Source organism: Streptomyces collinus Tu 365 (assembly GCF_000444875.1).
Lineage (GTDB): Bacteria > Actinomycetota > Actinomycetes > Streptomycetales > Streptomycetaceae > Streptomyces > Streptomyces collinus_A.
In genome coordinates, this window is sequence record NC_021985.1 from 1 (window position 1) to 229,388 (window position 229,388).

The 229,388-nt window shown below is 70.9% G+C and carries 190 protein-coding genes and 12 pseudogenes (1 of these 202 running past the window's edge); 94 read left to right on the forward strand and 108 right to left on the reverse strand.

Annotated elements, in window-relative coordinates:
- Positions 1 to 424: 424 nt before the first annotated feature.
- Positions 425 to 616 (reverse strand): zinc ribbon domain-containing protein, encoded by a 192-nt coding sequence (locus tag B446_RS00005; protein WP_020937332.1) that lies wholly within the window; start codon positions 614 to 616, stop codon positions 425 to 427.
- A gap of 237 nt (positions 617 to 853) precedes the next feature.
- Positions 854 to 1,324, reverse strand: coding sequence for a hypothetical protein (locus B446_RS00010; RefSeq protein WP_020937333.1), 471 nt, complete (start codon positions 1,322 to 1,324; stop codon positions 854 to 856).
- 120 nt (positions 1,325 to 1,444) lie between these two features.
- On the opposite strand from B446_RS00010, the gene B446_RS00015 reads away from it, so the two are divergent.
- The 4 genes from B446_RS00015 to B446_RS00025 all read left to right on the forward strand — a co-directional run bounded on the left by B446_RS00015 (position 1,445) and on the right by B446_RS00025 (position 6,440).
- Entirely contained in the window at positions 1,445 to 2,011 is a 567-nt protein-coding gene (locus B446_RS00015; protein ID WP_020937334.1) for a hypothetical protein, read from the forward strand.
- Positions 2,008 to 4,695, forward strand: coding sequence for a DEAD/DEAH box helicase (locus tag B446_RS00020; RefSeq protein WP_078614572.1), 2,688 nt, complete (start codon positions 2,008 to 2,010; stop codon positions 4,693 to 4,695). Before B446_RS00015 ends, B446_RS00020 begins: the two co-directional genes overlap by 4 nt.
- A 409-nt stretch (positions 4,696 to 5,104) precedes the next feature.
- Positions 5,105 to 5,467, forward strand: coding sequence for a helicase associated domain-containing protein (locus B446_RS41040; RefSeq protein WP_420010346.1), 363 nt, complete (start codon positions 5,105 to 5,107; stop codon positions 5,465 to 5,467).
- Between the two features lie 349 nt (positions 5,468 to 5,816).
- Entirely contained in the window at positions 5,817 to 6,440 is a 624-nt protein-coding gene (locus B446_RS00025) for a hypothetical protein (RefSeq protein WP_020937336.1), read from the forward strand.
- 190 nt (positions 6,441 to 6,630) lie between these two features.
- On the opposite strand, the gene B446_RS00030 is transcribed toward B446_RS00025, so the two are convergent.
- Positions 6,631 to 7,017, reverse strand: a complete 387-nt coding sequence (locus B446_RS00030; RefSeq protein WP_020937337.1) for a hypothetical protein — start codon at positions 7,015 to 7,017, stop codon at positions 6,631 to 6,633.
- A 128-nt stretch (positions 7,018 to 7,145) separates the two neighbouring features.
- Between B446_RS00030 and B446_RS00035 the strand changes: the two genes are divergently transcribed.
- From B446_RS00035 to B446_RS39970, 4 genes and pseudogenes are all read left to right on the forward strand, one after another.
- A complete protein-coding gene (locus tag B446_RS00035; RefSeq protein ID WP_020937338.1) occupies positions 7,146 to 7,361 on the forward strand; it encodes a hypothetical protein in 216 nt (71 codons plus the stop codon).
- A gap of 245 nt (positions 7,362 to 7,606) precedes the next feature.
- Positions 7,607 to 8,080: pseudogene (locus tag B446_RS00040) on the forward strand (ATP-binding protein); the annotation flags it as partial.
- A 103-nt stretch (positions 8,081 to 8,183) separates the two neighbouring features.
- Entirely contained in the window at positions 8,184 to 8,894 is a 711-nt protein-coding gene (locus tag B446_RS00045) for an N-acyl homoserine lactonase family protein (protein ID WP_043474367.1), read from the forward strand.
- A 647-nt stretch (positions 8,895 to 9,541) separates the two neighbouring features.
- Complete coding sequence (locus tag B446_RS39970) at positions 9,542 to 9,745, forward strand: hypothetical protein (RefSeq protein WP_020937341.1); 204 nt, start codon at positions 9,542 to 9,544, stop codon at positions 9,743 to 9,745.
- 316 nt (positions 9,746 to 10,061) lie between these two features.
- Here the strand turns inward: B446_RS39970 and B446_RS00055 are convergent, their stop codons facing one another.
- Together B446_RS00055 and B446_RS00060 are read right to left on the reverse strand one after the other, a co-directional pair.
- A complete protein-coding gene (locus tag B446_RS00055) occupies positions 10,062 to 11,414 on the reverse strand; it encodes an MFS transporter (protein WP_020937342.1) in 1,353 nt (450 codons plus the stop codon).
- A 22-nt stretch (positions 11,415 to 11,436) separates the two neighbouring features.
- Positions 11,437 to 12,033: a helix-turn-helix domain-containing protein gene (locus tag B446_RS00060; protein WP_020937343.1), complete on the reverse strand. Its 597-nt coding sequence runs from the start codon at positions 12,031 to 12,033 to the stop codon at positions 11,437 to 11,439.
- 438 nt (positions 12,034 to 12,471) lie between these two features.
- Here B446_RS00060 and B446_RS00065 point away from each other — a divergent pair, with 438 nt between their 5' ends.
- Positions 12,472 to 13,593, forward strand: coding sequence for a three-Cys-motif partner protein TcmP (locus B446_RS00065; protein WP_020937344.1), 1,122 nt, complete (start codon positions 12,472 to 12,474; stop codon positions 13,591 to 13,593).
- Here the strand turns inward: B446_RS00065 and B446_RS00070 are convergent.
- The gene (locus B446_RS00070) at positions 13,565 to 14,320 is read right to left on the reverse strand and encodes a DUF5131 family protein (protein WP_020937345.1); all 756 of its coding nucleotides are present in this window, start codon (positions 14,318 to 14,320) and stop codon (positions 13,565 to 13,567) included. The genes B446_RS00065 and B446_RS00070 overlap by 29 nt on opposite strands.
- Before the next feature lie 557 nt (positions 14,321 to 14,877).
- Here B446_RS00070 and B446_RS00075 point away from each other — a divergent pair.
- The 5 genes from B446_RS00075 to B446_RS00085 all read left to right on the forward strand — a co-directional run bounded on the left by B446_RS00075 (position 14,878) and on the right by B446_RS00085 (position 18,600).
- Complete coding sequence (locus B446_RS00075; protein ID WP_020937346.1) at positions 14,878 to 15,225, forward strand: hypothetical protein; 348 nt, start codon at positions 14,878 to 14,880, stop codon at positions 15,223 to 15,225.
- Positions 15,226 to 15,491: 266 nt separating this feature from the next.
- Positions 15,492 to 15,614 (forward strand): hypothetical protein, encoded by a 123-nt coding sequence (locus tag B446_RS40685; RefSeq protein ID WP_272945897.1) that lies wholly within the window; start codon positions 15,492 to 15,494, stop codon positions 15,612 to 15,614.
- Between the two features lie 31 nt (positions 15,615 to 15,645).
- Positions 15,646 to 16,527 carry an RICIN domain-containing protein gene (locus B446_RS37870; protein WP_148305701.1) on the forward strand — a complete coding sequence of 294 codons (882 nt, stop codon included), beginning with the start codon at positions 15,646 to 15,648 and terminating at the stop codon, positions 16,525 to 16,527.
- Positions 16,528 to 16,982: 455 nt separating this feature from the next.
- A complete protein-coding gene (locus B446_RS00080) occupies positions 16,983 to 17,570 on the forward strand; it encodes a hypothetical protein (RefSeq protein WP_148305702.1) in 588 nt (195 codons plus the stop codon).
- A 346-nt stretch (positions 17,571 to 17,916) separates the two neighbouring features.
- A complete protein-coding gene (locus B446_RS00085) occupies positions 17,917 to 18,600 on the forward strand; it encodes a hypothetical protein (protein WP_148305703.1) in 684 nt (227 codons plus the stop codon).
- A gap of 40 nt (positions 18,601 to 18,640) precedes the next feature.
- On the opposite strand, the gene B446_RS37875 is transcribed toward B446_RS00085, so the two are convergent.
- Positions 18,641 to 22,276 (reverse strand): SEL1-like repeat protein, encoded by a 3,636-nt coding sequence (locus tag B446_RS37875; protein ID WP_158506719.1) that lies wholly within the window; start codon positions 22,274 to 22,276, stop codon positions 18,641 to 18,643.
- Positions 22,277 to 23,657: 1,381 nt separating this feature from the next.
- Between B446_RS37875 and B446_RS00095 the strand changes: the two genes are divergently transcribed.
- Entirely contained in the window at positions 23,658 to 24,881 is a 1,224-nt protein-coding gene (locus B446_RS00095; RefSeq protein WP_020937350.1) for a helix-turn-helix domain-containing protein, read from the forward strand.
- 1,396 nt (positions 24,882 to 26,277) lie between these two features.
- Here B446_RS00095 and B446_RS39975 read toward each other — a convergent pair.
- From B446_RS39975 to B446_RS00115, 7 genes and pseudogenes are all read right to left on the reverse strand, one after another.
- On the reverse strand, positions 26,278 to 26,517 hold the full coding sequence (locus tag B446_RS39975; RefSeq protein ID WP_020937351.1) for a hypothetical protein: 240 nt from the start codon (positions 26,515 to 26,517) through the stop codon (positions 26,278 to 26,280).
- A gap of 163 nt (positions 26,518 to 26,680) precedes the next feature.
- A pseudogene (locus B446_RS41045) lies at positions 26,681 to 27,043 on the reverse strand (ATP-binding protein); the annotation flags it as partial.
- Positions 27,040 to 27,300: a hypothetical protein gene (locus B446_RS39985; protein WP_052352090.1), complete on the reverse strand. Its 261-nt coding sequence runs from the start codon at positions 27,298 to 27,300 to the stop codon at positions 27,040 to 27,042. The gene B446_RS39985 and the pseudogene B446_RS41045, both read right to left, overlap by 4 nt.
- 149 nt (positions 27,301 to 27,449) lie before the next feature.
- Positions 27,450 to 27,617: pseudogene (locus B446_RS40885) on the reverse strand (ATP-binding protein); the annotation flags it as partial.
- Complete coding sequence (locus tag B446_RS40890) at positions 27,539 to 27,916, reverse strand: hypothetical protein (RefSeq protein ID WP_052352091.1); 378 nt, start codon at positions 27,914 to 27,916, stop codon at positions 27,539 to 27,541. The pseudogene B446_RS40885 and the gene B446_RS40890, both read right to left, overlap by 79 nt.
- A gap of 262 nt (positions 27,917 to 28,178) precedes the next feature.
- Positions 28,179 to 28,772 (reverse strand): Mu transposase C-terminal domain-containing protein, encoded by a 594-nt coding sequence (locus B446_RS00110; RefSeq protein ID WP_020937353.1) that lies wholly within the window; start codon positions 28,770 to 28,772, stop codon positions 28,179 to 28,181.
- Between the two features lie 289 nt (positions 28,773 to 29,061).
- The gene (locus tag B446_RS00115) at positions 29,062 to 29,988 is read right to left on the reverse strand and encodes a hypothetical protein (RefSeq protein WP_020943827.1); all 927 of its coding nucleotides are present in this window, start codon (positions 29,986 to 29,988) and stop codon (positions 29,062 to 29,064) included.
- Between the two features lie 32 nt (positions 29,989 to 30,020).
- On the opposite strand from B446_RS00115, the gene B446_RS38875 reads away from it, so the two are divergent.
- Both B446_RS38875 and B446_RS00125 read left to right on the forward strand, forming a co-directional pair.
- Complete coding sequence (locus B446_RS38875) at positions 30,021 to 30,533, forward strand: trypco2 family protein (protein ID WP_148305704.1); 513 nt, start codon at positions 30,021 to 30,023, stop codon at positions 30,531 to 30,533.
- Positions 30,530 to 33,271: a trypsin-like peptidase domain-containing protein gene (locus B446_RS00125; protein ID WP_020937356.1), complete on the forward strand. Its 2,742-nt coding sequence runs from the start codon at positions 30,530 to 30,532 to the stop codon at positions 33,269 to 33,271. The genes B446_RS38875 and B446_RS00125 overlap by 4 nt, the downstream gene beginning before the upstream one ends.
- Positions 33,272 to 33,552: 281 nt before the next feature.
- Here the strand turns inward: B446_RS00125 and B446_RS00130 are convergent, their stop codons facing one another.
- The 3 genes from B446_RS00130 to B446_RS35925 form a co-directional block, all read right to left on the reverse strand.
- Positions 33,553 to 34,623, reverse strand: coding sequence for a hypothetical protein (locus tag B446_RS00130; protein ID WP_020943826.1), 1,071 nt, complete (start codon positions 34,621 to 34,623; stop codon positions 33,553 to 33,555).
- 422 nt (positions 34,624 to 35,045) lie between these two features.
- Positions 35,046 to 35,663 carry a GIY-YIG nuclease family protein gene (locus B446_RS00135; RefSeq protein ID WP_020937358.1) on the reverse strand — a complete coding sequence of 206 codons (618 nt, stop codon included), beginning with the start codon at positions 35,661 to 35,663 and terminating at the stop codon, positions 35,046 to 35,048.
- Positions 35,664 to 35,880: 217 nt separating this feature from the next.
- A complete protein-coding gene (locus B446_RS35925) occupies positions 35,881 to 37,245 on the reverse strand; it encodes a hypothetical protein (protein WP_148305705.1) in 1,365 nt (454 codons plus the stop codon).
- A gap of 666 nt (positions 37,246 to 37,911) precedes the next feature.
- Between B446_RS35925 and B446_RS00145 the strand changes: the two genes are divergently transcribed.
- The 7 genes from B446_RS00145 (at position 37,912) to B446_RS38880 (ending at position 45,838) form a co-directional block, all read left to right on the forward strand.
- Positions 37,912 to 39,882, forward strand: a complete 1,971-nt coding sequence (locus B446_RS00145; RefSeq protein ID WP_020937360.1) for a P-loop NTPase fold protein — start codon at positions 37,912 to 37,914, stop codon at positions 39,880 to 39,882.
- Position 39,883: 1 nt separating this feature from the next.
- A complete protein-coding gene (locus B446_RS00150) occupies positions 39,884 to 40,597 on the forward strand; it encodes a hypothetical protein (RefSeq protein ID WP_020937361.1) in 714 nt (237 codons plus the stop codon).
- On the forward strand, positions 40,594 to 41,931 hold the full coding sequence (qatC, locus tag B446_RS00155; RefSeq protein ID WP_020937362.1) for a Qat anti-phage system QueC-like protein QatC: 1,338 nt from the start codon (positions 40,594 to 40,596) through the stop codon (positions 41,929 to 41,931). The genes B446_RS00150 and qatC overlap by 4 nt, the downstream gene beginning before the upstream one ends.
- Entirely contained in the window at positions 41,928 to 42,677 is a 750-nt protein-coding gene (locus tag B446_RS00160) for a TatD family hydrolase (RefSeq protein WP_020937363.1), read from the forward strand. The genes qatC and B446_RS00160 overlap by 4 nt, the downstream gene beginning before the upstream one ends.
- Positions 42,678 to 42,868: 191 nt before the next feature.
- Positions 42,869 to 43,846, forward strand: a complete 978-nt coding sequence (locus B446_RS00165; protein ID WP_020937364.1) for a hypothetical protein — start codon at positions 42,869 to 42,871, stop codon at positions 43,844 to 43,846.
- A gap of 1,334 nt (positions 43,847 to 45,180) precedes the next feature.
- A complete protein-coding gene (locus B446_RS00170; protein WP_020937365.1) occupies positions 45,181 to 45,537 on the forward strand; it encodes a hypothetical protein in 357 nt (118 codons plus the stop codon).
- Between the two features lie 7 nt (positions 45,538 to 45,544).
- Positions 45,545 to 45,838 carry a hypothetical protein gene (locus B446_RS38880; RefSeq protein ID WP_020937366.1) on the forward strand — a complete coding sequence of 98 codons (294 nt, stop codon included), beginning with the start codon at positions 45,545 to 45,547 and terminating at the stop codon, positions 45,836 to 45,838.
- Here B446_RS38880 and B446_RS00175 read toward each other — a convergent pair.
- The 3 genes from B446_RS00175 to B446_RS36555 all read right to left on the reverse strand — a co-directional run bounded on the left by B446_RS00175 (position 45,827) and on the right by B446_RS36555 (position 48,831).
- Positions 45,827 to 47,353: a tetratricopeptide repeat protein gene (locus tag B446_RS00175; protein WP_020937367.1), complete on the reverse strand. Its 1,527-nt coding sequence runs from the start codon at positions 47,351 to 47,353 to the stop codon at positions 45,827 to 45,829. The two genes, B446_RS38880 and B446_RS00175, sit on opposite strands and share 12 nt — an antisense overlap.
- 152 nt (positions 47,354 to 47,505) lie before the next feature.
- Positions 47,506 to 48,276: an IS5/IS1182 family transposase gene (locus B446_RS00180; RefSeq protein WP_043474380.1), complete on the reverse strand. Its 771-nt coding sequence runs from the start codon at positions 48,274 to 48,276 to the stop codon at positions 47,506 to 47,508.
- A 165-nt stretch (positions 48,277 to 48,441) separates the two neighbouring features.
- Complete coding sequence (locus B446_RS36555; RefSeq protein ID WP_020937369.1) at positions 48,442 to 48,831, reverse strand: thiol-disulfide oxidoreductase DCC family protein; 390 nt, start codon at positions 48,829 to 48,831, stop codon at positions 48,442 to 48,444.
- A 283-nt stretch (positions 48,832 to 49,114) separates the two neighbouring features.
- On the opposite strand from B446_RS36555, the gene B446_RS00185 reads away from it, so the two are divergent.
- Complete coding sequence (locus tag B446_RS00185; protein WP_020937370.1) at positions 49,115 to 49,666, forward strand: EF-hand domain-containing protein; 552 nt, start codon at positions 49,115 to 49,117, stop codon at positions 49,664 to 49,666.
- A gap of 435 nt (positions 49,667 to 50,101) precedes the next feature.
- Here the strand turns inward: B446_RS00185 and B446_RS00190 are convergent, their stop codons facing one another.
- A complete protein-coding gene (locus B446_RS00190) occupies positions 50,102 to 50,725 on the reverse strand; it encodes a hypothetical protein (protein ID WP_052352092.1) in 624 nt (207 codons plus the stop codon).
- A gap of 9 nt (positions 50,726 to 50,734) precedes the next feature.
- On the opposite strand from B446_RS00190, the gene B446_RS40690 reads away from it, so the two are divergent.
- Positions 50,735 to 50,863 (forward strand): hypothetical protein, encoded by a 129-nt coding sequence (locus B446_RS40690; RefSeq protein ID WP_272945898.1) that lies wholly within the window; start codon positions 50,735 to 50,737, stop codon positions 50,861 to 50,863.
- A 262-nt stretch (positions 50,864 to 51,125) separates the two neighbouring features.
- Here B446_RS40690 and B446_RS00195 read toward each other — a convergent pair whose 3' ends face one another.
- The gene (locus B446_RS00195) at positions 51,126 to 52,064 is read right to left on the reverse strand and encodes an AraC family transcriptional regulator (RefSeq protein WP_020937372.1); all 939 of its coding nucleotides are present in this window, start codon (positions 52,062 to 52,064) and stop codon (positions 51,126 to 51,128) included.
- Between the two features lie 106 nt (positions 52,065 to 52,170).
- Here B446_RS00195 and B446_RS00200 point away from each other — a divergent pair, with 106 nt between their 5' ends.
- The gene (locus B446_RS00200; RefSeq protein ID WP_020937373.1) at positions 52,171 to 53,199 is read left to right on the forward strand and encodes an aldo/keto reductase; all 1,029 of its coding nucleotides are present in this window, start codon (positions 52,171 to 52,173) and stop codon (positions 53,197 to 53,199) included.
- A 412-nt stretch (positions 53,200 to 53,611) separates the two neighbouring features.
- Here the strand turns inward: B446_RS00200 and B446_RS00205 are convergent, their stop codons facing one another.
- The gene (locus B446_RS00205; RefSeq protein ID WP_043474385.1) at positions 53,612 to 54,535 is read right to left on the reverse strand and encodes an oxidoreductase; all 924 of its coding nucleotides are present in this window, start codon (positions 54,533 to 54,535) and stop codon (positions 53,612 to 53,614) included.
- Between the two features lie 82 nt (positions 54,536 to 54,617).
- Between B446_RS00205 and B446_RS00210 the strand changes: the two genes are divergently transcribed.
- Positions 54,618 to 55,223: a TetR/AcrR family transcriptional regulator gene (locus B446_RS00210; RefSeq protein ID WP_043476988.1), complete on the forward strand. Its 606-nt coding sequence runs from the start codon at positions 54,618 to 54,620 to the stop codon at positions 55,221 to 55,223.
- 32 nt (positions 55,224 to 55,255) lie between these two features.
- Entirely contained in the window at positions 55,256 to 55,399 is a 144-nt protein-coding gene (locus tag B446_RS00215; protein ID WP_020937376.1) for a putative ATP-dependent DNA ligase, read from the forward strand.
- A gap of 85 nt (positions 55,400 to 55,484) precedes the next feature.
- On the opposite strand, the gene B446_RS35930 is transcribed toward B446_RS00215, so the two are convergent.
- The 6 genes from B446_RS35930 to B446_RS00240 form a co-directional block, all read right to left on the reverse strand.
- A complete protein-coding gene (locus B446_RS35930) occupies positions 55,485 to 55,751 on the reverse strand; it encodes a hypothetical protein (protein ID WP_020937377.1) in 267 nt (88 codons plus the stop codon).
- A gap of 72 nt (positions 55,752 to 55,823) precedes the next feature.
- Positions 55,824 to 56,075, reverse strand: coding sequence for a hypothetical protein (locus B446_RS35935; RefSeq protein ID WP_020937378.1), 252 nt, complete (start codon positions 56,073 to 56,075; stop codon positions 55,824 to 55,826).
- 299 nt (positions 56,076 to 56,374) lie between these two features.
- Positions 56,375 to 56,575, reverse strand: a complete 201-nt coding sequence (locus tag B446_RS41050; RefSeq protein ID WP_420010333.1) for a hypothetical protein — start codon at positions 56,573 to 56,575, stop codon at positions 56,375 to 56,377.
- Between the two features lie 124 nt (positions 56,576 to 56,699).
- Entirely contained in the window at positions 56,700 to 57,359 is a 660-nt protein-coding gene (locus B446_RS00230) for a hypothetical protein (RefSeq protein ID WP_020937380.1), read from the reverse strand.
- Positions 57,360 to 57,373: 14 nt separating this feature from the next.
- Positions 57,374 to 62,212, reverse strand: a complete 4,839-nt coding sequence (locus B446_RS00235) for an RICIN domain-containing protein (RefSeq protein WP_020937381.1) — start codon at positions 62,210 to 62,212, stop codon at positions 57,374 to 57,376.
- Between the two features lie 1,402 nt (positions 62,213 to 63,614).
- Positions 63,615 to 64,109: a hypothetical protein gene (locus B446_RS00240; protein ID WP_020937382.1), complete on the reverse strand. Its 495-nt coding sequence runs from the start codon at positions 64,107 to 64,109 to the stop codon at positions 63,615 to 63,617.
- Between the two features lie 255 nt (positions 64,110 to 64,364).
- Here B446_RS00240 and B446_RS36565 point away from each other — a divergent pair, with 255 nt between their 5' ends.
- Complete coding sequence (locus B446_RS36565; RefSeq protein ID WP_043474393.1) at positions 64,365 to 65,561, forward strand: helix-turn-helix domain-containing protein; 1,197 nt, start codon at positions 64,365 to 64,367, stop codon at positions 65,559 to 65,561.
- Positions 65,562 to 66,259: 698 nt separating this feature from the next.
- Here the strand turns inward: B446_RS36565 and B446_RS00250 are convergent.
- Positions 66,260 to 66,796: a hypothetical protein gene (locus B446_RS00250; RefSeq protein WP_020937384.1), complete on the reverse strand. Its 537-nt coding sequence runs from the start codon at positions 66,794 to 66,796 to the stop codon at positions 66,260 to 66,262.
- A 19-nt stretch (positions 66,797 to 66,815) separates the two neighbouring features.
- Between B446_RS00250 and B446_RS41055 the strand changes: the two genes are divergently transcribed.
- The 3 genes from B446_RS41055 to B446_RS00260 all read left to right on the forward strand — a co-directional run bounded on the left by B446_RS41055 (position 66,816) and on the right by B446_RS00260 (position 69,428).
- Positions 66,816 to 67,196, forward strand: a complete 381-nt coding sequence (locus B446_RS41055) for a hypothetical protein (RefSeq protein WP_420010347.1) — start codon at positions 66,816 to 66,818, stop codon at positions 67,194 to 67,196.
- 372 nt (positions 67,197 to 67,568) lie between these two features.
- Complete coding sequence (locus B446_RS00255; RefSeq protein ID WP_020937385.1) at positions 67,569 to 68,063, forward strand: DUF4265 domain-containing protein; 495 nt, start codon at positions 67,569 to 67,571, stop codon at positions 68,061 to 68,063.
- A 561-nt stretch (positions 68,064 to 68,624) separates the two neighbouring features.
- Positions 68,625 to 69,428, forward strand: a complete 804-nt coding sequence (locus B446_RS00260; RefSeq protein WP_020937386.1) for a hypothetical protein — start codon at positions 68,625 to 68,627, stop codon at positions 69,426 to 69,428.
- A 305-nt stretch (positions 69,429 to 69,733) separates the two neighbouring features.
- Here B446_RS00260 and B446_RS39465 read toward each other — a convergent pair whose 3' ends face one another.
- Entirely contained in the window at positions 69,734 to 71,824 is a 2,091-nt protein-coding gene (locus B446_RS39465) for a hypothetical protein (protein ID WP_162473331.1), read from the reverse strand.
- A 621-nt stretch (positions 71,825 to 72,445) separates the two neighbouring features.
- Positions 72,446 to 72,787: a hypothetical protein gene (locus B446_RS00270; protein WP_020937388.1), complete on the reverse strand. Its 342-nt coding sequence runs from the start codon at positions 72,785 to 72,787 to the stop codon at positions 72,446 to 72,448.
- 213 nt (positions 72,788 to 73,000) lie between these two features.
- On the opposite strand from B446_RS00270, the pseudogene B446_RS00275 reads away from it, so the two are divergent.
- Positions 73,001 to 73,799, forward strand: a pseudogene (locus B446_RS00275) (transposase).
- On the opposite strand, the gene B446_RS00280 reads toward B446_RS00275, so the two are convergent.
- Positions 73,715 to 75,511, reverse strand: coding sequence for a helix-turn-helix transcriptional regulator (locus B446_RS00280; RefSeq protein WP_237751095.1), 1,797 nt, complete (start codon positions 75,509 to 75,511; stop codon positions 73,715 to 73,717). The pseudogene B446_RS00275 and the gene B446_RS00280 overlap by 85 nt on opposite strands.
- Positions 75,512 to 75,516: 5 nt before the next feature.
- Positions 75,517 to 76,296 carry an AAA family ATPase gene (locus B446_RS40000; protein WP_237751096.1) on the reverse strand — a complete coding sequence of 260 codons (780 nt, stop codon included), beginning with the start codon at positions 76,294 to 76,296 and terminating at the stop codon, positions 75,517 to 75,519.
- 443 nt (positions 76,297 to 76,739) lie between these two features.
- Between B446_RS40000 and B446_RS00285 the strand changes: the two genes are divergently transcribed.
- The 3 genes from B446_RS00285 to B446_RS00290 all read left to right on the forward strand — a co-directional run bounded on the left by B446_RS00285 (position 76,740) and on the right by B446_RS00290 (position 79,383).
- Entirely contained in the window at positions 76,740 to 76,937 is a 198-nt protein-coding gene (locus B446_RS00285) for a hypothetical protein (protein ID WP_020937390.1), read from the forward strand.
- A 551-nt stretch (positions 76,938 to 77,488) separates the two neighbouring features.
- Positions 77,489 to 77,764, forward strand: a complete 276-nt coding sequence (locus B446_RS38885) for a hypothetical protein (protein WP_148305706.1) — start codon at positions 77,489 to 77,491, stop codon at positions 77,762 to 77,764.
- A gap of 899 nt (positions 77,765 to 78,663) precedes the next feature.
- The gene (locus B446_RS00290) at positions 78,664 to 79,383 is read left to right on the forward strand and encodes an NAD(P)H-binding protein (protein WP_237751097.1); all 720 of its coding nucleotides are present in this window, start codon (positions 78,664 to 78,666) and stop codon (positions 79,381 to 79,383) included.
- A 163-nt stretch (positions 79,384 to 79,546) separates the two neighbouring features.
- Here the strand turns inward: B446_RS00290 and B446_RS36585 are convergent, their stop codons facing one another.
- From B446_RS36585 to B446_RS00300, 3 genes are all read right to left on the reverse strand, one after another.
- Positions 79,547 to 79,846, reverse strand: coding sequence for a DUF4232 domain-containing protein (locus B446_RS36585; RefSeq protein ID WP_078614577.1), 300 nt, complete (start codon positions 79,844 to 79,846; stop codon positions 79,547 to 79,549).
- A gap of 240 nt (positions 79,847 to 80,086) precedes the next feature.
- Complete coding sequence (locus B446_RS40695) at positions 80,087 to 80,215, reverse strand: hypothetical protein (protein WP_272945899.1); 129 nt, start codon at positions 80,213 to 80,215, stop codon at positions 80,087 to 80,089.
- Between the two features lie 182 nt (positions 80,216 to 80,397).
- Positions 80,398 to 82,989, reverse strand: a complete 2,592-nt coding sequence (locus tag B446_RS00300) for an ATP-binding protein (RefSeq protein WP_020937393.1) — start codon at positions 82,987 to 82,989, stop codon at positions 80,398 to 80,400.
- 189 nt (positions 82,990 to 83,178) lie between these two features.
- Here B446_RS00300 and B446_RS40895 point away from each other — a divergent pair, with 189 nt between their 5' ends.
- From B446_RS40895 to B446_RS00315, 4 genes are all read left to right on the forward strand, one after another.
- A complete protein-coding gene (locus tag B446_RS40895) occupies positions 83,179 to 83,910 on the forward strand; it encodes a Helicase associated domain protein (protein ID WP_078614578.1) in 732 nt (243 codons plus the stop codon).
- Between the two features lie 124 nt (positions 83,911 to 84,034).
- Positions 84,035 to 84,628 carry a hypothetical protein gene (locus B446_RS00305; protein WP_020937394.1) on the forward strand — a complete coding sequence of 198 codons (594 nt, stop codon included), beginning with the start codon at positions 84,035 to 84,037 and terminating at the stop codon, positions 84,626 to 84,628.
- 126 nt (positions 84,629 to 84,754) lie between these two features.
- Entirely contained in the window at positions 84,755 to 85,213 is a 459-nt protein-coding gene (locus B446_RS00310; RefSeq protein ID WP_020943823.1) for a DUF1153 domain-containing protein, read from the forward strand.
- Positions 85,214 to 85,258: 45 nt separating this feature from the next.
- Entirely contained in the window at positions 85,259 to 85,918 is a 660-nt protein-coding gene (locus B446_RS00315; RefSeq protein ID WP_148305707.1) for a hypothetical protein, read from the forward strand.
- A gap of 270 nt (positions 85,919 to 86,188) precedes the next feature.
- On the opposite strand, the gene B446_RS00320 is transcribed toward B446_RS00315, so the two are convergent.
- From B446_RS00320 to B446_RS40010, 4 genes are all read right to left on the reverse strand, one after another.
- The gene (locus tag B446_RS00320; protein WP_020937397.1) at positions 86,189 to 88,501 is read right to left on the reverse strand and encodes an FdhF/YdeP family oxidoreductase; all 2,313 of its coding nucleotides are present in this window, start codon (positions 88,499 to 88,501) and stop codon (positions 86,189 to 86,191) included.
- Between the two features lie 36 nt (positions 88,502 to 88,537).
- Entirely contained in the window at positions 88,538 to 89,158 is a 621-nt protein-coding gene (locus B446_RS00325) for an SRPBCC family protein (protein WP_043474403.1), read from the reverse strand.
- Between the two features lie 411 nt (positions 89,159 to 89,569).
- A complete protein-coding gene (locus B446_RS00330; RefSeq protein ID WP_020937399.1) occupies positions 89,570 to 89,983 on the reverse strand; it encodes an ATP-binding protein in 414 nt (137 codons plus the stop codon).
- A gap of 366 nt (positions 89,984 to 90,349) precedes the next feature.
- A complete protein-coding gene (locus B446_RS40010; RefSeq protein WP_020937400.1) occupies positions 90,350 to 90,526 on the reverse strand; it encodes a hypothetical protein in 177 nt (58 codons plus the stop codon).
- A gap of 716 nt (positions 90,527 to 91,242) precedes the next feature.
- Between B446_RS40010 and B446_RS35945 the strand changes: the two genes are divergently transcribed.
- The 3 genes from B446_RS35945 to B446_RS00350 all read left to right on the forward strand — a co-directional run bounded on the left by B446_RS35945 (position 91,243) and on the right by B446_RS00350 (position 94,287).
- Positions 91,243 to 91,680 carry a hypothetical protein gene (locus B446_RS35945; protein WP_148305708.1) on the forward strand — a complete coding sequence of 146 codons (438 nt, stop codon included), beginning with the start codon at positions 91,243 to 91,245 and terminating at the stop codon, positions 91,678 to 91,680.
- The gene (locus tag B446_RS00345) at positions 91,677 to 93,767 is read left to right on the forward strand and encodes a hypothetical protein (RefSeq protein ID WP_020937402.1); all 2,091 of its coding nucleotides are present in this window, start codon (positions 91,677 to 91,679) and stop codon (positions 93,765 to 93,767) included. The genes B446_RS35945 and B446_RS00345 overlap by 4 nt, the downstream gene beginning before the upstream one ends.
- Before the next feature lie 112 nt (positions 93,768 to 93,879).
- The gene (locus B446_RS00350; RefSeq protein WP_020937403.1) at positions 93,880 to 94,287 is read left to right on the forward strand and encodes a YunG family protein; all 408 of its coding nucleotides are present in this window, start codon (positions 93,880 to 93,882) and stop codon (positions 94,285 to 94,287) included.
- Between the two features lie 127 nt (positions 94,288 to 94,414).
- Here B446_RS00350 and B446_RS00355 read toward each other — a convergent pair whose 3' ends face one another.
- Positions 94,415 to 95,095 (reverse strand): adenosylcobinamide amidohydrolase, encoded by a 681-nt coding sequence (locus B446_RS00355; protein ID WP_020937404.1) that lies wholly within the window; start codon positions 95,093 to 95,095, stop codon positions 94,415 to 94,417.
- Positions 95,096 to 95,297: 202 nt separating this feature from the next.
- Between B446_RS00355 and tap the strand changes: the two genes are divergently transcribed.
- Both tap and tpg read left to right on the forward strand, forming a co-directional pair.
- Positions 95,298 to 97,541 (forward strand): telomere-associated protein Tap, encoded by a 2,244-nt coding sequence (gene tap / locus B446_RS00360; protein WP_020943820.1) that lies wholly within the window; start codon positions 95,298 to 95,300, stop codon positions 97,539 to 97,541.
- Positions 97,542 to 97,554: 13 nt separating this feature from the next.
- Positions 97,555 to 98,112 (forward strand): telomere-protecting terminal protein Tpg, encoded by a 558-nt coding sequence (gene tpg, locus B446_RS00365; RefSeq protein WP_020937406.1) that lies wholly within the window; start codon positions 97,555 to 97,557, stop codon positions 98,110 to 98,112.
- A 141-nt stretch (positions 98,113 to 98,253) separates the two neighbouring features.
- Here the strand turns inward: tpg and B446_RS00370 are convergent, their stop codons facing one another.
- Together B446_RS00370 and B446_RS00375 are read right to left on the reverse strand one after the other, a co-directional pair.
- On the reverse strand, positions 98,254 to 98,871 hold the full coding sequence (locus B446_RS00370) for a DUF4328 domain-containing protein (RefSeq protein WP_020937407.1): 618 nt from the start codon (positions 98,869 to 98,871) through the stop codon (positions 98,254 to 98,256).
- A gap of 156 nt (positions 98,872 to 99,027) precedes the next feature.
- Positions 99,028 to 99,444 carry a MerR family transcriptional regulator gene (locus B446_RS00375; protein ID WP_020937408.1) on the reverse strand — a complete coding sequence of 139 codons (417 nt, stop codon included), beginning with the start codon at positions 99,442 to 99,444 and terminating at the stop codon, positions 99,028 to 99,030.
- Positions 99,445 to 99,536: 92 nt separating this feature from the next.
- Here B446_RS00375 and B446_RS37900 point away from each other — a divergent pair.
- Positions 99,537 to 99,974, forward strand: a pseudogene (locus B446_RS37900) (hypothetical protein); the annotation flags it as partial.
- Between the two features lie 699 nt (positions 99,975 to 100,673).
- Here B446_RS37900 and B446_RS00390 read toward each other — a convergent pair.
- Together B446_RS00390 and B446_RS00395 are read right to left on the reverse strand one after the other, a co-directional pair.
- Complete coding sequence (locus B446_RS00390) at positions 100,674 to 102,278, reverse strand: MFS transporter (RefSeq protein ID WP_020937410.1); 1,605 nt, start codon at positions 102,276 to 102,278, stop codon at positions 100,674 to 100,676.
- The gene (locus B446_RS00395; RefSeq protein WP_020937411.1) at positions 102,275 to 103,579 is read right to left on the reverse strand and encodes an ATP-grasp domain-containing protein; all 1,305 of its coding nucleotides are present in this window, start codon (positions 103,577 to 103,579) and stop codon (positions 102,275 to 102,277) included. Before B446_RS00395 ends, B446_RS00390 begins: the two co-directional genes overlap by 4 nt.
- Before the next feature lie 424 nt (positions 103,580 to 104,003).
- Here B446_RS00395 and B446_RS35950 point away from each other — a divergent pair, with 424 nt between their 5' ends.
- The 14 genes from B446_RS35950 to B446_RS00465 all read left to right on the forward strand — a co-directional run bounded on the left by B446_RS35950 (position 104,004) and on the right by B446_RS00465 (position 118,277).
- Positions 104,004 to 104,795, forward strand: coding sequence for a thioesterase domain-containing protein (locus tag B446_RS35950; protein WP_078614579.1), 792 nt, complete (start codon positions 104,004 to 104,006; stop codon positions 104,793 to 104,795).
- 286 nt (positions 104,796 to 105,081) lie between these two features.
- Positions 105,082 to 105,363, forward strand: a complete 282-nt coding sequence (locus B446_RS00405) for an acyl carrier protein (protein ID WP_020937413.1) — start codon at positions 105,082 to 105,084, stop codon at positions 105,361 to 105,363.
- Entirely contained in the window at positions 105,360 to 106,781 is a 1,422-nt protein-coding gene (locus B446_RS00410) for a TrpB-like pyridoxal phosphate-dependent enzyme (protein WP_020937414.1), read from the forward strand. The genes B446_RS00405 and B446_RS00410 overlap by 4 nt, the downstream gene beginning before the upstream one ends.
- Positions 106,778 to 107,968 carry an acyl carrier protein gene (locus B446_RS00415; RefSeq protein WP_020937415.1) on the forward strand — a complete coding sequence of 397 codons (1,191 nt, stop codon included), beginning with the start codon at positions 106,778 to 106,780 and terminating at the stop codon, positions 107,966 to 107,968. Before B446_RS00410 ends, B446_RS00415 begins: the two co-directional genes overlap by 4 nt.
- Positions 107,965 to 109,467, forward strand: coding sequence for a class I adenylate-forming enzyme family protein (locus B446_RS00420; protein ID WP_020937416.1), 1,503 nt, complete (start codon positions 107,965 to 107,967; stop codon positions 109,465 to 109,467). Before B446_RS00415 ends, B446_RS00420 begins: the two co-directional genes overlap by 4 nt.
- The gene (locus B446_RS00425; RefSeq protein WP_020937417.1) at positions 109,460 to 110,764 is read left to right on the forward strand and encodes an Orn/DAP/Arg decarboxylase 2; all 1,305 of its coding nucleotides are present in this window, start codon (positions 109,460 to 109,462) and stop codon (positions 110,762 to 110,764) included. The genes B446_RS00420 and B446_RS00425 overlap by 8 nt, the downstream gene beginning before the upstream one ends.
- A gap of 6 nt (positions 110,765 to 110,770) precedes the next feature.
- Positions 110,771 to 111,019, forward strand: a complete 249-nt coding sequence (locus B446_RS00430) for a phosphopantetheine-binding protein (protein ID WP_020937418.1) — start codon at positions 110,771 to 110,773, stop codon at positions 111,017 to 111,019.
- A complete protein-coding gene (locus B446_RS00435) occupies positions 111,016 to 112,224 on the forward strand; it encodes an acyl-CoA dehydrogenase family protein (RefSeq protein WP_020937419.1) in 1,209 nt (402 codons plus the stop codon). The genes B446_RS00430 and B446_RS00435 overlap by 4 nt, the downstream gene beginning before the upstream one ends.
- Positions 112,217 to 113,332 carry an acyl-CoA dehydrogenase family protein gene (locus B446_RS00440; protein WP_202807754.1) on the forward strand — a complete coding sequence of 372 codons (1,116 nt, stop codon included), beginning with the start codon at positions 112,217 to 112,219 and terminating at the stop codon, positions 113,330 to 113,332. Before B446_RS00435 ends, B446_RS00440 begins: the two co-directional genes overlap by 8 nt.
- The gene (locus B446_RS00445) at positions 113,329 to 114,024 is read left to right on the forward strand and encodes a 4'-phosphopantetheinyl transferase family protein (protein ID WP_202807755.1); all 696 of its coding nucleotides are present in this window, start codon (positions 113,329 to 113,331) and stop codon (positions 114,022 to 114,024) included. The genes B446_RS00440 and B446_RS00445 overlap by 4 nt, the downstream gene beginning before the upstream one ends.
- Entirely contained in the window at positions 114,014 to 114,910 is an 897-nt protein-coding gene (locus tag B446_RS00450) for a hypothetical protein (RefSeq protein WP_020937422.1), read from the forward strand. Before B446_RS00445 ends, B446_RS00450 begins: the two co-directional genes overlap by 11 nt.
- On the forward strand, positions 114,907 to 116,511 hold the full coding sequence (locus tag B446_RS00455) for an AMP-binding protein (RefSeq protein WP_020937423.1): 1,605 nt from the start codon (positions 114,907 to 114,909) through the stop codon (positions 116,509 to 116,511). The genes B446_RS00450 and B446_RS00455 overlap by 4 nt, the downstream gene beginning before the upstream one ends.
- Positions 116,508 to 117,716 carry an ATP-grasp domain-containing protein gene (locus B446_RS35955; RefSeq protein ID WP_078614580.1) on the forward strand — a complete coding sequence of 403 codons (1,209 nt, stop codon included), beginning with the start codon at positions 116,508 to 116,510 and terminating at the stop codon, positions 117,714 to 117,716. The genes B446_RS00455 and B446_RS35955 overlap by 4 nt, the downstream gene beginning before the upstream one ends.
- A 12-nt stretch (positions 117,717 to 117,728) precedes the next feature.
- Positions 117,729 to 118,277 (forward strand): flavin reductase family protein, encoded by a 549-nt coding sequence (locus B446_RS00465; RefSeq protein WP_020937425.1) that lies wholly within the window; start codon positions 117,729 to 117,731, stop codon positions 118,275 to 118,277.
- A 109-nt stretch (positions 118,278 to 118,386) separates the two neighbouring features.
- On the opposite strand, the gene B446_RS00470 is transcribed toward B446_RS00465, so the two are convergent.
- The 5 genes from B446_RS00470 to B446_RS00490 all read right to left on the reverse strand — a co-directional run bounded on the left by B446_RS00470 (position 118,387) and on the right by B446_RS00490 (position 122,829).
- A complete protein-coding gene (locus B446_RS00470) occupies positions 118,387 to 119,112 on the reverse strand; it encodes a peptidylprolyl isomerase (protein ID WP_043474410.1) in 726 nt (241 codons plus the stop codon).
- Between the two features lie 217 nt (positions 119,113 to 119,329).
- Entirely contained in the window at positions 119,330 to 120,682 is a 1,353-nt protein-coding gene (locus B446_RS00475) for a PQQ-binding-like beta-propeller repeat protein (RefSeq protein ID WP_020937427.1), read from the reverse strand.
- Positions 120,679 to 121,245, reverse strand: coding sequence for a SigE family RNA polymerase sigma factor (locus tag B446_RS00480; RefSeq protein ID WP_020937428.1), 567 nt, complete (start codon positions 121,243 to 121,245; stop codon positions 120,679 to 120,681). Before B446_RS00480 ends, B446_RS00475 begins: the two co-directional genes overlap by 4 nt.
- Positions 121,246 to 121,425: 180 nt before the next feature.
- Complete coding sequence (locus B446_RS35960) at positions 121,426 to 121,962, reverse strand: hypothetical protein (RefSeq protein WP_020937429.1); 537 nt, start codon at positions 121,960 to 121,962, stop codon at positions 121,426 to 121,428.
- A 186-nt stretch (positions 121,963 to 122,148) separates the two neighbouring features.
- Positions 122,149 to 122,829 (reverse strand): DUF1345 domain-containing protein, encoded by a 681-nt coding sequence (locus tag B446_RS00490; protein ID WP_020937430.1) that lies wholly within the window; start codon positions 122,827 to 122,829, stop codon positions 122,149 to 122,151.
- A gap of 518 nt (positions 122,830 to 123,347) precedes the next feature.
- Here B446_RS00490 and B446_RS00495 point away from each other — a divergent pair.
- On the forward strand, positions 123,348 to 123,680 hold the full coding sequence (locus tag B446_RS00495) for a MerR family transcriptional regulator (RefSeq protein ID WP_020937431.1): 333 nt from the start codon (positions 123,348 to 123,350) through the stop codon (positions 123,678 to 123,680).
- Positions 123,681 to 123,750: 70 nt separating this feature from the next.
- Here the strand turns inward: B446_RS00495 and B446_RS00500 are convergent, their stop codons facing one another.
- From B446_RS00500 to B446_RS00530, 7 genes are all read right to left on the reverse strand, one after another.
- Complete coding sequence (locus tag B446_RS00500; protein ID WP_020937432.1) at positions 123,751 to 125,355, reverse strand: fused response regulator/phosphatase; 1,605 nt, start codon at positions 125,353 to 125,355, stop codon at positions 123,751 to 123,753.
- Positions 125,352 to 127,331, reverse strand: coding sequence for a hybrid sensor histidine kinase/response regulator (locus B446_RS00505; RefSeq protein ID WP_020937433.1), 1,980 nt, complete (start codon positions 127,329 to 127,331; stop codon positions 125,352 to 125,354). The genes B446_RS00500 and B446_RS00505 overlap by 4 nt, the downstream gene beginning before the upstream one ends.
- On the reverse strand, positions 127,328 to 128,371 hold the full coding sequence (locus B446_RS00510) for an anti-sigma regulatory factor (protein WP_020937434.1): 1,044 nt from the start codon (positions 128,369 to 128,371) through the stop codon (positions 127,328 to 127,330). The genes B446_RS00505 and B446_RS00510 overlap by 4 nt, the downstream gene beginning before the upstream one ends.
- Positions 128,359 to 128,778, reverse strand: coding sequence for an anti-sigma regulatory factor (locus B446_RS00515; protein WP_020937435.1), 420 nt, complete (start codon positions 128,776 to 128,778; stop codon positions 128,359 to 128,361). Before B446_RS00515 ends, B446_RS00510 begins: the two co-directional genes overlap by 13 nt.
- Positions 128,775 to 129,143 (reverse strand): STAS domain-containing protein, encoded by a 369-nt coding sequence (locus B446_RS00520; RefSeq protein ID WP_020937436.1) that lies wholly within the window; start codon positions 129,141 to 129,143, stop codon positions 128,775 to 128,777. The genes B446_RS00515 and B446_RS00520 overlap by 4 nt, the downstream gene beginning before the upstream one ends.
- A complete protein-coding gene (locus B446_RS00525) occupies positions 129,140 to 129,991 on the reverse strand; it encodes an STAS domain-containing protein (protein WP_020937437.1) in 852 nt (283 codons plus the stop codon). Before B446_RS00525 ends, B446_RS00520 begins: the two co-directional genes overlap by 4 nt.
- A 323-nt stretch (positions 129,992 to 130,314) precedes the next feature.
- On the reverse strand, positions 130,315 to 132,486 hold the full coding sequence (locus B446_RS00530; protein ID WP_020937438.1) for a TerD family protein: 2,172 nt from the start codon (positions 132,484 to 132,486) through the stop codon (positions 130,315 to 130,317).
- 300 nt (positions 132,487 to 132,786) lie between these two features.
- Between B446_RS00530 and B446_RS00535 the strand changes: the two genes are divergently transcribed.
- Both B446_RS00535 and B446_RS00540 read left to right on the forward strand, forming a co-directional pair.
- The gene (locus B446_RS00535) at positions 132,787 to 133,833 is read left to right on the forward strand and encodes an NlpC/P60 family protein (RefSeq protein WP_043474414.1); all 1,047 of its coding nucleotides are present in this window, start codon (positions 132,787 to 132,789) and stop codon (positions 133,831 to 133,833) included.
- Between the two features lie 72 nt (positions 133,834 to 133,905).
- On the forward strand, positions 133,906 to 135,216 hold the full coding sequence (locus B446_RS00540; protein WP_020937440.1) for a cytochrome P450: 1,311 nt from the start codon (positions 133,906 to 133,908) through the stop codon (positions 135,214 to 135,216).
- A 48-nt stretch (positions 135,217 to 135,264) separates the two neighbouring features.
- Here the strand turns inward: B446_RS00540 and B446_RS00545 are convergent, their stop codons facing one another.
- Together B446_RS00545 and B446_RS38890 are read right to left on the reverse strand one after the other, a co-directional pair.
- Complete coding sequence (locus B446_RS00545; RefSeq protein ID WP_020937441.1) at positions 135,265 to 135,540, reverse strand: DUF3253 domain-containing protein; 276 nt, start codon at positions 135,538 to 135,540, stop codon at positions 135,265 to 135,267.
- A 126-nt stretch (positions 135,541 to 135,666) separates the two neighbouring features.
- Positions 135,667 to 135,763, reverse strand: a pseudogene (locus tag B446_RS38890).
- A gap of 357 nt (positions 135,764 to 136,120) precedes the next feature.
- Here B446_RS38890 and B446_RS00555 point away from each other — a divergent pair.
- Positions 136,121 to 137,593, forward strand: a complete 1,473-nt coding sequence (locus B446_RS00555; protein ID WP_020937443.1) for an exo-alpha-sialidase — start codon at positions 136,121 to 136,123, stop codon at positions 137,591 to 137,593.
- A gap of 135 nt (positions 137,594 to 137,728) precedes the next feature.
- Positions 137,729 to 139,267, forward strand: coding sequence for a M12 family metallo-peptidase (locus B446_RS00560; protein ID WP_020937444.1), 1,539 nt, complete (start codon positions 137,729 to 137,731; stop codon positions 139,265 to 139,267).
- A 184-nt stretch (positions 139,268 to 139,451) separates the two neighbouring features.
- Here B446_RS00560 and B446_RS00565 read toward each other — a convergent pair whose 3' ends face one another.
- Together B446_RS00565 and B446_RS00570 are read right to left on the reverse strand one after the other, a co-directional pair.
- Positions 139,452 to 140,894 carry a cellulase family glycosylhydrolase gene (locus B446_RS00565; RefSeq protein WP_020937445.1) on the reverse strand — a complete coding sequence of 481 codons (1,443 nt, stop codon included), beginning with the start codon at positions 140,892 to 140,894 and terminating at the stop codon, positions 139,452 to 139,454.
- Between the two features lie 245 nt (positions 140,895 to 141,139).
- A complete protein-coding gene (locus B446_RS00570) occupies positions 141,140 to 141,829 on the reverse strand; it encodes a hemerythrin domain-containing protein (RefSeq protein ID WP_020937446.1) in 690 nt (229 codons plus the stop codon).
- Positions 141,830 to 141,913: 84 nt separating this feature from the next.
- Here B446_RS00570 and B446_RS00575 point away from each other — a divergent pair, with 84 nt between their 5' ends.
- Positions 141,914 to 142,360, forward strand: coding sequence for a MarR family winged helix-turn-helix transcriptional regulator (locus B446_RS00575; RefSeq protein ID WP_020937447.1), 447 nt, complete (start codon positions 141,914 to 141,916; stop codon positions 142,358 to 142,360).
- Between the two features lie 461 nt (positions 142,361 to 142,821).
- Here the strand turns inward: B446_RS00575 and B446_RS38895 are convergent.
- Positions 142,822 to 142,918, reverse strand: a pseudogene (locus B446_RS38895).
- 149 nt (positions 142,919 to 143,067) lie between these two features.
- Between B446_RS38895 and B446_RS00580 the strand changes: the two are divergent.
- The gene (locus tag B446_RS00580; protein ID WP_043474417.1) at positions 143,068 to 143,364 is read left to right on the forward strand and encodes a hypothetical protein; all 297 of its coding nucleotides are present in this window, start codon (positions 143,068 to 143,070) and stop codon (positions 143,362 to 143,364) included.
- 54 nt (positions 143,365 to 143,418) lie between these two features.
- On the opposite strand, the pseudogene B446_RS38900 reads toward B446_RS00580, so the two are convergent.
- The 6 genes and pseudogenes from B446_RS38900 to B446_RS00605 all read right to left on the reverse strand — a co-directional run.
- Positions 143,419 to 143,515 (reverse strand): annotated as a pseudogene (locus B446_RS38900).
- Positions 143,516 to 144,066: 551 nt separating this feature from the next.
- On the reverse strand, positions 144,067 to 144,678 hold the full coding sequence (locus tag B446_RS00585) for a hypothetical protein (RefSeq protein ID WP_148305709.1): 612 nt from the start codon (positions 144,676 to 144,678) through the stop codon (positions 144,067 to 144,069).
- The gene (locus tag B446_RS00590) at positions 144,641 to 146,857 is read right to left on the reverse strand and encodes a hypothetical protein (RefSeq protein WP_020937450.1); all 2,217 of its coding nucleotides are present in this window, start codon (positions 146,855 to 146,857) and stop codon (positions 144,641 to 144,643) included. Before B446_RS00590 ends, B446_RS00585 begins: the two co-directional genes overlap by 38 nt.
- Positions 146,858 to 147,593: 736 nt before the next feature.
- Positions 147,594 to 148,805, reverse strand: coding sequence for a glycosyltransferase (locus B446_RS00595; protein ID WP_020937451.1), 1,212 nt, complete (start codon positions 148,803 to 148,805; stop codon positions 147,594 to 147,596).
- Positions 148,806 to 148,862: 57 nt separating this feature from the next.
- Positions 148,863 to 149,756 (reverse strand): mycothiol conjugate amidase Mca, encoded by an 894-nt coding sequence (gene mca / locus B446_RS00600; RefSeq protein WP_043474420.1) that lies wholly within the window; start codon positions 149,754 to 149,756, stop codon positions 148,863 to 148,865.
- Between the two features lie 423 nt (positions 149,757 to 150,179).
- Positions 150,180 to 151,211, reverse strand: a pseudogene (locus tag B446_RS00605) (DHA2 family efflux MFS transporter permease subunit); the annotation flags it as partial.
- 228 nt (positions 151,212 to 151,439) lie between these two features.
- On the opposite strand from B446_RS00605, the gene B446_RS00610 reads away from it, so the two are divergent.
- Positions 151,440 to 152,105, forward strand: coding sequence for a TetR/AcrR family transcriptional regulator (locus B446_RS00610; protein WP_020937453.1), 666 nt, complete (start codon positions 151,440 to 151,442; stop codon positions 152,103 to 152,105).
- 51 nt (positions 152,106 to 152,156) lie between these two features.
- Here B446_RS00610 and B446_RS00615 read toward each other — a convergent pair whose 3' ends face one another.
- Positions 152,157 to 153,038 carry a DUF1963 domain-containing protein gene (locus B446_RS00615; RefSeq protein ID WP_043474423.1) on the reverse strand — a complete coding sequence of 294 codons (882 nt, stop codon included), beginning with the start codon at positions 153,036 to 153,038 and terminating at the stop codon, positions 152,157 to 152,159.
- Positions 153,039 to 153,260: 222 nt separating this feature from the next.
- Between B446_RS00615 and B446_RS00620 the strand changes: the two genes are divergently transcribed.
- Both B446_RS00620 and B446_RS00625 read left to right on the forward strand, forming a co-directional pair.
- A complete protein-coding gene (locus B446_RS00620; protein ID WP_020937455.1) occupies positions 153,261 to 153,611 on the forward strand; it encodes a MarR family transcriptional regulator in 351 nt (116 codons plus the stop codon).
- Between the two features lie 102 nt (positions 153,612 to 153,713).
- Entirely contained in the window at positions 153,714 to 154,127 is a 414-nt protein-coding gene (locus tag B446_RS00625; RefSeq protein ID WP_020937456.1) for a VOC family protein, read from the forward strand.
- Between the two features lie 363 nt (positions 154,128 to 154,490).
- Here B446_RS00625 and B446_RS00630 read toward each other — a convergent pair whose 3' ends face one another.
- Positions 154,491 to 155,645 (reverse strand): alkane 1-monooxygenase, encoded by a 1,155-nt coding sequence (locus B446_RS00630; RefSeq protein ID WP_020937457.1) that lies wholly within the window; start codon positions 155,643 to 155,645, stop codon positions 154,491 to 154,493.
- A 282-nt stretch (positions 155,646 to 155,927) separates the two neighbouring features.
- Here B446_RS00630 and B446_RS00635 point away from each other — a divergent pair, with 282 nt between their 5' ends.
- The 3 genes from B446_RS00635 (at position 155,928) to B446_RS00645 (ending at position 158,211) form a co-directional block, all read left to right on the forward strand.
- Positions 155,928 to 156,521: a TetR/AcrR family transcriptional regulator gene (locus B446_RS00635; RefSeq protein ID WP_158506723.1), complete on the forward strand. Its 594-nt coding sequence runs from the start codon at positions 155,928 to 155,930 to the stop codon at positions 156,519 to 156,521.
- 96 nt (positions 156,522 to 156,617) lie between these two features.
- Positions 156,618 to 157,076, forward strand: a complete 459-nt coding sequence (locus B446_RS00640) for a DUF6584 family protein (protein WP_020937459.1) — start codon at positions 156,618 to 156,620, stop codon at positions 157,074 to 157,076.
- Between the two features lie 202 nt (positions 157,077 to 157,278).
- Positions 157,279 to 158,211 (forward strand): NADP-dependent oxidoreductase, encoded by a 933-nt coding sequence (locus B446_RS00645; RefSeq protein WP_106960646.1) that lies wholly within the window; start codon positions 157,279 to 157,281, stop codon positions 158,209 to 158,211.
- A gap of 95 nt (positions 158,212 to 158,306) precedes the next feature.
- Here B446_RS00645 and B446_RS00650 read toward each other — a convergent pair whose 3' ends face one another.
- The 12 genes and pseudogenes from B446_RS00650 to B446_RS37935 all read right to left on the reverse strand — a co-directional run.
- A complete protein-coding gene (locus B446_RS00650) occupies positions 158,307 to 158,798 on the reverse strand; it encodes an ATP-binding protein (RefSeq protein ID WP_020937461.1) in 492 nt (163 codons plus the stop codon).
- Between the two features lie 69 nt (positions 158,799 to 158,867).
- A complete protein-coding gene (locus B446_RS37910; protein ID WP_162473327.1) occupies positions 158,868 to 159,011 on the reverse strand; it encodes a hypothetical protein in 144 nt (47 codons plus the stop codon).
- Between the two features lie 285 nt (positions 159,012 to 159,296).
- On the reverse strand, positions 159,297 to 161,093 hold the full coding sequence (locus B446_RS00655; protein WP_020937462.1) for a SpoIIE family protein phosphatase: 1,797 nt from the start codon (positions 161,091 to 161,093) through the stop codon (positions 159,297 to 159,299).
- Positions 161,094 to 161,343: 250 nt separating this feature from the next.
- The gene (locus tag B446_RS00660; protein WP_020937463.1) at positions 161,344 to 161,556 is read right to left on the reverse strand and encodes a hypothetical protein; all 213 of its coding nucleotides are present in this window, start codon (positions 161,554 to 161,556) and stop codon (positions 161,344 to 161,346) included.
- A gap of 152 nt (positions 161,557 to 161,708) precedes the next feature.
- Positions 161,709 to 162,806, reverse strand: a complete 1,098-nt coding sequence (locus B446_RS00665; RefSeq protein ID WP_020937464.1) for a winged helix DNA-binding domain-containing protein — start codon at positions 162,804 to 162,806, stop codon at positions 161,709 to 161,711.
- Positions 162,807 to 162,864: 58 nt separating this feature from the next.
- On the reverse strand, positions 162,865 to 163,818 hold the full coding sequence (locus B446_RS00670) for a potassium channel family protein (RefSeq protein ID WP_020937465.1): 954 nt from the start codon (positions 163,816 to 163,818) through the stop codon (positions 162,865 to 162,867).
- A 273-nt stretch (positions 163,819 to 164,091) separates the two neighbouring features.
- Positions 164,092 to 164,808 (reverse strand): DUF1345 domain-containing protein, encoded by a 717-nt coding sequence (locus B446_RS00675; protein WP_043474429.1) that lies wholly within the window; start codon positions 164,806 to 164,808, stop codon positions 164,092 to 164,094.
- Between the two features lie 212 nt (positions 164,809 to 165,020).
- Positions 165,021 to 165,425, reverse strand: a complete 405-nt coding sequence (locus B446_RS00680; protein WP_020937467.1) for a hypothetical protein — start codon at positions 165,423 to 165,425, stop codon at positions 165,021 to 165,023.
- A 700-nt stretch (positions 165,426 to 166,125) separates the two neighbouring features.
- Positions 166,126 to 166,944, reverse strand: coding sequence for a class I SAM-dependent methyltransferase (locus B446_RS00685; RefSeq protein WP_043477071.1), 819 nt, complete (start codon positions 166,942 to 166,944; stop codon positions 166,126 to 166,128).
- Positions 166,945 to 167,186: 242 nt separating this feature from the next.
- Positions 167,187 to 167,513 carry an STAS domain-containing protein gene (locus B446_RS00690; RefSeq protein ID WP_020937469.1) on the reverse strand — a complete coding sequence of 109 codons (327 nt, stop codon included), beginning with the start codon at positions 167,511 to 167,513 and terminating at the stop codon, positions 167,187 to 167,189.
- Complete coding sequence (locus B446_RS40020; protein ID WP_237751098.1) at positions 167,513 to 171,169, reverse strand: SpoIIE family protein phosphatase; 3,657 nt, start codon at positions 171,167 to 171,169, stop codon at positions 167,513 to 167,515. The genes B446_RS00690 and B446_RS40020 overlap by 1 nt, the downstream gene beginning before the upstream one ends.
- Positions 171,170 to 171,431: 262 nt before the next feature.
- Positions 171,432 to 171,971 (reverse strand): annotated as a pseudogene (locus B446_RS37935) (PAS domain-containing protein); the annotation flags it as partial.
- Positions 171,972 to 172,528: 557 nt separating this feature from the next.
- On the opposite strand from B446_RS37935, the gene B446_RS40025 reads away from it, so the two are divergent.
- The 4 genes from B446_RS40025 to B446_RS39470 all read left to right on the forward strand — a co-directional run bounded on the left by B446_RS40025 (position 172,529) and on the right by B446_RS39470 (position 175,282).
- Positions 172,529 to 172,906, forward strand: coding sequence for an STAS domain-containing protein (locus B446_RS40025; protein ID WP_020937470.1), 378 nt, complete (start codon positions 172,529 to 172,531; stop codon positions 172,904 to 172,906).
- Positions 172,907 to 173,020: 114 nt separating this feature from the next.
- On the forward strand, positions 173,021 to 173,389 hold the full coding sequence (locus B446_RS00710) for a hypothetical protein (RefSeq protein WP_020937471.1): 369 nt from the start codon (positions 173,021 to 173,023) through the stop codon (positions 173,387 to 173,389).
- A 112-nt stretch (positions 173,390 to 173,501) separates the two neighbouring features.
- Entirely contained in the window at positions 173,502 to 174,116 is a 615-nt protein-coding gene (locus B446_RS00715) for a LuxR C-terminal-related transcriptional regulator (RefSeq protein ID WP_158506725.1), read from the forward strand.
- Between the two features lie 443 nt (positions 174,117 to 174,559).
- The gene (locus B446_RS39470) at positions 174,560 to 175,282 is read left to right on the forward strand and encodes a hypothetical protein (RefSeq protein ID WP_162473328.1); all 723 of its coding nucleotides are present in this window, start codon (positions 174,560 to 174,562) and stop codon (positions 175,280 to 175,282) included.
- A gap of 472 nt (positions 175,283 to 175,754) precedes the next feature.
- Here the strand turns inward: B446_RS39470 and B446_RS39120 are convergent, their stop codons facing one another.
- On the reverse strand, positions 175,755 to 175,925 hold the full coding sequence (locus B446_RS39120; protein ID WP_158506727.1) for a hypothetical protein: 171 nt from the start codon (positions 175,923 to 175,925) through the stop codon (positions 175,755 to 175,757).
- 372 nt (positions 175,926 to 176,297) lie between these two features.
- Positions 176,298 to 176,831: a 2'-5' RNA ligase family protein gene (locus B446_RS00725; RefSeq protein WP_020937474.1), complete on the reverse strand. Its 534-nt coding sequence runs from the start codon at positions 176,829 to 176,831 to the stop codon at positions 176,298 to 176,300.
- 314 nt (positions 176,832 to 177,145) lie between these two features.
- Here B446_RS00725 and B446_RS00730 point away from each other — a divergent pair, with 314 nt between their 5' ends.
- Positions 177,146 to 177,481, forward strand: a complete 336-nt coding sequence (locus tag B446_RS00730; RefSeq protein ID WP_043477077.1) for a hypothetical protein — start codon at positions 177,146 to 177,148, stop codon at positions 177,479 to 177,481.
- Between the two features lie 229 nt (positions 177,482 to 177,710).
- Here B446_RS00730 and B446_RS40700 read toward each other — a convergent pair whose 3' ends face one another.
- A complete protein-coding gene (locus B446_RS40700) occupies positions 177,711 to 177,959 on the reverse strand; it encodes a DUF6098 family protein (protein WP_272945903.1) in 249 nt (82 codons plus the stop codon).
- Between the two features lie 21 nt (positions 177,960 to 177,980).
- Entirely contained in the window at positions 177,981 to 178,376 is a 396-nt protein-coding gene (locus tag B446_RS37945; RefSeq protein WP_420010334.1) for a DUF5133 domain-containing protein, read from the reverse strand.
- A 216-nt stretch (positions 178,377 to 178,592) separates the two neighbouring features.
- On the opposite strand from B446_RS37945, the gene B446_RS00735 reads away from it, so the two are divergent.
- Positions 178,593 to 178,952: a hypothetical protein gene (locus tag B446_RS00735; RefSeq protein ID WP_020937476.1), complete on the forward strand. Its 360-nt coding sequence runs from the start codon at positions 178,593 to 178,595 to the stop codon at positions 178,950 to 178,952.
- Positions 178,953 to 179,420: 468 nt separating this feature from the next.
- Here B446_RS00735 and B446_RS00740 read toward each other — a convergent pair whose 3' ends face one another.
- Positions 179,421 to 179,624: a cold-shock protein gene (locus tag B446_RS00740; protein ID WP_020937477.1), complete on the reverse strand. Its 204-nt coding sequence runs from the start codon at positions 179,622 to 179,624 to the stop codon at positions 179,421 to 179,423.
- Positions 179,625 to 180,188: 564 nt separating this feature from the next.
- On the opposite strand from B446_RS00740, the gene B446_RS00745 reads away from it, so the two are divergent.
- Positions 180,189 to 180,680 (forward strand): hemerythrin domain-containing protein, encoded by a 492-nt coding sequence (locus B446_RS00745; RefSeq protein ID WP_020937478.1) that lies wholly within the window; start codon positions 180,189 to 180,191, stop codon positions 180,678 to 180,680.
- Positions 180,681 to 180,822: 142 nt separating this feature from the next.
- On the opposite strand, the gene B446_RS00750 is transcribed toward B446_RS00745, so the two are convergent.
- The 5 genes from B446_RS00750 to lanL form a co-directional block, all read right to left on the reverse strand.
- Complete coding sequence (locus B446_RS00750; RefSeq protein WP_020937479.1) at positions 180,823 to 181,692, reverse strand: class II glutamine amidotransferase; 870 nt, start codon at positions 181,690 to 181,692, stop codon at positions 180,823 to 180,825.
- Between the two features lie 625 nt (positions 181,693 to 182,317).
- Positions 182,318 to 183,118: an ABC transporter permease gene (locus B446_RS00755; RefSeq protein WP_043477080.1), complete on the reverse strand. Its 801-nt coding sequence runs from the start codon at positions 183,116 to 183,118 to the stop codon at positions 182,318 to 182,320.
- A 152-nt stretch (positions 183,119 to 183,270) separates the two neighbouring features.
- A complete protein-coding gene (locus B446_RS00760; RefSeq protein ID WP_078614589.1) occupies positions 183,271 to 184,407 on the reverse strand; it encodes an ABC transporter ATP-binding protein in 1,137 nt (378 codons plus the stop codon).
- Between the two features lie 659 nt (positions 184,408 to 185,066).
- Positions 185,067 to 185,222, reverse strand: coding sequence for a VenA family class IV lanthipeptide (locus B446_RS39545; RefSeq protein WP_166662914.1), 156 nt, complete (start codon positions 185,220 to 185,222; stop codon positions 185,067 to 185,069).
- 44 nt (positions 185,223 to 185,266) lie between these two features.
- Positions 185,267 to 188,335 carry a class IV lanthionine synthetase LanL gene (lanL, locus tag B446_RS36630; RefSeq protein ID WP_020937482.1) on the reverse strand — a complete coding sequence of 1,023 codons (3,069 nt, stop codon included), beginning with the start codon at positions 188,333 to 188,335 and terminating at the stop codon, positions 185,267 to 185,269.
- A gap of 779 nt (positions 188,336 to 189,114) precedes the next feature.
- Here lanL and B446_RS00770 point away from each other — a divergent pair.
- Together B446_RS00770 and B446_RS00775 are read left to right on the forward strand one after the other, a co-directional pair.
- Positions 189,115 to 189,924: an intradiol ring-cleavage dioxygenase gene (locus B446_RS00770; RefSeq protein ID WP_020937483.1), complete on the forward strand. Its 810-nt coding sequence runs from the start codon at positions 189,115 to 189,117 to the stop codon at positions 189,922 to 189,924.
- A 98-nt stretch (positions 189,925 to 190,022) separates the two neighbouring features.
- Entirely contained in the window at positions 190,023 to 192,533 is a 2,511-nt protein-coding gene (locus B446_RS00775; protein WP_063632786.1) for an ATP-binding protein, read from the forward strand.
- A gap of 207 nt (positions 192,534 to 192,740) precedes the next feature.
- Here B446_RS00775 and B446_RS00780 read toward each other — a convergent pair whose 3' ends face one another.
- The gene (locus B446_RS00780; RefSeq protein ID WP_043477090.1) at positions 192,741 to 194,021 is read right to left on the reverse strand and encodes an MFS transporter; all 1,281 of its coding nucleotides are present in this window, start codon (positions 194,019 to 194,021) and stop codon (positions 192,741 to 192,743) included.
- Positions 194,022 to 194,636: 615 nt separating this feature from the next.
- Here B446_RS00780 and B446_RS37950 point away from each other — a divergent pair.
- Genes B446_RS37950 through B446_RS00800 form a run of 4 tightly spaced genes read left to right on the forward strand, consistent with a single transcriptional unit; the run spans position 194,637 to position 200,978 of the window.
- Positions 194,637 to 195,308, forward strand: coding sequence for an SseB family protein (locus B446_RS37950; RefSeq protein WP_106960647.1), 672 nt, complete (start codon positions 194,637 to 194,639; stop codon positions 195,306 to 195,308).
- Entirely contained in the window at positions 195,308 to 195,985 is a 678-nt protein-coding gene (locus tag B446_RS00790) for a hypothetical protein (protein ID WP_020937487.1), read from the forward strand. The genes B446_RS37950 and B446_RS00790 overlap by 1 nt, the downstream gene beginning before the upstream one ends.
- Positions 195,985 to 200,691 (forward strand): putative T7SS-secreted protein, encoded by a 4,707-nt coding sequence (locus B446_RS00795; RefSeq protein ID WP_020937488.1) that lies wholly within the window; start codon positions 195,985 to 195,987, stop codon positions 200,689 to 200,691. Before B446_RS00790 ends, B446_RS00795 begins: the two co-directional genes overlap by 1 nt.
- Positions 200,691 to 200,978: a hypothetical protein gene (locus tag B446_RS00800; RefSeq protein ID WP_020937489.1), complete on the forward strand. Its 288-nt coding sequence runs from the start codon at positions 200,691 to 200,693 to the stop codon at positions 200,976 to 200,978. The genes B446_RS00795 and B446_RS00800 overlap by 1 nt, the downstream gene beginning before the upstream one ends.
- 343 nt (positions 200,979 to 201,321) lie before the next feature.
- Here B446_RS00800 and B446_RS00805 read toward each other — a convergent pair whose 3' ends face one another.
- Positions 201,322 to 201,810, reverse strand: a complete 489-nt coding sequence (locus B446_RS00805; protein WP_020937490.1) for a hypothetical protein — start codon at positions 201,808 to 201,810, stop codon at positions 201,322 to 201,324.
- 356 nt (positions 201,811 to 202,166) lie between these two features.
- Between B446_RS00805 and B446_RS40030 the strand changes: the two are divergent.
- A pseudogene (locus tag B446_RS40030) lies at positions 202,167 to 202,283 on the forward strand (transglycosylase family protein); the annotation flags it as partial.
- Positions 202,284 to 202,386: 103 nt separating this feature from the next.
- Here B446_RS40030 and B446_RS00810 read toward each other — a convergent pair.
- The 4 genes from B446_RS00810 to B446_RS00825 form a co-directional block, all read right to left on the reverse strand.
- Positions 202,387 to 202,833, reverse strand: a complete 447-nt coding sequence (locus B446_RS00810) for a hypothetical protein (RefSeq protein ID WP_020937491.1) — start codon at positions 202,831 to 202,833, stop codon at positions 202,387 to 202,389.
- A gap of 65 nt (positions 202,834 to 202,898) precedes the next feature.
- Positions 202,899 to 207,488 carry a peptidoglycan-binding domain-containing protein gene (locus B446_RS39125; protein WP_020937492.1) on the reverse strand — a complete coding sequence of 1,530 codons (4,590 nt, stop codon included), beginning with the start codon at positions 207,486 to 207,488 and terminating at the stop codon, positions 202,899 to 202,901.
- Between the two features lie 5 nt (positions 207,489 to 207,493).
- Positions 207,494 to 210,742 carry a hypothetical protein gene (locus B446_RS39850; RefSeq protein ID WP_193384420.1) on the reverse strand — a complete coding sequence of 1,083 codons (3,249 nt, stop codon included), beginning with the start codon at positions 210,740 to 210,742 and terminating at the stop codon, positions 207,494 to 207,496.
- 219 nt (positions 210,743 to 210,961) lie between these two features.
- Complete coding sequence (locus B446_RS00825) at positions 210,962 to 211,516, reverse strand: PASTA domain-containing protein (RefSeq protein WP_020937494.1); 555 nt, start codon at positions 211,514 to 211,516, stop codon at positions 210,962 to 210,964.
- A gap of 174 nt (positions 211,517 to 211,690) precedes the next feature.
- Between B446_RS00825 and B446_RS00830 the strand changes: the two genes are divergently transcribed.
- The 4 genes from B446_RS00830 to B446_RS00845 all read left to right on the forward strand — a co-directional run bounded on the left by B446_RS00830 (position 211,691) and on the right by B446_RS00845 (position 215,844).
- Positions 211,691 to 212,380 carry an AfsR/SARP family transcriptional regulator gene (locus tag B446_RS00830; RefSeq protein WP_078614863.1) on the forward strand — a complete coding sequence of 230 codons (690 nt, stop codon included), beginning with the start codon at positions 211,691 to 211,693 and terminating at the stop codon, positions 212,378 to 212,380.
- Positions 212,381 to 212,472: 92 nt separating this feature from the next.
- Positions 212,473 to 213,981 carry an esterase/lipase family protein gene (locus tag B446_RS00835; RefSeq protein WP_043477098.1) on the forward strand — a complete coding sequence of 503 codons (1,509 nt, stop codon included), beginning with the start codon at positions 212,473 to 212,475 and terminating at the stop codon, positions 213,979 to 213,981.
- 15 nt (positions 213,982 to 213,996) lie between these two features.
- Positions 213,997 to 214,254: a peptidoglycan-binding domain-containing protein gene (locus B446_RS00840; RefSeq protein ID WP_237751100.1), complete on the forward strand. Its 258-nt coding sequence runs from the start codon at positions 213,997 to 213,999 to the stop codon at positions 214,252 to 214,254.
- Positions 214,255 to 214,611: 357 nt separating this feature from the next.
- Positions 214,612 to 215,844, forward strand: coding sequence for a hypothetical protein (locus tag B446_RS00845; protein WP_237751101.1), 1,233 nt, complete (start codon positions 214,612 to 214,614; stop codon positions 215,842 to 215,844).
- Here the strand turns inward: B446_RS00845 and B446_RS00850 are convergent.
- A complete protein-coding gene (locus B446_RS00850; RefSeq protein ID WP_020937499.1) occupies positions 215,828 to 217,606 on the reverse strand; it encodes an asparagine synthase-related protein in 1,779 nt (592 codons plus the stop codon). The two genes, B446_RS00845 and B446_RS00850, sit on opposite strands and share 17 nt — an antisense overlap.
- 1 nt (position 217,607) lies before the next feature.
- Positions 217,608 to 218,201 (reverse strand): lasso peptide biosynthesis B2 protein, encoded by a 594-nt coding sequence (locus B446_RS36640; protein WP_020937500.1) that lies wholly within the window; start codon positions 218,199 to 218,201, stop codon positions 217,608 to 217,610.
- 386 nt (positions 218,202 to 218,587) lie between these two features.
- On the opposite strand from B446_RS36640, the gene B446_RS00860 reads away from it, so the two are divergent.
- Positions 218,588 to 219,538, forward strand: coding sequence for a DUF6424 family protein (locus B446_RS00860; RefSeq protein ID WP_337587797.1), 951 nt, complete (start codon positions 218,588 to 218,590; stop codon positions 219,536 to 219,538).
- A gap of 75 nt (positions 219,539 to 219,613) precedes the next feature.
- Here B446_RS00860 and B446_RS36645 read toward each other — a convergent pair.
- Positions 219,614 to 220,220 (reverse strand): annotated as a pseudogene (locus B446_RS36645) (hypothetical protein); the annotation flags it as partial.
- 628 nt (positions 220,221 to 220,848) lie between these two features.
- Between B446_RS36645 and B446_RS00870 the strand changes: the two are divergent.
- On the forward strand, positions 220,849 to 221,427 hold the full coding sequence (locus B446_RS00870) for a glycoside hydrolase family 25 protein (protein WP_020937503.1): 579 nt from the start codon (positions 220,849 to 220,851) through the stop codon (positions 221,425 to 221,427).
- A 1,627-nt stretch (positions 221,428 to 223,054) separates the two neighbouring features.
- Here the strand turns inward: B446_RS00870 and B446_RS00875 are convergent.
- The 6 genes from B446_RS00875 to B446_RS00900 form a co-directional block, all read right to left on the reverse strand.
- Positions 223,055 to 224,260: an alpha/beta hydrolase family protein gene (locus B446_RS00875; RefSeq protein ID WP_020937504.1), complete on the reverse strand. Its 1,206-nt coding sequence runs from the start codon at positions 224,258 to 224,260 to the stop codon at positions 223,055 to 223,057.
- Between the two features lie 101 nt (positions 224,261 to 224,361).
- Positions 224,362 to 224,700, reverse strand: a complete 339-nt coding sequence (locus B446_RS00880) for a winged helix-turn-helix domain-containing protein (protein ID WP_020937505.1) — start codon at positions 224,698 to 224,700, stop codon at positions 224,362 to 224,364.
- On the reverse strand, positions 224,697 to 225,380 hold the full coding sequence (locus tag B446_RS35980) for a hypothetical protein (protein WP_020937506.1): 684 nt from the start codon (positions 225,378 to 225,380) through the stop codon (positions 224,697 to 224,699). Before B446_RS35980 ends, B446_RS00880 begins: the two co-directional genes overlap by 4 nt.
- A gap of 427 nt (positions 225,381 to 225,807) precedes the next feature.
- Positions 225,808 to 227,133 (reverse strand): ATP-grasp domain-containing protein, encoded by a 1,326-nt coding sequence (locus B446_RS00890; RefSeq protein WP_052352094.1) that lies wholly within the window; start codon positions 227,131 to 227,133, stop codon positions 225,808 to 225,810.
- An 87-nt stretch (positions 227,134 to 227,220) separates the two neighbouring features.
- Positions 227,221 to 228,468 carry an MFS transporter gene (locus tag B446_RS00895; RefSeq protein WP_020937508.1) on the reverse strand — a complete coding sequence of 416 codons (1,248 nt, stop codon included), beginning with the start codon at positions 228,466 to 228,468 and terminating at the stop codon, positions 227,221 to 227,223.
- Positions 228,469 to 228,528: 60 nt separating this feature from the next.
- Positions 228,529 to 229,388 carry the 3' portion of an amino acid adenylation domain-containing protein gene (locus B446_RS00900; protein WP_020937509.1) on the reverse strand. The gene runs 760 nt beyond the window's last position, so only the last 860 of its 1,620 coding nucleotides appear in the window; the start codon falls outside the window, past its right edge; its stop codon occupies positions 228,529 to 228,531.

Consider the following 229,388-nt stretch of genomic DNA (forward strand, 5'->3'; position numbering starts at 1 on the left):
CCCGCGGAGCGGGTCCCATCGCGCTGCGCGCGATGCAAGCGAACACCCGCGCTGCGCGCGGGTGTTGCGCTTCCGCTCCGCGGAAGCGTGAGCGGCTCGCTGCGCTCCCCGCACAACTCCCACGCTTCGCGTGGGAGTTGGCGCTCCTTGCGCTGCGCTCCAGGAGCGGGCCACTACGTGGCCGGCCCCAAGCTTCGCTCGGGGCTTGGGGCGGTTCTCCGCTGCGCTGCGAACCGTGTGCCTCGCACTGCGTGCGAGGCATCGGGCCACGCTCCGCGCGGCCCGGGCTGGCAGCAGTAAGAGGTGGGCTCCTACCGTGGAGCCGGGTGCCGCGCTGGCAGCCTCCCCCCGTGGTCGCACATCAGGTGGGAGTGCGGTGCGCGGGCCTGCTGGGATTGCTATGACGGCCAGGGGCGATTCGGGGTCACTTGCGCTGCTGTTCGGTGCGGCCTTCGAAGTCGCGCCGGATCGCGGCTCCCTGATCCTCGATCAGTCCGGCCTGGTCGGGGAGGTCGAGGACCGCACCGCAGTGGTTGCACAGCTTCCCGTCTTCGGCGGGCGTGCCGCAGGCCTTGCAGAACCGGTTGCCTCGAGTGTTGTCAGTGTTGTGGGTCATGGCTCTCCTGGTCGGGTGGGCGGCAGTGCGTGCGGAGTACCCGTGGGCTTCGCCCTCATACGGTGCCTTCGCTGCGCTTCGGTCACCGGGTGGCACAGCGCGCCACGAAAGGCCGGCCCCGCTGCGCGGGGTCGGTCAACGGGCCTGCGGCCCGGGCGGCTACAGGGGCGGCGGGGGTGGGCTAGTCAGGCTGGGTGCTCTGGGCGGGAGCGGCCGGCCCAACAGGCGGCCGGGCGGCTAGAAGACCTGCCTGCCGAGGTCCCGTCGCATTGCGATCCGCAACTCCGCCAGCAGCAGCTCCCACCTGTTCCGGGCCTGCACGTAGTCCTCACTGGTATGGAGCGCTCCTGCCTCCACGAGGTCTCTGAGATCCCGCAGGGACCGAAACGCGGCAGTCGACGCCTCGACGACTTCCCTGGGCGCCGCGACCGCGATCTGATAGCGCAGTTCGTAGGCGTTCCCCTCGTGGAACGCCTCAGCAGTCCTGCGGAGGCGTTCTTCATCTGGCAAGCCAGTCGGCCTGGCCGCCATTCGCAGCTGGTTCCGCGTCCTGGCGAGAGCGGCCAGGTAATCGCCGTACAGCTGCTGCCGTGCGGCCTGGTCCTTGTCTTCCCGGCCGCGCCTGGTCCGTATCTGATCCGTCGCCAGTGTGGAGGCGATGCCGATGACAGCACCGAGTGACGTGCTGACGATCGGTCCCCAGTCCATGACGGGGATCTTACGAGACCTGGGCAGTGCGTGCAGGGGTCCGCTAACCGCTGCATCTCAGTGTGATGCAGCATGTAGCATTGGCGTAATTGAGGGACCTCTGGCAGAGAGCCGCATCGTGTGTTGATCTACGAGTATCTTCCGCATGAGCTTGCCCGGCTCGGAGTGGTCGTGAGAGCCGCCGGGCTCGATCGGCGCCAGGTGGCCGCGCTGGTACGCCTGGCGCAGGAACGCGCCGGGCGCGCACGGGTGGGTCCTGCGGAACCGCATCACTTGAGTGAGCTGTCCATCGCGGAGCTGCGGTGCGTTCAGTGGGAGCGGATCGCCCCTGTCATGGACAGGGAGCAGGTGGCTATGTACGCGCGTTCGCTCGACTCGCGTGCTGTCCGCTGTGAAGAGCAGCGGTTGCAGCGGCTGATGGCGGACGTGGCCGAGGCCGAGCGGTTGGGTGTCACGGCTCCTGAGATCTCGCGGCACCGCGTCTGCCGGATCGGTGCCTGGGCCGTCGCCGGCCGCTCCCGCCCGGGCGTGCCGGGTCCCGTCGTTCATCTGATGGCTGCGTCAGCCGAGGCAGCGGCCAAGCGGGTATGGGCCGTGCACGGTAAGGACGGCGGTCTCTACCGGCGCACCGGGTGCCGTATCGCTTCCGTCGAGCAGGTCCTTCCCGAGTTTGGAGAGCTCTTTTGATTCAGCTCCGAGAACACCAGGTACGGCAGAAGTCGGCTTTCCAGAATTGGGTGGGATTTTCTGCAAGATCTTCGGTGCCGGCGCAGGGGGCGCGGCGAACGATTGTGTCGGCGACCGGGTCGGGGAAGACGATCACGGCGGCTGCGTGCGCGCTGGAGTGCTTCCCTGCCGGGCGGGTCCTCGTGACGGTGCCGACCCTGGACCTGCTCGTGCAGACCGCGCAGGCGTGGCGGGCGGTGGGTCACCGCGCTGCGATGGTGGCGGTGTGCTCGCTGGAGAGCGACCCGGTGCTCGACTCGCTGGGCGTGCGGACGACGACCAACCCGATCCAGCTCGCGTTGTGGGCCGGGGCGGGGCCGGTGGTCGTGTTCGCCACGTACGCCTCCCTGGTGGACCGTGACGACTTCGACGACCCGGAGGGTCAGGGGCGTATGCGGGGGCCGTTGGAGGCTGCTCTGGCGGGCGGGGAGCGGCTGTACGGGCAGCGGATGGCCCCGTTCGATCTCGCGGTCGTCGATGAGGCCCATGGCACCGCGGGTGATCTTGGTCGGTCGTGGGCGGCGATCCACGACAACACCCGTATCCCTGCTGACTTTCGGCTCTACCTCACCGCTACCCCGCGGATCCTGGCCCCTCCCCGGCCGCAGCGGGGTAAGGACGGGCGTGAGCTGGAGCTCTGCTCGATGGGGCAGGACTCCCCCACGTTCGGGCCGTGGCTGGCCGAGTTCGCTCTCGCCGAGGCCATCGAGCGGGGCGTCCTCGCTGGGTTCGAGATCGACGTCCTGGAGATCGAGGACCCCGACTACTTCGTCGGCCTGTCCGACGAAGCGCGGCGGGGCCGGCGGCTCGCGCTGCTGCAGGCCGCGCTCCTGGAGCACGCCAGTGCCCGCAACATCAAGACGATGATGACCTTCCACAGCCGGGTCGAGGAAGCCGAAGCCTTCGCCCTCAACCTGCCCCAGACCGCTGCGGACCTGTATGCGGACGAGGTCACCGCCCACGCCCTCGACGAGGCCGCCGACCGGCCGCGGTCCCCTCTCGGCGCCGAGCCCGGGGACGTCGAGGAGGCCGGGCGGCACGTTCCCGCGGACCGGGTGTGGTCGGCATGGCTGTGCGGGGACCACCTCGTCACCGAACGCCGCGAAACCCTGCGCCAGTTCGCCAACGGCATCGACGCCGCAGGCCGGCGAGTGCACCGGGCGTTCCTCGCCAGCTGCCGCGTCCTCGGCGAAGGCGTCGACATCAGAGGCGAGCGGGGTGTGGAGGCCGTCTGCTTCGCCGACACCCGTAGCTCCCAGGTCGAGATCGTGCAGAACATCGGCCGGGCACTACGGCCCAACCTCGACGGCACCACCAAGACCGCGCGGATCATCGTGCCCGTCTTCCTCCAGCCCGGCGAAAACCCCACCGACATGATCGCCAGCGCCTCCTACACCCCCCTCGTCGCCGTCCTCCAAGGCCTGCGCTCCCACTCCGAACACCTCACCGAACAACTCGCCAACCGAGCCCTCACCCGAGGCACGCGCAAGGCGCACGTCCGGCGGGACGCCGACGGACGCATCATCACCGGCACCGGTGCTGGTCCCGGCGCCGGTCAGCAGGAAGGGCGGGAGCCGGGGAACGGCGGGGCGGAGTCGGAGCTGCTGCAGTTCTCCAGCCCCCGCGACCCCGCCACCATCGCCGCATTCCTGCGCACCCGCGTCTATCGGCCACAGTCACTGGTCTGGCTCGAGGGCTACCAAGCCCTCCTGCGCTGGCGGACGGAGAACAACATCACCGGGCTGCACGCCGTGCCCTACGACGTCGAGACCCAGGTGGGGGTGACCAAGGCGTTCCCGCTGGGCAGGTGGGTGCACCAGCAACGCAAAGCGCTACGGGCAGGCGAGCTCGACCCCCACCGCGTCGAGCTGCTCGACGCCCCCGAGGCCGGCATGGTGTGGGAACCCGGCGAAGAAGCGTGGGAGAACAAGCTCGCCACCCTCCGGTCGTACCGGCGCGCCATGGGGCACCTCGCGCCGCGGCAGGACGCCATGTGGGACGACCCCGACGGCCAGCGGGTCGCGATCGGACAACTGATCGCCAACCTCCGCCGCAACGGCGGCCTCGGCAAGAACCCCGACCGGGCGGAGCAGCGCGCAGGACAGCTGACCGCTATCGACCCCGACTGGAACTGCCCCTGGCCACTGGACTGGCAGCGCCACCACCGCGTCCTCACCGACCTCGCCGCCGACGAACCAGACGGCCACCTGCCCGACATCGCACCCGGCGTCCTCCACGACAGGGATGATCTGGGGCGCTGGCTCCAGCGGCAGAAACAGCCCAGCACCTGGAAGCAGCTGTCAGGGGAGCAGCAGGAACGGCTCACCCGACTGGGCGTGACACCGGACGAGGCACCGGCTGCGGCACCAGCCGCCCAGGGCGCAGCGAAAGGGCCGGGGAAGGCCGGGAGCAAGGCACAGCAGGCGTTCCAGCGCGGGCTCGCCGCCCTCACCGAGTGGGTGGAGCGGGAAGGCGCCCACCGGCCTGTACCCCGCAGCACCATCGTCGAGATCACGATCGACGGCGAACCCGAACCGGTGCCGGTCCGACTGGGCGTATGGATCACCAACACCCGACAGCGACGCCACAAACTCGACGCCGAACAACTCCACGCCTTGCGAGAGCTAGGCATGCAGTGGGCGTGACAGCCGTAGAGCATCAGCCGCCCAGGCGCAGCGACCGTGGCAGTGAAGCGGTGGATCACCCAGGACCCCGCCAGGAGAGGTCGCCCGGGAGCTGTTCGCCGGCGGCCCCTTCTTACGGTGCGGTGACGTGCCCGGGCCGGCGGACGCGGTCTGCACGGTTCACGGGCCACTATGGTCCCGCAGCAGGAAAGGCGTCGCTGCGGCATAGGGAAAGCGGCTGCCGCAGCGGCCGCGGTGCCCCGGGTCCACGCCGGGGCACCGGCTGCACTGCCGACCGGGCCTTGGCGGCGGGCCGCAGTGGCTGTGGCGGGCGCAGGGGAAGGGCGGCCCCGGCAAAAACGCGGATCGGGCCGCCGTACGCGCGAAGCAGCTCACCGCGATCGACGCCGACTGGAACTGCCCCTGGCCGCTGGACTGGCAGCGCCACCACCGCGTCCTCGCCGACCTCGCCGCCGACGAACCAGGCAGCCGGCTCCCCGACATCGCCCCCGGCGTCCTCCTTAACGGCGACGACCTCGGACGCTGGCTGAAGCAGCAGCGCAAACCAGCCACCTGGAAACAGCTCACCACCGAACAACAGCAACGGCTCACCCGGCTGGGCGTGACACCGTCCCCGGCACCAGCCGCTGATGGCGCGGCGAAGGGCCCGGGGGAAGGCCGGGAGCAAGGCACAGGCGGCGTTCCAGAGGGGACTGGCAGCCCTGGCGCAGTGGGTCGAACGCGAAGGCCAGCGGCCCGTACCCCGCAGCGCCATCGTGGAGATCGCGGTTGAGGGTCAGACGGAGCCGGTCCCGGTCCGACTGGACGTAAGGATCACCAACACCAAGCAGCGACGCCACAAACTCGACGCCGAGCAGCTCGCCGCGCTGCGGGAGCTAGGCGTGGAGTGTGACAGTCGTGGAGCATCAAGCCGCCCAGGCGCAGCGACCGTGAAGCGTACATTTGGCGTACGGAGTGCGTACCGAGCACGTTCTTGACCGGCAGAAACAACCGACACGGGGGTGCGCCTCCTCGCCGACCTGACTGATCGACCGGGAGTTGCGGATTGAGTCTGCTTTTAGCCACTGCGCATCTTTTGCGAATGCGTCCGCCCCGGCCGGTGAACACGAGACCGTGGTGGGGTGATCCGTAACCCCGTCCTCCTGCGTACCGCTCCCCTGCAGGGAGAGACGACCTCGTCGCTGATCTGCCGCGTCGCCAGGCGCTACGGGATGGAAGCGAAGGTGCTGCGGGCGTGCTGGAAGTGGCGCAACTACCCGCTCGGGCATGAGGGAGGGGGCGCGCGGGCCGATGCCGAGGTGCTGCTGAACGCGGCCGGGCGGCAGCTCCTAGTTGGCATGTGCGGCGTCGAGGAAGGCGTGCTGGCACGGACGTTGCCGTCCTGGGGAGAAGAAGACGCCAAACTGCGCGCCGAGGCCGGCGACCCGGTAGGGCTGTGGCGGGTCGGTGGCGCGGTAGCCGGTCCCGTGACGTTCGGCTGCCGGCTGTGCACCGCTCGCCGGACGGGGGCGGCCGTGCGGGTGGTGCGGTATGCGCCGCGGTGGGAGCGGGTGTGCGTGCGGCATGGGCGGTGGCTGCTGGACGCGGACGCGAACCAGCCGCTGGAGCACCTGGATCTGCGTGGTCTGCCGGAGGTGGTGGCGGCGCAGCGGCGGTGGGCCGGGGTGGCGCGGCGGGATGCTGACCGCGGACGGGCAGGAGGTGGGCGGCTGAGCACGGTGCGCCAGGGAGAAGTCGGCTGTTAGCTGATACGGCACTCGTTCGTGGCAGGAACACTGAAGTGACCCGCCAGGGGTCTCGTAGGGTGGCGGTGGTCCCCCGGCCGGCCCGGATGAGGGCGGGAAGGGAACCCAGCACCGGCCAGTGAGGGGGAGGGCCTGAGCGACGTGCGGCTGACAACGTCGCCTGAGACCGTGGGGTCACCCGCGTTTGTCGTCAGCCCGCAGAGACCACCAGTACCGCACTGCCATCCTTGCCCTGAGCAGGCTCCCCGACCAGCGAGTGTCCTGCCGAGATGACGGCCGTCACGGCCCGCAGGTCCTCCGGAGCAGCCGCGATAACTCGCACCCGCGCCTGGCTCGGACCCACGTCGCTGATGTCGAACGGGACCAGAGGAAGTGCGCTTTGCGCAGCCCGACCGTCCGTGAGTTCGCTGATCTGGAGTACCAGGGTGCGGCAAATCCCTTCCTCAGTGATCTGATCACGCATGGGGCCGGCATAGGCGAACACGTCAGTCAGCGTCTCCTCCACCGCGTCCACCTGACTGAATTCACGGCCGACGATGGAGATGAGCGCGATGCCCGCGCCGAGCGTTTCCGTCATGGCGAGAGTCTTGCATCCGCCTCCGACAACACGGCAGGAGGCACCTGCACCCCCTGCCCAGCCGCCGGAAACGAACGTCTTCCGGATGCGGCACTAGATACGGCATGTGGCGCCCGTGGGGTGCGGGCATGACCGACCCCGTCCCGCTCACCGGCCGCCAGGCCAGCCGGCTCATCACCGTTCTCCGGCACGGCCGGGACCTGGACGCTGCGGTCGCGGAACTCGGCATCGATCTGCGCGCTGTGTGGGCCAGGGCCCGTACCGACACCCGACTGGCGATCGTTCTCGCCGGGCGGGATCCCGACGTACCCGAGGAACGCGGCCACACCCTCCGGCCCCGATGAGCCCCTCCAGCCGATACCGCTCCTGGAGCACGGTCCCGCGCACTTGGATCCCCCCTGGCCCGTGACCACCGCCGACGCGGTTCCTCTGCTCCGGCGCCCGCCTAGCATGCCCCTAACACCGCTGTGACCACAGGTAATCAGCAAACTTCCCGACCGGCGGAAGCACCTGGCCCTCAAGGGGCCGCCGCAAGAGTTCAGCCGCCGATGCGAGCACACCCCTTGTGGCAACCTGCGACTGGGTCAAGAAGGGCCTGCCGCTCTGCCTGATCGGTGACTCGGGCACCGGCAAGTCGCACCTGCTGATCGCGCTGGGCACCGAAGCGGCCATGGCCGGCTACCGGGTCAAGTACACGCCCGCGACCAAGCTCGTCAACGAGCTGGTCGAGGCCGCGGACGAGAAGGTGCTGACCAAGACCATCGCCCGCTACGGCCGTGTCGATCTTTTGTGCATCGATGAGCTGGGCTACATGGAGCTGGGCCGCAGGGGCGCTGAGCTGCTGTTCCAGGTTCTGACGGAACGTGAGGAGAAGAACAGCGTTGCCATCGCCTCGAACGAGAGTTTCAGCGGCTGGACCAAGACCTTCACCGACCCGAGGCTCTGCGCGGCCATCGTCGACCGGCTGACCTTCGGCGGCAACCTGATCCAGACCGGCACCGAATCCTACCGCCTCGCCATTACACAGGCCCGTGCCGCTGCCCAGGACTCCGCCGCAGGCTGAACCCGGCACGTGAATCGCACGCCTCGCGGCCGATGAGGTCGGTGGTGGTTCTGCTCTCGGCAGACTGGCCGACCGGAACACCCAAACCTGACAGGCTGGCCGCATGGGGAAGAACATGCCGGTGCGTCGCCTTGATCTGGGGTATTTCATCCGGCCCGCGTCGGAGACCGGTGGCCTGCAGCCGCGGGTCGAACCTGTGCTCGCCTACCTGGTGCAGCACGATCACGGTCTGATCCTGTTCGACTCCGGCATCGGCACAGCGGATCCCGAGACCGAAGCCCATTACCGTCCCCGACGCCGGGACTTGCAGGATGCCCTGTCCGCGGCCGGAGTCGCTCTTGACGACATCTCCCTCGTCGCGAACTGCCATCTCCACTTCGACCACTGCGGTGGGAACCCGCTCCTGGGCGGCAAGCCCATCCTGGTCCAGGACGTCGAGCTGGCCACTGCCCGCAGCGGCGATTACACCTTCGACGAGTTAATCGATTTTCCTGCCGCGTCCTATGAGGAATTCGCCGGTGAGGCGGAGGTCTGGCCGGGCGTCTGGATCATTCCGACACCAGGGCACACTCAAGGGCATCAGTCGCTGGTCCTCCGGCAAGCCGACGGCACGGTAATCCTCGCCGGCCAGGCGCACGACTTCGCCTCCCACTTCGCATCCGACCAGCTGGCCCGCCAAGCGGCGCTTCACGGCGTGGAGCAGCCGCTTCCCGCCTACCAGCACTGGCTGGAGCGACTCGCCGACTTCGACCCACGACGCGTCCTCTTCGCGCACGACTGCTCGGTCTGGGAACCGTCGCAAAGCACCTTCTAGGGAAGGTCGGGCGACCCCGAGCCGCATCGTCCAACCGGGCGCGGCACTCACCGTCAACGACTGCCAACGTCGGCTGTCCCCACCGAAGTGGTGTCAGTTCTCATCGACATTTCGCGGCCCTGTGATCGGCAAGTGGTGTTCGGACTCGTCGATAAGCGGTGTCCGCTTCCACCTACAAAGCCAGCCCGTCGGCGACCGCCTGCGCGAGCGGGTTGTGATCGTGTCCTCGATGGACGCCGAAGGCCGGCCCGATCTGGTGGCGGCCCGTGTCCTGTCGACCGCCGACCCGTACGCGCTGGGCGAGCTGATGTCGGTCGTGGGGGAGGGGGAAGACCACATCCGGGCGCTGACGGTGATCTGCACCTACGACTCCCTGAACAAGATCGAACAGACCCAGAAGACGGGGTACGCGGTGCCGCCGTTCGACCTGGCGGTCATGGACGAGGCGCACCGGATCGCGGGCCGCTCGGACAAGAAGTGGGCGATCGTCAACGACGCGACACGCACGCATCCACGCCGACCGCCGCCTCTACATGACCGCCACCCCCCGCATCTTCGCCGCACCCGAGCTGGCGGAGTCCGCCGACCTCACCCGCCCGCGCCGCCGGCGCCCGTAAGGGCCGGAGCTGGATGCGTTCGCCAACTCCATGGACAACGAGCAGGTGTACGGCAAGAAGGTCGTCGAGTATGTGCTCCATGTGACCGTCCGCCCGCCAGGCCAACGCGGTCTGCGCCGCCAGATCAAGCGTCGGCACGACGAACAGCACCAGCCGCGCGCCGAGCTCGTCGGCCTGTTCGGCGTGTGGACGCGAGTGGCGGCCTCGCTGACCAACCAGCCACCGTATTGCTGACCTCGCGACAACGGCTGGGCGGTCACGGAGCCGGTGTCGAACGCGACACGCGGGTACGACGCGAACAAGCAGGTCTAGGGCGTCGGCCGCGGCGCGGAGCGGGGGCAGGGTGTCGAAGTCGGATCAGCCCTCCCATGGGGGGGGCCGGTCGGTCTCGTTGTCGCCCCACCGTCGCACACCCGCGCGCCGTACCGCGAGGCCCCCTGCCCGGAGAGACCGCTCATACGAGTCATGCGCCCTCGGCTATCCCCGCGCCGGGGGCGCTGCCCGCCCACGCGTACAGGGCGCCGTCAGTCCCTGACCGAGAACCTTGGTGTCATCCGCAGTGCGGCGCTGCTGTTGTCGGTGTCTCTTCGCAGGGCTCTTGCGCCCGACGCGCGGTGGCTACTGCCTCGATCGACTGGTGGGTGGTGCGGGTGGCCAAATAGAGCGCTGAGGCTGCCATCAGGGCCCCCATCACCGCGAGGATGACGCGGTAGTCGACCAGCGCGATCAATCCGGCTCCGGCGGCGATGGCCGCAGTCTGCGGTACTCCTATCAGCACGTTCAACGCGGCACCGGTCCGCCCCATCAGAGATGTGGGCGTGCGCCGCTGGAACAGGGTCATGGCGCCCGCAACGATCAAAGGCAGGCTGGCACCGATGAGCACCGCACCCGGCGCGACCGCCAAGAGATACGGAGCCGCACTCAGCAGGAAGCCTGCGCCAGCGCAGGCCAGGCCGAGTACCACGGTCCGCCGTTCCCCTGCACGTCGCAGCAGCACTGCGGTGACCACCCCAGCGGCGATCGCACCTGCACCCTGCAAGGAGCCGAGGACGCCGAGGAAGGCCGGCGGACGGCGCAGCCCCGTGTCGACGACGGCGAAGAGAACCGACTCGCAGAGCCCGAAAGCAACAACAGCGAGTACTACGGCGACGGTGAACTGACGCAGGGCGGGAGTCCGCGCTATGTATCGGAAGCCGGCGCCGATCTCGGCGCCAGTTTCCTCTGGCCGCGCCGACTGGGGGCGATCCTCCCGCTGCCGGATCAGTGCAATGAGCAGGGCTGCGAGAGCGAAGGTAGCGGCGTCGCCTGCCACCAACAGCCCCAGGCCGAATGCGGACAGCACACCTGCACCCAGGAGAGGGGCAATCAGGCGCAGGCCCTGCAGCAAGGTCTGCAGGAGGCCGTTGGCGTCGCCCAAGTGCTGCGGTGGGATCAACGTCTGGGTGAACGCGGTCATAGCCGAACCAGTGACGCCGCTGGCCAGCCCGTACAACGTCATGACGAGGTAACAGATCCAGACGCCATGGCGGTCGTGCACCAACAGCAGCGGCAGGACCAGCACCACGGATATCAGGTTCAGGACGATCAGCAACGGCCGCCGACGCAATCGGTCCACCTGGGCGCCGCCCAGGGGAGCGTTCATCTCGTCGTCAAAGCCGATGATTTCGGCGTCCGGGGGGACATCGCGTTCGAGGGTCCGGGGGGTGGTGCCGGTGACGTCGGCGACGCTCAGCCCGGCGGCGGGGGCGATCCGGTCCGCCTTCGCCTTGCCGTAGGAGGCGAGCTGGGCGATGCTTTGGTCGCGGTCGGTTTCCAGTTTCGTCAGCGCGGCCCGGGCCTTTTTGATCTCGTCCCGCACGGTGCGCAGCTCGGCGAGAGCGGCGTTGTAGCTCTGTGCGTCCATGAGGGTTCCTTGTCCGGGCGGTTCAGCCGGTGGTGTGGGTGGTGACGTAGGCGATCGCCCCGCCGGAGTCGGAGGGCAGGCGGGTGCCCAGCAGCGACTCGGCAAGGTGCTGGTCGCCGTCCGTGCGGGAGGTGAGGGTGATGCGGGGTGTGGCCAGGTCGGTGACGTAGCCAGCCAGGCGAGCCCGGGAGAAGGTGTGGCGGCCGGTTGAGTTTTTTTCCCATGCCTGCAGGCCGGTCAGGACGGCGACGACGTAGCCCGACAGGGTCACGGGCAGCACTCCCCCGGCGGCAACGCTGACCGGGTCGCAGCGCCACGAGCCGCGCAGGGCCTTGAGCAGGTCGTCGGGGGTGAGGGTGGCGGCGAAGCCGATCCAGGGCCGGTCGGGCTCGGGGGCCGGGCGGGCTGCGTCGACACGCAGCACGGCGATCTCCGTGGCGTCCAGTTGTTCCAGGGGGGCGCGGCGGCGGGTGGCGAGGGCTTGGACCGTGTCCAGGGGGATCATGACGCGTACGCCACGGCGGGACAGGCCTGGCAGCAGGCTGGCGTGCACGAGGCGGCGGAAGGTGGTGATCGCACAGCCGAGTTCGTCTGCCGCCTGCCCGGTCGTCAGCAGCATGCCAACCTCCCTTCTGCAAGCGGACTCTGTTATCTGATCGGGGACTCACTCTAGTGCAGTGGCTGAAAGCGCGTCAAAGGCGCAGCAAATGAGACGATCGGCGCCCCACAACACCGCGCCTACCTTCGGCCGCCAGTCCCGAGATGGCCTTCAGGCCGGGTTCGGAGTGCGCCTCGGGCTGTCCAACGATGAGATCCACAGGATTGGACTGTGACCAGTCCGCTCCTCTTGGGGCTGATTCCGTGACGGGCCCAGCCGGCCGCCCCCTTCCCTGGGCAGATCCCATCGCCGACGTCCTACAGGGGTGAACCTCCCGCTCTCTCAGGGACCGATACGCGGTCTTTACGTTGAACGTTGTTGCGCACACCATCTGGTACGAGGGGGTGCGGCTGGCACGTGCCAGCCGCCGACTGCGGCGATCCTGGACAGGGGGCACGGATGGGCGTGTTGTGGAAACTGGAGCCAGCGACCGCAGCCAAGCACCGGTTGTACCAGCGGTACTTGGACGCCTGGTGGCCGATCCTGCTGCAGACCTCCCAGAGCAAGGGATACTCCCGGCCCCGGGTCACGCTCCTGGATGCGTTCGCCGGGCCGGGGCGCTATGAGAACGGCGAGCCGGGCTCGCCGGTGTTCATCCTGGACCGCCTGCTGCACCATGACGCGGCCGATCGTATGCACCTCAGCCCGCGGCGGGTGCATTTGATATTCATCGAGAAGGACCGGGCCCGCCACGAGCACCTGATGACGGAACTCGTCTCCTATTTCGGGCCGCTCAGGGATCTGCCGGTCCGGGTGGAGGTGCGGCGCGGCGATGCAGGTCTCGACAGCCTCGCTCTTCTCGACGAGCTCGGAGCGTGGGGTCACCCGATCCTGGGGATCTTTGACAGCTGGGGCAGCGTCAATGTACCGCTGCACGTGATGTCCCGCATCGCTCGCAACCGCTCCAGCGAAGTCATCACCACTTTCGGGCCCAACTGGTTCAGCCGCCGCGAGGATCTCAACGCCGGCATCCTCGACGCGGTCTTTGGTGGCCGCGGCTTCTGGAGCCCCGCCGCGGAAGAACTGCGCCCCGACGAGAAGTGGCGCGTGTGGTTGCGCACCTACCGGGATGCGCTGCGCCGGGCTGGCTTCGGTTACCAGCTGCAGTTCGAACTCGTCCCGCGTACTGGGCAGCCCCTCTATCTCGTCTTCGGCACCGGCAGCACCGCAGGCCTGAGGGCGATGAAGGACGCTATGTGGAAGGTCGACGAGCTTGATGGCGAAAGCTTCCGCGACCCACGCACCCGAGGCGCCAAGGCGGACGGGCAGCTCGACCTGTTCCAGGCCGCAGGTGTGATCGACGACGAGCTGGCCGAACTGGTCGCCCAGCGGTTGAGTTCCGGGGCCACAACGGTGGAGGCCATCGGCGAGTGGCTGCTGGCGGAGACCGCCCGCTGGATGCCGAAGCATGCTTTGCAGGCGGCTCGGCAGATGCGGCAGGACGGCGTGGTCGCCGTGCAGTCGCCGGGCAAGCTCACGACCAAGAGCCGGATCAGCCTGCAGGCGCAGGTTCGAGCGTAGGCATCTGGTCCCAGGTCCGCCCCTGAAGGTGCCGACCAGACGCCTTGGAGGTCCGGCCTCCCCACTGTTTGAAGAAGAAGGCCACATCGGCTTGGAGGCAGGCGTCCCGGATTCCTGTGACCCATTCCTGTTCCATGGGGCGGAAGCGGGGACCTGACTCGCCTCCGGCGATAACCCAGTGAATGCCCGCCAAGTCCAGTCCGTTCAGAGGCCCGAGCAACGGCTCGCACGACAGGAACCGCACCGTGGCCGGGACCTGCCGCAGGTCGTCTACACGGGACAGTTCCTTGGCGCTCTCCACAGACACACCCATCCACAGGTTGGCCGGCCACTCCAGTCGGTCGGCGACCTGGCGCAGCCGACGTGCTCGTTTCGTGAGCACTTGATAAGTGTGTTGCGGGGTCTGCTCGATGACGTCGAAGACCTGCCGGACATAGTCCAGCGGTACGCGGGCGTGGAAGAGATCTGACATCGAGTTCACAAACACCGTGCGCGGCGCCTTCCAGCCCAAGGGGACCCGCAGCGCGTCCGGGTGCACGGTCAGGCCGAAGCCGGGGCCGGAGGTACGGGGGTCACCGTCGCGCTGGTACTTCGCTGATCCCATAGCCTTGAGCCGCTTCGCCAACGTCAGCGCGTAGCAGTTGTCGCATCCGTCCGAGACCCGGTCGCAGCCGGTCGTGGGGTTCCACGTCGCTTCGGTCCACTCAATCGGACTGCGGTCACTCACGCGTCGGCTCCCCATCCTCCTGCGGTCACGGCCGCCCGCAGGCCCGGTGCGCAGCCTGTGGTGCGTTCAACGAGCGATCAGGCCGCCAGACATCGGCATCCAACCATCCGTCGCTCCAGGGTGTCACAGGTTCTCAAAAATAGAACATGTGCACCATTTTTGCGAGGTACGCGCACCGCCGGGGAGCCGTGTAACCAAGCGCCGACGGGGTTCGAACCGACGACCCGACCTCGTTGGCCGGTCCACAGCGGGCGCCTCCCAGGGGCTTTGGGCAGAATGATCTACGAACGCCTTCGGCAGGCCCAAGCCGCGCGGGCGAGCGTCCGGATGCGGATGGTCCGGCCGTGGTCCGCTGCGGGAAGTGGTGTGATGGCCGACCCCCGCACTCTTAGATCACAAAGGTGTCGGCTCTCTGAGTAGCGTCGCTGTCATGCCACGCACTGCACCCAGCCGAGCAGATCGCACACTCATAGCCCTGGCAGCGGCGACCGGATTCACCGTCAGCGCCAGCCAACTGGCGCCGCAACGGCCTGATCCCGGCTCCTGAGATGCGTCGCATGGGAGTCGAAGGAACCGAGGCGGTCTACCCGGACGGCACAAGCGACCTGGTTTGCGCCCTGGCCAGGCATGTCGGCCCCGGGCGTTCGTACGACGACCTGGCCTTGCTGGCCTTCTTCTCCGGGGCCTCGGTCCCTGAGATCACCTTGAAGACAGCCTTGGCACGCGTTTACTTCACACACCGGGTGCGGCACGAGGAGCACGTTGAGCACGTCCAGGCGCAAGTCCCACCGCTGTGGGCTGCCGAGATGAACAGCGAATACGAAAGGGCAGAGGCCGAAGCGAAGATCACGCTGGCCGGAAACGACAGGGCCATACGGCAGATGCGCAGACCGCCCGTTCGGTGACGCCGCCCGTCAGCGCGATCCGCGCCATCGAGGCGCCGGCCTCGGCGCGGGCGGCTGCAGGGGGACTGGGGCTCGCTGATGGCTGGTGAGGCGCCCGCAGCGTTGCCTGATCGGCGCTGGCCGTCGGGGATGACATCCGCCTAGGTCCACGGGCGTCTTCGACCGTCTTCGACTTTCTTCGGATCCCGAGCGGGACGGGAGGCCGGGGGTATGCAGCCTGGTGACCGTGTGAGGCCGAGGAGAGCCTGACGAAACCAGGGGGCAGCATGAACCGCAACCAGACCAAGAAGCTGACGCGCGCAGAGAAGATCGCCCTTCTCGGCGCCGTACTCGGCGGAGCCGTGAAGGCTCTCGTCGCACGGCTCCTGGACATGTCGGGCCAGCACTGAACCAATACGAGGGAAGGGAAAGTGGGGGGACGTGAAGGAGAGCAGGAGGGTCGTGGTCGAGTTCGCAGCCTGTCTGCAGGAACTTCGAAATGACCACGGGCGCCCTACCTACAAGGAGATCGTCGAGCGCGCTCGAGCTCACGACCCTAAGTCCAGTCTGGCACAGAGCACTTGTTCGGAGGCTTTCAAGGGGAAACGAATTCCGAAGTACGACACGGCAATGCAGATCGCCCGGGCTGTCGCCGGCCAAGCAGGCGTCACCAAGATCGACGCTCTCTGGCACGCGGCCATGAAGCGACTGGATGCAGCCTTAGCAAGGGAGCAAGAGGCCCACTGGTGGCGGGACCGCTCGATATCCTCGCGTGTGTCCATCATCGCCGCTACGTCGGGGGCTTTGAGTATGGTGCTCGCCGCGCTCATTCCGTGGCTGCTGGGGTACCCATGGACGAAAGATGCGGGGAAGGACGCAGCGAGCGGGGCGTCTGGCTGGGCACATCGTCAGATTGAGGCTTCCGACCCCGCGTGGGCCGGGTGGTGTCTGACGGCCAAGGGGGACGCGGTGGTCATCGACAGATGCGGCAACGCACCTGGTGCCCAGCGATGGTCCTATGACGCAGGACGGGTCCTCGATGCGAACGGCCGGTGTCTCACACCCGCTAAGCCCGGAGGTGGGCAACGTCTGCGGCTGCGCTCGTGTACCCAGTCCGTGGACCAGCAGTGGAAGTTCGCTCAGGGGCGACTTGTGTCACAGGGTGTGTGCATGACCATCTACGGCCCCTACAACAGGCCGGGGACGCCGATGCAGACCTGGGATGTCAAAGTTCCGGTGGCGCCGGAGATGCGATGGAAGCTGGGAGGGAATCCCATCGTCGTCAACGCTACTGATACGCCATCCGCTGGCGTCCGACGATAGAGCGGGGTCTCAAGACAGAATAGGGCTCGGGGTGTCACTGCTACTAGCAAAGCAGCACCTGTGTGCTATCCACACCAGCGGGACCAGCGGGAAGAGCCCCCAGCAGGCCATGAACTGGCTCACCGTGCTCCCCCAGCACCTGGAGCAGAGCCGAGGCACGGTCCACGGTATCCCGCTGTCCGGCCGTGAGGTCGTCCTAGCCCGGATATGGCCCGTCGCAGGGACATGGCGGGTGCGGCTTGAGCACCTCGCCGTCCACACCGTGCCTCTCATGTTTTTGGTCTGGCCTGCGTCATCGCCGCGGTCAGCGGCCCCGGTCACGCCGGTGAGACTTCTTCACCGGCCACTGGCCGGCCCTCACCGGCACCACCGGCAGGCGCCTGAAGGCGGCTTTGGGCCTATCAGGCCTGCTGCTTGTGGCCGGCGCCTACTTCGCGCTGCGCTACTGGCCATGGATGCCTCCAACCCACTGGCCCCTGCTCGCCTTCGCCCAGCGCCGCACCCAGGGGCTTCGTAGCCGCCGTGGCCCGCGCCGGATCGTGTCCGGCGTCGAGATCGGAAGCGCCATCGGCCTGGGGGTCGGCATGGCCGTCATGCTCGCCTTCGGATGGGCGCCCGGAATAGCCGCAGGAGCCGTCGTGGCCGCCCTGTTCGACTGGTTCATGGAGGCAAAGGTCGGACTCGACCGCACCCTGAGCGGGAACTTCAACCCGGAGTTCTTCTGGGCCTGGACATGCTCGGGGCCGCCGCGTTCGCCGACCTGGGAGCCCTCGTGTTCCCATGGTTGGACTACTCGTGTGACCACCGGGCTGGCCTTCGGCGGATGCTTCGTCCTCGGCTTCGGCTTCTTCCTTGTGCCCTGGCTGCGCTACGTCACAGCGATGACGCTGGCCCGCAAAAAACTGCCCTGGCGGCTCGCCGCCTTCCTGGACTGGGCGAGGAAGGCCGGTCTGATGACCATCAGCGGTGTCGGCTTCCAGTTCCGCCACCAAGACCTCCAGGAATGGATCGTACGGAAGCGCCCTCCATCCACCTCGGCCTGATGCGAGGGCCGACGGCCCCGACCGAGGCGGAAAGTGCTGGGCTTCGACCTGGACGAGCGGCGTCCAAGGCGGTTACAAGACCGCTCCATCTTGATCGGTGCGGGCCTTGACCTGACATCATGCGCCGCGGTCCGGCCCAGCGCCTCCATCGCCTGTGGATGATTCAGCATCTGTAAATCGCCCCACTTTGGATCTGGAGCTGAGCACGACGGTGCTGGCCCGGCCCTTCGGCCGGGCAGCACCGTCGATGCAGATCCAGCTGGGCGGTTACGGAACGCGCCGATCGTCCTACCGTCCCCACTTGGCTGCGGAAGGATGGCGACGAGCCAATCCGTGGAGGTTCAGAATGAGGCGTGCCACCGCGATCGCCGCCACTGTCCTGGTGAGTGCCCTGACCGCTTGCGGCCCAGGTGAAGACAACGCGGTCGACGGACCGAGCAAGTCCGCTTACGGCACCGGTACGCCGAGCGGCGCGTCGGCAGCACACGGAGCGCCCGGCCGGCTGCCCAGCTTTCCGTCCGCCGACAAGGGCGACCCGGGTTCAGCGGAGAGCGCCATGCGGGAACTGCTGGGCCTGGCGGCGGACACGGCCAAAGGCATCCCTGACGACGACCGTAGACCTGTCATCACCGTCGTGGACCACAACCCGTGCAGTCTCTATCCGGTTGCGGGCGCCTGCCTGCCGACAACGGTCGACCAGCCAGTCCCCATCGAGATGGACCCGGTGAGGACGTGGGACACCTACACCGAGCAGGAGGCCAGGGGGCAGGACGGCAACGCGTCGTGGCAGGACGAGGTCTTGGCCGCCTACATCAACTACCTGATGTACCGGCAGTCCCAGCGCACTGATCCCACCCTCCTCACCAGCAGCGACGACGCCGACGTGGCCAAAGTGAAGAGGCTTCAGCACTGCAAGCAGGGCAATGTCGTCGGCCCACTGAAGCCGATCATGAGACCCGCACTGTGGCACTACTTCTCCCCGCTGGAGAGCGACCCTGATTTCACGGCAGGAACTCAGGGCAAGTGTTGAGGGCCGCCGCTGACTGTCCGCCCTGACACGACGCGGGCTCTCAACTTCTCGCGGGTTCCATCCGCCACACCTGTGCGAGGTGTCCGGTTGCGTCTCGTCCATAGCGCAGGAGAACGTCGTCCTGGTCTCCGAGAAGTTGTTTGCGCAGAGCAGGAAACCAGCCGGCGTTCAGACTCAGCCCCGCATCGGCGGCTCGCCATAGCCAGGCGAGTGCCTCCGTTTTCCGCTCTGTCATGGCCAATTGCCCTACTGCTGCCTGCATGGCATCGAGATCGCCGTTGATGGCTGCGCGTTCGTACCAGGGGAGCGCCTCGTCCAGCCGCCCCGCCACCACGAGCCGATCAGCCACCCAGCGAAGCGCTGAGTTGTTCCCGCCAGCGGCAGCGCGTTCGAACCACAATTGTGCTTCGCCGAAACGCGCCGCGCCCCACAATTCGTGCGCGGCCTTCCTCGCCGCGTTCGTGTCCCCGTGGGCGGCTGCGCGTTCGTACCAAGCCAGTGCCTCGTCCAGACGTTTGGCCCCCATTAACTGGTCTGCCGCCCAGCGGAGCATCGTGGCGTTGCCCTCGCCGACTGCCCGTTCCGCCCAGCCCAAAGCGTTTTCCAGACGGTGGGCTGCTGCGAGAGTCTTTGCCGCTGACTCCAGAGCGTCAGGACCACAATGTGCCGCCGCACGCTCGAACCAGCTCTCTGCTGCTTTCCAACGGCCTTCGAAGGCCAGCGCGCTGGCTGCCCAGTAGAGGGCGTCGGTATCGTCGTTCTCTGCGGCGCGAGTGAACCACTCCAGCGCCTCGTCAATGCGGCCTGCTTCAACCAACTGAGCGGCTGCGCAGCGGAGAGCATCGGTGTCCCCCGCCACAGCTGCGCGGGTGAACCACGGTAGAGCGTCGTCCAGTCGATGTGCCTCCACCAGTCGGTCGCCCGCGGCCAAAAGCGCGCTCTCGTCGCCGAGGTCTGCTGCCTGCTCGTACCATTGCAGTGCTTGGTCGAGTCGGTCGTCGTCGACGAGTTGGTCAGCGATCGCCGTCAGGACGTGAGCGTCGTTCGTCTCCACTCCCCCTGCTTGGACTGCGCGCCCGTACCAGATCAGGGCTTCGTCCAGACGGTCGGCTTGCGCAAGCTGTTCGACTGCCAGCAGGAGCGCCTGTGCATCGCCCTGTTCTGCGGCGAGCTCAAACCATTCCAACGCTTCATCCAGACGTCCTTTGTTGGCCAGCCGGTGTGCGGCCGTGTGCCGGGCCTCCGTGTCACCGTTTCTGGCGGCTCGCTCGAACCATTCGAGTGCTTGGTCCAAATGACCTGCGTCGACCAGGTGGTCAGCCGCCAGGCGAAGATACTGTGGGCCCCACCGGCTGGCGGCCTGTTCGTACCAGGAGAGGGCGTCAGCCAGGAGCCCCATGCGTGTCAGCTGAGCGACAGCCATAAGCAGTGCCTGGGTATCACCTGCATCGGCAGCTCGCCCGTACCAGGCGAGGGCTTCATCCAGTCGTTGGGCTTCTGCGAGCTGATCGCCGGCGAGACGCAGTGCGTCCTCATCGCCAAGATCGGCTGCCCGCTCCAGGCAGAGCAAGGCCTCGTCTCCTCGGCCCGCCGCCACCAACTGGCTGGCTGCCGAGTGAAGTGCTTTCACGTCACCGGCCTGAGCTGCACGCTCGTACCACAGCACCGCCTCGTCCAGCCGGTCGGCGTCCGCCAGTCGGTCCCCTGCGATGACCAGCGCCTCGCTGTCACCGGCGTTCGCCGCGTGCTGGTACCGAACAAGGGCCTGATCCAGATGGTCTGCCCTGGCCATGCGGTCGGCCACCCAGCGATACGCCCTTGGGATCGGTTGCGCGGCGGCGACCCGCGCGTACCAGACCACTGCCTCGTCGTGGTATCCGGCGTTGGTCAGGTCTGTTGCGGTCCATCGCAGAGCCTTCGGGTTTTCGTCGGCGGCTGCCCGCTCGTACCAGGTCAGTGCCTGCTCCGGGCGGCCAGCAGCGAGAAGGTGACCGGCTGCCATCAAGAGTGCGTCGTCGATTCCGCCGGCGGCTGCTCCTTCGAATCGGACCAGGGCCTGATCCAGTTGTCCCTGCTGGGCAAGTTGGTCGCCCGCCTCCAGGAGAGCTTCTGCGTTGCCATCAGCGGCAGCCCGTTCATACCAGTTCAGGGCATCGTCTGGGCGTCCCGCCTCTACGAGGCGGCTGCCGACGGTGCGGAGGGCGAGGGTATCGCCCTCCAGTGCGGCGCGCTCGTACCACGGCAGAGCCTCGTCCAGTCGCGTCATCCGTGTCAGAGCGTTGGCCACCTCCCAATAGGCACCGGCTGAGGCCCACAGGCGGCAGGCAATCTCTGCAAACCCGCGCTCCGCCGCGGCTGATGCGAGTGCGTGGGCGCCTTCGTCTTTGCAGTGATGCTCGGCGGCTTGCCAGAACAGCGGAGGAATTCGTTCCAAGCGGCGTTGAGCTCGACCATGGTCGGCAAGAAAGTCAGCGAGTCGGTAGGCCTGTCCCAGAACCTGCCCTGCTTGCCCGGTGGAGCCGCGCGGGCGCCTTTGCGGGTGCAGAGGTCCTAACGCTCCCTTGATGGGATTGGTGAGCTGGTTCAGTGCCTGTTCCAGCCAATTGTCCGGCAGGAGCTCCCACTCGCTGTCGGTCAAGTATCCCTCAGCCGCTGCGGCAAGGAACGGCAGCGGGAGGCCGATGGGATGGCCGAGTCTGCGTGCGTCGATCGCAGCGTTGAGGAGGGCTTTGGTGCCCGGGGGTGCTGCGTTGTAGATGTCGATCAGTTCGAAGGCCGCTGCCAGATACTGGGTGATCATCCCGTCTTGGGCCGAGGTAGCAGCGGCCACAAGACGTGGGTCAGGCGACTCTTTGAGTTCGTCTACCTCGGAGGAGGAGAAGGCTGCTGGGACGTGAATGGTTCGTCCGGACAGGAGAACACGTGCTTGGGCATGCGGGTCCGGCTGTCCAGGAGAAGGAGTACTGCGCAAGTCGTCGAAATATCCGGGACCGGGCCAGATCGTGCCAAGCACGAGGACCGGAGCCCTCGTGTCGTCTGACAGGACAGTGCGCAGTCCTGCAGCAATGGATTCGCCGTGCTCCCGGTGCAGGAGGTAGTGGTGGGCTTCGTTGAGCCAGACCACCGTCTTGGGGCCCACCTGGTCCAGTGCGGCCAGCGCGGCCCTGGGCCGCTCCGGGTCGATGGGGTGCCACAGTCTCCAGTCCGGGGGGAGGTTTCGGACTGCTTCGTAGCAGGCTCGGGTCTTCCCCGTGGATGATGTGCCTACCAGCAGCGCAAGTTGACTGACGCCGTGGAGCGCCTCGCCGACCAGTCGGCGCAACTCCTTGTCGTGGCCGCGCTCTACATAGTCGGGCAGACCGCTGGCTCCCTGAAGAATGATCGCTCGATGAACCTCAAGGGTGTAGGGATCGATCTCGGTGATGGGGCGGCCAAGGGGTTCCGCAAGCTGCGCTCGGGTCCACAACGAGGCTGCTTCCGCGGCGGCTTGTTCCAAGGCTCCGCCGGCCATGCGTGTCAGCACTGTCATGAGCGCCACGACGTCCGCCTGTTTTCCAACTGCCGCAGCGTCGCCAATCAAACGGCTGATCGTGTCTCGGGACGGACAAGCATGCAATGCATCGTCCTCGGCCACGGACAGCGCCATTGTGTCGAGCGTCGGTGCGCCGGCGGCCACGTATGCGCCGTAGATCAGGTTCTTCAGGGCACGCAGGGGTCCCGGTGCCACCGCCGGCCGTGAGATGAGCCGTTTACCGCTCCCGGGCTTTGCAGCCTCACGCCTCTGTCCTGACCCTATCCCATCGCCGTTCATCGCACCATCGTGTCCGGAAGTGGATACGACGTGCCTGTGAACTGAGCAATCCGTGTCCAGCACGCAGGCGTCATCGCATTTCAGCGGAGGTCCTTCAGCGTTCCTGAACATGGTGAGCAGGCCGGCCGACTCCCCTCTCCTACAACGTCAGGACGCAACCATGCCGTGTAATCGCCGCACGCCACGCCCGGACTCGCACTCCACCGAAGTGCGCAACGTCGCCCTGGGCGCCGTCGTATCCACGCTCGTACGCTTCCTTCTGGACCAGCTACGCAGCCTCCTCTGACTACGGAGGGCCTGCAGACACATCCCCGTCTGCAGGCCCTTGCCTCTTGTCTCGGGAGAACAACCCGCGCCGCACCCCTGGTTCGACGGCTTACCCGCCTGGCAATCCTGCTGTCCGGGGCTGGCTCCAAGCGCCGTCATGGCAACTGGTGCCCGTATGAGCAGCAGCGATGCAGGGTGCCGACGAACCACCGGGGCGGACAGGACCGTACTGCTGTAGGCGCCTCGCCCCCGCCGGAGGCTTCCGGATCACCATGCACTGGAGAGCACAGGGTTTGGGGAGAGCCGGCCCGAACCACAACAACAGGACCGGATGTTCCATCATCCTCAGCCGGTAGGCACCCTGCCGAGCCTCGATGGATGGTCCACTCGCTGACGCTACCGTCGAGGAGCACACGCTGGCTGTACCAGGGGGCATTGGCGAGTATCGCCGCCACCGCGCTACTGCGGGGATCGGTCCGCGCTGCCACCTCGGTCGCCAGAGTGCACCGTACCCGCGCGTCCGGGGCACGAGTCAGGAGTGTTCCCAGCATGGCGGGCGTCTCCCCGCGGCCTGCCCACAGGATGGCGCTGAATGATCGCACCGCCCAGTGAGGGTGCGCGGATAGGAGGGTTGCGTGCGGTGCGACAACCTTTCGCGGCAGGAACTGAAGGGTTTGTGCCAAGCGGTGGCCGCCGTCGCCGCCAGCTACTGGCGGAGCAAGAAGGACTCTGTCAGAACTTGTTCGCCGATGGACAGCTAGTCGCAAGCGCGGGCCGCACCGGCGCCTCCCACCCGATGTGGCCAGCGAAGCGGAGTTGGCCCAGCTCCTCCAAATCCGCAGTACAGGCGTCTGCTGCTTCGCTAGCTTGTCCGCGCGAGACCTGCGAACACCCTTCCCGTTCCAGCGAACAGGCGGCCGATATGACGTCCACCGCTTCTCTTTTCGCCTGCCGCGTTACGGACGTAACCCTGGAACGTGTGCGCGAGCTGGTCGACGTCGGCCAGCCGGAGAGCCTGACCTTGGAGTACAAGGAAAGCTACGCGGCCAAGATCCCTGACTCGGTCGCTGCGATGGCCAACAGCTACGGCGGCCTCATCCTGGTGGGCGTCACCGAGCGCAACATCGAAGACCGGATCGTTGGCGTTCCGGAAGACACGATCGTCAAGATCGTCAGCAGCTGCCATCAGAAGCTGGAGCCGCCCTGGGAACCGGAGATCATTCCCGTGCCCCTCCCGGAGACCGACGGCCTGATGGTCTTGGTCGTCCGCGTCGACCCTGCCAAGGCACCAGGCCCACTGCTGATCCAGGGGGCCGCACCAATCCGCTTGCACGGACGCAACGCGGTAGCCGACCGCTCGCGCCTCGCCCAGCTGCTCACCGAGGCCGCTCCCCAGCCAGCTGCAGCCGGGCTGAGGCTGCCCCCGGTCGAACTCCCTCGCGATGACCAGGGCCAAGAAGCCGCGGACTTCCTCGTCCGCACCGGGATGTACGTCCCGGTCGACGCCTCAGCCACCTGGCGTCCACTGTCCGAACGCGGAGTACAGGCCTTCGCAGATGCCCTGAACAACTCGCCCCTGCACCGGACCCTTTTCCACTGGTGCGCATCGCTCGGCGACGGTGGCATGACCCCTTTCCACCGCGCGGGTTTCAACCGTGCCCGCAAGGTCCGGCTCCTGTGGCAAGGCGGCCCGAACGAAGCACCGTCTTCCCCGCTGGAGGCCGTTGCCACGATCGATCTTCCAGACGCCTATGGAGCTCCGGTCTCGCACCTGCAGGTCTCCTTGGGAGTCGTGGCACGCTTCGGCCACGCCCTCGGCCGCAGCGTGCCCCTCTCCATAGCCCGCCTTCACGAACTGCTCGACTCCTTGGCGAGCTCTATGGTTGACGACGAGGTCACCAAAGCGCTTGCCGCCCTGGCAGGCATCGATCCGCTCGTTGTGCCGCAACCGCTGAGCCTTGACTTCATCAGCAGCACAGACGTCCCAGCCCTGCTCGCTGGAAACGGACTGACTCCGATGCCGGATGCCGGCACCTCCCGCGGCGCCAACCTGCTCGCCGACCCTGGCATCGACCAACGCGAGCCCGCAGAGCGCCGCGCCCTCATCGACAGCTGGCTCCAACAGATCAGCCTGGACGCTGGCCTGCTTGGCATGGAGGAGGCCCTGGAGCGACTCCGGGCTGCCTCCTCGACGTCGCCTTAACGATGCTGAGCAAGGAACTGTTACAGCGGGGCCGAACAGGGCTGACCCTGCCCGGCTCCGCTGACCGCTAGAACGCCGTTGCGTCCCCAAGTGTGCCTGCTGCGGATCAGCAGACGACCGGCTGGGCACGGCCGCGGGGCGCCTCCGTGATAACAGTTGCTGTGACTTCGACAGGAGCGAACGGCCTCGCGTGGCTTGCGCCGGGCCGGGTATAGCGGGCGTTCGGGCGCTGATGCTGCTGCGCCTCTTGCTTGCCCCTTCTCTTGAAATGCGTCACGTGCCCGGCGACTGCGGCGCGACGAGGTGGCAGGTCTCGGTGGCGTGAGCGACTTCGTTGTTGTCCCAGGCCGACAGCCGGAACGGCGTGTTCGCGCCGGACAAGTGCTCTGGCGGTACGTGGCGTCCTCGCAGTTCGGTGTGGATGCGGGCCGCGTCCTGAAGGAGGCGAGCCCAGTCAGGAAGATCGGTGGGGAGGCCGGCTCGTCGGCGGTGTGGGGTGGTAAGGGTGAGCCGGGCCAGTCAGTTCCGTAGCCGGTCAAGGCACGGATGGCGACGACTGCGGCATGTACGGGGTGGGCGACGCGGGTGTGGATTCGCTGGGCCACGGTTTCGAAGTGTGCGCTGGAGGTGTCGGCGCGCGTGAACGCCGACAACACGATGGCTGGTGGGTGGCTGTCGATCGAAGGAAGCCGGGTGGGAGTGCCGCGGGCGCCGGAGGTGATTTCGTCGGGGCTCCCGGCAGGGCGCCGGGGGCGTGGGGGTAGCTCGTACCAGGGCTCGTTGGGAGGGCATGGAAACGGTGCGCGCTGCCACCAGGGGTAGTCGGCCGGAGTTTGCGGTGTGGCGGCTGGGTCTGCGTTCAGGTGCTGGCGGGTGTCTTCGATGCTGTCGATCTGGTGGTGGGCGACAGTGTTGAGGATGGTGGACAGGGCATCTGACGGTGGGCCACTGACGACGAGCGTGAGACGGATGCGGGTGCGTTCGCGCAGGGCCATGAGGTGCTCGAGGTGGCGGCCGGTGATGCGGTGGGCTCGGCAGATGACGTAGTGGCTGATGTTGAGGGCTTCGGTCCATGCGGCCGCTACGCGCCAGGACTCGTCGGCGTTGCCAGTCCACCAGGGCGGGTCGATGTCTGGGGGTGGCAGGTGCTTGCCGAGCGCGCGGATGAGGTCGTGGGCGAGGTAGGCGGGTGCGGTGGCCAGGGGTGTGGGGTGGACGGCGATGCGGCCGAGCTTGGGTTGGTGGGCTGCGAGCGCGGTGGTGGTGTAGGCGGGCTGGTCGTGGGTGTCGGTGATCAGGGTGATGGGCGGCAGACCGGGGTCGGTGTGGTCTGGGGACCACGCGGGGGTCCACTTGTGGAAGGTCTCGTCCGGTGCGGTGCTGGAAGGCGTTGAGGTCATGTGGTGTGGGCCAGACGGGGGTCCAGGCGGCGCAGGAGAGTGGCCGGGTCGGGCGGGTGGTCGGGGTGGCGACGCTGGTGGGCTTGGAGCTGGTGGGTGAGGGCGGCCCAGCGCCGCATGTTGCCGTGCGCCCACATGTCGTCCAGACGGCCGAGGGTCTGGATCGGGGTGTTGTGCCACAGCGGGTGGAAGGCGGGCAGGACGGTGAGGACTTCGTCCGCGCCGAGGGGTTCCATGTGGTGCCAGGTGGTGACGCGGCTGAGCAGGGTGGGCTGTGAGCGCAGGGCTCTGAGGCGGGGTCGGCTGGCGAGCAGCAGGATGGTGATCTGGGGGGGCGGGGTCGTCGTGGAGGTAGCGCAGGAATTCGATGCAGGAGGCGGACATCTGGTGGGCTTCGTCGACGGCGAGGAGGCGGGGCGTGTGTGCCAGGGCGTGGCGCAGGTAGTCGTCGCAGATTCCGGCGTCGTGGGGCGGGTCGCCAGGCAGGTTGAGGGCGTGGTGGAGGTTGTGGCGCAAGTCGTCGGGGCGTGCCTGGGGGCGCTGCAGCAGCCGTAGCGTGGGCAGGGTGGGGCGCTGCTCGCATAGGACGTGCAGGGTGAAGGTCTTGCCGACACCGGGGTCGGCGGTCAGGCAGATGATGCTCTGGTGATGCAGTGCGTCGTCGAGGGCGTCGCCGGCGGCCCGCACGGCCTGGGTGGTGACGGTGCGGGCGCCGGGCAGGCTCAGGTAGTGGGGTGGTGGGGCGCTGACGGGGCTGGTCATCCGGCGTCCTGCTGGGGGCGGCGGGAGCGGCGGCGGTGGGGCAGGGCGCGGCGGATGGCCCAGCGGGCGATGGTTTCGTCGACCTTTTCGAGGCCGCGGCGCTTCATTCCTTCAAGGACGTGGTAGGTGATCTTGGACCAGACGCGGAAGGTTCCGTCGGCGCCTTCTTCGTAGACGTAGTCGATGAGTTCGGGTGAGGCATCGGCCCAGACGGGGTGGAAGAGGGGGATGTTGCGCTGGACCTCGTCGGCTTCCATCGGGGCGAATTCCTGCAGATGTAGATGCGGGAGGCGAGGGCGGGTTCGCTGTAGATGTAGATGCGGGAGGCGAGGGCGGGTTCGCTGTAGAGGGTCTTGTAGGCCTCTTCGCCGCCGACGAAGAGGACAGCGGGGCGGTTCTTGCCTTTACCGGTGTCCCACAGGTGGCGGACGAACTCGAAGCATTCGCGGCTGAACTGCTGGGCTTCGTCGCAGACAAGGACGTAGGGCTTGCGGGTCAGGGTTCGCTTGAGCAGGCGGTCGAACTCGCTGGGGTGGGACGGGGGTTCGCCTTCGAGGCGGAGTTCGGTGAACAGTTCCTGGCGGATGTCACGGGGGGGGTGGGGCGGGAGCGGAACTGCAAGAGTAGGACGCGTTCGGCGGAGATTTCCTTGAGGGCGGTCAGGACGGAGAAGGTTTTGCCGAGGCCGGCGTCGCCGTAGATGCAGGACATGGCCCGGGCTTCGATGGTGTCGGCGATGTTCTCGCTGGCTTCGAGGAGGGCTTCGGTCGCGACGATGCGGGCGTCGGCAAGGTTGAGGTAAAAGTCGGGCTCGCCGACGACGTCGTCCTGGTCGGGGCGGGGTGTCGTCTGCGTGGTGTCGGTGCCGGTCACGTGGGTGTCCTTCAAGGTTGTCGGGGCGGTGTGGGTGCTGTCGGATGCGGGGTGGGCGGGCTGGGCGTGCGCTGCGGCCGGTGGCCGACCGGTGTCGTGGTCGTCGAGGTCGTCGGTGTGGGCATCCTCGAGGCGGATGCGGACGGTGCGGCGGGGGTGGGTGGTCGTACTGGCGGCCGTTCGGGAGCTGGGCTCGCCGGTGCTCGTCCTGGCCGCAGGCGGTGGGGGGCCCGGGGCGGGTCGGGGGCGGTGCGCGGGGTGGTCACGTGTCTTCCTCAGTGGGGGTGGGTGTGTCGGGGACGGCCCAGCCGCCGGGCGGGGTGATGCGGCGGGGCATGTAGTCGGAGGGCAGATCGTCAGCGGTCCGGCCCGAGCTCCAGGGGCGCAGTTCCTGGGCGGCCTCTTTGCGGGTCATCGCGGTGTCGGCCTGGGCCGGTCCGGTGGTGGTGTGCGCCTTGAAGCGGCGGCGGCGCAGGGCTTCGGCCCGGCGCAGGTCGCGGCGCACACGACGGGAGCGTTCGGCGCGAGCCTGGTAAACCTGCTCGATCTGCTCGTCGGTGGCCTGGTCGGCCAGGTAGGCGGTGCCCAGGTGCCGACGGTTGTCGGCCTCGAAGATCTCGATCTGTTCGAGGTGGTGGGGCTGGAAGCGGATGTGGACGCGGGTGCCGGAGCGGCCGGTCATCCAGCCGGCCATGTAGTCGCGCCCCTTGAACCGGATGCCGTGGCCGTTGATGACGCGGGTGGAGCGGTCGCCTTCCAGGAGGAAGGCGTGAAGGTCCTCGGCGCTGACTTCGCGCAGCGGGGTGTTCTCGCTGTTCCACCACTGCAGCGGGGTCAGGTCGCCGTAGCCGGCCATGGTGTGGTCGGCGTTGCGGGTCTTGACCCACTGCGCGAAGAGCTCAACGAACCTCCCTGGCGTGCCGCACCGCAGCAGTCATCTCGTACCCGGGCGTCGTGGGCACCTCAGCACCGCAGTACGCGCACACAAACTGCGACATCACGCTCCAGGGCCAGTGGGGGCCCGGCCCGCCTTGAGGTAGGCACATTCGACGAGTCTGACGGGCTGGAGAGTGGACCGGGACCGCTTCGTTCTGCATAGACGCGGTCCTGCCGTGCCTGGTGTCTTCGGACCGGGTCTGGCCGTGTCAGTCCTCCCCGGGCGAATGCTGAGGGCTGGGTCCGGGCGGGGTGCCACTGGGCTGCGGTGTGCTGGCAGATTGGGCGGGCAAGGAAGCGCCCGGGGAGGCGGCAGGCGCGGCGTTCACCACGAGGTAGGCGGCGTTCAGGAAATCTTCGAGGTGGTCCTGCATGCGCCGGACGGACTCTTGCCAGTCTCTGAGGGTCTCAGAAGGCCTATTCTGCTGCGCGGCGCGAATACGCTCGTCGGAGTAGTTGATGTATTCGTTCATGATCAGGCAGAGGTCCCGGGCATGGGCGGCTACGTCGCGCGGTCCTGCGAGACGCACCACTTGTGCCTGCTGGAAGGCCGCTTCGTACAGGGTGTGCATCTGCTTCTGGGTAGCGAGCAGGCGGTTGAGCTCGCTGGGCTGCAGCCCGCCGACGGTGGGGAAGGTGCCACTGAGCACGCGGCCCAGCACAGCGACGGTGTCTCGCAATCTCTCGGCTGCCGTGACGAAGTCGACGTAGGTCTTCTGCCGCGCTTCCAGACGCCACTGCTCGCGTTCGGCATGCCGCTGTTCGACTTCGCGCTGCCGCTGGGCGTTGATGTCCAGGTCGCTGCGCTCTGCCTGGGCTTGCAACGCGGCAAGAGTGTCGCGCTGTTGGGCCTGGAGCTGCTCACTGTGCTGTCTCAGTTGTGCCTGCAGTTGAGCGGTGTGCTGCTCGCGCTGAGCGTCGAGCTGCTTGTCGAGCATGGCTTCCTGCCGCTCCAACTGCAGCTTGAGCTGTTTGCGGCTGGCCCGGTTGTTCAGTACCGCGACAACAGACGAGACGATACCGGCACCGAGAGCTCCGATGCCTGCTCCTAGCACCGTTCCCCACCACGGAGCGGTCGTGGTAGGCACGGCGCTGCCTGCCGCGAGGATGGCATGGTGCGTATGGATGGCGAGCATGCGGGCCAGTTTGCCTCAACTGCGCAGCCGGCGTGGTCGATCCGGCCTGGCATGGGGCTTGTCCCAAGGCATGGGAACAACATCCCTTGTTTGATCTTGAAGAGATCTGTCCGCCGGATTCTGTCCAGCCGCAGTCCACTTTTTCGACAGATCCGCCCCACCCGGGTGTTACCGCGCTCTACGCTTCCTCGCAGCAGGCGACCGCGCCTGCACCCGGGGGGGTGTACATGTCATCTGAGTCGACGCAACCTGACGTGGTAAGTCTTTCAGCAGCCGTTGCGGGAGTGCGCCAGGCGCTCGCGAAAGCCCTCTCAGATGCCGGGGATCAGCACATCCGCTTCGGGCTGTCCTGCCTCGATCTGGAGTTTCACGTCGAAGTCTCACCCGGTGCGACCGAGAACGACCCGGCGGAGCTGCGCGTTATCCAGCCCGCCGGTGATCCGGCCACGGGACACCGCATCAAACTGTCCCTGCGGCCGGTGAACGTGCTCAACGGGACGCCCGATGACGTGTTCATCGGCGAATTCACTCATGATTCTGCATGAGGCAGGACAACCGGGAGGAACATCCGGTCCCGGACCGTGTGGTGGAGACGGTCATGGAGCTCGGGGACGGGCGTCGGCAGTGGGGAACGGGCTACGTCATCGCTGACCGGGCTGTGCTGACCGCACGACATCTGGTCGTCGACGCCGGAGGTGCCCCCGTCCGCGTCACCGTGCGCGGCATGTCCTCGTCCGAAGCACTGCCGGCGACCGTGGTGTGGACTCCTGCCGACCCGACGGTCGATGTCGCACTCCTGGAGCTTGCAGCGCCCTCGGCGCGGCTGAGGAACGTGCGCTGGGGACGCATCGACGGCGGCCGCCGCGAGGTGGCCGGACTGGGATTTCCCAGTCGCCAGGGACGAACCCCGGACGGTGTCCGCCACTCCGACCACCTGTGGGGATGGGTGACCCTGCAGCCCCGACGTCATGTCCTCAGCGTTGATGTGGGCGGGCCGACCCGGCGGGCCCCCGACATGCGTGACAGCCCGGAACGAGTCCAGCGGTGGCAGGCTTCGCAGTGGAGCGGGGCCTCGGGAACTGCTCTGTTCAGCGGTCCCTACTTGGTCGGTGTGCTCTCCAGCGATGCCGACCCCGATACGTACGACGGCACAAGGCTCCACGCCGTGCCGGTCTCGGCTTGGTGGGACGATCCTGAGTTCGTCCGGGAGCGCCGGCGGCTTGGGCTTGACCCGCACTGTTACCCCGTGCCGGATCCGGCCGCCAACACAAGCGCTGCGGCATCCCCGCTGGCGCGTACTGCGGCGGAGGAAGACCTGCGCCTGGCCATAGCGCAACAGATCGGCGCGTTCACCTCGGGGTGGCACGGCGTGAGCGAGGAGGCGGACCAGGCCCTCGATGTGCACTGCAGCGCCGTGGGCGGCGAGGAGTACGCACGCAACGCCCAGGCCATCCCTATCACCCACGACTCCATCCACACGTACTACCTGGCACTCTCACCAGGCCGGATGATCATCACCGGACCGAGCGGATCGGGCAAGACGATCCTGGCCCTGCGGTTGATGCGGCAGCTCCTCGACATGCCCGGCCAGCCGGTGCCTGTCTACTTCAACCTTGCCGCCTGGCGAGTGCCCTCTCCTGACATCCGGCGCATGCCGCCCGATGCCAGGCCGAGGGCGCTGGCCGAATGCTTCGAGGGCTGGCTCGTTGACCAGCTCCTCGAAAATGATCTCGTGGTGACGTGGAAAGACGCCCGCAGGCTCGTCGCCGGGCGCAGGATTCTGCCCGTCCTGGACGGCATGGACCAGCTCCTGCCCGATACCGCTTCCACCGAGCCCGCCTCCTCCGGTTCCGTCCTCGATGACCTGGTCTGTGCCCTGGATAGTTACCGTGATATCCACGGCGGGTCACGCGGCGCTCTTGTCGTGGCTACTCGCGCCCGCAAAGATTTCGAGGCAGAGCCCTGTGACATCCCTCTACCGGAGGGTTCCGTCGTGCAAGTGGAACGCCTGACCTGGCGGCAGATCCAAGAGCACTTGGAGTCGGCCCGGGGACCGCGCGATCAGGAGACCAACACGCCGGTCGACTGGGGGCCGGTGCTTGAGGACATCGGCGCACACGGAGACCAGTCGGTCGCCGCCCGGCGCCTGGACACCCCATGGAAACTGACACTGGCTGAGTGGGCCGCAGCGTCCCGCCACGTCACGCCGGATGATCTGATCAAGCACGAGACGTCCGACGTGGAAGTCGAGGAGAAACTGCTGGCATCGTTCGTTCCCTCGGTGCACGGATATCACAGCGTTCACACGAGCGGCACCAGCGGAAAGAGCCCTCAGCAGGCCATGAGTTGGCTCACCGTGCTTGCACAGCACCTGGAGCAATACCGGGGCACGGTCCACGGCGTGCCGCTGTCCGGCCGCGAAGTGGTCCTGGCCCGGATCTGGCCCGTCGCGGGAACGTGGCGGGTGCGGATAGCGCACCTGTTCGTGCACACCGTGCCCCTCGTCTTTTTCAGCCTTGCCTGCATGATCGCCGCGGTCTGCGGCCCCGGTCACGCGTCGGACTTCTTCACCGGCCGCTGGCCGTCGCTGACGGGCGCCACCGCGACGCGCTTCTGGGTGGCTCTGGGCCTGTCAGGCGCGCTGCTCGCGGCCGGCGCCTACTTCGCACTGCGCTACTGGCCATGGATGCCTCCCACCCACTGGCCTCTGCTCGCCTTCGCTCAGCGCCGCACCCAGGGACTGCGTAGCCGCCGCGGCCCGCGCCGGATCGTGTCCGGCCTCGAGATCGGAAGCGCCATCGGCCTGGGGGTCGGCATGGCCGTCATGCTGGCCTTCGGATGGGCGCCCGGCATAGCCGCAGGAGCCGTCGTGGCCGCCCTGTTCGGCTGGTTCATGGAGGCGAAAGTGGGACTCGACCGCACTCTGAGCGGGAACTTCAACCCGAAGTTCTTCTGGGTGCTGGACACGCTCGGGGCCGCCATCTTCGCGGGCCTGGGAGCCTTGCTGTTCCCGCTGCTCCTGGACTACTCGTGGACCACCGGGCTGGCCTTCGGCGGCTGCTTCGGCTTTGTCCTCGGCTTCGGCTTCTTCCTTGTGCCCTGGCTACGCTACATCACAGCCATGACGCTGGCCCGCAACGAACTGCCCTGGCGGCTCGCCGCCTTCCTGGACTGGGCCAGGAAGGCGGGGCTGATGACCATCAGCGGTGTCGGGTTCCAGTTCCGCCACCAAGAACTTCAGGAGTGGATCGTCCGGAAAGGCCCTCCCTCCGCCTCGGTCTGATGCGAGAGCCGAGAGCCCAGGCCCACGTGGATACGTTGCCCGTCGGCCCCGGGCGCAGACGACCCTCCAGAACCAGCCCGCCGCCGAGGCCCTTGGAGCCCACCCTGCACACGGGCCGGAAGAATCGTGAGCGATCCAGAGGCCTAGCGATCCTTGGGCGGATGGGCAAGTTGGATGGCAGCGGACATAGAACGGGTGGGGTGCGGGAGCTGCACTCGCGTACTGCGTCGTTCACCGCACCTGCAACAGGCCCAGGGCACGGAGCTTCGTCGTCTTGGCGATCACCTGTCGAGCCGGAGTTCGCTTGGCTCGTAGCGGAGTTGGAAGGTCTGGGCATGCTCCCCGTGCATCCAGTACAGGGTCATGGTCGACAGCATGCTGCGTTTGACGTACCGGGTTCGTGAGGGCATGCCTTCGTCTTGCGCGACGATCCACTTTTCGATCCGCTCCGGCAGTGAGAACCGCAGCGCATATGCTTCGGGGTGCTCCGCGGAGCGCAGTTCCCAGACGGGATGTGACGCGGGCTGATGGATGCGGCGCGGGCGTACGGTGTGTGTGGGGTGGTCTCTGGCGTAGTCCACGAACGAGTAGAGATCGTCTGAGGCAAGTCCCAGGACGAACGGCGCTGCGGGAAAGGCCAGGACCAGGCCGAGTTGGCTCCGGCTGTGCAGGGCCTGGGCCAGGTAGTCGAGTGGGCCACGGATCGCGTCGGCCAGTTCCGCCTCACCTGGGTTCATGTCCAGCAGTGGGACGCGGAGATAGGCCCGCATGTCGCTTATCTTCGGGCGCTGGGCTGCCGGTGTTGCCTCGAGGACTGCGTGGACGGTGTCGGCTGTGTTCTTGACGAGATCCCGCAGTACGGCGAAGTCCGGTGTGGAGAGGTCGATCAGGGATATCTGGTGGGCCAGCGCGTAATCCTGTGCCACTGGGCTGAAGCCGGACGTGGAGAAGATCGCATAGTTGTAGCGGTATCGCGTCCGTGGCCGGCCGGCCCCAGGAGCGGTGAGCGTGGTGGTCTCGGCCTCGTTCACGTCGTGGATCACGCCGTGGCCGTTACGCACGGTGGGCAGCTGAACTGGTGTTGTGGTCAGGTACTTCGCCTCGACGAACAGGCGGACCGGCAGGGAAAACGGCGGGACGTAGCGGAACTGGCCGAGCGCGTCGACCTGGTGCCAGGCTCCGCGTCCGCGGACCAGCAGACCGTTCTTGTCCTCCTTCAGGACCTTCGGCTCCGTGTCCAAATCGTCGGCGGCGGTGAGGACCTCGAAGCCGCTGGAGCGCAGGAGCCAAGCCAACACCTCCTCCAGGAGGTAGCCGCGCAGGGGTCCTTTGCCGATCAGTTTGTCTGCCACTCGTGCGATCCTATGCACCACCCTGATCATGGTGCGAGAGCGCCGTCGGGGCGCCTGATGACGGACACGGCGAAGGCCTGGTGGCGACGCCGCCGGACCTGGATGAAGGAAACATCTCGGCGAGCGGGGCTCATCGTCACTGTGCGTTGGTCTCAAGCCGTGGCATCGGCAGGAAGCCACATCGCCCGCTCACGTCACCCCCTCCGGGAGCCTCGTCCCGGTTCCTGGACGCTTCATCAGTGTCGGGAAGGACCTGACGTCGTCGCAGACGTGGGCGAGCGGCGGGCTGTCGTCGCAGGCCCACGCGGGGGCGTAGCGGGTGAGGCTGCCACAATGTACGACGCCTTTCGCCGTGGGCACTCGCGCTGTGGGTGCCCACGCGACCGAACGGGCCGGGCCTAGGGGCAGCTTCCTGCCCTCATTCACGTCGGGACCTCGACGACGGTGGCGTTCTTCAGCAGACGTCGCGCGGCTTTCGCGATCATTGCGACGGGTTGTGCGACGTCCGTGAAGTCGAACCACTCACCGCCCAGCGCTCTTGTTGCGAAGTGATCGTGCAGACGGCTCTCCAGAAGGCCACCCCCGGTTGAGGTCCACCGCACGGTTAGCGGTGATCCGGATCCGGACTGCAGCGATTTCAGACGTCCGGGCACGTCTTTGGACACACCGATCTTGACTATCTTCGGTTCGGCCTCAGATGAGACGAGGTACACGGACCGGGTGTCGTACTGAGGTGTCCTGGCCGGGGCCTTGGGCACCGGTGTAGATCTGAGCTGGCGCAGCGCCTCGTCCTCGCGCCGGTCTTCTTCGTCTGCCTCCTCGACCTCGTCCACGACGGCTTCGAGCATGTCGCGCACCGCGCCGGCACTGGCAGCGCCGCCCTCGACCAGCGCGAGCAGTTCGATGACAGTGTTGATGTCGATGTCTAGGCGCCGGAAGGGAGGACGGGGCGGACGCGGGGACGAGGTCAGGGTCACGGAGATGCCGGGTAAGTCGTGGCCGGCGATGTGGAGGTCGGTGGTGAAGGCGGTGATATTCACGGTGCGGGTTCCTGTCTGGCGTAGGGCTCCGGTGCTGCCGGTGGCGTCCGCTTGACCCGCCGGGGCGTTGCGCCCGTCAGGAGAGGGCGCCGCTTCGCCCAGTGCCCTCGCCGACTGCATCTGTTGCGACTGTCTGTGGGCAGCAGACGGGCACTGACTCGCCGGGTCGGGAGCAGCGCGGGACCAGAAGCCGTGGCCGGTTCCGTGAGCATCGCGATTAACGCGAGAGGCCGGCACGGACGGTGAGGTAGTAGGTGTACTGGTCGGGCGTCAGGCGTTGGCCGGACCATCCGTGGCAGAAGGAGCATCTGGGGCCGTTCCATTCCCAGAAACTGGTCAGGTCGAGGAGTTCGGCCAGGGTCATGCGTTCGGTGTCCGGGGTGAGGGGGCGGGCGTGCTGGCAGTCCCCGCCCATGGCGTGGGAGCGGCCCCGGTAACGGCCGTTGAGATTGGAGCCGTAGACCCACAGTCCGGCTAGTGGCCCAAGTGCGGCGGGGTTTTCCCGGAAGGGATGCACGTTGAAGAGGCGGCCGGGAAAGGTGAGCGCGTCGGTCCAGGCGTCGCGCAGGCCCAAGTGCACGTGCTTGACCTGGACGGCCAGTTGGCGCAGGTCGGTGTCGTGGGTGGCCTGTGCAGCGACGGCCAGGGCGGCGGCGCGGTCGTCGGGGCTCCAGCCAGAGAATTCGCACTTCCGCTGGAGGTCGGACAGGCTCGCGGCGGCCGCCAGTCCGTCGCCGGGCTCCGCCTCTGCCTCCGGGGCGGGCGCGGGCGCGGGCGCGGGCGGCTGATGGGTAGCGGCCGGCACGGGAGTCGCTGGCGAGGCGGGCGGGGTCACGGCCAGCTCAGGGAGAGGGGGCCGGCCCTCGAGGTGGGCCCGGTAGGCGGCGGACAGATCCTCCAGGTCCTTACGGCGCGCACGGTGGAGGTCGATGGGCTCCTGCAGGCTGGTGTCGAGCAGCTGCACTCCGCCGTGGAAGGCGTGGAAGCCGATCGACTCCCACAGGGCGGCGATTTTTGCCTTCGCGGTAGCACGGTAGGCGTCACTTACCTCGTCCCGGTTTTCGGGCCATTCGGCCATGCCGGGCTCAGCCGTGGCCGCGCAGCAGCCACCGGACAGGCGGCGGATGGCCTCGGCGGCGAATACCGGGCCCAGGCCGAAGCCCCGCCAGGGACGGTTCAGGAACACCCGGTCCAGGATGAGCAGATCCCCCACCGGACAGTCGATGGTCTCCTGGAAGGCATCGGAATACTCGCCGTCGTGAAGGACGGCGGAGGCGATGCTCTCCAAGTCTCCCGACTGGGCGTCAGCGACCATCCAGCGGTCCACACCGGTGTAGTCGCGCAGCCGCCACAGACGCAGCCAGCCGACTTCGCTGCCGTCGTGGATGAGCTGCTGGCAGGCCTCGGTGCAACCGGCAGCGCATTCCTCCTCCTCATCGTGGTAGGCGCGGATGGAGACACGCCAGTGCTCGAGGGTGTCCTCGTCCTCGTAGGGCACGGCGGGGTGCCCGTGGCTGTAGACCAACCGCAACTGGGCCGGGTCGCCGGGAAGTTCACTAGCCGGTCGGCGCGCAAGTCTCATGAGGGTGGAGGCTAGCCGTCGCTACTGACAGTTGGTCCGGCGTCGAGCCTCGGCCGACGGTCGGTGAGGATGTTAATTGCACTCCGGACATCGGGCGCGAGCCGACATGTCGGAGCGGGATGGGCAGTTGCCACTGCTTCCGCTGGGCGGTTCGGTAGCGAGGGGCTTCAGTCATCCGCTGAACTCTTCTCCGAAACAGCGCTCAAGCGGCAGCGCCACGATGGCATCCCAGCCAGGCCTGGTGGGACGCAATGTGTAGTCTCTCGCGCAAGCGCGCTGCCGGTGCCGGACCTTCATCACCGCAGCGTCTCCGCGTCTGTAAGCAGCAGAAATGCCAACGCCGGAAGCTTGGGCTGCATGTCGGCACCGGCGGCCCCTTCCAGGGGACAACTGAGTTACCGGCGAAGATACGGGCTTCTGCGAGGGTCACGAGCGTGTGCTGCGGGTCCTCCTCCGGTGACTGGGGCTCGCCACGAGGGCAGCCGTGGCCCTGTCACATAACGTCGCTGGAGGCCGTGAGTGACGGTTGCAGCCTTGGTAGCGATCTGTAGATACCGGGCAATTGCATCGTGACATCAATTCCGTCGAACCGGGTGCTTTTTCGACCTTTCGGCCTAAGATCATGGACGTGTTGGGCGGGAGCCAACGCAGGGTGCGGGAGGCAGCGTGTGGTCGGATAACGAGACGGATCTGGACCTGCTCGGGTTTGACTTCCTCGTTGACGAGATGGTCGTTGCTCTGACACAGCAGCGGCTCCTGCCTCTGACGCTGGGGGTGCTCGGTGGTTGGGGTTCAGGCAAGAGCAGCCTGCTGAGGATCGTCTCGAAGGAACTGTCGACCATTTCATCCGACGAGGCTGGACATTTCGTCGTGGTCCCGTTCAGCCCTTGGCAGTACGAAGGCTATGAGGACATCAAGGGCGCGCTGATGGAGACAGTGCTGACGCGCCTGCAGCAAGAAGCCGATGAGGGTAGCGCCGAGGCTGTGGAGGCGGGCCGGCTCAGACGAGTGGCCCGGAGCCTGCGGCGGCCGGTACAGATGCTGGTCGGAGCGGCACTGCCCGCCGGCGCGGCCATGGCTGCCGGCGCGCTCGATCCCGGTTTGGCTGACGTGGCCTCCGCCATCGCCCAGAGCGCTGTCGGGGGGACGTACCCGGACCAGGAGCCTGTCGAGGAGAGCGCGGAGGAGAACCGCACTCCCGCGGACCCGGGGGCGTTTCGGCAGGAGTTCGCCAGCTTGGTGGGTTCGTTGGAGCAGGTTCGGGCGGTGATCGTGTTGATCGATGACCTGGACCGGTGCCTGCCACATACGGTCGTTGACACCTTTGAGGCGATCCGTCTCTTCCTCAACGTGGAGAAAAGCGCGTTCGTGATCGCTGCCCACCCCGAGGTCGTGCAGGCCGCCATCGACCGACGCTACCCGGGCCTCGGCCGCCCCGGAACGTCTGGTCTGGGCGCGGAGTATCTGGAGAAGATGCTCCAGGTCAAGATCAGCATTCCGGTGTTGTCCGCGCCCGAAGCCGAGACGTACATGCATTTGCTGCTGGCGCAACTGCACCTTGAGCGGCAGCAGTTCGAGACGGTGTGCGAAGCAGTTGACCTGCGCAGGCGCGAAAGCGCCCTTGGGGTTGCTCTGAATGCGGGCATCGCATCTGCCGCGCTCGGCGCTGGCATGCCGACGCGGTTGTACGAGGACATGACGTGGGCGGCGGCGATCTCCCCGGTGCTCGGCAGTACGTTGCGTGGCAATCCTCGACAGATCAAGCGGTTTCTGAACACGCTGACCCTACGCCTGGCGAGCGCCGAACGCCGGGGCACGAGGCTGGACGCGGCGGTCCTGGCCAAGCTCATGGTGTTGGAAGAGCAGTACTTGACCGACTTCCAGAATCTGTTCGACTGGCAGGTCCAGGCACTGGGATCGGGCGGGAACGGACATCTCCAAGCCGCCGAACGGCACGCACGCGGTGCGGCGACGGCCGTTCAGAGAGGATCGGGCCATAGCCAGACTCCCGAGGAGCCACGCGCCTCCTCGGACGGACGTCCCCCAAGGCGAGGGCGGGCTCGCGAGGAGAACTCCACCACGGGCGAGCTGAACGAGGAGGTTCGCGCCTGGGCGGAGATGCCGCATATCGACGCCTGGCTTCGGATGGATCCCGCCCTGGCCACAGTGGATCTCGGCCCGTACTTCACGTTCGCGCGGGCCAAATTGAGGCTAGCGGCCACCACGGCGCTTCTGCCCGCGCATGTCCAGGAACTGCTCGGCCTGCTCCAGTCCGACGTCGTCGGCCGGCGCCGGGCCGCGGTGCGACAGGTGCAGCAGACCGTGGCGGCTGAGGATCTGCCGACACTCGTGGAGCACCTTATGCAGGTGGTTCAGCGTGATCCGGCGGGACCGGCCACGGACAGCGCAGCGGAGCTGTGTCACGAGATCCCCGCGATCGCTCGTGACGTCTGCGAGCGGCTCAGACTCGTCCCTTTGGAGCTCCTGCGCCCGAAGCTCTCGACCCTGGTGCGACGGCTGCCCCCCACCGACCCCTCCGTGACGGCTCTGCTGGACGGCTGGGAGTCCACAGGTACCCCGGCAGGCGCGTTCGTGCGCCAGGCTCGCGACGTGCGCCGGCGGCAGGGGCGTAGCTGAAGTGGGTACTTCCACCGACCGCACCAGTGGCTCCGGCGGGGCGTGGACGCCTCTCAAGCACGCGGCGACCGCATACGCCCGCGACGTCAGCCGTGGTTCCGCTCCCCGCAGCCGGGCTGCCGCCGTCCTTGCCCGCCACGTTCCGGTCCTGGGTGGCGCTGCGGCCGCCGCCGCGGGCGCGGCGGCCGGGCGCAGCACGGCCCAGCGGCTGGGCGGCCTGCTGTCCGGGGTGGCCGCCGACGGGCTGGACGAGGCGCTGCGTCAGGCGTCGCTGGGCGACCTGGTCGGGCGGGACCGGTTCGAGATCGTCGATGAGCTGGTGACGCAACTGGCTGGTGCTGGGGGCGACCTGGACGGGCAGGCGGCCCGGGACGCGGTCTGCGACGTTCTGGAGGAACTGTTTGGCGAGGCGGACACCTGGGAGGAGCTCGAAAGCGAGGCAGCCGACCGCAACGATGTGGAGCGGCTGCTCGAACTGTTCCTGACGCACTACATCTACAACCGGGTGCCGGTGGTGGCCGAACGGCTCGGCACCATCGCCGACCCCGAGGCTGCACGCCGCGCTGACGGGCAGATGCGCCAGATCATCGAGGACTGCGTGGCCATCCAGATGCCTGCGCAGCCGTTGAGCTTGGACTGGTCGGGCCCAGACGGCCGTGCTCTTGTTGAGAGTGCCGTGGAACTGGCCTACCAGGCGTTGGAGGGGCTGGCATGACACAGTTCACGGTGCGTACCGAAGAGTTCGACGATCCCGCGCCGCCCGAAGGGATCCTGCTGGACTTCGCCCCGGGCTCGCCTAAGGGCACAGTGCAGGCCGGCCTCGGGCTGTTCCGTTCCTTCCGGCCCACTCGTCAGGCGGCTGACCTAATGATCATGGCGGTCGGCGCCTACATCAGCGACAGAGTGAGCGAACGCAGCCGCACCAACGATGCCTGGACACGTGATCTGTCTCTGGTCTTCCCGGCAGAAGACGCCGGTAGGTGGCCGGTGGAGGCCTCGCAGACAACTCTGCGCTTCCTGACCGGCGACCGGTGGACTCTGCATCCCCGCTCTCAGCGATCCGCACCTCTGCCGCACGGTTCGGACAGTGGCCAGGGGCGGGTCGTTGCGGACGGTGTGTGCCTGTTCTCGGGAGGCCTGGACTCCCTGTGTGGGGTCATCGACTTGCTGGAGGAGGACCCTGAGCGGCGCCTATGTCTCCTGTCGCACTACGAGGGCGGCCAGACTCCACGCGCTCAGGCCCGTCTGTTGCGGCATCTACGCGGTCACTACGGCTCACGGGTGGTCTCGCTGCGCCTGTTCTTGCGGCCGGCGCCCGCGCATCCGTCCCAGGCCAGACCACTGCCCGACGGCCGTGAGACCACCTCCCGTTCACGCTCACTGATGTTCTTGTCGACCGCCGTGGCGATCGCCTCCTCCATCGGCCCGAACGTCCCGGTCTACCTCCCGGAGAACGGCTACATCGGCATCAACGTGCCCCTCACCCGTGCTCGGGTCGGGAGCTTCAGCACCCGCACTACCCATCCGCACTACTTGGCGCTGCTGGAACAGGTGAAGGAGGCGGTCGGCGTTCACAACCGGCTGGTCAACCCCTACCGGTTGCAGACCAAGGGCGAGATGCTCGTCGGCAGCCGCAATCAGCCGCTTCTGCGGGAACTCGCACCGCAGAGCATCTCCTGCTCCCATCCCGAGGCCGCCCGCTACGCCGAGCGGCCGCAGGGCAACTGCGGCTACTGCTTCCCGTGCCTGATCCGCCGGGCGTCGATGTCCCGGGCGGGCTGGGACGACGCCAGGCACTACGCCTGGGATGCGCTGAACGATCCCGAACTACTGGATCCGGACTCCGGCCGCAGCGCTGACTTGCGTGCTGTTGTGGCTGGCACCCGCCTTGGCCGGCCCACCAGTGACGTCCTGCGCAACGGCCCGCTGCCCCGTGGCGAGCGCACCGCTTACATCGACGTATGGCGGCGCGGCACCGCCGAGATCCGCGCCTGGCTGACCTCGGGCGCGCAGGGGCAGCTCGCACGACTGTTGGAACACGCCTCGTGAACCATCTGCTCGACAGCCATTGCCACGTGACCGGTTACGACGACCCGGTAGCCGTCCTGCGCCAGGCCGCCGAGGCTCGCGTCGACGTCGTGGCCGTCACCGAGGATCCTGGAGAGTACCGGCTGTTGCGAGCCCGGCTGGGTAGACGCCGTGGCGTCCACCCGGCACTGGGCATGCATCCTCTACGTGCCCACAGCTTTACTCCCGCCGACATCGCCCGGTTTCTGCGCATGCTGCCCGAAACCACATGGGTCGGTGAGATTGGGCTCGACTACTCCCCCGCCGGACGCACCACACGACGCGCACAGCTGCGAGTCCTCGAGGCCGTCCTCGCTGATCCCCGAACCCGTAACCTGCCCATGACCGTACACAGCCGCGGCGCCGAGAAGGACACCTTCTCCCGACTCGCCCAGGCTGGAGTCACCGCCGCGATCTTGCACTGGTACACAGGCCCTCTGGCCCTGGTCGACGAGGCCCTGGCCGCAGGACTGTGGTTCTCCGTCAACCCGGCAATGACCACCTCGCAAAAAGGGCGCGCCCTCCTCGAAATTTTGCCGCCCGACCGTGTCCTCCTCGAGACCGATGGCCCGTTCGCCCGTCACAACAGGCACCCCGCTCGACCGGCAGACCTCTCCGACGTCGTCGCCCGCCTCGCCACCCGCTGGGCGCTGACACCCGAACAAGCCACCCGGCACATCCACGGCAACCAGCAGCGTTTCCTCGACACCACCGGACTTCCCCAGTGACCGCAGCGTCAAGCGCCTCCCACGCCCCGTTCCTCACGGTCGCGGCGGGGCCCTGAGCAACCACAGCGTGGGAAATCCCGCACGGACCAGTAAGCGCGAAGGCCGCACCGTCCGCCCTTGGGCGGTGGGTCGCCTCAAGGCTGTCTATCTCACATGATGGTCGCCCGGAGGAGGGATGAAAGGGTGGAGTCATGCCTCTCATGCAGCCTTTCGCTTCCGATTGGGACCGCCCGGCCTCACAGAACTCCGAACAATGGAACTGGCTCGCGGTCGAAATAGCCGAAATCCGGCGATGTGCCGAGGCAGGCGACCAAGCACACGATCGCCTTGCCCTCATCCTCCTGGACCATCTAGTCGAGGTGATCATCGGCCGTGAGGTCAACGCCCAACTGGCCTTCCAGATCCCCGACAGCACCATCGAAGAGATGCAAAGGTTCCGGGACAGCGGCGGGCAGCTCGATGGACAGCTGAGTCAGCTGATCGATCAGCATGTAGGCCTGGACCGGCGGGCAAAGATGGACAACCATCTGGACCAGAAGACCAAGTTCCTGAGGCAGCGGGGCGTGCTGACGGACCACGAACGCGACGTACTCGACCGGCTGCACGAATACCGCAACGCGGCCTACCACCGTGAAACCCTGGAACCCGACCTGATCGCAGACCTTGTACTGGCCTACCGGGTGTTGGCGGACGAACTCCTCGCCCGACACAAACCGATCGCCTGGGTCATGGCTTCGTCGGACCCCGCCCCCATCGTGACGCCACACCAGCTTCGGGGCCGCCTGACCGAAGGCATCGACATCGATCTCACATCGATGGCCCGCCGGTTCCACGACCACGCTACGAAGCGAGTCCAGGCTGTCTCCACAGCCGTAGCTATCGCCCAACAGCTCCTCGGCTCCAAAAGCTCCGGTGAAACGGCCGCGGCCCCGCCGGATGACGACATGGCCCGCATGCTGACCGGCCTCAGCGACACAGCCAAACACCTGGCCCCCTGGACGAGGCAGGCAGAGGGGTTGAAGTCCAAGACGTCGTCACTCACCGGCCTGATGGTGCCGTTCCTCAACCTGGACCGAGCCCTGAGCCGTATCGAACCGTCCGTCAAGCGCCTCGACATGATCCAAGACTGGTGGGAACAGCGTCGGATCGATGACCTCAGGGGCAAGTAGCGCCATACCCAAATGCACGCACGGGCCGGCCTGCGGCGGACTCGCCACGATGGTGCTGCCCGCCGTGGATGGGAACGGGCGTCCAATGTCCCGGCCGACCACGCCGTGAACCCCCGTACAGCACACCGCCCGCAGCCAGGCCTTCCCCAACATGGCCTCTGCCCCTACACACACCGCATAGCTCGACAAACACGCCCAGCCCTCACCACCAAGCGGACCCTCACCGTGATCGTCAGTTAATGGAAGTGCCGCAAATCTGTCCTGGGCTGGTGCCACTATCTGCCAGCAACTGGTGCCACTAGACGCCAGTAGGCCGAACTGGGATCTCACCAGGTCAGAGCACATGGTCAAGGAATCCGATGGTGGCAGAGAAGCGACCTGCGGCCCCTGGCATCAAAGAGACACTTCACAGGATCTCCAACACCAAGCAGCGACGCGACAAACTCACGGCGTAGCAGTTGGACGCATTCCGGAAGCTGGGCGTGGAGTGGGCGTAGCAACAGCCCTCCCCGCCGCCCCACCGTGGCCAGACCGTACATGTTACGTGCCTTTAGCGTGCGAAATGCGTACGGCGGGGAGGGCGGCAGGATGCTTCTCCCCTGTTACTCGTCGCCTTGGGAAGGACTGCGCCGTTTGGGAACGCGCACCACGCGGCGGCGAGGGGTGATGGACGCGGTCTCTGACAGCCGCTCCAGGCACAGGAAGTGCCGGCGCTGGCTGCAGCGCTGGCCAGACTCAGCAACGATCAGTGCAGCACACGACACCCAGCCCGGCGACGCGCAGCTGGAACAGGCTTGACCCTCCTCCGTCGCCGCCCGGGCGGCGCGGACGGCGTCGCGCGGACCGGGGCAGTCGTCGCAGCGGACCTGCAGCGACCGCACCAGCGCCGGCGGCGAGGGCGAACTCGAGGCCGCAGCGGCCTGGGGGGTGCAGGACGGCGGGCAGGAGCGGTGCCCGGGGGCCGGGTCGCCGACGCGCCCGGACACAGGCCGCACCGGCCGGAAACGGCTGGCCTGGCCGCAGGCGGCCTGCCGGGACCAGGTCGGCAGCATGCCACCGACGAGGAACGGGACAGCCAGCCACTGTCAGCCGACCTCCCCATCCGGCATCAGCAGGTGCGGCGCATACTCTTGCACCACGCCCAACCACACTGGTGCCAGGTCCGAGCGGAAGAAGTAGAAGACACCTCGTCGGGCTGTCCAGGGTTCATGATCCTGAATCCCGGCGAGACTGCAGAGTGTACCGGTTTACGGGGAGCCAGAAGACAGATTGTCTTTCGGGTCGGGAGGTCCCGTTCCGCCTCAACTGGCCCGCAACTAGGGCAGAATGCCGCCATGGACAAGCAGGAACTGCGGGCGCCGGCCAGAGCAGAACGGATGCGGGTGGCGGAAGCGCGCGAAGCGCTGGCCGAGGCGGTTGCCGACGTCAGGACGACGGCGCTGAACGTCGATGCCTGGGACGACATGGGCTCTGAGAAGCTGCCGCAAGCGGCCTGGGATCTGGCGCACTCGACCGCGTGGCCGGACAAGGAAGCGAATGCGCGGCGGGTGTCGGAGGCGTTCACCGTGGACCCGGGGTACCTGTACTCGAAGGGGATCGACAACCTTGCGTTCGGCACCGCCGTGCAGACGATGCGCCTGGCGCTGAACGAACTGGACGCCGCCCTGGGCGCCGTGCTGGAGCCGGAGTAACGGCCGAATGTCTCCACGCCGTCCACCCCGCCCGCCCCTGGGCTGGGATCTGTTCGGGGATCCGTACTACAGCGAGAAGCCTACCGGGCCGCCGCCGCTGCCCGTCTACACCAGCGAGGCGCTGCCCTGGAACCTGCGGACTCTGAAGCAGATCCGCGCCGAGGGACGGGAGCCGACCGGCCCACCCGCCGGGGTGCTGTCGTGGACGCCCCAGGGCCACTACGCGCCGATCGAGTGCCCGGTGTGGGACGTCAACAAGGCGGTCAGGCGTCTAGATCCAGGGCCCGGCCTAGAGCTCTGACCGCTCAACGCCAGGACCCGGCTTCGCTGGGCGGCTGGAGTGGAGTGGGACTTCGATCGTGCGGGGGCGGTCTCGCGGGGACCGCCCTCGATCGTGGGACAGCGCGGCAGGTAGTGACAGCGGCGGGGCAGCCTCCGAGGGTGATCGCCGGGTCGGTGACCAACAGCCTGTGCCGGGCGTCGGGGCCGCGCGCCGGTGGGGGCGTGAGGTCGCAGGACTTCTCTGACGATTCGTCGTCAGGAGACTTTCGACGGTCCTTCTCGGTGCCCCCGCCTTTGACGTAGTGATCGGTTCTATGTTCGGCAGGGCGGTGTCCAGGTCGGCCGGGTCGCCACCTTGCTCGTAGCGCACCCGGTGATACACGCCGGAATTCCCCAGTTGGACAGCGAAGTCTGCATGCTCCTCGGGCACGTCCCGGAGTACGGTTCCCATGATGCCGATCGCCTCGTCGAGGTCAGCACGGACGCCCGTGACGCCGAAGCGGTCGCGCAGCACGCCGGCGAGATTGCCCATCATGAGGGTGCGGAAGGTACTGCCGGTCGGCGCGTCACGGACGGCGGCCCGTGACAGGGACAGGGCCTCTTCCAGGTCGTCCGGGCACCGCGTCCGCCAGTGCCGAGCGAGCAGCGAACGTGCGAGAAACGACTCGACCTCCGCGCGCTTGGGCGCGTCCGGCGCGCAGTGGGCAAGCACGGTCCTCCCCAGCTCGATGGCCTCGTTCAAGTCGCGCTCGGCACCCGAGTTCTGGTGGCGCAGCAGCAGCGCGCCGCACAGCGCGGCCCCGTGCAAGATGAGGCCCGCATCGCCCTCGGCGTCGAGGCCCTCGCGGCTCAACGCCACCGATTCGTCCAGGTCGCCTGGGTTGCCCAGCAGCGTGTAACGGTTCTGGAGCAGCCCGGCCAGATTGGCAAGCCGCTCGTGATGCTCCGCGCCTCCGCGTTGCACGGCCGCGCGCGCCAGCTCAATTGCTCGGGTGTTGTCATCGGCGTGGCCAAGGATGCAGAAGCGCACGCGGTGAGCGAGGCTGAACCGGTGCAGCAAGTCGGGGATGTCGGCGTCCCCAGTAGGCGCAGACTCCAGAGTCCCGCGCAGCACCTCGAGGGCCTGGTCTGCGAGTCCCGCATCCGCCTGCGCCTCCGCGGTGGCCAGCATCCCCAGCGCCGTCTCCGCCGCCTCCCGGCGCAACTGCCGACGCAGCTCGCGGACCACCCTGGGCACCGGATCCGCCGCGCCGGGACTCAGCAGCCGGAACAGCTTCTCGGCTGCGGCGATCTCAGCCTCCGCCACCGGGTTGGACGGCATGCAGCCCCGACACCAGTAGAGCATCGCGACGAGGTGAACACCCTCGGCGTCGAGCACCACGACACGACCCTGCCGAAAGCCGGTCGCCGACCGCTTGAGCCGGCCAGCATCTCTGGCAGTCTTTTGCGTGAGCAGGTCCTGCGAATCACCGCTCATCAGGAAGCCTTCGATGCGCTGCCTCACCGTGACTTTCAGGAGCCCCTTACTGACCATCCGGCAAGTCTGGCCGCTGCTCGCCGTTTTGATGGAGAGATCGTAGTTTTTCCAGCACGGAGCACGGCCGGTGGGGTAGATATCGACTGAACTAAAGGGTGTTGCAGAAGGTCGGTGGTGGACAGGGTTGAGTGGCAGCTAACCTGCTGTTTTCACCCTGTCAGGGCGAGGTTGTGCATGGTGGCGACGGCCTGGACGGCGTGGTGGAGGCCGTCGCCCCTTTGGCGGCAGTCGCGGAGGATCTTCCAGTTCTTCATCCGGGCGAAGCTGTGCTCGACACGGGCCCGGACGCGCCGGTGTTCGGCATTGTCTTCCTCTTGGCCGGGCAGGAGGGGACGTCCGGCTCGTCTGCGGTGCGGGACGATCAGCCCGGTGCCCAGGTAGGCGCCGTCCGCGATCACGGTCGTGCCCGCCGCCAGGGCCGGCAGGTCCGACTCGCGCCAGACCTGTGCGTCGGCCTTGTTGCCTGGTGCCGGCCGGGCCGAGGCCACCACCAGGCGGGTCTCGGCGTCGATGATGACCTGCACGTTCGCCGAGAACCGGTAGTTGCGTGAGGAGGCTGCGACCCTACGGTCACGGACCGGGATCAGGGTGCCGTCCACGATCCATAACCGGTCGGTGCCCGGCACCGGCTGGGGCGACGGCTCCAGCGCGAGCAGGGGTCGCAGGCGCTGGATGATCCGGCAGACGGTGGCAGGTGAGCAGCCGAAGAGCGGCGCGAGCTGCCGCATGGTGAGGTTCGTGCGGTAGTACACGGCTACCAGCAGCACCCGCTCGGCCAGCGGAAGACACCACGGCCTGCCACCACCGGGGCCGTTGCCGCCCCGCTCCCGCACCACCCGAAGCAGCTTCTCGAAGCGCCCCATCCGCAACCCGGTGAACGTCTCCACCCACACCGGCTCAACCCTCAACACCCCACCCATACAGGCAAAATGCCCGCCACTAAGCCTTCTGCAACACCCTTTAGGGTCTGTTGCGAAAGTGAACCCTGTTCGTTGATGATCACGTCCTGTGAGACGTGCGGATCTGACTTACGGCCAGTGGGCCGGGCTTGTGTCCTGTTGTCCTGACGGTGCCGGGAGGTTCGGCTACAGGCCAACCGTTCGCCGGTCGGGCAAAGCGCATGCCGCGGTGCCTCCTGGCATGCGGTGACGATTGTTTGCGACGAGTCGATACACACCGTGGGCAGCCCACCGCATGGGAGGCAACATGAGCAACGCACCCACCAGCGCCCACCCTCCGCCTGCGCTCAACAGTGCCTTCGCAACAGCCTGGGCGCCTCCATACACAACGCCCCTGGGAGTCACCCACAGCACTTCGCGCTCGGCTCGTGTTGAGGTGACGCCAAGAGCTTCCAAGTCCGCGAACTGCCAAGGAACGGTATCGCAACGAGGCTGTAGGCGTCGCTCAGCAAACCTCACCGAGGTAGAGCAAAAGCCGCAATCTCCACCAAAAACAAGCACAGGCTGATTCCGCATGATCGCATCATGCCGCGCCTACAGCAGGGTGGTCGCTCCGCCGACGAATACCGGCCACGTAGCGTCATCGAGTTCGAACATTGCTACCAGGCGCAGTCACCGTGAGAGCCCGAGTCGATACCCGGTTCGTCCGGAGGTCATGCCGGACGTGAAGGGGATTCACGTTATTGTGTGAACCTGACAATCATATGGGCATTTAATGCTTCTTTGTAATGTTTTCGGGCCTAGCTTCAGGGCGGGTACTGATGTGCCCACACGACTCCCCCTGTGAGAAAGGTTGATCATGGCTACCGCCACCACTGACCCGATCAGCGTGAAGCTGGACCAGCTGTTCACCGCCACCGACACCGACGGCGACGGCTATGTCGAATGGAGCGACTACCAGCGCGTCGTCGACCGCTATCTGAAGGCCTACAAGATCGACAAAAGCGACCGGCGGGCGCAGGCGCTGCTGTTCTCGTACCAGATGCAGTGGGCCGAGCTGCTGCGCCACGCGAACGGCGTAAACCGCCTCTCCAAGGAGCAGTACCACGCCGCCAGCCGCGCGGTGAGCGTGGACACCAGCCGCTTCAACATGGTCGAGGGTGTTCCGCACGCCATCTTCGACATCATGGACACCGACGGCGACAACACCATCAGCAAGGCCGAGTTCAAGCAGTACCTGGGTGTCTGGGACATCACCGACCCCGCCGCCATGGACGCCTTCGCCGAGCTGGACACCGACGGCGACGGATCCATCAGCCGGCAGGAGTTCATCCGCGCGGTCAGGGAGTTCTTCTACTCCCCGGACCTGGAGGCACCGGGCAGCCTGTTCTTCGGACGCCTGTCCAGCTGACACGTGAGGTCGCCCTCCCGGGCATGACGGGCCCGCGGGGCACAACGCCCAGCCGGATGGTGGTCTGATCCTCGCCCGGCAGCCCTCACGTGCGTGGCACCTGGTGAGCGGTCCGGGACTGGGGCCATGGATGGTGGCTCCGGGCCCGGACCGTTTCGCACGATACGCGGCAGTGGGCCAAGCATCACCATCACCGCTGCACCCGTCGGTTGCGTTCGAACGCAATCCGATTTCAGCGCCTCCCAAGCCGGTGAATAAACGCTGGCGGCGAGGCGGCGCTTCCCGGCGTCCTGGAGTCGCCGCCGCTGCTTGCGCAGCTCCTGCTTCTTCGCCGCCTTCGACTTCGGCTTCCGGGGGCGCTTCCAGATCGGCTGCCACCCGAGGGGCTCCTCGGACTCGAGCTCCTGGCTCTCATCGAGCGCGGCGGAAATGTCCTTAAAGCTTGTCCCGCATCTGACCGGTTGGGGGCGCGGCGGCCAGACGCAGACGTTGGACACCGCCTCGCGTCAGCAGCATCCCGCTGCTGGTCACGAGGTCATGGGCGGCAAGGCCGATCCTCATGCCGGAGATTCGTCGGCCCTGCGTGCTCTCGACGATGGCTGGCCTGGTCGCCGCTCGCAGGACCTTCCAGATAAGGCGCGTCTCCTCGGTCAGGAGCTGATGTCTCTCCGGCCCGACTTCCTGCTCGAACCAGCGCACCGCGAGACGGCCGGCCTCGAAGACTTCGCCCTCGCCGTCCTGAAGGCGGCGTGAGCAAAGGAACTGCACGACGGCCGAGTGTCCGAGGTCGGACCTGGGGGCGACGGCGTCGTCCACCAGGACGTCCTCAGGTGCCCGGGCCTCGGTCGGCAGAAGCAGAAACGCTTGCCGACCGCCGCAGCTCAGGGCCTCACCGAGTTGGCGATGCAGATGCACCTGGTGAAGGCCCTTCGGCCCGGGGTGACTGCACAGCCAGCCGGAGCGCGGCAGGGCTTCGCTGATGCGCTGCCCAATGAGTTGCTCGTCTTGGGGCAGGGACCACACATCGGTCGTCTTCGTTCGGGAGCCAGGAGAAGCCACGCGCGAAGCATGGCAGAGAACGAGAACTTGATGATCCGTCGCTTCTTCACCATCACCACAGCCACCGTGCTGTCCCTCATCGCCCTCGGCGCCGCGGCCACTGAGGCGTTCGCGGGCAACGTCAGCAGCTGCCCCTGACATCGCCACTCCACGGGCGGGCCGGTTCCCCGAACCGGCCCGCCCTGCCGTTGTTCGCATGAGCTTGCCCGGCTCGGAGTGATCGTGAGTGTACGCGCGTTTGCTCGACTCGCGCGCTGTCCGCTGTGAAGACCTGGTCGCGACAGCGGGCACACTGGTCGGTGCAGATCGGTGCCGTCCCGGCTCCATGCCGTCGGCTCGAGTCGGCCGGCGCACCACGCGGTGGCGCAGGCGCGCCGGCTTCGTTCAGGGCTGATCTCCGTCACCGGCCCGCGATCGGAACGGCCTCCTGGCGCACGCGCGTCCGGTAGCGCTGCGGCGACTCCCCGACAACACGCTTGAACGCCGTGCTGAACGCGCTCTCCGAGCCGTAGCCCAGCTCGGCGGCGAGCGCCGCGACGCGGGCGTCGCCGTTCCGCAGCGCGCGCTGGGCCAGCAGCATGCGCCACCGGCCCAGGTAGGTGAGCGGCGGTACACCGGCGGCCTCGCGGAACCGCTCCGCGAATGTAGTCCGGGACATCGCGGCGGCGCGCGCCAACTCCTGCAGTCCCCATGCGTGTTCGGGGCGGCCGTGGAGCAGGTCGACGGCGGGGCGCAGGCGCTCGTCGACGAGCAGGCGCAACCAGCCCGAGGGCAGGGGGGTCTGGTCGACGTAACAGCGCAGCACCTCCAGCAGGAGCAGTTGGCCGCACTGCCGGATCGCGAAGGCCGAGCCGAGCCGGTCGCCGGTCGCCTCATCGAAGAGCCGCAGCAGGGCGGCGAGGAGACGGTCCCCATCTCCGGCGGTGGAGGACCGGATGTGGGCCACCGGTGGAAGCGACTCCAGCAGGAGCGTCCGCCCGGCCTCGTTCACGCTGACGCACCCGCCGATCACGACGTCGTCGACGGCAGGGTCCGAGCCCGCGAAGCGGGCGGTGGAGAAGTCCGACTCCGGCTGGATCTCGTGGCGCGGCGCCGCGCCGGCCTCGAAGGCCACCCACGAGCGCCCGGTGAGGATTGCCACGTCACCCGCCACGAGGTCGATCGGTTCGACGACGCCGTCGGTGGTGAGCCGGGCGTGCCCGCTCACCATCGCGAAGAACTTGACCGGATCGGCCAGTGGGCCGCGGGCCCACCACCCGCCGCGGGCCGCGACGCCGCCGGTCAGCACGCTGCGTACCTCGACCAGGTCGAGTGCCTCGGAGAGTCGGTCCGGATCCATGTCCGTACTCTCGCGCAGAAAATCGGGATGGACAAGGATTCATAGTCCGGCGAACGACAGACAGGCTGGTGTCAGCGACACAGCAGGACGACCTGAAGGAGACCCCATGCACTACCGCAGCCTCGGCCGGACCGGGATCAAGGTCAGCCCCTACGCCCTCGGCGCGATGATGTTCGGCGCCCTCGGCAACCCCGACCACGACGACTGCGTCCGCATCATCCACCGGGCGCTCGACGCCGGCATCAATCTCGTCGACACCGCCGATATGTACGCGCACGGCGAGTCGGAGGAGATCGTCGGCCGGGCGCTGAAGGGACGACGGGCCGACGTCGTGCTCGCGACCAAGGCCCGGAACCCGATGAGCGACGAGCCGAACCACCAGGGCGCGTCCCGGCGCTGGCTGATGCGCGCGCTGGAGGACTCGCTGCGCCGCCTCGACACCGACTACGTGGACATCTACCAGATCCACCGCCCGGACCCCGACACGGACATCGAGGAGACCCTCGCGGCCCTCACCGATCTGCAGCGGGCCGGCAAGATCCGCACCTTCGGCACGTCGGCGCTGCCGGCCTCCGACATCGTCAGGGCGCAGTGGGTCGCCGAGCGGCGCGGGCTGGCCCGGCCACGCACCGAGCAGCCGGTCTACTCGATCCTGAACCGGGGCATCGAGCGCGAGGTGCTCCCGGCGGCACAGGAGTTCGGCATGGGCACCCTGGTCTGGTCGCCCCTCGGCGGCGGTCTGCTGACGGGGCGGTACCGCAAGGGCCAGGAGGCCGCGACGCACCGGTCGAGGTACGGCTTCCAGCACCTCACGGACGACCGTCGGCTCGACGTGGTCGAACAGCTCATCCCGCTGGCCGAGGAGGCCGGCCTGCCGCTCACGCATCTCGCGATGGGCTTCGTGCTCGCCCACCCGGGCGTGACGTCCGCCCTCCTCGGACCGCGGACCATGGAACACCTGGACGACCTGCTCGCGGGCGTCGATGTCACCCTCACCGACGACGTGCTGGACCGAATCGACGCGGTCGTGCCGCCCGGCACCGACACCGGCACGCTCGACATGGCCTACCAGCCGCCAGCCCTCCAGCGCCCCGAACTGCGCCGCCGGCCGGCCGGCGAGCGCGCGGCGGCATGACGTCGGCTCCGGCCGGAGCCTGCCGGGCCTGTCAGATGCTCGAGCCGATGAGTTCGCGGATCGCTTTACAGGTTTCGCCACCTTTGCCGCTCCTCCTCACCCCTACTGAACCTCTTTCATCCTGAATAGTCGGCGCCCTGCACCTGGAACAGGGGCGCTCGGCCGAGGCCTGCGCCGCCTACCGGTCGGCCGTGGACGCTGGGCTCCCCGACGCCTGGGAAGGGCTGCTGTCGGCGTGGGCAGCCCTGGCGCCCCGCGCGACAACGCGCGCAGACAGTGGCGCGGCTGCCACGTCGCTGCCGCCGCAGGAGTGAACACGAGCCGACCGCGGCGGCGCAGCCGGACACCCACACGCCCCGCCGCTACGGTCAAACGGAGGCCCGGGCAACCAGCACGGCGAGCGGCGGGATGATCATGGCCGGGTCCCGGCGGTGACCGCCGACAGCGGGAAGGCGATACCGGTCAGTTCCTCGGACACCGTCCACAGGCGACGGGCGGCCGACGGGTCGGCGGCCGCCGGCGAGCGGCCCACCAGGGTCGGGGCGCCGCGCATCTCACCGAGCCCGTCCGGGCCGACGTAACTCGCACCGGGCAGGTCCTGGACAGCGGCGTACAGGGTGGGCAGGGCGCCGGCCCTGTTGTCCTGGGCGAAGAGGCGGTTGCCGATCAGCAGAAGGGCGCGGCGCAGGGGGCTGCCGTCGTGGCTCTGGAGGTTGGTGGCGGCCCAGCCCGGGTGCGCGGCGAGGGCGCGCACCCGTGAGTTCGACTCGGTCAGCCGGCGCTGGAGTTCCAGGGTGAACAGCAGGTTGGCCAGCTTGGACTGGCTGTACGCCTTCATGGGGGCGTACTCCCCGGTGAGGTTGAGGTTGTCGAAGTGGATGCGGGGGTTGCCCGGCATCCGGTGGGCGCCGGAGGAGACGGTCACGACCCGGTCGGTGAGGTGCGGCAGCAACAGGTTCGTCAGCGCGAAGTGGCCCAGGTGGTTGGTGCCGAACTGCGTCTCGAAGCCGTCCTTGGTGGCCGACTCCGGGATGTTCATGACGCCCGCGTTGTTGACGAGCAGATCGAGGTCACCCCGCCAGGCCGCCGCGAACTCCCGCACGGAGGCGAGGTCGGCGAGATCTAGCCGACGCACCTCCACGCTGCCGTGCACGCGGGCCGCCGCGGCCGCACCGCGCTCGGGGTCCCGTACGGCGAGCACGACGTGCGCGCCGGCGCCGGCCAGCGCCTCGACCGTGGCGAGGCCCAGTCCGCTGTTGGCTCCGGTGACGACCGCGGTACGGCCGGTCTGGTCAGGGATGTCGGTCACGTGCCACGTGGGGGAAGGAGTAGTCATGCCAGCGAATGTAGGCGTCGACAACAATGCTGTCAATGACAACAATGTAGCCGAGGCAAACATGGCCGGTACACTGATGCCCATGCACACCCGCCCAAGCAGCTACCACCACGGAGATTTGCGCGCCGCGTTGCTGACCCGCGCCGAGGAGACGCTGAGGGAGAAGGGCCCGGCCGCCCTGTCGCTGCGAGAGCTCGCCCGCGACCTGGGCGTCAGCCACGCTGCCCCGAGCCGTCACTTCAGGGACAAGCAGGCATTGTTGGACGCGCTGGCACTGACCGGCTTCGAGCGGCTGGCCGTGGCGCTCGAGGGGGCGCACGGGCGGGCCGGCGCGTCGTTCGCGCAGCGTCTGGACGTCATAGTCCGCGCCTATGTGGACTTCGCCCTCGAGAACGCGGCGTTGCTGGACCTGATGTACTCGATCAAGCATGACCCGGAGGCGTCCGAGGCCCTGCGGGCGGCGGCAGAACGCTGGTCCGCGCTGCTGGTGTCGGGGATCGAGGAGGGGCAGCGGCAGGGTGAGGTGCGGGAAGGGCCGCTGGAGCGCGTCGGCGTCCCGGTGTTCGCGGTCCTGCACGGTTACGCCGGTCTGGTGACGGCTGGGATGCTGCCCCCCGAGGCCGCCGAGCACGGTCTGGACGAGGTGATCGCCTTCGCGCTGCGCGGCTGCGCCCCGGACGCGGTGTAGCCGGGCCCGAGAGCCTGGACGTCACCCTCGCGATGCCGGAACTGGTGGTGGAGATCGGCGTCGACGTCGCCCGCGACAATGCAGGGCGCTGGCGGCACCCCGCGCGTTGGCACCGGGCGCGCCCGGACCTGTCGCCCGCCGACGTCCCAACCTTCGAGCCCGGCCCGACCGGCTGAGCGTGCACGTCGGCGCGGGCCGGCCAGGACGCTGCACGGTTCGTCTGGCACGTCCTGCTAACCGCACCAGATGCACGTCTCGACGTCAGCCGAGGTAGGTGACCTGAAGCACGGTGATCGTCTTGAACGTCTCCCCCGCCACCGACCTTCGAGAGGACCCGCTGGTCCCGTGGATGGTCCAGACCCAGGAAGCGTCGCCGGGCCGGCTTCGGCCTGTTGCGGAAGCGAGACTGCTGCCCTGACCGCAGCTTTGTTGCTCAACGAGGTCCTCGATGGCCTCGTCGTCTTCGTCGGCACGCTCCAGGCACGCCCCCAGGACTGAGGACGGCGGATAGCCGGTGAGCGCGCGCATGTGACAGGACCAGGCGGCGGCCGCGGCGATCCATCCGAGGTCCAGGCCCTGGGGTGCGTCGGCGTAGCGGCGCTACAGCCAGCCGGCCAGTTCGTCGGTGAGACGGGCGTCGTCGGTGTCCGGGGCCTGTCGGAGCTCGGCCGCCAGTTCCCCGGGGGTGTGTTCACGCAGGACACCCGCCGGGGCGCTGGCGATGGCCAGCAGGTTGTGTCCGTCGTCGAGTTGAAGCCACCGGTGCAGGGTCTCGCGCCGGCCGTGGGTGACCTCGTGCAGCGTCATGCGGGTCAGATCGGCGCCGGGGCCGGCGATCCCGCTATCCCCCACCGTGGGTACCGGGGCACCTTCCCCGCCGACGGCACCTGCCCCTTCGCTCACTCAGGCCAGCGCGTAGGCATCCGGTCCTCGCTCGCTCAGCCAGGTGCCGAAGTCATCCGGGGCACGGGTGGATGCGTCGCTCAGGGGGACCTTCTGCTCGGCGGCGGCGGTGGCCGGGCGCCGATGGCGGCGGCTGGCCGCAGCATGCTTCGCCACCGTCGGGCCGCAAGAGCCCGGCGGCCGGACCGTTCCGTCGCAAGGGAGCGCGAAGCAGGGCATGGGGCATGGCGTCCCGCCGTGCGGAACGTTCAGCGCCGCCCGATGTGCGGGGTCAACAGCTTGATCGCCGGCTGGTGGTCGTACTCCTCGGCCACGTCCAGGGGACGTGTGCCCGGCCGGATCGCGCAGTTCTGGGTCAGCGCCGAAGGCGAGCAGGATTGCGGTGGTGTGGACGGTGAGCGGCTGGCGGCTTTGGGCGCTGTCCGCGTGAAGTGGTCCACGTGGGTCATCCAAGCGCACGTCCCGGCATGACGACCAGGGTGGAGGTGTCGAATCCGGGCTCACTGGTGGCTCACGCATGAGGAAACCCCGCCAGGGACCACCTGGCGGGGTTCGGCGTCCGGTCCCCCGAGATCACTCCTCGTGCAAGGCAGCTCGCAAGCAGGCGATCAGGTCACCGGTCGGAACCTCGGTCCAGTCGTCCCCGGGCACCCCGACGCGCCTGACCTCATATCGTTCCCTGTCCACCTCGTGCACTAGAACCTGACGGCTCGTTCCGTCCATCGCATCAACACGCAGGCGCACGGCACCGTGCGTGATCGTCGGGAACGTGTTCCGCAGTTCCTCATCCGCACGGAGGCGGCGCAACAGGTTCCAGCGCGGTCGGTGGAATTCGGACGACAGAAGGTCGGACCACTGCGAAGAGGTCGGCTCTCCGTTCTCGAGTGCCCTGACGAACTCGTCGAGTGTCATGAACTCGAACGTTTCCGCCAACTCGTCGAACGCCATGCCATCGCGCCACGCGGCGATGGCCTCCACGAGCTGCCCGAGATCATCTGTTGAGCCGATGTGCCAGGTGAACCCGGGGATGTGGACGGTCAAACGGAAGAGGCGTTCCCCGGTCGCGGCACCAACCGACACGAAACCCCTCGCTGTTTCGATGGTGAAGTCGTCGACCGCCCAGGGCGCGAGCCCGATGTCGCATCCGCGTGACGTCGCCGCCTCTTTCATGGCCAGAGCCAGGCCGCCCGAGGCGGTCACGTCCGGGTACAGGTCTTTCCCGGGGTTGCTCATGTTCTTCGTGTCCCTCAGCAGTGGCAGTATCCGATGACCGAACCCTTTACAGGGTCCAGTTTCCCCAGCACCGACAGGTCCGGCATCTCAGTCGGCGGGTCCAGTCGCATTGCGCCGTTGGGGCCCGACGGGGAGTAGAACTTCACGGAATCCCATGGGCGTTGGCCGTTGGCGACAGCTCTCGCGATCATGGACATCTCGTAGTCCGTGGCATGCCCGGCCTCACCCGCCCTCAAGCCGCGCTTGGCGGCTTCCATGAAGCCTCCGAGGTCACTCAGCCCAGTCATGTTGACGTGCAACGTGACGCTCGGGTCGGCGACAGCCATTTCCGCCAACCGGGCGAAATCCTGCGGGGACACGTTGGAGAAGGTGGTGAACTTGTTCTCGGGGAGCTTGGCCCACTCGTCGAGTGCCCCCTTGTTCTGCCACCCCAGGGCGACCTTGCAGTTGTGGACGAGGACCGGGGTGGCGCCCGCGAGCACGAAGAACGTGTGCAGATCACCGACCGTGAGGTCGTACACCGTACGCGGAGACAGGTCCGGGCGGTCGAGGAGGGCGGTCACCCGGCGGATGGAACCGTCCGGGGTGCGCAGCCGGTCCCCCACATGCAGGTCTGAGACAAGCGTCCACCCGCGTTCCACCACGTAGAACCTGTGGCCGGCGGTGCTGGTTAGCTTCCCCCCGCCGGCAACGGTGATGTCCACCAGCCGCCGGGTGTCGTGCTTGAAGGTGTCGGTGACCTCTCGGGTCCGCAACTGGCCGGTGGCCGGGTTCATGGACCTGACGAGGTCCCCCACACCCACCTGGCTGATGGGCCGGTGTGACCCGTCCGCCATGAGCACTTCGGTGGCACCGGGGAAACTGTTGGTCCGGCAGGCGGTCCGCATCTCCTCGGTGAGTCTCGCCGACCGCTCGATACCTGCCAGCGCGTCCGCGTCCATGTGCAGCGTGCGCAGCGCCTTCAGCGCGTCGGCGACTCCGATGCCGGTGCGCATGGAGGCGTTCACTGTCCTGACGGCGTCGGCGAGTGCGGCCAGAGGCTTCTCGAGCGGGAGATAGTTGGCGAGGCTCCAGGCGCAGCCGCTGGCACTGCCGTGGAGGCAGTCCATCATGTCGTCGGCGAAAAACGAGAAGAGGATCGATCCTGCCACGTCTCCGAAAAGGCTCTGCCATCCGGCGCGGACGATGTCCTTGCCGGAGAAGTGGTGCTGCCAGTTGTCGATCGGGACGTTCTTCAAGGTCGCCCGCTTAAGGAACTGCCATGCCGACTTCGGGCAGCCGTCCGCTGTGGCCTGCGCGTCGTCATCCGTGCACAGGTAGAAGTCGGCGTCGTAGGTGACGACGAGGTCGTACGCCGCGTCGCAGCCCTTGAGGGCTGCTTGCGGCATTCCCGGGCAGGTGCCGATCTGCTTGGAGTTGACGATCTCGACGGTGGACTCATCGGGCACGGCGAACACGCCGGGAATGCCTGTGCCGGACCCCTGGGAGCGTCGTTTATCGGCCTCCGCCTTCTCTGCCCGGTCGGCGGCCGCCTGAGCCTCCTTGGCGTACTTGTCGGCGTCCTTGGCGGCCTGTTCGGCCTCGGTGGCTGCGGCGTCGGCGCGGGTGGCCGCCGCGCGGGCGTCCTTGGCATCCTGTTCGGCCTGGGACGCCGCGGAGCGGGCCGCGGCCGCGTCGAGTTCGGCGGCGTCGGCCGAGTCGCGGGCGTCCTTGGCGTAGCCCTCTGCGTTGCCGGCCGCCTTGTCGGCGGCAGCCGCGTCCTCGCCGGCCTGCTTGTCGTACTGAACGGTGCGGGCCAGTGAGTCGGCGGCCTTGGATGCCGCCTTGGCCGCGTCGGCCGCGTAGCCCAGCGCCTCCTTGGAATAGGTGCGGGCGTCGGACGCGTACTGGGCGGCATTGGCCGCGTGCTGGTACGCCTCCTTCGCGTCGCCCTTGGCCTGGTCGGCGAGTTCCTTGGCGGCCTGGGCCTCGGCCGCCGCGTTCTTGGCATGCGCGTCGGCGACGGCCTGCTGCTGGTCGGCGATCGTCTTCGACGCCTGACCGGTCAGCACGACCAGGCCGGCCGCCGAGTCGGCGTCGACGTAGGCCGAGCCGAGCTGGACGGCGTCGTTGGCCGGGGCTGCGACCTGCTTCGCCGCCTTGCTCGCGTCGACCGCCGCCTGAGCGGTGACATGGGCGAAACCGGCGGCCTTCGCTGCGGCCGCGAGTGCCTTCCCGGCCTCTGTATTGGCGGCATCGGCCTGGGTCTTGGCGTCCTTGGCGTGCTGCTCGGCCTCGTCGGCGAGTTTGACGGCCGTCTTGGCCTCGGCGGAGGCGTCCTGGGAGGCCTTGATGGCGTCGGCGACCGCGCTGGTCGCAGTCTTCACCGCCGCGTCCGCCTTCAGCTTGTCCGCCTGGGCGGCGTCCGCGTCGGAGCGTGCGCGCTTGGCAGCGGCCTCGGCGCGGGTGGCCGCGGCGTCGGCGTCGGCTGCCGCCTGCGTGGCCGCGTCGGCCTCGGAGCGTGCCTTGGTCGCGGCGGCTTCGGCATCGTCGGCTGCCTTGTCGGCGTCGTTCGCCGCGGCGCGGGCCGCGTCGGCCGCGTCCCCGGAGTCGAGCGAGTCGGCGTAGGCGTCCTTGGCGTCGGCCTTGGCGCGGGCCGCGTCGGCCTTCTGCTCGGCGTCCCACGCGTCGTCGCGCATGTCCTTGGCGTGGTCGCTGGCCTTGACCGCGTCGTCGCGCCGGTCCTCTGCGGTCTTCTCGGCTGTCTCGGCCTTGTCCTTGGCGTCCTTGGCCTTGGTCGCCTCGCTCTCGGCGTTCTTGCGGTGGTCGGCGGCCTCAGCCCGCTTGGCGGCGGCGTTCTCCTTCTCCGCCTTGGCCGTCTTCTCCTCGGCCTCCGCCGCGAGCCGTTTGGCGTGCGCGTCGGCCGCAGCGGCCTTCGCGTCGCCCTCCGCCTTCAACGCGTCGGAGAGCTTGGCCTCCGCCGTCTCCTTGTCCTTCTTGGCGTTGTCCCGGTGCACCTTCGCCGCGTCCGCGGCCGCCTTGGCCTGCAGCTCGGCCGTCTTCGCGGCCTCCTTGCGGAACTCCGCCTTCGCCTGCGCGGCCTGCGCCAGCCCACGCTGCGCGATGGTCTCACTGTCCCCGGCGGAGGCACGGGTAGCCGCCTCGGCGGTCTCACCAGCCTTCACCAGCGCCTGCAGCGCGGCGACAGCCCCCTTGGTGACCTGCGCCTTCTGCTGCCCAACCAGCAGGCCGCGGCCACGCGGCGCGCCGCTCGTGTCCGCGATGCCGTAGGCGGCCTGCACAGCCGAATCCGAGGTAGTGGCGGCCTTCTGCGCCACGGCGAGCTGCGCCTTGAGCACGGCCAGCTGCTTCTTCGCACCGGCCTGGGCGGCGGCGACACCGGACTTCGCCTTGTCGAACTGCGCCTTGTCCGGGTAGTCGAGCTTGTCCGTGCCGTCGTGGCCGGTCGGCTTGATGTCGAACTGCTGCGCGTCGGTGCCGTTGCACGTGTACAGCTTGGCGTCGTTGCCGTTGTCGAAGGTGTGCATGTCCAAGCACTTGCCCGTCCCCGTGTTCTTCAGGCTGGTGGCGCCGCGCAGCTCGGACGCCCATATCTGCGACGGGGAGTCCTTGCACGACGAGATCTGGATCTTCGTGCCGTTCGCCGTGTTGTTCCCCGCCACATCGAGGCACTTGAAGGCGTTGACGTTCTGCAGGTGCAGGCTGTCCTCGCTGCCGTAGAGCACCCACTTCTGCGCCGCGGAGCCGTTGCAGGTGTACACCTGGACCGGTGTGCCGTTGTCCTTCTTGCCGCCCTGGACGTCGAGGCACTTGCCTTTCGCGGCGTGCACCTCGATGACCGTGGGACTGTCACCGACCCAGCCGAGGCCGCCCGGCAGCCAGTAGTCCTGCCAGCGGGTCAGGTGATCGGCGACCCAGGAGTGGCCCAGCATGTCGCTGAGCGCCTTAGCGCCCTTGGCCAGGGCATCGACAGAGTCCTTGTTGGCCCCCAGGATCTGGTTGCGCTGAACGGCCTGGGAGGCGACTTCCTGCTGCCACTCGTCGGCCGCGGTGGCGGTGATGTCACCCAGCACGTTGTCCGGGTCGAGCGGGTCACGCCAACCGCATGCAGTGAACCGGGACTTCACGTCCTCCACGGCGATGCGGTACTCCGGCGTGCCCGGCTGCGGTGCGCTGCGCGGGAAACCGCCGGAGGAGAGGAAGAGGCGGGCGTCGTCCGCTCCCGCGTTCGTGGCCGGCCCGCCGTGCATCCATCGGAAGGCGTCGTGCTCGGCGAGCACACGGTTCCACTCAGCCTGCGTCGTGCCGGCGGGGTCCGGGTCCGTGCCGTACAGCGGGGTACCGAGATCGTCGACGGCCTTGAGGGTCTTGGCGTCGGCCTCCGGAGTGGCGTCCTGGTAGAAGTCGTCGTCCTTCTGCCAGAACCGGTCGGCGACCCACTTGCTCAGACCGGTCTGGTTATAGAAGCTCTGCTCACCGTCGGGCGGCCAATGGAAGTCGGTGACGGTGAACCCGCCGGGAGTCGCCAGGCCATCCAACGGCTTAGCCCACGCGCTGCGTTGAGACTCGAGGTCGTCGGCCTGCTTGCTCGCCGCGTCGCGGTCCTTCTTGTACGCGACGGCGAGCGGCGTCTGGTCCCAGTGCTTCCGGTCGGCCAGGGTGTGCAGCTTGTCCGCGGGCTGGTTGAGAGCGTCCTGGGCGGTCGTGGCCATCGTCGGACCGCCGAGCCGCAGCACGTCGGCCATCAGACACTCGTCCTGCCGCAGTTGCTCGGCAGCAGTGTCCTCGTACCAGGGATAGGAGTCGGCCACCGGCTCGACGCCCAGGCGGGTCAGCCCGGGCTGAACGGCCATACCGGCCACTACGGCCAGTGCAGCCACGGAGGTGACGGCGGAGGTGAATTTTCCTGCTCTTCGTGTTCCGGGCATGCGGAACCACGGTTTGGGGTGCACGAAGCATCCCTTTCTGCGTCTTCGGGGGGCGTGGGCCGGAGGTCGGCCGAAGAGCAGGGTGACGTGTGCTGCCTGATGGTCAATCAGCGGCTGGTCAGGCGCGAAGACTCAGGCATGCGGATGGCCGGTACGGCGGCATGATGTCGCGGCCCCTCCCCCGTGAGCGACGGCGTTCCCCCGGTCGCTTACTGATGCACGCACGTCGTGTAAATGGTCAGTTTCCACCGCGCGCGACTCACACCCTAGAGAATCGTCGACCTGTTCGTACAGACGTTCCAGGCGAGGTAGGTGGCCCTGACCGAAAACACCCATCCGTCGACCGTTGATCCTCGAAACTCGACTCCTGCCCAGCCCCACGGCGATCCGGCACACGACGCCTACACAACAACGACACACAACCCCCGCCTACCCGCCTGGATTTGGCTGGATCTCGACTGTGCGACTCGGCGACAGCCCGGATCGTGAACCAGCTCGCCGAGGACAATGTCCACGCGACGAGACGTGAGCCGTCGGCGGCGCGGCCCTCTGTCCGCGCCGCTACCCTGCGAGATGTTCGGTCGCGGTGCGGGAGATGGCCGTCGTCCTTCTCAGTACCTCTTCCCGCACTCGGCCAGCGGCCGGTGCGCACGCAGATGAAAGCGGCACGCTCGCAGAATCAGGTCACCCATGGGCGCACCACCAGGTCCCCGCCGGCATCGATCAGCAGCGGTGCCTGGACGTGATCGGCCTCCCATACGCGATTGCGCCAGGGGGTCGCCCGTATGCCGAAGACGTCGTGCGCGCGTGCCGCATCCGGTCCTGCGGCAAGCCTGCTCCTTCGGCGGCAGCCACGTGGACGGGTCCTGGTCTGCCTTGGACCGATTCGAGGCGGCTGAGACCGCGATCAGTGCCCGGTGGTCGCCCAGGTCGCTCTTTCGCCGTTTAACTGGAGGCGCCTGAGTCCCCGGCCTCGGCCACCGCGACGGTCCTGACTTCGCACTTGCGGTCGGTCGTTCGGCCAACGAGACCGATTGCCCAGGGCGTAGTTCGACCTCAGCCCGCACAACCGGCGCGTGGACCGGCGTTCCCCGAGCGTGCGCGTGCTCGGGGAAGGCCGGCGACATCACCGGCGGGCGTGGCGAGGAGGCTCTGCGGCCGCGCTCCGCTTCATGCGCGACGCGGCCTGCGTCCGGCGGCTCGATCAGCGATTGTCAGGGGCCAGTTGGCACGTTGCGGTCGTCAGTGCGGCACCACTGCGGCATTTGGGCGTTGGGCCCGTGGTGCGCCGCCGTTCGTGCTCGGTCGACGTGTGGCCCCGAAGCGATTATCCGAAGACCTGGACCTGCCTGCCCTGCGCTCCCACGATGTACACCAGGTTGCCGTTCGGGTCGTACTCCCAGTAGCCGGCCTGCACGACGTAGGTGCCGTTCGAGACGCCGATGGTTTTCGTATTGAACTGGATCGACCCGTCGGCCCGGTTCGAAGTCAGCCATTTCCCCAAGCAGTCGAAGTTCGCGACCTGGGTGGTGGTGTGGTCGGAGTTGACCTTGAGTAGTTGGGCGCACGGGAAGATGCTGATGTTGTTCGGATTCTTGTAGTTGATCTCCCCGTATATGCCGCGGCTTCCGTCCCCCCATCTGCAGGGCAACTCAGCGATGCCGTAGGTCTCGTCGGCGTAGCCCTTGTCCCGGCAGCCACCGCCTCCGGTGTTGGCCGATGCGCTCTGGGCGACGGTGACGCCGGTGGTCAGCAGCGTGCCGACGATGGTGAGCGTGGCGGCGGCCCGCTTGACGCCCTGGCGGCCGAGTGTCTTTCTCATGATCTTCTCCTCTTCGTCCGGGATGTAGAGCCAGCCTGAGTGGTGGACGCGCTCTCGTTGTGAGGCTGTGCCCTCTGCAGCGGCCCGGGGTGAGGTGACGGTCAAGGCTGGCCGAGGGCTTCAGGTGCCGATCATCCGGAGCCCCCCACGGTGGTGACCAGGCAGAACGGCCGGAAGAAAGCACCGGCAGTTTCCCGGCAGATACCCCTGTGGTGTACTCGCCTGCGCAGGTCCAGATCATCCGGCGGGAGCGTGATGGGCGAGGGCGGATTCGGGGCGCTGTTACGCGCCCGGCGCAGCGGGGCCGGGCTGACGCAGGAGGAACTCGCCGAACGCTCGGGACTGAGCGTTAGGGCCATCCGTGACCTCGAGCGCGGCAGGGTTGCCCGGCCGCGCCGGGAAACCGTACGGCTACTCGCCACGGCCCTCGGCCTGCCAGAGGACGAGCACGAGGAATTCCTTCGACTTGCCCGCCATGTGCTGCCGCCGGCCCGACCGGGGCGCGCCGACGCCGAGTTGCCGACCGCTCCCGCCGCGATGGCACCCATCGACCGTGACGATCCGCATCCCTCAGTCGTCCCGCCAGACGAACCGGCCATGCCCCCAAAGGCAGAGGCAGCCGGCCACCGGGCCGGACACGCACGCCGGAAACGCACCGCGGCACGCTACGGCACTCTGCTCACCGCGCTGTTGACAGTCACCGCACTCTCCTCCGATCAGGGCTCGCCACCCGCACTGCCGTCCCGCCCCGGCCCGCGCGTCTTCCGGACCACGAGCAGCGCTGCCTATGCCGCCCGGATCAGCAACAACGACTCCAGGCCTCCTTACGGTCCGCCGTCGACCATCGGGGCCGATCTGTGGGTGCTGCACGCAGTCCCCCGCGGCGAAACGCTGATCGTCACCGTCGCGCTCACCGGCGCGAGCTCGGGTGCGGTCACCGTGACCGACACGGCCGGCAATACCTACCGGCCGGCCGGGCATATCAACGACCGCGGCCGCCTGCTGCTCTTCGCAGTCGTCGGTGCCAAGCCGCTGGACATGCTCGATCGGATCATCATTCGCTGGCCGCGAGCCACCGCTGCCCAGACCGCGGTCGATGCCTTCCGGGGAATCACCGCCGCCGGACCATGGATCGAGGGCGAATCGGACCCCCGCGACAGCACCGAATCCATCAACATCGGCGATCTGCCACTGTGCACCGAAGGCGACCTCCTCTTCACCGCCATGAACGCCCCAACCGGCCCCGCCGCCCAATTCCACGCGCCCTGGCAGACAGCGCCCTGGCAAACCGTGGACGTGGATCTACCACCCCGAAACCCCACGCTCACGACGGCCTACCGCTCCATCACCTCCACAGACAACGACTGCACCGTCCGCGGCACCGCGACCCCACCATGGCAGTCCATCACCCTCCCCCTCCACGCAGGGGCAGGGCCCCACAGCACGCGCTGAGACATGCCCAAGGGCGCGATGGACCGCGGCCCAGTGGTGGACCGGCCAGATCGTGGCGTACCAGCTCGATCCCGTGCCCCGGAGCGAAGCTGATCCACGAGGTCTGAGAGTGGGCCCACCGACGTTTTCTCCTCCGATCGCTCGAGGCGCCGCAGGTCGGCCCCGGCGCTCTCCCGCTGCTCCGGCCGAGCCGCAGCGGGCAGCGCGGCGTCGCGGTGCGGCTGCGGGGATCACTTTGCACGGCCGTGCCGCGTCAGCGCGCCGCTGAGGCCCGCTGCCACTCCACGGTGTCGGCGAGCGGCCGAGGCCGGGCCGTCGCGGCGCCGGTCACCGGGCGGAGAGACGCGGCGGGCGCAGGCGCCGGCCTCGCCCGGGAGCGAGTAGGCGCTGCCGGGCGGGCCTCGCGGACGCTGCTGTCAGATCCGGAACGCACGCATTGCGTCCATCTTCCGTGCGGTACGCGTACGCCTCAGGGACAGTACGCGTACGCCTCAGGGACAGGCGCCAGAGGACGGTGAGGAGCCGGGCGGCGTCGGCGGATGTCCGGCTGGCGGGCAGCGCCTCCAGCAGGCACCACCCAGCCCTGGGTCGCTCCGCGTTTCCCGGCTCTGTGCAAGGCGCCCTGAGCGCGACGGACCGCGGCGGCCCGGCGGTGGCCGGCTGCCTGTCGGCTGCCTGGGGTCGTACGGGCTCGGTGGTCACCCGGGTTCGGGGGCGGTGACGGCCGGGGCGGCGCCGAGGAGGCCGAGGAGGGTCTCGCGGTGGAGGTCCGCGATCGGGCCGAGGAAGTCCGGGTGGCGCAGCAGGGGGGCCGCGCGGTGGTCGCGCGGGCTGGGGATGGTCAGCCGGCGCGCGTCGCCCACGCTGTCGGGGCCGTGGTGGGTGGCGGCCAGGCAGGCGGCGGCCAGGGCGGCGAGGTCGGCGTCGGCCAGCAGGCAGGCCGCCCAGCTGACGACGGTCTCGTCGACCTGGGTGCGCCAGGCGTGGGTGGCGTCCGTCAGCGGGGGTGCGTCGGCGCCGGTGACGAAGTCCAGCCGGCCGGAGCCGCCGGGGCCGAGCAGGTCCAGCAGTTCGGCGTCCAGCGCGGTGGGGTAGCGCAGGGCGGCGGCGATGGTGGCCGCATGGCCTGCCTGGGCTTCGGCCAGGGCCTGGTTCAGTGGGCCGGTGGCCGGGGGGAAGGCCGCCAGCAGCCAGCGTGCGGAGGCGGCGATGACGGGCGAGAGCGCGGTGGGCATGGTGGACCGTCCTGTGCGTATGCCCGCCTGTCCTGGGTGTTCCGGTGTGGGTGATCCGGTCGCGGGCACTGCGCGCCCGGGCGGGGAGGTGCGGACAACGGTACGGCGGCCTCCCCCGGGGGCGACAGGAGCTGCGTCACAGCCGGGGATCACCCCCTGGCTTTCGGCACTGGCTCCCCACTCCTTCACCGGGGGCGCCCGGGTCAGCCGCGCGCAGGTGACGTTGATGGTCGCCAACACGCTGGCGCGCGAGACGCTCCGAGAGGCATTGGTCGCCACCTACGTGTGGGGGAAGGGAAAGAGTCCTCCTGCTCGCGCTGCCGGCGCCATGCCTGCTCCAAGCGCCGCTGCTCCTGTGCCTGGGCGCGCCGGGTCGCTTCGTCTTCGGGAGCCGGCATGAGGTGCCTCTGGCGGCGCCGCTGGAGTTCCTGCCTGCGCTGGAGCTCTTGCTGCTGGCGTGCGGCGCGGCGGTCCGCGGCCTCCCGACGAACTCTGTCGGCCCGTTCCGCCCGTTCGGCCTGCTCCTGGCGTCTGCGGTCGTGCTCGTTCTGTGCGCGCTCAGACTGGGCGGAGGTCCACCACAGGCGACGCTGCACGTAGTGGCCCAGGCCGGAGACGCGTGCTACGGACGTGTAGTGCGGCAGGCTGGCCTCCCAGTCCGTCGACCACCCTCCAACACTGCCCGGGCTGGTCGGGGGCGCTGACCCGTACGGCCGGGACCAGGGGCACCCTGGCCTGAGAGGACGTTCAGGCACCGGAGAACATGTGTCCCATGAACGGTGCGTCAGAGCGTGAGATCGTCGGGGACCGGATCAAGGTCTGGTTCCGGTTCGTTCCTCGCGAGGGGTGGTTCCCGCAGGACACTGAGGGCCTGTGGGCGACGAGGCTCAGCGCGGACACTGCCCGCGTGGACAACGTCCCGTTCCTCCAGGACGGTGTCGCCCAAGGGGACGTCGTCCGCTTCCGAACGGACGACGATGGACTGCACTGGGCGACCGGGCGAATCAGCACCTCCGGGAACTGCGCTGTCCGTGTGGTGCCGATCCCGTCCGGGCCGCTGGGCCGCAGCCCCGAGAAGGTTCACGAGCGCCTCTCGGACTTTCGACTCGGCGGCGAGGTCTTCAGCGCCGAATTTCCGATGGTGGCGTTCGACGTGCCGAGCGGCACTGACTTCGCGGCGCTCAAGCGGCTGCTGGTCCGCGGCCAGGACGAGGGTTGGTGGCACTTCGAGGTCGGCAGTGGTACTGAGGCGTTCTGGAGCGCCTAGTCCTTCGGGCGCTCCAGAAGTTCGGCTTCCAGCGGCGATGCGTTTGTCGGCGAAGCGGAGGTTTGAACGGGCGCCTTCGAGGCGTTCTTGCAGGGTTCGGTGTTCGCGGGTGAGTTGGTGGACGCGGTGTTTGAGGGTGGCGTTCTCGGTGGTCAGGGGCTGAAAACCATATGCGGAAGGTGTGCCTTCGCCCGGACACGAGGCGCCTGGGGCCAGGTAGCGAAGGTAGTGGTGCCGCTTCTCCGGCCGTGCTCACGATGCCGACGCGGAGGGCTTCCGGGCACGCCGGCGGCCCGGAGACCGCTCGGGCTGCCACCGAGCGGTCCCGGCTTCGGATGCCGAGCGGGTGACGTTCGGACGGCCAGGCGCGCTTGGTACTTCGAGCAGTCCGTGAGCCGGGGGAGCAGGGTGACACCGCGTGCAGCACGCCGATGTCCGCCGAGGGATGCGGCAGGCCGCATCCCGTAATGGATCAAACCCGTCACCGGCCCCCGACCGGCTTCGACTGCCCCGCCGTGCCCTGCCCGGCGACTCCCGCTTCCCTCTTCGTGAAGGAGATGCATGCGCAAGCGCGCCGCCCTCGCCGTCCTCAGCACCGTCACGGCGCTGACCGGCTTCGTCGTCCCCGGTGCCTACGCGGGCGAGACCCAGACGGACGTCCAGATCAGCGACGTCTCCTTCGACGGTGGCAAGAACATCGTGGTGGGCCTCGACTCCAAGACGATCACGGTGTCAGGGACCTTCACCCACCCGTCGGGCATCCAGGACGCGGACTTCGTCCTGTGGCGCGGACCGGAGGGTGCGAACCCCTACGAGGCCTACGACGACCGCATCGTGTCGCAGCAGTTCCACTACCACGCGGACTGCGTCGCATCGAGCGCCACCACCTCGACCTGCTCGCAGACGATCTTCCTCGAGCCGGACTGGCGGTACGGTGGCACCGCGCTCGCCAACGCCCACGCCGGCACGTGGAAGGTCAGTGTGCAGGGGGTGGCCGACGACGACAGCTGGACCCAGGCGGCGAGCTACACCACGACCCGCCTGCAGCGGTACTCCAAGCTCACCGCGAACGCGGGCCCGGAGCCGGTCGCCAAGGGCGCGACCCTCACCGTCACCGGCAAGCTCACCCGGGCCGACTGGGACAACCTCGCTTACCGCGGTTACACCAACCAGCCGGTCAAGCTCCAGTTCCGCAAGGCCGGCACCACGACCTACACCACCGTCAAGACCGTGTACACCTCCAGCACCGGCAGCCTGACGACCACGGTCCCCGCGTCGGAAGACGGCTACTGGCGCTGGAACTTCGCGGGCACCTCCACCACCCCGGCCGTCAAGGCGACCGGGGACTTCGTGGACGTGCAGTAATCCGTACGCCGCCCCCGCGTCCTCGCTCCCCGAGGGAGCGGGGGCAGCGGCCACGTGGCAGCCAGGGCATCCACCTCGCCGCCATGGCGAACCGCGTCTGGGACGAGCCCCTGGTCTCGCGCGCCTTCGAGGGGCGATGTGCCGTCTTCGCGGCAGTGAGCCAGCTGGGGATGTACAGCCCCATGGCAGCCGCTCGGCCGTGAAGTACCACCGCCGGACTCGCTGTCGACGGCGGACTCGCCGCCAGGTAGGCGAGCTGGGGGAGGCTGGCCGGTTTGCGTGGCCCGGATTCCGGGTCGAGGCGGTTACATGCCTCGGCGAAGCGGAGGTAGGTGTCGATGCCGGCGATGACGATCCGGGAGCGTGAGCACCGCGGCGATGACGGAGCGGAGTTCCTGGTCGTCGAGGACGGCCCGGTAGTCCCGGTAGTGGGAAAGCCGCTCATCGCGGGCCTCGACGAGGCTCAGTGCCCGCCGTGCGGCCGGCGTGACCGTACCGATGCGCAGAAAACCGCGGAGTGCCTCGGCCAGGTCGCCATAGCGGTCGTCGTCCCCGGTGAAGGGCACGACGACCTGCTCCAACACCGCCAGGCTGGCACGGGGATCGCCGGTGATCGCCCACAGGGCGACCGCCGCCGTCGCCCTCCCGTACTCGGTGTTCTCCATGACCTCACGCACCCGTCCGGCGTGCGCCGCGGCGGCGGGGCCGAAGTCGGACAGGAGGAGGACCGGCCCGTACGGCGACGCTTGCTCGTCGTGCACCGCCTCGCCCAGGAGTCGCAGGGCGGTGCCGTCGTCACCCCCCGCGATGCGCCACGCGGCCCACGCGATCTTCTGGTGGTTGCCCGGGTGGTCGAGGACGACCGCGTCGCGCACGGCGGAGGCCGTCGAGGCGGCACCGGGACCCATCGCCAGCAGCACGTCGACCACGCGCAGCGAGTACCGCGTGTCCTTGAGGAGCGGCAGGACGACCGGGAGCACGGGCAGCGCGTCCGGCCCCCATTCCTCGGCGACGTGCAGCAAGGTGCCCATGATCTCGCCGTGGTCGCCGTGCCGCTCGTGGTCCTGCCGCACCTCCTCCAGCAGCGCGGGCAGCAGGACGTTTGCGTGCTCGCGCAGCGGCGCGAGGACTTCGTGCATCTCCGGCCGGCGCGGATCGCCCGCCACCCAGCTGCGCCCGAACTGCTCCCGGTAGGGCGCCCAGAGCGACTCGACCAGGCCGGGGAGGCCGCGGGGGTCGCCCAGCCGGACCAAGGCCCAGCGTGCGAAGTCACCGACGGTCCCCTCGATCCAGGAGATTTCGTCGGTCCCGGGATCGTCGAGCAGTGCCGCCAGGCGGTCGGCGTACGGGCCGGAGTCAGGGGCGAGCATTGCGATGAGGTGCGCGGCCTTGAGCCGCACGCAGTCGTCGGCACAGTCCAGCAGCCGTGCCGCGAGGGGCAGCACCGTCGGTGCCGCGGAACGCCGCAGCACCAGGTGCCGCCACGCCTCGTCCAGGACAACCCGGCGCAGCCCGTCATCCGCGGTGCGTTCCGCCGCCTCAGCCAGCCGGGTCACGAACGACAGGGCGGCCACAGGGACGTGGTCGAGGAGACCGGACACCCATGCGGCGACGTCGTCACGGGCGAAGGGGGTCTCGACGTCCGGCAGCCACCAGATCCGCTCGAACCGGGGCCGTAGGGCCGGATCGGCGAGGACGTCCAGCAGCAGGTCGACATGCCGGAGGGGGGCGTCGCGGTCGAGGGACGCCCGGGCGATCACGGCCGCCACCTTCATCACCGGCTCGTCGCCGCGCAGCACCCGACTCAGCACCGCCTCCACCGCACCGGCGAACCGGTGCCGGCCGCCGAGCGACTCGGTCTCAGGCACGTCGGCGGCCGTCGCGGCGCGGGTGCCCAGCTTGAGCAGGAGGGGCAGGCGTACGGCCGGGTCCGTCTCGGCGTGCCACCGTTCCAGCAGCGCGTCGTCGTCCGCGAGGAGGAGGGCGGCCCGCCGGACGCTCGGCGCGGGGTCCGCGAGGAGAGCCGCGATCTTGTCGCCCTGACGCCGCCACTGCTCCCGCCACGCTCCGTGGGTGCCCTGTTCACCGGCCTCGCGCGCCGCACCGTCAAGGGCGCCGAGCAGTTCGACGAGAGTCACTCGTGCGCCGTTGGCGGGGTCGGAGGCGAGCGCCGTGAGGAACGGCAGGGCCGCGGCCGCGGCCGACGGCAGCCCCCCTCCCGGCGCAAACAGGCAGAAGTACAGCGGGTCGCAGTCCTCATCCGTCGCCGCCGGGCCTCGCCAGACCAGGCGGCTCAGCGCCCGCGGGACCTCCTTGACCGGATGGTGCTCCGGCACTCCCGTCCGGAACCGGCTCCAGTCCACCGCGTCCACTGCCTCGACCGAAGTCCCCGCCACTGCAACCCCGTTCAATGCCCCGTACGTCGACCGACTGACATCCTGGCATCGACCCAACGGGATGATCGCCTCGCGGTCTCGACGAGGATCGGGAGGCGGACATCCCGGTCGTTGCAGTCCGGCTTCCTCGCGGGCAGCCCGGCGGACGCGTTGTTCCACCTCGAACCGATTGAGTCGCTTCGTCTGTGCGTACCGGGTGACTGCTGCTTGTGCGCGTGCTGCCGCCTCGAACCACGCACTGCGCTGATGCCGCCGTTCCTCGTCACAGCTCAGCTGTTCCAATCTGCGGCGGGTGTGGTCGGCGGCCTGCTGAGCTGCGATCAGCTGCGTCCCACCACTCGGCGGTCGCCGGCCGGGAACCGCCATCCGTTCACGTGCCCCTCTGGGACATCGGCTTCCAGAACGCGCGGGCCCCCTCGCACGCCGAGCCGGGGGCAGAGCGATGCAACCCCAGGGCTCCTGGAACTCCACGGCCCAGAAGCGCTCGCGCCGTCGTCCGACTGCGGAACAGGATCGGCCGATATCAGCGGCGCGATCCGGTCCCGCAATCGCATCAGTGATCGCTTGCCGGACAGGTCCGTCCGGTCAACTGACCACTCATTGAAGAGGCACGCTCCAGACTCAGCTCTTGATGTCGACGACCTTCAGGTTGGTCGGGTAGCCGCCACCGCAGTTGAGCGTCGCCGCCTTCTCCATACCGCGGGTGCGGTAGCCGGGGTCTCCCTTGTAGGGGCCGTGCGTGCTGCCCGGACCGGCGCACATGGCCTGGACGTTCCAGGTGCCGCTGCCCGACGTGCACCAGCCCACAGCCGTGTGGATGTCGGTGTGCGAGACGTACGCCGTGCAGCCGGACGGACCGCCGGGGGCGGCCTGGGCCGCCCCCGTGGCGCCGAGTACCACGCCTGCGGCCAGGAGGCCCGACGCCGACGTGGTGGTGACGAACTTCTTGAGTGTGCTGGTCATGCACCCTCCCCGTTTCGAACGGATCTTCTAACCCGCGCGAAGGTAGTCCAGTACGAGGATGGGCCGCGTCATGCCCAGGAATGACTAAGACAGGGCACCTGATGGTGTACAGCAGTCGCCGCTCGCCGCAACTGTGGCAGTCGACAACTGACGAACAGCCATCACCAGAGGTTGTCCCGTACCCGGTGTGGCACTTGGTGCGTTGCCATGGTCATGGGTGGGGTGATCTCAGCGGATGATCCGAAGTGGATCGAGCCGTTCTCCGGGTTGACCGAGGTGCAGTTCGGCAAGCTGGTGGCGTTGGTGCGGCGCCGTGGAGGTGACGTTCAGCGAGGCAGGCCGTGGCGGCTGCCGCTGGCGGACGGGGTCTTGCGGTGGCGACGTACTGGCGGACCAACCTGACGTTGCGGCAGGTGGCGCCGCTGTTAGGGGTTTCGAAGTCCGGGGCCGACCGCATCCTCGATCACCTCGCACCCCTGCTGGCGATCTCGCCGGCGCGTCGGCCGCGCAAGGACACCGTCTACATCGTCGACGGCACCTTGGTGCCGACCCGTGACCGGAGCATCGCCGCCTCGAGCAAGAACTATCGGTACTCGACCAATCTGCAGGTCGTCATCGATGCCAACAGCCGCCTGGTTGTGGCGATCGGCATCCCGCTACCTGGTAGTCGCAACGACTGCCGGGCCTTTGCCGAGTCCGGTGTCGACCGGGCCTGCCGCGGAGCTCCGGTGATCGCAGGTGGTGGCCACCAGGGCACCGGCCTGCTCATCCCGCACCGCGAACGGCGCGGCCAGAAGCGTCTGAGCGCGCAGCAGGAGGCGGAGAACACCGTCCACCGCAGGGCCCGAGCGCGGGTGGAACATGCGCTGTCCCGTTGAAGAACTGGAAGGTCCTGCGGGACTGCCGTCTCAAGGGGAACGGCAAGTCCTACCGGTACTCGGGACGGTCGAGCTTGCGGGCGGCTTCGTGGCGGGTGTGGACGCCGAGTTTGGCCAGGACTGAGCCCACGTGATGTCCGGCGGTCTTGGGCGTGATGTAGAGCCGGGCGGCGATATCTGCGTCCGACAGGCCGTCACCCAGCAGTTTGAGGACGTCCATTTCCCGGTTGGTCAGTCCATAGGGGTTGCTCCGAGTAGCCGCTCGCGGGCCGGAGCGGACGGGGCGCACACGCATGACGGCGCGGGCGCGAGCTGCGGCGGGCCGGGAGCCAAGTCTCTCCAAGTCGGCCAAGCCTTGGCGCAGCGCGGTGTCGTCTGCGGAAAGGCGGGCCATGGCGGCGTTGTAGGGGCAGCCGAGTTCTTCCCACAGCCGTGCGGCAGCGGTGCTGTCTCCGTTCAGCTCCAGCGCGTAAGGTCCGACCGCCGGCACGGGCGGGGGTGTGCCCCCGGCGCGATGGATCCAGCAGGCCAGGGCACCGGTCAGCCAGGGGTGGGCGCGCTCTGTCAGTGCGGCCAATCCCTGTTGTGCCTCGGCCTGCGCGCGCTCGTCGTCTCCGGCCAGCCAGGCCGCCTCGACCCGGGCTTCCCATCCGAGTCCCATGTCGCGCAGGCAGTTGGCGTCGACGAGGCTTGCTGCCTGCTCCAGCGGTGGCCATACCTGAGGCTCGCCGCAGCGAGCCCGGACCAGGCCCAGCACGGTCAGGGCTATGGCCCGGTCGATCGGTGGTGAGAGGGGATGGGACAACACCTCGTGTGTGGCGTCGGTGGCCTGATGCCACGCGCCCTCATTCAGCAGCATCCAACTCTTCATGGCCTTCGTGCAATAGAGGAAGGTCAACAGCTCGTGTTCAAGGCAGTAGGCCTCCGACCGCTGTACTGCGGCCGCAGCTCGAGTGTTGTCCCCCTGCAGCAGGAGGTACCAGCACATGAGCATCGCCATGAAGCCTGCGTCGAGTTGCAGATCCTGCGCCATCGCGCTGGACACCGCTCGTTCGCACTCCTCCCAGCCACTGCCTTCGCAGAGCATGCGTGCCGCTGCAGGGTGGAACTGCGCCTGGACGACCAGCCCCGCATCACCGAGCCCCCCGCCCACGTCCATCGCCCTCTGGGCATAGGCGTAGGCCACCTCTGCCCCTTTGTGGTCGTAGACGGACAGCATCGACAGGTTCAAATACGCCCTGGCCAACTCCGCACTCGGGGACAGCTCTTCGAGCGTGCGCACAGCCTCCAGGCCAGTGTCGAGGGCCTCGGTGCTCCGCCCGGCCGGCCACAGCATGTACGACAGCCAGCGCAGGTCCTCGCCCTCGTTCTGCCTGTCCCCCAGCGCATGACGCAGCTTGACCGCCGTCCGGCGAGAAGCGATCGCCTCCTCAAGGTGACGGGCCAGGAAACAGGTCAGCGAATGGCCCTCCCACAGAGCGGCCTGCCGGTCGGGCGGCAAGCCGCCGGCGTACCGCAGCGCCCGGGTGAACTGAGCCGCTGCCTCCCGGTGCGCGCCCAGTGTGACCGCATGAGCCGCCGCTGCAGGGGCGTACTCAAGCACCGCGGTCTCGTCGCCGGCTGCTTCGGCGTGGTCCGCCAGCAGAGATAGATCAGCCGAAGCTACGGCGCCGGACCGCATTGCTGCGAGCACCTGCCGGTGTACTTGCAGGCGGCGGGGGGCGGGGACGGCATCCAGCACCGCCAGCCGGATCAGCTCGTGGCGGAACTCGATGGTGTGCCCGTCGGTGCGCAGGATGCCGCTGGCGACGGCTTCCTCCAGGGCGTCCTCTGCGTTCGGCAGCATGCCGGCTACAAGCTGCAGTGAGCCCGGTGTCCCAGGACGGCGAGTACATCGGTGATGTTGCGCGCCGGGCCTGAGAGGCCGCCCATGCGGCCGGCGACGGCTTCGCGCACTGTGACGGGGAGGCTGCCGGCTGGGGTGGCCAGGATCTCGGTGACCAGGAACGGGTTGCCGGCGGAGACGCGGTACAGATCCTCCACGTCGATGGCATGTCCGGTGGCCAGACGGGCCACGGCCCCGCGGCTGAGCGGGTTCAGAGTGTGGCGGGACACCCACCGGTACCCGGCCAGGGTGCCCAGCAGCATGGTCAGCGGATGGGTGCGGCCGATCTCGTCGTCGCGGTAGGTGGCCACCACCAGCGCGGGAACGGTCGGCAGGCGTCGGGCCAGGTAGCTCAGCAGGTCCGTGGTGGCCTCATCCGCCCAGTGGACGTCCTCAATGACCAGGAGGCTGGGCCTGCCGCTCAGATCGGCCAGCAGGCACTCGAAAACCTCACCAGGATGGCCCGCGCCGGCCACCGCTCCTCTCAAAGCGGTGCCCACCGCCTCGCCGAGATCGGGGGCCAGGTCCATGAGCGGCCCCAGCGGGCGCGGGGTGGCCAGCGGGTCACAGGCCCCGACCAGGACCCGGACGTAGGGATCGGCCAGCTCGACCAGATGCTCGACGACGGTGGTCTTGCCGATACCGGCCTCGCCGCGCACGAGCGCTACCCGTCCAGGGCCGCTCGTGGCTGCCGTCAGGTGACCGGCGAGGTCCTGGAGCACGGTCTCTCGCTCCAGCAAGTCCATCACCCGTCATTCTCCCTCCTGGTGCCGAGCAGGTGCAAAAGATCGGAATCCGGTCGGAATGAGGCCAGGCGGCCAGCAGATGTGCGATGTGTGTGGCGTACCAGGCGAAACCGTCGGATGCGGTGGGCAGCACATAGGGTGTGCCGCGTAACTCGTGGGGTGTAGCGGACTGGAATTTGGGGCGTGGACCCGATGTGCCGCCCGTTGCCGCTAGCGCACGCTGTCTGTGTCGAAGAGTTCCAAAGCCCCGAAACCCGTACGAGGTTCAGGCGCAACGGAACTGATTTTGGAGCACTCCGCGTCGGATTGCCGACCACCTCCACTGGCTGTGTGATGCCAGCGCACTCCGACCGCTTCATTGATGGCTGCCATCGACACAGAACCCTCCTGAGGGCAGCCCAAAGCCGACCTTCAGTTACTTTAAGTGATCACCTGGATCGACCATGACCATCATCAACGACTTCCTCCAAGGGCTTGCCAACGACGGCTACCCCTTCACCGCAGACGCGAGTGATTCCGAGTTCTGTATGCAGCACGGCTGGCACACCGGAGAGGACCGCTGCCCTGACTGCTACCGGAGTTTCTTGATTGGGCTCCGTGATGTGAACAAAGCCTTTCATTCTGTGGTGATCGACCCATGAGGCTGAACACAGAAGATCCTCCATGCGCCCACGCCCAACGCACGACATCCACGTGGAGGCGCACCCAAAAGCGGCGACGACGCACTCGTACCCGCTCTGAAGACCGAAGTGCTGAATTCCACCGAAAGGGGAGAACCCATGCGTAGTAATCGATTCCTATTCGCACTCAGTCCAGCGATCCTCGCCTCTCTCGCGCTCTCGCCGGGCGTCACCGCAGAGGCAATGGCCGCCTCATCTCCTGCCGCGGCAGCGACGGTGGCACCCAGCGGGTCCGACAACAACGGCGGCAAGGCGGAAACGCCGGTTGCACCGGGTCCAATCGACCCGCCTCCGGGGTCCAAGCAGTTGGGCTGGGGGGGTGGTTACGGCCAAACGCCGGGCGACTCGACCGGGCCTGGCTACGGTGGCAGGGGCACACTTGAGAAGCCTCCCGACTGGGTGCCGGGGAGCAAGCAGGACCCGACTCCGAAGAACCCGCCGGTGGACTGGCCACCGCCCCAGCCGAAGAACCCGCCGGTGGACTGGCCGCCCCCCAGCCGAAGAACCCGCCGGTGGACTGGCCGCCGCCCCAGCCGAAGAACCCGCCGGTGGACTGGCCGCCGCCCCAGCCGAAGAACCCGCCGGTGGACTACCCGCCGAACACCTACCCGCCGATGTATCCACCGGGGACCCATCCGTGGCCGAAGCCGAATCAGCACCCCAACAACTGGGGCAATAGATGGGGCAGCAACTGGGGCAATAGGTCCGGGAAGCAGGGCGTCAAGGTCTGCACGACGTACTGGAAGTACGGCGTCAAGTACAAGACCTGCTCCTACAGCCGCTGGTAGTCCGCACCGGCTGAGGATGGCCAGGCCGACTGCTCGCGCAATCGAACGATGCGAGGTATGTGAGGGCTTCGCATAATGTGACAGCCCCGACCCGATGCGGGTGCGGGGCTGTCATGCGTACCGGTCAGCGCTGCGCCGGGGTGAGGACGGTCTCCCAGCCCCGCCGGGGGAGGGCGGGCGGCGTGCCCAATGCCTGGTGGTTGCGGGCTGTCGGAACGGTCTCTGGCCGATGCCATCTCAGCCGAGATGCCCTTCCGAGTGGCGGCGGGTGCAGTGCCTGGCCGACTTCCCTACAGGGAGCTTTTCTGTGAATGACTCGCGAGCGCGCCGGTGAAAGGTTGGGCGCAGCGGAGCACGGCCGGGCGAGAAACCGATCCAGCGACGCCTGCATAGTGGTCCGCTGGTGGGCATGGGCGGCGGCGGCAGGCTATGCGGGGGGCAGCATCCCGCTGCGTCCACCAGGCGTCGTGGGCGGGGGTGAATTCGTCCGCTGAGCGGGTCTGTTCGAGAGCGGTCGAGCCGACGAAAAGGGGCGCCGACCCCGGGGTGCGGCACGGCCGGGGACGCAATCCTTTCTGCCCAGACGCAGCGCAGGGCTGTTCCGTATCCCCCCTCTGGCACTCATCATCCGGTCGGCGGCGGTCGTCACCCAATCGGCCGCGATCTCGACCCGGGCGGGATCGAGAACTCCCCCACTCTCCTTCGCCCAGCGGGAACCACCGGTCGTCGGGTGGAGATGCGGTAGTCGTCGGCGGGGAAGCCGTCCACCAGACGCAGCACGGGAATCGGGGCGGTGCGCGTGCGGACCAAAGCCCAAAGGGTGACCGTGCCGGTGTGGCGGTCGACCTGGCGGCGCGCGACCCCGCGAAGGCCCGGGTGCCCGAGGGGGGGTGGAGGCGGTGCGCGGCGACCATCACGACCCGGCCCCCCTGCGGGAGGCGATGACCGGCGCGAGCGCCGCGTTCCTGCTGCGTCCCCCCGGTCCCGACGAGGGGCAGGACGCCGCCCTGGTCGCGGCGGCCGGCGCCACAGGGGTGCGCCGGCTGGTGAAGCTGTCCGCCGTCGGGACGGGCGAGCCCGCGCTCGGCCCCTTCGGCCGATGGCATGTCGACGGCGAACGGGCCGTGCGGGAGAGCGGGGCCGAGTGGGTGGTCCTGCGGCCTTCGACGTTCGCCTCGAACTCGCTGAGCTGGGCCGGGGCGCTCCGGGCGGGCGAACCGGTGCCCAACATGACCGGGGACGGGACCTCGGGCGTGATCGACCCGCGTGACGTGGCCGCCGTGGCGGTGCGGGCCCTGCTCGACGGGCGGTACGCGGGGCGGACGTTCACCCTGACCGGGCCGGAGGCGATCAGCCTTCCGGACCAGGTGGCCGTCCTCGCCTCGGTGCTGGGCCGCCCGCTCACCACCCGGAGCCTCGCACCGGACGAGATCCGTGAATTCCTGCGTACCACCTGGGGCTTCGACGACGCGCAGGCGGAAGCCGTCGTGCTCAGCACCGCGTTCGTCCGGGACGGGGGCAACGCGGCGGTCACCGCGGACGTACCCGAGGTGCTGGGCAGGCCGGCCCGGACGTACCGCGCGTGGGCGCGAGCCCACACGGAGGCGTTCGGCGTGTAAGCCGGATGTCGGCTTGTAGTGCTTCGTTACGTCGGGTGATCGGTGATGGAGAAGTATTACCAAACACCCCCGGCGGGACGAAACGCTCTTTTAGGTGTTCGTGGGCCGCCGCCGGTCAAGACCGTGGCCCCGGTGGCCGGGGCACCGCCGTTGGTCCGGCGTACTACGAGGCACTTCCCGAGCCCGGCTGGAGCGCGCTGACGCTCAGGATGCCCACCGTCCCGGCGCAGCCCGTCGAGGTGTAGGCGACGTAGATCGGGGTCGTCTGGCCCGGCGGGTAGACCTGCAGGTACTGCGCGGCGGTCGGGTGGCACTGCGCCGCAGGGTAGTTGCCGGCATCCGTGATCCGCAGCAACGCGTTGGCGGTGGCCCCCGGTGCCAGGCCGGAAGCCTCACCACCGCCCCGACCCCGCCTGGAACGGAACCTGCCTGATTGGGCCCCCTGTCGCAGTACGACAGTCAGCTCCCAGGGGCGTCGAACTCACATGTCCCGTACGGTCATCAAGGACAGGCCCGGCTCCTGACAGGACGAGCCAGGCTGGCGGCCCCGTGCCCCCTTCGCACGTGACGCGGGGCCGCTCCCCCGCGACGGCAACCCACACCCCACCGCCTCGTCAGCCGCCTCGACACCTCCCTGGCCGCTCCCGAGGAAGCCGCGCATCGGGTGCGTGCGCGCCTGCGCTCCCTCGCCCGCCACGCCGGATCACCAGGGTGGGACGAAGACGACGAGGACGCCGACGGGGACGAGGAAGGTGAGGAGGACGAAGAACTCACCGCGCGGACCGCTGCGGTGCTGCGGACGGCCTACTGTTACACCCACGAACAGGTGCATGACTGAACTTGGAACGGCGAGCCATGCGGGAGCCGCTTCCGTGACCAGAGCCACCGGGCCGAACTTGCGAAAGGGGTAGGTGGTCGCGTGCTCGGTTCTTCTTCAGGCCGGCCCGCGAGGCGGTAGCGGGCCGCGCAGTATCCTCGCCGCCCTGCTGTGCCCGAGTGCGAGACCTCGGAGTCCTACCGCGACTTGGGGCACTCGAATTTGCGGGCGGCTTCGTGGCGAGTGTGGACGCCGAGTTTGGCCAGTACCGCGCCCACGTGATGACCGGCGGTCTTGGGTGTGATGTACAGCCGGGCAGCGATCTCCGCATCCCGTAGGTCTTCGGCCAGCAGCTTGAGCACATCCATCTCCCGGTTGGTCAACCCGTAGGGGTTGGCCCGGGTGGCTGCCCGGGGGCTGGAGCGGACGGGGCGCACTCCGCGGTTGCGCATCATGGCACGGGCGCGCTTCGCGGCCCGCCGGGCGCCAAGGGTCTCCAAGTCAGCCAGTGCTTGGCGTAGTGCGGCCGCGTTTCCAGCCAGGCGGGCCAGTGCGGCGTCGTAGCGACAGCCGAGCTGATCCCATCGCGCGGCGGCGCCTGCCCAGTCGCCGGCCAGCTCCAGCGCGTAGGGTTCGGCCGCCGGCACCTGTGGGGGTGTGCCTCCGGTGCGGCGAATCCAGCAGGCCAGTGCTCCGGAGAGCCAGGGATGGGTGCGGTCTGCCACTGCGGACAGACCGTGGTGGGCCTCGGTCTTCGCGAGCTCGTCGTCTTCGGTCAGCCAGGCCACCTCGACCCGGGCCTCCCACCCAAGGCCTGTACTCAGCAGGAAATTCGCATCGACGAGGCGTGCCGCCTGCTCCAGCGGCGGCCATACCTGCGGCTCGCCTCGTCGGGCCCGGACCAGTCCCAGGACGGTCAAGGCAATGGCCCGGTCGACCGGCGGCGAGAGAGGATGGGACAAGATCCCGTGTGCGGCGTCGGTGGCCTGGTTCCACGAGCCCCGGTGCAGGAGTCTCCAACTGTCCATGGCCTTCGTGCAATACAGGTAGGTCAGCAGTTCGTGTTCCAGACAGTAGGTCTCCGACCGCTGCACAGCGGCAGTGGCCCGGGCGTCGTCGTGCAGTTGTACGGCGTACAAGCACATGAGCATCGCCAGGAAGGAGGCATCCAGCTGTAGATCCTGTGCCATCGCGCTGGACACCGCGTGTTCACACTCCTCCCAGCCACTTCCTCCGCAGAGCGTCCGTGCCGCCGCGGGGAGAAACCTTGCCTGTACGACCAGCCCCGCATCACCGAATTGCTCGCCCACGGCCATCGCCCTGTCGGCGTAGGCAGCGGCCACCTCCGCATCCTCATGGCCGTAGACGGCCAGTGTGGACAAGTTCAGGTACGCTCCGCCCAACTCCGCGCTCGGTCTCAGTTTTTCGAGTGTCCGCACAGCCTCCAGGCCGGTCTGCGCGGCTTCGGTGCTGTGCCCGTTCAAATGCAGCATGCACGACAGCCAGCGCAGGTTCTCCCCCTCGCGCAGCCGGTCACCCAGCGCATGCCGCAGCTTGGCCGCCGTCCGGCGAGAAGCGATGGCCTCGTCCAGCCGGCGGGCCATAGAGCAGGCCTGGGCATGGCCCTCCAGCAAGGATGCCTGTTGTTCGGGCGGCAGGCAGGCGGCGTAGTGCAGGGCCCGGGTGTACTGGGCGGCCGCCTCCCGATACGCACCCAGGGCGGCAGCATGTGCGGCCGCTTGCGGCGCGTACTCCAGCACGGCGGCAGAATCCCCGGCGGCCTCAGCGTGATCGGCCACCAGCGCCAGATCGTCCGCGGCCACGGGGCCGGAGCGCAATGCCGCCAATACCTGCCGGTGTATCTGCAGGCGGTATGCGACCGGAACGGTCTCGAGGACTGCCAGCCGGGCCAGCTCATGGCAGAACTCGATCAGCTGCCCGCCGACGCGCAGGATTCCGCAGGCCGTAGCCTCTTCCAGCGCTCCGTCCGCATCCGGCAGGAGGCCGGCCAACAATGGCAGCGAGGCTCGGTGGCCCAGGACTGCCAGCATGTCGGCGACCTGGCGGGCCGGCTCCGAGAGGCTGGCTAGGCGGCCGGCGACGGCTTCGCGCACGGTGGCCGGGATGTGCTCGGTAGGGGCGGCCAGGATCTCGGTGACGAGGAACGGATTGCCTGCGGATACGCGGTACAGCTCCTCAGCGTCCACGGCCCGGCCGCTGGCTAGGCGGGCCACGGCCAGGCGGCTCAAGCGAGCTAGGGCGTGGCGGGAAACCCACCGGTAGCCGGCCAGAGTACCGAGCAGCGCGGCCAAGGGGTGGGCACGGCCGATCGCGTCGTCTCGGTAAGTGGCCACCACGAGCGCTGGAACGGTCGGCAGGCGCCGGGCCAGGTAGCGCAGCAGATCCAAGGTGGCCTCATCGGCCCAGTGGACGTCCTCGATGACCAGCAGGCTGGGACAGCCTCTCAGATCGTCCAGCAGGGACTGGAACACCTCTCCCGGATGGCCTGCGCCGGCCAACGCCTGCCCAAGGGCGGTTCGCACGGTCTCGGCGCAATCGGGGGCCAGGTCCAGCAGGGGGCCCAGGGGGCGTGGGGTGGTCAGCGGGTCACAGGCGCCGACCAGGGCTCGGACATGGGGATCGGCCAGCTTGATCAGATGCTCGATGACCGTGGTCTTGCCGATGCCGGCCTCGCCGCGCACGAGGGCTACCCGTCCAGGGCCGCTCGTGGCTGCCGTCAGGTGACCGGCGAGGTCCTGGAGCACGGTCTCTCGCTCCAGCAGGTCCATCACCTTCCATGGTTCCCCTGGCGCTGGATCAGCGCAACACATCTAGAGCGGCTCTGAACAGGTCAAACGGTCAAGCGCCTCACGTCATACGCGCCGTGCGGCCCGGCGGGTGTGGGGTGGCTCGCCGAGCCTCAGGCACGAAGCGTGTCACAGGCGTACAGTCCCGCTCCGCGGAAGGCTCTGCCCTCGATGAGCAGGACCGGCTGTCGATGCCGGTCCGGGGCCCTGTTGAAGGTCTCCACCCCGTGTGATCCTGCCGCGCTCGCTGCCTTCATCAACCTCCGCGTCCTCAGCCCCGAACACGCCCATTGGCGGCGCGGCATGGAAGCCGCCACCTTCTACCACCGGCACCACGGCGACCTGCGTGTGCCCTTCGCAAACCACCGCGTTCCCGCCGGCGATGAGCAGGAGGCGGAGACAGAGGAGTGGCCGAGCGCTCTCGCGGCCTTCCCGCTGGGGCGGCCTTGGGTGGCCGATACCAGGCGGTTCCACGCCCTCGGGGACATGGACCCCGACCACATCGCCCAGCTCGACGCTCTGGGCATGGTCTGGTCGCATCACGACACCATCTGGGTAGAAGGACTCGCCGCCGCCCGTGGATGGGCTGCCGCACACGGGCACCTTCCAACGCGCGGTCGAGCATCCGCATCAATGCTTACGGCACCGCGGCTACGCGGCGCCCCGAGCGCGGCGACACAGGCCCGCTTCCTCACGGAGGCGGTCCGCCTCGCCCGCTCCCGCGCCAATCTCAGCCTCGCCTCATGGCCGGCCGACCCGAAGGGGGCGCCCTCGCCGCTGTGCCTTCTGCGGGGACAGGGGGCCTCCCGCCACTCGACCGGTGCTTTTACCCGGCGCCTACGTGCGGAGTCAAGTCCCGAACTTGCGGAACGTGACCAGGCTGGGCGAACAGGGCGTACTTGAAGCACAAGGCCTCACCGGAAAGGAACGAGGCCGACCGGTAAGGCGGAATTCTCCCCAAGGGGCCTCACCGACATCTCGAATCACTGGGCGACAGAGATGCCCTTGAGAAGAAAGAGGAAAATCCATGACCCGTACCAAGCGCACGTACGACGAGACCCGTCCCCGGCGTCGAGGTATTCGCTTTGCGACCGTCTTCGCGTCGGCCGCACTGCTCACCGGAGGCGTCGCCCTCCCCGTGTCCTCCGCGATGGCGGCTCCGATGCCCGCCTCGACCGTGGCCTTCGTGCAGGGCGGCGGCGCCGGCGGTGACGGTGGCGCCGGTGGTGGCGGCCTGATCGGCGGGGGCGGCGGCTCCGGCGGCTCCGGCGGGGGCAGCGTCCTGGGCGTCGGCGGTGCCGGCGGCAACGGCGGCAAGGGCGGCGACGGCATCCTCGCAGGTGGCGGCGGTGGCGGCGGCGGTGGTGGTGGCGACGGCGTCGTCGGCGGTGCCGGCGGCAACGGTGGTGCCGGTGGCTCCGGCATCTTCGCCGGGAGCGGCGGTAGCGGCGGTGGCGGCGGCAGCGGTGTCCTCGTCGGCGGCAACGGCGGCAAGGGGGGCAACGGCGGCTTCGGCATCCTCCAGGGCGGCAACGGCGGCAAGGGCGGCGCGGCCGGACTGGGCGGTCTGTTCGGCGGGACCGGTGGGGCGGGCGGCGCGGGTGGCGGCAGCCTCTTCTGACCGCCAGGGGCCTGCGGTACCCAGGGCCGCGACGCCGCAGCACCACGGGGTGGAGGCCTGGCAGGCCTCCACCCCTCCAACGGAAGAACCTCCACCCCCGGGCAACAGAAGAATCGGAGAACCTCGATGTCCACAATCTCCTGGCGGCGTCCCCTCCTCATGGCGGTGGCCTCCCTGACCCTCGTCTCCGGCACCGCGTGCGCCGCCCAGGCCGCGACGCACACAGGCACCACCGGCACCAGCGGTTACTCGGCCCTCGCCGGCCGGTCCGCGCACTGCGGCAAGGGTGGGGAGGGCGGCGCGGGGGGCAAGGGCGGCGCGCCCGGCCGACCGGGCCAGCCCGGCCAGCCCGGCCAGCCCGGCGGCTGCCTGTCCTTCAAGGACCTGCCCGACAAGGCGGAGCCGGATCTCACCGTGATGGACAAGGTCCGGATCGTGCTGACCGTGACCTCCGGCCACGCGACGAAGGCCGACGTCGCCAAGAAGTACAGAATCCCGGAGAAGGAGGTCGACACCTGGCAGCGGCAGTTCCAGGACGGCGACTGGCTGGGGCTGCTCGACGACGGCTCCGCCCCCGGCTCCTGAGGAGGGCGCCTGCGCCCCGGCCCGAATTTCTGGACCGGGGCGCCCATGATTTTTGCCATCCATATTTTCCCCAGCTCGCGCTTTTCTCGCAATTCTCGGAAACGTCTTCAGAAAGAGAGAAATTCGATGCCCGTACGCCCGTCGAAATTCGGTCTGGGTCTGGCCGTCTCGGTTGCCGTGGTCGCCGGCGGTGCGCTGGCGCCGACCGCCATGGCGGCGCCGATGCCGCAGAGCCAGGCGGCCGTGAGCGATGCCGCCCTGCACCTCCCCGCCGACAACCACGGCAACGGATCCGGCGCGGGCCGCCCCGTCTTCGGCGCCGGAGTGCTCAGCGGCGTCGAGTTCGGCAACGGCAACATCCGGGTCGGCGACAAGATCTGTGCGGGCAACTGCAACGGAACGGTCAACGGAACCAACGGCGGCAGCGGCGGGATCTGTGCCGGGCTGTGCAACGGCAGCGCCAACGGCGGCAACGGCAGCACTGGGGCACCCGGTCGCAACGGCACCGCCGGCGGCAACGGCGGCATCTGTGTCGGGGTGTGCGCCGGCAGCGCCAACGGCGGCACCGGCGGCACCGGCGGCGACGCCGCGGGCGGCGGGGACGGCGGCACCGGCGGGCGCGGCGGCAACGGCGGCACCTGTCTCGGGGTCGGCTGCGAGACGAGCGGCCAGGGCGGCCGCGGTGGCAACGGCGGCAACGGGTGACCGGCCGGGCCGAGTTGCAGCGGCGGCGGTGCGCTTCACCGGCATGGATCCCGCCGACCGTGCCCCAGGCCCTGTCCGAACTCGCCGAGCTTGCTGCCACCGACCGGCTCACCGTCGAGATCTGGAGATCTGGCGCACCTACTCCACGGATTCAGGCAGGACGATGTCGGTGACCGGCGTGGTGTCGGGGTGGCCCTTCGCGGCCGCCCTCGCCTGGACGGACGGCGGGCCCGCTGCTGTCAGCGGGCCCCACGACCTCGTCGGTTTCGGTCAGACGGGTGCCGGCCGGGATCGGTCGCCTGTGGGTTCGAGGCGGACGACGATGCCCTTCGACGTGGGCTGGTTGCTCACGTCGGCGACGCTGTCGAGCGGCACCAGGACGTTCGTCTCCGGGTAGTAGGCGGCGGCCGAACCCTTGGCCGCGGGGTAGGACACGACCTCGAAGTTCTCGGCCCGGCGCTCGGTACCGTCCTCCCAGACGCTCACCAGGTCCACGCGATCGCCCTGGGCGAGGCCGAGTTCGGACAGGTCGGCCGGGTTGACGAGGATCACGTGGCGGCTGCCGTGGATGCCGCGGTAGCGGTCGTTGTTGGTGTACGGGACGGTGTTCCACTGGTCGTGCGAGCGCAAGGTCTGCAGCAGCAGGTGACCCTCGGGGGCCCGGGGGACCACCCGCTCGTTGCAGGTGAACCGGGCCTTGCCGGTCTCGGTCCTGAACACGCCCTCGTTGACCGGGTTGGGTAGCTGGAAGCCTCCCGGACGGGTCACCCGGGCGTTGAAGTCGTGAAAGCCCGGCACGATCCGAGAGATGCTGTCGCGGATGGTGTGGTAGTCGCCCTCGAACTTGGCCCAGGGGATGTTCCCCTCGCCGTCGAGGCTCAGCCGGGCGAGCCGGCACAGGATGGCGACCTCGCTCAGCAGCACGCGCGAGGCCGGTTCGAGTCGTCCCTGGGAGGTGTGCACCTCGCTCATGGAGTTCTCGACGGTGACGAACTGCTCGCCGTCGGCCTGGACATCACGCTCGGTGCGCCCAAGCGTCGGCAGGATCAAGGCGGTGTCGCCGCAGACGGTGTGCGAGCGGTTGAGCTTGGTGGAGATGTGGGCGGTCAGCCGGCACGATCGCATCGCCTTCTCGGTGACCTCGCTGTCGGGCGCTGCGCGTACGAAGTTCCCGGCCAGGGCGAGGAAGACCTTGACGCGGCCCTCCAGCATCGCCTTGCTGGAGTTCACCGAGTCCAAGCCGTGCGGGCGCGGCGGATCGAAGCCGAACTCGTCCTGAAGGGCGTCCAGGAAGGTGTCCGGCATCTGCTCCCAGATGCCCATGGTGCGGTCGCCCTGGACGTTGCTGTGGCCGCGCACCGGGCAGGCGCCCGTGCCGGCGCGCCCCAGATTGCCGCGCAGCAGCAGGAAGTTGACGATCTCCCGGATGGTGGGTACGCCGTGCTTGTGCTGGGTGATGCCCATCGCCCAGCACACGATGACGCGTTCGCTCCGCAGGACCTCGTCGCGGACCTTCTCGATCTCCTCGCGGGTCAGTCCCGTCGCCGTACGCACGTCGTCCCAGTCGACGGTGCGGGCGTGCCGGGCGAACTCCTCGAAGCCGGAGGTATGGGCGTTGATGAAGTCGTGGTCCAGGACGGTGCCGGGACGCGCGTCCTCCGCCTCCAGCAACAACCGGTTCAGTGCCTGGAACAGGGCAAGGTCCCCGCCCGGCTTGATGTGCAGGAAGCGGTCGGCGATCTGGGTGCCCCGCCCCACGACCCCACGCGGCTTCTGCGGGTTCTTGAAGCGTCGCAGGCCCGCCTCCGGCAACGGGTTCACCGCCACGATGCGGCCGCCGTTGCGTTTGGCCTCCTCCAGGGCCGAAAGCTGCCGCGGGTGGTTGCTGCCCGGGTTCTGCCCCACCAGGAAGATCAGGTCCGCGTGGTGGAGGTCGTCGAGACTCACGGTGCCCTTGCCGACGCCCAGCGTCTCGTTCAGGGCGAAGCCGCTGGACTCGTGGCACATGTTGCTGCAGTCGGGCAGGTTATTGGTGCCGTAGGCGCGGGCGAAGAGCTGGAAGACGAAGGCGGCCTCGTTGCTGGCCCGGCCGGAGGTGTAGAAGACCGCCTCGTCGGGCGAGTCCAGCCCCTTCAGTTCCTGCGCGAGCACGCCCAGGGCGTCGTTCCAGCCAATGGGCTCGTAGTGGTCCGACCCGGGCCGTTTGATCATCGGCTCGGTGAGCCGGCCCTGCTGGTTGAGCCACATGTCGGAGCGTGCGGCCAGATCGGACACGCTGTGCTCGCGGAAGAAGTCGGCGGTGATCCGGCGCGTCGTGGCGTCGTCGTTGATGTGCTTCGCGCCGTTCTCGCAGTACTCATTGCGATGGCGCCGGCCCGGAGCGGGGTCCGCCCACGCGCAGCCGGGGCAGTCGACCCCGCCCACCTGGTTCATGGTGAGCAGGTCGACCCCGGTCTTGCGCGGGGAGGTCTGCTCCAGGGAGTACTCCAGCGCGTGCACGACGGCGGGAACCCCGGCCGCCCACTTCTTCGGCGGTGTCACGGAGAGGGAGGTCTCCGGCTCCTCACCGGGCGGGTTCTGCATCGCTTGGCCTTTCTCTTGCCGTGTGCGGTACGCGGGTCAGCCGACGGGCCACTGGGCGACACGGCTCCTGGGCGGTTCCGGGGTGTCGTGCTGAACCCGGCCGTTGCGGATGGTGCCGCGCCAGGCACCGCCCTCCTGACCGAGCCCTTCGATGAAGTGCTTGAAGCTCACCAGTTCCCCGCGCACCAGCCGCACGGTGAGCCCCACGACCCTGGACGAGCGGGTGAGGACCTTCGCTGCCCCCCGCGGTTGGAGGAGCATCCGGACCGTGATCGCGGTGCCACCGGACTCCGTCGGCCTGAACTCGACCTCGCCCTGGTGGGTGGGGTGCTGCTCCAGGCCACGCCAGGCCAGGTAGGCGTCAGGGTCCTGTTCCACGATCTCGACGGCGAAACGGTGACGCAGGGGGCCGTAGCCGATGGTCCACGCGGTGACGGTAGGCCTGATCTGCTCGACGTCGCGGACCATGGTCGAGAAGCGCGGGAACGTCTTGAACTGCGTCCACTGGTTGTAGGCCGTGCGGACCGGCACCGCGACCTCGACCGTCTCCTCGACGTGCCGCTCGCGCAGCGGACGGCGGCGTGTGACGCCGTCGCCGCCGGAGCGCTTGCCTGGGGTGTTCGGCACGGACTGCCCACCGTCGTCTTCGCGCGTCATCATGGTCCTTCTTCCGGTGAGGGAGCCGGGCGTCCGAAGACCCGGCCCCCCTTTATGAGGCAGGGCATCGCTTCCGGTTCCCCGATCCAGGGTTTCGAGTCACCCGACCGCGTGGGCATCCCGGGCGGCCCCGAGCGCGAGAAGGGGCTGGGCCTGGCTCGCGGGAGGGGTGCCGAGCCGGGGGCGCGATACGGGCGTTGGTCACGGGCTTCTCCAGGTGGCCGCGGCAGGCGCCCTGACGCTGTCCCGAGGTCCTAAGCCGCACGCGACGCGGCGGTGCGGGAAGCCGTGCGCGGCACCGGCATCCACACGGCGAGCGAACGCCTCTGGCTCAGGGACAGGACGTCGCCATCGCGACGCCGCACGATCACCCCGCCCGCGCCCGGCCGACGTTCCGCAGCAGGCTGTGTGTCAGTGGGCTGCGTGTGGCTGGAAGCAGGCGATCACGTCTTTGCCACGGGGACACCGGTGGGCCTGCCAGGTGTCGGCGAGTGCGTCGACCAGTTGCAGGCCGCGGCCCCCGGTTGCGCCGGCATCGGAGGGGCGCTGTTCGGGCAGCCGTGGCGAGGCATCGTGCACCGTCACATGCAGGCACTCCTCGTCCCAGGTGAGGATCAGCTGCGCCGCGCTGCGGGCGTGCATGTGCGCGTTGGTCACCAACTCGGAAACGGCCAGAACCACCGAGTCCACCAGGTCAGGGGCGGTAGCCGCCCAGCCGAGCGTCGTCAGGTGCGCGCGTGTCCAGTCCCTCGCTCCCTTCGCCCCACTGCTCACCGGGAGCGAGCGCGCCCATCCCACAGCCCTCAACGACGACTCCTCCGCCACTGTCTCCTCCTCCAATCGCTGCACTTATCCCCGTCTGCCCCCGATAGCCGATGCGAAGTCCCTGGTCCGTCCTTGGTGACACGTTCCCGTGTCGCCGGGGCACAGGCCGGGCCCCCGCCGGGACGAGCACCGTCGCGACGCAGCAGCCGTTGGCCGGGCGGTTCCGGTGGGAGAGGGTGAACCGGCGCGGCTTCTGCGGCAGCCGGAATGCTGCTGTCCGTTCCCGGGGGCAAAGCCAGGTGATCATCGGGTACGGCGGCGCACCGTTGGAGCCGACAGGGCCTGCCAGGTCACGCTCCGGCTTGAGCAACGCTGCGCCCCGCTCCTTGAGGAATGGGGCGGGGCGCAGCCGGAGGGGTTGGGAGATCAGCGGTTCGCGCAGATCGCGTACACCGAGATCCCGACGTCGCTGTACCGCATCTGCCGGCCGAGGGCGGTCCAGCCGCGTCCGTCGTCGGTCGGGAACGAGCCGACGAGGATGGCGTCCTGGCCCTGCGCCTCCGCTCCCCCGCCGATGGCGACCTTCCCCTGTGGGCAGAACACCGTCCGCGCTGGAAGTTCGGCACGGTCGCGTTCGGCAGCTTCACCACCTGGTACCCGTCCACCACCGCGGCCGCCTCGACGGGCGCCTGGCCGTCCGACGCCTGCGCCGCCCACCCGACGCCCGACACCAGGGCCACCGCCAGCGCGCCCGCCCCGAGAGTCCTCAAGCCTCGCATCGTGCTCCTCCACGTCCGGTGAGGACCCGACGACCGGGCCTCATCGCGACTGCAACCTTGCCGGGCCAAACTCCTCAGAACGTTGCATACAAGGCCAAACGCCCGAATGTGAGGAACGGGGAGCATCCGCGCCCGATACGCGACCGACAGCCGCCCCCTGGCGCCCCACTTCTGCATCCGTCCGCGGGGGCCACTCCGGTCGAAGCGCGCAGGCGCCCGGGCCGCGCCGAGTCGCCGGCGAGGGCGCCTGCGCGCTTCGACCGGAGCGGCCCTGCTCGTGGGCGGTGCTGCGGCTGGTGTCGGCGGTGCGGGTGGAGGTGGCCGACAGGTCGTCCCGGCTGTCCTGCCCGAAGGGCGTCTTAGGTGGAGGCCGAGTGCGGGCGGCGTCTCGTGCGGCTGGACGCCATGGTCGACGAGTGGGGCGTAGCGCCCGGTCCGGGGAATCGGGAAAACCGTCTGGTGCGCGTGCGCGCCGCGCTAGGGTCCCTGTCCTGATTTCAGGATGTTCAGGACGTCATGGCTGGACTGGGGGGTTTGGCGATGCTTGACGAGGTGATGACGGCTGCCGCCGCGGCGGGGGGCACCGCGGTGGTGGAGGCCGCCGGTTCGGACCTGTGGGCGTGGTTCCGGACGCGGTGCGCCCGGCTGGTCGGCCGCGGTGACCCGGGCCGGGAGGGCGAGGCGCTGGAGCGGCTGGACCGCACCGCCGTCGCACTGGCGGCGGGCGCGGACGAGGGGGAACGGGAGTGGCAGCGCGAGGTGCAAGCACGCCTGTGGCGCGGGGAGTTCGCCGCGCTGCTGGAGAGTGTGGCGGCGGCGGAGCGGGACGAGCTGGTGGCCGGGCTCGACGCGCTGCGGGCGCGGACGGGGGGCCAGGAGAGCGGCGGGGCGGTGTCCGGGAACACCTTTCGCGGGCCGGTCGCCTTCCAGACGGGCGCGCACAGCACCCAGGACATCCACTTCGGGACGGCGGGATGAGCGGGCCCGGTGCCGGGCCGGACGGGGTGAGCGGCAACGCCTTCCACGGGCCGGTCGCTCTGCAGACGGGTGCCGGCAGCACGCAGAACGTCCATCACCATCACGGCCTTGAGGTCCCGTCCCGGCTGGACGCCTCGGCCGACGAGCTGGCCCGCGCCGTGTGGATGCAGTGGCAGGAGGAGGCCGGGCTGCGGCGGCTGCTGGAGCCGCCGCCGCTGCCGCCGCGCTGGCGGGTGACCCGCCGGGACCTGTCGGGCCCGGTCGGCGCGGCGACCGCCAAGGGCCGGTGGTCCCGGTTCGAACCGCTGCCCGGCCTGGCGGCGGTGACCCAGGAGCGGCTGCGGGCCGGTGGCGGACTGGACGAACTGCACGCCGTCTACGGCGGGTTGGCCTCGGGTCGGCTGCTTCTGCTGGGTGCGCCGGCGGTGGGCAAGACGGCCACCGCGGTGCTGCTGTTGCTGGCCGCGCTGCGCCACCGCGCCCGGCCGGACCTCAGTGCGAGGGAGCGGGCGCGTGTGCCGGTGCCGGTGCTGCTGACGCTCGACGGCTGGGACCCGGCCCGGGAGAAGGCGACGGAGTGGGCGGCGCAACGGCTGGCCCGGGAGTACACGCTGTTCGCCGGGCGGGGCGGCCGCGGGCGGGCCCGGGAGCTTTTGGAGTCGGGACGGGTGGCACTGTTCCTGGACGGGCTCGACGAGGTCGACGGCAACAAGCTGCGGGGCGCGATGGTGACCGCGCTGGCGCAGGCTCCGTGCCGGCTGGTGCTGGTCTCCCGGGCGCTGGAGGCCGTACGGACCGCGAAGAAGAACGCCCGGCTGGGCAGCGCCGTGGCGCTGGAGATCCAGCCCGTCGCGCCGGCCGAGGCCGCCACGTACCTGCTCGACCAGCTGCCCGACCCGGCGCCCGCCGCGTGGCGGGCGCTCACCGACCGGCTGCTGCACGCCCCGGACAGCGCGGTGGCCCACGCCCTCGCCAAGCCGCTGGCGATCACCCTGGTACGGGACATCTACGCCGACGACGGTCCGGTGGACGAACTCCTCGACAGCGCCCGCTTCGACACCTCCACCGAGGTCGAGAACCATCTGCTGGACCACGCCGTCACCGCCGCCTACACTCCGCGGCCCGGCACCCCGGCCCCCCGCTGGTCCGCCGAGACGGCGGAGCGGACCCTGCGGTTCGTCGCGCGGCGCCTCGCCGGCGAAGGGGAACGGGACCTGCGGTGGTGGCACATCACAGGGTGGGCCGAGGTCCGGCCCAGACGGCTCGCCATGTGGGCGCTGGTCAGCGTGGTGTGCGGGGTGCCCACCTTCGTCGTGATGTGGCTGGCCTCCCCCACCCTGTCCACCGTGCTGCTCGCGGTCCCGGGCGCGGTCCTGGGCGGTTGGGTGGCCGGCGACCGCTTCGCGGAACTCAGTGATCCGCAGCCGTTGCAGAGTGCCGGCTGGCGGGACATCTTCACTCCGGGAGCCATCGTCTCGGGCGTGGTGGAGTGGCTGGTCCTCGGCACCGCGACGACACTGAGCGCGCCCCTGCTGCCGGGCGACAGCCCGCCGCCCGCGTGGCTCTGCTTCCTCACCACCCTGCCGCTCGGGTACACCGGGGTCCTGGTGACCGGTCGCGGCCACCAGATCGTGGCGGGCGTGCCGTTGCTGTCCGCCGGAGCGGGCTCCTGGTACGACGACGTACGGGAGTACTACAACCGCCCACCGCTGCAGGACACCCGTTCGGTCGGGCCCAGGGATGTGTGGCGGCACCACCTCGGACTGCGCCTCGTCCTCGGCCTGTTGACCGGGGTCGCGGTGGGGTTGCTGGCCGGGCCCCTGGTGGCCTGGTACTTGGGCTCCCCCCTGGGCGCGCTGGCCGCGTTCTCGGGTGCGCTGCTGACGGCCGTCATGGCCGGCCCGGTCTGCAACACGGCCGTCGCCACCGCCGCCACCGCCCTTCAGCTCTCCGCCCGCGAGGGCACCCCGGTGTGCCTGATGGCGTTTCTGGAGGACGCCCGCCGCCGCAACCTGCTCCGGGCGACCGGCCCGGTGTACCAGTTCCGGCACGCCCGCCTCCAGGAACGCCTGGCGCGGCCCCGCTGATCGGCTGGGTGCCAGGCGAAGGCGTCGACGGCATCCGCGGTCCGGGTCCGGCAGCTGACCAGGCGTCTCCCGGCGATCCGTCGCTGTCGGTGGCTGCTGCGATGCTGGCGGGATGACCCCTTGGAATCTGCTCACCCTCCACGACGCTCTGCGCGCGAGCTGGGCCGCCGACACGTGTTCCCCGGACGACCTCGCCCGCGCCGGATGGCAGCCGGACAACCCGGCCTGGGGGCACTGCGACATCACCGCCTTGGTCGTGAACGACATCTTCGGCGGCGACCTCATGGTCGGGGAGGTCCACTGCGGCAGCGATCAGCAGGGATTCCACTGGTGGAACCGGCTGCCCAGCGGTGCGGAACTCGACCTGACGCGCGAGCAGTTCCGCACGGGCCAGACCGTGACCGCAGCGCGGGTCGTCGAGCGGCCGCCGGGCCCTCTGCCTCGGCGCGGAAAGGAGTACCTCCTGCTGCGTGAGCGTGTCACCAGGCACCTCGGGCACCTCCCGGCGCCGGCGGCCTGACCGGCGAAAGCCGTGGTTCAGCTGCAGTTACCCGATGGCGGCTGCCGGGGCGAGCGCGGACACACGGCACTGCGCAGCACCGGCACGGTGACGCGGGCCGAGCCACCCGGTCGTGTGCCGTCGCGAGTCAGCAGGCAGCCGCCGCGGTGGATACGGCCGCGTGGACGGCCCGTGCCAGACGGGCCCCCCACAGGGAGCGGGGGCCGGCGAAAGCGTGGACGTCCTCGCCTCTGCGGGGCGTACGTGTGGCCACGCAGACCGCGTCGGTGGGTGTACCGGAGCAGTCGTAGCCGGCCCCGACCAGCGCCTGCACCTTGGCCTCGGTGGCCGTGGCGACGGCATTGACCAGCGCCGCGTCGGACAGCGCCACGGGAAGGGCGACGACGATGTTGACCGTGCCCGCCCGTAGCGGCGCCGCGGTGCCCTCGGCCGGGGATGCGGCCCATCCCCGTACGCCGAGGCCCGCCGTCGCCACCGCGTCGACTCCGCCGTCATGCGCGCTGCCGTGGGCCCGCACGTCGGCTGCCGTCATCAGGCCCACCCCCTCGCCCCGCGCGCCGGCTTCGTGGGCCAGCACGGCCAGGTGCCGGGCCGGGTCGGTACGCCGGTAACCGTGGGAGACCTGCGCGTTGAGGATCCAGGAACGTTCCCCGATGCCTCCGCCGAGGACAGCGCTGCTGATCATCCGCCAGCCGGGTCCCGGCCGCCACAAGAGAGCGTGCAGCCTCTCACCGTCCTCGACTCGGGACAGCTGCTGCACCCGCAGCAGTCGGGTGGCATCGCGGGACGACGGGATGACGGCACTCACCTGGCAGGTACTCCTCAGGACGAAATGAATCCGCTGATCGTACGGGCAGATCGTCATGGCGGGGACGGCGGCCGCAGGCGGTGGCGAGCATGCGCGCCCTGGCCGCTTCTGCAGGCTGACGCCCTCCTGCCGCACGCGAAATGAACGATGCATGTGCGCTATTCGTACGTCTCATTCGTTAGGATGGGGCTGGAGGTGCTTCATGTCCGAATTGTTCGACGCGGTGGATGCCCTGGTGGCGTCCCGGTCGTCGCTGCCGTCGCCGGCGGAGCGCCGGCGGCTGCGCCAGGCGCACGCCCTCACTCTGGACGAAGTGGCCGCCGCCCTGGGCGTGCGACGCGCGACCGTCGGCGACTGGGAATCGGGCAAGACCGAGCCGCGGCCGCCGCAGCGGGATGCGTACGCGCGCCTGCTCGAGCAGCTCGCACAGCTCTATCCCGCCACTGAAGACGTTGGTGCGCCGCAGGAGGACACGGCGGCGCCGAAGGCAGCCTCCGGCACGGCGCCGATGGCGCCGCCTGCGGCCTCGGGTGCGGTGCCCGCAGCCGCAGTCTCTGCCACATCAGGTACCACCGCGCCCGCTGTCCCCGCCGCCGCTCCCGCCTCGGCGGCGGCCCCGCGTCCGGCAGCCGCCTCCCGGCCTGCGCCGGCCTCCCGGCGTCCGGCCGCCGAGAAGGCCGCTCCGGCGGAGACGCCGCCGCCCGGTGGGGCGTACGCGCACGGCCCGCTGCTCGTCCTCGATGCCGACGCCGAGCGACATGTGACCGGCTACGGCGTCGGCGGCCTGATCCTGGATGTGCCCGCCAAGTCCCTTCCCGCGCTGGTGGAGTGGACGCTGGCCGAGGCGCGGCTCGGGGCGGAGCGGCTGCACGGCTCGGGCAAGGACGCCGACCCGCTGCTGGTGCTCACCGAGGCGGCGTGCGAGCGCTACGGCCTGCCCGCCCAGCTGTCGCACGAGGAGCGGCTGGCCGGGCGGCTCCCGGAGGGGCACAAGGTCGTCAAGCAGCTCCAGCGCGCGGACTGGCAGCTCACCAAGCGGGGGCTGGGGCCGTGGGCGCGGATCTACCGCCCCGTTCAGGGGGGCCGTCGGCGTTGCGTGCAGTTGTGCATTCCTTCGTGGCGCGCCCTCGACGACCGCGCGTGGGGCCATGCCGCCCGGTTGGAGCCGGCGGAGCTGGCCCGGGTGCTGGGTGTGTACGCGCAGCGGGTGATGACGCCGGTGGGGTCCACCGCGGTGACGGGGCTGCAGCTGATGACCGCGCTGAACCCGCCGACCCGTGCCGGCCGGCCGGACGAGGAAGGCAGGCGGCACCGCGAGCACCGGCCGGGGTCGCTGGGTACCGAGCCGGTGGACCCGGCGCCGTGCGAGGCGACCGACGGGCACCCCGTCCTGGCGCACCTGCCCCGCTTTCACGTGCGCGGCCCCGGCGAGAAGCTGTTCGAGGAGGCCTACGACTGGGCGCGGGATCTCACCGATGAGGAGTGCATGCGGCGCCACCTGGTCGGCATCGACGTGAACCTGGCGTTCGGTGCGGCCGCCAACGGCGCCGTCGTCGGCCTCGCGTCGCCGCCCGTGCACGTCACCGATCCGACTTTCGACGCCACGGTGCCCGGCTCCTGGCTGGTCGATCTCTCCCACGTCGACCTGAACCGGGTGAAGGTCGGCAAGCGGTGGCGGGACCTCGACGGTGACCTGCTGCCCAGCCCGTTCACGCCGACCGGCCGGCGTCCCGAGGGCCCGGCCTGGTACACCACGCCCACCGTGGCCTACGCCGTCGAGCTCGGCTACGAGGTGGCCCCGCTGGAGGCGTGGGTGCGGCCCGAGAGCGGCCGGTTCCTGGACGGCTGGTACAAGCGGCTGCGCGACGCCTACGTCGCCACCATGGCGGACCTGGGCGTCACCGAGAAGCTCTCCCCGGCCGCGTTCCTCAAGGCGATGGACGGCCACCGCGGCCGTGATCCGGAGCTGGCGCTCGTTCTCGGCGCCGTCAAGATGACCGTCAAGGGCGGCATCGGCAAGCTGCAGGAGAAGGCACGCGGCGGCGGCTGGAAACCGGGGCAGGCCTGGCCGGCTCTGGCCCGGCCGACGTGGCGCCCCGACATCCGGGCCACCGTGATCTCCCGGGCCCGGATCAACATGCACCGCAAGATGCTGCACCTGGCGGCGGCCACCGGCCGGTACCCGGTCGCGGTGCTCTCGGACTGCGCCGTGTACGCCGCCGACGGGCCCAGCCCGCTGGACGTCCTGCCCTACGACTCGGGCGGCAAGACCGTGCCCGGCTCCTTCCGGCTCGGCGTCTCCCCGGGGATGGTCAAGCACGAGGGCACCCAGAGCGTGCTGTGGGGAGCCAACGTGCTCGAGGAGCTCGCCGGTGACGGTCACGTCGCCAACCTCGCCCGCTACATCAAGACCGGCGAGGTCACCGCCAAGGACACCGGGGAATAGGGCGGTTACGGCGATGGTCACGATCGGCGAAGGACTCGACAAAGCCGTCCGGGGGGCGTTCACGCGTCCCGTCCCGAAGAGCGCCGGAGCGCAGATGCGTTACCTGGTCAAGCAGCACCAGCGCAGCACCCGGCGCGTGGCCGAGCTGCTCGGCGTCAGTCAGCGCACCGTCGAACGGTATGTGAAGAACCAGATCAGGAAGCCCCGGCCGGAGCTCGCCGGCCGCCTCGAGCGTGAGGTGCTCGTGCGCTGGCAGCCGCAGGTCAGGGCCAAGGCGAAGCAGGCCGCGGCCACCACCGGCGGCATCATGATCGACGTCCGGGCCCGGTTCGGCTACACCGCCGCCCCCGGCAGCACCGACGACGCCCGCGTGCGCCACCTCACCCTCGCCCTGCCACCCGGCCATGCCGCCCGTCTCTTCCAGGCCCAGGAAGCCGGTCTCACCGACGACCAGCTCCGCCAGGTCGCCGCCGAGGCCCTCGGCGAGGTCTACTTCCGCGACAACGGCCGCCGCGCCCACGGCCTCGAAGTCGAACTCACCGACCTGATCGACCTCGAGTTCGAGCTGTGACCGGCCCAGGGGCCGGACAGGACGGCGGGAAAGGGCCTTGGAGGGGATGTTCGTGGCTGCAGGGGCGCTGCGGGGAGCCGTGTCATCGGGTGGGCCGAACGGCGGCCACTGTCCCCTCGGCTGAGGCTCCCGGCCGGTCGGCTACGGCAGGGGCGGCAGGCTCGCAACGCCCGGGGCCGGGAGCGTCGATCCCAGCGCGGCGGCCTGCCGCGTCGTGATCCGCTGGATCACGGCGATCGCCAGGGCGGCCGCGGCCAGTTCCAGCCCCTCGGCCACCAAAAGCATGGCGAGCGAAGCCCGCTGCCCCGGCCCGCCGCTCACGGCGGCGACCAGCGCGTGCCCGATCCATGTCGCCCACCAGACGTTCACCAGCACCCGGTCGCGCGGTTGGGCCGCGCCGGGACCGCTCGCACGGAGGACGTCGAGGACCAGCCCCCGCGGCACCCACATGTTGATCACCGGGACCAGCCAGGAGAACACGGCCCACGGGGCCGACCCCGCAAGGGGGTTCGGGGACAGCGATCCTGCGACGCGCCGGGAGCGGGTGAACCAGACCAGGAACAGCGCCGCCGCCACGATCATCAGGTTCACGTACACCTGGGAGACCCGCCCCGACGTGCTCTCGGACGTGTCCAGCGGATGGGCCGCGTGCGCGCGCACGGTCACGGCCCGGGCGACGTCCGCCACGGCCGCCGCGGCCACGGCGGCCTGGGCGAAGCGGGCGGGCAGCCAGGGGGCCTTGACGGTGGGTCCGGACACGGGTGGATACCTGCCTGTCGTGGGGGCGCACAGGAACGTGGCCAGAGGTGATCGTCGGAGAAGCGGATCATAGGGCAGGTCGGGGCCGGTGCGGCCCGCTCGGTGCGGGCGCACGGCCGGGCCTGGCCCCCTGTCCTTCCCGCAAGGTCTCCCCCGTCACGCTCGGGACAGCGCATTTGCCTCCGCGGGGGCGCTTGCGGCGTCCGTCCCGGCGGGTCGGCCGGTCGGCCGCAGGGGGCATCCGGTGCCGACGCGCGTGGCCAGTTCGGCTCGCAGGGCGGTCAGTTCGGCGATCCGGGTGTCGACGACGCGGAGTTTCTCCTCGAAGAGCGTCGACAGTGCTTCCGCGGTGTCCGGCGCCTCGCGCAGCGCCTCGCCGTTGCGCGCGATCTCCGCCAGGGAGAATCCGAGTGCCTGCGCGGTGCGGACGTACTGGAGCCAGACCACCGTCTCCGGCGGGAAGTCGCGGTACCCGTTGGGCAGACGCCGGCCGGTGACGAGACCGACCTTCTCGTAGAACCGGATCGTGTCCCTGGTCATGCCTGCCTGCGCGGCAAGCTCACCGATGCGCATGCCCCTCCGTCGGATCTCGGGCTTGACCTTGGAGCGTGCTCCACTGTTTAGCGTGAGGCGCCGTCGTCAAGAGACCAAGCAGGAGCCTCGCCGTGAGCCGTCTTCGCCCCCCTTCCCGCCCAACCTACCTCCGCGTCGTCCGCGCGAGCGCCTGGTACGACCTGGTCGTCACCGCCGGGTTCGCGACTCCGTGGACCTACGTCCTGGTGCACGACACGCTGTCCTCGTGCGGCACGGCGCTCGGGCTCGGCGCCCTGCCCGAACTCGACCCGTGGCAGGTCCTGTTCGCCAACCTGATGGGCTCGGTGGTGGTCGTCTGGGCCGTTCTGCGGATCGTCAGACCGCTGCCGCAGCACGGACTGTTCGACGGCATCGCCCGGGCCCTGTTCGCGACGTGGCAGGCGTACGCACTCGCCCACGGGGTGTCGCGGCTGCTGTGGCTCTTCCTCGGCGTGGAGGTCGCGTTCGGCGTCCTCCAGCTCGCGCCGTGGAGCTTGCGAGCGATGAGGCGAGCGATGCGGCAGCCCCGGGACGGACACGCCCAGTCACCGCAGGCCGGGGCGATCAAGGCTCTCTTCGCCGGCCGATGGGTGAAGTTCCGTACGAAGGAGATGGAGAAGGCGAAGGCCGGCGCCTGGAGCCCGGAAGGTCCTGCGCCCGCCCCGTCCCTGAACACCAGGACGCAGCGGAAGCTCGTGGCGGCCCTGCGCGACGTCGTCGCCCGTGAGGTGCGCTTCAAGACCGCGGACGGCCCGGACGGCACCGAGCACGTCACCGCCACCGCCCCCTTCCGCACGCTGGTCACCAAGCTGTTCGGCGAGATGCGACCGCTGGTGAAGGACCTGCCGCCGGGCATGGAACTGCCGACGGCCAAGGACCTGAAGGACGCCCCCGACACCGACGTGAAGGCCGACTTCACGCTCAGGGGCGGCGAGTTGGACAGGGTGCGCGTCGACCTCGCCGGGCTGGCCGAGGACACCAAGGTCAAAAAGCTGGGCCTGACCCTGCGGATGGGACACGGCACCCGGCCCACCGTCCCGGCCGGTGCCACCGAACTGGACCTGAACGAACTCATGCAGGGCATGGTCCCCGGCCCGGCGGCCGGCGACGCCCTGGACCTCCCCCAGGATCAGCTCTGACCGCTTGAGCGGTGCCGTGCGCGCGAGGCGGGCGAGCCCGCGGCGGCGTCCCCGACGCCGACCACGGACTCGCCCGCTTCCTGCTCTCCGTCATGCCGCCGGCGACTGCATGTCGCCGGGGTCCGCGGCGGACGACCGGCGGCGGGTCAGGCGCAGGTCGGTCAGGGCGACGGTGACGGCCGAGGCGACCACGACGGCGTTGAGACACAGGGCGAGGCGCGGGCCGATGCCGGCCAGGGTGCCCGCCAGTGCCGTGCCGGCCGAACCGGCGGCCATCTTCAGCCCGGCCATCGTCACGAACACCTGCGCTCGGGCGTTGGGCGGGGAGTACACCGAGCGCACGGCCAGGGACGCGGTGAACAGGATGGCGCTCGTCGCTCCCGCCAGGGCGAAGGTCACCAGGGCGAGGACGTAACCGGGGGCCAGTGCGCACAGGCCGACCGCCACGGCGTTCGCGGCGATCAGCCGCAGCACCCAGCGCTCCGGTTCCCCGGTGAGGGGGAACGCGCCGGTCAGCAGCGCTCCGCAGAGGTTGCCGACGCCGTAGGCGGCGCCGAGGGCGGCGCCCGCGCCCGCCGAACCCTGGAGGTTGCGGCCGAGGACCACCGCGATCACCATCACGCCGCCGGTGCTGACCGACGTGATCATCGTGGCGATCATGACGCGGCGCAGCGGCCCCTTCCGGACGATCACGGTGAGGGCGTCCCGTACGGGCATCGAGCGCTGCCTCGCGGCGGCGGTGCGGCGTTCCTTCGGCAGCGCGAGCATCAGCAGGCCGGCCAGCACGCCGGCCGCGCCCAGCACGACGACCGCGGTCAGGGCCCCGGTCAGGGCGGTGATCGCGGCGACCGCGGCCGGACCGAGGATGTTGCTGCTTCCGTAGGTCGCCGAGTCCCACCCCTCGGCCCGGCGCTGGGCGCGGGTGTCCTCGCCGACGATCAGCGCGAGCCGGCTGCTGAGGCCCCCTGTCATCAGCGGATCGCACAGACCGCCGACGATGACGAGGAGACCCACGAGGACGACGGGCAGACGGCCCAGCGTCAGACCGGTCGCGGCGAGCATCAGCCCGAAGACGGTGAACGCGGCCGCCAGCCGGAACCTGGGGTCGCGGGCCTCCTCCAGCCAGCGCGCCATCCACGGCCCGGCGACGTTGGGCAGTGTGAGCAGGGCCGCCAGGACGCCGCCGAGCGCGGCCCCGCCGTGCCCCGGCCGGGCCAGCGTCAGCGCGACGAGCGCGACGGGAGCGCCACCGCTCGCCGAGCGTATGAGCGTCGCCGAGGTGAGGTACACCGCGAGCGAGAGCCCTCGCCGCTGCCGTGACTGCGCCTGCGCGTCCTGCGGTTGCGGCGCCGGGTCGTCGGCCCGGGCGGGTGCCCGCGGGGTGCCGGCCGGCTGCTGGTCCTTCGGCGCGTCGGCCACGTCCGGCGTGCGCAGGGGGGCGCGGGTCGTGTCGCCGTCGGCGTACTCGCGGCGCTCGCCTCCGGCGTGCGCGGATGCGGCGGACGTCGTGTCGTCCTCGGCGCGCTCGCGGCGCTCGCCTCCGGCGTGCGCGGATGCGGCGGACGTCGCGTCGCCCTCGGCGTGCTTACGGCGGTCGGGCGTGTCGTCTTCGTTCGGGGGGGTCCGGCCGTGGTGTTCGGACGCGCGGTCGCTGTTCGTGCCCGCGGGGGTCCGCCGGCCGCCGTCGGGCCTCACGCGACCGGGGCCGGGGTGCGGGTCCGCTCGGCCAGCAGCGGGAAACCGAAGAGGGTTTCCATGTCGGCCTTGACCGCCGTGCACGTCGCCTCGGCCTCGGCGGGTGTGGGGGCGAGGGCGCGCAGCATGCCGAACGAGTCGAAGTTGGTGCGCATGGGCGGTACCTCGTCGCCGGCGCGCACCCGGGCGTAGCCGGAGTGGAGGCGGGCGAGGAAGGGGGTGAACCAGGTGTCGGGGAGCTGGGCGGGCACGGTGGACTTCCTCGGTGCGGCGAGGAAGGAGTGCGAGGCCGAGCCCTTCAGGGGCAGGGGGCCGTCGGGCAGGGGGGCGCCGAGGAACAGGTCGACCAGGAGGGCGAAGACGTCCACGCCGGCGACGCTGCTGATGGTGTCGGGCAGGGAGCCGCCCGTCAGCCGGGGGTTGACCTCGATGAGCCGGAAGCCGGACGGGGTGTGCATCACCTCGACGTGGAAGATGCCGAGGTCGAGTCCGAGTGCGCGGCACACCTGGACGGCGTAGCGGCCGAGTGCGGCCTCGTCGGTGGCCGGCAGTCCGGAGGGGACGGTGCATCCCAGTTCCAGCACCGGGTTCTCCCGGCTCACCTTGCGGCTCGCGCACACGAGGGGGACCATGCGTCCGGCGGAGGCGGCGACCTCCACGGAGTACAGGTCCCCCGCGACCAGTTCCTCGACCAGATACCGCTCGTCGAGCTGGTGGGCCATGCCTTCGGTGAGTCCGTCGCGGTCGGCCGCCGCGGCGGCGAAGTGGGCCCGCACGGCTAAGGGGTCGCGGGCGATGGAGGTCACGGCCTTCCCGATGCCGAGGACCGGTTTCACGATCACCGGGTAGCCGATCGCCGCGGCGGCCTCCAGTGCTTCGGCGGCGTCGGTGACGACCCGGAAGCCGACGCTGGGCACCCCGCGTGCGTGCAGGATGCGGCGGCACTCGCCCTTGTCCCGGGCCGCGAGGGTGCCGGCCGGTGAGGTGCCGCGGGCGCCGATGCGGGCGGCGAGGTCGGCGGCGGCCTGTGCGCCGTAGCTCAGGGTGGAGAGCACCGCGTCGACGTCGGCGGGGTCCGCGCCGGAGGCGAGCAGTGCCGCGTACACCGTGTCGCCGTCCAGCGGGTCGGTGAACGCCGCGGTGTGGTCGGCGAGTTGGATGGCCTGTCCGCGCTGGGCCGGGGTGGCGGTGAAGTCGTAGAGGGGGCAGTGCAGGTAGGTCACGGTGTGACCGCATCGCTTCGCGTGGGCGAGTGCCTGGACGCCCAGACCTGTGGTCTCCACGAAGAGGAGGTGAGACATTGCGGCCCTTTCTCGTCGCGCGCGGCGGCGGGAAATCGATGGCGAACGGACGCGGGATGGCGTCGGCCATGAGAGGTGTTCCCCCGGAGCGGGATTCATGTGCGGCCGGTCGGGGCATGGTGGGGGTCCGCCGGCTGCCGTGTGCGGGCCCGGTCGGGGGCCGGTGCGCGTGACGTGGGCCGATGCGTGAACGCGCGGGGGAATTGGGGGGCGCACACTCCTCCGTGAGTGTGACCTGAGTCACACTTGCCTGGGTGATGTGTGATTCACGTGGTGCTGGTGACCCCGGGGGCAGTGAAAGTCCGGGGCTGTTCACAGGGCGCACGCGACACACCGCCCGAAGGCCCCATGGCGTTTCGGCGCTCCACGCACCATCGGGTCGAGGCCGGCCGGCCTCGACCGCAGGTTCGAGCGGGGGACCCCTGTGAGCCACAGCGCGCAAACCGAGACGACGGCCGGCTTAGCCAGGCCGCTGCTGTTACCGCTGGGAAGGCGGGCCGGCGACATCCGTACCGTCGTCTTCCACCCCCTGGGTGGCGGCCTCCTTCCCTATCTGGGGCTCGTCGCCCACCTCTCCCGCCATGGCCCCGTGTACGGCATCCGGGCGCTCGGCCTGGAGGAGGGCGAGGAACCGGACGCCCATATACCGGCCATGGCCGACCGTTACGCCGAGGCGGTGGCCGCGCTTGCCACCCCTGCCGACCTGTTCGTCGGCTGGTCCCTCGGCGGGCTGCTCGCCTTCGAGACGGCGCAGCGGCTGACCGGCGGGCACGCGCCCGACCTGGTGCTCGTCGACAGCAGTCCGGCACCCGTCGGCGACGGGCCCGAGGTCTACGACGCCGTGCGCCGCCAGGTGCTGAGCGAGGCCGCGGACCACATGGACGCGGGCGCTCTCGCCCGCACGGAGCGCACTGTCGACGCCCACCTCAAGGCCCGCACCCGCCACCGCGCGGACGGCCGGCATCCCGGCCGCACCCTGCTGATCACCTGTACCGGCAGTGACGATCCGCGGCAGGCCGCGCGCTGGTCGCCGCATCTCGCGGACGTCTGCGTCCGCTCCCTGGACACCGACCACTTCGGCGTCCTGCGCGCCCCGCACCTGAAGCAACTCCGTCTGCACATCCAGGAGTTCATCGCCGCTCGCGGCAACGGCGGTGCCCGGCGCACCGCGCCCGGCACGCAAGGGTGCAGAGCCGTGCCGGCTCCCCTGCGCTGACCGCTCCCCTGCGCTGACCGGCGCCGCTTTCCGACTGGCGTACCAAGCGACGCCCCTGTGCGCCCGGCCTCGCCGGCCGGCAGCCACCCGCGTCCCCTCCCCCCTCCCCCCTTTTTTCTTTTCCTCCCGTTACGGCGGTGTGCGTCACCGCCCTGCGCCCGGGACGGCGCACACCACTGTCCGTGGCGACGGCGCACACCGCTGCCCGCCGGCGGTCGTGCCCGGGTTCCGTTCACCTGCTCAGCACCCGTATCCGTATCCGTGTCCCGCTCCGCAAAGGAATGGCATGCAGCACGCACACCCCGCATCGCCCCACCTCACCGGCGTCGTGAAGAAGATCCTCGCGGCGGCCTCCGAACCCCCCGTCGACCCGGGCGGCCTGACGGACGACGAACCGCTCAACGGCGAACGTCTCCACATCAACTCCCTCACCCTCATCGGCCTCCTGGTCCAGGTCGAGGAGGAGACCGGCGTCGTCCTGTCCGACGAGCTGTTCGTGGGCCGGTCCTTCGCCACCGTCGCCGACGTCACCGCGATCGTCGAGCAGAGCAGCGAGGCCGCCGCATGAGCGAGGTCCCCCGCCGCTGGCGCAGCGTCCTTCCCCACCTCAAGCAGCCACTGCCGGCCGACCGCACCCAGCACTCCGGCACCGACGGAGGCATCGTGCAGGCGAACCTGCCGATGGAACTCGTCCGCCAGAGCGTGCGGCCGCGCGAGTACTGGGACATCCCCGAGGAGGTCGCCGACGCCTACCGGCGTTTTCGCCCCACCCCGCTGTGGCGGGCCCGCGCCTTCGAGAAGGCGGTGGGCGCCCGGGTGCCGGTCTGGGTGAAGTACGAGGGCGGCAACATCTCCGGCAGCCACAAGCTCAACACCGCGCTCGCCCAGGCCTACTACTACCACCGGGCGGGCGTCGAAGAGCTGGTCACCGGCACCGGCGCCGGCCAGTGGGGCACCGCGCTGGCCGCCGCCTGCGCCCGCTTCGGCATGCGCTGCACCGTCTTCATGGTCGGCACCAGCCTGGAACGCAAGCCCTACCGGGGCGTGTTGATGCGGATGCTCGGCGCGCGCGTCATCTCCAGCCCCAGCACCCTCACCGAGGTCGCCCGCTCCGGCCGGTCGGCGGGCAACAGCCTCTCGCTCGCGATCGGCGAGGCCGTCGAGTACGCCGCCCGCACCAACGGGGCGGCGTTCTGCATCGGCAGCGGTGAGACGTACAGCATCCTGCACCAGTCCGTGATCGGCCTGGAGGCCATCGACCAGCTCGCCGAGGAGGGGGGCGAGGTCGACGCCGTGGTCGGCTGCGTCGGAGCGGGCTCCAACTTCGGCGGCATCGCCCTGCCCTTTTACGCCGCGGCCGCCGCCGAGGGCACCGAAGCACCGGCACTGATCGCGGCGGAGTCCAGCACGACCCCCAAGCTCACCCGCGGCGTGTACGCCTACGACCGCACGGACGCCACCGGAACGTCCCCGCTGGAGGCCATGTACACCGTCGGCAGCGACTACGGCATTCCCGACTCCCATTCCGCGGGCCTGCGTTACCACGGTGCCGCCAAACTCGTCTCCGCGATGCGGCACGCGGGACAGGTCCGTGCGACCGCCGTCGACCAGGTCGCCGCCCTCGCCGCGGGCCGTGCCTTCACCACGTCGGAGATGACGCTGCCCGCCCCCGAGTCCGGACACGCCCTGGCCGCCGCCGCCTTGGCGGCGGGCGACGGCGGCGGGGACGGTGACGCCCCCCGCGCCCGCACCGGAGTCCTGGTCTGCGTGAGCGGCCACGGCTACCTGGACCTCGGCGCCTACCAGCAGTTCCTCGAGGGCGAGTTGGCCGACCGCGCGCCCGACCCGGCGGCGATCGCCGATGCCGTCGCGGGCCTGGCCCGTATCGACGCGGCCGCGGACGCCGAGACGGCGCCCGGCCGGATCACGGTCGCGGCGGCCGGACGGCCGACGGGCGCACCCGCCGGTCTCGAGGAGGTGCGGTGAGCGCCCCCGCCGTCCCGCGGACCGCCCCGCCGGCGGACCTGTGCGCCGACCTCCTGGACTGCCTCCAGGTCAACCTGGCCTGGCTGGCCCGCGCCGAGTACGGGGTCTCGCCGCTCGTCCTCGGCGCGCGCCTGGAGTTCGCGCCGCGCGACGCCGGCCCCGGCCGCCTGCCGACCGTCGATCCGGCCACCGGCACCCACCTGGAACGCAGTGCCGCTGCGCTCGGGCTGTCGCTCACCAAGGCGCGCACCCTCCCTCCCTGCGCCGCCGCCCTGCCGGCCGGCCCCGGCACCCTGTACGTGGTCGCCGACGCCTACCACCTGCCCTGGGTGCCGTACCACGGCCACGCCCACATGGACCACAGCTTCCTGCTCGACAGGGACGCCGCCGGGCGGGCCGTGGTGCGCGACGGCTACCACAACGACACCCCCTACGGTCCGGCCCGGCCCGGCATCTGGACCCTCACCGAGAAGGAACTCGCCCAGGCGCTGTGCGACGGCGCGCGCGTCCACCGCACGTCCCGCGCCGGGGCGCCGCAGGAGGCCACCGCGGTCGTGGCGGCCACGGCGGCGGCCGTCGAGTCGTACGTGCGCGCCTACCGCGAGCACCCCGACCGGCAAGAGGCCCTCGCCCGACTCACCCTGGAGACCTGGCTGCTGGCCCGGGCCCGGCGGCTGCACGCCGCACACCGGGCCGCCGCCGGCGACGTGGCACCGGCCGTCGCACAGCACCTGACGGCCTGGGGCAAACTGGCCGAGCACACCTTCCTGGCCCACCGCCGCGTCCAGCGCGGCCGGCCGGAACCCGCCGGCCCGCTGGAGAGGCTCGCCGAACTCCTGCACGCCGACTCCCAGGTGTTCACCGCGCCGTACCCGGTGCGCGAGGCCGCCCCGGCCACCGGCGACGTCGCCAGGGCGGCCACCGGCCTGCCGGACACGGACGCGGTGCGCAGGGCCGTCGCCGAAGAAGCCGCCGCCGTGCTGCGCGTGCCCGCCGCCGAGCTGCTGGCGGGCCGCCCGCTGACCGGGATACCGGGCTTCGGCTCCTTCCGGATGGTCGACATCGTCGAGCGGATCGAGCAACGGCTGGGCATCGAGTTCGACGCCGACGATCTCGTCCCCGAACACCTCCACGACCTCGACGGCCTGTGCCGCATCACCGCCCGCGCCCACCGGGAGACGCCGTGAAGCTGCTGCACGATCTGATCGACACCGCGGCGCGCCGCGCGCCGCACGCGCCCGCCGTCACCACCTCGCACGACGGCCTGACCCACGGTGAACTCGCCGTCGCCAGCCGGGCGGCCGCCCACTGGCTGCGCGGCCTCGGGGCCCGCCGCGGGGAACGCGTCGTGGTGGTGGCCCCCTCCACCGTCGAGGTCGCCGTCCTCGTCTATGCCGCCTCCCGGATCGGCGCCCCCTTCGCTCTGCTGCACGAACAGACCCGCGGGCGGGCCCTGGCTCACGTCCTGGACGACGCCGAACCCGTCCTCCTGCTCGCCGACGACGAGGACGCCCGGCGCCTGGCCGCCGAGCGGGGCATCACCGCCGCCCGCCTCTCGGACGTCCCGCGCGGCCCGGAGTCGACGCCCGGCCGGTCCGGGCCGGCCGCCGGCGAGCGGGGCGGCGACGCTCCGCTCCCGGTCGACCCGGTCTGCCTGATCTACACCTCCGGCACCACGGCAGCCCCGAAAGCCGTGGTCAGCACCCACCAGCAGGCGCTGTTCGCCGTCCACGCCATCCAGGGCGAACTGCGCTACCGCCCCGACGACGTGGTCTACAGCCCCCTTCCCCTCTCCTTCGACTACGGCCTCTACCAGGTGTTCCTCGGCGCCCTGAGCGGGGCCGCGGTACGGCTCGGGCTGCCCGCCGAGGTCGGGGCCACCCTGCTGCGCAACATCGAGGCCGCGCGCGCCACCGTCCTGGCCTCCGTGCCCGCCGTCGCCGAGACCCTGGCCAAGCTGGTGCGCCGCTCGCCCGGCCACGGCCTGCGGCTGCGGCTGCTCACCAACACCGGCGCCGCGATGCCCCCGCAGCCCCTCGCCGTGCTGCGGGCCGCCGTCCCGGGGCTGCGGGTGCAGCTCATGTTCGGGCTCACCGAGTGCAAACGCGCCGCCATCAACCCGCCGGACGCGGACCTGGAGCACCCCGGCAGCTGCGGCCGGGCCCTGCCCGGGACCGAGATCTACGCGGCCGGCCCGGACGGGGAGCGGCTGCCCGCGGGCGAGACGGGCGAACTGGTGGTGCGCGGGCCGCACGTCATGGCCGGCTACTGGCGCCGCCCCGAGCTGACCGCCCAGCGGTTCCCGCGCCGCGAGGGGCTCTTCCCCGAGCTGCGCACCGGCGATCACGGATGGCTCGACGAACACGGTTTCGTCCACTTCGCCGGCCGCCGCGACGACATCTACAAGGAGCGCGGATTCAGGGTCAGCGCCACCGAGGTGGAGGCCGCCGCCCGGCGCGTGGACGGCGTCGAACAGGCCGCCGTCCTGCCGCCGGCCGACGGCGCGCCCGCGGTCCTGGTGGTGGTCGGCGACCGCGGCCCCGCGGACGTCCTGGACGCCATGCGCGAGGAGATCGAGGAGTTCAAGGTGCCCGGCCGCTGCGTGCCGCTGCCCGCCCTGCCCCTGACCCGCAACGGCAAGGTCGACCGCAAGACCCTCGCCCAGGAGGTGGCCAGCCTTGTCTGACCCGACCACCGCCGTCCTGGCGGACACCGCCCGGCCCGGCGCCGTGGCCGCCCCCGGCCTCCTGACCGCGGCGGTCGGCGCCGCGCTGGAGGCGGGCGCCGAGACCCCGTGCTACGTGTACGACCTCGCGCGCGTCCGGGAGAACGCCGCCCGGCTGCGCGGGGCCCTGCCCGAGCCGGGCGACCTCTACTACTCCCTCAAGGCCAACTCCCACCCCGGCGTCCTGCGCACCCTCAGGCAGGCCGGGACCCTGCCCGAAGTGTGCTCCCCCGGCGAACTCGACGCCGCGCTCGACGCCGGCTGGGACGCCGGGCAGGTCCTGTACACCGGGCCCGGCAAACGCGACCAGGACATCGAGCGGGCGCTGGAGAAGGGGGTCCGCGAGTTCTGCGCCGACTCCCCCACCGGCCTCGACCAGCTGGACCGGCTCGCCGGCCGGGCGGGGGTGCGGACACGGACGCTGCTGCGCGTCAACGACGACCGTCCCGCCGCCGGGCAGGGCCTGGCCATGACCGGGGTCGCCTCCCAGTTCGGCGCCGACACACGGTGGATCGCCGAGGAACCGGAGCGCTTCGGGGACCGGCCCCACGCCGAGGTCACCGGCCTGCACCTCTACATGGGCACCAACCTCACCCACGTACCCGACCTGCTGGCGCAGTTCCGGCAGTCCCTCACCACGGCCGGCCGGCTGCGCGCCGTCCTGGCCCCGCACACCGCGCGGCTGGACACCACCCTCGACCTGGGCGGCGGCTTCGGCGCCCCCTTCGCCAAGGAGGGTGAGGCCACCGACCTGACCGGCCTGCGCGAAGGGCTCGCCGAACTCCTCGACGCCGGCGCACCCGGCTGGCGTGACGGCACCCCCCGCCCGGCATACGAGTCCGGCCGTCACCTGGTGGGCGACGCCGGCACGCTGCTCACCCGGGTCCTCGACGTGAAACGGTCGCACGGCCGGGACGTCGCCGTCCTGGAGTCCGGCATCAACCACCTCGGCGGCATGGCCGGCCTGCGCCGCCTGCCACCGCTCAACCCGACCCTGGTCACCGGCGCGGCAGGACGCGGCGAACCGCGGCCCACCCTGGTCACCGGCCCCCTGTGCACCCCGCTGGACACCTGGGCGCGCCAGGCGCCGCTGCCCGCGCTGCGCCCCGGCGACCTGCTCGCCGTCCCCAATGTCGGCGCCTACGGGCTGTCCGCCAGCCTGCTCGCCTTCCTGGGCCATCCCGCCCCGCTCGAAGTCGCCGTCGACGGCGACGCCGCACCGCACCTGACCCGTCTCACCCTCACCCGGAAGGGCTGAACCGCCATGGACGCCATGTTCCAGAACGTGCTCCGCGACCACCTGCCCCGCCTGCTGCAGCAGCCGCTCACCGACGACACCCGGCTGCGCGATGCGGGACTGGACTCCATGAAGTCGGTCGACCTGCTGTTCGCCATCGAGGACGAGCTGGGCGTCTCGCTGCCCGACGACGACCTCAACGAGGAGACCTTCGCGACCGCCGGCTCGCTGTGGCGGGCCGTGGACGCCGCGCGCACCGCCGAGGCGGTCGCGTGAGCACCGCCCCCACCGCGCCCGCCCCGGTCACCGGCGCGGCCGGCCGGGGCCGGGCCCCCCTCGTCCTCGCGCCCCTGGTCGAGGAGGCGGCCGAGGTCACCGCGGCCCACGCGCGGCGCACCGACACCGAAGCCGTGTTCCCCCTCGAGGCGCTCGACTCACTGCGCCGCACCCGGCTGCTCGGCCTGCTCGTGCCGAGCGCCGACGGCGGACTCGGCGGCCGGCTGGGCGACATGCTCACCGCCACCCGGCGCCTGGGCCGCGAGGACATGTCGCTCGCCATGGTCTTCGCGATGCACTGCCAGCAGGTGGCCGCCCTGGCCCAGCACGCGAACGGCACGCTGCGCGGGGAACTCCTGCCCCGGATCGGGGCGGGCGAGGTGTATCTGGCGTCGGTCACCACCGAAGCCGGCAAGGGCGGTGCGCTCCTCAGCGCCACCGCGCCCCTCCAACAGCGCGAGGGCGACCTGCTCCTCGACCGCTTCGCGCCGATCGTCACCGGCGGTGCCCACGCGGACGGCTTCCTCGTCACCATGCGCAGCCCCCACTCCGACAGCGAGCACGACGTCTCGCTGGTGTACGCCGACCGCAGCCAGCTCGAGGTGGCCTGTGCCGGCGGCTGGGACCCGCACGGCATGCGGGCCAGCCACAGCGGCGCGCTCCACCTGCGCGGCAGCGTTCCCGGCCACCAGGTCGTCGGGGAGCACGGCCGTTTCCGTGACATCGTCACGCACACCTTCGGCCCGCTCGCCCACCTCGGCTGGAGCGCCGCCTGGCTGGGCACGGCCGAGGGCGCACTGGCCCGCACCGTCGCCATGCTGCGCTCCGGCCGCACCCGCGGCGGCGCCCTGCTCGACTCCGAGCTGCTGCTCACCCGGCTCGCCCGGGTACGCCACCGTCTGGAGGCCGTCGCCGCGCTGCTGGCCCGCACCCTGGACGCGGTCCTGCACGAGGACGTCTCCCGGCCCCGCGTGCAGCTCCTGGTCAACGGTCTGAAGGTGACCGCCTCCGAGCAGTGCCACGCGGCGGTGCAGGAACTGGTGGACGCGGTCGGGCTGCGCCACGGCTACCTGCGGGACTCACCCCTCGCGCTGGAGCGCGCCCTGCGGGATCTGCGCTCGGCGAGCCTGAACTTCAGCAACGACCGGCTGCTGCTGGCCGACGGCAGGCTCACCCTCCTGGATCCGGAGGTGCGTCTTGCCTGACCTCGCAGAGCTCCTGGAGCGCGGCGGTCCCGGGCCGGTAGCGGATTCCGGGCCGGCCGGCGGATCCGGCCGGCGGTTGTGGGCACGGCTGGGTGCGGCGGGCGCTCTGCGCGACATCTACCGGGAGGGGCTGCCCGAGCGCGGGGTGATCCCCGACCGGCTCGGCGATCTGATCGTGCGCGCCGAGGCGCAGGAGGACGCCGGAGCCCTGCTGTCGGTCTGCGTCCAGGCCGCTACCGTGCTGCCGCTGCTGGCGGAGGCGGGCCGGCGCGGGCCGGCCGCGGCGGACGTCGCCCGGCGGATGCTCGAGGGCCGGTGTGTGGTGGCCCTGGCCGCCACCGACAGCGGCCCCGGCTCGGACCTCACCGCGCTGACGACACACGTCGAGGAGACAGACGCCGGCACCGTGCTGCGCGGCAGCAAACGCTGGATCACCAACGCGGTCCACGCCGACCTGCTGCTCGTCCTGGCCCGCCGTCGTCCCGGCCCCCACTTCACGCATTTCACCTGGTACCTCGTGCCCGCCGACGACCCGCGGGTACGCGTCGAGGCGGCGGAGGGCCCCTACTTCACCGGGTCCGGCACCGGGCACATCCACCTCGACGGCGTCCCGGTACTCGCCGGCGAGCCGGTCGGCGGCGCGGGGCGCGGACTGGCCCTGTTCGCCCGGCACATCGCGGTGGAACGCCTCGCCGGCGGTCTGTGGGCGGCCGCGGTCTGCCGCCGGGCGCTCGCCGACACCCGGGACCGGCTGGCGCGGCGCGGCTTGTGGGAACAGCCCGCGATCCGCCAGCGGCTCGCCGGCGCCCTGGTCCGCACCCGGCAACTGCAGGCGCTGGTGCAGGTGTCGGGGGCCGCTGTGGCCGCCGAGCACGACCACACCGGTGCGGCGCTGGTGAAGGCGGCGGCCGGGGAGACGGCCGACCACGTCCTCGGCGTGTGCGCGCACCTGTGCGGTGCGGACGGCTTCGCCGCCGCGGGCATGCAGCACCGGCGCGCGCAGGCCGCGCTGTTCGGGATCGCCGGCGGCAGCACCGAGACCGTCCTGGGCTCCGTCGCCGACCAGGCGCAGGCGCTGCTGGCCCGGCCCGGCGGGGCGGCGTGGTGAGCGCCGCCCCGGCCCCGGCGCGCCCGGGCCCGCCCGGCCGGCCGGCCGGTGACGTCACCGTCGAGGCGGCGCCCGGTGTGTGGGTGGCCTGGGCGCGTACGGCCGCGGTGAGCGAGCACCCCGCCGACCTGGCGGACGTGCGCGGCCGGCCCCGGTGGCGGCGGCGCCAGTCCCTCGCCGCCCGGGGACTGCTGCGTGCTCTGCTCGCCGAGGTGTGTCCCGGGACCGAGGGCGTCGCGCTGAGCGCCGACGTCCGCGGCCGGCCCGCGCTGCAGGGGCTGCCCGCTCTGGGCGTCAGCCTCTCCCACGACGGCCCGTCCGGCACCTCCGGCGACTTGGGCGGTGACCTGGTGGCCGCGGCCGTGGCCCCCGGCCGGCGTGTGGGCGTGGACGTGCAGTTGCCGCCCGGCCCGGATGTGCCGGCCGGCCTGGTCCGCCGGTGTCTGCGCGAACGCGCCGGCGAGCTGTCCTCGCTGCCGGCCGGGCGCCGCGCCCTGGAGTTCGCCTGGGTGTGGACGGTGCAGGAGGCCTGTGTGAAGGCCGACGGCACCGGTATCGCCGGCCGCCCGTGGTCCCTCGACATCCCGGTGCGGCCCGGCACCGGCACCCTGGGCGATCTCACCTGGATCGCCCTGCGTCACCTCAGCGTCCATCCCGTGAGTTGCGCCTTTGGAGATCTCCGTGCCCGCTGAAGCGCTGAGCTGCTACACCACCAACCTCAAGGAACACCTCCGTCTCACCGACCCCGCTGCCGAGCGGCGGCTGGCGGCCGGCTTCACCCTCTCGGTCCGCCGCGACGGTCTCGACGACACCCTGGCCTTCAGCCACCACGAGCGGGTGGCGCCCGACTTCGGCTACCGCGGCGCACGCCGCTGGGAGGACGCCGTGTCGGCGTTGCGGGGCGAGTTCGCCCGCCGGGGCGATGTCCTCGTCGTGGCCAACTGCCGCAATCTGCCGTGGAGTCCGTCCCATCTCGTGCGCGACGTGCCGCACTGGCTTCGCCTCGCCGCCCGCGACGGCGGGCGCTGGCTGGTCGTCGACGACTTCGACGCCCTGCTGCCCGAAGGCCACCAGTCACCGCACCGCGGCTGGGCCGACGAGGGTGAACTGCGCGTTCTGCTGGCCCCGTTGCCCGGCCTGGACACCGTGCTGCACCAGCGCGACGTGTACGCCCTGGGCGGCGGCCCCGCCTGGGTGCCGGACCCGGGCAGCCACCGCTGGCTGGAGCACGGCGCCGGCCGCTTCGACCCGTGCCCCGGCCGGTGGGTGCGCGGCACCGCCGCCTCGCTGGCCCTCCTGCGCGACCTGCTGGCGTGCGAGCCGCGGGCACTGGTCCGCTACGCCGAGGATCTGTGGGCCGCGGCGCGCCATCACCAGTACCTGCACCGTGCCGAGCCGGCGACCGCCGCCGCGTGGGGTGAGCTGTCCCGTTCCCTGCGCTACGCCGCCCAGTCGGCGGCACGCGGCAGGCCCCGCGCCTCGCTGGTGCGTACGGCCTTCGACCGCATCCTCACCGCGCTCGGCCCCCCTGAGGCGGCCGCCCGACCCGCCGCCGTGAGCGCGGGAGCGGCCTGGTGAGCGCCCGTAGCGGGGACCGCCCCGCGACCCTGTACGGGTGGTTCGCCGCATCGGCCGCACGCCACCCCGACCGTCTCGCCCTTCAGGCCGCCGGGCAGGCCCTGACCTATCGCGAACTCGACGACTACAGCGCCCGTGTCGCGGCCGGCGTCCTGCACGCCTGCGGCGGATGGCCGCGCCGGGTCGGTCTGCTGGCCGGCCGGCGGCCCGCCGCGTACGCCGGCTACCTGGCCGTCCAACGGCTCGGTGCCACGGTCGTCCCGCTCAACACCGCCTGGCCCCGGGCCCGCAACGCCTCCGTCGCCCACCGTGCCGGACTCGACCTGGTGCTGGCCGACGAAAGCGGGCAGGCGGGCGAGCTGCCCGTGCCGGTGCTCGACCTGGCCGACGCGGCCGGCAGCGGCGACGCCGGCGGCACCGCTGTCCGCCGCGGTGAACCGGGAGCGCCCGCCTACATCCTGTTCACCTCCGGCAGCACCGGCGCCCCCAAGGGTGTGCCGATCCTCCAGGAGAACGTGGCCCCCTACCTCGCCCACGTCATCGACCGCTACGAGGTCGGGCCCGGCTCCCGGCTCTCCCAGACCTTCGATCTCACCTTCGACGTCTCGGTGTTCGACATGTTCACCGCGTGGGGCGGCGGTGCGACCCTCGTCGTCCCCGGCCGGGACGAGATCCTGACCCCCGTACGGTTCGTCAACACCCATCGGCTGACCCACTGGTGCTCCGTTCCGTCGGTGATCTCCTTCGCCCGCCGGATGCGGGCGCTGCGCCAGGGCGCCATGCCGACCCTGCGCCACAGCCTCTTCGCCGGGGAGCCGCTCACCCTCCAGCAGGCCCGCACGTGGCAGGCGGCGGCGCCGTCGTCGCGGCTGGAGAACTTCTACGGCCCGACCGAGCTGACCATCACCTGCTCGGAGTTCGGCCTCGGCACCGACCCGGGGGGCTGGCCCGCGACCGCCAACGGAACGGTGCCGATCGGCCACGTCTACGCGCACCTGGAGCATCGCGTCCTCGACACCGCGGGGCGGCCGGCCCAGGAGGGGGAACTGTGCGTGCGCGGGCCCCAGCGCTTCCCGGGCTATCTGGACCCCGCCGACAACACCGGACGCTTCTGGGACCTCGACGGCGACCACCCCACCGACCCCGCCACGGCGCCGGCCGGGCGAGCCGGGCCGGCGGGCGTGGTCCCGGCCCGCATGTGGTACCGCACCGGCGACCGGGTCCGCCCGGCCGGCCGGGACGGACTGCTGCACCTGGGCCGCCTCGACCACCAGGTGAAGGTCGACGGCTACCGCGTCGAACTCGGCGAGATCGAGTCCGCGCTGCGCGAGGGGCCCGGTGTGCACGACGCCGTGGTCCTCGCACTGCCCACCGCGCACCACGGCACCGAACTGCACGCCGTGTGCACCGGCGACGATCCCCGCCCCGAGGCCCTGCTCGCCGCACTGCGGGAGCGGCTGCCCGCCTACATGGTCCCCGCCTTCCTCCACGTCCGTGCCGAACTGCCCCTGAACGGCAACGGCAAGACGGACCGGGCGGCCCTCGCCGCCCTGCTGCACGACGCCCCCGCAGCCACACCGGTCAAGGAGCTCCGCTCATGAGACACCGCCCCGATGCGCCCGTGGTCCTCGTCGGAGCCCGCCCCGCCGAGGGCCACACCACCCTGACCCGCCTGGGCATCCCCTTCGTCTGGATCGTCGACCCCGGCGAGCCGCTGCCGCAGGCCGGAGCGGGCGTCCTCGCCGTCCACCGCGCCCCCTACCGCGCCGACCCGACCTCCCTGCTGGAGGTACCGCTGCCGCGCGACACCGCCGCCGTCCTGTCCTTCACGGAGTTCGGCCTGTTCCCGGCCGCCCTGCTCTGCGAGGCGCTGGGGCTGGCGTCGGTGTCCGTGGGCGCCGTGCTGCGCACCCGGGACAAGCTGCTCATGCGCCGGATGCTGCAGGCCGACTGCCCCGGCCCCGCCTTCGGCATCGTCGGCGAGGACGAACCGGACGCGGACGACTTCCCCCTCATCGCCAAACCGGTCCGGGGCGCCGGCAGCCGGGGCCTGCACTACATCGCCCGGCCGGCCGACTACCCGGCCCTGCGCGACGACCTGCGCGGCCTGCTCTGGGAACGCTTCGTCAGCGGCCCCGAATACAGCGTGGAGGCCGTGTCCGGCGAGGACGGCCACCGCATCCTCGGCGTCACCGCCAAGCGCACCAGCGGACGTCCGCGCTTCATCGAGACCGGTCACCAGAGCCCGGCCCCCCTCGACGCGGTCGTCCACGCCCGGATCGAAGAACGCGTACGGCGCTGCCTCGACGCCCTCGGTGTCGACCGGGGCGCCAGCCACACCGAGGTCAAGGTCGAGGACGGCCGGGTGCACGTGATCGAGACGCACACCCGGCCCGGCGGCGACCGCATCCCGCTGCTGACCCAACTGGTCACCGGGCTCGACCAGTACGAGCTGGCCGTCCGCTCGGTCCTGCCCGGCCCGGCCCCCGCCGAGCCGCGGCCCCGCTTCGCCCACGCGGCCGTCCACTACTTCCCCTGGGAGGACGCCGTCCTCGCCGGCCACGCCGACGCCGGCCGCTGCCGTGCCCTCGACGGCGTCGTGGAACTCCAGGTGCACGCGCGCCCCGGCGACCACCTGCCGCTGTGGCAGCACAGCCATCAGCGTCCCGGACACGTCGTCGTCGGAGCCGGCAGCCGCGACGAACTCCACGCGCGCATGCGGACGGTGGAGGAAGCGCTGAGCCCCGTCCTGCGGCGCACGGGCGATCCCGTGCCCGCCGCGCCGCCACTGCTCCCCACGTCCTGAAGGAGTCACCCCATGGGCCTTCCCGCCCCCACGGCCACGACCCTGCCGCCGGCCCGCGGCAGCGCTCCCCAGCACGCACCGCGCGCCGACCGCGACACCTTCTGCGCCGCCATGACCCATCTCCCCAGCGGCGTCAGCATCATCACGACGCAGAGTCCGCAGGGCCCGCTGGGCTGCACCGTCAACTCCGTCATCTCGCTGTCCGCCCAGCCGCCCACGCTGCTGGTGTCGCTCGCGAACACCAGCCGCACCCTGCTCAACGCCCTGCGCACCGGCGGCTTCGCCGTCAACGTCGTCTCCTGGCAGCAGCGGGAGCTGTACGGCCGGTTCGCCCAGGGAGACCCCGTCCGGCGTTTCGACGGCGTCCCGCACTCCCTCCGTGACGGCCAGCCCGTCCTGACCCACGCGTCCGCCGTGTTCACCTGCGCCGTCGAACGATCCATCGAGGTGGGCGACCACACACTCCTGGTGGGCAGCCCCATCGACGCCTCCCACGACGGCGACGCCCGTCCCCTGGTCCTGCACCGCCACCGTGCGCACCAGCTGGACGCGTCCGCTTGACGCAATCGAGGCGCCGGTGCGAGCGGGGCCTACGACGTCCGGCCGTGACCGGCATCACCGGGGCGCGGCCGGTCGCGTGGCTGGAGCGCGCCGGCCGGGCCCCGCTTCGTCAAGGCCGGCAGGACGGGCGGACGTCGAGCAGCTCGGTGCGCAGTACGGGGGTGCCGTCGACGGGCGCCGGGTCCTGCGCAGTGGGTTCGACACCACCGGCGGCGATCTTGTCGAGCGTCTTCAGGCCGGCGGCGCCGACCGTGCCGAACACCGTGTAGTTCGGTCGCAGCGTGGAGTCGCCGTAGACGACGAAGAACTGCGAACCGTTCGTGTCCGGACCGGCGTTGGCCATCGCCAGCAAGCCGCGCCCGTAGACGCGACGGGCGCCGGTCGGATCGCTCGGGGCCGGCGGCAGGTCCACCGGCAGCTCGTCCTTGTACTTGTATCCCGGGCCGCCTTCGCCGGTGCCGGTCGGGTCGCCGCACTGCAGGACCTTCAGCGTCGGGTACGCCGTCAGCCGGTGGCACACCGTACGGTCGTAGAAGCGGTGCCGCGCCAGGTGCAGGAAACTCTGGACCGTGCACGGTGCCTGCGCCCGGTCCAGGCGCAGCGGGAGCGGGCCCTGGCTGGTGCGGACAGCCACGTCGACCGTGCCGCGACCGGGGGTGTGCCGTGGATCGTGCGGCAGGGGGACCGGCCGCGCCGCCGGTTCGTCCGGGGTCTGGGTGTACTGGCAGGGACCGTGCGTGGTGCGCGGCGGGGCGTCGGCGGCGGAGGCGGTGGTGCCGGCCCCGGACACGGCCAACGCTGCCGTCGCCAGTGCGGTCATGAGCGCTCGGTTCATCCTGCACACCCTCCAGAAGATCGTCAGATTTCGGAGCGGTCGCAGTCTAGGGTGCGGCCCGGCGGGCGAGAACCCGCACGCCGGCCATATCAAGCCATCGCGGCGTCGGCATGCGCCGGACGCGAGCGCGCCTCGCGGCGCGCTGGTCGGCTCCGTACCAGGACGGCGGGCCGGGGCGCATGTGCCGCCCCGGCCCGTCGTCGCTCGGCCGCTCGCGTCAGTGGCCGGTCGGTGGGAGGAGGGAGAAGATCCTGCTGCCGTTCCTGGCGATCAGCACGTCCTGGTAGAGCAGGAGTTGGGGCGTGTCCGACCGGCCGCCGGGTTGTGGTTCGCCGGTGTCGAGGTGGGTGTGCCAGACCTGCTTGCCGGTGCGCAGGTCGAGTCCGGACAGGTCGCCGGCCGGGCTGAAGAAGTACACGGTGGCCTGCCTCGTGGACACCACGGGGGTCGCGAGGGACGCCATGGTGTCCTTGCCGGGCATCGTGACGCCCACCGGGCCGGTCCACACGGTCTTCCCGCTGGTCAGCGAGTAGGCGGAGGCCTGGCCCTTCCAGGACACGGAGATCAGCCGGTCACCGGCGACGGCCCAGCTTGCGATGTGTCCCTTGGCCTGGTCGGGCAGTGACGTGCGCGCCCCGGATCCGCTGACGCTGGACAGCTGGAAGTCGTGGGCCGTCGTGCTGGTGGTCGAGGCCAGGACCATCCGGTCGTCCGAGGTCCCGAGCAGCTCCTGCCGGCCGCGCAGGGTGGTGACCTTGTGGGCCTGGCCGGTGGCGGGGTCGAGACGCAGGAGGTCGGTGTCGTGCACGTCCTCGCTGTCCTGGGTGCACAACAGGTAGGGCACACCGCTCAGTACGGCCCGCTGGCACACCTCGCCCTTGGCCCAGGTGTGGCGCCACTTCGTCTCGCCGGTCCGCGGGTCGAGGGCCGACATCGTGCGCAGGGACGGGGTGTTGGCCCAGAGCGCGCCGTCGATGAGCATGGCGGCCTGGCCGGTGCGGTCGTCCTGCGGCATCTTCACCGACCACAGCCGCCGGCCGGTGGCGGCATCGACGGCCATCACGTCGGTGCCGCCGGCGTAGTCCCCGTTGGGCTCGTGCTCGGCCGTGTGGTTGCGGTAGGCGTAGACGACGCCGTCGCGCACGGCGAAGGGGGGGTCCATGCCGTCGCCTCCGCCGTTGACCTTGACGCTCCACAGCCGCTCGCCGGTGTTGGCGTCCATCTTCACCACGTCGTACCTGGACCCGCTGCAGTACAGCGCGGAACCGTCCGCCAGGCAGCCCCGCTCGCCGGCTCCCGCCGCTCCGCTCTGCCACGGGTGCCAGCCCTGCGGCGACACGGCCGGCCGCGCCGGGCGGCCCTGTTCGCCCCCACCGCTCCCCCACGGTCCGAGCATCGCCCCCGCGGCGATCGCGGCGACGGCCACCGCGGCCCCCGCTACCTGTGAGAAGCGACGCCGGCCGCGCCGCCGTACCACCTGCTGCGCCAGGTCCGCCGGCGCCAGTACCGCGTCCAGGGCGACCGCGTGCAGCGTCTCGCGGACCTTGTCCTCCACCCGCTGTGTCGTCATCCCTGGATCTCCTTCGCCGTGTAACTGAGCGGTCGCAGCTGTTCCGCGGGCCCGTCGGGTTCCAGCTCCGGTACGAGCGCGCGGAGCTTGGCGAGCGAGCGGTGCGCCGTGCTGCGCACCGTGCCCACCGGGATGCCCAGGAGCGCCGCGACCTCGGCCTCGGGCAGGTCCTCGAAGTAGCGCAGGACGACCACGGCGCGCTGGCGCTTGGACAGGCGGCCGAGCGCCGCCCACAACGCGATCCGCAGCTCCGGCTCCGCTCCTGTGCCCGCCTGTCCGGCGCCCGCCTGTCCGCCGGACTCGGGCAGCACTCCCACCGTGGTCTCGGCGTGGTGTCTGCGCAGCCGCCAGCGGCTGACCTGCTGGCGGTACAGGATCTGGCGGACGTACGCCTCGGGCTGTTCGATGCGCGTCCAGCGCCCGTAGGCCTTCATCAGCGCGATCTGCAGCAGATCCTCCGCTGCGTGCCGGTCCCCGCCGGTGAGCAGCACCGCGAGTCGCAGCAGCGCGGTGGAGCGCATCGCTACGAACTCCCGGAATTCATCGTGGCTCGAGGCCTCCATCGACCCTCCCCTTCTTCACGCCCCCCACGACGCGGTGAGCCACGCGTGGCTATCCCTCCCCCGGCGAGATTGTGCGTTCCTACCAAACCGGGCCGCCCACCCGCCTCCGCGTGCCCCGCACGAAGCAGGCCGGTGCCCCGCGGAGACTGTCTCCGCGGGGCGCCGGCCTGCTGTCAGTGATCAGCCCTGGGTCCCGCCCTGCGTGTTGCCATTACCGGCGCCCTGGGTCCCGCCCTGGGTGTTGCCGTTACCGGCACCCTGGGTTCCGCCCTGCGTGTTGCCGTTGCCCGCACCCTGGGTGCCACCCTGGGTGTTGCCGTTGCCCGCACCCTGGGTCCCGCCCTGGGTGTTGCCGTTGCCCGCACCCTGCGTGCCACCCTGCGTGTTGCCATTACCGGCGCCCTGGGTCCCGCCCTGGGTGTTGCCGTTGCCCGCGCCCTGCGTGCCGCCCTGGGTGTTGCCGCCCTTGGGCATGGCGGCGTTCTTCGCCGGGCCGTTCTTGCTGGCGTTGCTGCTGTTGGTGTTCTTGCTGTTGCTGTTCTTGCCGTGGTGCTGCTGCTGATGCTGCTGGTGGTGGCTGCCGGCGTGGGAGGCGCTGTGGTGGTTCGTCATGGGCGCGGCCTCCGCACTGGCGACACCGAGGGTTCCGGCGGCTATAGCGGCGATGCAGGAGATGCCGGCGATACGGGCGGCCAGGTGACGACGGGCGTTCAGCATGAGAGATCCTCTGAATTCTTGATCCGGGGGGGGGACGAGGGCCGGTCGGCCTTTCGTGTATTCATTTCAGCCCGCCAGAGCACTCCCGTACGTCCCCCGACCGGCCCACCGACCGGCTGACCCGCACCTCCACCACCGGACGACACCGGACGACGGGCCCCGCTCTCGGACGCGCCGCTTCACGCGTCAGGCGAGGACGTTGACGGCTCGGGCGATGACGAGTCCGAGGATGAGCAGGGAGACGACGGACTGGACCGCCATGACGATCTTGGCCCACGGGGACAGTGGCATGACGTCGGTGGGGCTGAAGGCGGTGGCGTTGGTGAAGCCGAGGTAGAGGTAGTCGATGTAGCGGGGGCGCCAGTGGGTGGCGTTCAGCTCGGGGCTGAGGTGCTGGGGAAAGGCGAGAGCGGGGGTGGGCGGCGCGTGGTGGGCCCGGGCGGCGGGCCCGCCGCTGTCGAGTTCGAAGTACAGCAGGGAGAACGCCAGGACGGTGGAGGCCCACACGCTGCCGCCGGCCTGCAGGAGGGCGTCGGCGGAGTTGGTCTCGTCGCCGCCGTGCACGAGGTCGTCGGTCAGCCGGAGGGTCGACCAGATGGCGCCGCACGCCAGCACGCCGACCAGGGCGATCGACACCCCGCGCAGGGCGTTCGAGCGGCGGCTGATGCGGCCGGGGTCGCCGGCGATCAGTGCCACCAGGAGCAGCCCTTCGACGACGGGGAGCGCCCAGCGGGGCCCCAGGCGCAGGTCGTCGGGCAGCAGCAGGGTCAGCACCGCGGCGGCGATGACGGCTGCGGCCATCGGCCAGCGGGCCTCGCCGTAGGGCACCTGCCGGGGCTCGTGCCGACTCTCGTCGCGGGGGTCCATCGCCTCATTGTGTGAAGGGGCTGCCGTGTCGGCGCCGTGTGACACGCGGAGCGGTGGACCCGCATCGTCGTTGCTGGATGTGCGGTGCTTGCACGCCATATGAACGGCGGAGGCTCCCGCCCCGCGGTCAGGGCAGAAAATCTGTCGCGGCCGTAGTAGACATTGACCGTCCGAGGAGTTAGCGTTTCTGTCGTACTCAGGAAGTCGAAGTGGGCACGGCAGACATGAACTGCCTGCGAGATGTCAGCAGTACTACCGAGTAGCCGAGGACAAGGAGCAAGACGCCATCAGGATCGCCCGGGCGCCGGAGACAGTCCGCCCGGGTACCGCAAGGCCCCGGATTGGAAGGTGGTCCCCGGTCACGCAGTCACGATCCCCGCAGTCCCGCCCTCCCGGGCGGAACACGCGGACAGAGAAAGCCGGCACGGTTGGCCGGTAGATGGTGTTGAAAGCTCGGGGCCCGGTGCGCCAGTACGGCACACCGGGCCCCCCGACGTGCCCCCAGGAAGAAGAGGTCTATGCCCCCTCGCAGTACCCGCCTCGTCGACAGTCTCGATGACGACGACTATCCCGCCTACACCATGGGCCGGGCCGCCGAGATGCTCGGCACCACCCCCGCCTTCCTCCGCGCCCTGGGCGAACACCGTCTGATCACCCCCTTGCGCTCCGAGGGCGGCCACCGCCGCTACTCCCGCTATCAGTTGCGCGTGGCCGCCCGCGCCCGCGAACTCGTCGACCAGGGCACCCCCATAGAGGCCGCCTGCCGCATCGTCATCCTCGAGGACCAGCTCGAAGAAGCCCAGCGCATCAACGAGGAACTGCGGACCCAGGGCGGCCAGCCGCCGCCGTAGGCGGCAGACAGGGCGCCGCGGGGTCTGGGGCACCTCGACCTCGGCGGCCGCCACCTGGGGCCGGACCGTGTCAGCGTGGGTGGGGTGTGTTCACGCGGACCGCCATCAGGGCCACGTCGTCGCTGCCGTCGGGCAGGAGGCGGTCGAGGAGTTTGGTGCAGGTCTCCTCGGGGTCCGGGCCGATCTCGCCGACCAGTGCGGCGAGGGTGTGCAGGGAGTGTTCGAGGTCTTCGTGGCGGCGTTCGACCAGTCCGTCGGTGACGAGGACGAGGAGGGATCCGGGTTCGACGGTGACCCGGTGGGCGGGCGGGTGGGGCAGGCCGAGGCCGAGGAGGGGGCCGTGTTCGCGGACGTAGCGGGTGGTGCCGTCGGGGTCGCGGATCAGGGGCGGCAGGTGTCCGGCGTTCGCGATGTGCAGGGTGTCGGAGTCCGCCTCGATCAGGATGACGCAGAGGGTGACGCTGGCGCCCGGTCTCACCGAGGCCAGCAGGTGGTCGAGGTGGGCCAGGATGGCCCGCGGCGGGTGCCCTTCGGTGGCGTAGGCGCGCAGTGCGTGGCGGACCTGGCCCATCACCATGGCCGCGTCCAGTGAGTGGCCGGCGACGTCGCCGACGGCCACGACGAGTCCGGCGGGGGTGGTGACGGCCTCGTAGAAGTCGCCGCCTATCTCGGTGCGTTCGCTGGCGGGCAGGTAGCGCACGGCGAGGTCGGCGCGGGCCGTCTCGGGCAGGGTTTCGGGCAGGAAGCTGCGCTGGAGGGTGAGGGCGAGGGCGTGTTCCTCGCTGTAGCTGCGCAGCGCTTCCAGGGCCAGGGCGCTGGCCTGGGTGAGCTGGGTGAGCAGGCGGCCGTCGTCGGCGGTGGTGACGGCGTCCGCGGAGGTGACGACGACGACGGGTTGGCGGTCGGCCTTGGCGCGGCCGACGACGACCCGGCGCTGTGCGGGGTCCGTGAGGCGGGGTGGCGCGCAGGGCAGGTCGGGGCCGGCCGGGTGGGCGGGGCGCGCGCCGGCGGCGGGCCGGGCCGGGGCGTTGTGGACCTGGGGGCGGCCGGGGCTCTGGGGGGTGTGCGGGTCTGCCCAGGTGTGGGCGACCAGGGGGGTGCCCTGGGGTGTGGTCAGGAACACCGCGACGTCGCTGCGGAAGATGGCTCCCGCGGCCTCGGCGGTCACGCGGATCAGCGTGCGGGCGTCGGGGGCACTGTACAGGGCGAGGGTGAAGCGGTTGAGCAGGTGGAGGCGTTCGGTGAGGAGTTCGGCGCGGCGGCGGGCCCGGCCGTAGCGGAGGGTGGCGGTGACCGTGGCGAGGAGTTCGGCGGGGGCGACGGGTTCGACGAGGTAGACGTCGGCTCCGCGGTAGAGGCCGTGGGCGCGGTCGTCGACGGTGATGGCGGACGCGGAGATGTTGATGACGGGGATGGCCGCGGTGGTGGGGGTGTTCTTGATGTGTTCGCACACCTCGAAGCCGCTCATGTCGGGCAGGCGGACGTCGACGATGGCGAGTTCGGGCAGGGGGCCGGGGCCGGCGAGGATCTCGAGCGCGCGGGTGCCGTCCTCGGCCTCGGTGACCTGGTGTCCGGCGCGGCGCAGGATGGTGGCCAGGACGTAGCGGTTGGTGGGGGTGTCGTCCACCACGAGGATGTGGGCGGGGCTGGGGTCGCTGTCGGTGCGCTGGGTCATCGGGGTTCCTCGGCCCTGGGGTGCGGCGGGGTGGGCGGGGGCGTGGGGGCTGCCGGGGGTGGCGGGGTGGGGTGTGGGGTGAGGACGGCGGCGAGGTCGGGGGCGGTGAGACGGGTCTTGCTGAGCACGGCCCGTACGCCCGGCAGGCGGGCGTGGTCCACCTGCCCGGCTTCCAGGGCGGTCAGGACGACGACGGGGATGTGCTCGGTGCGCGGGTCGGCGGCCAGCGTGCGGTGGACGGTGTAGCCGTCGGTGGTGGGCATGGTGAGGTCGAGCAGGACGAGGTCGGGTTGTTCGTGTGCGACGGTGGCGGCGGCCCGGGTGCTGTCCGAGAGGGTGGTGACGGAGGCGGCGAGTCCGTCCAGCAGGGGCGGAAGGGTGGCGAGGAAGGCCGCGTCGTCGTCGATGACGACCACGTGTGCGGTCGGTCCCGGTCCGGTGGCGGGGCGGGGCGCGGGGCCGGTGGGTGTGCCGCCGGCCTGGGCGTGGGGGCCGGCGGGGGGTGGTCCGGCGGGCGCCTCGGGGGCCTGGGGGTCGGTGGGAGGGGGGCCGGCCTGTGTGTCGGGGGCGGGGACCTCGGGTGCGGGGGTGTTCTGGGGTGCGGGGGTGGTGAGGCGGGCGGGGATGTCGAGGGTGACGGTCGTGCCGTGGCCGGTCTCGCTGTGCAGGGTCAGGGTGCCGCCGAGGAGTTCGGTGAGGCGGCGGGCGTAGGGCAGTCCGAGTCCGGTGCCGGCCCGGCCGCGCTGGTGGGGGCCCTGGACCTGGTAGAACTCCTCGAAGACGCGGTCCAGTTCGTTCGCGGGGATGCCGATGCCACTGTCGCGGACGCGGAAGACGAAGCGCGGGTCGTCGCCGGTCTGGTCCTGCTCGGTGACGTCGAGGCTCACGTGGCCGTCGGCGGTGAACTTCAGGGCGTTGGACAGGACGTTGCGCAGGATCCGGGTCAGCATGACCTCGTCGGTGACGAGGGGCTGCTGCTGGACGTGGTCGGGGATGGCGAGTTCGACCCGGGGGTGGGCGGTGCCGCGCAGGGTTCCGCGGAGCTGGTGCAGCAGCGGGCGCAGGTCGACGTCGGTGGGGTGGGGTTCCAGGTGGCCGGACTCGGCCTTGGCGACGTCGAGGAGTTCGTCGACGAGTGCCAGCAGGGTGCTGCCGGAGGCCTGGACGAGCGCCACCTGCTGGCGCTGCTCGTCGCTCAGCGGGTCGGCCGAGGCGTCCAGCAGCAGCCGGGCCAGGGCGATGATGGAGTTGACCGGTGAGCGCAGTTCGTGGCTGACGTTGGCCCAGAAGCGGTTCTTGTACTCGTTGGCGAGTTCGAGCTGGCGGGACTTGTCCTCGAGTTCGGCGTAGAGGGCGACCACTCCGGTGTTGGTGGCCTGCAGTTCGCCCGCGAGTTCGGAGTACAGGGCCATGACGCCCGCGTTGGTCTCCTCCAGTTCCGCGTTCAGGCGCTGGAGTTCGTCCTGCTGGCGCTGGGACTCCTCCAGGGCGGCCAGGAGCTGGCCGTTCTGGGTGCGCAGTGCCTCGATCAGGTCGGCCGCGGTGCTGCCGTCGGCGAGGGTGGCGCGGACGTCGGCGGCCAGGTCGCCGAGGGAGGCCGGCGGGGTCTCGGTGCGCTGAGCGAGGACGAGTTCGTGATGGCCGTCCTCGTGCGGGCCGGTCAGACGGGAGTCGTCGAGCAGACGGCCGGCGGCGGTGAGCAGGGGGGTGGGGGGCCGGCTGTCGCCGGGCCAGCGGATGCGCACCGTCACCATGACCGTGTCCGTCTCCTCCAGGCGCAGGTGTGCGCTGAGTCCGGGTGCGCCGAGCAGGTGTTCGCCGGCCTCGCTGACGACGGTGGTCAGCCGGACCAGGGGGCTGCCGGTCAGGCCCGCGGCCCGGCACACCGTCTGGGTGCAGCGGCGCAGTGTGATCACGTCGCCCGGCTTGCGCAGGGCGATCGTGAGGACGTCGTGCGCGGATCGTGCCGGGGTCATGAGGGCCGGTGCAGGGCCACGACGATCCCGGCGTCGTCCCGGCGGACCGCGGTCTGGTTCAGCAGCTGCCCGGCGACCAGGGAGGCGTCCTGGGTGAACAGGCCGGGGAAGTCGTGCGGTTTCCACCGGTCGCTGAGGCCGTCGGAGTGCATGATCAGGGCGGTGCCGGGCGGGAACGGCATCGTGTGGGTGCGTGCGCGGGGCAGATGGGCGCCGGCGATGCCGGGGGTGGACAGCAGTCCGTTGCGACGGTCGCCGTGCGCGAGCAGGGCGGTGATGTTGCCGACGCCGCTGAGGTGGACGCGCTGGTCGGCTAGGTCGATCAGGGCGATCGCGGCCGCCGCTCCGCGGCTTTTGCGCAGTGCTTCGTGCACGTCGCGCAGGACGGCTTCGGGGTTGATGTGCCGGCTCGCGCGGAAGGCGGCTCTGGCCTGGTCCGCGGCCCGGGCGGCGAGGGGGCCGTGCCCGAGGCCGTCGCACATCAGCAGCAGCAGCGCCGGCGAGGGGCAGTCGAGGGCGCGGACGGCCCAGGTGTCGCCGCACAGCTGCTCGCCGGTGATGGGGCGGGTCAGGCCGCCGGTGGCGACGGGCTCGGGTTCGGGTGGGGGGCCGTCCGTCCAGAACCGCGCGCAGACCACGGTGCCGCGGCCGGGCAGGGAGTGGATGCCGCTGACGTCGGCGAGCCGCTCGATGGCGCCCATCCCGATGCCGAGGCTGCCGTAGGCGGAGGTGCCGTCGCGCAGCGCGCGCTGCACGTCGTCGATGCCGGGGCCGTTGTCGAGCGAGAGGCACTCGACGCCGGCGCGGCCGCGGGTGCGCACCACGCGCAGGGCGAGGGAGCCGTCGTGGGCGTGCTTGAGGAGGTTGGTGGCCATCTCCGTCACGCACAGCTCGACGCGGGAGACGCGTTCGTCGGGCAGGCCGACGGCGCGGGCCAGCTGTCCGGCCTGGCGGCGTGCGGCGGCGGCCAGGGCGATGTCCGCGCGCAGCCAGTGGACATCGCCGGCCTCGGCGACGAGGCCTGTGTTCACCGGCCCCACTTCACAATGCGCACCGTGGTGCCTTTCTCGCTGGATGCGATGTCGAACTCGTCGACGAGGCGTTTGGCGCCGCTGAGGCCGAGGCCGAGGCCGTTGCCGGACGTCCAGCCGTCCTGCATCGCCATCTCGATGTCCGGTATGCCGGGTCCCTGGTCGCGGAACTCGACGTAGACGCCGGGGCGGCCGCCCTCGGTGACGAGGGCGGCGCGGACCACGCCTCCGCCGCCGTAGATGAGCATGTTGCGGCCCAGTTCGCTGGCCGCCGTGACCAGTTTGGTCTGGTGGACCAGGGAGAGTCCGCCGCGCTGGGCGAGGGTGCGGACCGCCTGGCGTGCGTTGACGACGTCGCTGCTGTGGTGGACCGTGACGCTCTCGGCGGTGTCGGCGAACGGGCCGTAGTCCTTCATGCGCGGCCTGCGTTGAGGCGCCGTAGCAGTTTCAGCCCGCGTTCGAGGTTGAGGGCGGTGCGGACGCCGTTGAGGGACAGTCCCAGTTCGACGAGGGTCATGGCGACCGCGGGCCGCATGCCGACGACGATCGTCTCGGCGCCGAGCATGCGCGAGATGGAGGCGTTGGTGGCGAGCATGCGCCCGACGAAGGAGTCGACGATCTCCAGCGCCGAGATGTCGATGACGACGCCCTTGGCGCCGGTGTCGACGATGCGGTGGGACAGGTCCTCCTGGAGGTCGAGCACCGTCTGGTCCTCCAGGTCGAACTGGATGGAGACCAGGAGGATCTCGCCGATCTTGAGGACGGGGACGCGGTCGGTCACAGCAGACCCCGCACGTCGTCCTCGGTGTCCCGGGCGATCTCCTTGAGCGCCTGGCGCAGCGCGTCGGCGAGGGAGGAGTTGGTGGGGATGTCACCGAACTCGATGCCGAGGGCCACGATGGTCTGGGCGATCTGCGGGCGGATGCCGGAGATGATGCACTGGGCGCCCATCATGCGGGCGGCGACCACGGTCTTCAGCAGGTGCTGGGCGACCTGGGTGTCGACGGTGGGCACACCGGTGATGTCGATGATGGCGTGCGTGGAGTCGCTCTCGACGAGGGTCTGCAGCAGCTTCTCCATGACGACCTGGGTGCGGGCCGAGTCGAGGGTGCCCACCAGGGGGACGCCGACGACGCCGTCCCACAGCTTGACGACGGGCGTGGACAGCTCCAGCAGCTGCTCGGCCTGGGAGGAGATGATCTCCTCGCGGGTGCGGATGTAGGCCTCGGTGGTGAGCAGGCCGAGTTCGTCCAGCAGCCGGGCGAACTGGAGGTAGGTGCGGGCGCCGTGTTCGTCGGTGGCCAGGGCGGGCTCCAGCACCTCCTTGAGGGCGAAGACGCTGCGGGCCGTCTCGGTGGGGGTGAAGCCCTGCCGGGCCCGGCTGCGGGAGAGTTCGATGAGCAGGCTGCGGGTCTCGCCGAACTGCTCGGCCCGGCTGTTCAGGCCGCCTTCGGTGAGGGCCTTGAGGACGGCGTCGTACAGCTCGCCCAGTTCCCGTCCGAGCTCGGCGATGCTGAGCCTGCCCTGCAGGTCGTCGCCGACGACCCTGGTCCACTGGGTCAGGAACGTGTCCCGCTGGGTGGCCAGTGTCTCGATCAGAGGATGGGAATTGCTGCTGTCAGTGGCCACGTGGTCCTCGTCAAACAGGTGAGTGAATATGCCACGGAGACCATACGCCAGTCGTACTACCCAACGGTCACTTCCTGCACCAGAGCACCACTTCCCCCATTGATGCGACACATGCCTGCCGGTTTCGGGCGGCGGCCCCGGCTCCGGCCCCGGGGTGAGCGCCCGGCCGCCGGGGCACCGGCACACACGAAAACCGGGAGGCATCCCTTGCGGGGTGCCTCCCGGTCGAAGCGGGCGGCGAGGAAAGCGAAGGAACTCGTTTCTTTACAGGAAGTGGAGAAGGAAGCCCCTTCATGGCCTCGCCGTGCGGCTCACGCTAGCAGTCAGGCGGGGATCACGTCGCGCAGGTTTCCGCAGGTGATGACCCGCGAGTCCGGGTGCAGCCCCTCGGGCCGCTCCAGGCCGATGTACGTCACGGGCCCCTCCGGGACCGTCTCGCCGTCCCACAGGTCCACGCTCGTGGTGTCCCCGGCCATCAGGCCGGCCAGGTAGCCCACGGTGAGCTGCTCGCGTTCCACGAGGGCGCGCACCACCTTCGACACGGACACCTGGTTCTCCTCGACCCTATTGGCCGAGGAGATGCCCCTCAGGTACAGGTGCAGCCACTTCGCGCGCCACCGGCCCTTCTCGGTGCGCTGGAATACCAGCGGCAGCGCCACCCGGCCCGTCCCGCGCAGCTCCGACTTCATCCGCACCGTGCGCGGCTCGAACGGCCGGCCCTTCTGTGCGCCGTCGCGCAGCATGTAGCCGAAGAACGACTCCTCGACCTCCTCGAAGCCCTCGCCGGCGTAGATGTTGACCTGCGGGACGATGAAGGTGCCGCGCACGCGGTCCAGGGACAGGTCGATGAACTCCGAGGCGCCCTCGGGTGCTTCGGTGATATCCCCGGAATGCCGGCCGCCGACGGCGGTCAGGGAGGTGTAGGAGAGCCAGGAGTCGGTGCTGTAGTCGGCGTGCAGGAGCAGCGCCGACAGGTCGTAGTCGGTGCGCTCCTCACTCTCCTTCCAGTACACGAAGAAGCGCAGGCGTTCGCCGTCGACCGCGCAGACCGAACCGCGCGGCAGGACGCCGAGTCCGGGCGCGGTGGCCCGGCCGCTGAGCGGAAGCGCGACGTCGAGGACGTCGGGGTCGAGCAGCAGCCGGTCCGGCGTGGGGAGGCGGCGGCGTATCTCGGTGTCGAGGGCGGTGATCAGGCGGTCGCGGTCGGCGGCCGGCAGCGGCGCGCGGGCGTCGGGGCTGACCCAGGCGCGGCCCCGAAGGTTGACGAAGATGCGGGGCTCGCCGCTCTCGCGTGCCCGGTTGTGCAGGTGCTCGCGCACCGAGAGCAGGACCCGGCCGGAGACGTCGGGAGCACTGCGCACGGCGGCGGCGACCACCGCGTCGCGCTCCTCCTGGCCGGCGGCGCTGCGCAGCAGGAGGTCCAGGGCGCGGAACAGCTTGCCGGGGGCGGAGGTCAGCAGCTTCGCCGCGCCGCGGATGTCCGCCTCGTCGAGCAGCTTCTCCAGCCGGCTGTCGAAGGAGGGGGCCCGCTGTTCGCCGCGCGCGACCGCGAAGACGTCGGCGGCGTGCGGCCAGCGCGGGTACTCGTGCGGGTGCAGGCGCTCGCCGAGCCGCTTGAACGGCTCGCGGTGGGTGTGCACGTCGGCGAGCTTGGCGGGGTTCGCCGCGACGACGGCGTCGAGCCCCGCGAGCAGCGCGCGGCGCACCGGCCGGCCCAGCGCCGTGAACCGGGTCGGCTCCTTGAGTGTCACGTCGCCGCCCGACAGTGCGCAGGCCAGCCGCAGCACGTCGGTGACGGTGTCGAGGAGGAGGCCGGCGCCGGCGCCGAGCCGGGCCTCGTTGACGACCGCCCGGTTCTCCCGGACCGGGATCGCCTGCGGCTGGGGGCCCGTCGCGCACCGCCCGGCGAGCGTCCTGAGGTCGCGCAGGTCGTCCTCGCCCAGCGGGGTCGTGCTGCCGGCCAGGGCCAGGTACAGGTCGGTGAGTTCGTCGTCCAGGTCGCGGCCCAGGTGCAGGACGGTGATCCGGTCGCCCGCGGAGGCGACCAGTTCGTCCTGTGCCGCGCGCATGTCCTCGTAGGTGTGCTGGTAGCGGCCGTAGGCGGGGAGGCTGAGCAGGTCCAGCACCCCGCGGCCCAGCCGGGTGAGCACGTTCTCGCGGGCCTGTTCGTCGCCGAGCGCCTGCGCCAGGCAGCGCATCCAGAACTCTTCGGTGTCCGGCACGTTCGCCGGGAAGTCGATGAAGTACACGTTGTGCCGGACGTGGTCGCCCACCATCTCGCGCACGGTGGCCAGCGTCTGCCGGGCGGTGTCCACGACCGCGGCCTCGGACAGCCCCGACAGCCGCTCCAGCAGTTCCGCCGAAAGCTTGAAGCCCACGGACGTCAGCGCCGCGTCGAACTGCCGCGCGGCGACGGCCCCTTCCCCGGTCGGGCTCTGGGGAGAGGGGAGGCGGTGGGTGTGCCGGATGACCAGCGATGCGAGACGGTGCGCCATCCGGGGATGATCGCAGAGGTGTGCGGAGCGGCGCACAGGGGTTTCTCACCCGCGCCGACGCGGTGCCCGGGCACGGCCGGGGCCGGTGCCCGGGGTCCGTGCCGGGGCAAGGGGCTACTTCTGCCGGTAGTTCTGCATGGTCTCCCTCCGAAGGCCCGTGATCCACTCTCCGGTGACCGGGGGGCGCCGACCACTCCCCCTCTTTTTCGGCATGCCCCTCCCCCGCTCGTGTGCAGGACCACCCCCCGCTCAGGCCACCGGCGTCTCGGCCGGTGATCGAAGGAACAGGAGTCCGATTCCGTGACGTCCCATCGTCGGCCCAAACAACCGAGCCGCACGCGCGTGAGCGTGCTGACCACCGCGGCCGCCGCCGCCGTCGCGCTGAGCGCGAACGCCGCCCACGCGGCCCCGGGCGAGAAGCTCGGCAAGAACGACAAGAACGAGGTGAAGGCGAAGGTCGACCATCTCTACGAACAGGCCGAGCAGGCCACCGAGAAGTACAACGGGGCCCACGAGAAGCAGCAGAAGCTGCAGAAGCAGATCTCCACGATCCAGGACGGCGTCGCCCGCGGCCGGCAGGAGCTGAACAAGCTGCGCGAGGGCCTGGGTTCACTGGCCTCCGCCCAGTACCGCTCCGGGGGCATCGACCCCTCGGTGCAGCTCCTGCTCTCCTCCGCCCCGGACGACTTCCTCGACAAGGCCTCCACGCTCGACCAGTTGAGCGGCCGGCAGGTCCAGGCACTGAAGAAGATCCAGGACAAGCAGCGCGAACTCGCCCAGCAGCGCACCGAAGCCGCCGAGAAGCTCAAGGACCTGGCCTCCACCCGCGCCGAGCTGGGCGACAGGAAGAAGGAGGTGCAGGGCAAGCTCGCCGAGGCGCAGAAGCTGCTGAACACCCTGACCGCCCGGGAGAAGGCGGCCCTCGACGCCGAGCAGCGGCGCGCCGGCCGCTCCTCCGCCGAGCGGGCGGACATCGGTCACCACGCCCCCGCGACCGGCCGGGCCGCCGCCGCGTTCGCGGCCGCCCGGAGCCAGCTCGGCAAGCCCTACGTCCGCGGCGCCACCGGCCCGTCCTCGTACGACTGCTCAGGGCTCACCTCCTGGGCCTACGCCCAGGCCGACGTCTTCATACCGCGCACCTCCGAGGCGCAGTCGGGCATCGGGACCCGGCTCACCCGCAGCCGGCTCCAGGTGGGCGACCTGGTCTTCTTCTTCAACGACCTGCACCACGTGGGCCTGTACGCGGGCAACGGGCAGATCCTGCACGCCCCCCGTACCGGCACGGTCGTCCGCTACGAGTCGATGGACACCATCGGCGGGCCGTTCATGTTCGGCGTCCGCGTCTGACGGGCCGCCTCCCGGAGCGGGCTGGGGGTGCAGGGGACGACCACCCACTACAAAATGACGAATATGGAACGAATGCCCGAAGATGAGACGGCATGCCCGGATTCCGGTCGGCGTCCGTCCGGCTGTCCGGACCGCGGGGCGGACCGCGGGCCGGACAGCGGGGCGGACCGCGGGCAGGGCCCCGAGCGGAGCGGCACCGACGCGATCGGCTGTCCTTTCGACTTCAGCGAGGACCTCGCGTTCGATCCCGCGCTCGCCGACCTCATGGAGCAGGGCCCGGTGACCCGCGTCCGCCTCCCCCACGGCGACAGCGAGGCCTGGCTGGTCACCAGTTACAACGGGGTGCAGCAGGTGACGACCGATCCCCGCCTGAGCCGGGCGGCCATCGTCGGCCGGGACTACCCGAGACTGACGCCGGAGCCGATCGTCTCACCCGAATCGATCAACGTCATCGACCCGCCCGAAAGCCAGCGTCTGCGCAGAGCGGTGACGCAGGCGTTCACCAAGCCCCGGGTACGGCGCATGCGGCCGGCCATCGAGCAGGTGACCGGCGCGCTCCTGGACGAGATGGCCGCCCACGGCCCGCCCGCCGACCTGGTGACGCACCTGTCCCTGAAGCTGCCGCACCACACCATCTGCGAACTGCTGGACGTGGACCGGGCCGACCGCGCCCTCCTGCTGGAGTACACCCACCGGATGCTGACCACCGCGCCCGGCCAGAAGCAGGAGTCGGCCGACGCCAAGCGCCATCTGCGCGCCTACTTCGGCCGTCTGGTGCGCCAGCGGCGCGACCGGCCGGGCGAGGACCTCATCAGCACCCTGGCCGCCGCTTCGGACGAGCCGCTCAGCGACGACGAACTGGCCGTACTGGCGATGACGCTGCTGCTCAGCGGCAACGACACGGCCACCTGCCAGATCAGCAACATCAGCTACACCCTGCTCACCCAGCCGCACTGGTGGGACCTCCTCGTCGCACACCCCGAGCGGCTGCCCGAGGTGCTCGACGAACTGCTGCGCATCATCCCCTTCCGCAAGGGCGTCGGCATCCCGCGCCTGGCGCTGGCCGACGTCGAGATCGACGGGACCCTGGTGCGCGCCGGCGACTTCGTCCACGTGTCCTACCTGACCGCCAACCGCGATCCCGAGGTCTTCGCGCGACCGCACGCGTTCGATCCCGACCGCCCCTCCCGCCCCCACATGACGTTCGGCTGGGGCGGACACCACTGCGTCGCCGCCCCGCTCGCCATGGAGGAACTCCAGGTGGCCCTCGGCGCCCTGCTCACCCGCTTCCCCGGGTTGCGCCTGGCCGTGCCCAGCAGCGAGCTGCGCTGGGACACGGAGACCATCCGGCGCTTCCCCCTGGAGCTGCCGGTGACGTGGTAGCCGTCGGTCCACGGTTCCGGGCCCCAGGCGCCCGGAACCGGGGTGCCGCTACCGGCGTGCTCGGCGGATGCGTACGGGGCCGTGCACCTCGTCCTCGGTGACGGGCCGCCCGGCCTGGGTCACCTCGACCTCGCCGGCCGCCACCAGCCGCCAGGCCGCCCGGCGGGCCGGTTCCATCAGGTCCCGCCAGCCCTCGCCGTCCCCCTCGTAGGCCTCGCGCGCGGCGTCGGACGGACAGATCGAAGCGGTCGCGGCACGGCGCTCCAGCAGGTCCACGATGACCCGCTCCAGTCGCCGGGCGAGCTGCCGGTCCGTCTCCGTCACGTCCTCCAGTGTGGCCCCGCGGCCGCGGGGCGGGGCAGGACGAAACGGGACGGGACGGCGGCGGACCGTCGGCCCGTTCGGGCCGGTCCCCGGCGTACCTCGCGTGCCGAAGGCAGATTCGTGTTGCGGAGAGGGCAGGATTCGAACCTGCGTGGGCCCCCGAGGGGGCCCGACCGTGAGGCGAGCTCGCTGGTCCCCGATCAACCACTCCGGGCACCTCTCCCCGTGTCCGGCCCCGGGGTCTTGCCCCCTTGCGCCGTTCACGAGAACAACTGTCGCAGGATGCGCTGACAGCACGCTGACGCGCCCGTCCGGTCCCTCACGGCATGGTGGTGCACGAACTGGGCCAGCTCCCCGACGGCGCACGCCGGCCCGCCGGGGCCGGCCTGGGCGAGGACTCCGTCCTTCGGCCGATCAAGAGCGCCGGCCGCGGCGCCGAGAAGGATCAAGCGGAGTCGCTCCCATCCCCGTCTTCCGGTCTGCCGGTGTGCCGGTGTTCCGGTGCGTCCTCCGTGTGCCCCAGGCCGCCCCGACCACGGCGGTCGCGTAGCCCGGCCGCCGGGCCCGGAGGAGATCCCGTATGCGCGTCCTGCTGCCCCTGAGCGCCGTCACCACCGGCGCGCTGCTGCTCGCCACGCTCGCCGGCGCGGCTCCCGCCGCGGCGGACCACGGCTTCGGCGGCTCGCCGCTGGTGAAGGTCTCCCCCGGTGACCCGTACGCCAGGTGCACCATCGGCGCGCGGTCCCCCGACAGCGTCGTCTACCCGGGCACCGAGGTCGAGCCGTACCTGTCCGTCGACCCGCGGGATGCCAGGCGGGTGGTCACCGTGTTCCAGCAGGACCGCTGGAGTGACGGCGGCGCCCGCGGCCTGGCGGCCGCCTGGAGCACGAACGGCCGCACCTTCCACCGCAGCACACTGCCGTTCAGCCGGTGCGCCCCCGGCGGCGCCAACTTCGAACGGGCCTCCGACCCCTGGGTGAGCACCGGAGCGGACGGCACCGTCTACGCCAGTGGGGAGGGCATCGACTTCACGAGGAGCACCCGCAACGCCCTCCTGGCCGCCACCTCCCGCGACGGCGGCCGCACCTGGCGAAACCTCACCACCACGCACGTCGACGAGCAGCCGTTCTTCAACGACAAGCCCTCGATCACCGCCGACCCGGTCCGCAAGGGCACCGCCTACCAGGTCTGGGACCGCCTCGACAACGACCCGCCCGGCCCCAGCTCGCTCGACGGCCCGGGATACCTCTCCCTCACCCGCGACGGCGGCCGCACCTGGAGCAGGGCCCTGCGGTTCGTCCGCACCGACGCCGTGCCCAACACCCAGACCATCGGGCACGTCATCGTCGTCGACCGGCGCACCGGCACCCTGCACGACTTCTACGACTCGCTCACCTACTCCGACGACCTGAACACCGTCGTCGAAGCCCACTACGCCATGGTCACCTCCCGCGACGCCGGACGGACCTGGAGCGCCCCGGTCACCGTGGCCCGGGACACCTCCGTCCCCGAGGTCGACCCCAACGACCCCGCCAAGCTGCTGCGCGCCGGGTCCACCCTGCCCAGCCCGGCCGTCGACGCCCGCACCGGTGCGCTGTACATGGCCTACGAGGGCTCGGACTTCTCCGGCGGCAGGTTCGACTCCGTGCAGCTGGTGCGCTCCACCGACGGCGGACGCACCTGGCGGGCACCCGAGGCGGTCAGCCCGAAGGGGGTGCCGGCTTTCTCCCCGTCGATCGCGGTCGACGAACGGGGCACGGTCGCGCTCACCTACTACGACCTGCGTTTCCTCAAGCCGGGCGACACCACCACCCTGCCCACCGCCTACCAGCTCGCCACCTGGCCGCACGGGGACCCCAGGCACCGCACGGAGCGGCGCATCTCACCCGTCTTCGACTGGCTGCGTGCGCCGTTCGCCGGCGGCTACTTCCTCGGCGACTACCAGGGCCTGGCGGCGGCTGGCAAGGGAGTGCGGGCGGTGCTCACCCAGACGCACTCCGGCGCCCCGCACAACCGCACGGACGTGTACAGCGGAAGTTTCCGCACCTGGTGACCGGAGCGGGGGTGCCGCGACAGTTCGGGTGATCTCGCTGCCCGGTCGGCCGTGCGGAACGGACATCCCGGCATGGTGTGATCGCCGCCACGGGATACAAGGCGAAAACCCCCACTTGAGAGGCCAACCTCCCCCATGCGCCCTCGCTTCTCACTCGTCGCCTGTGCCGCGGCGACCGCCTTCACCGCGACCCTGTCCGTCGCCCTGACCGCACCCGCCGCCTCGGCCGGCACGCATGCGGGCGGCGGCAAGCACGAGCCCTGGGTGGTGCGCTCCGCCGAGCAGTACACGGACGCCAAGGCGTTCCGTTCGCTGTGCAAGTCCAAGCAGGGCAAGCCCGAGCGCGTCACGTTCCCGCTCTTCAAGCACAGCAAGGGCTTCACCGCCGTGCAGGACTTCAAGAGCCTGCGTGCGGACGGCTCGGTGTTCTGGAGCGGCCATGACCCGAAGAACGCGCAGCACACCATCTCGGTGACCGTCCTGGGGGCCTGCGCCAAGAAGAAGGGGCCGGTGAACCTCTCCGGCGTCGTCACCGACGGCTTCCGCGACTACTCGTACCAGCCGGTGCCCAAGTGCCCGGACAAGTACCTGCTGCAGGAGATCAACACCCTCAAGCTGCCGCCCAGCGGGCGCGGTGTCGACACCGTCACCATCCCCGCGAAGCCGTACGGTTCGAGGGCCGCCGCTGCCGCTGTGCGGGCCACGCCCAACGACCCGGCCGCCATCGACGTCGTCGTCGCCTACACCCCGGCCACCGTCGCCACCGTCGGCAGCGCCGAGTCGGTCCGCTCCAGCATCACCTACGGCGTCAACCAGCTCAACCGGGCGCTCGCCTTCAGCGGCGTGCCGGCCAGCGTGCACGTCGTCCACACGTACCAGACGGCGGCCACCAACGTCCCCCGCGAGAACGTGAACACGCTGCTGTCCATGATCAGCAACCCCGCGAACCTGACCCTCGGCTCCACCGCCTCCGCCCAGCGCCAGCGCTACGGCGCCGACCTGGTGGCGCTGGTGGCCGCCGTCCCGTTCGAGGACAGCTCCGGGGCGGCGGACCTGCCCGACCCGGCGCCGGCCTCGACGACCTCCAACGCCGCGTTCTCGGTCACCAGCCTCGGGTCCATCACCGCGTGGGAGAACCTCGCGCACGAGATCGGCCACAACTTCGGCCTCAAGCACGACCGCCGGACGGTCACGAGTCAGGGCGGGACCACCCCCGCGGGCACGTTCAACTACGGCTTCGTCACCGCCGGCGGGCAGCACCGCACGCTCATGGCCTACTCCAGCGCCTGCCCGGTCGCGTGCAACGTGGTCAACGCCTACTCCAACACCGAGCGCACCTGGAACGGCGAGGCCCTGGGCAATGCCAACAACAACAACGCCGCCTTCGCCCGCCAGACCGTCGACACCGTGGCCGCCTACCGCGCCTCCCTGGTGACCAACCGCCACTCCCTGACCCTGTCCCACGACCCCGAGGGCGGCGGCACGGTCCGGGTCAGCGAGTACGGCCCGTACGACCCCGGTACGCAGGTCACCGTCACCGCCGTGGCCAACCCCGGCTACCGGTTCGACGCCTGGGCGGTCGACGGCATCGAGCTGGAGGGGAACAACCCGAGCTACCAGCTCACCATGAACGCGAACCGGACCATCAACGCGCTGTTCGCCCGGGTTCCGTAGCCGTAGCCGCAAGGCGCCAGGAGCGCGCGAAGGGCCGCACCGGAGCCGTCCGGTCCGGCCCTTCGCCGTTCGCGGTTCGCGGTTGCTCGGGTGCCGCGCCGCGTCGGCCGTGGTTGCTCGGGTGCCGTGCCGCGTCGGCCGTGGTTACTCGGGTGCCGCGCCGCGTCGGCCGTGCCGCGCCGTGTCAGCCGCGTTCGATCGTGACCGTCACCCTGCTGCCGGGGGCGGCCAGCACCCGGGCCCGCCCGTCCGGCCCGCGCACGACGCTCGCGCCGCCCGTGGCCGTGACCCGCCAGCTGCCCGGCGGCACGGACAGCACGGTCACCCGCGAGCCCCGCGAGGCCGCGCGGTACGCCAGGTGGTACACGCCCCGCCCGGGGTCGTACGACGCGGAGACGGCCCGGCCCGCGACATCCTCCGCGTACGGCTCGACGGCCAGCTCCTTGTTGGGCCGGAAGGCGCCGGCGTCGTCGACCGCGCAGTAACCGCCCCCGTAACACCAGACGTAGCCCGCCCAGCCGGAGGCGTAGCGGCCCAGCGAGGCCATGGCGTCACGGTAGAACCGGTTCATGTGCGGCAGGCTGCTGTCGGGCGGCCCCCACTCGCCCACGACGACCGGCACCCGGTACCGCTCGGGGTAGGCGGTGACGGCCCGCTCGTACGCCCCGATCCAGCCGGCGCCGGGGTCGTAGTCGGCGCCCGCCTCCATGGCGGAGTCGTAGAAGTGCGGCGCGTACACCACGCGCGGGTCCTGAACGCGGCCCAGGCCGGTCGGTACGCCCTCGCCGACGATCGGGGTGGGCTCGACGAACACCCAGGCGTCCCGGTCGGCCGAACGCACCGCGCGGACAAGGCGGTTGTACATCGGGGTCAGCTGATCGCGTTCGATCCGGCGGGCCGCCGTCGCCAGGTCCTCCCCCGAACGCGCCTCGCCCATCGGCTCGTTGATCAGGTCGTAGCCCAGGACGGCCGGATGGCGGGCGAAGCGGGCGGCGAGGGTGCGCCACATCCGCGCCTGGGCGTCGCGCAGGTCCCGGTCCTCGTAGAGGTGGGTGAAGGCGCGCTGCACGGCGGGCTCGAAGTACTCGGCGAACCAGTCGTCCGGGTGCGCGGTGAACGGCAGCCCGTCCGTCCTGGTCGCCCACGCGGGGATGCCGCGGTGGCCGAAGGCCGGGCCGAAGACGTCCTGGTGGGCGTCGATCACGACCTGCACGCCGTAGCGGTCGGCCCAGTCCAGGATGCGCCCGATCTTTCGCAAGTAGCTTTCGCTGTAGCGTCCCGGCCGCGGTTCCAGGTCGTCCCAGAAGACCAGCAGCCGGGCGAAGTCGAAGCCCTGGGCCCGCAGGTCGCGCAGATGGCGCTCGGTGATGCCGGTCAGCGCCTGCTCGCCCCGGTGGGTCTTGTCCTCGATGTTCCAGCCGCGCAGGGTGAGGACGCGGCCCTGCCGGTCGGTGAGCCGGGGTATGTCCGGCCCGCTGCTCCCGGCCCCCGGTAAGGCGGAGGCGGTGACGACGGTGGCGGTGGGCGCGACGGCGGCGGCGGTGAGGGTGTTCGTGGCGGTGGCGGTCGTGGCGCAGATGAGCAGCGCGGCGGTGACCGCGCCGGCCCTCAGTGATGCTCGCAGCACGGTGAACCTCCGGTTTGGCGGTGTCCGTTCGTGCCGCGCATCCCACCAGCCGCCGCACCACTGTTCAAGGGCCCTGCCTGCCCGGGGGCCGGCCCGGGGTCCGGCCCGTCCGGCACGCGTCCGGCACGGGTCCGGCATGGGTCCGGTTCGGGGTCCGGTTCGGGGTCCGGCTCGGGTGATGTTTCCGCGGCCGGGTGGGCGGGTGCCCGCGGTGGGTGCGGCTTGCCTGGGCAGGAGGCCGCTTGTCAGGGCCGGCCCTCGAGCGCCGGGGTCTGGGGCGCGGCGAGGTCCTCGTACAGCCGTCGGCGCTGGCCGGGGCTGAGGGTGGTGGTGGCCGCGGCGAGGAGGTCGGCTTCCTGGGCCGGTGCCGCCTCGACGGTCCCGCGCATGATCGCCGCGCGTACGGCCGGGGGCAGTGCGGGCAGCATCCGGCGCAGGTCGCCGAGTGCTTCCTCGGGGCTGCGGGAGGCGCGGAAGGCGGTGAAGACGGCTCCGAGCTCGGCGTCGGCGGCGTACTGCCACAGGGCCGGCATGGCGACCGTCTCCTCCAGGTGGAGGTGGGCGAGGTAGGCGCTGATGACCTCGTTCAGGGCGAGGTAGAGCGCGTGCTGGGCTTCCGGCAGGGCCTCGGCGGGGGTGGTGGGCAGGGCGCGTGCCTGCTCGTCGAGGGTGGTGAAGGCGGCGTCGAGGCGGATGTGCTCGGCGTCCAGCGCGTCGGCCGCCTCGGGGGCCCGTTCACGCAGGAGCCGGTGGATGAAGGTGTCCTCGTGGTCGGCGTGCTCGCGCAGTTCGCGCGTCATGGCCAGGCAGCGCTCCGCCTGTTCGGCGGCGGCCGCGCCGTGGGTGATGTCCGCGGCGCCGAGTTCGGTGGCGAGGGTGAACAGCCGCGCGCGCTGTCCCATGTGGACGTTCCGGTAGAGGTCGATCTTGGGCATGGTCTGTCCTTCGGGGTGGCCGATCCGGTACTATGACAACACATTGTCTTGCTAGCAATATGTTGTCAAGAGAGGTCGGGTGCGATGCCGGACGAGACAGCACGACTGGTCGCCGACGTCTTCGAGGCGGCCGGCGCCCTGCGCCGCCTCGGCGAGCGGACCGCCGCCGCGGAGGGCCTCACCCAGGCCCGGTGGCAGGTCCTCAGCGTCGTCTCCGACGACCCGCTCACCGTCCCGCAGGCCGCGCGCCGCCTCGGCGTCAGCCGCCAGAACGTCCAGCGCGTCGCCAACGACCTGACCTCCCTCGAACTCGCCGCCTACGAGCCCAACCCGGACCACCGCGGCTCCCCCCTGCTGACGCTCACCCCGCGCGGCAGGCAGGCGCTCGACCGCGTCACCGCCAGGGCCGAAGCCCTGCACCGCACCCTCTTCGCGGCCATCCCCGACGAGGAGATCCGCGCCACCAGGGCATCGCTGCGCCGCCTGCTGAGCGAACTCGACCGCCAGGAGGGGGAGGTGGGCAGGCGCTAGAGCGGCCCCCCGCCCGAGCCCGCAGGCGACCCGCAGGGCCGCCCCCTCCCCCGCCGGAGGGCGCCACCACTTCTCACCTCCCGGGACGCCCGGGTGCGAGCCGGGCCGTATGTCGCGACCGCGGCGGCCGCGGCAGCCGCGCCCGGACTCGTCTTGGTGACGGGTCGTCACTTCGCAATGCGCCAACACCCTGCCGGGCCCGGGCGGCGGGTCACCAGCCCGGCCGTCTTCGCAACGACGTCCCGTCAGCCCTACGGTCTGACGGACCTGGTGCAGCGGGATGCAAGGGGCGTCGGGGCGCGGGGGTTGGGCCCTGCCGCGGGGTCGGGGGTGCGGGGGCTGGACCGTGTCGTGCGGTCGGGGCGGCGCTGTGCGGGCCGTGCTGTGCGGGCCGGACGGCGCGGGCCCTGCCCCGGGGGATCGGTGGTGCTCATCGCGTACCCGGAGGCATCACCGTGTTGCGGAGAGGGCAGGATTCGAACCTGCGTGGGCCCCCGAGGGGGCCCGACCGTGAGGCGAGCTCATTGGTCCCCGATCAACCACTCCGGGCACCTCTCCCCGTGTCCGGCCCCGGGGTCCTTGCCCCCCTGCGCCGTTCACGAGAACAACTGTCGCAGGATGCGCTGACAGCACGCTGACACGACGGCCCCTCAGGGGTGGGTGCTATTCGCCTTGCCGTGCCGGCACCGGTCGCCGATTCTGGGCCGGTGCCAGGACAGCGGAAGAGGAAGCGGCGGCAGGAGGCCGCGAGACGGCAGCTCGCGGCTCGTGACGCGGTGGGCGCGGGGCGGTGGGACGTGGTCTTCGAGACCCGGGACGAGGCGGAGTGGCAGGCGTATATGCGCCGTCTGCGGGCCGGGGAGATGCGGGATGCCCTACCGGGCGATGAATCGGTGCTCCGGATCGACGTGCTGTGCGGCCGTCTGGTGCAGCCGACCACTTATCGGCTGAGTGCGTTCGTGGCGGACCCTGCGGGCGGCCGCGATGCCGGGGACAGCGAGTGATCATCAGCGGGTCCGCGGTCTCCTGCACGATCGGCGCTGCGGAGATCGGTGTTGCGGAGAGGGCAGGATTCGAACCTGCGTGGGCCCCCGAGGGGGCCCGACCTTGAGGCGAGCTCGCTGGTCCCCGATCAACCACTCCGGGCACCTCTCCCCGTGTCCGGCCCCGGGGTCCTTGCCCCCCTGCGCCGTTCACGAGAACAACTGTCGCAGGATGCGCTGACAGCACGCTGACACGACGGCCCTTCTGCGGTCACTGATCTCGCGGTCGTGCTGAACGGGAGGCTGTGGCGGTCGTGGACCAGGCCCCAGGCCTGACCTCCTCGAGCGCCACGGCCCTGACAGGCTGCGGCCACGGCGGAGAGTTCGTCGTCGAACCGGCGGATGTGCGTGGATGTGGAGGCCCGCCTCCACGGGTCAGAAGCGGGCCGCTGGCGGCAGTTCTGCCCAGCTGCAACGAAGGAAACAGCAGGGCGTTAGCCCCGTCCGCGGTTAACCAGGCCGCGACACCGCCAGACGTCGGCGTGGAGGGGGTTGCCCTCGGGTGTGTCGGGGTGCGCTCCGTGCCCCGCCGTTCGGCCGGCAGCCCAGCGGGAGGGCGCCGGTTCCCACGACGGCTGCCTCTGCGGTCGCGCAGGCGTGTCCGGCAAAGACACGCCTGCGCCGCTACGGCGACAACGTCGGCTGGGCGGAAGACAGGCCCGGTTACTCAATTCTGGATCTTGAGTGGGGGCCGAGCCGGATCTCGGTGGTGCACCCCAGATCCTGGTGATACTTGGTGGATCCTTGCCGGTACCAAAAGCGGCATCCGGTGAGGTTCTCATGTACGCGGCCGGTGACCCGGACACGAGCCGAGTAGTAGAAGTCCGACTCCGTCTTCGATTTCACCTCGATCGGCTGCCCGGCATAGTCGTGGAGCTTCGCCAGGTCGGGCATACCGTGTTTCCCGCCTGTGGAAATGATCAGTGCATGCCCCTCGGTGTCCTTTGCGCTGACCGCACGGTATTCGACGACCTTCAACCCTTTCGGCACGTGGGTGATCTTCGCGTCGAGCAGCATCAGCGGCTTCTTGCTGGTGTTGGACACCGGTGGGAGGGCCACCCAGTACTCGCTGCCGATCTGAGCATGATCATTGAAGACGAACATGCCCGACTGCAGGTTGCCGTCCAGGGCATGGCCTTCGGCATCGACACCGACATGCCGGATGCCCGGGGCGAAGAGGACCCACAGGGCGGTGAGTGTGGCCACCGCGGCAGCGACCGCCAGCGGCAGCCGCTTCCTACTTGGAGTAGAGGACGCCCTCATGGTGACTGCCATACCTGCCGTTCTTACCCCATATGTAGTGCTTACCAGACTTGTTCAAGGCCACGATGCGCTGTGTGTGATTGGAGTCGTAACCGGTCTTGTCACCGAGTGACACACCGAAGACGCTGACCGCACCGCCGAACTTGACACTGCTGCCATGGGTCAGCCCGGCCCCGTTGCCAGGCTCTATGTACGACCGGTAACTCTTGGGAGAGCGGTTGTAGTTGGAGGTGCCGTCCTTGGAGGAGACGTCCTTGCCGACCTTGCCTACCGCGCCGCCGGAAGGGACGTTGTATCGGGCTGCTTCGATCGTGTAATGGGTCTCGCGAACGATGCCGTTGCAGATGTACTGGTGCTTCCACTTGGTGTACTTGATCGGCACCTTGTACTGGTGGGCGTAGTGCGGTCCCTTGCTGTAGAAGCCCACCGATACACCGGTGCTGCCCGACAGTTCCTTCGACCCGCTGATGGTCCAGTGGCTTCCGGCCTTGTAGGCGATCTCGAAGCTGCTGCTCATGGAGTCCGAGTATTCGAAGGTGGCCTTGGTGTCCCAGCCGGCGTGCGCCTCGCCGACCACCGTGTATTTGGTGCTGTCGCTGACGTGGAACTTCCACCAGTCACAGGTGAGGTGGTCGATTTCGGGCTTGACCACGTCGTCGCTGACGTCCTTGCCGTCCACGAGGTAGGGGTTGTAGTCGGCGGCCAGGGTGCTGTGATCGCTCTGCCACAGCGGAGTGTCCGCGTCAACGAGCTGCGGGTCGGCCTCGACGCGGGCGGCGTAGGTTTGTGCGTCGGTGGCGGCGGCGAAGCTGTCCGGCGTGGACTCGGTGACGGTGTCGGGCACGAGCTTGACGGTGTGGTCGTCGTCCGCTGCGGCGGCGACCGCGCCCTGGGACGCGGAGCCGGTCACGGCGGTGAGCGCGTCCAGACCGAGCATGGACACGCCGGCGCTCGTGGAGCCGGAGGCGACGGCCTGGATGTTCAGGACTCCGCCATTGTCGTCCCTGGCCTTCTGCACCTCGGCCGGCAGCGTCTCGGGCAGGGTCAGCGACCAGGTGCCGTCACTGGCGGTGGTGGTGGTACCCAGGGCGGCCTCGTTCACCTGGCCAGTAGCGTCCTGGCCGACGTCGCTGGCGAGGATGGTGACCGGCAGGCCCGGCGCGGGCTGACCGTTGCCCAGGGTGAACTTGCCGGTGACCACCCTGGAGGGGGCCGGTGCCGGGTCGTCGCTGGAGTCGGATGCCGCCTCGACGCCGGAGTCGTCAGCCGGGCTGCCGAAGTACGGAGCGACGTTGGGGTCAGGGTCCGCCAGGCACGGCCCGGCGTCCGCCATGACCTCGCCGACGATGCCCGAGCGGACGTCGTCGTCCGCGGTGGTCAGCGGGCCGGTGGTGTAGGAGCGGACCTGGCCGGTGGTGTCGGGGTCGCTGGTGACCGACTGCGTGCTCAGGGCGTTCGGGCCGGGTGCCCACGCCTGGGCCGCGTCGATGCCGGTGGCGACGGTGGTGGGTGTTTCCAGCCGGATGCCCGGAGGGGTGCTCCCGATGCCGGGAGGCAGGTTGCTGATGGTGCTCTGCTGGACCTTGCCGTCCGTGAGCCACTGAACAGCCGAGTTGACCATCCAGGCGTCGTCGGCGGCGGCGAGCGAGGTGGTGACGGACGTCTTCAGGTTGTCCATGATCTTGGTGATCGTGCCGTCGCCGGTGGCCGGGTTGGACTGGCTGTAGACGTCCGTGGTGCCGTCGGAGCCGATCACCAGGATGCGGGTGCCGTTGGTCAGGATCCACTTGGCCGAGGACCAGTTGAGGCTGTAGGTCTTGACCGGGGTAAGCAGCGAACCGCCAGTCGCGGTGCCGTCCTTGTAGGTCTTGACCTGGCCGCCGGTGGTGGCCTCGTAGAGGATGCCGTTGCCGCCGCCGGTGAACACCTTGCTCGTCGCGGGCAAGGTGGCCGTGTACTGCGTGTCCAGCAGGTCGGTGTCCGCGCTCTTCGGGCCCCACTCCATGTACTTGTGCAGGACCCGCTTGCCGGCGACGGTGCTGCTGCCGGCGGGTTCGAAGACGTAGGTGGGCACCGAGAAGGTGGTGCAGGTGGCGTCGGCCGCGAAAGCCGCGTGGCCGGAGGTCAGGGTCTGCGGGGCAGTTGCCAGGCCGGCGGCGAGCACGATCGTGCTCAGCACCTGAACGGCCACGGTGGTACCGCGCCGTTGTGCGACTGAAGACATTGGTTCCCCCCAATGTGCAGGCGAGCTGTGGTCATTGCTCGCGTCGCCGCATATCGAACCACGACAGAAACACCAGCTCACCGGCACAATCGGATCATTCAATTCCGATTCCGCTCACAGCATGTCCGCATTTGAAGCCTGTGCGTCCGATATGAGGACACTGCTTGCTGAGCCTCCCCTGAGCTTCAGCCAAGGCGGCTTTACTTGATCCATACACGACAAGAAGGTTCCGTTGACCCTTTAGTTACCAGTCAGTAGCCACTCGCTTCGGCCCATGAGACGCTCATCCGGACACCCTCACGGCCCCTTCGCCACAGCCGGTGGATCGCGGGGCGCAGCGAGGACGGGCAAGGCCGCGTGCCGGTCAGGGGGCGGGTCCGTGGGCCGACGCCCGCCTCGCCCAGGGCGGTGTCACCCGCCGGAAGAGCCCGGCCGGCGAGCCTGTCTCCACGGCCGGGGCGCCCCCGCGTCGGCGGGCCAGGTGCGGGCGGCTCCGGTGTACACGCCCGCGCAGCTGCGCGGCGGCGGCTACGCGGCGCGGTGACAGCGGAGGTGAGCCGCGCCGCCGTGGGCGGGCGGGGCGGCCCAGGTGCTCCTGTACACCGATCTCGCCAATCCCAGAGCAACGCCCTGTACCAACGGACCGGTTACCGCATGGTGACGGACTTCGCGGTGTGGGGGTCCGGGGGCTGAGCCGCTGGGTTCAGCCGGCGGTGTGTGAGGCGAGGTGGGCGAGCAGGGGGGCGGTGCCGTCCTCGGCGGCGAGGGCGTGGGCGAGTTCGGCCGCGCGGCGGTGGTGGGACGGTTCGGACACGCAGGCCGTGATCGCGTCGCCGAGGGCTTCGGCGGTGAGGTCGGGGAACGGGATCGTGCGCGGGGCGACTCCCAGTTTGTACAGGCGGGCCGCCCAGAACGGCTGGTCGGCCATGACGGGGACCGGTACGGCGGGTACGCCGGCCCGTAGTCCGGCCGCGGTGGTGCCCGCCCCGGCGTGGTGGACGACGGCGGCGGTGCGCGGGAACAGCCAGTCGTGCGGGACGTCGCCGACGGCCAGGACGTCGGTGCCGTGGCCGCTCACCCCGGCCCAGCCCGCCTGCACCACCGCGCGCACGCCGGCCCGTTTCACCGCGGCGGACACCAGTTCGCCGAGCCGTTCTCCCTGGCCCACGGCCATGCTGCCGAATCCGAGGAACACCGGGGGCGGGCCGGCCTGGAGGAAGTCGGCCAGTTCGGCCGGCGGGTGCCAGCCGTCCGGTCGCGCGGGCCACCAGTAGCCCGCCACGTGGGCCCAGGACGGCCAGTCCTCGGGGCGCGGCACCACCAGCGGGCTGTAGCCGTGGAAGACGGGGCGGACGTCCGCCGGGGCCGGGGGCCCGGCCGGGAGGCCGAGGCGGGTGCGCAGTGCGGTGACGGCGCCCACGAAGACGCCTTCCGCGCGTTTGAGCACGTCGCGGCCGGCGGCGAGGTTGCCCTCGGCGCCCAGGTCGTCGGTGCTGTGGGCGTTGGGCAGCGGGAACCGTGCGGTGGCGAGGGCCGGGACGAGGTAGGTGCCGATGACGGGGACGCCGAAGGCTTCGCCGGCGGTGCGGCTGAGCGGTGCCGGACCCTGGGCTGTGAGCAGCAGGTCGGCTCCGCCGGCGACGGCCTGGGCCACTCCGTCGGCGAGCCCGTCGGCGTATGCCCGCGTCAGTGCGCGGGTCTCCTCCCGCGATGTGGCCCGGGCCCAGTCCCGGATGAGCTGTTGCGGGTCTCCCGGCATCGGCCGGTGGTGCAGGCCGCAGCCGGCGACGAGTGCCTCGAAGGAGGGGTGGGCCGCGACGGTGACCTGGTGGCCCGCGTCCCGCAGGCGCCGCCCCAGGCCCGTGTAGGGCGCGACGTCTCCCCGGGAGCCGGCGGTGATGATCAGAATCCGCATGGGGCGATTGTCCTCGCCCGCCGGGCACCGTCGCCTCCCCGCCTGTGTCCGCCGGGCTCAGGCCTTACGGGTCTTACGGGTGATGCCCGTGAACAGGTCGTCCTCCGGCAGGTCGGTGTCGACGAGGCTGCGTGCGAGGTGGTAGTCCTCGGTGGGCCAGGCCCGCTGCTCGATCTCCAGCGGGCAGGACCGCTCGGGGCCGTCGGGGTCGACCTGGGTCTCGTGGGCGAGCAGCGCGCGCAGCCGGGTCGGGAACCACGCGGCGCACTCCACCCGTGTGGTGATCTCCCACTTCTCCTCCACCCCCTGGAGTTCCTTGAGCACCTCGCCGTGCGGCGAGTGGAGACCGGCGGCCGTCATGGCGTCGTAGAGGGCCTGGAAGTAGGCCTTGCTGAAGGCGCGGGTGTAGTAGAGCTTCAGCGGCTGCCAGGGCGCGCCGGTGCCCGGGTGGCGGCCGGGGTCGCCGGCCGTGTCGAACGCCTCGACGCAGACCTGGTGGGTCTTGATGTGGTCGGGGTGCGGGTAGCCGCCGTTCTCGTCGTAGGTGACGACGACGTGCGGGCGGAAGGCGCGCATGGCGGCGACCAGCGGGCGGGCGGCGCGGTGGAGCGGCTGCACGGCGAAGCAGTCCTCGGGCAGCGGCTCGCCGTCGCGGGGCAGTCCGGAGTCGGTGAAGCCGAGGAACTCCTGGCGCACGCCCAGGATCTTGCGGGCCCGTTCCATCTCCAGGCGGCGCAGCCGGGGCAGGTCGGCCCGCACCTCGGGGCGGTCCATGGCCGGGTTCAGGACGTCGCCGCGCTCGCCGCCGGTCATGGTGGCGACCAGGACGTCCGCGCCTTCGGCCCGGTAGCGGGCGAGGGTGGCCGCGCCCTTGCTCGACTCGTCGTCCGGGTGGGCGTGCACGGCCATCAGGCGCAGTCCGGTGCGCGGGAGTGAGGTGGGTTTGGTCATGGGAGTTCTCCTGGACGGCTGGTCGGTGGGGGGTGGAGAGGAGGGACAAGGGGGTGGTGGCGGGGCCGTGGGCGGTCCCCTTGCCGGGGGGCGGGGGGTCAGTCCTTGCCGGGGGCGCGGCGGGGGTAGCGGGCCGCGGGCAGGAGGGTGAGCGCGCCGAGGGCCAGGGCCCAGCGGAAGGTGTGGGCGTAGGCGCTCTCGGCGGTGGCGCCGTGTGCCGCGGTGCCGGCGAGGGCGCTGTGCAGGAGGGCGGCGAGCAGGGCGGTGCCCACGGATCCTCCGACGCGGTTGAGGACGGTGCGGGCGCTGGTGGCGGCCGGTGCCCGGCTGCGGTCGACGCAGGTGTAGGTCGCGGCCACGTTGGGGGGGCAGGACGGCCCCGAGTCCGACGCCCCGCACGAACAGGGCTGCCGCGGGCAGGAGTTCGCCGGGTGTGCCGCCGTCCAGGGCGAAGAGGAGGGTGCCGAGGACGGTGAGCGTGATGCCCGCGAGGACGACGGTGCGCGGCCCGTGTCGGTCGGTGAGCCGGCCGGCGAGCGGGGTGATCAGGGCGCTGCCGAGCGCCTGGGGGGCGAGCATCAGGCCGGCCTGGAGCGCGCTCGCTCCCTTGACCTGCATGAAGTACAGCGGCAGCAGCAGCATCGACGAGTACAGGGCGGCGCCGAGCAGGAAGGTGTTGATGGCGGCCAGGGTGAACCCGCGGCCCGCGAAGAGCCTGAGGTCGAGCAGTGGGGTACGGCGGGTGCGCAGCGCGTGCGCGGCGTACCCGGCCAGGAGGACGGCGCCGGCGGTGAGGGTCACGCCCTGGGCGGGGCCGGGGCCGGGGTCCTGCCCGTACTGGGCCAGGCCGTAGACGAGGGCGGCGAGTCCGGTGGGCAGCAGGGCCAGGCCGATGCCGTCGGGGCGTGCGGAGGTGTCGCGTGTGCCGGTGTCGCAGGGGACGATGCGGGCCGCGAGGGCCAGTGCGATGAGTGCGAGGGGGACGTTGACGAGGAACAGCCAGCGCCAGCCCGCCCCTTGCAGGAGGGCGCCGCCGAGGACGGGGCCGAGGATCGGTGCGAGGGAGACCGGCACGGTGATGATGCCGACCAGCCGTCCGATGCGCTGCGGGCCCGCGTGCCGGGCGGCCAGGGACTGGCCGACGGGCTGCATCAGGCCGCCGCCGACGCCCTGCAGCAGCCTGAAGGCGATGAGCGAGGTGCCGGACCAGGCCAGGCCGCTGAGCGCGGAGGCGGTGAGGAACAGGGCGACGGAGGCGAGCCAGACGCGTTTGCCGCCGTACCTCGTCTGCAGCCAGCCCGAGAGCGGGGCGACGAAGGCGACGGCGAGCAGGTATCCGGCGCTGACCCACTGCACGGTGGCCAGGGAGGTGCCCAGGCCGTCGGCCATCGGGCCGAGGCCGACGGTGACGATCGTCGCGTCGAGCTGGGCGAGCACGGCGCCCAGGACCAGCACCGAGCCGAGCCGGACCAGGGCCGCGTCCAGGCGCTCCGGCGATAAGCGGGGTGCGGGGTCGCGGCGGGCGAGCGCGGGGTCCAAGGGGCCTCCTGTGCGGGGGTGTTGTCGTGAACGGACGGCCGGCCGGAGGGACGGACGGCCGAACCGGGAATGAATTTAGGTCGGACCAAATCTTTAGTCAACCCAATATTTATGATGACTCCATCGGGTGGGTAGGATGGGGGCATGACCGAGGTGCGGACGACCCAGGCGGCGGTTCCGGATGAGGGCCGGCGAGGGCGCAAGAAGCGCGAGACCCGTGAACGGCTGGCCCATGTCGCGACGCTGATGTTCATCGAGCGCGGCTTCGAGAACGTGACGATCGCCGAGATCGCCGAGGCCGCCGACGTCTCGAAGATGACGGTCAGCAACTACTTCCCGCTCAAGGAGGACCTCGTCTTCGACGCCCACGAGGGCGTCGTGGACAGCCTCGCCCGGGTGGTGCGCGAACGCGCGGCGGGAGAGTCCGCGCTGCACGCCCTGCACCGCGTCTTCGTCTCCTCCCTCGAGCGGCCGCACGTGGTCAACGGGCGCTGCACACCCGGCTTCGCCCGGCTCGTGCACGACAGCCCGCGGCTGCGGGCCCGCGAGCGGGAGATGGACGAGCAGCGCGAGGCGGCGCTCGCCGCGGCCCTGGCTCACGCGGCACAGGCCGATCCGCAGGATCCCGTGGCGCACCTGAGCGCGGCTCAGCTCGCGGGCGCCCACCGGGTGTTGTGGCGCCGCATGCGGGCCCTGTGCCGTGCCGCGGCCCCGGCGGCGCAGCTGCGCGAGGAGGTCACCGAGCTGGCCGGCACGGCCTTCGGCCTGCTGGAGCCCGTCCTGGGCGACTACTGCCGGCGGGAGGGGTAGTCGGGCGGGATTGCGCCACCAGCACTCGATGCGGACTTCCTCTTCGCGTGGTCAGGACAGGTCCGGGGTGGGGACGGCCTGGCTGAAGTCGCCGACGTGCAGTGCCGCGGTGGGCATCGCCCAGTGCAGAGTGCCGCCGTCGCCGCCCATGTTCCACTGGTCGTTCCCGGTCAGTTGGAGCAGGTGGTGGTAGTCGTTCGGGTCGGCGCCGGCCGGCAGGTGCGGCCCGTTGCCTGTGGTGCCCTGATGCCGACCGAAGGCGAGGTCCACGCGGTCTTCGGGGCCCGGGGGCTCGATCACGCCGGGCGGCCGGTCGGACCATCGGGGGAATACCTCCTCCAGGAACACGAAGCTGCCGCCGCAGGTCTTCTCGTCGAGCTCGGGCCCAAGGTCCACCGTCCCCCACACGGGATCGAAGGCGTGGGGAAGCAGGAGCCCGTAGGTTGCCGCCCATGGGATCGGCTCGAAGACGCTGGCGCGGGCGGGCGGGTCCACCTCGACGGCCTGTGCGGAACGAGCCGGGAGCACACAGCCCAGCGCCCGCTCGGTGCGAAAGCCGTACCTGCCGTACGGGTCCCAGGCGTCGGGGTGGGTCTGTTCGCTCTGGGTGTCGAGGTAGAAGAAGTTGAGCAGGCCGGTCCCCGGCGGGAAGAGGCCGTCGAGCCAGGGGGCCAGCGGATCGGTGTCCAGGACGGCGTGCAGGCTCAGCGGGAAGCCGTCGCAGGCCGGCCAGGGTATGCCGGGCTCGAGCAACGCCCTGCCGCCGAAACGGCTGTTCCCCGCCGCCTCGCCGGGCCCGGCCGGGGTCAGGGCGAACCCTGGCCGGGCGAGCTCGGTGATCCGTGCGGCGACCTCCGCGTCGACTTGCTCGGCGCAGAAATCCCGCAGTGCGGGGAGCATGGCCTGCGGGCCCCTGGGGTCCGGTGAATTCATGCGACGAGTAGAGCACCCCGGACCTCACTGACTGGCCTCACCGGCCAGTCCCTCCCGGTGGGCGCACCGCAATCCCGCCCGCACGCGTCGCATGCCTGGTCCGCTCGGACATCGCGCTGTCGCCCGCCGTTGCATCCGGTGCGCCGGTAGGAGCCGAAGGAGAGGTCGAGGGGCAGGGCCGACGGCGCCTGAGCCTCCTTTGGGCATCACGCGAGGCGGGACATGGTGAACGATCACGGCAGAAGGTGGGGGTTTCTCACCAGCCACGCCCACGTGCTCCTGGCCATCGCGCGGGACCCTGGCATCCGTCTGCGTGACATCGCCGCCCACTGCCACATCGCCGAACGCACCGTGCAGAGCATTGTCGCCGACCTGGAGCACGCTGACTACCTGAGCCGGGAGCGCAGGGGACGCCGCACGCGTTACACGCTCCGCCTGGACGGCATGCTCCATCACCCGGCGGAGGCTCATCTGTCCGTCCGGGAACTGCTCGACATCTTCCCTCCTCATCAGCGCGGCGACGACGAGGAGGACGGACCAGCCCGGACCGGCAGCCTGCGGGGGCTGCTGTGACCACTGGCCTCAGCCGCCCGCGGCATGAGCCGCAGGCGACCCGCACCCGCCGGTGCAAACGCGCGGCGCATCAGGACAAGCAAGCAGACAGCAGGAGCGACCATGGCCGGCACACCGCGCGCACGACTGCACGCCTACCTCAGCTACGACGACGCCGCGGCGGCCCTGGACTGGCTGACGGCCACCGGATTCGAGACCACCGCACGCCGGATCGGACCTGACGGGACCATCGTGCACGCCGAAGTCTGCATGGGCGACGTCGCGCTGATGATCGCAGGTGCCGACCGGGCGTCCACGGTGGCCCCGTTGCACGGTGTCAGCAGCGGCAGCGGCCTGTACCTGTGGATGCCTGACGCCGCCGACGTCGACGGCTGGTACCGGCGCGCCGTCGCTGCCGGGGCACGGGGCGTCGTCATTCCCGAGGACACGCCGTGGGGCGGCCGACGGGCCCGCGTTGTGGACCCGCAGGGCCATGAATGGAGTGCGGGAACCTACCGGCCCGGGCCGGCGCGGTAGTTGGCGACCGCCCCGGCATGCCGGTCTGCGTCGGCCGGGGGACGCCTCCCCCTGGGGCCGTTCCCGGCTTCGAGCCACCTGCGTGGCGGCGGCGACGGCCGGTGGGGTGGGCGCGCAGTGCGCTCATAGGCAGCTGGACATCGCGGGTCCACGGCCCGGGCGACCCCCTACGAAGACGGCCCGCGTCTCCCGCTCACCTTCGCCACGAGTGCGGCTGCGGCCGGGGCGGGGGCCACCGGCAGGCCGGCGAGTCGTCGTCAGCCGCGGGCCGCACGGGCAGGCGAGCGTCCGGCGGGATGCGGCACCGACGGAACCACCCAGGGTGCGGCGGCTTCCCCCGCAGCCGGCCCCCGACCACGCGCCCTACCGTGACGGCGCGCGGAGGGGCCCGGCGGGCCCCGGCGCCGGACGGGTGTGGGTCAAACGCGCGTCGCCGCCGTAGTGGGCCAGCAGCCGCGGATCCATCACCCGGCGCCACAGCGGCGGCACCCACGCCAGAACGATCATGGCGGCGTAGCCGGCGGGCAGTTGCGGGGCCTCGTCGAAGTGACGCAGGGTCTGGTAGCGGCGCAGCGGGTTGGCGTGGTGGTCGGAGTGCCGCTGGAGCTGGAAGAGGAAGAGGTTGCTGACCGTGTTGTCGCTGTTCCAGCTGTGCCGGGGGGTGACCCGCTCATAGCGGCCGTCCGCCCGCCGCTGACGCAGCAGCCCGTAGTGCTCCAGGTAGTTCACCGACTCCAGCAGGCCGATCCCGCATACCGCCTGCAGCAGCAGCCACGGCAGCACCGCCGGGCCGAAAACGGCGCCCAGAACGCCGAAGAGAGCCGCGGACAGTGCCCAGGCGGACAGCACGTCGTTGTGCCGGCTCCAGGTGCGCCGCCCGCGCCGCCGGAGGCGGCGCCGCTCCAGTACCCATGCGGAGCGCGCGCTGCCGAGGACGGTCCGCGGCAGGAACAGCCAGAAGCTCTCCCCCCGGCGGGAGCTGGCGGGGTCCTCGGGTGTGGCCACGCGTACGTGGTGGCCGTGGTTGTGCTCGACGTAGAAGTGCCCGTAACCGCTCTGGGCGAGTGCCAGACGGCTGAGCCCGCGTTCCAGCCGCTCGCGCTTGTGGCCCAGTTCGTGGGCCGTGTTGATGGCCACGCCGGCCACCACACCGGTCGTGGCCGCCAGTCCGATCGCCCCGCCCACGCCGAGTCCGCCGCCCGCCCACTGCCCACACGCCCAGACGAGGGCGGCGAACTGCAGCGGCAGGTACAGGTAGGTGCACCAGCGGTAGTAGCGGTCCTGCTCCAGGCGGCGCATCGCCGCCTCGGGGGGATGGGAGCCGTCCACGCCGGCCACCAGATCGAACAGCGGTACCAGAACGAAGGCGAAGAACGGCCCCCACCACCACAACGCGGCGACACCCGTGAGGTGCACCAGGGCGCCCGCCTGCCACGGCAGGGTGGGAACGGCGAGCGCCAGGGGCCACCACAGACGTTTGGGGTCACGCCAGCGGGCATCGTCGGCATCGCGGCTCATGGCACCGGCTCCTTCGTCGGGATGCGTGCTTCCGCCTCTCCCGCCCGGGTGAAGGCGGAAGCACGCGGTGGGGGGCACTCAGACTGGCATCCCGCCCGAGCGGCTGACAAAGGTGGCGCCGTGTCAATATTCTAACGACCCGTCAGAATTCGGAGTGGGGTCTCACACATGCAGCAAGCCCGCGGGCCAGAGCGTCAAGTCCCGGTCGGCGCGGAGCAGTCGAGGAACTCGGCGCGTTCCGCGCAGCCCCCCGACCCGCCTCGCGTCGCCTGGCGCGCACAGATGCGCCGACGGGTGCTCGACGAGGCGTGGACGCTGGCCGCGCAGCGCGGATGGGACCGGGTGCGGGTGGCCGACCTCGCCCAGCGCGCCGAAGTCTCCCGCCCCTCTCTCTACGCCGAGTTCGGCGACCGCGCGGGCATAGGCCAGGCCCTGGTGCGCCGGGAGGCCGAGCGTTTTCTCACCGGCCTGGCCGACGTGCTGGACCGGCACCGCACCGACGTGGGCCTCGCCCTGCAGGCAGGCGTCGCTCACGCCCTGGACCAGGCCGAGCACAACCCGTTCATCGAAGCGGTGCTCAACGCCGCCAGGGGCGGCACCGACGCCCTGCTGCCCTTCCTGACCAGCCGCCCCGAGCCCGTCTTCTCCGGAGCCTGGACCCTGGTGTGCGCATGGTTGGGCGACGTGCTGCCCCAGGTGGACGACGACCGGCGCACGGAGGCCGCCGACCTACTGGTGCGGCTCAGCATCAGCCACATGCTGCTGCCGCCCCCCGAGCCGGGCACGGCACCGGCCCGCGTGGCCCGAGCGGCCTGTGCCGTGCTGGGGATCGCGCCGCCGCCCGCACCCCCGCCCGGGCACGGACTGACGACGTGATCGCAGACGGGCGACGGGGGAACGGCAGCCCCCTGCACGCACAAGGCCGGCCCGGCGTCGAGCGCTGTCGCGGATGCGGCGCACGGACGTCGCGCCATGTCCGCCTGTTCCGGGGGGTCGTCCTTCCCGCACCACCTGACGCTGCGGCGCCGTCTGGCCGGGGTGTACCGGCTCTACGGCGAGCCCGCCGAGGCCGGGCGCTGGATGTACCTGGAGGAGGACCGCGGCGCCGGCGAGACGACCGCTTTCGAGGCGCGGTACGCCTCTCCCGGGCGGCGGATGAAGGCACTGGCCTGGCGCGGCCCCGAGACGGAAGCGGCCACCGCCTTCGCCCGGGAGCAGCCGGCCTCGGTACGGGCCGCCTGCGCCGTCGAACGGGGACACCCTGTCGCCTGGGACGAGCCCGCCTCCTGCGGGGACACCGTGGGAGAGGAACGCGAGGCGCCCTGGGGGCCGTTGACGGCCGGCGGGGTGCTGGCGGGCGCCGGCTGCCTGGTGGCGGCCCTGGTGTTCCTCGCGATCTGGGTGAACGGGCTTATCGCCCTCTTCGGCTGACCCGGGGCGTGGGCGGGGGCGGAGGCGACCGCCTCTGCGGCTCCCGGCATGAGCCGGGCCGCACGGTTCGCCGTCGGTCGTGGCGCGGGGGGAATACGGCTGCCGCGCCCGGTCTTTGAAACGCGGTGGCAGGTCGGCGTCTTCGGGCGTGCGGCCTGTGCCGGGTCTGGTCAAGGACGAGGGGGATGCGGTGAGCGACGTGATGCGGGCGGTGCGGTTTCACGAGTACGGCGGGATCGAGGTCCTGCGGGTGGAGGAGGTGGAGCGGCCGGTGCCCGGTCCCGGGCAGGTGCTGGTCGAGGTCCGCGCGGCCGGGATCCAGCCGGGCGAGGCGCACATCCGCACGGGCGCGCTGCACGATCGCTGGCCGGCGGTGTTTCCCTCCGGGCAGGGCAGCGATCTCGCCGGTGTCGTCGTGGAGAGCGGCCCGCACGTGCGGGGCTTCGCGGTGGGCGACGAGGTGGTGGGCTTCACCCACCGGCGGGCCAGCCATGCGCAGTTCGTCGTGGTCGACGACGTGCATCTGGTCTTCCGTCCGGCGGGCCTGGACTGGGACGTGGCCGGGGCGCTGTACGTGGCCGGCACGACCGCCTACGCCACCGTGTTCGCGGCGGACCCGGGCCCGGGCGACACCGTCGTCGTCTCCGGGGCGGCGGGCGGGGTGGGGTCGCTCGCCGTGCAGCTCGCCCGGCGGCACGGTGCCACGGTGATCGGGCTGGCGAGCGAACGCAACCACGCCTGGCTGAAGGAGCACGGCGTGCTCCCCGTCGCGTACGGGCCGGGCGTGGCCGGGCGGATCCGTGAGGCCTGCGGCGGCAGGGTCGACGCGTTCATCGACACCTTCGGCGACGGCTACGTGGCCCTGGCGGTGGAGCTGGGCGTGCGGCCCGAACGGATCAACACGATCTCCGACTGGCAGGCGGCGGCCGAGGTCGGCGCCCGGACCTACGGCGAAGGAGCGGCGGCGAGCGCGGTCGTGCTCGGCGAGCTGGCCCGGCTCGCCTCGCGCGGACAGCTGGAGGTGCCGATCGCCCGCACCTACCCGCTGGAACAGGTGCGCGATGCCTTCCGCGAGCTGGAACGACAGCACACCCACGGCAAGATCGTGCTCCGGCCCCAGGAGAAGTCCTTCTGACCGGGCGGGCGTGGGGGCGGGCGTGGGCAGGCCTCGGCTTCCCGGTCCGGTACGCGGGCGGCCGGCGTCCGTTCGTGAAAGCGCGGCCGGATGCTCTACAGGGGGCGGCGCCCGCTGACGGCGCCGCCGGGGTCGTCCGCGAGGGCGATGCGGACGGTGATGCGTTTGCCGAGCGACTCGCGTCGCGCTTCGAAGCCGCGCGCGACGGCCATCACGATCTCCAGGCCGTGCTGGCCGACCCGGCCGGCGTCCGCGGCCCGGGCCACCGGCAGCACCGGACAGGCGTCCCACACCGCGACCTCGACCGTGTCACCGGTGATTGCCAGGTCCAGCAGCACCGGTCCGGGGGCGTACTTGCGGGCGTTGGTCACCAGCTCGCTGACCACCAGCTGGGTGAGGTCCATGGCGCGCTGGGAGACGGGCAGGCCGTGTTCGGCCTGGACCCGGGTGAGGAACGCGGCCGCCAGATGACGGGCCCGGGCGATGTCCGTACCGTCCCCGACCAGGGCCGCACCGGTCTTGAGCACCGGCCTGCCCAGCTCCGCGCCGTCCGCCGGCGCCGGGTCCGGTTGTCTTACGAGCGTCATTCGCCCCCCTCGTCGCAGCATCCCGGCGCGTGTACCCGCGAAGCCGTGGTTCATGTCCGGGGATGTTTGTCAGCGCTGCTCCTCACGGAGCCGGGCCATGACGGCCTCCAGCTCCTGGAAGGCCTTGTCCTCGTCCTGTGGCGAACTGCGCTGAGTCCGCAGGAGGCTGTCCCGGCCGGCCCGCATGCGGGCGTAGAGATCGAAACGACGCAAGGCTTCCTCGATCAGATCGTTCGAGGCAGGACGCTGAGGCGGCACGGGGTGGCCTTTCGGGCATGACGGTCGGATACGCCGACCAGACTTCCCGGCACCCCACACGCCTCCCGGCGTGACGCGAGCACCCTACCCGCCGTCCGCCCCGGCGCGTGACCCGCTGCGGGGCGCCGAGGCGCCGATGGTGTGGGCCGGTGCCGTCTGCCGTGGCCGCCGTCGCCGCAGCGGTGGCGGTGCTGTGGCGGTGCGGTGGCGGGAGGCGCGGGGTGGCCGCTTCACGCCGGATCACGCCGGATCGGGGTGGGGCGGGTGGGTGACGCGCAGGGCGAGGAGGGCGATGTCGTCGCCGGGCGCGTCGCCCGCGACGCGGTCGGCGATCGTCTCCAGGAGTTCCTCCAGCGGCCAGTCCTCGCCCTCGTGCAGGAGGGCGCAGGCGCGCTGGATGCCGGTGTCGATGTCCTGGCCGGGGCGTTCGACGAGCCCGTCGGTGTAGAGCAGGAGGGTGGCGCCGACGGGCAGGTGCAGGCGCCGCTGGGTGCGGTGGCGGCCGTGCAGGCTGGGGTGGAGCAGCAGGTCGTGGTCGTCGAGGTGCTCGCAGGAGGTGCCGGGCCGGGCGAGCAGGGGGGCGGGGTGGCCGGCGTTGGTCCAGGTCAGGGTCCAGCCGTCGGCGGCAGGGGCGAGATGGGCGTGGACGAGGGTGCCCGACAGGTCCAGGCCCAGTGCGGTGTTGGCGCTCTCCAGGGCCTGTACGGCGGTTGCGGGGCCGCCGTCGGGGTGGTCGTGGTCGGCTTGGCGGAGCATGCTGCGGGCCTGTCCCATCAGGGTCGCGGCGCGCATGTCGTGGCCGGTGATGTCGCCGATCGTCACCGCCAGCGTCGCGGTTTCGCCGCCGGGGCACGGAGCGCGGTCGAGGGGGTAGGCGTCGTACCAGTCGCCGCCGACCATGTCCTGCGCGGCCGCGGGACGGTACAGGGCGGCCGTGGCCAGGCCGTCGACGGCGGGCAGGTCGGTGAGCATGGCCTCCTGCAGCCGGCGGGCCACGTCGATGCGGTCGTCGAGGAACTGGGCCCGCTCCAGTGCCTGCGCGGCGTAGCCGCTGACGGCGTACAGGACGGCGCGTTCGGCCACGTCGGGCCGGTGTTCGGTGTCCCAGGCCAGGGCCAGCGCGCCGAGCGTGCGGTGGGTGCCGGCCAGCGGCAGGCACACCATGGAGGCGAAGCCGAGGCTCTCCCAGCGGGCGGCCGCGTGCCGGCCGTAGGCGGCGCGGACCTCGTCGACGCCGTGCACCTCCACCAGGCGTTTGTCCCGCACGGCGCGGGCCGTGGGCCAGGCGCCGTCGTCCGGGTCGACCTGCGGCGCCTGCGGGTGGGCACGCGCCGGTCCGCGGGCCCGGCCGGGACGGGGCGCGGGTTCGAGGCTGAAGCCGACGTAGACCGGTTTGAGATCGCTGGTGATCAGCTCACCGACCTGGGTGCGGACCTCCTCCACCCCGGCGGTGTCGGCCAGGACCTCCGAGGCCCGCAGCACCAGTTCGGAGCGTGCCAGCAGCGCGGCGGTCTCGGCGCGGGCCTCCTCGGCCTGCCGGGAGACGATCCGCAGCCGCAGTTCCGCCGTGCACGCGGCGGCCAGGTCCTCGAGCGCCTGCACCTCCCGCTCGCTCCACCGGCGGGGCCGGGTGTCGACCGCGCACAGCGCGCCCAGGACGGTGCCGTGGGGGTCGGTCAGCGGCATGCCCGCGTAGCCGGCCGCGCGCAGGTGGGTGACCACCGGCCCGCTGCGCGTGCGCGGGTCGGTGCGGGCGTCGCTCACCACCAGCGGGGCGCCGGAGCCGACCACCAGCGCGCACAGGGAGTCGGCCAGTGCGGCCTGCCGGGACACCGACCACGGCCGGCCGGCCCCGGCCATGCCGGGGAAGACCTGCCGGCCGTCCTCGGCGAGCGCCACCAGCGCCACCGGCACGTCCAGCACGTTCGCGACCAGCCGCGCGAAGCGGTCCATGCCCGCGTCCGCCGACGCCGACAGACCGGTGCGTGCCAGTGCGGCCAGCCTCCTGGTGCGAACCGCGTCCTTTTCGCCCGCCACTGCCTACGAGACCTTCCCTGCCGTCGTGCCGCGGAACACCTGACAGCGTAGACAGATACCCCGAGACCGATCAGGCACCTACCGCACGGCCGGGAGGTGTTCCCCGGACCGCGTTCGGGTCCGGCGAGGCCCGCCGGGCGGTGCCCAGTCGCACGGTTTCCGTACGCCATCGGCACGGTTCGGGGCAGGAGGCAGGGTGGGGTGGGCGTGTCCGGCGCACCCGAGCAGGCGTGCGAGCAGGCGCCCTTGGCTATTCGTAGGTGGACAGGGCCAGGCCGAGGCCGAAGAACGTGGGGGCCCATTCCCCGACGAAGATGCCCCACCGGTCGGCACGCTCCTCGCCCTTCTTCTCCACTTGGAGGGAGGCGGCCCAGGAGATGACGCTCAGGCCGATGGAGACGAATGCGGCGGCGTAGGCGTGCTCGGCTCGGATGCCGGATTCGTGCAGCTTCTTGACGATCATCGCGGCTGGCTCCCTGATTCGGCGTGGGGTGACGGTTCAGTCTCATCGCAGCCGGCCGGACTCGGCGAGTGCTGAGAGACCGTTCGGTCCTCTCCCGCAGCGCACACGCCATGGGCGTGCCTGAACCTGGGCCGGGAGCCGGGCGGGGGCTCTCAAGCGGACCGGCGGCAAAAGCGGCTCACGTCTTCGGTCTCCGCGTCCACTGCGGCCCGGGTCCCGGGCGGCAGCGGTGCGAACGCCCGTACCGTGATCGAGCGGCCCGCGTCGCGGCGCGCCCAGGTGGCCACCACCAGGCCGTCGGCGACGACCGTGGGCCGGATGACTCCGCCTCCCGGCCAGACGTCGGCCTCGTGCGCCGCCGGGACGCAGGCTTCGCGACTGCGGTAGCCGAGCAGGTAGTTGTCCAAGGCGGGGAGCATCCGCACGTCCGGAGCGCCGGGAGCGCCGGGAGCGTCGGGCGGGTACTCCCGTTTTCCCGCCCGTGCGGCGAGCGTGGTGAGGTCGCCGTCCGCGGTGATCGCGGCGGCCCGGGCCAGCGTGTTCCAGGCCCGGCGGGCCCAGGAGAGCGGCAGCCCGGACCAGACGGCGAAGTCCTGCGGGCCGGCCGGCGCGTGTGCGGCCAGGTAGCGGCGGGCCAGCTCGGCAAGAGCCGCGTCCCCGTCCGCCTCCCGTCGGCCGCCGCCTCGGGGCAGCCAGTCGTCGAGCAGGACATAGGTGGCCTCACCGGCGCGGCGGGGGCCGTGGCACAGGACGCCGGTGAGTGCGGCGTGGCGGATCAGGTGGAAGGGCGCCTGTCCATCGGGTGGGATGCCGAGAGGGGTGAGGTGGCCGGTCAGCTCGGCCCGGGTGAGGGGGCCGTGCGTGGAAAGGACCTGCCGGATGAGGTGGTCGGCGCGCCGGCGCAGCTCCTCGTGCAGGCCGAGCTGGTGGTAGCGGCGGCCGGTCGCGGCAAGGATCCGGGGGGCGAGCAGGGCCAGGAGCGGGCGGGCGTCCTCACTGCAGACGGTGTGCAGGGTGCCGCGCAGGTACCAGCCGCGGACGATGCTGCGCTCGTCCTCGTACGCCGCGCGGACGGCGGGGGCGGTGATGTCCGCTCCCCTGGCCCGGATGCCCAGGTCGGCGGCCATGGCGTCCTGGGCCTGCAGGGCGCAGACCCGGCGGACGACCGCCTCGGCCGTGGCCTCCCGCACCCCGCCGGCCAGGGCCTGGGCGCAGGCCCGTCGCAGGCGGACACGGTCGTACTCGGGCATCAGGGTTTTCCTCGTCCGGCGCGATCCTCCTTGCGGGTGGGGAAGGGGGGCGGTGGGGCTAGTCGTCCTCGATGGGGCGCAGGGCTCCGGGGTCGCCGAACACGATCATGGTGTCGCCGGCCTGTACGGCGGTGTCGGGGTCGGGGTTGGGTTCCAGGGTGCCGTCGGCGCGGCGGATCAGCAGGGGCAGCGCTCCCCCGCAGGCCTGTCGCAGGGGCCGGCCCACCAGGCGGGAGCCGGTGTCGAAGCGGATCTCCTCGATCCGGACGTCGGAGCTGCCGGCCCGGGTGAACTCCAGGAAGTCCACCACGTGCGGGCGGACCGCCAGCAGGGCCATCCGCCGGCCGCTGGTGATGTAGGGGGAGACCACGCTGCTCGCGCCGGCGTGGGTGAGGCGTTCGGCCGAGGCCGCCTCCGAGGCGCGCGAGACGATGGCGAGCGAGGGGTTGAGGGAGTGGGCGATCAGGGTGATGTAGACGTTCTCGGCGTCCGAGTCGACCGCGCAGACCAGGCCGCGGGCGTGTGCGATGCCCGCGCGGCGCAGCACCTGTTCGGAGGCGGCGTTGCCGATCAGGTAGGGCGCACGCTCACGTTGCAGCTGCTCTTCCAGGGCGGTTTTGTTCTCGATGACGACGAAGGGGACGCCCTCGGCCTCGAACTCGCGGGCCACGGCCTGGCCGACGCGCCCGTAGGCGCAGACGATGAAGTGGTCGCGCAGCGTGTCGATGCGGTGCTGCATGCGCCGTTTCCTTCCCGCGGGCCCGAACCGTCCCTCCACCAGGGCCGTGCCGATCAGCCCCAGGACCGCGACGAAGAGGGCGACCCCCACCACCGCCAGCGCGGCGGTGAAGAGCTTGCCGGCCTCGGTGAGCCGGTCGGCGCCGGAGAAGCCTTCCGTGGTCAGCGTCATCACCGTCATGTAGACGGCGTCGGGCAGCGAGAACCCGAACAGCGTGTACCCGCCGACGCCGGCTGCGAGCAGCGCCAGGAGGGCGAACGCCGCCAGGAGCACTCGCCGGCCTGTGCGTGGCGGCCACACAGCACCTCCTGACCCTCGCCCTTTTGTCTTCAGTGTCCTCGCCGGGCCCCGGGCAGCAACACGGAAAGACGGCGCTGCGGCGCCGGACCGGGGCCGGGCGCGGGCGAGGCCGGGCGGGGCCGGGCGGGGGACGTGGAGTGTGCGGTGCATGTGCGCCGTGCGGTCGTCTGCGTGTGCGGTCGTGTGTGTGCGGCCGGTGGGTGTGTGCGGCCGGTGGCGCGACGGTCCGGAACGCCCCCCGGGGGGTCAGTGCAGGATGCTGACGGCCCGCGCGATCACCAGGAGCGAGGTCAGCAGGGCGGCGATGCTCTGGATGCTCATCATGGCTTTGGCGCGGGTGGACAGGGGCATGGTGTCGGTCGGGCTGAAGGCGGTGGAGTTGGTGGTGGACACGTACAGGTAGTCCACCAGGGTGGGGACCCAGTCCGAGGTGGCGCTGGCTCCGTCGGCGACTTCCTGGACGGCGTCGTCGTTCTCGTCCTGGGAGAAACGGAAGTCGGCCAGGGGCAGGGCGGAGCGGGGTGCCTGGGTGCGGCTGACCGGGCCGCCCCGGTCCAGTTCCCAGTAGGCCAGCCCGAAGACGATGATGTTGGTGAGCCACACCTGCAGTGCGGCCACCAGCAGGGAGCGGCCGTCCTTCACCCCGGCGTACACCAGTTCGTGGATCAGGATGGCCAGCGCGACGAGGTTGCTGATGGCGATGACGCCGACGAGTGTCAGCGACAGCACGCGGAACGTCTTCGTCTGCCGGGTCAGCCGTTTGGGGTTGATCGCGATGAGCGGGATGAGCAGCAGGCACTCCAGGGCGGGCAGCACGTACCGGGGAGCGATCAGGAGCCGCTGCGGCAGCAGCAGGTACAGGGCGATCGCGGCGAGGGTCGCGACCACCGCCGGCAGCCGTGCCTCTCCCCTGCGCTCGTGCCGGGGATGCCGGGTGCTCGCTTGTGTCCGCGTACGTGCCATGCCACCCGGCCTTCCGGTCGTTCCCCGCACGAACCGTGCCACGGCGCCTCGTGCACCCGCACGGTGGCGCCGCAGCACGTCCAGCAGGTACCCCGAAGTCTGCGGCCCGTGCCTGCGGCTGTGGCAACCCGGCGGCCGGGGAAGGGGGCAGCGCGAAGTCCGCGCCGGTTGGTTCCTCGGCGCGGACTTCGGGCGGAGCGGAAGGGGCCGGGTCAGACGCCGGGGATGCGGGCGCAGACGGCGGTGACGGTGACCTGGACGGGGAACTGGCTGGCGTTGCGCAGGGTGCCCCGCCAGGTGCGGCTGCTGGTCGGCTCGGTCTCCATGAGGTACACGCCGCTGCTGATCAGGGGGGTCTCCGAGACGCCGCCGCCCGTGACCACCGTGCCGGAGGGGCAGGTGGCGGTGATGGTGCACAGGCCGTCGGGGTTGCACGTCTGGGTGTTGGACACCTGCACGTAGCGGGGATGCGGCTGGGCCTGCTGGTGATGAGCCGGAACGGCCGCCGCGGCGGGAGTGACCGCGCTCAGGGCGAAGAGAGCCGGCAGGGCCGTGAGGCCGGCGGCCCACACACCTCTGTAGCGGGGAAGCGGACTGAAGCGGCGTCCGGCGCGCATGGCTGACCTGCTTTCTGTGACGAACTGTGCACTGCGTGGGGAGGCTTGGCGGCCCGGATGCGGGCGCCTTGCTCATGGTGCGCCGGGCACACCGGCAAGCAGAACAGACACACCCATATCAGCATCTTGTTGGGCCAACCGTGGTCCCACCGTGTGCAGGACGGCGTCGCCCGGGTCGCGCCTCTCCCCCGGTGTCACCGGCGTCCGGCTGCGCGAGCGGTCCCCTCCTTTCGCCGCCCCGGCGGCCACCTTTCGGCCGCCGGGGCGTAGACCGGCGGCCCTGTGCCGTAGACCGTCGGCGGACGGCCCTGCCCGGGCGGCCCTGCCCGGGCGGCCCGGGGCAGGGTGGGCCGTATGCAGAAGCCTGATGAGTGGGTGCACAGGGGGCGGGGGCTCACCCGGGCCCGGTTCCTCGCCGGGATGGCCGCCCGCGGGGGTGGCCGCGGGCGGGCTGACGGCGGGTGCCGCCCCAGCGGCGGGGGCGCGGGCGGCGGGGGCGCGGCCCGGGCTGCGGCACCGGGGCGTCGTCTACCCCGTCGGCGAGGGCGGGACGCCGGGCACCGTCTTCCGTGCGGCCCGGATGCGGCGGGACGTGGCCGTGATCCGCGACCGGCTGCACGCCGAGACCGGCCGCTGTACCGCCCGGCTGAGCCGTGCGGAGCCGTGCGGAGTTCGGGGGGGGCGTGGGAGGGAAGGCGTGCTACCGGCGGACCGCCGAGACCAGTCCGCCGGGGCCTTCCTCGTGGCTCGGCGGGGTGCCGGCCGGGCGGCCGTAGGCGGCGGCGCGTTCGCGCAGGGTGTGGGTTTCGGCGTCCCAGCCGTGGCCGGCCAGCCAGCCCACCGGGTCGTCGGGCATCTCCGAGACCCACAGGGACGCCGCCGACCCCGGAGCGGCGTCCGCGCCGAAGCGCTCGATGACGCCGCGTGAGCCCAGGGTGAGCCCCATCCGGCTGCCGGGCGCCGACCGTGCGCCGATCCGGGACAGCAGCAGGTCCACCGCGTCCCTGGGCAGGTAGATCAGCAGTCCTTCGGCGATCCACACGGTCGGTGTGGCCGGGTCGTGCCCCGCGGCGGCCAGCGCCTGCGGCCAGTCCTCGCGCAGGTCCACCGCGACGGGGATCCGGCGGCAGCGCGGGACGGCCTGTTCCTGGCGCAGCACCTGGTCCTTGAAGTCCAGGGGTTGGGCGGTGTCGACCTCGAACAGGCGGGTGTCCTCGGGCCAGTCGATGCGGAAGGCGCGGCTGTCCATGCCGGCGCCGAGCAGCACGACCTGGCGGATCCCCGACGCGCATGCCTGGTGCAGCAGGTCGTCGAGGTACTTGGTGCGGATGACGATGGAGAAAGCCACGGCCAGCCGGCGGCGGCGTGCGGCCTCGTCGCCCTGGGGCGGTGGGGGCGAGGAGGGCCACAGGCCGCCCGCGGCGGCGAAGGCCCGGGCCAGCGGGTCACGGAAGAGCGGGTCCGCCCGCTCGGTCTCCAGTGCCCGCACCCGGGCCACCCCGACCGCCGTGGCCCACACGCCCGACGGCTGCACCCCCACCCGCTCCCGCACCCGCTCCCGCACCCGCTCTGGCGCCGGCTCCGGTTCTGGCTCCGGCGCTTGCTCCGGTTCTGGCTCGGGCGCTTGCTCCGGCTCCGGCGCTTGCTCCGGCGCTTGCTCCGGTTCTGGCTTCTGCTCCTGGGTCATCGCGCCAGCCTAGGCGGCGTGACGTGGTGTCAGCCGGGCAGGCCGGCGGCTCCTGCCGCGCCGCCCAGGGCTGCTCAGGGGCACGGTCTGGGGGGCGAGGGCCGGTGGTCGGGGCCCAGGGCGTGCACGGTGGCGAGGTCGGTGAGACCCGAGACGGTCAGGACGGGCTCCAGCAGGGGGGTGACGAGGAGCTGAAGCCGGTCGGCGTGGGCGAAGAGCACGCTCAGACCCGCGCTGTCGAGATATTCCACCCCGGTCAGGTCCACCACGACGGGGCCCGCGTGTGCGTCGAGGGCCTCGGCGAGGGAGCCGGCGTTGCTCATGTCGATCTCACCGGCGACCGTCAGGCACACGGTGCCGTCCGGGCGGCGGCCGGAGGTGAGGGTGAGCGGGGTGGTCATCAGGAGATCCTCATCTGCATGTCGACGGTGGTGCCGGACGGGCCGGGTGTGATGGTGACCTGCTCCATCATGGCCCGCATCAGGGTGATCCCCCGGCCGCGGTGGGTGTTGCGCTCGGGCTGGGGGGCCTTCCACAGGCCGCTGTCGGCGACCGTCAGGCGCAGGTGGTCGACCAGGGCTTCGGCCCGCAGCCGCACGGCCTGGCCGGGGGCGTGGCGGTGGCCGTGCTCGATGGCGTTGGCGCACGCCTCGCCCGCGGCGACGAGGACGTTCTGCACATCGCGCGGGGGCAGTTCGCACTGGGCGAGCCAGCTGCGCAGGGCCTTGCGCACGGGTGCGAGCTGGGCGGACTCGGCGGGGAAGGACACCTGCAGCGGGGCCGGGTGGCGGTAGAGCAGCAGGGCCACGTCGTCGTCGTAGCCGCCGTCCGGTGCGAGCCGGGCCATGATGCGGGTGGCGAGGTCGTCGACGGGCACGTCACGGCCGTCCTGCACGGCGGCCCCGGCCTGGTCGATGCCGTCGCTGAGCGGGCGGCGGCGTCGTTCGACGAGCCCGTCGGTGTACAGCAGCAGGGTGGCCCGGGCGGGCAGGGTGCACGAGGTCTGCGGGCGGTCTCTGCCCGGCCGTACGGCCAGCGGCAGCGAACGTCCTTCTTCCAGCAGGCGGGTGGTGCCGTCGGGGTGGGCGAGGATGCCGGGCGGGTGGCCGGCGCTGGAGTAGGTCAGCTCGCCGGTGCCGGGGTCGAGGACACCGCAGAAGACGGTGGTGCACAGGGCGCCGGGCACGCTCGCGGCGAACTGGTCCAGGGCCATCAGCGTGCGGGCGGGGCTGGGGTCCTGCAGCATCAGGGCGCGGCAGGCGCTGCGCAGTTGCCCCATGACGCTGGCCGCCTGAAGGCCCCGGCCGACGCAGTCGCCGACGACGATGCCGATGCGTCCGTCCGCGAGGGCGACGGTGTCGTACCAGTCGCCGCCCACCTCCAGCGGGCGGGTGGCGGGCTCGTAGCGCACGGCGAAGCCGTCGGGGAGCTGGGCCGGTCCCAGGATGGCGCGTTGCAGGGCGAGGGCGGTCTCGCGCTGCTGGTCGATCTGGTGGGCGCGGACCAGGCCCTGGGCGAGGTGCCCGGCGAGCAGGGAGAGCAGCAGTTGGTCCTCGGCGGTGAAGGGCCGGTGTTCGCCCAGGTCGATCCAGCAGGCGAGCGGGCCGTCGGGATGGTCCAGCAGGACGCCGGCGCCGGTGTCGTCGGCGAGGGGGGTCAGGGTGGGCCGCCCGCGCAGCCGGGTGAGCAGTTCCTGGTGCCGGGCGGGCAGATCCTGCCAGTGCAGGCCCGGGTCGGTGGCGGTGAGCAGGGGTGCGTCGGCGCGGGTGAAGAGGGCGGCGACCACGCTGCGCGCACGCCAGAGGGATTTGAGCCTCTCCAGCGCGCCGGCGAGGGCTTCGGGCAGGCTGGCGGCCGTGGACAGCGAGGTGCTCAGGGCGGCCAGGGCCGCATCGCGCTGGACGGCGTAGTGCTCGGCGGTGACGTCCCGGAAGGTGCCGACGGTGACCTGGCGTCCGGTGTCGGGGTCGCGGGCCTTGTTGTAGGTGACGGTGACCCACAGGCGGTGGCCGTCGCGGTGGCGGACCGGGACGGTGTAGGAGCCCTGGGGGTTGTGCAGGAGGTCGGCGAAGGCGTCGCCGACCTGGTGGTGGGCCTCGGGGTCGGTGGCGGCGTCCGGCCACCAGGGCTGGACGGGTGCGTAGGGCAGGTCCTCGGGGCCGTAGCCGAGGATGTCGGTGAAGGCGGTGTTGATCTCCACGACGGCGCCGGACTCGTCGCAGACGAAGAACGCCTCCTGCAGGGAGTCGATCAGCGCGGTGCGCCAGCGCACGTGGTGGGTGCGCAGGCGGGCGAGGTGGACGCTGGCGCGTACCCGGGCCAGCAGTTCGGCGGCGGCGAACGGTTTGACGAGGTAGTCGTCGGCGCCGGCCTGCAGTCCCTCGATCGACGCCTCCTGCCCGGCCCGGGCCGACAGCAGCAGCACCGGCACCGAGGCCGTGCGGGTGTCACCGCGCAGCCGGGACAGCAGCGCCAGCCCGTCCAGGCGGGGCATCATCACGTCGCTGACGACGAGGTCGGGGATCTCACGGCGGGCGGAGTCGAGCGCTTCGACGCCGTCCCGGGCGGCGGTGACCTCGTACCCGGCGCCGGTCAGCAGGCGGGTGAGGTACTCGCGCATGTCGGCGTTGTCGTCGGCGACCAGCACCCGGGCCGTGCCCGCAGGCCCCGGCGGTCCCACAGGCCCCGCAGACCCCGCAGGCCCCGGCGGTCCCGCAGGCGCGGGCGTGTCCCCCACCGTGGCCCCCGGGCCCGCACCGGCGGGTGCGGTGGCGGACGGGGCGACGGTGGGCGAGGTGGCGGGTGCGGTGCCGGGCGGGGTGCCGGGCGGGGCGGGGGTGTTGCCCGGCAGCGCACCGGCGGGTGCGGCGCCGGACGGGGTGGCGGGTGCGGTGCCGGGCGGGGTGGCGGGTGGGGTGGGGGTGTTGCCCGGCAGCCAGCGCAGGGCCTCCTGGACGTAGGGGTCGGCGCCGGCCGAGCCGGCGGTGCCGCGGCCGGCGGGCATCACGCAGTCGGCGGGCAGGTGCGCGGTCCCGAACGCCAGCCGGATGGTGAAGGTGGTGCCCTCGCCCTCGGTGCTGTGCGCGCCGATCGTGCCGCCGTGCAGGCCGACGAGTTCGCGCACCAGGGCCAGCCCGATACCGCTGCCCTCGTTGGAGCGGGCGCGGGCGTACTCGATGCGGTGGAAACGCTCGAACAGCCGCGGCATCTCCGCCTGCGGCACACCGATCCCGGTGTCGGCGACGGTGACCACCGCATGGCCGCCCGCCCGGCGCACCGCGATACGCACCGATCCGTCGAAGGTGAACTTCAGCGCGTTGCTCAGCAGGTTGAGGACCACCTTCTCCCACATGCCGCGATCGACGTACACCGGTTCGTCCAGGGGCGGGCAGTCCACCTCGAACACGAGGTGGGCGCGGTCCATCGCCGAGCGGAAGACACTGGCCAGCTCCGCCGTGGCGGCGGCCAGATCGACCGGCTCGAAGCAGGCCTGCATCCGGCCGGCCTCGATCCGGGAGAAGTCCAGCAGCGTGTTGACCAGCTTGCCCAGCCGCAGCCCGTTGCGCACGATGACCTCAACTTCGCGCCGTACGGGCTCCTCCGCACCGGCCAGACGGGTGCGCAGTTCCTCGGCCGGACCCATGATCAGGCTCAGCGGGGTGCGGAACTCGTGGCTGATGTTGGAGAAGAACGCGGTCTTGGCCCGGTCGAGTTCGGCGAGTTCCTCCGCGCGCCGCTGCTGCGCCTCGTAGCTGCGGGCACTGCCGATCCCTGAGGCGATGTGCCCCGCGGTCAGCTCGACGAAGCCCCGGTAGCCCTCGTCCAGCACGCGGTACCGGTTGAGCGCCGCCACGAAGAACCCGTAAGGGGCACTGCCCTGCTGCAGGAGCGGGACCACGAGAGCCTGCACGGGGGGTTCGGGCCAGTCACCGGCGGGCAGGCCGGCGAACACGTCCCCGGCCAGCGGCACCAGCACCGCCTCGCCGGCGGCCAGGGCCGCGACGGGCCACACCGTCCCGGCACCGGCGGCATCGGCGGCATCGGGGGTGTCCGGCACGCCGGGAGTACCGGGGGCGCCGAGGGCGCCGGGCGCGTTGTGGCTGCCGGGCGTATCGGGCGCGGCGGGGGCACCGGGCGTATCGGGAGGCGGTGAGCGCGCCGCGGGTGTCAGGCGCGCCGGGGCTGCCGGGGGTGCCGGGCGCGCCGGGGGTATCACGGGCGGGCGCGCCGGGGGCGTCGGGCGCGTCGGGGGTGTCGGGCGCGCCGGGGGTGCCGGGCGTCTGGGACGGGAGGGTGGCCGGGGCGGCTGGGAGGGTGGCTGGGAGGGTGGCTGGTGTGGCCGGGTGGCCGGTGCCGATACCGGTCGCCCCGGCCAGCCGGGCGGTGTCCTCGTCGAACAGGTAGGTCAGGGTGAAGGGCAGGTCCTTGCGGTTGCGGGCCAGCTGCCGGTCGGCGAAGGCCAGCACCTCCTGCTCGGTGCGGATCACGCTCGGGTCCGAGCCCAGGTCGCGCAGCGTGGCCATGCGCCGCTCGCCGATCACCCGGTCGGTGTCCTCGCTGACCACGCACAGCATGCCGACGACCGTGCCGGTGTCGTCGCGCAGCGGACTGTAGGAGAAGGTGTGGTACGTCTCCTCGCTGTAGCCGGAGCGTTCCAGGAACAGCAGCAGTCCCTCGTCCCAGGTGGCCTGCCCCGTACGCAGCACGGTCTGGATGCGGGGGCCGATGTCGTTCCAGATCTCCGCCCACACCTCGTTGGCGGGCCGTCCCAGCGCCCACGGGTACTTCCGTCCCAGGGTGTCGCGCCGGTAGGCGGCGTTGCAGAAGAAGGTCAGCTCCTCGCCCCAGGCCATCCACATGGGAAAGCGGGAGGACAGCAGGATGCTGACGGCCGTCTGCAGGCTCTGGGGCCACTGCCGCGGCGGGCCGAGCGGTGTGGCCGCCCAGTCCACCCGGGCCAGGTCACGGCCCACCTCCCGGTCGGCGGTGAACACGTCACCGGCCGCCTCCTCAGGCTGCGGTCGGCGCCCCGGCTGCTGTGCACGCTCCACCAGACACCCGTCCCTTTCGTACCCCGCCCACCCTGGTGGACATCCCCGACATCTGCCACACGCACGCGTCTCACAACGGCGTGCCTATGCCCTGCCTGCCCCCGGAATGCCACCTGATGCCCGGTCCCCGTCCCGCCCCGTCCCGCTCCCGTCCGCCCCTCGCACGGTCGACGGTTTCCCGGCTCCGGCCGGCATTCTTCCGGAGCCCTCGAACGCCCGGCCGACCAGAGGAAGTTCCGGCTTTCCCCAGGCGGGCACTCGCGCCCGCGGCGGATAATCCTGGCGGGCAGCAAAAGACCCGCGGCGAACGACCGCCGGACAAGAACACCCCCCGGCCCGTCGTGGCCGAGCACACAGGAGTCCTGGTGAACGACACAGAGGGCACGCTGGCCATCAGCGTGCACCCCTCCCCGGCCGGCCCCGTGGTCCTGCGCCTGGCCGGAGAGCTGGACCACCACACCGGTGCCCGTCTCGGCCGTGCCGTGGAGGACCTGCTGCACAGCCCCGGCCCCGGCCCCGCTCCCGGCATCGTCGCGGACCTGTCCCGGCTGTACTACTGCGACTCCACCGGCATCACCACGATCCTCACCGCCCACGACCGCGCCCGGGCCACCGGCTCCTCTTTCTGCGTGGCGGCACCGAGCCCGGCCCTCGCCCAGCTCTTCCGCATGACGGGACTGGACCAGGTCCTCCCCTTCCACCCCAGCGTCCAGGACGCGGTCGAGGCCCTGAGCAACGACTGACGCCCCCCGTCCGCGGCGATACCCGCCGCCGGCCGAGGACGACACGACACCCCCGCAGACATCTGCCGTAAAAAGGCCGCCCCGGGCATTCGCGCGGACCACCAGGACCCCGAGGTGCGTGAAGACGCCGGTCTCCACTGCGCCCAAAAGCCCCTTTTCCTGATCAACTACCGCCGGCCCCCGACAGCCACCGACGGCCTGCTGTCACCCACGAAGGGGCGGAGTACAGCCGGCGCGCTGCCGGGGCGGCCCCCACAGCCCCCACGGCCCCCCGTCCGCCCTGCCGGCCCCCCGTCCGCCCTGCCCGCCCTGCCCGCCCTGCCCGCCCTGCCCGCCCTGCCCGCCCTGCTCCTGCTCCTGCTCCAGTGGGCCGATCGCGGCCCGGACGCCGCCGTCGCGGTAGCCGTCGTCCGGGAGGCAGCCGGCGGCGGTGCGGGCGTGTGGCGGAGGCGGCTGCGGGCGGCCTCGGGCGGCCGGGCGTGACGTGGTCGGCGGCTGTGGGAGCGGGCGGCCCCCGTCGCCGACCGTGGTCCCGCCCTGTCACATGGCCGATGGCCTGGCCTCGCCTACGCTGGAGCGTGTGATGAGCCCGTCCGTGACCCATCTGGCCGTCATCTGCGACTGGCCGCTGCTCCAGCTCGGTCTCACCCAGGCCCTCGAGGCGCAACCGGACATGAGGATCACGACGCTCGCCTCGTGCGTCGACGAGGTCGCCCTCGAAACGGCCGACGTCGAGGTGATTCTCCTGATCAACCTGCAGTCCCGCGATCAGGTGACCTCCCGCGAGGTGGCTCGGCTGTACCGGCAGGGACACGCCGTCATCGTGCTCTCCGCATCGGGCGCACCATCCGATGCCGTCCTGTGCATCAAGGCCGGTGCCCGCGGCTACTTGAGTCGGCAGACCGATGCCTGCGAGCTCGTCTCCGCCGTCCGCGCCGTCGCCTCGGGAAGCGACTATTTCGGTGCGAGTCTGGCCGGGCGCAGCATCCCGGCGCCCCCTCCGCACATCACCGGCCGGGAGAGACAGATCCTGCAGTTCGTCGCCGACGGCGCAACGGATCGTGAGATCGCCGCGAAGTTGAACATCGCCGAAAACACGGTTCACACGCATCTGGAGCGGCTGCGGAGAAAGAGCGGTTCCCGCCGTAGGGCGGAACTCACCCGATTCGCTCTGGAGAACGGGATCATCGAGGATGATCTCCTGGAATGATGAAAATTTCCTGGAATGATCACGGGGCCGTCGGTACCGCGTCCGGATGGATGTCGTTCAGGCTGGTGACGATGACGACGGACGCCGGATGCGCCGGCGCGGGGACCTGGATCAGCAGGGGGACGTAGACCATCTGCCCGTGCCGGAACTCCGCTTTCGCCGAAAGGCGGTAGCAGACAGGAGATTGGGGATTGCTCGACGTCGCGTAGCACCGGAGCACTGAATTCGCTCCGGCCGGGACGGTTCCCTCGGTCGCCGATGCGTCCCATGCGCCGGCGAGGCACACGGCGCCGGCGACTGCGAGGAGGACGCTTCGCACGGCTGCTCCGGCCAATTCGCATCACTCCGAAAGCGACGGGTGATCGGCGCCCCGCGAAAGTGTGACCCCCCGCGAGGCGCCGACGCCTGTGGAGACCCTTCAACGCTCAGCCCTGGGTACCGCCTTGCGTGTTGCCGGTGCCGCCACCCTGGGTGCCGCCCTGGGTGTTGCCGGTACCGCCACCCTGCGTACCACCTTGGGTGTTGCCGGTACCGCCACCCTGGGTGCCGCCCTGGGTATTGCCGGTACCACCACCCTGCGTCCCGCCCTGGGTGTTACCGGTACCGCCACCCTGGGTGCCGCCCTGGGTGTTGCCGGTACCGCCACCCTGCGTACCACCTTGGGTGTTGCCGGTACCGCCACCCTGCGTACCACCTTGGGTGTTGCCGGTACCGCCACCCTGGGTGCCGCCCTGAGTGTTGCCCGTACCGCCACCCTGCGTACCACCTTGGGTGTTGCCGGTACCGCCACCCTGGGTGCCGCCCTGAGTGTTGCCGGTACCGCCACCCTGCGTCCCGCCCTGGGTGTTACCGCCGCCGCCACCCTGCGTACCACCTTGGGTGTTACCGCCGCCGCCACCCTGCGTCCCACCTTGGGTGTTACCGCCGCCGCCACCCTGCGTCCCGCCCTGGGTGTTACCGCCGCCACCACCCTGCGTCCCGCCCTGGGTGTTACCGCCGCCACCACCCTGCGTCCCGCCCTGGGTGTTACCGCCGCCACCACCCTGCGTCCCGCCCTGGGTGTTGCCCCCCTGCTTGGGCTTCTTGTTGCAGTTGTGCTTGCACGGCTTGTCCGGGAGCAGGCGGTGTGCCTGTGTACCGTTGCCGACGTGCCCTTGAGTTGCTGAGACTGTGCCCGTCGGTGCGGGCGCCGCCGAGGCAGGGGTGCCGATGGCGAGAATTCCTCCCACCATGGCCGCCGACGCTATCGCGGTCGCAATCTGCTGCTTCTGGCGTTTCCCCACGAGCCTGCTCCTCTCTCCCAACACAATTGTGTCTACTGTCGCATTCAGGGATTCATGCGCCGGAATGATGAAAAGCGGAGACCGGTCGGGCGCAGGGCCGACCGTCAGAAACCTTTTTACGTGAGCTTCCATTTTTCCGTCGCGGGCAGCTGCAAAAGGTCACTCCACGCATGGGACGGGCGACCTGTTCAGAGGAGGAGACTGCTCGCCGCACTTGGATCCCGCCCGGTTGGCCCTCAAAGCCAGCACGACACACGAAGCGGGGCAGTACTCATGCTCCCCTCGTGTTACAGCGTCGTCAAATCAAGTCGAACCCGAAATATATTCAGGCGTCTGCGCTTGTGGTCAGAAATGACTACAGGCGGCCGGCGGAAATATTCAGGACTCGATCACGCAGAACGGGGAGTTCGGAGCGGCCCCCGCCGATCCGGACCAGGCCCAGGTCCAGGTCCAGGTCCAGGTCCAGCGTCTCCTCGGCCCGTACCGGCCTGGCGCAGGACGTTCCCCCCAGGGCCGAGGACCACACGGTGGCCGCCCCCTGCCGCATTCCGCCGTGGACGCCCGCCGCGCAGCATGCCGGTGGTGCGCCGCGGCCCGCGGAGTCGTGCCGGTGGGGAGCGGCGTGCGGTGTGGCGGGGCGTCTCGTCGCCGTCCCGCTCGACGACCGAGACCGGTGTGGAGCCGCGGAGCCGCACTCCGGCCCGGCTGTCGTACGACCAGGCGCCGGCCGTCCTCGCGCTGTTCGCGTGCGGCCAGGGTGTGCCGCTCCGGGGGCGTACCGCGGCCGCACGATTTTGCGTCGCCTGCCGGGGGCCGCCGGTAGGGCCGCTGCACGCGGGGGCGCGAGAAAGACATGGCGGTGTGACCGGCTCGACGACGCCGTGGGGTTCCGGGTGGGTCAGGGGCGGGGGGTGAGGATCTCCAGGGCGCCGGTGTCGGTGTCGTAGCTGCGCAGGGTGATGAGGCGGGCGGACAGGGGTGGGGCGGGCAGGAGACCGGGGATCTGCCGGTCGGTGAAGGCGCCGGGGCGGCGGGTGCGGCCGAGGGTGATGTGCGGGCTCCAGCGCGTGGGGTGGTGGAAGGGGTTGAGGGTCTCGGGCGGGCTGTCCGAGGCGACCGCCTCCCACACCCGGCGGTGCAGGCCGGCCAGCGCACTGTCGAGGTCCAGTGCCCAGGCCAGGACCGAGGTGGGCCGCTCGAAACGGACCAGGCCGGTGAAGCGCACCGGCAGCGGCAGGACGGCGGCCGCCCCGGCGAGTTCCCAGCGGATGGGTGCGGTCAGCTCGGGGCAGGCGGCCAGGGTGAGATGCGGGCTGTTGGTCGGCGAGGGATGCCGGGCCTGGCTGGGCAGACCCGCATCCGCGAGCCGCCGCCAGGCCTGCCGGACCGCCGTTTCCGCCGTCTCGTCCAACAGGAGCTCGACCGTGCGCACCGCCGCAGCCTACCGGCGCTCCGGATACACCAACCGGAAAGCCGGACAGCAAGCCGGTACCGGGGGGCCGGACAGCAGGCCGGTATGGGGGGCCGGGCAGCAGGCCGGTGGGCGTGGGCGGCCGGCAGGCCGGTACCGGGGGGCCGGGCAGCAGGCCGGTATGGGGGGCGGGCGGCCAGGCCGGTGGGGTTCGCCGGACGGCAGGCGGGTGGGCGTGGGCGGCCGGCAGACCGGTGCGGGCGGCCGGCTGGGGATGCTCTGAGTTGGCTCAAGTCGCTTGGCGGACACCGGGCATGGCGGTCAGTCTGATCTTCATGACAGCAATCAGGCACCTGGGCAGGAAGAGCGATGTCGTGCTGGCCCTGCGGGACGCGGACGTGATCGCGGCACAGTTGCGTCAGGCGCTGGCCGAGGCCTCACCGCAGGAGCGTCCCGGCCTCGAGCGCGCCGCCGCGCTGGTTGAGTCCACCGCCGCGGCGAGCGAGACCCGGCTGCGGGCCCGCTGGGTCCGCGACCGGCTGGCCGAGGCCGGCTTCAGCGGCGACATCACCTCCGTAGCCGCCGTCAAGGCCCTGCGCCAGGCGGAGCCGCGGCTGAGCCTGCTCGCGGCGGTACAACTGCAAAAGGACGCCGTGACCCACCCGGAATAGCCCCCGCGGGCACGGGCACCGCACAAAGACGGGTGCCCGGCATCAGGCGGGCGGTGGGTACCGGGCGGGGGCATGTATCGGGCGCCGACACCGGGCGGACGGCGGACGCCAGCCGTCGGGCGGGACGGGTACGGGCAGCGGGCGCCGGACACCGGACGGACAGCGACAGCGGCAGCGGCCGTGGCCGTGGCCGTGGCCGTGGCAGCGAGTGTCCCGGGATGTTTCTTTGTCACCGGGGCGTGGTGTCGCGGGCGAGGGTTCCCCGGGGGCCGGGCTGCTCGGCGATGAGGGCACACGCCCCGGTGGTGACCCGGTCACTGACCCAGCCCACGGGTTCGACCGTCCGCCACGAGGGGCACGAGGGGTTCGCTGTCGGGACCGCGGCCGCCTCCCGGCCGTGCAGCAGCCACGGCCTCGTCCGCGGGCCCTCGAGCCGGGGCGGACCGCAGCAGTCGTACAGGCGGCGGCCGACCCGGATATGTGCGCCTCGCCCGCACGCTCAGGCTTCGACGGCCGGCGAACCGGCCGAGAGCCCCCGGGCAGCCGGATCCCGGTCAAGGCCGTCTGTGCTACGGGCAGGCCGCGGACCGGACCCGGCGACCTGCCGCACACACCAGGCCCCGGCACCGGATGACCAGCCGGGCCCGTTCCTCCGAGCCGACGACCGCCGCCAGCGCAGCCAGAGGAACCAAGGCGGCCGGTCCCCCCGGCGCGGGGGCGCACCCGGGGCGGCGAGCAGGAAATACCCCTGCGGGCGGGCGCCGGTCAGCCGGCGGCGGCCGGCGGCCAGGGCGGCGCCGACGTCGCGGGTACCGGGGGCCACGCACAGCGTGCAGGCGACGGCACCCATCCCCCGACGCACCCCGGGGCCCTGAGTCTTCGGCGTGCTGCGCACGTTCGGACAACGCTCCCCCCCCCCGGGGGGGCCGCCGGTTTCGCATCACCGGCGAGCCGATCCGGGAACGGGCGTTCCACCGCCGGACACCGGGCATGCACACGAGTGTCCTTCCCGGTCGGCCCGCGGCAAGGCCCGGTCTGGGCGGGCCGGCTCGGCGTCCTCGTCCCAGGCCACCGCCCCGCCGCCCTGACACAGGGCATAAAATCCGGTCCCATGCCGAAGCCTGACGAGCTGATCATTGACATCGCCGCCCTTGTGGAGTCCGGGCAGAGCAGTCAGATGTCCCTGACCGTGGTCACCGGTGGTGCCGTCATCACCGGCCGGCTGGCCCCTGAAGCCATGTGGAGGCAACGGGTGAGGGAGGTACTGACCGACTCCGCCCAACTGAGCGATTTCTCCGCCGTCTTCGACCACCCCGCCAGGCAGGCCGGACCGCCCACACACCTGCACTTCCACCTCGCCCGGATCCTGCAGGGCCCGGTAGGGATCCCGGAGACGGGCGGAATGTACCGCGTCGCGATCGACGACGTCAGCGCCTGGACCGTAGGCGACTTCAGCTACTTCGACCACTGACCCACCCCGACCCGACACCCAGCACAACCCCGGACCGGCCGGCCCGGGCCGACCCCGGACCGGACCGGACCGAGCCGGACCGGGCCGGGCAGGGCCGGGCAGGGCCGGACCGGACCGGACCGGCCCGGCCCCCCTGCCCAGCTCACACCCCCCCGCGCAACGGAACTTCCTCGATGCGGCACATCTCAAAAAATTTCCACAGCGATGAGCAGCACGAGTAATTGCAAGAACGGGCCGGTAAAACGCGACAGCGCCTATCTGCCCGGCGGAAAATCCGCGCGGGCGCGGGCGCTGAAATGAGTGACGCGATGCGGACGCACGGACGCAAGGTTCGGGGCCTTCCGCCTATGCAGTGAGCCTACGAATCTCCTGATCGCTGTCCACAGGTGAGACCACCGGCGGAAACGCGCGTAGCTGGGGCCCGCACCCCGAAGGATGCGGGCCCCAGCTACACAGTGCGCGTGAGCGTCAGGCGAGAACGATGTTCTCGGCCGTCAGGCCCTTCTGGCCCTGCGCGATGTCGAAGGTCACCTTCTGGCCCTCGATCAGCTCACGGAAGCCCTGGGCGGCAATGTTCGAGTAGTGGGCGAACACGTCAGCGCCACCACCGTCCTGCTCGATGAAGCCGAAGCCCTTTTCCGCGTTGAACCACTTCACGGTGCCAGCAGCCATGTCATTTCTCCTTCGGGGGCAGTGCCTCGGCGTCCGCACCTCGCGGACACCGTGTCGCCGCGATGATCACCCCGCCCGGAAAAAAACCGGATATACAAAAGTGCCTTCCAGCGGCACGTGACCGTCCGGAGAGCACCTGAAGTTTCGGGAACCACAACTGCAACTGAGATCGACAGTAGCACGCCGCAGCGGCCTGCGCGTGGTGAAGAAATCCACTCCACATACTGGGGCAGACAATCTGTCCGCATGTCCCGTTGAAATCTGAGCCCGCGGGTACAGATATTGATCCGGCCGGATCAAAACGTTTTGTGAACATGGACGCGCCATGGACACCTGTCACGCGTCTGCACCGCGCTGCGCCGCTCCCCCGTCCGCACCCGGTACAGCACCCCGCCGGTCCCGCGCAGCGGCGAAGTCCGCCGCCCCTCGGCAGTGGCGAGGGAGGGCAAGACCGGCCCGGGGGGCTCCCCACTCACCGGTTCCGGTGAGTCGAAGTCATCAACGCCGGTGGCGGGGGTAGCAGGTAAGAGCTCTCAACCGTTCGCACGAAAGTGGTGCCCCGTCATGGCCGAAACCAGGGACGTCGTCGAGCTCATCCTCCAGGACCACCGCCGGATGGAGGACCTGTTCCGCCTGATGCGCAGCGTCGAGGCCGACCGGGCCGGTGCGCTGAAGGAGTTCGCGGACCTGCTGATCGCGCACGCGCAGGCCGAGGAGGCCAAGGTCTATCCCGCCCTGAAGCGGTACAAGAACATCGACGACGATGAGGTCGAGCACGGCGAGCACGAACACGACGAGGGCAACCAGGCCCTGCTCGACCTGCTCGAGGTGGACGAGGTCGGCTCCGAGGAGTGGGACTCCAAACTGGAGGAACTGGTGGAAGCCGTCACCCACCACGCCGACGAGGAAGAACGCACCATCCTCAACGGCGCGCGGGAGAACGTGGCGATGCAACGGCGCGAGGAACTGGGCACGGCGTTCTGGGAAGAACGCGAGCGGCAGCTGAAGAGCGACTGCGGCTCGGTCGACAACGTACGCCGCATCGTGGGCTCCTGACCCCCAGCCCCTGCCGGGACGGGCTGTCTCAGCCCGTCCCGGCGTAGCCCGGCCCGGTTCGGGCGCCCCCTTCGTCCCCCAGGGGGCCAGTGAGCGCCCGGCGGGAGGGGGTGGGGGCGCGTGCCGGTTGCGTCGATTGCGGCTAGGCGGCCTTCTGGGAGGCGGCCGCGGCGGGATGCAGGTCCTCCAGTGTGAGCTGGTGGGCGGGAGCGTCGGGGAGCACGGTCTCGCGGGTGAGGTGGAGATGGGGGTCGGCGTGGAGGAGTTCGCCGGGTTCCAGCGGCCGCCAGTGAGGGTTGTCGTCCATGCGTTCGCTGGCGACGACCACGGCGGGATGGTCGGCCAGGTGGGAGGAGTGGACGCGCATACGGCCGTGGCTGCCGCTGTGGTCCAGGTGCCGGCTGCCGTGCTCTCCCCCGGCCTGCCGCTGAAGGACGTACAACTCGTGGGTGTCCGGGTAACGCAGCGCCCACAGATCCCCGGGAGTGATGAGGATCAGGTTCAGGGCGTAGAGGGGCAGGTTCGCGGCGATCCAGCCGGCGGCCTCACGGATGCCCGCGCCGACGTCGCCGCCGTGCCGGCGTATCTCGCGGGTGATCAGCGCGAAGAACCTCTCGGAGTCGGTGTCCCCCCGCACCAGTGACCGGTCCCCGCCCAGGTGGTCATCGAGCCGGTCCAGACCCTCGATGACCCCGTTATGAGCGAAGAGCCGCCCGTCCTGCTCGAAGGGATGGGTGTTGCGCATCTCCAGACTGCCAGTGGAGGCGAAACGGACATGGGCGACAAACGTCTGCGACTCCTCCTGACGGGCCTCCTCGGCGAAAGCCCGGTCCCGGTAGGCGGCGACAGGGGCCTTGTCCACCCGCGGGGTGCCGTCGGCGGCGAAATATCCCAGGCCCGTGCCGTCGGGGTCACGGTGGCTTTGCCGGCTCAGGCTGTCGGGGGCGTCCAGCAGCCAGAACGTGGCATGAGTGCGCAGCGGGGCACTGCTGAGACCGAAAAGGCGGCACATGATTCCTCCAGGGTGTGTGCCGAAAGTGCCCCCGAGACCAGGAGATGAACCCGCCAGGACCGATCCGGATACGACACCGTGGCCGCCCCTTCTACCCGGCAGAGATACCGCGACCAGGGGCTGAAGCTGCCAGGACCGGCCCGGGACCGGCGGAACGGTCCAGCTTCGACGCCGGCGGCCGGCCCTCCGCCGGATCCGGCATTCCTGCCGGCGGAGGGCCGGCCGCCGGCAGGAATGCCGGATCCGGCGGGAAAAGGAGGCCAGCGGTTTGCCCGGGGGGGGCGTGCGTGGCCTGCGGCTCTCCCGCGTCGCTGGGGGTCTTCGCCATCGGCGCGTCCCTTTCGCAGGCGTGCTCGGATGCCGGCCGGTCCTCCCCCGGGTCATTTTGTCATGTGCCACGCCGACAGGGCGGGCACAGGACGGCGGCGCCCGGCTGCGGACGGGCGGACCACCGGGCAGGGCCGCCCGGCCGGGCGGCGGACGTGGTCGGCCGGCGGGCACGTCGCCTCGTCGGCGCGAGGCGGGCGAGGCAGGTCTGCATGCCTGGTGGGCGGCGTGGGCGGGTCGGTGTGCGAAGCGGGTGTGATGCCGGGGGGGCAAAGGGTGTGGGGGCGGGTCCGGGGGGTTATTCGGGGCGGCTGAAGCGGTGGGCGGCCCAGAGCAGCGCGGTGGCGCCGCCGGCCAGCAGGAGCGCGCCCTCCAGGAGCAGTGGGGGCTGCCAGCCGGACCATGTGATGCCCGCGGTGGTGGCCGCCTGGTGCCCTGCGCGCAGCGCGATGCAGCGGCGCAGCAGGTCCACGCCGTAGGCGAGCGGGTTGACGGCGGCCAGGGTGTGGGCCCATCCGGGCAGGTTGTGCAACGGGAAGAAGCCGCCGGACAGGAACAGCAGCGGCATCATCACCAGGCCGAGCAGCATGTGGAAGGCCTCGGGCCGGTCGATGCTCACGGCCAGCAGCAGGGACAGGGCCGTGACGGTGAAGGAGGCCAGGATCATGCCGGCCAGGAGCAGCGCCAGCAGGAGTGGGTCGTAGGGCAGACCGACGGCGCCGGCCAGGGTGAGCAGGACGGTTCCCTGGACGGTGGAGACCAGGGTGCCTCCGGCGCAGCTGCCGATCAGGAGGGTGGGCCGCGCGACCGGGGCCATCAGCAGTTCCCGCAGGTAGCCGCTCTGCCGGTCGGTGATCAGGCGGACACCGACGATGATGGCCGGTGCCTGCACCGTCATCATCAGCATGCCCGGGAAGAGGTAGGCCTGGTAACCGACGCCGAGCGAGGAGTCGGGGATCAGCGCGGCCAGACCACCGCCCAGGGCGAAGAGGTAGAGCACCGGCTGGAGCAGCATCAGCGCGGTGTGGGTGGGCTGGGCCGCCATGCGCAGCAGATCACGATGGACCAGAGCGTGCACCGCGCGCAGTTCATGAGACAGCAGTGACCCGGACCCGCGACCGGCCCGACCGGACCCACCGGAAGGACCAGAGGTTCCGGAAGACCCAGACCCACCGGGAGCACCGGAGGCCTTGGGGGGGTGAGGGGTGTGAGGGGTGTTGGAGGCTTCCGGGGCCGGGAGGGCGGGCGCGGTCATGGGGCCTCCTGGGCGGCCGCCGGCGCGGTCGCGGACGCTGCCGGGTGGGAGCGGGGGGTGTGGATGCTGCGGCCGGTGTGGTGGAAGAAGACGTCGTCGAGCGTGGGCGGGGTCGCGGACGCGGCATGCACCGCGATGCCGTGGTCCGCCAAAGCCGCGCACAACCGGGGGATCCAGGCACTGCCGTCGGGCAGACGCAGGGACAACCCCCCGGCGTCCAGAGTGACGGCAGACCCCGCGGACACAGCCCCGCTCACGGTCCGGTCCTCAGCCCGGTCCTCAGCCCGGTCCTCAGCCCGGTCCACGGCCCGGCGCACGGCCTGGTCCACAGCCCGGTTCACGACGTGGCAGGCCGCGGTGTCGTCGCCGGTGTGCAGCACCAGCCGGTCCTCGCCGATCTCGGCCTTCAGCGCGTGGGGGGTGCCCTCGGCCACGAGCCGGCCGTGGTCGAGGATGCCCAGGCGGTCGCAGTTCTCCGCCTCCTCCAGGTAGTGGGTGGTGATGAACAAGGTGCTGCCGTGCTGCTCGCGCAGGGCGCGCAGGTGCTGCCAGACCTGGGCGCGGGCGTGCGGGTCGAGACCGGTGGTCGGCTCGTCGAGGAACAGCACCTGGGGTGCGTGCAGCAGACCGCGGGCCAGTTCCAGACGGCGGCGCATCCCCCCGGAAAGGGTGCGCACCGGGGAGCGGCGGCGGTCGGCCAGAGCGACGGCCTCGAGCATCTCGGTCACGCGCAGGCGGGCCTGGCGGCGACGCAGCCCGTACAGGCGGGCGTGGATGTGCAGGTTCTGCTCGGCCGTCAGGTCGGGGTCCAGGGCGCTGTGCTGGAAGAGCATGCCGACCCGCCGCCGTACCTGCTCCGGCCGCTCGAGGACGTCCGCGCCCGCCACCATGGCCTGTCCGGCGGTGGGACGGGCCAGGGCACACAGCAGGGCGAGGGTGGTGGACTTGCCTGCACCGTTGGGGCCGAGGAAGGCGTAGGTCTCGCCCTGGAACACCTCCAGATCCAGGCCATCAACAGCGCGCGTGACACTCCCCTCCGGACCCGCGTAGCTCTTGACCAGACCACGGGTACGGATGGCGGGCGCCGGCCGGACGGCACGCCCCCCGTCCTCCACAACCATGCCCACACCCATACCCGGAGCAGCACCCGCACCCGGAGCAGTACCCGAGGCGGCATCCGGCACGGTGGGCCGCCCGGCGTCCGGGCCGGTGCCCGGGCCAGGGTCCAGGTCGGTGAGCGCGGTGGTGCCCGGGGCGGTGAGCGCGGTGGCGCCTGGCCCGGTACCCGGGCCAGGGTCGGGGGGCCGGTCCCGGGCAACGAGCGGCACGGCGCCCGGAGCGGTGCCTGGGCCGACGTCCGGAGCGGTGCCCGAGGCGGTGCCCGGGGCGGTGCTCGGCTTGGCGTCGAAAGCGGCGCTCAAGGCAGGGTCCGGTGTGGCGGAATGCCCGGCATCCGGCGCGGTGCCCGGGCCAGCGCCTGGGTCGATGGTCAGCGCGGCGCCCGCCGCGGTACCCGGGCCGGGGTCCGGGGCGGTGGGCGGGTCGGGGTCGGTGGGCGGGGTGGTGGTGAGTGGGGCGGTACCGGGTGTGGTGGTCGGGGGGGTTGGTCGGGTGCGGGCGGTGTCACCGGCAGGTGCCTGCATGGTCGGCTCCTCGTCCACGGGGGTGTCGTGCGCGGGCCTGCGGGCCGCAGCGTGCCGGCTGTGGCGGTACGGGGTGCGGAGTGCGGGCGGCCTGCGCTCCGGCCGGCGGCTCCCCCTGTCGGGGGCTGCCGCCGGCCGGAGGTTCTCGGCTAGGCGCAGCTGATGCCCACGCAGACGGTGTTGAGCAGCGTCAGCAGGCCGACGCAGGCGCACGTCCCGGAGTACGAGGCTCCGTCGAAGTCGACCGGGTCGGTCTCCGGAAGGGCGTGCAGGTGGGCCAGCAGCTCGAGGGTCTGGTTCTCCATGACATTCTCCTTCTTCGTGCGATGGCGACAGGGGGCCCTGTCGCTCAGCCCGGCTGCTGGACCATCCAGTGCCGGGAGTCGTGGTGGCGGGTCCTGAGCAGGAACGCCAGGATTCCCGCGGCGCCGTCGCTCCAGCTCGTGGAGATCTCCCCGTACTCGTTGGGGAAGACGACGTGGGTGGTGCGGCGGGCCCGTTCACAGACCAGGAGACGGGCCAGTTCCTCGGCCATCGCGTGGTAGGCGGACTCGCCGGTGGCCTCGGCCATATCGAGGAGGAAGTCACCGTTGCCCGCCAGTCCGTGGCACTGGGCGACGGCGGCGCGTGAGGCGCGTTCCATGACGGCGTGTGCGGCGCCGCGGGCCAGATCGGCGTACCGGCCGTCGCCGGTGCGCTGCCACAGCCGGATCAGGAACGAGCCGATACCGGCCGAGCCGTGACACCAGTACGGCGCGGTGGGCGGGTCCGTGGCCTGGGCCGGCCACTGCACTGCTTCACCGACCCTCACCGCGTGAGCCACCAGGTGCTCCCCCGCGGCAACAGCCAGCTCCAGATGCTCCGGCCGCTCTGAGACGTCCGCGGCCGCCAGGAGGAAGCTGCCGATGCCGGCCGAGCCGTGCGCGAAACCCAGGTAGCGTTTGCCGGCCTCCTGCGACACCGCCTCCGCCGGAACCGGCCAGCTCACCCCCGACGGCTCGGCCTGAGCCGCGGCGGCCAGCCGGTCCGCGGCGGCGGTGACCAGTTCGGCCAGCCGCTCATCACCGGTGCGCTGCCACAGGTGGGCGGCGGCCAGACCACTGCCCGCGGTGCCATGGGTGATGTCATGACTGGCAGTCGGCTCCACCGCAGCCAGAGCCAACGCCAGCGCATGGTCCGTCAACCGCCGCTCGGCCACCGCACGGCCCGCCTCGTACAACGCCCACGCGGTCCCCCGGCCGCCGAAATGCAGACCCGGACGAATGGCGCGGGTGTCCGTACGGGCGGCGATCCAACGACCCGCGGTCGAGATCACCTCCGGCAGACGCGGGTCGCCGGTGAGCTCGAAACACCGGGTCAAAACCGCCAGTACACCTGCCGCGCCCTGCTGCACCGTGCACGGACCCGTCTCCCCCGCCAACGTCGACACCGGCCACAACCGCACCCCGCCCTCCGGGGCCATCGTGTCGAGGAGATGCTCCACCATCCCGGCGGCCGCGGCCTCGACCACCGTGTCCGACCCGGCCACCGACGCCACCCCACCAACGGGAACAGCAGCAGAAGCGGATACGGGCACGGGGGCGGAGGCGGGATACCTCGGATGCGACAGGCTCCCGCCCTGCCGGGACAAGCCCGTACCGCCTGGCTTCCCCTCCGCGCTGTCCACGGGCAGGGCGACCACGCCCCCGGGCAGGCCGCTCCCGCGCCGCGCCGGATCCGCGCCGTCCTCTGGCGGGGTTCTCGTCCCGGGTGAGGGCAGGTCCACGCCGTCTTGGGGCAGGGCTTTGGTCCCGAATCCAGGCAGTCCCGTGCCGCCCCCGTGCAGGGTTTCCGTCCCGGGTGAGGGCAGGGTGGTCCTTTGCCCGGGCTGGCCGCTCTCGTGTCCCGGCAGGCCCGTGCCGCCCTCGCCGTCCCTGGGCAGAGTTTCGGTCCCGAGTGGGGGCAGGATGGCCCCGGCCGGGGGCAGGGCGCGGTGGAGTGCTTCGCGTGCTCGGTCGGGGTCCCAGCGTGCGCCGGGATCGTCCTTCATCAGGTTGAGGATCATGTCCTGCAGGCCGCCGGGCAGGCGGAGCCTGGGGGCGCAGGCGGCCAGCCACTGCTCCAACCGCTCCTCGGCCGCAGTGGTGTCGGGCTCCTCGGGCAGCAGCTGGGGCACCTTGCCGGCGAGAACGAAACACACGGTGGCGCCGAGACTGTAGTAGTCGGCCGTCGGACAGACCGCGGCGTCCTTGAGGCGTTCGGGGGCGCTGAACCCGGGGGTGCCGACACGGGTCGGGAGCATGACCTCGTCGGTCAGCACGGCGAGTTCCAGGTCGATCAGGCGCAGTTCGCCGTCGGGGCGGACCATGACGTTGCCGGGGGTGAAGTCCCTGAGCACGCAGCCGCAGGCATGCGCCGCCGCAACCAGGTCCACCAGCCGTTCGACCTGGGCGAGCGCCTCCACCCGGTAACGTGCGGCGCCGACGTCCCGGAACCGCTCCGCGACCCAGGTCCGCAAAGGCACACCCGGCACCTCCTCCTGGGCGAGGAACACATGCCCGCCGATCTCGAACACCGCGAGCGGCTCGGGCGCCAGCCCGGTGTGCTTGAGTTTCTCCAGGATCCGGGCCTCGGCCCGCAGCCAGTCACGCACATCGGAGCCGGCCATATCGCCCTCGACGTGCGGCCGCGCCTCCTTGATCACCACCGGGGCGGACGTGGTGACGTCCGTACCGCGGTAGACACCGCCCTTGTTGGTGTGCCGGATCGCTTCCCGCACCGCGAACCGGCCCCCCAACAAAACCGGCCCACTCGGTGGCTCGGTCCGGCGGGGCGGGGCCGGCACCGACGCCGGGAACGGACTGACGGCCCACGGCGGCGGACAGTACTGCCCGGTGCGTTTGTCCTCCACCGGGTTGCCGTCGGGGTCCTCGATGAACCACACCAGCAGCCCCTGCTCCGACACCCGCCGCCGGCCAACGAACGCGCCGTAGCGGTAATGCACCAGACTCTGCGGCGCATACGGCTGATCGGACAGGATCCGCGGACCGGCCAAACCTGCCGTCGCCCGGTGCAGTGCGAGCGCCACCCGCGCCGCCGCCTCGTCCGAGGGCGGATAGACGGTGATGAACTTCCCCGCACTCCCCCGCGGCGTCGCCCGGGAATTCAGCGCACTCACCTGCTCGAGCGAGCGCACGAACTTGAATCCCGACTCCTCCCCCAGCAGCACGTCCAAAGCCCTGACAAGGACCTGCGGTGCGGACACGGACGTCGCCGACACATGCAGCTTCCAGCCCTGCCGCAGCCGCATCCCGCACGCAGGGGTGAGCCGGCACCACACCTCACCCGCATCCACCGTCCACCGCGCGCCGGTGCCGGTCGCCTCCAACGCCCGCCGGCAAAGACTTTCGAGGTCGACTCCGGTCGCGTGGCTCGTCATATACGTTCCCCCTCAAACGGCAACAACCGCCGGCTGGAATACGCCCTCAGCACACAAAGAACGTACAGCCCCCACCCGGAAAACGTCACCGAAACCAGCGAGCGCACAAAGCTATAACGACAGAAGATAGCGCAGACCGGCGCACCCACCAGGCGCACAAACCCTCACCACGGCTTTAAATAATCCACCCGTTCGAAGGCACCACCACCATAAACACGAGAAAACAAACCAGAAAACCGAACACACCCCCACCCCCAAATAGCCCCCCACCAGTATCTTTGCCCCCACAAACAACCATCACCAACCCCAGCCACCCCAACCCTCGACACCCGACCCGCACGGTTCACGAAATAGGCGCGGACCGAGTTCGAATTCCACCACCACCCACCCGAAGAAACACAAGAAAACGAAACTGCATGCACGGCCGGACCCAGCAACCCCACCCGTACCCGACACGAAAAACACCAGACACCGAAAGGCCGGTCAACACTCAAAAACGACTCACAAAACGAACCAGAACCTTCGGGACCCGGCCCGCCCCTAAAGGCAACAGGTCGTCGGCAGTTCCAGAAACACCGGCTCGCCGTGCAGCCAGGTGCTGTCTCACGAGGGGAGGCAGGCGGGACGCCCCGCCCACCGGCGGGTCGGCTCCGGTGCCACGACGCAGTTCCGGTCGCGGCACCGGGGCCGGCGGGCACCCGCACGAGTTTCGTAACGCGTCCGATCTCGTCGCTCGTCCGAGCGATCCGGTGGAACGTCGTGCGCGCCATGGTCGCTGCATGACTGACACCCCCTACCCCAACGCCGCGGACCCGCAGCGCGCTCCCGAGCCGGGCGAGGCGCCCGGCACCAGCCGCAGGTCCGTCATCGCCGCCCTCGGCGGCGCCGCGCTCGGCTTGGCCGCAGTGGGACTCGCCGCCACGCAGAGCGCGGCCGCGGCGCCCCTGAGCGCGAACCGGTCCACTCCCCCGCTCGCCGCGGCGTGCGTCCTCACGCCCGAGCAGACCGAGGGCCCCTACTACCTGGACCTGGAGCGGGTCCGCAAGGACATCACCGAGGGCAAGGCCGGCGTTCCGCTGACCCTGCGCGTCACGGTCATAGACAGCACCACGTGCGCCACGCTGCCCAACACGGCCGTCGACATCTGGCACTGTGACGCGCTGGGGATCTACTCCGGCTACGTCGCAGGCGGATCCACCCCGGACACGACCTTCCTGCGCGGTGTGCAGCTGACCGACGCGTCCGGGGTCGCGGAATTCACCACCGTCTACCCGGGTTGGTACGTCGGCCGGGCCCTCCACATCCACGTCAAGACGCACGCCGGCGGCACCGTCTCCAACGGGACCTATCACGGAGGCCATGTCTCCCACACCGGCCAGCTCTACTTCCCGGAGACGTACAACACCAGGGTCGCCGCCCTGTCGCCCTACCGGAACAACACGGCCACGCGCACGCTCAACGCGAGGGACGGCATCTACCGCAACGGCGGTTCGGCCACCTTGTTGGCCCTCACCCAGACGGGCAGCGACCTGAGCAAGGGCGTGACCGGGACCGTCGTACTCGGGATCGACCCCACCGCCACACCCTGACGGTCGATCAGGGCGCGGCGGCCGAGCCCGGCCGCCGCGCGCACCGCCCACTCGCCACGCATGGTTTCGGCACGAGAACGCACGGCCAGGAATCGGGGATGAGCCGGAGTCGAACGTGCGAGGTATGCGGTACGACGCTGATCACGAGGCCGCAGGGCGGCCGGCCGGCTCGCTACTGTTCCAACGCCTGTCGGCAGCGGGCTCTCCGGTGGCGGACGGCAGCGCGGGACGCCTTCCGGACCCAGGGCGCCGCGTCGGTCGCGGCCCCCACCACAGCACCCGCTGCGGCGACCGCAGCAACCCGTGGCCGCGCCCTGCCGCCGGCGCTCGACTCCTTCGTGGGCCGGCGGCAGGAGTTGTCGGGCCTGCGCGCGCTGCTCAGGAGCACACGGCTGCTCACGCTGACAGGGGCGGGCGGTGTGGGCAAGACGCGGCTGGCGCTGGAGTTCGCCAGAAACATGTCCAGCCGGTACGCCCGGCTCGACCTGGTGGAGCTCGACGCGCTGCGGGACGGCGCGACTCTGACGCAGTTCGTGGCCGCCGCGCTGGGCGTGGGCGAACGGGCGGGCCGTACGGGGGTCGACGTCCTGGTCCGTGCCATCGGTGATGCCTCCCGGCTGCTGCTTCTGGACAACTGCGAGCATCTCGCCGAGCCGTGCGCCCGGCTGGTCGTGACCCTGCTGGGCCGCTGCCCCCGGCTGCGGATCCTGGCCACGAGCCGTGAGGCACTGCGGGTGCCCGGAGAGACCGTGTTCCGGGTCGGCGAGCTGTCCCTGCCGCCGGCTGACGCCGGGGACGACGTGACGGCCCTGCTGCGGGCGGACGCGGTGCGGCTGTTCGTGGAACGCGCGGCGCACCGCTCGCCGGGGTTCACGCTCGACCGGACCAACGGCCCGCTGGTCGCGGAGATCTGCCGACGGCTGGACGGCCTGACGCTCGCCGTGGAACTCGCGGCCGGTCACATCGGCGCCCTCGCGCCGGGCGACATCCTCGCCGGCCTGGACGGCCAGGCGTCCCAGCTGGATCTCCTGACCGGTGGCAGCAGGACCGGGCCCCCGCGGCACAGCGGGCTCGCCACCACCGTCGACTGGAGCCACCGGCTGCTGGATCCGGCGGAACAGGCCGTCTTCCGGCGCCTCGCGGTCCTCGGCGGAGGGTTCGATCTGGCCGCGGCACGCTCGGTGTGCGCCGGCGGCGGCGTCGGACCGCGAGAGGTCCTGCCCCTCCTGTGCGCGCTCGAGGCGAAGTCACTGATCGTACGGCTGCCGGGGGACGCGGCGCCCACCCGCTTCCGGCAGCTCGGTGTCACCCGCGCCTACGCCATGGAACGTCTGCGCGCATCCGGCGAGTTGGGCCCCACCCTGCGCAGCGCGCTCGGGTGGCTCCAGGAGGTGGCCGGGCGTGATCGTGGGGATGTGTTCGCCGACCAGGCGAACAGCCCGCTGACGGCGGAACGGGACAACCTCGCCTCGGTGCCGGCCCACATCACCGGCCAGGACGAGACCACGCGGGTACGGCTGGCCCTGGAGCTGGCCCGGGTGCACTACCAGCAGGAGCGACCGTCAGCCGCGGGCGCGCTGCTGAGCGGACTGCTGCGAGAGCCCGGCGGCCGGGCACTGGGCGGTGAGGTGGCCGCGCTCGCCGCACGCGTGGCCGCCCAGCAGGCCGACCCGCACCGAGCGCTGTCCCTGGGCCAGCGGGCGGTGCACCTGGAGCGGCGGCGTCACGTGCCCGCCGGGCTCGCCAACGCACTCGACGCCAGGGCCGCGGCGTGGCTGTGTCGCGGCGCGTTCACCGAGGCCGTCACGGATCTGCGCGCGTGCGTGGACGTCGTCGTCCCGCTCGGCTCGCCCGAGGACGTCGCGTGGTGCACCCAGCACCTGGCCTGGGCACTGCTCCAAGCGGGACGGGAGGGCGAAGCCGACGAGCTGATGGCGGATTGCCTTCCGGTGCTCAGGGAGCAGGCGCCCTGGCCCCGGGCCGCAGCCGCGCTGCACACCGCGGGCGCCGTACGGCTGGCTCTGGGGCAGTTGGAGAGCGCCGAGGCCCTCTTCACCGAAGTGCTGCGCATCGCCCCCGGGGGGAGCTTCCACGCGCTGTACCCCGTAGAGGGCCTGGCATTGGTGGCCGCAGAGAGCGGCGACATGCAGCGCGCCCTGCGGTTGTGCGAGGCGAGCGCGCAGGCGCGACGCCTGCTGGACACCGAGCCCGAGGCGCCCTGGCGGCGCAGGATCGAGCAGGCGGCGGCCGGCGCCCGGACTCGCCTGACGACGGCGGCGCGGGAGGCCGCGGTCGTCGGCGCTCGCAAGCTGCGCGGGGACCGGCTCGTCGCCTACGCCCTGCGGACAGGCAGCGGTGAGCAGGTCCGGCGGGGGCCGCAGACCACGGGGGCCGAGGACGAGCGGTGGCGGCTGACCGCCAGGGAGTCCATGGTGGTCGAACTCGTCGCGAAGGGGCTGACCAACCGGCAGATCGCAGGCGAACTTGGACTTTCGGCGCATACGGTCGCCACGCACCTGGACAGGGTGCGCGACAAGGTCGGTCTTCGCTCACGCACACAGATCGCTCTGTGGTTCGGTCGAAGAGAGGCGGAAACTTCGGTTCCCTGACATCCGTCACGCCGCCACGCCTCAACGCCCTACCGCGAACGGGGATGCTGCACAGGGCAGGACAGCCAGCCTCCCGCGAGGCCCAACGAGACTGATCACCTCGGCGCTGACGGTGCAACGCCATCAAAAGGCCATTGGCCCGGACGCAGCCCCTGAGCACCACTCTCCCACCCCGGCAGAGCCGCATGACTGCAATCGACGAAGCCGCTACGCGGAGGGACTGTCCGTGGCTGGCGACGGAGCCGCTTCCGTCGTGGGCGCCGGAACATTCCCCGTGGAGGTGCGTTCCCTCCGCCATGGCAGGAGCAACGCGCTCGCCATACACAACAGCCCAGCGATGAGCAGGGCGCCGCGGACGCCGACCCGGGCGGCGATGAGGCCGCCAGCGATCATGAAGGCGGCCTGGCACGTCTTCGAGCCGACGGACCACGATGTTCCGACGCGGGACATGAAAGCGTCCGGTGTGGCCGCCATGCGATACGTGGTGAACGACGGATTGAAGACCCCGGCGGAGAAGAGCAGGCCGAAGTCGGCGGCCACGATGACGCACACGCCGAGGGCACCGGAGGGCGTCAGTGGCAGCAGGATCGTCCAGAGCGTCCGCGTAACACCGGACAGCAACAGAATGCGGCGCCGTCCGACTCGCTGAGTGAGCAGCGGAGCCAAGCGTGAGCCCAGCACGCCGCCCAGGCACGGCAGCCCCAGGACAAGTCCGTACTGCCACGGTGCCAGGCCAAGGTCATTCAGCATGAGGACGGCCATCAGTGGTGACGTCATCATGATGGATCCACCGAAGAGCAGCGCGTTGAAGAACAGCGGCCGAAGTCCTGGGTGCCGCAGGAGGTACTGCCACCCGGCAGCGATGTCGCGGCCCAGGTGACAGATGGCGGCGTGGGCCAGGGGCTCGGGTTCGGGCTGCCGGATACGACGGATACCCAGGGCCGATCCGAGGAAGGACAGCGCGTCGACCACCATCGTGGCGGCCGTGCCCCATGCCCCGATGAGAAGCCCGCCCACGGGCGGCCCGGCACTGACGCTGATCCAGTTGGTCGTCTCGAACAAGCTGTTGGCACGAAGGCGGTGCTCAGGCAGGACAAGTGTCTTCAGATGCGCGCCACTCGCCGCTTCGAACGCCACAGACGCCGCCGTCTGGAGAACGCCTACGACGCACAACTGGGCGTAGGTGAGCACGCCGAAAGCCAGGGCGACCGGAACACTCGCCAGCAGAACGCAGCGGGCCAGGTCAGCGGTGACCATGACCGGCCGCTTGTACCGGTGCTCGATGGCCACACCGAGCGGCAGAGCGATCACTGCACTGGCCACGGCAGACAACGCGGCGAGCAGAGAGACCTGGAACGCAGAGGAGTCCAGCACCAGGAGGGCAACCAACGGCAATGCCCCCATGCCGACGGCGCTGCCCGCCGCGCTGACCGCGTAGGCACCCCACAACTGCCGGAAGTCCCGCCCGAGCGTGCTCCGCCGTACCAACCGAACCTCCCGAGGCGTGAAGACGCTCAGCGTAGTGACCCGGACCCACCACCGCGTGAACAAGACAGCACCATGCGCACCGAAGAGCTGAGACCAGGAAGACGTGCTCAGCTGTGCGGGGTGTACCAGGGCACCAGGCGCAGCAGGAGGTCGAGGGTGGTGCGGGAGGTGGCGGTGGGGGGCGAGCCGCGGCGAGGGCGACGGTGGCGGTGAGAGCGCCCAGCACGGCCGCGAGGAGGGCCAGGAGGCGCACCAGGTGGCCGGGGGGTGCTGGCCGGCCGTGACGGCTCCGGTCAGGAGCATGGTGGTGAGGACGGTGATAGGCGAACGGCCGACCGTAGGGACAGCCCGTAAGCGATTCCTTTGCCCGCGCTTGGCCGTACCGCGTTGCGACAAGTGATTCCCGTGTGCGAAGCTGCCGAAGTTTGATCGCTGGGTCGGTCGCAACGGCCGTCCTGCTACGGGGACTTGATGGTGAACGACGCAGGGGACACGGGGAGCGGCGGCCCGGCTGGAGCGAGCGCAGGTGTGCCGGGGCCGCCGCGGTCGCGGCTGACGGACATCGCCGATCAGACGGTGTTCGACACCGGGCGTAAGAGCCCGGACGCCGAACGTATGGGCCCGGGCACCGGGAGGGCGGGAGCCGGGGCCGCCCCCGAACCGCCGGACGGCGACGAGGGCGCGGAGGCTCCGGGCGGGGCACGGACAGGCGTCGCTCCGGCAAAGCACGCGGATGGACCGGCGCCTGCCGCGTCACCGGACGGGTCCCCTCGCGAACAGGAAGCCGCACGGGCGCGACGGCGGCAGTTCCCGGCCCAGTTGGGTGAGTTCCGGCGGTCGCAGGTGCTGGTGCCGGTCGGAGCGCCCGACGGGCAGGGCGGCGAGGTCGCTCCGCTGACGGTGGACATGGGCGGGGTGCGGTGGATTCTCGCGTTCACCGGGGAGGCCGCGCTGGCGCGGTTCGCGGTGGCCCGTGGAGAAGGGGATCGGCAGTGGCCGTACCGCGGCGTGTGGGGTGCGGCGTTGCTCGATGCGGCCGTGCCCACGGTGGCCGAGTCCGGGATGCCCTGCGGGGTGCTGGTGAACGCGGCCGACGGTGCACGGGGGTTGGTGCTGCCACCGGTGGTGGGCGTGGTGCCGGAGGAGGTCGCGGTGGACCGGCCCGGCGGCCCCGGCCCGGCGGCCTCGCCCGGCTCGTTTGATTCGTCGCCCGGCGCCGCTGCATCGCCGGGCCCCCTTGATTCGTCGCCCGGCGCCGCTGGGCCGGGCAGGCAGGAGGAACGGTGATGGGGGCGATGCCCGCGGCAGGCGGCGGTGCCGGCGAGGGGCAGGAAGGTTTCGGCGGAGTTCCGGGCGGGGCTCCTGACCTGCGGGTCGTCGGGCTGGCGATGATCGCCGACGGGATCAACAAGGCCCTGGGCGAGCTGGGCAAGCTCGGCTTCACCGACAAGGTGGGCTGGTCGGGCGTGGGGCGCGGCTTCGACGACCTGGAGATGGACGGCATGACGATCGGCGACGAGTCCGTCGGGGCCGACTTCCACTCGTTCTGCGAGCGCTGGCAATGGGGGGTGCGGGCCCTGGTCGACGAGGGCAACGCGTTCGCGGAGGCGGTCGGGCTGTCGGCGGGGACCATGTACCAGACGGACCAGCTCGTCAAGAACTCCTTCAAGGTCGGGCTGAACTCCCTGGAAGGCAACCCGTACGCCTCCGAGCAGCAGATCGAGAGCCAGAGCCGGCGGCAGCTGGCCACGCCCGCGTGGCTGCATCCGGACTACAGCGAGAAGTCCTTCCGCGACGGCGCCTCGGCCTCGGAACAGGTTCTCAAGGGAATGGCACGTGACGTGGTGACCACCGAGACGCTGCCCGGCATGGAGAGCGTACCGACCGTGCTCGGCGTCGACCAGGACGAGTACAACGCCGCGGTGAACAAGGAGCTCGGCCTGAAGCAGGAGGGGCAGGGCTGATGTCGGTCTGGAAGTACGGCGGCGAGTTGCTGAGCGGGGGCAAGAACCTCTTCGACCACGCCAAGCGTGAGACGGGGCATCTTGTCGACGAGGGAGCCGACCTCACCGGCGACATGTTCGACGAGGTCGGCGCGCACGGCGTGGCCCAGAAGGTACGGCACGGCGGAGACCGGGTCGCCTCGTATCTCGGTGCGCACGTTGCCGAGCGGCAGCTGGGACCGGACGTCGAGCCGTCCGATCTGATCCACGGCAAGCCGTCCACGATCCGTGACAAGGCCAAGCACCTGCTCGTGTTCGCGACCGCCTTCGAGGAGGTCGGCGTGGGCATGAAGGCCGTGGACTCGGGCGGCTGGAAGGGCCGGGCGGCGGACACCTTCCGGGAGAAGTTCGCCCTGCATCCGGCCAAGTGGCTGCAGTCCGCGGCGGCCTGCCAGGAGGCGGCCGGGGCACTGAACGGCTTCGCCGACACCATCGAATGGGCGCAGGGGCAGGCCAGGGAGGCCATCCGCCGCTACAAGCAGGGCAAGTCCGCCTCCGACGCGCACCGCGAGCAGGTGGAGGCGTACCGGCTCAAGGCGGAGCTGGGCCATGACGACCCGGGGCCGCGGCCTTCCGAGAAGGATCCCGGCGAGCACGCGATGCAGGAGGCGCAGGAGATCCTCGACGCGGCCCGGCGGCAGCGGGACAGTATCGCCGGCGAGACCGGGACCAAACTACGGGCCGCGCTCCAGCACGCTCCCAAGGAGCCGTCGATCGGCGGGCAGCTGAAGCTGGACGGGATGGACTTCATGGCATCCCAGAGCGTCGACGCGGCGCATTTCCTCGCCGGCGCCGTCAAGGGCACGGCGGGCATCGTGAACTTCGCCCGCAGCCTCGACCCGATGGATCCGTACAACCTCACGCACCCGGCCGCCTTCCTGCAGAACAAGGTGGAGCTGCTCGGCGGCGTGGTCTCCATGGCCACGCATCCCGACCGTGCCCTGCAGTCGGCCTGGAACTCGCTCAAGTCGGACCCGTTCCAGTTCGGCGGTGAACTGCTCCCCCAGGCCGCGCTGGCCGTGGCCTCGGACGGGGCCGGAGCCGCGGAGGTGGCCGAGGACGGAGCACTCGCGGCCGAAGGTGCGGAGACCGCGGCAGCGGACGGTGCCGCCGCCGAGACCCCGGGGGCGGCCGAGAGCCAGGGTCCGGGGGACGTCGAGTCGGGGGGCACGGACCCGATCAACCTGGCCACGGGCAAGATGTACCTCGCCCAGACCGACGTGACGCTGCCCGGTTCCCTGCAGTTCGCCTTCAAGCGCCGGGTGGAGTCGGGCTGCACGCACGGGCGCCGGTTCGGTCCTTCGTGGGCGAGCACGGTCGACCAGCGGCTGGACATCACCCCGGCCGGCATCGCCTTCGTCCACGAGGACGGGATGCGGCTCTCCTACCCGCACCCGGCGCCGGGCCTGCCCGTCATGCCGGCGCACGGCCCGCGCTGGCCCCTGAGCCGCGAGGCCGACGGCTACACGGTCACCGATCCGCAGGCCCGGCGGGTGTGGCACTTCGCCGAGCGGAACGAGGCACTGGCCGAGCTGGTACAGATCGACGACGGCAACGGCAACTGGATCGGCTTCGAGTACGACGAGGCGGGGGTCCCCTCGGCCATCGTCCACAGCGGTGGCTACCGCCTGCGGATCGACAGTGCCGACGGGCTGGTCACCGGCCTGCACCTGGCCGGCGGCGGCGAGGGCGGATCCGACCTCCGGCTGGTCCGGTACGGGTACACGCAGGGGAATCTCACCGAGGTCGTGAATTCCTCCGGGCGGCCCCTGCGGTTCGGTTACGACGAGGCGCGCCGGGTGACGTCGTGGACGGACACCAACGGGCACGCGTACGAGTACGCGTACGACGACGCGGACCGGTGCGTCGCGCAGGGCAGCACCGAAGGGCACATGAGCCTCCGGCTGTCCTACGGCGAACGCGACCCGGAGACCGGGCTGCGGACCACGACGGCGGTCAACGGGCAGGGCGCGGTACGCCAGTACTTCGTCAACGACCTGCACCAGATCGTCGCCATCGTGGATCCGGCGGGGCACACCCGCCGCTTCACGCACGACCGGTTCAACCGTCTGCTGTCCGAGACGGACGCGGTCGGCCGTACGACGTCCTACCGCTACGACGACCTGGGGAACGTGGCGGAGACCGTCCGCCCGGACGGCCGGCGCACGACGTTCTCCTACGACGCCCGCGGGCTGCTCACCCGTGTGGTGCGCCCGGACGGAAGCACCGTCCGGCAGGAGTTCGACGACCGCGGGAACCGGACGTCGGTCGCCGATTCCGCGGGCGGCAGGACCTCTTTCGAGTACGACGAGTACGGGCGCCTGACCTCGCTGAGCGACGAGTACGGCCGGGTGACCGAGATACGCTGCGACGCGGCCGGCCTGCCCGTCGAGGTACGTGATCACGCGGGCAACGTCATGCGGTACGAGCGGGACGCGCTCGGCCGCGTCGTGTCGATCACGGACCCCGTGGGCGCGACCGGTGAGATGGAGTGGTCCGTCGAGGGCAGGATCACTCGCCGGCGGAACCCGGACGGGACCGAGGAGACGTGGACCTACGACGGTGAGGGCAACTGCCTCACCCACACGGACACGATCGGCGGCGTGACCCGTTTCGAGTACTCCGGGTTCGACCTGCTCACCGCGCGCATCGAGCCCGACGGTTCCCGCTACGAGTTCGAGTACGACAAGGAGCTCCGCCTGACCCGGGTGACCAACCCCCAGGGGCCGGCGTGGACGTACGCGTACGACGCGGTCGGACGGCTGGTCACGGAGACCGACTTCGGCGGCCGGGTCAGCCGCTACGCCTACAACGCGGACGGCGAGTTGGTGTCGCGAACGAACGCGCTCGGGCAGGTCGTCTCCTTCGAGCACAACGAACTGGGGCAGGTCGTTCGCAAGACCGTCGACGGGGAGGTGACGACGTACTCCTACGACTTCACCGACCAGATCGCGCAGGCCGCCAACGCCCACACCGACCTGACCCTCCTGCGCGACCGGCATGGGCGGCTGGTCTCCGAGAGGATCGGCGACCGTGAAGTGGCGTACCGCTACGACGAGTCCGGGAGGCCCACTGCCCGCACGACGCCGTCGGGCGCCGTGAGCACGTGGGAGTACGACTCCACGGGGAGGCCCTTCCGGCTCACGGCCGACGGTCGTGTCATCGCGCTGGAGTACGACCGGGTCGGCCGGGAGGTGGGCCGCCGGTTCGGTGAGTCCCTGAGCGTCTCCCGGTCGTTCGACGCGATGAACCGGCTGATCTCCCAGGCGGTGGACCACGCGCGCGGGCGTATCCAGTCGAGGACGTACGAGTACCGCGCGGACGGCAGTCTCCTCCAGGTCCAGGACCAGCTGAACGGCGTGCGGCGGTACGAGCTGGACCCGGCGGGAAGGACCACCCGGGTCAGCGGGGCGGGATGGGCGGAGTCCTACTCCTACGACGCGCTCGGCAACCAGCTCTCGGCCGACTGGCCCGGGCGCCAGTTCGGGGACGACGGGTGCGGCGACCGCGCCTACCGGGGCGCCGACCTGGTGCGCGCCGGCCGGATCCGCTACGAGCACGACGCCGCGGGACGGGTGGTACTCCGCCAGAAGACCCGGCTGTCCCGCAAGCCGGACACCTGGCGCTACAGCTGGGACGCGGAGGACCGGCTCACCCAGGTCGTCACTCCCGACGGAACGGTGTGGCGGTACCGGTACGACGCGCTGGGCAGGCGCGTCGGCAAGCAGCGCATGGCCGAGAACGGCGTCGACGTGCTGGAGCAGGTCGACTTCGCCTGGGACGGTGTCTCGCTGTGCGAGCAGACGACCAGCTGGGGGGACTCGGGCGACGCGGTGACCGTGACGTGGCACCTCCACGGCGCGGAGGCGGTGGCGCAGAGCGAGCGCGGGACGAGGGCCACGGCCTCGCAGGAGGAGATCGACGCCCGCTTCTTCGCCATCGTGTCCGATCTCTCGGGGTCTCCCTGCGAACTGGTCGACGAGTCCGGTGAGATCGCCTGGCGGTCGCAGGCCACGAACTGGGGAAAGCTGTCCTGGTCGGTGCGGAGTCACGCCTACACTCCGCTCCGTTTCCCGGGGCAGTATTGCGACTCCGAGACGGGTCTGAACTACAACTACCTCCGGTACTACGATCCCGAGGTGGGCCAGTACGTCAGCCAGGACCCGCTCGGCCTGGCTCCGGCGGCCAACCCCGTCGGGTACGTGGACCGCCCCTCGGTCCTCTGCGATCCCCTCGGGCTCGCGCCCCAGAAGTCACCGATTCCGCCGAAGCCGTACGAGACGCCGAATCTCGCAGACCTGGCGAAGCAGTTCAATCCCGAGGGAGGGATGACGAACTGCACCTACACCGTCGACGCATTCGAGCGCTATCTTCGCGGCGAGGGAATAAACCCCGTGCCGGGAGACATCAAAATTCAGCAACTCGACCGACTGGAGCACGTGTACGGAGGCAGCTTCGAGCGCAAGGGTTTCTGGGAAATGGTCGACCATATCCGGAACTCCGGTGACGGTGCGCGCGGTATAGTCGCGGCACGCCCCTGGACAGACGACCCCGGTCATGTGTTCCACATCGTAAACCACCAGGGTCGGGTACTTTTCGTCGACGTGCAGACGGGATTCGTCGACCCCATGCTCTACAAGACGTTCAAATTGATGAGGACCAACTGATGTACACGATGCAGCAAGCGGAACAGCTGGCCAAGGATTTCCTCCGGGAGAAAAGCGCTGAGTCGGAGTGCGAGCTCGCCCTGTTCGAGGAGGACGGATACCGGGCGGAGAAGGGCGAGTTCTTCTACTTCGCCTTCCAGGGGGCGAAATACGTCGCCACCAGGGACGACACGTACTTCCTCTACGGACCCACCAATATCTCGGTGCACCGCACGACCGGCGAATGCCGACTGCTCAGCGCCCACGAATCGTTGACGCTGGACCCCTTCGACCGCCGTTCACGCTGACCGCTTCCGGGACGCCGTCCTCTTCGCCGCCGTCTTGGCCGTGGTCGCCTTCTTGCCACCCGCCGCCTCGGCCGCCGACTTGCTCGCCGTCGCCTTCTCGGCGGCGGCCTTCTTCCCGGCCGTGGAGGCGGGGGTGCCATCGGTGGTCTCGGCGAACAGGAAGTGGTTGAAACCGTGCGTGAGGGTCCGCCCTGCCCGTCGAATCCAGGCCGTTGGACCCCGTCGGACGCAGAAGATGCTGCAGGTCCCCGGGTCGAGACAGCCTGGGAGTGGACCGTGCCACCTTCGGTTACTGGCGGGCGTGGCCGCTTCTCGCTCCGTGGAGAGGCTACTGGCCAGAGGATCAGTGACCGCTGTCGATGTACGCCGCCCCTGCGATCCGCAGTGCCGTATGCGCACTCCGGGAACGGTCCCGGGCGGCCTCAAGGGCGGTTTCGACGTCGGGTCGGAACCGCCCGTCGGCTGCCGGGCCCAAGGCGATGTCGGGAAGTCTGATCGCCGTCCTCCAGGCTGTCTCAGCAGCAGCCAGTAGCGCTGGATCCGTGAGTACCAGGAGCCCTAGCCGGTCCCGTGCGACGGTTGCCGCGCTGCGCGTTGAGGCCAGCCGGGAGCGCTCTTCGCTCGTCTCGGCGTCGCCCACTCGCCGAGCGGCCACGGTCAGCCAGTGCACCTCCCGGTGCCGGACCACTGCCTCTAGCAGATCCGCGACTGCGCGCGTCACCTCCTGACGGTTTGCCGCGTCACGGGCCCGCCGGTCTGTCGCACGCTGCGCGTAGCCCGCAAGAGCGGCACCGGCGAGGGTGCCGAGCACGGCGACGATGCTGGACCACACGGTCTGCTCCTCGATGGTGCGCCGATGTGACGTCATCCCCCTGACCGACTAAGCCGAAGCATCCTGGTTGCTGGCCGACCTGGCACGCGCCGGATGGCGCGCCACCACACTCGCCCAACACCTGGACGTCAGGCGATGATGCCGCCAAGACTGCCATCCGCCAAATTTCGGTCGGTCATTGACCCTTCGTCGAATCGCGAGCCCGGATGCCTGCGACGGGCAACCGCAACCGTCTCGGGCGACAGGTCGATGCCGAACGCGGTCGCCCGCAAGACTGAAGGTGCGCCGTCACGTGGCAGGCCCGCAGCCGAGATCAGTGACTGGCCCGGCGTCGGGGGCCCGCGGTCAAGCTGGGGGCGGCCGGCGGCCTGAAGTAGGCGAGCCGGGCCGACGGGGCCACGCGCAGGGAGCAGATCGCCGTGGCCAGACGCTTGGCGGCCATCCAGGGGATGTCGGCCTGGGGCTGCGCCTGAGCGGTCACGGGTACCGCTCCCTCGGAGCGGGGCGGCAGCTCGAGCCGTCACCCCGCTCGGCGCACACGGCGCACGGCGGCCCCCACCGGGGTGGGTCCGCGGCTCAGTGTCCCGGCGACAGCACGGCGTAGGTGACCGGTGTCCCGTCGTCCAGTTTGGTGCGGATGAACTGCTCGTTCATCGTGGGCTTGGAGTTGAGCAGCGACACGGCGACGCCGACGGGCCCCTCCAGGAATTCGAGGACCCCACCGGCCGCGGTCTCCGCGAACATCTGCGCGATCCGCTTGAGTGACGCTTCCTGGAGCAGTTCCCCGACGAACTCCTCCATCTCCGAGGAGCTTTCGGGTGGTCCGTTGTAGATGGTCACGTAGTAGCCGCTGTTCTGGCGCGGGCTGACGTTGATCGTGGCGTCGTCCCGGACGGGGGTCCCGGCCGGCGCTTCCCTCGGTATGGGGATCAGCGTCCCGTCGGGGTCGGGTGCAGCCTCGAAGCGGTCGGCGGCGTCGGTCTGCGAACTGGGCAGCGTGTCCTGCAGTGTTTCGTCGGACATGACGATTTCCTCCTGTTCCTGCTGCGGCATGTACGGGGTGATGTGCGCGTCGAGGGAATGTCGACTCAGTGGTGGAAGCCGCCGCCGTGGCGCCCGCGTCGGTCGTCGCCGTCGCCGCGGCGGTCGTGCCGGTCGTCGTTCTCGTGGTCGTCGGGCTCGTCGTGGTCGTCGTGCACGGGCGGGAGGTCGACGGTGTCGCAGTAGATCACCGGTCCCGGGGGCGTGGCCGGGGCGGGGCCGTCGGGCGGGACGCCCTCGGTCTCCATGACCAGCAGCCGCAGAGGTGCCCCGCCCGGCGCGGGCGGTACCGCGATCCGGCCCCTGTAGGTCGGTCTGTCGGTCGACTCCGCCTCCACCGACACGAGGGGGGTGACGGTGTCGTCCAGCGTCACCCAGCCGAGATCCGCGTCGCCGACGGCCTCGTGCCGGCGCTGCAACGCGGCCGTGATCTGCGGAGGCCGGGAACCGGTCGGGTCCCAGGAGGGGCCGGTGAGGGCGACCGAGAGCGACCGGCCGGGGAGGACCGTCAGTTCGCGGTCGGGCAGGGTGCGGACGAGGTCGGCGAGGACGACCGGTGAGGCCTCGTGTCCGGGGATCGAGTCGGGCTGGTACCGGACCAGGGCGAGCCGGACGAAGGGCATACAGGTGTCGCCGGTGTCCAGTTCGAGGTCGCAGAACCAGCGGCCGTCCTTCTCGTCCCTGTCGAACTGCGGGGTGAACCCCACGACCGTCACGGGCAGCGGTCCGTTGGGCGTCTTCAGGGTGAGCGGCTCGGGCGCCCCGACCGTGTTGGTGAACACCTCAGGGGCCGGGGCCACGACGGGCGCGGAGCGGTGGAGGGGGTCCCGGCCCATCAGGGTGACCCAGGCGTCCTGCGCGGATGCCGGATCGCCGCCGGGCGGCTCGCCCAGGACCACGCCGAGCAGTTCGCCGTCTCCGGAGGAGTACCAGGGACGGCCCAGGTACACGCGGATGCCTCCACCGCGCCGTCGCCGGACGATGGCGCCGGGCTTCCCGTGGTCCTCCTCCAGGGAGAGCGTGGGGACGCAGTACAGGACGCGCGGTGCCGTGGGCTGCGCGCTGCTGGGCACCGAGTGGGTGCTCACGGCGCCGCGCACGGTCAGTTCGCCCGCGCCGGGCTCGGCGAATTCCGGCGGGAAGCAGTCGCCGAACCGGCTGCCGGCCAGCGGGCGGTAGCGCACCACGCGGTGTTTGGTGTCGCCGAACTCGTGCTTCCCGATAAGTGGCGTCGAGCCCGCCGCGGCCTCCGCCTCGGCCGCCTCGGTGCTGAAGGTCAGGACGCCGTCCTGGAGGACGGCGGGCTTCTCGCCGGGCGTGCCGGTCCGGACGGCCCGCGCCGTCAGCAGTCCGAACACCGGCGCGGTCATGTGCTGGGTGACGCGGCCGTCGGGGCCCTCGTCCGTCACCTCGGTCCAGTCGGCGACCAGATCGACGCGGCCCGTGCTGTTCTCGTCCAGTGCGATGGTGCCGGCGAGGTGCTCCGCCGTCGCCCCTTCGGCGCGCGGGTTCTTCGGAGACGGCGGGAACAGGTTCAGCACGGGGGTCCGCAGGGGCTTTTGCACGGCGTGGACGAGGGTCAGCTCGTGCCAGGGCGTGAACATCCAGTGGCGGCCGGCCGCGGCGAGTTCAAGCGCGCGCTCGGCCTTCTGCCGCTCGGCCGTTCTCCCCGCCTCGGTCACCTCCTCCGGCGGTGCCGCGAGTCCGGGTTTCGGCTCCGGGGGCGCCGTGCACCATGACGCCATGCCCATGAGGTCGGCGTCGAAGTCGATGCCGGAGCTCACGCGGACGGTGGCCGTGGCGCCCTGGGGCAGCGACACGGTCAGCACCCGGGACGCCGCGTCGAAGCGGGGCGGCGCGGTTCCTTCGGCGAGCCTGAGCCGGAAGGACTTGGGACGGTGCCAGACGTCGCCGTCCCAGGGGACGGGGAAGGGCTGCCCGGCGGGCACCCCCGGCAGGCCGAACAGGACGGCCCCACGGGCCAGCGGGTCGGGAAGGCCTCGCATCTCGACCTGTTCCCCCGTGTGCAGGGCGGTCACCGCCGGATGCTCGGGGTCCGCCGCCGGTGAGGGGACGGGCTTCAGCTGTACGCCCGGGCCGGGGTCGTCCAGGGAGTCCTTCTCGCGTACGGCCAGTGCGTAGACCGCGTTCTGTACGGCGTGGTCGGTGGAGCCGATGGCTTCGTCCAGCAGTCCGTGCCACTCCACGCACCGCAGCGATGTCTTCGGCGCCACCACGTGGCGTTCGTCGACACCCTGGTAGGGAGCGTGGCCCCGCTCGGTGACCAGCCCGGTCCTGTTGAACTGCGCGGCGTACTGCTCCGCCGTGCCGCCGGGCATCGGACCCCCGCGCGATCCGGGTCCGCAGTCGACGGTGAAACCGCACTTCAGACCCAGCTCGGTCAGGGTGAGGCAGCCGGGTGTGCCGTCGGCGTCGGCCCCGAAGAAGCCCTGGTCCCGTTGCTCCTCGGCGTAGGCGGCCGTCGTGTGGTCGAAGAACTTGCCGTCCGCGCCGTGCGGGAGGTCGTGGCCCAGGGCCATGAGTGCCTTCTGGACGACGACGACGTCGTCGTTCGTCAGTCTGGGCCGGACATTGGCCAGCGACACTCGGGGGAGGGATGCCGCGGGGCCGGGCGCGGCAGCCGGTGGCGGCTGGTCCCCGGGGCTGCTGCGGATCACCATCCGGAAGGTGGAGGCGCCCTCGGCCGGCTGCAGTCTCGGTACCACCGCCGGGCCCGGTACGGCCTCGAACCGCCGGAAGAGCAGCGGCGGATCGGGGACCGCGACGCCGGGCAGGTGCATCAGGGCATCGGCCTGCGCGAGGTCGAGCCCGTGGCCCGTCAGATCGACGGTGCGCAGCCGTACTCGGTACCGGTGGCCGTAGCGCAGGGTCGGCAGGGAGGCGTCCGCCGGCTTGACCGTGATCTCCAACGGCAGTCCTGGCGGCGCCTCGTTGGTAAGTGGTACCGGGGGGTTGGGGGCCCTGTGAGCGTCGGGGTCCCCGACGTCGGTGTCCAGCACCAGGCCCGGGAAGGGCGCGGACAGGGACCAGCCGCGCCAGACGGCCAGCGTCTCGGGTACGTGGAGCGCCGGATCGCTCGGCGATGAAGCCAAATGGGCCTGGAAGAAGCCTTCGTCGGAGGCCCTCAGCAGGACCGGTCCGCCGCGGGCCTGCCGGTACTCCACCTCGCGTGCGTGCAGCGAGAACCAGGCATTGCGCTGCTCGTCCCAGATGTCCATCCGGTGTCCGCGGATCAGGTCCTGAGCGGTGAGGACGGGCGGGGCCGCCGGGGATCCGTGGTCGTCCGGGTCCTGGGGACTTTGAGCGCTGTGGGGGCTCTGGGGGGCCTGTGGACCCTGAGGGTCCTGCGGGCTCTGCGGGTCCTGCGCCGACGTCTGCTCCCTCTGCTGCTGGACCACGCCTCTGAAGGCCGCGTGGAGTCCGGCCGCCTGGCGGAACTCCGTACCGAGTCGCGCCGCGCGCGCGTCCTGGATCAGCGAGATCCCCTGCGTCCGCACCGGGGACAGTCCTGTGGCGTTCTCGGGGACATCCAGCATCTTGAGCGCGGCGCCGTCGATGTCCGCCTCCTCGACGGTGAACTGCCCGGCGAGCGGGACGAGCCCGCGGGACGGCTCGGCGAGCGGGCCACCCGTGCCCGGCGCCTGCGCCGCCGCGGGGACGAAGATGCGGCGGACGGGTACGGCCGGGTCCGGGTGAAAGGGGTCGTCGCCGAAGAAGTAGCGGGTGAGGCAGGCGACGTCGTACGAGTCGGAGCCCAGCGCCGAGTCCCAATGGGGAAGGACGGTCAGCAGCCGCTCGCCCGAGGACTCGGGGAGCCCGGTCAGTTCGAAGGTCAGCACCAGTCCGAGGTGCTGCAGCAGTTCGGGATGGTCACCGAGTGACGTGAGCATCGTATGGAAGTCGGTGGGAGGTGGGGCCGGCGGTGGCGGAGGCTTCTCCTGCCCGGCCTGCGGCGGTCCACCGGCCGGTGGTTGTCCGTCGGCCAGTGTCTGCGCTCCGGCCGGCGTCCCGTCGCCCGTGGACGGGGCGGCTTTCGAGGGCTTGTGGAACTCCATCAGGTCCTGCAGTTCCGCGGGCACGAATCCGTTCCCGTTCCCTCCTGCTGGAGCCTCTTCCAGACGGCTCCGCGGGTCCTTCTTCACGGCGGCGCTGCAGTCCCGCAGCACCTCCGTGGTCACGGGTGGTGCCTCGGGCGAGTCCTTGGCCGCCCTTGCATAGACGTCCCTGGTGTACCCGCTGACCCCCTGCGTCGAGTAGCTGCGCAGTGCCGGCGGGGTCGGGTCGTCGGGGAACCTCTCCAGCTGGGTGCCGGCCTGGAAGATGCTCTGCCACAGATGCGTGTCCGGAGCCGGGCCCTGCGGCCGGAGCTGACCGGTGAAGGCGACGGGTGCGGGCGGCGGCACCTCGCTGAGCGTGGTGGCGAACTCGAAGGTGGCCGCCGTGACCTTCCCCGGCCAGTCGAGGAAGTCGGGGAAGCGGGCCAGCGTCGCCTTCCCGTTGTCGGGGGGCTGCAGCCGGGGGGCGACGAACACCCGCACCCGCACCCGGGAGCCGTCGTCCGAGAGCCCGGCCGGGAGGACCGTCCAATTGATGTGCTGTTCGAAAGACCTGGACATGGACCTCACCCGTGGGGCTGGGGGGCGTACGCCTTGCAGAAGTCGCGCCAGTGCGGTTCCAGCGGAACGCAGTCGGCGAAGGACGGGTCGCACGGGGCGCCGGAGAAGCTCCGTTCGAGATCGAGCGACACGGACTTGCTGAAAAAGGCGATCCGTACGCTGACCGTGAGCGTTCCCCTGCCGGTGACCACCGACTGGCGTCCTTGCTTCACGTAGGTGAGTTCGAGGTTGAACTCGACGGACACCGTCACGATGCCGAGCACGCACAGGAAGCCACTGCAGCGCAGATGTCCGGAGAAGACGATCCGGTCCTGTGCCCCTTTCTGCAGGGTGAAGCGGATGCCCGCCATGATCGAGACCCCGCCGCGCGCGACCCCGATATCGAGCGCCGCGGCGCCGCCGAACTCTATGGCGGCGTCGATCTCCTGCACACCGCGTGTGTCGACCCGCAGGGAGAAGAAGCCGCCGCCCCCGAGCAGGGACACGGTGACTCTGAAGGGGTGTTCCGGTTCGGCGACGGAGAAGCGGAACGAGACGGGACCGTCGAAGGGGATGGTCAGCTCGGCGGCGAGCGAGACGTTCGACAGGGTGAAGACGCCGATCTCGAGGGCCGGGACGGCGAACTTGTAGCCCGCCCGGATGCTTGTGCCGTCGACGTCCACGTAGGCACCGGCCCCGAAGACGTCGGCGGGCAGCGCACTGCGCAGGGTGTTGACGAATTCCAGAGCGCCCCTGAACTTCAGCTCCACGCCGCCTGCCGTGACGTCGGGCTTCTTGCCGGGGCCGGAGGCGAACTTCAGCTCGTCGATGTGCACCTCGGCGATCTCGAAGAAGTCCAGCGCGAAGTCGGTCAGGCTGCCCCGCACGGTGGCTTGGTCGACGGCGTCCGGTGAGCGGACGGTACGGGCGTCCAGGGTCAGGGTGGCGTCGTTCAGCTTCACGGGGAACGGCGACGGCCCCTTCTGCTCGGCTTCGTTCGACCCGTCGACTCCGCCCAGCGTGGTCTTCCACACGTAGCGCAGTTCCTTGCCAGGGCCGTCCGCCAGGTCACGGACCCGGAGCACCGGTGCGGGCAGCACCCCCTTGACGTCTCCCAGGATGTCGTCGATCTGCTTGTCGTCCAGCTGCTGCAGAGTGCCGTGGTGGTCCGCCGGGATGTCCCGCAGGAACCGGTCGAGGGGGATCATGCCGAGCAGGTTCGCTCCGGCGAACGCCTTCTTCATGGCGTCCAGGTCGAGCGCGGCGACGACGGCCTTGGTCGTCGGGTCCCGTTTGAAGGCGTCCGGGATGACCCCCGCCTGCGCGGTGATCAGTTCGAGCACGGTCTTCGGGCCGGCGAGCCCGCCGGCCTTCTCCGCCCCGATCGCGAGCGTGACCGGTTGCTGGAGAGTGAGGTAGGCGCCGGCCGGGTGCGCGGCCATGCCCTGCTCGAGATAGGTCTCGTTGGGCACGACCCCCACGTCACCGGTCTTCCCGGTGAACTGCTCGACGGCTTCGACGCGTACCTGCGCCCGCTGCACGTAGGGCATGCCGACCACGCAGCGGCCGGAGTCCTGCTGCACGTCCGTGGCGCGTACGAAGGTTCCGAGGCCGAAGGTCAGCCTGCCGACCGCGTGACTGGTGCTGCCGGGAGCACCACCCGGTGGTTGCGCCATGGCCATCACCTGGCCGCGCAGCTCGCAGGTCCTGCGGTCCGGGTCCTTCAGGTAGAGACTCCCCAACAGCGTCTCGGTGTCGCACGGCTGCAGCGAGTTGTCCGGCGCCCGCGTCAGGAGTTGCCCGTCGGGCACGAACACCAGTGGCATCTGGAAGCCGACCTGTCTGTTCTCGCAGTCCGTACCGATCACGGTGAACAGGAAGTCCTTGCCATCGGCAGCGAGTTGCACCCAGAAGGCGGTGTGGTCCCTGATCGGCGTCGTCCTGTCGCCCGGATCCGACCGCACGTCCGGCTGCTTGATCAGCGGTGTGACACGGTCGGTGATGCGCAGGCTGCTGAAGGGCATCTCCCGTCCCGCGAACGTGTAGCGCTTCTCCTGGTCGTACTGGACCTCCGGCTGCTTGACGATGATGCGGTCCTCCCGCCGCAGGTAGGCGACGATCCCGTCGTGCTGGCTCGCGGCGAACACCCTCCGGAACTCCGTCACGTGCGATGCCAGGTGACCGGTGCACAGCCGGCCACGGGTGACCACGCGGATGTACTGGTCCCGTCCCAGGCCCGTGATGTGGTCGTACGCCTCCAGGGCCGGGAAGGGCCCGGGCTGCGGGGTCCCGTCGTCCTTGAGCGGTGCTTTCCAGACGCCGTGCAGGTGGGCCGACGCGCCGAGCGGCGTCACGATGAACTGCTCGGACTGCAACGGCGCGTTCGGGGCCTCGGTGGGCGTACCACCCGGAGGCGTGGGCCGGGCCCGGCTGGTGAGGGTGACCAGGTCCTCCCGGTTCAGGCTGGTGAGGGGTCCGTCGTCGCCGAGGTTCGGACTGCGGTCCCGTACCGCCGAGAACGCCCGCAGCCGTACGTCTCCGCCCCGTGCGGCGAACAGCCGCGCGTGCCACAGCGCGGTGCGTCCGTCGGCCTGATGGGGCTGCGGCCGGACCGACCAGCCCACCGGTTCGTCGTAGGTGAGCAGCAGCCGGGTGGGGAATTCGAGGACGCTTCCGGGGACACCCCGGAAGATCACCGACCCCGCGGTGTCCGGGGCCTGCAGGCCGTCCGGAACCTTCAACGGCACGAGTCGGCGGCCCCAGTCGAGCAACGCCTCCAGCGACAGGTCCAGACCCTCGGGGTCGGTCGGCGCCGAGAAGGCCAGCGTCGTCGGACCCGACGCGAAGGCCGCGACGGGATCGGTCGGGGCGGAACTGCCCACCGGGAAGTACTGCTCCACGACATGCTGCGGTGGCAGCGTCGCCAGGAGGAACGCCGCCGCACCCGGGTCCCGCGGCACCAGGCGGTGGCCGTCGAGGCGCAGATTGAGCAGGGTGATGTCGACGACGAGCATGTCGGCCGGGCGCACGACCCGGATCGGCTTCTGTGTGACGTCGTCGCTGTCCGGCGGACCGGGATCCGGGGGCCTTCCCGGGTCCGGGGGATGCGGGCCGGGGTCGGGACCGGGACCGCGCGGGCCGCGAGGCCCGTCGTCGTCGGAGTCCCGCCCGCGGTCGCGGCCGGAGGGCCGGCGGCCGCCGAAGCCTCCGCGGAAACCACCACCCCCGCCACCACCGTCGCCGCCGTGGTGGGCCACGACGGAAGGGTCGCGCAAGTCGCCGAAGGACCTCAGGACGACAGAACGTGTCGTGGGGAGAAGCATGGGAAAACGCCTCGTTCGAGGTCGTGAGAACAGTGCGCGCCGCGCCGCGCCGCCCACCTCTCCCCCGATTTTCACTCCTTCGACGCGTTCCCGCCACCGGAGACCGGCCCCCGAGCAGGCATTTTCATCATCAACCAGTGACGCTTCAATAATATTTGACGGAGCATCAGCTCATGGGAACGTCACCTTCACCGCCGTGCCCCGGGGGACCGTGGCTCCCTTGGCGGGGTCCTGGCGGGAGATGGCGGCCGGTGCCGCGGACGGCCCCGAGTCGGGTGCCAGCTCCAGCTTCAGCGTGGTCCCGCCCAGCTTCACGGCGGCCTCGTCCTTGGTGCACCTGATCAGGTCGGGCACCACTTCCTCGCCCCCGAAGGCGGCGCTCAGCACATCCTTGCGGGCATCCTCGGCGGCCTTGCCCGAGAAGTAGAAGGCCACCGCCGACCCGACGGCCGCGGCGAGCGCTCCGATCAGCGTGCTGCGCAGGTTGGTGTCCCGTACGGCGAAGGCCACCGCGCAGAACGCCATGAGGCCGGTGACCAGTGCCATGGCCACCCAGCTGCGCACGACGCTGTTCGACGACACCGTGCGGCCCGGCACCACACGCCGGGCGACGACCAGGACGATCCCGATGGCCACGACGGTGGACAGCAGGATCCACAGCAGGACCTGGACGTGCCCCCACGAGATGGTCGCCGGGTCGTCCGTCTGCAAACGGAGAACGCCCATGGTTCGGTCCTCCCGCCGGCTTTCCGGAAGACCGGCCGTGCCTTCGGTGGAGTTCCCCCTGCCGAGTCTCGTCGTCGGCCGACGGGTCCGCAAACCGCGGAGTTGCACGGTCCCGCCGCACCGGCCGAGACTGTTGTCGAGAGGCTCACGGTGTCTTCCCCTCCCCAATTGCGACTGCTCGGCCACTTCCGGCTGGAATGCGGTGCCGAGCCGGTCGAGCTGTGCCGCAACGGGCAGCGCCTGCTGGCGTTCGTCGCGCTGCGCAGACGCGTGTCCCGCAGGGTCCTCGCCGGGACGCTGTGGCCCGAGGTCACCGAGGAGCACGCCAGGGGCAGCCTGCGCACCACCCCGTGGAAGCTCCCGCGGGGTGATCAGCCGCTGGTCCGGTGCTCCGGGGACTCGCTCGTGAGCGCCGACACCCTGTACGTCGACGTGCACGCCTTCACCGAGACCGCGCTCGGTGTCGTCCAGGGCGGCGGGCCGCCGCCCGCCGCCCAGCTCCCGCAAGGGCTGCTGCGCGGAGAGGACCTGCTGCCCGGCTGGGACGAGGAATGGCTGCTGCCGGAACGTGAGCGCCTGCGGCAGTTGCGGCTGCACGCCCTCGACGCGCTGGCCGAGGCGCTCGTCCACGAGGGCAGGCTGGCGCTCGCCCTGGAGGCGGCGTGGGAGAGCGTGCGCGCGGAGCCGCTCCGGGGGAGCGCGCACCGGGCCGCCGTCTCCGCGCACCTCGCGGAAGGAAATCTCAGCGAAGCGGTTCGTCACTACCGCTCGTTCCAGCGGCTGCGGGAGGAGCTGGGCGTGGAGCCGTTCGCTCGCTTCACCCGGATGCCGGCCCGCCACGGTTGGCGCCTGACGAGCCGGTGACGCCGACGGCGGCCTGACGCCGCATTGACGCCCCATTGACGCCGGGCTGACGGCACGTCCGTAGCCTCGACATGCAGATCCTGGAGGACCGCATGGCACCGACCCCGAAACTGCCGATCGTCTACGTCCGGGGATACGCCGGTGACACCGCCGGCATCGACAAGGTGGTGACGGATCCGTTCTACGGGTTCAACCAGGGCTCCACCCACGTCCGTATCGGGCCGGACGACGCTCCGTGCTTCTACGAGTTCGAGAGCCCGCTGCTGCGTCTGCACCTGGACGAGGGCTACCGGATCCTGGTCGACGGCGGCCAGGAGCTCTATCTCGCCGGACACGACAGCATCCCGCCCGACAGCGTCTGGATCCACCGGTTCTACGACGCCTCGGCGACCACCTGGGGCGGGCACCCCCGGGCGTTCCGGCTGGAGACGGCCGCGGAGGACCTGCTGCGGCTGATCGACATGATCAGGGCCAAGTCGGGAGCGGAACGGGTGCACCTGGTCGCGCACTCCATGGGCGGCCTGGTGTGCCGCTGCCTGATCCAGAAGATCCTCCCGGACCTCGGCCGCGATCCGGCCGACTGCGTGGGCCGGCTCTTCACCTACGGCACCCCTCACGGCGGCATCGCGTTCGACGTCGGCTTCGGTGTGCTGGAGAGGCTGCGTGACGTCACCGGCATCGACGGCGCGGACATCTTCGGGCGTGAACGCATGTACGAGTATCTGACGCCGAAGGCGCGAACGGATCCCGACGGCCCGCCGCCGCGGTGGGACGCCCGCGCTATGCCGGACGAGGGGACGTTCCACGCCCCCGACCGCGTCTTCTGCCTGATCGGCACCGACCCGACCGACTACGACGTGGCGTACGGCCTGTCAGCGGCCACGGTCGGCCCGCGCAGCGACGGCCTGGTGCAGATCGGCAACGCGTACGTCCCCGACACCCACCAGGCGTACGTGCACCGCAGTCACAGCGGGCGCTACGGACTCGTCAACTCCGAGGAGGGCTACCAGAACATGCGGCGCTTCCTGTTCGGCGACTGCAGGGCCGAGGCCGCGCTCGTCGGGGTCCGGCTGCCGCAGCGGCCCGACACGGTGTGGCAGGCCGAGGTGCGGCTGTCGGTCCGCGGCCTGCAGATTGTCACGCACGAGCGGACGAGCGCCCACTGGTGCCCCCTGCAACTGCCGGACGGCGGCCCGGACGACGGGGCGACGGTCCCCCTGGCGGAGACGTTCCTGTGCAGCAGTCTCCGGCCGGACGACACGGGCACCATGCGGTACGCGCTACACCTGCGGATCCTGTCGCTGCGGCGCCGTGACGGTCTGCTGAGCTTCGCCGACCATCTGGAGCAGACCGCCGACTTCGACGACATCCTGGTGATCGACGTCCGCCCGGACCCCGCCGCCCCGATACCCGCGGTCTCGGCCTGCTGGAACTCCGCCATCACCGGACCGATCAGCGCCTACCGGCCCGACAGCCACGCTCTTCGCGACGACGACCTCGTTCCGGGCTCCTGGGCCGGCCACGTCCCCCTGCCCGCCACCGCCGCCCCGATCCTCGGGGAGGACGCGCGGATCAGGCTCACCGTGACCCCCTGGGGCTGACGACACGAGCCGAACATGAAAGGAAGCGAACCGGCCATGGTCTCCCTGTCCAACCTCCGTCCCGGCGCGAGCAACGACGACGTCCGCACCGTTCAGCAGGCCCTGATCGACCAGGGCCACGCCATCCCCAGCGGCCCCACCGGATTCTTCGGCGAACAGACCAGGACCGCCTACCGCGAGGAACAGCTCGCCCTGGGCTACGCGGAGACCGAGCCCGACGGCATCCCCGGCTACGCCTCCCTGAGCGCACTCGGTGCGACCGGTACCACGTGAACCTCACCGGTTCGAACTTCGCCGCCCGGGTGCAGCAGGCGGATCCGCACCGCCGGCCGCACGGTTAGTAGGACCAGGCCGCGCCCTCCCCGGCGGAACCCGCCCGGCAGACCGCGCGGGTATCGGGGAGGTCCCACGTCCGGGGGCGTCCGATGGCGCCCCCGTGGATCACCACGGACGATGGTGACGAACCCCCGGCACGGCGGCGGAACCCCCGCGGCCGCGCCGCACACGTGCGTCCCGCCCCGGCTCGGGATCCCAGGAGGTGATCGGGTGCGGACTCCCCCCAAACCGCACACCGGCTTGCGCCCGAAGGTGTTACGGCCCTCGCTAAAAACCCGGCGGGCACAGCTGGACATGTCAGTGGTCCTGCTGGTCCTCCTCGGTACCACGGTGCTGCTGGGCTGGTTCGGGCTCGGCAACTTCGCCCATGCCCTCACCTTCCCCGGACGCCTCACCGGTGCCGTCCTGATCGCGGTCGCGTTCACCACGCTCCTGGCTGCAGGCGCGGCCCTGGATTACTGGGTCGGGCACAGTTTCCAGTACTCCGGCCTCGTCGTACTGATCGGAGCGTTCGCGGCGCTGCTGATCGACGCCCTGCTTCTGCTCAGGACGCTGAAGAACGGCGATCTGACGCTCTTCCCGGCGCTGTTCGGCGCACTCACGGCGGGGGCGGCCTGGGCTCTCGTCACCGTGTGGCGGACGTCGGTCACGGTCCCCGCACCGAAACGGGTGGCCGCTGCGCTGCTGGTCTCCTCGATCCTCGCCGTCGCTAATTTCGGCTACCAGAACCTCTATCTGCCGTACCGGCGCGAGGCCAGGCCTCTCATCACGTTGTCCGTGGGAAAGGCTGTGCTGGCCAAGGACCGCAAGGCGTTCGCCGTGCCCGTGGATGTCACGTTCCAGAACCACGCCGACGTGGGGTTCTATGTGCTCGGCACCGAATTCCACGCCATGGGGGAACAGGTGCACCTGGCCAGCAGGGACCGCCTCCGTGAGCAGTGGCGAAGCGATGCCCAGCAGTTCGCGGCCTCCTCGGGGGACATGTATCCACTCTCCCGCAGGGAGATTCACCAGACTGGCGAGCTGGTGGAAGCGAAACCCTGGATGCAGCCCGGTAACTGGATCGAGCCGAACGACGCGTTCACCACGCGCATGGTCGTACAACTACCCGTGGACACGCGGTACGACCAGGTGGCCTTCTATGCCACCGCGAGCCTTGCGCGCAAGGATCAGATCGTGCTGGATCCACCGCTCAATTTCGTCACGACCTCCTGGGGACGTGGCCACATCCCGCAACGGGTGAAGAACCTACAGAAAAAGGGCACCGACTCCCTCGTCTACCGCGCTCGGGTGCACGAGAACAACGCGATCGACGAAGCCATCAGACAGCCGCGATTCGTCACCGTGTACTGGCAGTTCGGCACACACGGTGCAACGGTGTCGACGAGCATCACACGCAAGGGCGATGACGACAACAGCGAGCCGTCCGGGGAGGAACTACGGCAACTGGTGAGCCGGTACGGTCTCGTCGATCTCTTCGCCGGCCCTGTCGAGCAGACTCTGTGGGACATCAAGAACCAGCGCTGAGCCCCTCCAGCCACGCCACCAGCGCCAGCGAGCTGTTCATCCGGTCCCAGGAGTACGCGTCCCCCAGGCCGAGCCGGGCCTCCCGCACGGCCCCGCACAGCGTGTCGACGTCGAACATCTCCGCGATCAGCGGATGCCGGGCGGAGCGGCACAGGGCGACAAGTTCGTCGCCGTGTCTGCGCAGGCCGCGGGCGTAGAGGTCGTCGAAGGGGATCTTGACCGCCCTGCCGCTGATTGGGGCCGGGAGCAGGTCCGCCAGGGCCTCGCGGAGGACGGCCTTCGGACGGCCCGGCCGGAACACGGCCGCGGCGGACAGGCGGCTCATCGTGGCGACGACCTCCGGGTCGAGGAACGGGTGCGAGAGGAAGAACCCGTCCCGTTCGGCCCGGTGCCAGGACAGCGGATCGGGCGCGGCCAGGTAGTTGGCGGCGTCGTACAGCGACTGTTCCGGTCTGCGCCCGAACACGAAGCGGCTCTCCGCGATCCGGGCCTCGCGGAACCCGTGGGCCCGGGCGAAGCCGGGCCGCAGCCAGCGGGGGCGGTCGAAGGTGCCGAGTCCGCCCAGCATCGTTCCGCCACGGGCCAGTGCGGTGATCCGTTCGGCGGTGAGCGGGGCGGTCGGCCGGACGACGTAGGCGTGGACGACGTCCCGCAGGCCCCTTTCACTTCCCTCGGCCCAGGCGCGTGCCTGCCGGGTCAGCTGCCGGAGCCGGCCCGTGCGGGCGAGCCTGTGCAGGTGGAAGGGGTTGGCGTCGACGACCGGATCGGCCCCGCAGCCGGTCAGGAGGGTGTCGCAGCCCAGTTCCGCGGCCGCGTCGTGGAGTCTGCTCCAGAACGGGGCGCGGAACGCGTGCGCATGGGGCTCGTCCGCGTCGCCCGCGTGGTGCGGGAAGTCGTCGAAGTCGGCCACGTCGTCGGCGTCGACGACCACCGGGCGGCCCGTGGGGGCGTGCCGCCGGATCCCCTCCAGCGCCAGGTCGAGGTACGGCTGCTCCCCGGCCAGCTCCCCGTGGTGGAAGCGCCCGGCGAGCAGGACGAGCTCCCCGGTTCCGGCGTGTCCCGCGGCCAGCAGGCGTGCGGCGAGCAGCGCCACACCGGTGGAGTCGGTGCCGCCCGAGACATGGCAGGCCGTCGTCGTGCCCATACGGCGTCCGACGGCGTTCTCCAGCGCCAGGCGCAGCTCCCGCGCGGCCTCGTCGAGGCCGGGTCCGCCGACGAGGGACGCGGGCGCGTCGGCGGTGGCACGGGCGCGTCGCGGCGTACGGACGCGCAACCGCCCGGCGAGGGAGAGCTCCACCACTTCGCCGCCGAGGACACGGTGGACCCCGGTGAACGGCGTGAGGTCCGTGTGCGGTTGCGCCAGGTTCCCGATGAGGTAGCGGCAGAAGTAGCGGGGTTCCAACTCGGTGGCGCGGCCCAGGGTGCGGGCAGAGGTGCTCACGGCGTCCACGCGACCTGCGGACTCTCTGAAGAACAGGGGGATGCGTGCCTGTTCGTCGCGCGTCAGGAGGATGCGGTCCCGGCACACGGCGACGGCCGCGTAGTCGCCGGCCGGCATCGTCGGGGCCTCTCCCTGCCTGCCGCAGGCGTCGAGGAGGCCGCGTGCGCCCGTCACCCGGTCGCGGGCCGAACCGGCCCAGCCGACGACGGCCGCGGTGCCGGCCGGCGAGGAGACCGTCGTCACGAGTCCCCGACGTGCCAGGGCGTCGGTGGTCCGGAGCCTCGGTGCGCCGCCCGCCCACTCAAGGCGCAGGGCGTCCATGTCACCGGCCTCCGCCGTCGATGGTGAGCACCGGTTCGAAGGCGTGCCCCCGCGGATCGGCGTCCGGGATGCACAGGCCGGCGGAGACGGTCCAGGCGTGCAGGGCGAACGGGTGCTCGCGCACGCCGATGTGGAGGACGGCCTGCAGGCCGGACCGCCGCAGCAGGAGGAAGGCTGTCACCGCCTCGGACTTGCAGTCGCCGTCGACCAGCCAGCTGCGGCGGCTGTGGGCCAGGATCGCTCGTTTCAGTCGGCGGACTTCCTGTGTGGAGGGGGTGTCGGCGCGGGCGTACGCCGGGGCGGCCAGGGACAGCAGCCGCAGGACGCGACCGAATCCCACGGTCCGGATGAGCAGATGCACTCCCCGCAGCCAAGGCCCGGCGCCGGCGTCCGTGTGCCGCTGCCGGCGGTCCTTCGCGCACCCGGCGCGCAGGAAGACGGTGACGAGCTCCGCGCGTTCCTCGGGGGTGCCTTCGGCGAACTTGCGGACGTCCGCCGCCGCCATGCCGAGAAAACGCGTCCGCCTCCAGTCCGCGATCAGCGCGCCGTCGGACATCCCGGTGACACGGCAGTGCGGTGACAGGGTCCTTGCCATGGCTGTCAGGGCATCGGCGTCCTCTGTCACCGCGCTTCCTCCAAGGGTTCGCCGTGAACGGCGTCAGGACTGGTAACCGTGACCGTCGTAGAACCCGCCGCTGAAGCCCCGGATCAGACGGCCGTTGCCGAGAAGGACCAGCCGGTGCGGCTGACGACGCCGCAGCAATCGGAGAAACATCGCCCACCTCCAGATCAGGCAGGGCCGATCAACTCCAGGCTACTCCGCCCGGAATGCCCCGCAACCGGATCGCCGGCGCCGGTCATGTCCGGCTTCCACGACCGTCCGCGACAGAAAGTTACACAGCGTCAATAAGACTTGTGAGTAGTTGAGTTGTGCGCCAAGCAGCGCCGCCTGGGTCGCGGCCGGCCGGTGCGGGGAGCACGATGGAGGCAGGGGGATTCCGCCCCGCGAGCCGGCGGCCGGCCCGTGAGGCCGAGCCAAGGAGATCAGCCATGGGCCACCCCGAACCCCGGCCGGGCGGCTTCGAATCGGAGAACCATCCGTGGAGGATCCGCCTCGTCGAACACCCGAAGCGGTTTGAATCGTCACAATTCCGGGCCGCCAAGGACACGGCCCACAAGATCCTCCACGCCATGGAGGACGCTGACCTGCCGTACGGGCCGAGGCCCGTGGACGCGCAGCAGGTGGCGAAGAACTCCGAGCGCTGGGAGATGCACCACGGCGGCAGTCTGTGGGTCAAGGGATCCCGGGGCTGGCTCATGTACCGCGCCCGGGTCGGCATCGAGTGGAGCATGCAGTTCTGCGCCGATCCCGCGAAGGTGGACCGGCTGCGGCAGGACGCCGCCGATCTGGTCGACGCCTTCCCGCTCACCCTGCCCGCGCTCGCGGACCTCGGCTACGAGCGCGCCGAGGACCTGCTGCGCACGCCGATCGAGGACGCCGACGGGGTCGAGGCGTGGACCGACTCCCTGTTCAACTCGTGCGTGCCGCTGAGCCACGGCAACCACCAGGGCATTCTGCCGAGCGTGCCCGGGGAACACCACTACCCCTGGCCGGTGAAGGGCGCCGACTTCGTCCGGTACGACGACTTCCAACTGTGGGTGACCCTGCCCGACGGCACCCACGGCGCCGTCGCGCCGGTGGACCGGCGCGGCTCCGGTGACGGGCACGTCCGGCTCACCTTCGTCCCGGAAGGCAGCGCCGCCGCCCCCACGGTCGCCGAGGCCCAGGACCGGGGCCTGATGGCCGTCCTGCCGGCGAACAGCGACGTGGCCCTGCAGGCCTTCGCCCAGCAGGTCGCCCCCGGCCGGCGCACCGCCTCCGGCCCGCTGTCGCCCCCCGCACGACGGCATGCCGGCCGAAGCTCCCGCTAGCGGGACATCGGGACACCGGTATCCCGCCCGGCCGCTGCCGGCCGTCCCGACGGCCTTGTCCGGGGCGGGTGTTGTTCAGGCGGTGTGGTCCAGGGTGCCAAGGCCAAGGCCCGGCAGGGCGCCCACCGGGTCCAGGTCCGGGTGCCGCGGGGCCACCAGTCGTCCTGTGCGGGCTCGGACTCGTAGGCGGACCACAGGCCGTCGCGGCCGAGGCGGAGCTGGACGTGGCCACGTGGGTGGGTGAGGTGGTTGCGCCAGGGGCGGAACGCGGGGAGGTCGACGGCGAGCAGCACGAGTGGTGGCCGTCAGCCCGGACCCGGGGCAGGCGGCGACCAGCCGCACCGCGTCCTGTCACAGGGTCAGTTCGCCGACCGGGTCGCGGCCGATGCCGAGCAGTGCGTGCGCGCGGGCGGCGGCGTCGGTGGCGAGCTGATCCAGTGCCAAGGGACCCGGGCCGCCGGGTGCCCGGGGGCTGCTCGGGATGCGGCGGCACCGACAACGGCAGCGGCAGCGGCAGCGATGGGAGTTGCGGGGGCGCGAAGGCGTCGGTGGCGCGCGTAAGCCGGGCAGGGACCGGGGCTGCCGCTCCTGGGCGGCCCGGGCCGCGCGGGCGGCGCTGCGCCGGGACAGCGCGTCGGGCAGTTACCTCTCGCCGGCCACGCAGCAGGACGAGCCGGGCGGGTTTCCCGGGTGTGGCGATTGGACCAGGGTGTCGGTGACGCGCAGCAGGCCGCTGGGCTGTGTGCCGTTCAGCAGTTCGTGGGTGATCCGGAGGTCGCCGGTGGTGCAGGTGACGGCCGTGTCGGGGGCGTCGTCGGGAGACGCGTCGATGTCAGCGGGTCGGACGAGCAGGTCGAAGGTGGCGGCCCCGATGCGCGGGCCGGGTGCGGGGCATCGCGCCGACCCACCGTCTACGGCGCAGTGTGTGGTGTCCGGGGTTAGACGTTGACGCGTCAAGTAGTTGACGGTGTGTCGTCCTGGTGAGCTGGAGTTCCGGAGCGGCCGAGAGGCGGCTCGTAGAGGCACGCAACGCGGCGGCATCGTCTCAGCGCCGCCAGCCGCAAGTTGCGGGATCCGTCAACTCGTCAGATCGTGGAAGAGAGACCGTGGAGGACCGCACCGTGCTGGACCGGCGCGCGGACGCCTGGCATCTGGAGCGGCAGCAGCCTCGCGGCAGGCGCGCGGTGGTGACCATGGAGATCACCGGCCGCCGAGTTCGTTGACGTATCCCTCACCGGAAACGGCGGCATCGTCCGCGTGGCCACCCCACGGCGCTCCCTCCAGATCAACGCATCGGGAGGAACACCGCGATGATCAAAGGTCATGACGTATCCGTCTTCCAGGACGCGAACTTCCCCACTGCCGACACCAGTTTCGTATTCATCAAGGGCACCGAAGGGATTTCCTATGTCAACCCCAAGCAGAAGGAGCAGGCCGCGCACGCCCGCGCCGAGGGACTCGTAGTGGGCTTCTACCACTTCCTGCACCCGGGTCACATCAAGGAGCAGGCGGCTCACTTCGTGGAGGGCTCCGCGAGCATCGAGTACGACATGCTGGTCGTCGACTGGGAGACCAACCCAAACGGCACCGCGGCGTCCTGTGCGGAAAAGGACTCCTTCATCGCCGAAGTCAAGCGGCTCGGCGGCGCCGAGCACAAGGTCGGGCTGTACTGCAACCGGGACTTCTGGCGGAACCGGGACACCACCGGTAACGCGGGAGACTTTCTGTGGATCGCCGAGTACGGCGTCACCGCCGGCGAACCCGACATCGAAAGCAAGTGGCTGTTCCACCAGTACACCGACAAGCCGCTGGACACCAACGTGAGCGTCTTCACTTCCAAGGCCGAGCTGGTCGCGTTCGCCGGCGGCATCAACGGCGTGAAGAACTAGAGCCTGACACCGGGCGAGACCTCGGAGTGCGCCCGCCAACGGCGCACGCGCTCAGCGGCCCCCCACCGGGCCGCTTGACCTTCCTACTCCCCGACGGCGATCGATGGGCCGGATGCTACGTGCCAACAAGGGCATCGGTTTCCGCCAGCTGAGACACGCGAGATTGGAGATGCACAATGACAGAGATCGACGCGGCTGTAGTGGACTCGAACGCATCCAGCGCTACGATCCTGGCAACGCTGTTCAACAAATCAAGTCGTACTATCGCCGCTGGCGGCACAGTGCGACTTACGGCAGCTCCCTTTGGGACCGGAAATTCCGCTGATGCGACTTTCGGCTCGATCGCGCCAGGGGGACAAGAGACGCAGCTTATCAATTGGGATTTGGAGAGAGACGATATCCATACCCCATACCCGACGGCCGCCCACTATTTCCTTTCAGCGGAAGGAGGCGGGGCCTGCTCAGGCGGAACCGGTCAAAATCCAGAAGGAATCACAGGAGTTCGATTCTCCATATTTGACTCTGACTGGTCATAACTGCGCCGATCCTGGGTAGGAGGCACCGGCTCCCCGAACAGGCGAATAACGTTCACCCACTCGCCAGAGCCGATGTGTCCTTCAACATAGCATCATCAGGCGGGCGTCAAATTGCAAAGAGGGGGGGCCTCTGGATGCCACAGGTCGGTTTGTCGGCACTCGCAGCATTATGGTTGGCGATAAGCACCTTAATCCCCTGGCACTACCTGCGGAGTTCCCGAGACGGTGGGCACGGAATAAATGGCGGTCCCGTCCGGAGTTAGCGGGGAGATCATGTCTACTTCGTCATTCCAAATGTCGAGCTTCACTCCTGTTGATGGTGAGATCGTCAATCAAAGCTCGACCTCTGTATCGTTCTCATTCTCAAGCGCATACGTAACACATATTAGCGTCGACATATGGTCCGAGGATGACCAAGGCGCAACCTACACTGACAGGCAAGAGACAGATACGAACGGTACCGATGACGTGGACTTGTCGTTTGCCGTGCCCGCCGCCGTTGACCTGCACTACAAGATTACGATCAGTGGCGACCCCAGCTCGAATAATATTGTCTACGTCCGCATCGACTGGTAACTCGTTAGCATTCCGTTTGCCATCCCAGCCCCGTGCACGCCGATGCCCTGGCCCAGAAGTCACGGCACTATGGAGCCGCCAGGCAGGTCCGGGGGAAGCCGCGATATTGCATGTCTCCGAGGAGGGCAAAGGGAGGCAGCCAGGAGTTCATGCGCGTGCCCGCGGCGCTGAGCGAGGGCGCAACGTTCGGTGGACGGCTTTGTCCTGCGCCCAGCCGGTGCTTCCGGCGTCGCTCAAGCCAGCACTCGGGGAGGCCCGGCGCCTGCGCCTGCGCCTGCGCCTGCGCCTGCGCCTGCGCCTGCGCCTGCGCTTGCGCTTGCGCCTGGACATATGACCAGACGCGGCCGCTACGCGAACCCTCGATCGGCCGGGGGGACGACGACGAGCGGTGGGAGCGCCGATCGCGCGATGGAAGGGCTGTGCCGATAGCCGGCCTTGCGAAGGCCTCGCCCGGATGGCGACGGCATTCCTGGCGGTCTTGGTCGGACCGCGCGCGTTGGGCGGCCCGACGCCCCTCACGGGATGAACTTCACCTCCGGGAAGGCCGCGCTCGGGCCGTCGAGCAGAGGTCCCCGGCGGTGTCGCATGTGGAGGTCGAAGAACGCGAGCGGGTAGGCCTGCTGGGTCCGGACCGCCCGAGCCGGATCGAGGGTGCCGATCATGTCCTGGATCTGCCGGCTCGTCATGCCGAGGACCTTGCCCGCTTGCGCGATCAGCGTCACGTCGTCGCCGTACGTGTTGTGGATGGCTCCGTCGGCCTGGATGTTCAGCCGCCAACCACGCAGGTGTGTCCAGAACTCGGCGACGTCCGGCATGGCGGCCCGGGTGAACGAAGCGGTCATCATCATGAACGGCCGGTGCAGGTCGGTGATGATGGTCGGCTGCATCGGACCGTCGATACTGAGCCCGGCGCCAACGCGCTGGTCGGCGAGTATGGTGAGCGCGATGGCGGTGCCCCCCTTCGACCAGCCGAACGCGCCGATGCACCTCGGGTCGAGGGCGCCGAGCAGTCCCTGGGGCAGTGGCCTGCCGTCGACGTCGGGGTTGTGCCCGGCGGCAAGGCCCTCGACGACGTCGAGCACGAACCGGATGTCCGTGGCGAAGTCCCGGGGCCCCAGGAACGGCGGGACCTCTGCCGGAACGGTGAGTCGGCCGTCGGGAAACTCGCTGAACGCGTCGTAGGTGTGGTCGACGGTGACCACGGCGTAGCCGTGGCTGGCGAGTTCCTGGACCATGATGGTGTGGTCGCCGCGATGGCTGCCCGAGCCGTGCGAGTACACGAGGACGGGCAGGCGGCGGCCCGTTCGGTGCATGGGCGCGCCCACGTGTGCGGCGGTGAGTGGGCCGAGGGCGGGATCGAGCGGGAAGCCGACGTCCGCCAGAATCGCCCGCAGCGCACCCTGGGTCATCCAGGGAGCACGCGGCAGGTCCTTCGTCATACGAGCGGGGTACCAGACGCTGGCCATCAGCTCACGGTGACGCCCCGGGCCGGCCACGGGATCCGGACGCGAGGTGTCGACGAGGTGGAGCGGCACCGTGCCCACCGGGTGCGGCCCGGTGGGCACGGGCAGCGTGAGCTGCGACGGACCGGGGGCGGTGGGAGCCGCCCTCGCCTGGCGCGCCGCGCTGATCGGCACCGCGGCCCCGAGCCCTGTCACCAGCGCGGCTGCGAGCAGGCGACGGCGCGTCACGTCCGTCGTGGTGACCGGTGTGATGGTCACGTGTCCTCCCTGGGTCTTGGACGGTGTTCGGCGTGCTGTCCGGGTCCGCCGGACGTCGGTGGGAACCGCTCACGACTCACCGCGGTTCGCCGGGGCACGGATCAGGACTCCGGGGCTGAGCTGCCGTGCTCGATCTGGTGGATGAGCCGCTTGAGCTGCGTGACCTCGTCGCGCAGGGCGCGGTCGCCCGCGGGGGTGAGGGAGAGCCAGGTGCGGGCGCGTTTGCCTTCGTAGCCCTTCTCGATCTCCACCAGACCGGCCTTCTCCAGCACCGACAGATGTTGGCTGAGGTTTCCGGCGGTGAGGCCGAGCGCCGTACGTAGGAAGCCGAACTCGACCCGGCGCGCCTGGTGGGCAACGGTGAGGATGCCGAGGCGCACGCGCTGGTGGACCACGTCGTCCAGGCCGGTGACGGGGTGCTGCTCGGGCTGATCGGTCATGACGCGTTACGCCGGCCGGACAGCTCGGCCAGGCCGAAGCCGAGGGCGCCGAGCAGGAGAAGGACGCCGGGGACGCCGAAGGTGGGCAGAGCGGACCACGGCGAGGTGAACGGGATCCCCGCCCAGCCGGTGGTGAGCGGCACCAGCTCGATGGGCAGGTACACCACGGCGAGCAGCAGCAGGGCGCGGCTGCGCTCCACCCAGGCCAGCACCAGCAGCGGCAGCCCGACGGCCATGGCGTTCCCGGCGAGCCGTTCGAGGAACTTCGTCACCCCGGACGTGGGGTCGAGTTGCAGGCCCCAGAAGTCGAGCCGCTCGCCGAGCTGTGGCATCCCGTGCCGCAGGCTCCAGACCGCGGTGGCACTCGACAGGCCGACCAGGACGATCCCCGTCAGGACGTAGGGCCGGACCCGGGTCCCGACACCGCGGTTGCGGGAGCGGCGGATGTAGAAGCACGCCGTCGCGGCGTAGGCCAGGGCGAGCCCGAGGGGCCAGTAAACCGCCGAGCCCTGCGTGACCAAGGTGCAGGCGCTGCCCGCCGCGGCTTCACCCGCCGGGCAGGCGACGGTCTCGACCTTGAAGGTGAAACGGTCGACCAGGATGCCGCCCAGTGTGAGCACGCCCAGCAGCAGGAGGGGGAACCATGTGCCGCGCTGCGCGGCCCGGACCTTGCGGGCCAATTCACCGAGACCAGCGAGGACTTCGTGAGGCGTGCCTTGCGAAGGCATCGAAGCGTCTGTCATTCAGTCAGCTTTGCATCACAAACTAATTATGGCAAGAAACCTGTGTGCACCCCAAGATCGGATCCGGCGGTCCGAGGTCGACTCCGCCGGGTGCCGACGCGTCCTCGCCGACAAGAGGTCCGGCAAGGACGACCTCCGGCCCGACCTCAAGGCCTGCCACGCCTTCCTCGCTGCCCGCGCCACCCTGGTGCTCGCCCCCCGCTCGACCGCTACGGCCACTGCGCGTGCCGGCAGACGTCGCTCGAGAGGTCGGGGCCACACCGGACCAGGTGGTGACGCCTGGATGCTGCAGGGCACGCCGACCGGCGCACCGAGTGCACATCGCGGACGGCGCCGATCGCTGCCGCTCGCGCGAGCGGCTCCCTCAGTCGGGGCATGGGTCGCCCGACGCACCCTCGGAGGCATCGAGTGGTCTCGGCGTCATGACCACCCGCACCCGCGCCATCGCTCGGGCCGCCGCCTCGTTGACCTCTTCGGCCGTCTTTCCGCGCAGGAGGATGTGGCCCAGGCGCTGGAGGTTGTCGTGGGGGGCGGTCAGGGTGTCGCCGGGTGCCGCGGTGACGGTGACGTCCCGGACGTGGCCGCGCCGGGGTGGGACCTCGATGCTGCCCAGGGTGCCGGCATGTGGTGCGAGCAGGAAGCGGACGGCGGCGGCGCGGCCGTGGTGGCCGGTGAGGTCGGGGCGGATACCGAGGGCCGTCTCGACGCAGGCCCGGGCCTGGTCGACGCCGGTGGCTTCGGCGACCAGACGCATGATGCCGTCGCCGGGTGGACGGGCGCCGACCTCGATGACGTGGGGCCGACCGTGGGGAGTGACCTTGATCTCGGTGTGGGCCAGGCCGTCGCGCAGGCCGAGGGCGGTGACCGCGCGGCTCGTGGTGTCCAGGAGGGACTCGCGGACGGCCGTGGGGAGGGTGGCGGGGACGGTGTGGCCGGTCTCTGCACGGTCAGTGCCGCTGGTGGTGAACTTCTCGGTGACGGCGAGGTGGTGGACCTCACCCCCGACGACGACGGTCTCGACGCTGAACTCGTCTCCCTCGACGTACTCCTGGGCGAGGACGGTGGTGTCGAGGGCGATGCCGTGCGGGAGTTTGTGCGTCTCGGCTCCGGCCCGGCGGACGGCGTCGGGCAGGGCGGCGGGGTCGGACACGACGCTGACGCCGATCGAGGCGGCGTTCTCGGCCGGCTTGACCACGAGCGGGTAGGTGAGCCCGGCTTCCCGGGCGAGACGGGCGAGGGTGGTGGGCTCGCGGGCGGCGACGGTCCGCGGGGCGGGGATGCCGTGGGCGGTGAAGGCCTCGGACATCAGGCGCTTGTCGCGGCAGGCCGCAGCCCGTGCGGGATCGTGCCCGGGCAGGCCCAGGCCGGCCGCGAGGTGGGCGGCGAGCGGGGTGAGGAACTCCCAGCAGGCGACGACGCCGTCGATCCCGGTACGGCGGCAGAAGGCGGTGAGTTGGCGGAGAGTCGCGGTCGGGTCCGTGAAGTCGGGGCAGATGGTGCCGGCGATCAGCTGCCTGAGTTCGGGCGGGTATCCCGCGTACATGTGCGGGTGGGTGACGACGTATGTCTCGGCTCCGAGCGCCGCGGCGGCCCGCAGCAGGGGCTCACCGGCGGAGACACCGGCCTCCAGCACGAGGAGCCGGGGAGCGCGCGCGTTCTCGGCAGTAGGCAAGTCAGTTCCGGGTGCCATGCTCGGTTCCTTCGGTAGCGGGTGTCGCGTGGGTCGAGCTGGGGTGGGCGGTCGGTGGGCTCGCGGGAGCTGGGGCCCGGCGGCCGCTCAGCCCGCCTGCGCGGTCGCCGGTTCCTTCGAGCCGACCTCCGTGCGGGCCCGGATCGACGGTGCGAGTGCCAGTTGACCCAAGGCGGCGAGCAGGCACAGGCCCGCGCAGGAGAGCCAGAGCACCGGGGCGCCGCCGGCGAGCAGTCGGGTGCCGACGAGGGGCGCGAGGAGGAAGCCGGTGCCCCAGGCCATGCCGAGCAGGCCGTTGTAACGTCCGCGCAGGGCGGGCGGGGCGAGGTCGGCGACGATCGCCGCGGTGACACCGAAGACGAGGACCTCGCCGACGCTCCACACCGCCACGGCGAGCCCGTACATCGTGAGATTGGCGGCGGTGGCGACGAGCGTGTTGCCCGCGGCGGCGAGGACGAAGCCGGCGGCGAGCACCCGGCTCTTGTCGAGGGCGGCCAGGCGATGGCCGACGAGGGGCTGGACGAGGATGACGACGACGCCGTTGACGCCCATGATCGCCCCGTACGCGCTGCCGTCCAGGCCGTGGCCGGCCATCGAGAGGGGGAGGGTCGCGAAGGCCTGTTGGAAGACGGTGGCGTAGATGACGACGACACCGGCGAAGGCGAGCATCACGCGGTCGGCGACGACGGTGCCGTAGCTGCCCGTGACGTGGTCGGGGGACGCGGGGTGGGTCTCGGGGACGGCGAACCACACCAGGAAGCCGAAGACGGCGCAGGCGGTGGCGTCCACCCAGAACAGGAGGTGGAAACCGTGGGAGGCGAGGCGGCCGCCCAGGACCATGGCGGCGGAGAAGCCGAGATTGACCGACCACAGGAGCAGGCCGAAGGCCCGGGTGCGGTCGGCGGCGGGGACGGCGTCGGCGACCAGGGCCTGGGCGGCCGGGCGGTAGAGGTCGACGGTGACGCCGACGGCGAGGCCGGCCGCGGTGATGGCGGGCAGGGTCCGGGCCTGGCCGAGGAGCAGGAGCGCGGCGGCGTTCGCGAGCATGCCGCCGGTGAGGGCGGCGCGGCGGCCCAGGCGGTCGGTGAGGAAGCCGCCGAGGGGCTGGGAGATGACGGAGCCGACGCCGACGGCGGTGAGGACGAGCCCGACGGTGGCGAGGGGGACGTCGCGCGTCTGGGTGAGGTAGAGACTCAGGAACGGGCTGACCATGGCGCCGAGTCGGTTGACCAGGGTGCCCGACCACAGGACCCAGAAGGGACCGGGCAGCCCGCCGACGCGGACGCGGACCAGGGCCCGCAGCCGGGTCCGGCGGGGGGTGGCTGTGTCGGGCATGGGTCTCCTCGGTGACGACGGGGGCCCGCGCGGAGGACGGGCTCGGCGGATGCGCCGGAGTCAGTGCGCGGCGGTGAGTGCGGCCCGGTCGACCTTGCCGTTGGGCGTGGTGGGCAGGGCGTCCAGGAGGCGGATCTCGACCGGCACCATGTAGGCGGGCAGGGCGCGTGCGCAGAACTCCCGCAGGGCACCGGAGATGTCGTCGGGCTGGCGCGCGGCGCCGCCGGCGTCTCGGACGGGGGTGGCGTCCGGGGACAGGACCACGAAAGCGGCGAGCCGGGATCCGCCGCCGGGCAGCGGCAGTGGCACGGCGGTCGCGGCGGTGGCGCCGGGGTACTGCAGGAGTCGGCGTTCGACCTCGCCGAGTTCGACGCGGTTGCCGTTGATCTGTACCTGGGAGTCGCTGCGGCCCAGGAAGTAGTACTCGCCCCGCGCGCCCCGTACCGCGAGATCGCCGGTGCGCAGCACGGTCTGTCCGGACTCGGGGCACAGCGGGTCGGGCACCAGGGCGGCGCGGGTGGCCTCGGGGTCGTCCCAGTAGCCGGTGAACAGGGCAGGACTGCGCAGGTACATCTCGCCGGGAATGCCGGGACCGTCGACGACGTGGCCTTCCTCGTCGACGAGGAGGAGTTCGGCCCCCGCGTGGGCGCGGCCGATCGACAGGCGCTCCAGGTCCGCCGGGATCGGGTCGGGGACGTCCTCGAAGGAGCAGGCCATCGACTCGGTGGCGCCATAGCAGTTGACGATCCGCAGCCCGGGGCGCAGCTCGCGCAGCCGGCGCAGTTCCGGCAGGGGGAACTCCTCGCCGCAGAACAGGACGGAGCGCAAGGTGTCGAGCGCGGCGAGGCGGGCGGGTTCGTGACGCAGGACCTGGCGCCAGATCGAGGGGACGCCGTTGACGTGGGTGGCGGCGGTGTCCG

What these genes read in the sequence shown, in the direction of transcription:
- B446_RS00030 (WP_020937337.1), bottom strand. Translation starts at nt 7,017, where the DNA reads ATGACGGAAACGCTCGGCGCGGGCATCGCGCTCATCTCCATCGTCGGC.
- B446_RS00690 (WP_020937469.1), bottom strand. Translation starts at nt 167,513, where the DNA reads ATGACCACCCCGCTCACCCTCACCTCCGGCCGCCGCCCGGACGGCACC.
- B446_RS36565 (WP_043474393.1), top strand. Translation starts at nt 64,365, where the DNA reads ATGGGCGAGGGCGGATTCGGGGCGCTGTTACGCGCCCGGCGCAGCGGG.
- B446_RS00055 (WP_020937342.1), bottom strand. Translation starts at nt 11,414, where the DNA reads ATGGACGCACAGAGCTACAACGCCGCTCTCGCCGAGCTGCGCACCGTG.
- B446_RS00730 (WP_043477077.1), top strand. Translation starts at nt 177,146, where the DNA reads ATGACAGCAATCAGGCACCTGGGCAGGAAGAGCGATGTCGTGCTGGCC.
- B446_RS00675 (WP_043474429.1), bottom strand. Translation starts at nt 164,808, where the DNA reads ATGGCACGTACGCGGACACAAGCGAGCACCCGGCATCCCCGGCACGAG.
- B446_RS00530 (WP_020937438.1), bottom strand. Translation starts at nt 132,486, where the DNA reads ATGGCGCACCGTCTCGCATCGCTGGTCATCCGGCACACCCACCGCCTC.
- B446_RS40895 (WP_078614578.1), top strand. Translation starts at nt 83,179, where the DNA reads ATGAGCAGGACCGGCTGTCGATGCCGGTCCGGGGCCCTGTTGAAGGTC.
- B446_RS39985 (WP_052352090.1), bottom strand. Translation starts at nt 27,300, where the DNA reads ATGGAAGCCGACGAGGTCCAGCGCAACATCCCCCTCTTCCACCCCGTC.
- B446_RS00235 (WP_020937381.1), bottom strand. Translation starts at nt 62,212, where the DNA reads ATGGCCGTTCAGCCCGGGCTGACCCGCCTGGGCGTCGAGCCGGTGGCC.
- B446_RS00495 (WP_020937431.1), top strand. Translation starts at nt 123,348, where the DNA reads ATGCCCCCTCGCAGTACCCGCCTCGTCGACAGTCTCGATGACGACGAC.
- B446_RS00835 (WP_043477098.1), top strand. Translation starts at nt 212,473, where the DNA reads ATGGCACCGACCCCGAAACTGCCGATCGTCTACGTCCGGGGATACGCC.
- B446_RS00625 (WP_020937456.1), top strand. Translation starts at nt 153,714, where the DNA reads ATGGCCGGCACACCGCGCGCACGACTGCACGCCTACCTCAGCTACGAC.
- B446_RS00300 (WP_020937393.1), bottom strand. Translation starts at nt 82,989, where the DNA reads ATGGACCTGCTGGAGCGAGAGACCGTGCTCCAGGACCTCGCCGGTCAC.
- B446_RS40690 (WP_272945898.1), top strand. Translation starts at nt 50,735, where the DNA reads ATGGCAGAGAACGAGAACTTGATGATCCGTCGCTTCTTCACCATCACC.
- B446_RS00890 (WP_052352094.1), bottom strand. Translation starts at nt 227,133, where the DNA reads ATGGCACCCGGAACTGACTTGCCTACTGCCGAGAACGCGCGCGCTCCC.
- B446_RS00185 (WP_020937370.1), top strand. Translation starts at nt 49,115, where the DNA reads ATGGCTACCGCCACCACTGACCCGATCAGCGTGAAGCTGGACCAGCTG.
- B446_RS00405 (WP_020937413.1), top strand. Translation starts at nt 105,082, where the DNA reads ATGCAGCACGCACACCCCGCATCGCCCCACCTCACCGGCGTCGTGAAG.
- B446_RS00115 (WP_020943827.1), bottom strand. Translation starts at nt 29,988, where the DNA reads ATGCTCGCCATCCATACGCACCATGCCATCCTCGCGGCAGGCAGCGCC.
- B446_RS00280 (WP_237751095.1), bottom strand. Translation starts at nt 75,511, where the DNA reads ATGCTGCCGAACGCAGAGGACGCCCTGGAGGAAGCCGTCGCCAGCGGC.
- B446_RS00895 (WP_020937508.1), bottom strand. Translation starts at nt 228,468, where the DNA reads ATGCCCGACACAGCCACCCCCCGCCGGACCCGGCTGCGGGCCCTGGTC.
- B446_RS00410 (WP_020937414.1), top strand. Translation starts at nt 105,360, where the DNA reads ATGAGCGAGGTCCCCCGCCGCTGGCGCAGCGTCCTTCCCCACCTCAAG.
- B446_RS00375 (WP_020937408.1), bottom strand. Translation starts at nt 99,444, where the DNA reads ATGCGCATCGGTGAGCTTGCCGCGCAGGCAGGCATGACCAGGGACACG.
- B446_RS00165 (WP_020937364.1), top strand. Translation starts at nt 42,869, where the DNA reads ATGCCTCTCATGCAGCCTTTCGCTTCCGATTGGGACCGCCCGGCCTCA.
- B446_RS35960 (WP_020937429.1), bottom strand. Translation starts at nt 121,962, where the DNA reads ATGCTGAACGCCCGTCGTCACCTGGCCGCCCGTATCGCCGGCATCTCC.
- B446_RS00255 (WP_020937385.1), top strand. Translation starts at nt 67,569, where the DNA reads ATGAACGGTGCGTCAGAGCGTGAGATCGTCGGGGACCGGATCAAGGTC.
- B446_RS00630 (WP_020937457.1), bottom strand. Translation starts at nt 155,645, where the DNA reads ATGAGCCGCGATGCCGACGATGCCCGCTGGCGTGACCCCAAACGTCTG.
- B446_RS00110 (WP_020937353.1), bottom strand. Translation starts at nt 28,772, where the DNA reads ATGGCCGGCTACGGCGACCTGACCCCGCTGCAGTGGTGGAACAGCGAG.
- B446_RS00760 (WP_078614589.1), bottom strand. Translation starts at nt 184,407, where the DNA reads ATGGGTGTGGGCATGGTTGTGGAGGACGGGGGGCGTGCCGTCCGGCCG.
- tap (WP_020943820.1), top strand. Translation starts at nt 95,298, where the DNA reads ATGTCCGAATTGTTCGACGCGGTGGATGCCCTGGTGGCGTCCCGGTCG.
- B446_RS00845 (WP_237751101.1), top strand. Translation starts at nt 214,612, where the DNA reads ATGTCAGTGGTCCTGCTGGTCCTCCTCGGTACCACGGTGCTGCTGGGC.
- B446_RS00060 (WP_020937343.1), bottom strand. Translation starts at nt 12,033, where the DNA reads ATGCTGCTGACGACCGGGCAGGCGGCAGACGAACTCGGCTGTGCGATC.
- B446_RS00470 (WP_043474410.1), bottom strand. Translation starts at nt 119,112, where the DNA reads ATGAACCGAGCGCTCATGACCGCACTGGCGACGGCAGCGTTGGCCGTG.
- B446_RS39545 (WP_166662914.1), bottom strand. Translation starts at nt 185,222, where the DNA reads ATGGAGAACCAGACCCTCGAGCTGCTGGCCCACCTGCACGCCCTTCCG.
- B446_RS00640 (WP_020937459.1), top strand. Translation starts at nt 156,618, where the DNA reads ATGTCCGCCTGTTCCGGGGGGTCGTCCTTCCCGCACCACCTGACGCTG.
- B446_RS00745 (WP_020937478.1), top strand. Translation starts at nt 180,189, where the DNA reads ATGGCCGAAACCAGGGACGTCGTCGAGCTCATCCTCCAGGACCACCGC.
- B446_RS00575 (WP_020937447.1), top strand. Translation starts at nt 141,914, where the DNA reads ATGCCGGACGAGACAGCACGACTGGTCGCCGACGTCTTCGAGGCGGCC.
- B446_RS00395 (WP_020937411.1), bottom strand. Translation starts at nt 103,579, where the DNA reads ATGTCTCACCTCCTCTTCGTGGAGACCACAGGTCTGGGCGTCCAGGCA.
- B446_RS00315 (WP_148305707.1), top strand. Translation starts at nt 85,259, where the DNA reads ATGATTTTTGCCATCCATATTTTCCCCAGCTCGCGCTTTTCTCGCAAT.
- B446_RS35925 (WP_148305705.1), bottom strand. Translation starts at nt 37,245, where the DNA reads ATGAGACTTGCGCGCCGACCGGCTAGTGAACTTCCCGGCGACCCGGCC.
- B446_RS00825 (WP_020937494.1), bottom strand. Translation starts at nt 211,516, where the DNA reads ATGGGCGTTCTCCGTTTGCAGACGGACGACCCGGCGACCATCTCGTGG.
- B446_RS00480 (WP_020937428.1), bottom strand. Translation starts at nt 121,245, where the DNA reads ATGGAGGCCTCGAGCCACGATGAATTCCGGGAGTTCGTAGCGATGCGC.
- B446_RS00620 (WP_020937455.1), top strand. Translation starts at nt 153,261, where the DNA reads ATGGTGAACGATCACGGCAGAAGGTGGGGGTTTCTCACCAGCCACGCC.
- B446_RS00270 (WP_020937388.1), bottom strand. Translation starts at nt 72,787, where the DNA reads ATGACCAGCACACTCAAGAAGTTCGTCACCACCACGTCGGCGTCGGGC.
- B446_RS00210 (WP_043476988.1), top strand. Translation starts at nt 54,618, where the DNA reads ATGCACACCCGCCCAAGCAGCTACCACCACGGAGATTTGCGCGCCGCG.
- B446_RS00345 (WP_020937402.1), top strand. Translation starts at nt 91,677, where the DNA reads ATGAGCGGGCCCGGTGCCGGGCCGGACGGGGTGAGCGGCAACGCCTTC.
- B446_RS00870 (WP_020937503.1), top strand. Translation starts at nt 220,849, where the DNA reads ATGATCAAAGGTCATGACGTATCCGTCTTCCAGGACGCGAACTTCCCC.
- B446_RS41055 (WP_420010347.1), top strand. Translation starts at nt 66,816, where the DNA reads ATGCCCGCCTGTCCTGGGTGTTCCGGTGTGGGTGATCCGGTCGCGGGC.
- B446_RS38880 (WP_020937366.1), top strand. Translation starts at nt 45,545, where the DNA reads ATGTCTCCACGCCGTCCACCCCGCCCGCCCCTGGGCTGGGATCTGTTC.
- B446_RS00500 (WP_020937432.1), bottom strand. Translation starts at nt 125,355, where the DNA reads ATGACCCAGCGCACCGACAGCGACCCCAGCCCCGCCCACATCCTCGTG.
- B446_RS00215 (WP_020937376.1), top strand. Translation starts at nt 55,256, where the DNA reads ATGCCGGAACTGGTGGTGGAGATCGGCGTCGACGTCGCCCGCGACAAT.
- B446_RS00035 (WP_020937338.1), top strand. Translation starts at nt 7,146, where the DNA reads ATGACCGACCCCGTCCCGCTCACCGGCCGCCAGGCCAGCCGGCTCATC.
- B446_RS00740 (WP_020937477.1), bottom strand. Translation starts at nt 179,624, where the DNA reads ATGGCTGCTGGCACCGTGAAGTGGTTCAACGCGGAAAAGGGCTTCGGC.
- lanL (WP_020937482.1), bottom strand. Translation starts at nt 188,335, where the DNA reads ATGACGAGCCACGCGACCGGAGTCGACCTCGAAAGTCTTTGCCGGCGG.
- B446_RS00465 (WP_020937425.1), top strand. Translation starts at nt 117,729, where the DNA reads ATGGGCCTTCCCGCCCCCACGGCCACGACCCTGCCGCCGGCCCGCGGC.
- B446_RS00325 (WP_043474403.1), bottom strand. Translation starts at nt 89,158, where the DNA reads ATGACGCGCGAAGACGACGGTGGGCAGTCCGTGCCGAACACCCCAGGC.
- B446_RS00595 (WP_020937451.1), bottom strand. Translation starts at nt 148,805, where the DNA reads ATGCGGATTCTGATCATCACCGCCGGCTCCCGGGGAGACGTCGCGCCC.
- B446_RS36555 (WP_020937369.1), bottom strand. Translation starts at nt 48,831, where the DNA reads ATGCGGAATCAGCCTGTGCTTGTTTTTGGTGGAGATTGCGGCTTTTGC.
- B446_RS00180 (WP_043474380.1), bottom strand. Translation starts at nt 48,276, where the DNA reads ATGGGTGGGGTGTTGAGGGTTGAGCCGGTGTGGGTGGAGACGTTCACC.
- mca (WP_043474420.1), bottom strand. Translation starts at nt 149,756, where the DNA reads ATGACCAAACCCACCTCACTCCCGCGCACCGGACTGCGCCTGATGGCC.
- B446_RS35945 (WP_148305708.1), top strand. Translation starts at nt 91,243, where the DNA reads ATGCTTGACGAGGTGATGACGGCTGCCGCCGCGGCGGGGGGCACCGCG.
- B446_RS00615 (WP_043474423.1), bottom strand. Translation starts at nt 153,038, where the DNA reads ATGAATTCACCGGACCCCAGGGGCCCGCAGGCCATGCTCCCCGCACTG.
- B446_RS00005 (WP_020937332.1), bottom strand. Translation starts at nt 616, where the DNA reads ATGACCCACAACACTGACAACACTCGAGGCAACCGGTTCTGCAAGGCC.
- B446_RS40000 (WP_237751096.1), bottom strand. Translation starts at nt 76,296, where the DNA reads ATGGACTTGCTGGAGCGAGAGACCGTGCTCCAGGACCTCGCCGGTCAC.
- B446_RS00490 (WP_020937430.1), bottom strand. Translation starts at nt 122,829, where the DNA reads ATGGACCCCCGCGACGAGAGTCGGCACGAGCCCCGGCAGGTGCCCTAC.
- B446_RS00555 (WP_020937443.1), top strand. Translation starts at nt 136,121, where the DNA reads ATGCGCGTCCTGCTGCCCCTGAGCGCCGTCACCACCGGCGCGCTGCTG.
- B446_RS41050 (WP_420010333.1), bottom strand. Translation starts at nt 56,575, where the DNA reads ATGACCCACGTGGACCACTTCACGCGGACAGCGCCCAAAGCCGCCAGC.
- B446_RS00065 (WP_020937344.1), top strand. Translation starts at nt 12,472, where the DNA reads ATGGGCGTGTTGTGGAAACTGGAGCCAGCGACCGCAGCCAAGCACCGG.
- B446_RS00085 (WP_148305703.1), top strand. Translation starts at nt 17,917, where the DNA reads ATGAGGCGTGCCACCGCGATCGCCGCCACTGTCCTGGTGAGTGCCCTG.
- B446_RS00010 (WP_020937333.1), bottom strand. Translation starts at nt 1,324, where the DNA reads ATGGACTGGGGACCGATCGTCAGCACGTCACTCGGTGCTGTCATCGGC.
- B446_RS37950 (WP_106960647.1), top strand. Translation starts at nt 194,637, where the DNA reads ATGGGCCCGGGCACCGGGAGGGCGGGAGCCGGGGCCGCCCCCGAACCG.
- B446_RS00230 (WP_020937380.1), bottom strand. Translation starts at nt 57,359, where the DNA reads ATGAGCAACCCCGGGAAAGACCTGTACCCGGACGTGACCGCCTCGGGC.
- B446_RS00650 (WP_020937461.1), bottom strand. Translation starts at nt 158,798, where the DNA reads ATGACGCTCGTAAGACAACCGGACCCGGCGCCGGCGGACGGCGCGGAG.
- B446_RS00665 (WP_020937464.1), bottom strand. Translation starts at nt 162,806, where the DNA reads ATGCCCGAGTACGACCGTGTCCGCCTGCGACGGGCCTGCGCCCAGGCC.
- B446_RS00795 (WP_020937488.1), top strand. Translation starts at nt 195,985, where the DNA reads ATGTCGGTCTGGAAGTACGGCGGCGAGTTGCTGAGCGGGGGCAAGAAC.
- B446_RS00240 (WP_020937382.1), bottom strand. Translation starts at nt 64,109, where the DNA reads ATGAGAAAGACACTCGGCCGCCAGGGCGTCAAGCGGGCCGCCGCCACG.
- qatC (WP_020937362.1), top strand. Translation starts at nt 40,594, where the DNA reads ATGACACAGTTCACGGTGCGTACCGAAGAGTTCGACGATCCCGCGCCG.
- B446_RS00075 (WP_020937346.1), top strand. Translation starts at nt 14,878, where the DNA reads ATGGGAGTCGAAGGAACCGAGGCGGTCTACCCGGACGGCACAAGCGAC.
- B446_RS00475 (WP_020937427.1), bottom strand. Translation starts at nt 120,682, where the DNA reads ATGACGACACAGCGGGTGGAGGACAAGGTCCGCGAGACGCTGCACGCG.
- B446_RS00285 (WP_020937390.1), top strand. Translation starts at nt 76,740, where the DNA reads ATGACCATCATCAACGACTTCCTCCAAGGGCTTGCCAACGACGGCTAC.
- B446_RS00880 (WP_020937505.1), bottom strand. Translation starts at nt 224,700, where the DNA reads ATGACCGATCAGCCCGAGCAGCACCCCGTCACCGGCCTGGACGACGTG.
- B446_RS00810 (WP_020937491.1), bottom strand. Translation starts at nt 202,833, where the DNA reads ATGTCCGACGAAACACTGCAGGACACGCTGCCCAGTTCGCAGACCGAC.
- B446_RS00320 (WP_020937397.1), bottom strand. Translation starts at nt 88,501, where the DNA reads ATGCAGAACCCGCCCGGTGAGGAGCCGGAGACCTCCCTCTCCGTGACA.
- B446_RS00560 (WP_020937444.1), top strand. Translation starts at nt 137,729, where the DNA reads ATGCGCCCTCGCTTCTCACTCGTCGCCTGTGCCGCGGCGACCGCCTTC.
- B446_RS00680 (WP_020937467.1), bottom strand. Translation starts at nt 165,425, where the DNA reads ATGCGCGCCGGACGCCGCTTCAGTCCGCTTCCCCGCTACAGAGGTGTG.
- B446_RS00850 (WP_020937499.1), bottom strand. Translation starts at nt 217,606, where the DNA reads ATGGACGCCCTGCGCCTTGAGTGGGCGGGCGGCGCACCGAGGCTCCGG.
- B446_RS00570 (WP_020937446.1), bottom strand. Translation starts at nt 141,829, where the DNA reads ATGCCCAAGATCGACCTCTACCGGAACGTCCACATGGGACAGCGCGCG.
- B446_RS00660 (WP_020937463.1), bottom strand. Translation starts at nt 161,556, where the DNA reads ATGATCGTCAAGAAGCTGCACGAATCCGGCATCCGAGCCGAGCACGCC.
- B446_RS00735 (WP_020937476.1), top strand. Translation starts at nt 178,593, where the DNA reads ATGCCGAAGCCTGACGAGCTGATCATTGACATCGCCGCCCTTGTGGAG.
- B446_RS39125 (WP_020937492.1), bottom strand. Translation starts at nt 207,488, where the DNA reads ATGTCCAGGTCTTTCGAACAGCACATCAATTGGACGGTCCTCCCGGCC.
- B446_RS00750 (WP_020937479.1), bottom strand. Translation starts at nt 181,692, where the DNA reads ATGTGCCGCCTTTTCGGTCTCAGCAGTGCCCCGCTGCGCACTCATGCC.
- B446_RS00790 (WP_020937487.1), top strand. Translation starts at nt 195,308, where the DNA reads ATGGGGGCGATGCCCGCGGCAGGCGGCGGTGCCGGCGAGGGGCAGGAA.
- B446_RS00250 (WP_020937384.1), bottom strand. Translation starts at nt 66,796, where the DNA reads ATGCCCACCGCGCTCTCGCCCGTCATCGCCGCCTCCGCACGCTGGCTG.
- B446_RS00195 (WP_020937372.1), bottom strand. Translation starts at nt 52,064, where the DNA reads ATGGATCCGGACCGACTCTCCGAGGCACTCGACCTGGTCGAGGTACGC.
- B446_RS35955 (WP_078614580.1), top strand. Translation starts at nt 116,508, where the DNA reads ATGAGACACCGCCCCGATGCGCCCGTGGTCCTCGTCGGAGCCCGCCCC.
- B446_RS00635 (WP_158506723.1), top strand. Translation starts at nt 155,928, where the DNA reads ATGCGCCGACGGGTGCTCGACGAGGCGTGGACGCTGGCCGCGCAGCGC.
- B446_RS00775 (WP_063632786.1), top strand. Translation starts at nt 190,023, where the DNA reads ATGAGCCGGAGTCGAACGTGCGAGGTATGCGGTACGACGCTGATCACG.
- B446_RS00645 (WP_106960646.1), top strand. Translation starts at nt 157,279, where the DNA reads ATGCGGGCGGTGCGGTTTCACGAGTACGGCGGGATCGAGGTCCTGCGG.
- B446_RS40695 (WP_272945899.1), bottom strand. Translation starts at nt 80,215, where the DNA reads ATGCACCTGTTCGTGGGTGTAACAGTAGGCCGTCCGCAGCACCGCAGC.
- B446_RS40685 (WP_272945897.1), top strand. Translation starts at nt 15,492, where the DNA reads ATGAACCGCAACCAGACCAAGAAGCTGACGCGCGCAGAGAAGATCGCC.
- B446_RS00800 (WP_020937489.1), top strand. Translation starts at nt 200,691, where the DNA reads ATGTACACGATGCAGCAAGCGGAACAGCTGGCCAAGGATTTCCTCCGG.
- B446_RS00205 (WP_043474385.1), bottom strand. Translation starts at nt 54,535, where the DNA reads ATGACTACTCCTTCCCCCACGTGGCACGTGACCGACATCCCTGACCAG.
- B446_RS00430 (WP_020937418.1), top strand. Translation starts at nt 110,771, where the DNA reads ATGGACGCCATGTTCCAGAACGTGCTCCGCGACCACCTGCCCCGCCTG.
- B446_RS00505 (WP_020937433.1), bottom strand. Translation starts at nt 127,331, where the DNA reads ATGACCCCGGCACGATCCGCGCACGACGTCCTCACGATCGCCCTGCGC.
- B446_RS00080 (WP_148305702.1), top strand. Translation starts at nt 16,983, where the DNA reads ATGCCTCCAACCCACTGGCCCCTGCTCGCCTTCGCCCAGCGCCGCACC.
- B446_RS00125 (WP_020937356.1), top strand. Translation starts at nt 30,530, where the DNA reads ATGAGGCAGGACAACCGGGAGGAACATCCGGTCCCGGACCGTGTGGTG.
- B446_RS36640 (WP_020937500.1), bottom strand. Translation starts at nt 218,201, where the DNA reads ATGGCAAGGACCCTGTCACCGCACTGCCGTGTCACCGGGATGTCCGAC.
- B446_RS00350 (WP_020937403.1), top strand. Translation starts at nt 93,880, where the DNA reads ATGACCCCTTGGAATCTGCTCACCCTCCACGACGCTCTGCGCGCGAGC.
- B446_RS00840 (WP_237751100.1), top strand. Translation starts at nt 213,997, where the DNA reads ATGAAAGGAAGCGAACCGGCCATGGTCTCCCTGTCCAACCTCCGTCCC.
- B446_RS00585 (WP_148305709.1), bottom strand. Translation starts at nt 144,678, where the DNA reads ATGGCAGTCACCATGAGGGCGTCCTCTACTCCAAGTAGGAAGCGGCTG.
- B446_RS00770 (WP_020937483.1), top strand. Translation starts at nt 189,115, where the DNA reads ATGACTGACACCCCCTACCCCAACGCCGCGGACCCGCAGCGCGCTCCC.
- B446_RS39975 (WP_020937351.1), bottom strand. Translation starts at nt 26,517, where the DNA reads ATGGAACCCCTCGGCGCGGACGAAGTCCTCACCGTCCTGCCCGCCTTC.
- B446_RS00305 (WP_020937394.1), top strand. Translation starts at nt 84,035, where the DNA reads ATGACCCGTACCAAGCGCACGTACGACGAGACCCGTCCCCGGCGTCGA.
- B446_RS00540 (WP_020937440.1), top strand. Translation starts at nt 133,906, where the DNA reads ATGCCCGAAGATGAGACGGCATGCCCGGATTCCGGTCGGCGTCCGTCC.
- B446_RS00310 (WP_020943823.1), top strand. Translation starts at nt 84,755, where the DNA reads ATGTCCACAATCTCCTGGCGGCGTCCCCTCCTCATGGCGGTGGCCTCC.
- B446_RS00515 (WP_020937435.1), bottom strand. Translation starts at nt 128,778, where the DNA reads ATGAAGGACTACGGCCCGTTCGCCGACACCGCCGAGAGCGTCACGGTC.
- B446_RS00610 (WP_020937453.1), top strand. Translation starts at nt 151,440, where the DNA reads ATGACCGAGGTGCGGACGACCCAGGCGGCGGTTCCGGATGAGGGCCGG.
- B446_RS39970 (WP_020937341.1), top strand. Translation starts at nt 9,542, where the DNA reads ATGGACAACGAGCAGGTGTACGGCAAGAAGGTCGTCGAGTATGTGCTC.
- B446_RS00860 (WP_337587797.1), top strand. Translation starts at nt 218,588, where the DNA reads ATGGAGGCAGGGGGATTCCGCCCCGCGAGCCGGCGGCCGGCCCGTGAG.
- B446_RS00170 (WP_020937365.1), top strand. Translation starts at nt 45,181, where the DNA reads ATGGACAAGCAGGAACTGCGGGCGCCGGCCAGAGCAGAACGGATGCGG.
- B446_RS00175 (WP_020937367.1), bottom strand. Translation starts at nt 47,353, where the DNA reads ATGGTCAGTAAGGGGCTCCTGAAAGTCACGGTGAGGCAGCGCATCGAA.
- tpg (WP_020937406.1), top strand. Translation starts at nt 97,555, where the DNA reads ATGGTCACGATCGGCGAAGGACTCGACAAAGCCGTCCGGGGGGCGTTC.
- B446_RS00200 (WP_020937373.1), top strand. Translation starts at nt 52,171, where the DNA reads ATGCACTACCGCAGCCTCGGCCGGACCGGGATCAAGGTCAGCCCCTAC.
- B446_RS00260 (WP_020937386.1), top strand. Translation starts at nt 68,625, where the DNA reads ATGCGCAAGCGCGCCGCCCTCGCCGTCCTCAGCACCGTCACGGCGCTG.
- B446_RS00045 (WP_043474367.1), top strand. Translation starts at nt 8,184, where the DNA reads ATGGGGAAGAACATGCCGGTGCGTCGCCTTGATCTGGGGTATTTCATC.
- B446_RS35930 (WP_020937377.1), bottom strand. Translation starts at nt 55,751, where the DNA reads ATGCGCGCGCTCACCGGCTATCCGCCGTCCTCAGTCCTGGGGGCGTGC.